Genomic DNA, 171,143 nt, shown 5'->3' with positions numbered 1-171,143 from the left:
AATTTCCATGTCGCGGTGCGGGTGCGGCGGGAACCCGCTCTTGGACGCGATGGTGTCGTCGTTCCACACGCGCAGGTTGCCCCAGTGCATGCGGGCCGGATCATAATATTCGGCGAACGAAAAATGGTGACGGGCATCGAGCCAGCCGTGGTTGGCATGGCCGATACCGGCGAAGGGACGCAGTTCGATCATTGGTCTGTCTCCGCGGCGTTGCCGCCTTTGCAGGTGTTGCCGCCAATGTAGGGAAAGGCATTTGGCAATAAATGGAAATGATGGAAATGCATTGGTTCCATTTATTGCACATCGTTCCTTCGCCGGTCGACGGTCAGGCGATCGTCGGAATGATCCCGCCTTCGACGCGGATGGCCGCGCCATTGGTGATCGCGCCGAGAGGGCTGGCGAGCAGGGCGACTTGCGCGGCGATCTCGGCCGGATCGATCAGCCGCCGGATCAGCGACAGGGGACGCATGCGGGCAAAGAATTCGGCTTCGCGGTCGGCTTCGGGGGCATCCTTGTCATCGACGACGGAACGGATGAATTCGACGATCCCTTCCGACCGGGTCGGTCCGGGCATGACCGAATTGACCGTCACGCCGGTCCCGCGCGTCTGTTCGGCAAGGCCGCGCGCGATGGCGAGCTGCGCGGTCTTGGTCATGCCGTAGTGGATCATTTCCTGGGGCACGACGAGTGCGCTTTCGCTGGCGACGAAGACGATCCGGCCCCAGTTCCGCGCGATCATGCGCGGGAAATAATGGCGGGCGAGGCGCGCGCCGCTGACTACGTTGACTTCGAAGATATGGTGCCAGTCCGCGTCGGTGATCTCTGTAAACGGCTTGGCTTCATAGATGCCGAGGTTGTTGACCAGAATATCGACATCGGGAACCGCGGCGATCAGCGCGGCGGCGCCATCGGCCGTGGCCGGATCGGCCAGCACTGTTGCGACGCGGCCATGGTCGGCGACGATCCGCGCGGCGGCATCGAGTTTGTCGCGATTGCGGCCGCAGATCGTGACGATTGCGCCTTCGGCGGCAAGGCGCTGGGCGATGGCAAGGCCGATACCGGCGGTAGCGCCAGTGACGAGAGCGGTCTTTCCGGAGAGTTCGAGGTCCATGGATTGGGGCTCCGTGATGGGGGGCACGCAGAAGATAGTCACGGAGCCATCAGGTGATTAGAATGCACGACACCACGACAGAATTGACTCAAAATCACGGATGAGGCGATGGACAACCGGCTTGGCGAAATGGAAGTGTTTCTGGCCGTCGCGCGGCAAGGTAGCCTGGCCCGTGCCGCAAGCCATTTGCGGCTGACCCCTTCGGCCGTCAGTCGGACGCTGGCCCGGCTTGAGGCGCGGCTGGGCGTGCAACTGATCGCGCGGACCACGCGGGCACTCGCCCTGACGGCGGAAGGGGAAAGTTATCGCCAGAGAGTTGAAGGGCTGGTCGAAGAAATCGATTCGATCGAACGCGATTTCGGGACGTTGGAGCAGGGGCCCTCGGGGCGCTTGCGGGTCAATGCCTCGGTTCCGTTCGGCACGCATTGCCTGATCCCGATCCTGCCCGAATTCCAGCGGGAATATCCGGCGATCACGGTCGATCTGGCACTCACGGACACAGTGGTCGATCTGGTCGATGCGCGGGCCGACATCGCCATTCGCATCGGCCCCTTGCGCGATTCCCGACTGCGCGCGCGCAAGTTGGGGCATAGCCGCATGGCGGTCGTGGCGAGCCCGGAGTATCTTGCCCGACATGGTGAACCCGCAACGCCTGCGGATCTGGCTGACCATGCCTGTCTGCGGTTCAGCTTTCGCCGATCGATCGATTCATGGCCATTCCTGATCGACGGGGAAACGGTTCCGATGGTGGTCCGGGGACCGTTCCTGGGCAATTCGGGCGAAGTCGTGCGCCTGATGGCCGTGGCGGGCGGCGGCATTGCCCGCCATGCGCGGTTCCATGTCGGGGCCGATCTTGCCGCCGGGCGCCTCGTCGAGATCCTGAAGCCTTTCAATCCCGGCGACGGAGAGGACATTCACGCCCTTTACGTCGGGCACGACCGCCTTGCCGCCCGCATTCGCGCCTTTCTCGATTTCCTCGAACGCCATGTCGGGCCGGGACGAAACGGCCTCTGACACCTTGTCCTGTGTCGCCTATCCTGCGCAACCCTCGCCATGGCCGGCGGTTGCATCGGGGGTGCCGTCGCGCTTGTAGATGTCGGGCAGGATGGCCAGTGTCCCGTCGCTGCGGGTGGTGGCAGTGAAATAGGTCACATAGACCGGCAAGTGCATCGGCAGGTCGACGGTGGTCGTGCGCCCTGTGGCAATGATCGCCTTGACCTCGTCAGCCGATTTCACGTCCTGAACGAGCGTGGTTGCAAAGCCGATCGCATCGCTGACGCGAATGCAGCCGTGGCTGAAGGCGCGGGTGTCGCGGGCGAACAACTTCTTTTCCGGCGTGTCGTGCAGGTAGACGTTGAACGGGTTGGGCATCACCAGTTTCATTTGCCCCAGTGCGTTGGCGGGGCCCGGTTTTTGCCGATAGCTGGCGCCGGTGTGGATATAGCCGCGCTGACGGGCAAGCGCGGGGTGGCGCCGCATCATGCCGCCGATGCTTTCGCGCACGATCGCCGGGGGAATGTCCCACCAGGGATTGAACGTGACCCCGCTTACTTGCGCGGAGAAGGTCGGCGTGGGGGATTTGGTCTTGCCGACGACCACCGGCCAGGTGCCGACCTGCTGCCCGTGCCGCCACAGGCGCACTTCGAAGGCGGCGGCATTTACGAGCACATAGTCCGCCCCCAGCGACTGGGGCAACCACCGCCAGCGATCCATGTTGGTGGCGAGCGTTGCGCGTCGGGCCGGGTCTTTTTCGGTCGTATAGGCCGTTCGCAACAGGGCATAGTCGGGCGAACGCGGGCGCAAGTCGGCGAAGAAGCGATCGAGGCCGCTCTGCCCGCCTGAGGAGGGCTCGGCCAAAGCTTGGGCCAGTCGCGCGGGAAGGTCGATCCGGGTGTCGCTGTCGAGGATATGCCAGTCCTGTTTCGGGTCGGGGGCGTTGCGGCCGAGCAGGTGCATGCGCGCCAGACGAAGCGCCAGTGCCTCGGCAGTCCGGTCGATCGCCGCCTGATCGCCAGCGGCGCTCGCTTGATCCAGATCGGTTGCGGGAAGGATCGGCAGGGCGTCCTCGGGGGCGGCCGTCAACCAATGGCGCAGCACTGCGATCTGGCCGGGCGACCACGATGCCCGGGGCGCAGCATTCCCGCAGCATGAGACGAGCGCGGCCAGCGCGATCGCATGGCGTCCTGCCGCCAACAGATTGTTATGCCTCGTAATTCCGACGCGGGGGCGGCGAGATGTTGCAGTGCGATAAGTTGGCGCCATGTTGTTATCGATTCTTTTCATTGTAAGGGGGCGTTGAAAACCCGACGACCATACCCATGTTGCAATAATAAGGTTTCGGGAAACGCACAAAATGAAATTCAGCAGGCGCCATTTTATAGGTGCCGTTGCCGCCGGTTCGGCAGGGTTGGTTTCGTCGCGAGGTTTTGCCTCGGTCAAATCGGGTGAAAAGCCTGTCTTGCTTTCGCGTGCAATGGCTGCTCTCAAGTCGCATGGGGCGTCAATACCACATCATGACATGATCGGTATTGTCGATTTTTCCGCGCCCTCTCGTGTGCCGCGCTTCCAGTTGGTGGATGTCGGCAATGGTCGGGTCGTGGCCAACTTGCTGGTCGCACACGGCAGCGGATCGGATCCGGGCAACAGTGGCTGGGTCGAGCGGTTGTCGAACCGTCCCGGTTCGAACGCGTCGTGTCAGGGCAGCTTCCTGACCGGGGAGACTTATGTCGGCAAGCATGGTCATTCGCGACGTCTGCACGGGCTCGATCCGGACAACAGTCAGGCCGAAAGCCGGGCGATCGTCGTCCATGCCGCGAACTACGTCGATCGGCACATGGCTGCGGCGCATGGGCGGATCGGGCGCAGTCAGGGCTGCTTTGCCGTCTCGCCGGACGACATCAGCGAAGTTCTGGCGCGACTGGAGGCCGGGCGCCTGCTCTACGCCTCGAAATAGCGTGCGCCCGGTTGAACTTTGGGGTGATTGTGTCCGGTTCCCGCGTCCCATAAGTCGGCACGATATACGACGGGAAAGAGGAGCCGGAAAATGTTCAGGGCGATCATCGTTCAACCCGGTGGCGGGTTCGATCGGGTAACAGTCGGCACATGTCTGGCTCCGGCTCCCGGTCCGGGGGAAATCCGCGTCCGGGTTCACGCCAATTCGCTCAACTATCATGACTATGCCGTGGTGAGCGGGATGTGGGGGCCGGTCGAACCCCGCATCCCCATGGCCGATGGCGCAGGGGAAGTCCTTGCCGTGGGTGATGGCGTTCAGGATTTCGTGCCCGGCGACCGGGTGGTCAGCACGTTCTTTCCGACATGGCTCTCCGGCGTTCCCGAGGTCGTCGGATTTGCAACCGTTCCGGGCGATGGCGTCGACGGCTATGCCCGCGAGGAAGTGACCGCCCCGGCAACCTCGTTCACCCATGCGCCCAAGGGATGGACTCATGCCGAGGCCTCTACCCTGACGACGGCGGGCCTGACTGCATGGCGCGCGCTCTTTGCCGACGATCATGTGAAACCCGGCGATACCGTGCTGGTGCAGGGGACCGGCGGCGTTTCGATCTTTGCCCTTCAGTTCGCGAAAATGGCCGGGGCCAGGGTCATCGCCACATCATCCAGTGATGAGAAGCTGGAACGCCTGCGGGCGATGGGTGCCGATCATGTCATCAACTATCGCGCTGATCCCGAATGGGGTGCCACCGCGCGTACCCTGACCGGCGGGCGCGGTGTTGATCATGTGGTCGAAGTCGGTGGTCCGGCGACGCTGGCGCAATCGATGGAGGCGGTGCGCACGGCCGGTCACATTTCCGTGATCGGCATCCTGAGCGGTGTCGATGCCGCGCTTAACCTTGTTCCCGCGCTCGTGCGCCAGATCCGCCTGCAAGGCGTTCTCGTCGGCAGCCGCAGCCACCAGATCGACATGATCCGCGCCATCGATGCCCATGGTGTGCGCCCGGTCGTGGACAGCGAATTCCCGCTCGAAGACATCGTCGCGGCTTTCCGTCATCAGGAAAGCAATCGTCATTTTGGCAAGATCTGCCTGACGTTCTGAATGGCTCGGGCAGGCTTGGGCCTGCCTGCGTCACGAGATGCTGATTTTCGGGATTCGCCTGGTTCAAGGCGATGGCGGAGACGCCGGGATTCGAACCCGGGGTGCCCCCTTAAGGGCACGACGGTTTAGCAAACCGCTGGTTTCAGCCACTCACCCACGTCTCCGGATCGTAGCGGCGAAGGCGGCCTATAACCGGCGTTGGCGGGGTGGGCAAGGGGGAGGGGGTCTTTTTCTGCCTGTGGACAAATGTGGCGCGTTCAAGGGCGTCCGGGCGGATTTCCCGCGCTTTCCGGCGTAAATTCGATTCGGCTCATCGCCGGTTCATTGCGGGACCGGAATTGTCCACGGAAAGAAATAGGGTTGCCTTGCCATATCGGGCGGGCACGGGAAACGTGGTGGTCATGACGCAGACAGTGGCATTTCGGGCAATGGAACTTCGTGGCATTCGCGGCGCGGCGACGGCATGTGCAGTGCTGGCCGTGTTGGCAGGCCCCGTCGCGCGGGCGCAAGTCCAGACGATCGACCCCAATTCGGCAGTCGATGCCGATCTCAATCAATCCCGGACCAGTTCGTCGCGGGCCAGCACGAGTGCCGCCCAGACTTCTGTTCCCACTTCTTCGGTATCGTCGGGACCGGTTCAGGCCGCGCCTTCTTCATCGACCTATTCGTCGTCGCCGACTTATGGGGCGTCTTCTGCACCGTCCTCGACCGGTGGACCTGTCGGCGGGCCGACGGCCTATCCGCCCGCTCATCCTGCGCCCAGCGATTCGGTCTATCATGAAAACGACCTGATCGGGGCTGCCGAAGGCGTGTTCGGCAAGGGCGCGCGGGGGCTGGCGCTGATGATCCGCGACTTGCTCAAGAAACAGGGCGAGCCCAATGCCTATATTACCGGGCGCGAAGGCGGCGGGGCTTTCGTCCTTGGCCTTCGCTATGGTTCGGGCACCTTGCATCACAAGATCGAGGGCGAAATGCCGGTCTATTGGACCGGGCCCTCGCTCGGCTTCGATTTCGGGGCCAACGCGGGCAAGACTTTCGTTCTCGTCTACAATCTCAACGATACCGCCGACCTCTTCCATCGGATCGGTGCGGGCGAGGGGCAGGCCTATCTTCTGGGCGGCTTCAACATTTCCTACCTGCGGCGCGGCGACCTGGTGGTCATTCCGGTGCGCATGGGGGCAGGGTTCCGGCTGGGTGTCAACGCGGGCTACATGAACTTTACCCACAAGGGGAAGTGGCTGCCGTTCTGAGCGGTGATTCCGGCAAAACCGGGCCGGGGTTGAGGCAAAAAAGCGCTCGCTTTCGTACGTAAATGGGTTGCGCGCGTGGTCCTGCGGGCGCATGGGGGCGCCGCCGGGCGGCCCCGCGCCGCTCCCCTTTCGCCCGATTGTCAGGCCGCCAAGACCGAGGAAAGCCGCTTGCCCATGCTCGAAGCCCTTGCCACCCAGCCCGCCGACGCCCTGCTGGCGCTCATCAAGCTCCACAACGCCGATCCGCGCGCCGACAAGATCGACTTGGGCGTGGGCGTCTATCGCACCGGCGATGGCGCGACTCCGGTGTTCAAGGCGATCAAGGCTGCCGAAGCCCGCCTGCTCGAAACCCAGAATTCGAAGGCCTACCTCGGCCCCGAAGGTGACATGGGCTTTGTCCACGCGCTGATCCCCTATGTTTTCGGTGCCGATTTCGACACCACCCGCGTTGAAGGGATGCAGGCTCCCGGCGGTACCGGTGCCGTGCGCCTTGCCATCGAAGTGGCCAAGCGCGCAGGGGCCAAGCGCATCCTGATGGGCACGCCCTCGTGGCCCAACCATGCGCAGATCGTTGCCGCCGCCGGTCTCGAACTGGTGACGTTCCGCCACGTCACGCCCGAAGGCACCGCCGACCTCGACGCGCTCAAGGCTGCGCTTGCCGCGGCCGGTGAAGGCGACGTCGTGCTGCTGCACGGCTGCTGCCACAACCCGAGCGGCGTCGATTACACCAGGGCGCAGTGGGACGAAATCGCGCCGCTGCTTGCCGAACGCGGCATCATGCCGTTGATCGACCTTGCCTATCAGGGGCTTGGCGAAGGCATGGAAGCCGACGCTTATGGTCTGCGCAAGGTTCTGGCGCATGTTCCCGAAGCTCTGGTTGCCTATAGCTGCGACAAGAACTTCGGCCTCTATCGCGATCGCGTCGGGGCGTTCTATGCCGTGACCAGCGATGCCGACGCGCTTGCTCGTGCCATGGCGAACGGTGCGACGATCGCTCGTGCCAGCTGGTCGATGCCGCCCGATCACGGTGCTGCGGCGGTCCGCATCATCCTCAACGACAAGGACCTGACGGCCCAGTGGCTGGCTGAACTCGACGATATGCGTGACCGCATGCGTTGGGTCCGCGATCGCCTCGCTTCGGCCCAGCAGGTCGGTGCGATCCCGATGGGGCCGCTCGGCACGCAGAACGGCCTGTTCTCGATGCTGCCGCTTTCGTCGGAACAGATCCTTGCCCTGCGCGAAAAGCACGGCGTCTATATGGCGGGTTCAGGCCGCATCAACATCGCGGGCCTGACCACCGGCAACATCGAGAAGTTCATCGACGCCCTGCGCGATGTCGCTTGATCTTCGGGCCTGACTTTCAGGTTCGATTGTAAAAAAGGCGGAACCGTTCGCGCGGTCCCGCCTTTTTTGTGGTCATCGCGCAAAGCCGCGCACATGATATCCCGGTTCTCGTCACCCCGGACCTGATCCGGGGTTCCGCTTCCGCCGCAGGAAAGGGGGAGGTGTCAGGCTCCCTGTTCGAGGCTCTGCATCCGCTTGAGATAGCGGGCGAGCACGTCGATTTCGAGATTGACCGGATCGCCGACCTTGAGCGCGCCCAGCGTCGTCACTTCGGCGGTATGGGGAATGATGTTGATGCCGAACCGGGCGCGGCCGTCGGCTTCGTCGGTAATACCGTTGACGGTCAACGAGACGCCGTTGATCGCGATCGAGCCTTTCGAGGCGATGTAGGGGGCAAGATCGGCGGGGGCGAAAAAATCGATCCGGCGCGAGGCGCCTTCGGGGGTGATCGCCGCGACTGCGCCGACGCCGTCGACATGGCCGGTCACGATATGACCGCCCAGTTCGTCGCCGACTTTCAGCGCCGGTTCGAGATTGATCTCCGCGCCTTCCAGCCATTGGGCCGGGCACGTACGGCTGATCGTTTCTGCCGAGACGTCGACCGCGAACCAGCCGATGCCCGGTTCCCCGCCAAAGCCCGTCCCCTTTTCGACGACAGTCAGGCACACGCCCGAGCATGCGATGGACGCGCCGATCGCGATGGTGTCCTGGCGCCGGTCGGTGCTGATGGTGATGCGCCGGTCGCCCCGGTCGGTGACCGCCAGCACTTTGCCGACTTCGACGACGATGCCCGTGAACATGGCGGTACTCCTGATGATTGGGTGTTTGAGGGACGGCGCGGTTCAGCGCGACCGTTCGTAGATTTCGAGAGTGTCGTTGCCAAGCGCGCGATGGGACACGAGCTGCCAGCGGCCATGGGCCGCATCGAGTCGGTCGAGCCCGATGTCGCCGATGGCGGCGAGCCCGTCTCCGATCAGGATCGGCGCACGATAGAGCAGGAGCCGGTCGACCATGTCGACGGCAAGGAAATGGGCTGCCGCCTGCGCACCGCCTTCGACAAAGAGATATTGTGCATCGTCAAAGGCGCCGGGGGCGGTGATGTCGGACACCGCGCTCCATCCGTCCGGCGCCGTCCCGCGCGTCAGCACCCAGCGCAGGGGGCTGCGTTCGGCAAGACCGGGCAAGCGGACATCGAGCCGGGGCGCGTCGATGCGCAAGGTGCCGCCCCCGACGAGGATGGCGTCGGCGCGCGCGCGTTCGGCATGGGCGTGGGCCCGCGCGGCGTCCCCGGTGATCCAGCGGCTTTCGCCCGAAGGCAGGGCGATTCGCCCGTCGAGCGAAGTCGCGAGCTTGAGCGTCACCTCCGGTCGCCCTTCGCGAGTGCGTCGCAGATAGCCTGCGAGCGAGGCGCGCGCGGCGGGGCAATCGATCAGGTCGACGGCAATCCCTGCGTCGCGCAACCGGGCGATGCCCTGACCCGCCGTGCGGGGGTCGGGGTCCGTGCAGCCGACCACGACGCGCGCGGGGCGGGCCGCCACGACCAGATCGGCGCAGGCCGGACCGCGGGGGCTGACATGGGCGCAAGGTTCGAGCGTGACGTAGAGCGTTGCGCCCCGTGTCGCATCCCCGGCCATGGCGAGTGCCTCGGCTTCGGCATGGGGTCGTCCGCCGGCACGGGTAAAGCCGCGCCCGACGACACGGTTTTCGCGGACCAGCACGGCGCCCACGGCCGGGTTGGGGCGGCTGAGCGGGCGTCCGCGCGCGGCAAGCGCGGCGGCAGAACGCATCCAGTCGGCATCGGTGGGCACGGCGTGGGAACTCAGTTCCCGGCTGCCGGGGAGGGATCGATCACCGGCTTGGCTCCCTTTTCCATATAGCGATCGAGCAGGGCCTTGTTTCGGTTGAATTCCGCTTTCTCTTCAGCGCTGCGTTCGGCGTTGCCGTCCTTGTACATCTTGTCGGTGTCGAGGCCGGTTGCCGCGCCCACGGCCTTGTACATCTTGCGGATGTCCTCGGCGCGGCGTTCTTCCTCGGCGGCTTCGGCCTTGGCCTTGCGTGCGGCGGCGATGTTGCCCGCAATGATTTCGGCGTCGCTGCGATTGGCGCGCCAGCTTTCGAAATAGATCACCTTGGGCGGCGGCGGCAGGGCGCGGCCTTCCTGATGGATCATGAGCCAGAAAATGCTCCCGGTGACGGTCGCGGCAAGCACCATACCGGTCCAGCGGTATTCGCTCGGCGCGCCCAGCACCTGCCACAGGTCGAGGATCGCCCGGCGGGGGGAAACGTTGCGGAAAAACTCCTTCATGGGCGCTTCATAGGGATTGTGCGGCCAACTTGCCAGATGGCGCTATCCAAAGGGCGCATAGAGGGCGCGGCCATGGCGTTTGAGCCAGGCATTGGCATCGGCCACCGGCGCCTCGAACAGCGCGTCGAGATGGGCGTGAAAGGCCGGGCTGTGGTCGAAATGCGAAAGATGGGCGACTTCATGCGCGACGACCGAGCGGCGAACGAAATCGGGTGCCATGATCAGGCGCCAGTTGATGCGGATGGTGCCGTCGGCGGAACAACTGCCCCAGCGCCGTTGCGCGCGCGACAGGGTGATGTGGGGCGCCGTCTTGCCCGCGCGGGCGCAATAATGCGCCAGATCCTGCGTACACAGGCGCAGGGCTTCCTGTTCCAGCCAGCGCGCGATCCGGGGCTGAAGCGCGTCCTTGGGCCCTCCGATCGCGAGTTGATTGTCGATGATCGCCGGGCGGCGAGAGGCATCGGCACGCCAGTTGATCAGGAGCAGGACGCCGCGATAAGGAACGGTGCCGCCCGGTTCGGGCGCCGCATCGCGAGGCTGGCGCGACACTTGCGCGGCGATCCAGTCTGTCCGCGAGTTCGCGAAAGCAAGCGCGTCGCGGATCGGTACCCAATGAGGAATGGTGAGCCGCGCGGTTTTCCCGTCGGGCGCGAGGCGCAAGGTCATCCGGCGGGCATGGCCGAGCCGCCGCACGTGCAGGGGCAGGGGCCCGTCCGGGAGCGCGAGTTCGAATGTCTCGGTCCCGCCTGTCGGAGCGGGCGGCGCGGTTTTCCGCCCCCCGATCCGCGCGCGGGCGAGCCAGTCGATCATGCCTGGTCTTCGCCTTCCAGCCAGGCGGCCATGTCGAAGGGCAGGCCATCGTCACGTACGACATGTTCCTCGAGCGGTCCGGCGACCACTTCGCTGATCGCCTTGCCCACGACCGACTTGCCGCGCCGGTGGACCGCGTCGCGATCCCCGCATTCGAGATAGTGCCAGTCGGGCAGGGGCCGGTCCTCTGCGCGCAGGCGATAGGCGCATGTCTCGGGCAGCCACGCGACATCGGCGACCAGACGCGGAGTGAGGCGCAGGCAGTCGGGCACCATCGCCTTGCGGTGTCGGTAATCGGCGCATCGCGCAGTCGAAAGGTCGAGCAGGCGGCAGGCGACATTGGTCTGGTAGACCGTGCCGGTATCCTCGTCCTCCAGCTTGTGCAGGCAGCATTTGCCGCAGCCGTCGCACAAGGCTTCCCATTCGGCGCGGGTCAGGCTCGCGAGCGGCTTGTCCCAGAAACGTTCAGTGGTCATCGTACCCACTTTTCCAGTTCGGCGGCGACCGCCTTGCCGTCCTGATCGACGGGGAGCAGGGCGACGGGCTTCCCGTCCGGATCCATCAGATAGGAGGCGCGGCTGTGGTCCATGAGATAGGCGTCCGGCGTGCTTCCGGCATGTTTCTGGTAATAGACGGCAAAGGCCTTGGCCGCGACCGCGACCTGTTGCGGAGTGCCTGTCAATCCGACCAGCTCGGGGCCGAAGGCCGAAGCGAACTGTCCCACGACTTGCGGCGTGTCGCGCGCGGGGTCGATCGAGATGAACATCGGTACGACCCTTGCGGCCTGCGCCGGATGGGCGCGCGCGAACAGGTGATAGCCCTGCATCAGGTGTTGCACGTCGAGCGGGCAGATGTCGGGGCAGAATGTGTAGCCGAAATAGAGCACGCGCCATTTGCCTGCGAAATCGGCATAGCGCACGGTCTTGCCGGTCTTGTCGACAAGCGTGAAGTCGCCGCCGAGCGCGGTCCCGGCAAGCGGCGGATCGACCGCGCCGCCGCCATGGCAGGCCGAAAGAGCCGGAAGGGCAGCGGCCAGCAGGACTGCGGCCGCAGCGGAGCGCCAGGGGCGCTTGCGAAAGGGGGCAAGGATCGGGGGCATGGTGCTTGCGGTTCTTGCGCTGCAAGCCGCCCGCTGGCAAGAGCCACCGGGGGTGCGACGAAAAGGGACCGACAGGACGTGATCACTATCATGAACAGCGGGATCAAGAGGAACGGCGCAGTAACCGTCTCGACCGGGACTGCATCGCCTGTCCGCCGCATGCTTCGCCGGGGCGGGCTGATGCTGGCGACCCTGGCTGCCTTTGCGGTGGTCGCCCCTGCGCAGGCGCAGTTTTCGCCGAGCTACAAGTTTCTCGATGCCGTCAAGAAGAAGGACGGCGACGCGGTCAACGATGCGTTGAGCAATCCGGCGAGCCAGATCGTCAACACCCGCGACCTCACCACCGGGGAATCGGCGCTCCATATCGTGACTGCCCGGCGCGACCTCACCTGGATGCAATTCCTGGTCAGCAAGGGCGCGAATGTGAACGTTGCCGACAACAAGGGCACAACACCGCTCGAAGTTGCGGCTGAGCTTGGTTTCGTCGAGGGCGTCCAATACCTTATCAGCGCCGGCGCACGGGTGGACGAATCCAACAACACCGGCAGCACGCCCTTGATCGAAGCGGTCAGCCGTCGCGATCTGGCCCTTGTCCGCGTCTTGCTGAAAGCCGGGGCCAACCCCGACCGCCCCGACAATTCCGGCCGTTCGGCGCGCGACTATGCGCAGCTTGAAGGCAAGAACAGCAACGTCCTTGCCGAAATCGAGAATTCGACCAAGGAAAAGGCCGCCGCCGGCGCGACCCGCAAGACGTATGGGCCGACGTTCTAGGCGGACCGACGTTCCAGGAAAACCGGCCGATCGGGCCGCGCGATGATGACAGGTAAAGAGGCTTTGCGATGACAGATGCACAGACCGTAGCGGGGGAAGACGGCTTCCGCATCGCGCTGGCGCCTCATGTGGCCGAGGCCGCCGCGTTCGACGGATGGACCGACGCGGCCGTCGATGCGGCTGCCGAAGTGATCGGTGCGGACCCGGCGGCGGCGCGGTTCGCGTTCGGGGGCAAGCCCATGGCGATGATCGCGGCCTGGACCGAGGCGATCGACGCGGAAATGTGCGAAGCCCTGCCGTTCGAGCGTCTGGCGACGTTGCCGATCCGTGAACGCATTCGCGCGCTGGTGCAGTTCCGGCTCGACGCCGTGGCCGGTCGCGAGGAAGCGCTGCGCCGGGCTCTCATCGAAATGGCAAAGCCGGGCAATGTCGCGACCGCGACTCGCCTCGGCTGGAAAAGCGCCGATGCCATGTGGCGTCTGGCAGGCGATACCGCGACCGATTACAACCATTATACCAAGCGGGCGACGCTGGCGGCGATCTATGCCGCGACGCTGGCCGTGTATGCCGATGATCGCAGCGAGGATCACGAGGAAACCCGTGCTTTCCTGTCGCGCCGGATCGACGGGATCATGCGTTTCGAGAAGTTCAAGGCGCAATTGCTCAAGCCCAAGGGCGAGCGGCCGAGCCTGACGCGCCTGCTTGGCCGTCTGCGTTATCCGGCCCGCTAAGAGTTTCGAGTTTCTGGGATTTTTCGGAATTGCCTTGACCTGAATCAACTATTGCGAATGACTTGCAATTGCCAGCGCATTGTGGCAGCGATGCTCGGGTGACTCTCGATCAACTTCCTCTCGGCACACTGGCGCGAATCGACTCGGTCGATTGGCCCGCGCTCGTCCCCGAAGAGGCGCAGCGCCTGCGCGCGCTCGGCCTCGACGAAGGGGCGCATATCCGTCTCGCCTATCGCGGGGTGTTTCTGGCCCGCGACCCGCTCGCGGTCGAGATCGGGCGGATGACGGTCGCGCTGCGTCGCGTGCACGCCCGCGCCATGCATGTCACGCCGGTCGGGGATGACATTGCGGATCAATCGTTGACGGACGTGCGGGTATGAGCCGGGGACCCACTGTTGTCGCATTGGTCGGCAATCCCAATGCCGGGAAAAGCGCCCTGTTCAACGCGTTGACCGGTGCGCGGCAGAAAATCGCGAATTATCCGGGTGTTACGGTCGAGCGTAAGGCAGGGCGGTTGCTCCTGCCCAATGGCGAACCGGTCGAACTGGTCGACTTGCCCGGCACTTACGGGCTTGAGGCGACCAGCCCCGACGAGGAAGTGACGCGGCGCGTCATCATGGGCGAACAGCCCGGACAGGCGCAGCCCGATGTCCTCGTCATCGTGCTTGATTCGTCCAATCTCGAACAGCATCTGGTCCTCGCGCAGGAAGTGCTCGAACTCGGGCGTCCGACAGTCGTCGCGCTCAACATGATCGATCTTGCCGAGCGGGACGGTCTGGTGCTCGATCCGGCCGCGCTGTCGGCCGAACTCGGGGTGCCGGTCATTCCGACCGTCGCGGTGCGCCGCCGGGGGCTGGGTGATCTTGGCGCGGCCGTTGCTGCCGCGCGGGAACAGGCCCGGGCCGCTCCGCCGCAGCCGCGTGCGCATCTCCTCCTGCCCGAACGGCGGATGATGGCACGGACGATGGCGCGTGGGGCAGTGCTGTCGGAAACCTCGCGCCATCGGCTCCATGCCCGGCTCGACCGCGTGCTGCTGCACCCCTGGCTCGGGCCGCCGGTTCTCTTTGCGCTGCTGTTCATCGTGTTCCAGGCGGTGTTCAGTTGGGCCAAGCCGTTTCAGGACGGGCTCGACGGCCTGTTTTCCGCTCTTGCCGACTGGCTTCGCGGGGAAATGCCCGCGTCGCTCCTGCGCGACCTCCTGACCGATGGCGTCATTGCCGGGGTCGGCTCGGTGATTGTCTTCCTGCCGCAGATCCTTGTTCTGTTCTTCTTCATCCTCGTGATGGAGGCGACCGGGTACATGGCGCGCGCGGCTTTCCTGATGGACCGCCTGATGGCCGGTGTCGGCCTGTCGGGGCGCAGTTTCATCCCGCTTCTCTCCAGCTTTGCCTGTGCAGTGCCGGGGATCATGTCGACGCGTTCGATCACCGATCCGCGCGACCGTCTGACGACGATCCTGATCGCACCGATGATGACCTGTTCGGCGCGCCTTCCGGTCTATGCGGTGATCATCGCAGCGTTCATCCCCGCGCGACAGGTTCTTCCCGGGATCGGCCTGCAAGGGCTGGTGCTGTTCCTGCTCTATGTCGCGGGGATCGTCGGGGCCATGGTCGTGGCGCTGGTGTTCCGTCGCACGGTGACACACGGCGAAGCTTCGGGCTTCATCATGGAATTGCCCAAGTATCAGTTGCCGACGGTCAAGGATCTGGCGCTGGGGCTGTTTCAGCGGGCCTGGATTTTCCTGCGTCGGGCAGGGACGATGATTTTCACGGTGGCCGTGGTCCTGTGGCTGCTGCTCAATTTCCCGCGTGCCGAACCGGGCAAGGACCAGGTCGATGCCTCGATCGCAGGGCACATCGCCAATGGTCTTGCCGTGGTGGTCGAGCCGATCGGGTTCAACCGCGACATCGCTCTTTCGCTGATCCCGTCGATGGCTGCGCGCGAAGTCGCGGTCAGTTCGCTGGCGACGACATATGCCGTGGGCAGCAGCAACGACGACGATGCGCGCGCAGTCGGCCTTGCGACCGAGCTCAAGCGTCACTGGAGCCTTGCGACAGCGCTCGCGTTCCTTGCCTGGTTCGTATTCGCGCCACAGTGCATGTCGACGATTGCTGTGACCCGGCGCGAGACCAACGGGTGGAAATGGCCCGCCTTCATGCTCGGCTATCTTTTCGCGCTTGCCTATGCCTTTGCCGGTCTGGTCTATTGGACGGCGATCGCCTTCGGGCTTGGCTGAATCTGCTGGGCTGAATCTGGGGAAAACGGCGGCGTCCCATTACGAGGGCGCGCGTGTTTGGGCTAATTCCCCCGCTCGCGAGTGAACAAGGAACACGATTCGATGGCAGGCAGCGTCAACAAGGTCATCCTCGTCGGCAATCTCGGTGCCGATCCGGAAGTCCGTTCGTTTCAGAACGGGGGCAAGGTCTGCAACCTGCGCATCGCCACTTCGGAAAGCTGGAAGGACCGCAATTCGGGCGAACGCCAGGAACGCACCGAATGGCACAGCGTTGCCATTTTCGGTGAAGGCCTGGTCGGGGTCGCCGAACGCTTCTTGCGCAAGGGCTCGAAGATCTATGTCGAAGGCCAGTTGCGCACCCGCAAGTGGCAGGACCAGAACGGTCAGGACCGCTACACTACCGAAGTCGTTCTGCAGGGGCCGGGCGCAGTCCTGACCATGCTCGACGGGCCGGGCGGCGGCGATCGCAGCGGCGGTGGCGGCTTTGGCGGCGGTGAGCGTAGCGGCGGCGGTTATGGCGGCGGCCAGCGTTCGGGCGGTAGCGGCGGTTTCGGCGGCGGCAACAGCGACCGTGGCGGCTTCGGCGGAGGTTCGAGCGGTGGCTCGGGTGGCGGTTTTGGCGGCGGCTCGGGCGGTGGTTTCGGCGACGATCTCGACGACGACATTCCGTTCTGATCGGTTCCCCGACTATTCCGGTTTTGCGATACGCGCGGTTCAGGTGCCGCGCGTATCGCCATAAAGATGAATGTGGAGCCTGTCGGTGACGCGCCATCCGGCGTCGATCGCGGCCTGTGCCAGCCAGCGCGAGCGTTCGCGCAAAGTGGCGCTGTCGGTGCCTTCGGGCATGACGAAAAGCCGTTCCGGCACGATCCCGTAGGTTGCGACAAGTTCGCGCACTTGCGTCAGATCGTCGGGCGTCGCGATCACGAACTTGAAATAGGCGCGCGGATCGGCCGCCCATGCGGCAAGACGTTCGGGGATCAGGGCAAGATCGGCCGGATTGCCCGAATGCGCCAGTTTCGGACTGACATTGTACTGATCGATGAGAGCGTCGAGCGCCGGGGTGGGTGCGACCGAGCCGTTGGTCTCGATCTCGATGTGCATGGCCTCGTTGCCCGCACGGACTGCTGCAATCATGCGGGCAAGGGCAGGGGCCTGCAACAGGGGTTCCCCCCCCGTCACGACCAGGCGGGGAACGCCGAAAGCCAGAATCCGTGTCGCAATGTCGCCTTCGTCGGCCGTGATCTGATTGGCCGTGCGTTCGAACGCGATGTCATCGCGATGGGGGCGATTGTCGCCCGAAAAGCGCCAGGTATAGGCCGTGTCGCACCAGCGGCAGGCAAGGTTGCACCGCGACAGGCGCACGAAGACCGATGGGCGCCCGAGCGATGCGCCTTCCCCCTGCAGCGAGGCGAAAAGTTCCGCCTCGCCGGGGGTGGTGGTGGCAAGGACCAGTGCCACGGGGCCGGTCCTTAGCCGAGCCGCTTGAGCGCGGCGCTGAGGCGTTCGGCTTCGGCGGTGTGGTGCGCGTGGTCCGCGCGGGCCTTTTCGACTGCCTCGGGCTTCGCGCGTTCCACGAACGACGGGTTGGAAAGCCGACCGGCCAGAGCCTTGGCTTCCTTTTCCGACGTCGCCAGCGCCTTTTCGAGGCGGGCCTTTTCCGCCGCGATGTCGATCAGGCCTTCGAGCGGGACGATGAGCATGGCGTCGCCCGCTCCGACCTGCATCGCCGCGCCCTGCGGCGCAGGGGTGAGATGGATGGCCGACAGCCGCGCGAGGCGGTCGATCGCCGGGCCGTTGGCGGCGATGATCGCCCGTGTCGCCTCGCTCGGTTCGGGCAGCCATGCTTCGAGCTTGGCGCCCGGCGCAATGCCCAGTTCGTTCTTGGCAGTGCGGAAGCCCGAGACCAGCGCGATCAGCCATTCGACTTCGGCCTTGGCGCCTGCATCGACAGCGGCACCCGGTTCGGGCCAGCGGGCGAGAATGAGATCGGTCTCCCGTTCACCGAGTGCATGCCACAGTTCTTCGGTCACGAAGGGCATGAAGGGGTGGAGCATGACCAGGATCTGATCCAGAACCCAGCCTGCGACGGCCTTGGTCTCGGCGTCGAAATTGCCCTTGATGAACTCGATGTACCAGTCGCAGAACGTGTCCCACGCAAAGCGGTAGACCGCCTGTGCCGCTGCGTCGAAACGCAAGTCGGTCATCGCCTGGTCGAGCGTTGCGAGCGTTTCGACCACTTCGCCGATGATCCAGCGGTTGACCGCGCTGGTGGCGACAGGCGCGGCAAGGCTGCTTGATGCGCCGATCCCGTTCGACTGGCAGAAGCGCGCGGCGTTCCACAGCTTGGTCGCGAAGTTGCGATAGCCTTCGACGCGGCGTTCATCCATTTTCACGTCGCGACCCTGGCTTTCCATCGCGCACATGAAGAAACGCAGGGCATCGGCGCCGTACTTGTCGATCAGGCCGAGCGGATCGACCACATTGCCCTTCGACTTCGACATCTTCTGCCCGTCGGCCGCGCGGACGAGACCGTGGAGATAGAGGCGGCGCCAGGGCACTTCCTTCATGAAGTGCAGGCCCTGCATGGCCATGCGCGCGCACCAGAAGAACAGGATGTCGAAGCCCGAGACGAGCAGGTCATTGGGATAGTGACGCGCGAGCAGCGGGGCATCCTCGTCCGGCCAGCCGAGCGTGGCGAAAGGCCAGAGCGCGGAGGAGAACCAGGTGTCGAGCACGTCCTCGTCGCGGGACAGGACAACGCCTTCGCCGGCAAGGGCCTGCGCCTCTTCCTCGGTTTCGGCGACATAGATGCCGCCCTTGTCGTCGTACCATGCCGGGATGCGGTGGCCCCACCACAGCTGGCGCGAAACGCACCAGGGCTGGATGTTTTCCATCCAGTTGAAATAGGTCTTTTCCCAGCTCTTGGGGACGATCTCGATGGCGCCCGAACGCACCGCCTCGATCGGCGCCTTGGCCAGCGTTTCAGCGTCGACATACCACTGGTCGGTCAGCCAGGGTTCGATCACCACGCCGCCGCGATCGCCGAACGGCGTCTGGATCGTGCGCGGCTCGGCGTCATGCTCGACCCCGTCCTTGTCGACATGGGGGAAGAGGAACCCGCCGTCCTTCATCGCCGCAACGATTTTCGTGCGCGCGTCGAAACGGTCGAGGCCGAGGTATTCTTCCGGCACGAGGCCGTCGGCGGTCTGGATGACCTGTGCCTCGGCATCGAACATGTTGAACATCTCGGCAGGCTTGATCCCTGCGCGCTTGCCGACTTCGAAGTCGTTGAAATCGTGTCCCGGCGTGATCTTGACCGCGCCCGAGCCCAGTTCGGGATCGGCGTGCTCGTCCGCGACGATCCGGATCCGGCGCCCGGTCAGCGGCTGTTCGATAAAGGCGCCGATGACCGACTTGTAGCGCGGATCTTCGGGATGGACCGCGACCGCCATGTCGGCGAGCATGGTTTCGGGACGCGTGGTCGCGACCTCGATATAGTCGAGCCCGTCTTCGCGCAGGACGCCGTCGGCCAGCGGATAGCGGAAGTGCCAGAAGCCGCCCTTCACTTCGCGGGTTTCGACTTCAAGGTCGGAAATCGCGGTCTTGAGCCGGGGGTCCCAGTTGACCAACCGCTTGTCGCGATAGATCAGCCCTTCGTTGTAAAGGTCGACGAAGACCTTGACCACGCCGCGGGTGAAATGCGGGTCCATGGTGAACTGTTCGCGGCTCCAGTCCATCGAACAGCCCAGGCGGCGCAGCTGGCGCGTGATCGTGCCACCGCTCTGGGCTTTCCATTCCCAGACCTTGGCGACGAAATCCTCGCGCGAATAATTGGTGCGCTTGTCCTGCTGCGCTTCCATCTGGCGCTCGACCACCATCTGGGTGGCGATACCGGCATGGTCGGTGCCGACCACCCACAGCGCGTCCTTGCCGCGCAGGCGTTCATAGCGGATGACGACGTCCTGCAACGTGTTGTCGAGCGCGTGCCCGATATGCAGGCTGCCCGTCACGTTCGGCGGCGGGTTCACGATCGTGAAGGGTACCGCCTCGGGACGTTCGGGGCGAAAGCGCCCGTTCGTTTCCCAATGGTCGTACCATTTCGCCTCGATGGCGGCCGGTTCGAACGTCTTGGCCAGCGCTTCGGGCGTTTCGGCGAGCGTCTCGGCGTTCTGGGCGGTTTCTTGCGGAATCGCGTCGGTCATGCCCGGCGCCTTGCCATCCCGGCGGCCTGCCTGCAACCGTCTGTCCTGCAACAGGTGATCGTGCGCGGGGGACACGCCACCCTTTGTTGCGCATCCATACCAAGGCTTGCCGCTGCGCCGGATTTCGCTCATGTAGCTGAACTGATGACGGAAACGGCCGATTTCACCCTTACGTCCGGCGAGAACGGCGACACTCTGGTGTTTTCCGGGCCGATGACGGTTGCAACGCTGGGAGGGCTCGATGCTCGCCTGCGTGAAATCGAAACGCCGATCGCGCGGATCGACCTTGCCGATGTCCCGATGATGGACACCGTCGGGGCCTGGACCTGCTGGCGCCTGTCGCGCGATACCGGTGCCGAAATCGTCCACCCATGCGAAGCGGCGGAACGGCTGATCGGGGCCTTGGAAAAGGTCGACGACGGGGGCGAGCCGACGCAAGCGGGCGGACTGCCCGTATGGCTGCGGGTTCCGGCCAAAGTCGGCGACACCGTTTTTGGCCTTGCGGCAGGCGCGGTCGAGGTTCTGGGCTTTTTCGGGCAGATGCTGCTCGCGACTTGGGGGCTGCTGCGCCATCCCGGGCGCTTCCGTTTCAATGCGTTGGTTCACCAGATGGAACTGGTCGGCGTCAACGCGCTGGCGATCGTCGGGCTGATGAGCTTCCTTGTCGGGATCGTCATTGCCCAGCAGGGCGCGGTGCAGCTGCGGCAGTTCGGGGCCGAAGTCTATACCGTCAATTTGGTCGGGCGCCTGACCTTACGTGAACTCGGCATCCTGATGACCGCGATCATGGTCGCGGGCCGGTCGGGATCGGCGTTCGCAGCGCAGCTCGGCACAATGAAGCTGAACGAGGAAATCGACGCCATGCGCACGATCGGTGTTTCGCCGATGGAGGCGCTGGTACTGCCGCGTATCCTTGCGACCGTGCTGATGTTGCCCGTGCTGGGCGTCTATTCGGCGGTGGTCGGGATCATCGGCGGCGCGTTCCTGTCCTCGCTGACGCTCGACATTCCTTTTTTCAGCTTCCTTGCCCGCATTCGTGAAGTCGTGCCGGTGCACGACGTCTGGGTCGGTCTGTTCAAGGGGCCGGTGTTCGGCCTCATCGTATCGGTCGCGGGCTGTTATCAGGGGATGCAGGTCAAGGCCAATGCCGAGGAAGTCGGCCTGCGCACGACGTCCGCCGTGGTCATGGCGATTTTTACGGTTATCGTGCTCGATGCCTTTTTCGCTGTGTTCTTCACCGAAGTGGGCTGGGGGTAAGGATGACGAACCCCGTCCTTGAAGGCGAGGATGTCCTGATCCGGGTGCGCGACTTGTGCAATGCCTTTGGCCCGCACGTCGTTCACGAACATCTCGATCTCGACGTCCGGCGGGGTGAGATCATCGGTGTCGTCGGTGGTTCGGGCACCGGCAAGTCGGTGCTGATGCGTGCGATCATCGGTTTGCAGATCCCGACAGAAGGCTCGATCGAAGTGCTCGGGCAGTCGATCACCGATGCGCGCGACGATCACGAGATCTCGATCCGCAATCGCTGGGGCGTGCTGTTTCAGGGGGGGGCGCTGTTCTCGACGCTGACGGTCGGGGAAAACGTCGAAGTCCCCTTGCGCGAGTTCTATCCCGAGATCGGCGACGAATTGCGGGCCGAGATCGCCCGGTACAAAGTCCTTCTGAGCGGGCTTCCGGCCGAGGCGGGCGACAAATACCCGGCAGAGCTTTCAGGCGGCATGAAAAAGCGCGCAGGCCTCGCCCGCGCGTTGTCGCTCGACCCGGAACTTCTCTTTCTCGACGAACCCACTGCCGGGCTCGATCCCATCGGTGCGGCCGCGTTCGACCAACTCATTCTCAACCTTCAGCAAACGCTGGGGCTGACAGTGTTCCTGATCACGCACGATCTCGACACGCTTTATGAAATCTGCGACCGCGTGGCGGTGCTGGCGGACAAACGGGTGATTGCCGTGGGCACGATCCCGCAACTGCTCGCGCTCGATCACCCGTGGATCCAGGAATATTTCAACGGCCCGCGCGGGCGCGCCGCCAAGGCTGCGCAAGAGCGGGCAGCAACTGCCGGCACGCCGGGCTGACAGCGCGAGGATACAGGCACGAGATGGAAACGCGCGCAAATCATATCTGGGTCGGGGCAGTCACGCTGTTCCTGCTGGTCGGCGTTGCTGCGCTCGCGATCTGGATCGCGCGGCTCAACCATCCCGAACAGCGGCAGTACGACATCTTCTTCAAGCAATCGGTCGAAGGCGTGGCCAAGGGATCGACGGTGTCGTTCTCCGGGGTTCCCGCCGGGCAGGTTGCCGACATCTCGCTGTGGGAGAAAGACCCCGAATTCGTGCGGGTGCGCATCCGCATCGACCGGAAAGTGCCGATCCTGATCGGGACGACCGCCAGCCTTCAGGGCAGCTTTACCGGCGTGACCACGATCCAGCTGTCGGGCGCAGTGCGCGGTGCGCCGCCGATTACCGAGAAAGGCCCGGCGGGCGTTCCGGTCATCCCGACCAAGCGCAGCGGTCTTGGCGAGCTTCTGTCGAGCGCGCCGGTCCTGCTCGACCGCCTCGCCGGATTGACCGATCGTTTGAGCATGTTGGTCTCTGACCAGAACATCAAGGCGGTCGATCATATCCTCGGCAATACCGAGCGCATGACCGGCAGCCTTGCCCAGGCCGCGCCCGAAGTGAAAGCAACGCTGGCCGAGTTGCAGGCGACTATCAGGCAGGCGAACTACACGCTCGCCAGCTTTGAAAAGCTGTCGGATTCGACCAACGATTCGATCAACAATCCCGACAAGGGCGTGGTGCGCCAGCTTCGCGAGACGCTCAAGTCCGCCAATGCGGCTGCCAATTCGTTGCAGGGCATGGTCGACGATGCCCGGCCGGGGATGCGTCGCCTGAACGATCGCACGCTGCCTGCGGCGGAAAGCGCACTGCGCGACCTGCAGACGACGACCCGCTCCTTGCGCGATCTTACCGACCAGATGAAGGATCGCGGCGTCGGGACCCTGATCGGCGGGCCGCAACTGCCCGATTACAAGCACTGATGTCCATTCCGAGCGAGGCACCGATGGTCCGGCATTTCCCCAAAGCCACGAAGGCTCTCCATCCGGCCAAGGCCGTGCTGGCTCCGCTGTTGCTGCTTCCGCTGCTCGGCGGTTGCGTCAATCTCGGCCTGGGCAATGCCAAAGTGCCCCCGACGCTGCTAACGCTGACGCCGCAGGCGGTCCCGGCTTCGGGTGCGACGATCAGCGGCAAGCCCGACAGCGCCTTGAGCGTGATGGAGCCGGAAACGCCGGCGAAGCTCGCGGTGCTGCGGGTGCCGGTCGCGGTCGACGAATCACGTGTCGCCTATCTGCGGCAGGCGCAATGGGTGGAGCGTCCGTCGCGCCTGTTCCAGCATCTGCTTGCCGAAACGCTTCGCGCCAAGGACGGGCACCTCATCAGCGAAGGCGACAGCCTGACCCATGGGCCGATCCTGTCGGGACGCCTGATCGACATGGGGTATGATGCGCAAGATCACGCGGTGGTCGTGCGCTTCGACGCTGTGCGCCAGATGCCCGACGGGACGATTGCCACGCGCCGTTTCGACGCGAGCGTGCCCCACGTCGATGCCAGTGCCGAAGAAGTCGGGCCGGCGCTCAACCGCGCGGCCAATCAGGTCGCGCAGCAGGTCGCCGACTGGGTCGGCTGACCTGCTTGCGCATTATGCCTGTATAACCGGGGTCAGGCGGTTTCCGTCGTCCGCGCCAGAGCGGCAAAGCGTGCGGCGGCAAGGAAAGCGGCGCGACGGCGGTCGCGGCGGGCCTGCGCTTCGGCATCCTTGCCCCAGAGTTCGGCCTGCCAGTCTTCTTCGAGGCTGGCGGCATCCCACAAGGCATCGAGATCGGCACCGTCCTCGATCGCGGCGAGCCCCACGATCAGCGACGCGGCAAGGCTGGTCAGGTTGACGAGCGCTGCCAGAGTGAAGGGATCGAGTGTTTCGAGATGGGCGCGCAGGGTTTGCAGCGTTTCGGGCGGGTGGGGGAAGTGGATCACCCCGGCGACGCGCGAAAAACGAACGCCGAACCGCTCTTCACTGGTTGCAACGATCGGTTCCCAGACGATGGTCTGCCGTTCCCCCAACGCTTCGTCTGGTTCCGCGCGATAGCACAGGGTATCGGTATCGGCATAAGGCAAGAGACCTGCAATCGCCTCGGCCGGGTCGGCCGCGACGATGTCGAGGGCATGGTCGGCCATGTCGCGAAAGGCAAAGCGAGTCGTGTCGATCTCTTCGCCTTGATCGGCCCATTCGGCGACCAGTGCGTCCCCCAGCGCCGAAGTCGGCAGGGCTTGCGGACGCCCACCCTGGGTCTTGACCGCGCGCCCGTCGAGCAGGACGCGAAAACCATGTTCGTCCCGGCCCAGGCTTGCATCGCGATAGAAACGTTTCATTCGGGTCCTTTCCCCCATTTCTTCCATTTGCGGGCCAATCCGACCGGCCCGGCAAAAAACAGCAGCACGCCGATGGCAAAGAGCCCATAGCCCAGCGGTGCCGGTATACCGGCGAGAGCGGGTTGTCCGCCGCTCAGCACCACGACTCCGGCCAAAGCTGCCACCGCCCCGACCAGACGCATCGCCTGCAGGGCGAGGAAACGGGGCAGGGCGGGGTCGCGGCTCAATCTTCCATGCCTTTGAGCAGGAGGCGCAGTTCGCGGACCGATCCGGCGACGGCCTCGGCGCCTGCTTCGACCAGTTCATCGGGGTGGTGATAGCCCCAGTCGACCCCGATCGCGCGGACCCCGGCATTGACGGCCATGGCCATGTCGTAGGCGGTGTCGCCGATCATCACTGTCTGCGCGCGGTCGGCGCCGGTGGCGTCAAGGCAGGCTTCGACCATCGAGGGGTCGGGTTTCGAAGGGTGGCGGTCGGCGGTCTGCAAAGTGACGAAATGTCCGGTCAGCCCATGCCGTTCAAGGCAATGCGCAAGGCCCCGGTCGCTCTTGCCGGTGGCAACGCCGAGCAGCCATCCCGCCGCATCGAGGTCCGCGATCAGCGCGGCGATACCGTCATAGAGCGGTTCCCCAACCGATCCCGCTTCGCGACGGGCGCGAAAGGCGTCCTTGTAGGCCTGCACGAGTTCGGAGGTCAGGGCCCCATCGCCTTCGGGATGCAGCTGGCGGATCGCTTCGCCCAACGACAGGCCGACGATGCGGCGGATTTCGTTTCGCGGCGGGGCGGGCAGGCCCCGGTCGGTAAAGGCCGCTTCCATGGCAAGGGCGATGTCGGCCTGGCTGTCCACCAGAGTGCCGTCGCAGTCGAATATGGCCAGGCGCAGGGACATCGCTCTCTCCTTCAGGGCACCAGCGCGCGCATCAGCGCGGCAATGCCGCCCGCGCCCGTGGTTTCCAGCCCCATCGTCACGCGGGCGCGTTCGTCGGCGGGTTTGTTCTGCGAAAGCTTGAACGTCGGGCGCCATGCCGTGACGTCGAGTTCGAAGCCGACGATGGCATCGAGCAAGCGCGAGAGCGTCGTTTCGGGCACTTTGTCGAGCGTCCACGGGGCCCCGTCGAGTCGTGCCTCGTGGCGGGACGACAGCCCGGCGAGCAGTTCGACGAGCCCGGCGCGATCGAGTCGGCGCACCGATCCCTCGCATTCGATGGCAACGTAGTTCCACGTCGGCACTTGTGCGGGGTCGGCGTACCAGCGCGGCGAGACGTAGCCGTCCGGCCCGTTGACGACCACGAGTGCACCCGTCGTTTCAAGATGCCGGGTAAGGGCATTGCCCCGCGCGAGGTGAAAGGCGATGCGCCCGTCGCGATGCAGCAGCGGGGTATGCGCGACGCGCGGTCCGTCCGGCGTGGTTGCAAAGACCATGCCGAAGCCGACTTCCTCGATGACTTCGACGCAAAGGTCGCGGTCATCGAGGCGAAAGGCGGGATTGGGGTGCATGACGCCTGTCTGGTTTAGCCGATCAGGGGCGGGTGATCAGCGGGATGGGCGGGGCGGGCGCGCGGGGCCTTTGGCCATCGGCTTTCCGGCCGGTTTTCCCGCAGGTCGTCCACCGGTTTTCCCCGGGGCTTTCCCGAACTTGCCCCCGGACTTACCCACAGGGGCAGCGCCAGGCTTCCCAGTCGGCTTTCCACCCGGTTTGCCGGTCGGCTTGCCCGAGCGTTCCTTGCCCGACCACTCTTTACCCGAATCACCGCGCTTGCGGCGTTCGCCGCGGCGTTCCTTGCGCAGATCCTTGGAATGGGCGCGTGCGGCCCGCTTTTGCGCGTCGCGGGGGTCGATCACCTGCGGCTTTTCGAGCGGCAGGTCGCCTTCGGATTCGGTGAAGCCCAGTTGCGCAAGGCTGGCCGCGAAATGTTCGGGCAGCGGCGCGACGACGTCGATGGTGTCGCCTTCGGGATGGGGGATGAGGAGGCGCCGGGCATGGAGATGCAGCTTGCGGCTGATCGAACCCGACAGGAATGCGGCTTGTCCGCCGTACTTGCCGTCGCCGACGATGGGGTGGCCGATCGCGGCCATGTGCACGCGCAACTGGTGGGTGCGCCCGGTCAGCGGTTGCAGTTCGACCCAGGCGGCACGGTTGCCCGCGCGATCGATCACGCGATAGCGGGTGCGGGCGGTTTGTCCTTCGCCGCTTTCATCGACCATCATCTTTTCGCCGCCGGTTCCCGGCTGCTTGGCAAGAGGCAGGTCGATATAGCCGTCGTTGATCTCGGGAATGCCCATGACCAGCGCCCAATAGATCTTCTTGGCCGAGCGGCCGGAGAAGTGGCGCGAGAAATAGGCGGCGCTTCCCGGGGTGCGCGCGATCAAGAGGACGCCCGAGGTGTCCTTGTCGAGTCGGTGGACAAGGCGTGGGCGCGGATCGTTGTCGCCCGCATAGGCGTCGAGCAGCCCGTCGACATGGGAATGGGTGCCGCTGCCGCCTTGCGTGGCAAGGCCGGGTGGCTTGTTGAGCACGATTGCCGCGCGGTCCTGGGTCAGGACGATGCGTTCGGCGAGCGCCATTTCCTCTTCGGTCAGCGGCTTGCGCGTGCGCGGGCCACGGCTGCCCGGGGCCTGGGTGCCGCCGGGCGGAACGCGCAGGGTCTGGCCGGGGACGAGACGGGTGTCGACATCGGCGCGCTTGCCGTCGACGCGAATCTGTCCGGTCCGCGCCCAGCGCGAAACGGTGGCGAAGCCGACTTGCGGCAAATGGCGCTTGAACCAGCGGTCGAGCCGGACTCCGTCATCGTCGCGACCGACGACGAACTGGCGTACTGCGTCGGAACTGTCTTGGCCCTTCATGCCTGTTCTCCCTTCCGGGCGGAAAGCGGTCGGGATGCTGGAGGACAGGGAAGGGCGGAAAGGGAAAACGACACGTTCATGGGGTGTCCATAGAGCATCGGGATCGCTTGTGGGAACCGGTTTTGCCGCTTTCGGGCCGGTTTGTGCCCGTGGTGCTTGCCTCGGGGGAGTGAAAGTGGTACCCGGCCGGGAACGGAGCCGGTTCCCGCTGCGGGACTCGGCCTCTTTTTATTTGCAATTCCATGGGTGCTCCCCCGCCTTGGATCGCGCAGCCCTCGGGCTTGGCGCGGCATACGGGGTTCTCGCCTGTCATTTCGTGAGGTGGTTCTTTTTATGCAGATTCTCGTCCGCGATAACAATGTCGATCAGGCTCTCCGCGCTCTCAAGAAGAAGCTCCAGCGCGAGGGGGTGTATCGCGAGATGAAGCTGCGTCGCCACTACGAAAAGCCCTCGGAAAAGCGCGCTCGTGAAAAGGCTGCCGCTGTCCGTCGCGCCCGCAAGCTGGAGCGCAAGCGCGCCGAGCGTGACGGCGCGAAGTAAGAGAGTGGGGGAGGGGATGTGATCCCCCTCCTTTCTGCCCCCTTGCGATAGAGCCCGTGCTGGGCCAAGAGGGCGCCGTCCATAGCGGCGCCCTTTCGCTTGTCTGGTCGGCTGTTCCGGCCTTCCGGTCGGGCGAATCGCCGCGCTGTCGAAATCAAGATCAAACCCATAGAAAGGGTCATCATGTCGGAAATCACCCGCGTTCCGCTGCAGCCTGTGGCGAAGGGCTCTCTGGGCAAGCTCTGGCTCGGCGCCGTTGTCGCCGTCGCGCTTGGGGGTGCCACCGCTTATGCTACCCGTGCAAAGGGTCTTGAAATCGACACGGTGAAGGCCGGTACCGGCGCTCATCCGGCGCAGACCGATTATGTCCTGTTCAACTATGTCGGCCATCTTGCCAACGGCAAGGAATTCGATCGCGGCGACCACATGGCCTCGCCCGTGACCGGCATCATTCCGGGCCTGTCGACCGCGCTGCAGACGATGCAGAAGGGTGGCAAGTACCACGTCTACATTCCTTCGCGCCTGGCATACGGCAGCGAGGAAAAGCACAACCAGATGACCGGCGAAGTCTCGATCCCGGCCAACAGCGATCTCGTCTTCGACATCGAACTGGTCGATTTCAAGAACGGTGCGGAAATCGAGCGTCAGCGCGCGATGATGCGCCAGATGGAAATGCAGATGCGCGGTGCCGGTGCGGGCGCTCCTGCGGCAGGTCCCGATGGCGCGGCTCCGGCCGAAATGCCCCATCCCTGATTCGCTCAGGAACGGCTGATGGGTTAAGGGGGCCATAGGTCCTCCCACAGCCTTTCTGTCTGCTGCTTGATGATGGCCGCGTGCGGTGATAGCGCGCGGCTATTGTTGTATCCGGCGGGCCGTTCGTGCGGTCTGCTCTCCTTCGTTCGTTCTTGAAAGGTCAAGGGCATGTCCGTAGCCCCCGCCGACGTGGCGAAAATCGCCTCGCTCGCCCGTCTCAAGGTCACCGATGCCGAGCTTGAGGCCATGGTGCCCGAACTCAACGGCATTCTCGCGTGGGTCGAACAATTGGGCGAAGTCGATGTGACCGGCATCGAACCGATGACGGCCGTCATTCCCAATACCCTGCGTCTTCGCGACGACGTGGTGAATGCCGATCCGCTGACCGGCGGCGACATTCGCGACAAGGTTCTGGCCAATGCGCCGGTTGCCGAACACGGCTTCTTCGGCGTGCCCAAGGTGATCGAATAATGACCAACCTGACCGAATTCGGCATTGCCGCCATCCGTGACGGCGTTGTCCGGGGCGATTTTACCGCGACCGAAGTGGCGCAGGCTTTCAACGCCGCCGTCGCCGAAGCCAATCCCGCGCTCAACGCGTTCATCGTCACCACCCCCGATCATGCTCTGGCGGCGGCGGCGAAAGTCGACAGCGCCCGCGCGGCGGGCGAGGAACTGGGCAAGCTGGCGGGCGTTCCCATCGGCATGAAGGATCTGTTCGCCACCGAAGGCGTGCAGACGACGGCAGCCAGCCACATCCTCGAAGGCTTTGAGCCGCAGTACGAATCGACCGTTTCCCGCAAGCTGTGGGAAGCGGGCGCGGGCATGCTGGGCAAGCTCAACCTCGATCAGTTCGCGATGGGTTCGTCGAATGAAACCAGCGCGTTCGGCAACGTGATCTCGCCCTGGCGGCGTACGGGCGCCGACGGCAGCGTCGACACCGCGCCGCTGGCCCCGGGCGGTTCGTCGGGCGGGTCTTCGTCGGCGGTGGCCGCGCGGATTGCGGCTGCCGCAACCGGCACGGACACCGGCGGTTCGATTCGCCAGCCTGCGGCGTTTACCGGCATTTCCGGGATCAAGCCGACTTATGGCCGGTGCAGCCGCTGGGGCATCGTTGCCTTTGCGTCCTCGCTCGATCAGGCCGGGCCGATGGCGCGCGACGTTCGCGATTGTGCGATCATGCTCGAAGCCATGGCCGGGTTCGACCCAAAGGATTCGACCAGCCTCGACATGCCCGTGCCCGAATGGGATGCGAACCTGTCGGACGATCTGCGCGGTCGCAAGATCGGCATTCCGCGCGAATACCGTATCGACGGGTTCAATGCCGACGTCGCCAAGAGCTGGGACGACGGGATCGCCTGGCTCAAGGATGCGGGTGCTGAAATCGTCGACATCAACCTGCCGCACACCCGGTATGCGCTGCCGACCTATTACATCATCGCTCCGGCCGAAGCCTCGTCCAATCTCGCGCGCTATGACGGCGTGCGCTATGGTCTGCGCGAGCTGCCCGAGGGTGCCAATCTTCAGGAAATGTACGCCGCGACGCGCGCCGCCGGGTTCGGGGCAGAGGTCAAGCGCCGCATCCTGATCGGTACTTACGTGCTGTCGGCGGGTTTCTACGACGCCTATTACACCCAGGCGCAGAAGGTTCGCACGCTGATCTCGCGCGACTTCATGAACGCCTTCGACGAAGTGGACGTGATCCTGACGCCCACCGCGCCGACCTCGGCTTTCGCGCTGGGCGAAAAGACGTCCGATCCGCTCGAAATGTACCTCAACGACGTGTTCTCGGTTCCCGCTTCGCTTGCAGGGCTTCCGGCCATGTCGGTTCCCGCCGGTCTCGACCGTGGCGGGCTGCCGCTCGGCCTGCACCTCATCGGGCGGCCTTTCGACGAACAGGGTGTGCTGAACGCCGGCCTCGCGATCGAACGTCGCGCCGGGTTCTCCGCCAAGCCGGCAAAGTGGTGGTAAGATGACAGCCTATCGAATTCAGGGCGCTACCGGCGAATGGGAAGTGGTGATCGGGCTGGAAGTCCATGCCCAGGTCACCTCTTCGGCCAAGCTCTTTTCGGGCGCGGCGACCGCGTTCGGCGCCGAACCGAACACCCAGGTCAGCCTGATCGACGCGGCCATGCCCGGCATGTTGCCCGTGCCGAACCGCGAATGCATCCGTCAGGCGGTGCGGACCGGGATCGCGATCAACGCGCAGATCAACAAGTGGTCGCGGTTCGACCGCAAGAACTACTTCTATGCCGACTTGCCGCAGGGCTACCAGATCAGCCAGCTCTATCACCCGCTCGTCGGCGAGGGCTCGGTCGAAATCGCGGTCGATGAAAAGAAGCCCGACGAGACCAAGACCATCGGGGTGGAGCGCATCCACGTCGAACAGGACGCGGGCAAGCTGATGCACGATCAGCACCCGACGATGAGCTATGTCGACCTCAACCGTTCGGGCGTGGCGCTGATGGAAATCGTCAGCCGTCCCGACATGCGCAGCCCCGCCGAAGCGGGTGCCTATCTGTCGAAGCTGCGGACGATCCTGCGCTATGTCGGCTCGTGCGACGGCAACATGGATCAGGGTTCGATGCGCGCGGACGTCAACGTCTCTGTGCGTCGTCCCGGCGAACCCTTTGGTACGCGTACCGAGACCAAGAATGTCAACTCGGTCCGCTTCGTCATGCAGGCGATCGAGTACGAGGCGAACCGTCAGGTCGACGTGCTCGAAGGCGGCGGCAAGATCGTGCAGGAAACTCGCCTGTTCGATCCCGACAGCGGCACGACGCGGTCGATGCGCAGCAAGGAAGACGCGCACGACTATCGCTATTTCCCCGATCCGGACCTGCTGCCGCTCGAACTGACCGACGCGTTCATTGAGGACTGCCGCGCCAGCCTGCCCGAACTGCCCGATGCCAAGCGTCATCGCTATGAAACGGTGCTGGGCCTGTCGTCGTACAACGCCGGGGTCCTGACTGCCGAAGTCGAAACCGCGCGCTGGTTCGAGAAGCTGCTGGCCGAAAGCGCCCGTCGTCAGGGCAAGTCCGAAAGCGACGTCGCGCGTCAGGCTTCGAACTGGCTGACCAGCGAATTGTTCGGCGTGCTCAACAAGCTGGGCAAGAATCTCGAAGACAGCCCGGTCAGCCCGGAAGCGGGTGCGGAACTGCTCGCTCTGGTCGGTGACGGCACGATTTCGGGTTCGATCGCCAAGCAGGTGCTCGAAAAGATGCTCGAAACCGGTGACGCGCCGGGTTCGATCGTCGAGCGGGAAGGGCTCAAGCAGACCACCGACACCGGTGCGATCGAAGCGGCCGTCGATGCTGTGCTTGCCGCCAACGCGGACAAGGTCGCCCAGTACAAGGGCGGCAAGGAAGCGCTGTTCGGCTTCTTCGTCGGCCAGACGATGAAAGCCATGCAGGGCAAGGGCAATCCGCAACTGGTGAACCAGGTGCTCAAGGACAAGCTTGCCTGATTTGAATCCTTTGCCCCGGTGTCGTGTCGGCACCGGGGCAAGGCTCTTATAATGCGGCAGGCCGGGTCCAGCCGCCGCCGAGCGCCAGGAACAGGCGCATCTGATCGGCATTGAGCGTGGCTTGTCCCGCTGCCACGGCTTCTTCGGCCAAAAGCGCATCGCGATCGGCTTCGACCGCGGGCAGGCCCCCGATCCTTCCCCCTTTGCGCAATGTCCCGAGATGGGCGGCAACGTCGCGTGCATCGTCGCGGGCATGCGCCAGATCGCGTTGGCGGTCGATGTCGGCGCCATAGGCGGTCAGCGCCACTTCCACTTCGCGCAAGGCCTTGAGCACCGTGCCGTCGAACGCGGCAAGGTCGGCTTCCCCTTGCGCCTGCGTCGCGGCAATGCGGGCGCGCACGCCGCTGCGGTTGAGCGTCCAGTGGATCGAGGGCCCGACCGTAAACCGATTGGTGAGCGGCGAGACCATGTCGGTGGCAGCCCCGGTCGAACCGATCGCGCCGCCCAGCGAAATGTCGGGATAGAGCGCGGCGGTTGCCACCCCGATGCGGGCAGTCGTTGCCGCAAGGCGCCGTTCGGCAAGGCGAATGTCGGGCCGCCGCGCGAGCAGGGCTTGTCCGTCCCCGACCGGGATCGCCTGTTTGAGTGTGAGCGGCGTGTGGCAGCGCAGCAGCGACGGATCAGCCTGCGCCGGAGGACGGCCGGTCATGGCCGTCAGGCGAAACAGGGCCTCGCGCTGGGCCGCGATCAGTCCGGGCAGGCGTGCGCGGGCCGTTTCGACCATGCTTTCGCGACGTTCGATTTCATAGGGCGCGGCGCGACCATGGCGGACCGTCTCGCGCGTGAGGGCAAGTCCGGCTTCCTGCCTGGCGATCACGCTGCGCAGGACATCGGCCTGATGCCCGGCGTTGCACAAGTCGGCCCAGTCGCGTGCGGTTTCGGCGGCGACATTGACGCGGACCAGATCGCGCGCCGCCTGCGCGGCTTCGCTGTCGGCAGAGGCCGCTTCGATCCCCCGGTGCAAGGCGCCGAAGAGGTCGAGATCGTAGCTGACCGACAGGCCGAGGTCGTAGGTTTCCTTTTCGGAAGGTTGCGTGTGGCTGAGCACTTGTTCGGCCGAACGCTGGGTCCATTCGGTCTCGGCGGAAAAGCCGCCCTGGACCTGGCGGCGGGTTTCCCTGTCGCGGAGCAGGGCTTGCGTGCGTTGGAGATTGGCCTCGGCCACGCGCAAGTCGGTGTTGGCGGCAAGGGCGGTTTCGATCAGCGTATCGAGCCGGGGGTCGTCGAACAGGCGCCACCAGTGGTCGGGCAGGGGATCGTTCCGCGTGCCGGGACCTGCGGCAACGAAGGGGCCTTGTGCGGCGGGGGCCTTGACCATGGCCGTGGGCGGGACGTGGTAGTCCGGGCCGACGCGGGCGCAGGCCCCGAGCAGGATGAGGCCCGCTCCGGCAAGAAGGGCAGCAGGCTTTACCATGGGAAGCTCCGATGCGTGACGCGGCCGTCCTTGCGCGGGTGGACGATCACGGTTGCGGTCTGCCCGGGCAGGATCTGTACCCCCGGCGGCAAGTGATCGATGGCGACGCGCACCGGAATGCGCTGGGCAAGCCGGACCCAGGTGAAGCTGGGGTTCACATTGGCAAGCTGCGCGGCATTGCCTGAGCGTTCGCGGTCCTCGACCCCGCCCGCGATGCTGTCGACATGGCCGGTGATCTCGTCGGCAACGCCCATCAGGTAGACACTGGCCGGATCGCCGACCCGGATTGCGGGCAGCTTGGTTTCCTCGAAATAGCCCTCGATGCGCAGCGAATGACCATAGACGAGAGCGAGGCCCGGCGATCCGGCTGCCAGCCATTGACCCGGTTGCATGCTGACATTGGTCACTGTGCCGTCGACCGGGGCACGGACTGCGGTGCGGTCGAGATTGAGCCTGGCCAGATTGACCGCGCTGGTTGCCTGACGCAGCGCGGTGTGCAGGGATTCGACCCGGGTCGCCCCCTGTTCGATGGTTTCGGCCGGGACGACATCGGGCATCGCGCGATTGCGCCGATCCTCGCGCTCGGCTTGGGCAAGGGCGACTTGCTCGGCGATGAGATTGGCCTGGGCCTGTTCGAGCGCCAGGCGATAGCGGGGACGGTCGATGACGAAGAGTACGTCGCCGCGTTTGACCGGCTGGTTGTCGACGACATGCACTTCACTGACAAGGCCCGCGACATCGGGGGCGATCGGCACGGTATCGGCGCGCACCTTGCCGTCGCGGGTTACCGGTTCGACTTGGTAGCGGACCCACAGGCTATAGCCCGCCGCGCCGACAAGGAGGATCATGAGCGCACTGGTGAGCCAGCGCAGCAGGGCGATGCGAGTGGTCATGGCGTAAGGAGTCCGTGGGAAAAGGAGGCGTCGGCCAGTGTGGCGAATGTCCACCACAGGCCTGCAAACAGGGTGAGTTCGAGCTGCCCCTGTCGCCACACCAGCCGTTGCAGCGGGGCCCAGTGGAGCAGCGGCCTGACCAGCGCCGTCACCAGAGCCGAGAGCACGGCCCAGGCAAGAGCGGCGGGCATGTAGACGCCGAAGAGATCGACTTCCTCGATCATGCCGGGACGTCCGGTGCGAAAACGGGCGGCGGAGCGGCGGGAAAGAGGGCGCAGCGCAGGCCGACGAGATCGCTGGCGACTTGTGATCTGTACGCATCGTGAGTGGGCAGCGCGACGATCGCGCGCAGCGCCCGATCAATGGCCATGCGCAAGGCGAACGGCGCTGTCTGGGCGTGGCCACGACGGCTGCGGCGGCGATACCATGCGTGAAGGATCGTCAGCACTCTTCCCAGATGCGCTTCGACAGGGGCGGGCAAGGCGCCGATCCCGTGGCGCAGGCCGATGATGCGGGGACCGACTCTCAGGTCGAGCAGCGCATCGGCGGTTCCCAGCCGTTCGCCGCGCGCGGCAAGGGCAAGGCGCTGGGCAACCTGTCCCATGCGGTCGAGGGCGTGGACGGTCCATGCCGCCATCCGCAGCGGACGGCCCCGGTCCGCCAGATCGGCGAGATCGGCGGCATTGCTGCGCAGGAGGCGCCGCGCCGTCCACACGACGCCCGCCGAACGGAACAGGCGCGTGATGACCAGTGTCGTCACGATCCCGGCAAGCTGTGCGCAGGCGGTGTTGGCGAACACGGCAAAGTCATTGGCAAAGCGCGGTTGCAGGTTGAGCGCGACGATGAAGCAGGAAAACATCGGCAGGGCTTGCGGGCTGCGGCGCGGGTCGGCCTGGATATAGCCCATCCACAGCAAGGGCGGCGCGATTGCCAGCATCAGCATGGCGTATCCGTCGATGCGCGGCAGCACGACGAAGAGGATGAACGCCGACAGCGGATACGTCTTGAGCGTGGCGACAAGATAGCGGTCGATCGCCGGGGCGGGATCGTCCTGTGCCGCGAAAGAGCCGGTGATGATCGCGGCAAAGGCGGCCATGGTGGCGCCATTGGGCCAGGCAAGCAGGATCCAGACCGTGCAATAGAGGAGGATCGCGCTGGCCATGGCGAGCCCGGCAAGCGCCGCTACGCCATGATCGCCGGGGAGGGCAGGGGCCGGGGCGGGCGGGGCATCCTGAGGCAGGAATTGCGCCTGTCGTCCCGCATGGGCGAGCACTTCGATCAGGCGGTCGAGGCGAAGGGCGATGCCCGAGGCGAGGAGGCCCTCCCATCCGGCGCGATCCTCGCGGGCAAAGGCAGCGCAACGCGCGCGCAGGGCGGGAGCCGCTGTTGGTTCAGGTGCCGCGATCCACTCGCGGACATCGCGGACCAGATCCTCGCATGAAGATGGGATCACCCCTGTCGCGCGCAGGTCGTCGATGCGTGCGGCAATGTCGGCGGCGATGGGCAAGAGGTCGGCCAGATCGTGTTGCAGGCTGGCGACCTGGCCCGCGCCGATCCGCCCCCGTCCGGCGCCGGGCGGCAAGTGAAAGGCGATCATGCCCAGTTCCGTGACATCGCCGGCAAGCTGGCGGCGCAAGTCGTTTTCCAGCCGGTCGGGTCGATCGCCCAGCACTTGCCCGGCCCAGCGGCGGGCGTGGCGCAGGAACGAGGCCGCCCGCTGGCGCAGCGCGGCTTCGGTATCCCACGGGCGCAGCAGGGTATGGACGGCGACCGTGCACAGGATGGCAAGCGCGGCTTCCTCGACCCGGTCGATCGTGGTGTCGAAAATGTCGGACGGATCGTTGACGAAGGGGAAGCTGATGACGGTCGAGGCGAACCCGGCCATCTGGAACAGGGTAGCGCGCGGGCTGCGGTCGAGCACGGCGAGATAGACGCACAGACCCGACCATGCGGCGAGGCACAGGACGAGCAATTCGGGCGAATTCTGAAGATTGGGAACCAGCAGGATGGTGACTGCCGAGCCCACCGCCAGACCTGCCAGACGGTGCATGACCTTGGGCCGGATCGCGCCGCTCATCGGCTGGGCCGTGACGTAGACGGTCAGAAGGACGAACCACGGGCGGGGCATGCTTGCCTCGAACGCAATGACCAGCCCCAGCATCGCGGCCAGCAGGTTGCTGATCGCAAAGAGGCTCTGCCGTCCATCGGGCAGGACGGCGCGCACGAGAGGCAGGGCGGAACGCAGGCACATGCGCGTGAAACCGGGCGGGAAAGGGGGTGGAATGTGCCGTGTTTCGGCACGCGCAGCGCCCATAGACCCAAGCTGGGCCTGTTCCATAAATCAAAATATTTATGGTATAGATGAATTATATTGCGTTTATTTGCCAGTGAAAGGCTCGCCGATGGACATCGCCATTGCCCGCACGTTTCTCGAAGTCGTCCGCACCGGCAGCTTCATCAATGCGGCTGCCAATCTGCACATCACCCAGACCGCCGTCAGCGCACGCATCCGCGTTCTGGAGGAGCAATTGGGGCGTCCGGTGTTCGTGCGGGACAAGGCCGGGGCGCGGATGACGGCGGCAGGGGAGCGTTTCCTGCGCTTTGCGACGTCACTGGTACAAGTGTGGGAAAGCGCGCGGCGGGCGGTCGCCTTGCCCGAAGGGTTCGATTCGGTCGTCACCGTGGGTGCCGAATTCAGCCTGTGGAATCCCTTGCTGCTCCACTGGCTGTCATGGACACGCCGCCACGCCCCGCATCTGGCGGTCCGCGCGCGGGTCGATGGAGCCGACCGCCTGCTCGATCAGGTGCAGAGCGGATTGCTCGATGCCGCCGTGATCTATGGCGGTGCGCGGCGCACCGGGATCATCACCGAATTGTTGTTCGAGGAAAAACTGGTGCTGGTGCGTACCCCCGGCAACGATGAGGCCGCGTCCGAACAGGTCGGGGTATGGTGGGGCGAGGAATTTGCCGCGTTCCATCAGGCCGCCTATCCCGATCAGGCCAATCCGGTGATTGCAGTCGATCATGGCCCGCTGGCGCTGGAATATATCCTCTCGACCGGCGGGCGCGGCTATTTCCGCGAGGGGTTCATTCGCCTCTTGATGGAGGCCGGACAATTGCTGCCGGTGCCCGACAGCCCGGAATTCTCCTATTCCGCCTATCTCGCCCATTCCCCCCGCGCCGACCCCGAAGTCATGATCCGCATCCGCGCCGGACTGCGCGCGGCTGCTGCGACCATGGGGGGCGAGGCACTTGGTTGATGGAACGGAAGGTTCAGTTTTCGCCGAACATGCGTTTCTGGTCGGCCTCGATTTCTTCGAGGTAGCGGCGGCGGGCGTGTTTTTCGGTGAGGACGCCGAGCACTTTGCCGGATGGGGCGACGACGGCGAGTTCGTCGGCTCCGGCTTCGTCGAAAGTGCCGATGATTTCGCGAATGCCGGTTTCAGGGGACAGGGTGACGTCGGTCAGGATCGCCTGTGTCGCGGCCGGGGCTGCGGGGTCGAGGGCCGGGGCATAGGCGGTCGATGACAGGACGATGCCGCGATAATGGCCATCCGGGTCGATCAGGATCGCCTTGCTCGCCGAGCCGAGCGGGATCAGCGCGCGGAATTCGGCAATCGTCGCGGTGTGGTGGATCGATTTCCAGTCGCGGCGCATCATGCGTCCGGCAGTCAGTGTGAACATCCAGCCGATGTCGCGCGGGCTGCGGATCGCTGAGCCGCGCACATGCAGGCGCCAGGTCGAGAACGAATAGCCGAAGGCTTCGCGGGTGAGCGCGCTCGAGACCAGCGCAGCGGTCAGCACGACCCCCATCAGGGCAAAGTCGTGCGTCGTTTCCAGCATCAGCAGGGCAAGCGTCATCGGCCCGCCGACGATCGACACGCTCAATGCGGCCATGCCGACCAGTGCTGCGTCGTTGAGGTCGATGGCAAAGCCCCAGGGATTGGAATTGACGATCAGGCCGAATGCCTGTCCCGCCAGCGAGCCGAGGAAAAGCGAGGCGAAGAACAGCCCTCCGCGAAACCCGCTGGCAAGCGAGATGACCGAAGCTGCGACCTTGAGCGCGATCACGGTGACAAGGAAAGCGAGCGGGGGATGCATGGCAAGGTCGAGATGAAGCGCGCCGTGCCCGGCTGACAGGGTCTGGGGCGAAAGCCATGCAATCGGCATCAGCATGAGGCCGCCGATCACCGGGCGCCACGGGCTCGATCGCGTCACGGCTTGCAGGCGGCGCTCGGCGGCCGTCACCAGCCGCATGACCAGAATGCCGAGCAGGGCGCAGACGATACCGAGCCCGGCATAGACGAGGTAATCGACGAAACGGATGTCCCGTGCGGCGGTCGTGGCGATCAGATAGGGTTCGACGCCCAGAAGGCGCATCATCGCGACAGCGGCCAGCGCGGCGGCAATGACCGGGGCGGCGCTCGCGGTGCTGTAGCTGCCGATGACGATTTCGAAGGCATAGAAGGCGCCTGTCAGCGGCGCGCTGAAGGCAGCGCCCACGCCTGCACCTGCTCCGGCGCCGACCAGCGTGCGCAAGTCCGCCCGGCGCAGGCGTAGCCATTGCCCGAGCAGCGAGGCCGCGCCGCCGCCCATCTGCGCATACGTCGCTTCGAGGCCGACCGAGGCGCCACAGCCGTTGGAAAGGATCGTCTGGGATGCGATGATGAGATTGTCGAGCGCGGGAATGCGCCCGCCGTGAAGGGCATTGGCTTCGACCACGTCGGTCGGGGTCCGGCGTTGCAAGGTCAGCCAGCGATTGAGTCCGACCAGCGCGAGACCGCCCGCAGGCAGGGCCAGCAGGCGCCAGGGATGGCGGATCGAGCCGAGTGCGCTCAGTCGGTTTCCGGTGATGCCGTAGAGGACGTGCTGCAAGCCGTGGGCGAGCCAGCCCTGAATGAGAGTCGAGGCCCCCGCCGCAGCGCCGACCAGGATGGCAAGCAGGATGAACGCCGTTTCGCTTTCACGCAGGCGCCGCCGGATCGTTGCGGCAAGAGCGGGCAAGGCCCGTTTCCACGCCCACGCGAGGCGTCTCTTGAGGGAAGATCGCGATTTCGATCGGTCGGGGCTCATGGTCGTCGGCAGGCAGGATCCGTGATTCCTGGTGTCGACGGGATGGCCGGGGGGCAGGGAGCAGGAACGTTCGCGCCGCAATCCCCCGACCCGGCCGCCGATCATCCGGCGCTATCCGATCCTTGCGCGACCTGCACGATTAAATTTGCTTGGGGGTCGAGCTTTTCGGCGCGCCCGCAGGGACCGGGCGCGCCGAACGGTGTGAGTGGTGAGGCTGGGTGATCAGGCCGCCGCAAGCATGTGGGCCAAGTCTTCGCGGGCATCGCCGGTTGGACGGACGCCGAAGGTGTCGACCAGAACCTGCAGCACTTCGGGCGTCAGGAACTGCGGCAGCGTCGGCCCGAGGTGGATGTTGCGCAGGCCAAGGTGGAGCATGGTGAGGAGAACGGCGGTGGCCTTCTGTTCGAACCAGCTGATCCCGTAATGGAGCGGCAGGTCGTTGACGCCGCAGCCCAGTGCCCCGGCAACAGCGACCGCGACCTGGATTGCGGAATAGGCGTCGTTGCACTGGCCCATGTCGAGCACGCGGGGGACGCCCCGGATCGTGCCGAGATCCTCGCGGTTGAAGCGGAACTTGCCGCATCCCAGCGTCAGGATCAGGCTGTCGCTCGGCGTGTTGACGGCAAGGTCGTGGAAATAGTTGCGGCCCGGCCGTGCCCCGTCGCAGCCTCCGATGAGGAACAGGTTGCGCACGTCGCCTGCGCGGATCATGTCGAGCAGGGTATCGGCGACGCCCATCACGGTATTGCGGGCAAATCCGGTCGGAATGCGTTCCTCTGGCGCGTCTTCGGCAAAGCCGGGCTGCGCCAGGGCACAGGCGATCACGGCCGAAAAGTCATGATCGACGATGTGCGGCAACCCGTTCCAGCCGACCGGGCCGGCAGTGAAGATGCGGTCCTTGTAGCCCTTGATCTCGGGATTGATGAGGCAGTTCGAGGTCATCACGATGGCGCCGGGGAAGGCCGCGAATTCCTTTTGCTGATCCTGCCACGCGCCGCCGTAGTTGCCGACGAGGTGCGGGTACTTCTTCATGCCGGGATAGGCATTGGCGGGCAGGAGTTCGCCGTGGGTATAGACCGAGATGCCCATGTCCTGCGTCTGTTCGAGAATGGCCTCGAGGTCGCCCATGTCGTGGCCGGAGACGAGGATGCACTTGCCCGCAATCGGGGTCATGCGCACCATGGTCACTTCGGGATGGCCGAAACGCCCGGTATTGGCCGCGTCGAGCAGTTCCATGACCTTGAGATTGAGCGCGCCGATGGCAAGGGCTTCGGCCAGCAGGGTTTCGACGTCGGTCGGATCGGTGGCAAGGAAAGCCGCGATGCGATGGAATTCGGCGCTGACGGCGGCTTCTTCCTTGCCCAGCACGCGGGCATGTTCGGAATAGGCGGCAGTGCCCTTGAGCCCATAGAGGACCAGATTGCGCAGGCCGACGACGCTGGGGCCGTCACGATCCATGAACCGCTGGATCGCCGCAAAAGGTGCTGCGGCCGCGAGTTCGGACGGGGTCGTGCCGGGGTTCCACGTTGCCGGTTCGGGCAGGTCGTGGAGATCGGCGCCGACGGCGGCGGCGCAGGCGCGCGCCTTGGCCCGCATGGCCAGTGCACGAGCGATCAGGGCTTCAAAGCGGGTGGCGTCGAAGTTGACGTTGGTCAGCGTAGTGAACCAGGCATGGGGGGTGAAGGCATCGACTTCTGCGTCGCGCGCGCCCACACGGGCCGCGCGGTCGGCATAGACCGAAACGCCCTGCATCACGCGCAGCAGGATGTCCTGCATGTCGGCGACTTCGGCGGTCTTGCCGCACGAACCGACCTTGACCGCGCATCCGCCCTTGTTCGACTGCTCACACTGCACGCAATACATGGGACCACCCCTTTAATCTGCATCTGAAATGCGTCTTTAGAGGGATGAGGAAACCATGCATTTGATGCATATCAAATGCATGGTTTTTTCCAGTCGGCTCAGTCGGTGGCTTTGACCTCATCGACCGGGAGGCCGAGATCCTGCAGTTGCGGGCGGATCTTGGCGGCGTCACCGACCACGACCCACATCAGGTGCGACGGATCGAGCTTGGCTCGCGCGGCCTTGTCGAGATCGGTGGTGGTCAAGGCGCGATAGCGTTCGGGAAGGCGCGTGTACCAGTCGTCGGGCCGCTTGAACTGGATGATCCCGGCAATCCCTTCGAGCAACCCGCCCGAAGTTTCGAACATGCCGGGCAGCTTGCGCGCCGAACCGGTGGCGGCCCAGCCCAGTTCGACCGGCTTGGTGCCGCTCGTGCCGAGATAGCCGGTCACTTCCTTGCGCAGCTCGGCGATGGCGGGGCCGGCCTTGTCGGTCTGGACAGGGGCATAGATGCGGAACGCGACTTGCTGTTCGCGCTGGCCGATCATGCTGTAGACGCCATAGGACCAGCCCTTGTCCTCGCGCAGGTTGCTGGTCAGGCGGGCAAGGAAATCGCCGCCGAGCACCTGGTTCGCCGTGCGCAGGTTGACGAGGTCGTCGGTACCCTTGGCATCGAGCAACTCGCCCGCCTCGATCTGCGCCTGCGGCACGCCTGGGCGGTCGACCAACAGGATGCGCGCGCGCGGCTGGGGCACGGCCACGGCAAAATTCTTGACCGGGGCGGCGCTCACCGGGACTTTCCAGCTGCCGAAGCTCTTTTCCAGCATCGGCTTCATCGCGTCGAGCGTGGTGTCGCCGACGACGAAAATGCTCGCGCGATCGGGGCGCAGCCACGCCTGATGCCATGCGGCAAGCGTGTCGCGGGTCATCGCCGTTACGGCCGCACGGGTGCCGATCCCGCTCGGCGCCGTGCCATAGGGATGCCCCGGACCGTAAAGCGCGGGGTAGAGCACGCGCAGCGCGGCGCCGTCGGGGTCCTGTCCTTCGGCGTCGATCGCGGCCAGTTGCTGATCCTTGACCCGGGCGAAGTCCTTGTCGCGCAGGCCCGGATGGCGGACGAAATCGCTGAGCAGGCTCAGCGAAGGCGCGAGGTTGGCGTCGAGGGCATCGAGCTGGAACCCGGTCTGGTCGGGGCCTGAGTAGGCGGTGATCGCCGCGCCGAGGCGTTCGCGCGCACGGGCCAGTTCGATCGCGTCGAGCTTTTCGGTGCCTTCGTCCATCAGCTTGAGGAGAAGAGCCTCGGTTCCCGGCGCGCCGACCGGATCGGCGGCATAGCCCGCGTCGAACGCGACGCGGACCGCGACCGTCGGGACGGCACTGCGGCGGGCGAAATAGACCTTGATCCCGTTCGACAGCGTGGCGCGCTCGATCGCCGGGAAGGGCAGGGGCGGGATGTCGCCTGCGGCCGGCAACGTGCTGCGGTCGGCGGACGGCGTCGTCGCGGCAGTATTCGCGACCGGCGGCGCGGGCTGTGCCGGGGGAAGGGCATCGTCGCCGCCCCGGTTCTCGCCACCGGCCGTCCGGGTACCCGGTTCGACGGTCAGGGCAAAGACGGGATGGCTGAGCCATGTTTTCATCGCGGCCTGTACGTCGGCGGCGGTCACTTTCGCGGCGGCTTCCAATTCGGTGCGGTAATGGGCCGGGTCGCCCGAATAGAGCAGCCCTTCGGCAAGGGTCGGGGCCTTGCCGCTGTTGCCGCCCACGGATTCGAGTGCGCGGATCTGGGTGCTGACATAGGCCATGGTCGCGCGCTGAAGCTCGTCCGCGGTCGGCCCTTGCGCGATCAGGCGGGCGATTTCGGCATCGAGAGCGGCGCCGACGACCTTGGCGTCCTGTCCCGGCTTCACATCGGCCGAGACGACGAACTGGGCGCCCTGGGCGAACGTCTCGGTATTGGCCTCGGTTGCGATGGCGATCTGGCGTCCGCGCACGAGGGCATCATCGAGCCGCGAACTCGCCAGCCCGCCAAGGATCGTGGCGCCGATCGAGAGCGGCAGGTATTGCGGATTGTCGAGGCCGGGAACGGCCCACATGCGATAGACGCGAGTGGTGGCGACCGAATCGTGGATGGTCTTTTCGACCGGAGCCTTGAGCGGAACGATCGGCACCTTGACCGGCTGGACCTTGGGGCCGGCGGGGATGGAGCCGAACCAGTGCGTGACCTTGTCCTTTGCCGTCGCAAGGTCGATGTCGCCCGCGAGCACGAGCACCGCATTGTTCGGCCCGTAATGGTCGCGGAACCAGCCTTTCACGTCATCGAGCGAGGCCTTGTCGAGATCGTCCATCGAGCCGATCGTCGAGTGGTGATAGGGATTGCCCGCCGGATAAAGGGTTTCAAGCTTTTCGTAGTCGACCAGACCGAACGGCTGGTTGTCGCCCTGCCGCTTCTCGTTCTTGACCACGGCGCGCTGGGCATCGAGCCGGGCCTGCGTCATCGCGGGCAGGAGATAGCCCATGCGATCGCTTTCCATCATCAGCGCGCGGTCGAGCGCGCCGGTCGGGACCGTTTCGAAATAGTTGGTACGGTCGAGCCAGGTCGTGCCGTTCATGTCGGTCGCACCGACTTCGGACAGGGGCGCGAAGAAATTGCCCGACACATGTTCCGAGCCATAGAACATCAGGTGTTCGAACAAGTGGGCAAAGCCGGTGCGCCCGCGCGGCTCGTTCTTGGACCCGACCGCATACCAGACCGAAACTGCCACGACCGGAGCCTTGCGGTCGGTATGGACCAGCACGGTCAGGCCGTTGGGCAGAGTGAAGCGGTCATAGGGAATGTTCACCGCCTTCACGAGATCGGCGACCGGCGCGGGCTTGTCGACAGCCTCGGCCGCAAGGGCGGGCGTTGCGGCAAGGGACGTCGCCACCAGTCCGGCAAGGGCGGTTCCCCCCATCAGCAGGCGGGACGGACGGCGGGACAAGGAAAGAAGCGCTTTCATGGACATCCTGTGGCTGGGACCGGACGGATTTGCTGTTTGTTCCAGATCACGGTGAAGCTGAACAGGGGAGAAACGACGCGATCGTCTCGTCCGAAACGGAAAAAGGGGCGCCGCAGCACGACGCCCCTTCCTCGATTGCATTTTGTTTGCCGGGATCAGAAGCGAACGTTGAGTTCACCGCCGAACGTGCGCGGGTCGTTGAAAAAGCCCTGCGTGCCGAGCTGGATCGACTTCTGCGCGTACCAGACGTGTTGTTCGTTGAAGAGATTGCGGACCCAGAACGAGAACGCCATTTTCGCGCCGCTCTGGTTGAGCGGAACGTCGGCCAGCGACAGGCGTCCGTTGAAAACGAGCGCGCGACCGCTTTTCACTTCGGTTCCCGGCGCGAAGTACGAGGCAACGTACTGGCCGTCGTCGTAATTGCCGTCGAGGTGGGCGCGCAGGGTCACGTTGCCGATCGGGCGTTCATAGTCGATCGCGCCGGTGACTGCGTTCTGCGGAGTGTAGGTCGGATAGATCCTGGTGGGCGAGGTGTAGTAGTTCACCCCGTCATAGGGGAACGGATCGAGCGTGTCGGGCATGCGCACATGGGTGTGGGCATAGGACGCGGTCAGGTTCAGCCCGCGCAGCGGATTGACCGTCAGTTCCGCCTCGATCCCGGTCAGGCGACCCGACCCCGGCGCATTGGCGGTGTCGGTCGTCGTGCGGGTCGTATTGTTGATGAGGTTCCCGTTTGCATCATAAGTCAGGTAGACCGCGCTGAAGTCGATCTGCGGGTTCTTGTAGCTGCCGGTATAGGCCGCGATGTTGAGGCGGGCGCGGCGGTTGAAGAATTCCGACTTGATCCCGGCCTCGAACATCGAGACGCTTTCGGGATTGAACGGCGCATAGCTGAGCGAGCGCGAATTGGCGCCGCCCGAACGATAGCCGGTGCTCCACTTGCCGTAGAGGTGGACGTCGCGCGTCACGTCGACGGCGATGTTGACCATGGGATCGACCCGCGACCAGCTGCTGTACATGTAATAGGGCGAAGTCTGGCCGGTGGTGGCCGAAACCGGCGTGGCGCCGTTGAGCAGGAACAGGTCGCCGTGCTTGATGTCGCGGCTCCAGCGCAACCCGCCGGTCAGGTGGGCGATGTTGCCCAGGAATGCCGGGGTCCAGGTCGCCTGCCCGAACACGCCGAGCGACTGGCTGGTGACGTGGCTGGCGCGGGCGGCGGGATAGTTGGAATAGTCGTAAGTGCCCGAGACGCCGTTGACCTTGGCCGTCAGCGGCGAGATCACCGTCCCGGCCGTTCCGGTCGAATTCCACTGCATGGTATAGAACGCCTGCGCGTCGTCCTGCACGGTTTCGATGTAGTACATCGCGCCCGCGACATACTTGAATTCACCGGTTTCGCCGATCAGCTGGAATTCCTGGCTACCCTGATGCTGCCAGAAATGGGCGAGCGAATAGCGCGCGAATGAGCCGCCCGCAGTATAGGCACTGCCGTTGACCGAGCCGTTGTCGTATTGGCCCTGCGACAGCGTCCGGTATGAGCTGATCGACTTGAGCTTGATCGAGGGCGCGATGTCCCAGTCGAGCGTCAGGCGATGGCCAAACGTCTTGCCGACGCTGGCCTGCTGCACGGCGCCGATATTGGCGACATCGGCGCGGGTGGGCTGAAGATAGAGCGCGGGGGCCTGGGCGACGGTGCCGTGGGTAAGCCCCTGAAGGTAATAGGGCGTCGAGCTGTCATAGGACATGTCGAACGAATAGTCGGCCGAGAAGTTCGAGACCGGTTTCCACAGCGCCTCGGCATGGAGGCCGCGCTTGTCATAGGCGTTGAAGTCGGTCTGTCCGGCCAGCGGGTTCTTGACCGTGCCGTCGCGGTGCGAGACGACGCCGTCGATCTTGACCGCGATGTTGTGCCAGCTCGGCAGGTCGAGGTGGATTTCGCCCTTGTAGGCGCCGTAGTTGCCGTAGCCGACCGTGGTGTTGAGATGGAATTCGCCGCTCGGCTTGCGCGTCACGATCGAGACGGCGCCGCCTTCGGTATTGCGGCCGAACAGGGTGCCCTGCGGCCCCTTGAGCACTTCGATGCTTTCGATGTCGAACAGCGCGGTGCCCAGACCCTGTGCACGGCCAAGATAGACCCCGTCGATATAGACGCCCACGCCCTGGTCACGGGCGGGCTGGTTGCTGTCCGAGAGCACGCCGACGCCGCGCACGTTGAGGACGAGTGCGGAATTGCGCGAATAGAACGGCGCCACGCGCAGCGAGGGAACCGCGCCGTCACCGATGTCGAGCAGCGAGACGACATGGCGGTTGGTCAGGGTATTGCTGTCGAGCACCGAGATCGCGATCGGCGTCGTCTGCAGGCTTTGCGGACGCTTTTCAGCCGTGACGACGATTTCGGACAGCTGATCCCCGGATGCATCGGGTGCGGCAGAGGTTTCGGCAGCGGCGGGCGCAGCGGTCGCGGGGGCCGCAGGAGCTTCGGCGGCAAGGGCAGGCAGGGCGCCGAGCGCGGCAAGGGTCAGGCCGGATGCGGTCAGCACCAGCCGCGTGCGAAACAGGATCATCGAAAGGTCCCCGAACATCTTGAAATGGTTGCGACGCAGACGGCGCGTCACGGGGCGGGTAACCGGGGTATGTTACAGGCCGATGCGATTGCGATGACGAAGCCGAGACGGTCGCCATGCTGTCATTCGAAAGGCGCAGAACCTCTGGCGCGGACCGAAGTGATCAAAACGACAAGGAAATTTGATCCACCTCCTTGTGTGACTAAAAAGCCACACTATCTGGTCGGTATCAGGAGGGAAACAGTACCCATGAACCTCGAAAAATTCACCGACCGCGCCAAGGGCTTCCTGCAAGCGGCGCAGACTCTCGCCATCCGGCTCAATCACCAGCGCATTTCGCCTGACCATCTGCTCAAGGCTCTGCTGGAGGATGGTGAAGGCATGGCCAGCGGGCTGATCCAGCGCGCCGGTGGCAACCCCGTGATTGCCAATGCCGAAATCGACAAGGCATTGGGCAAGGTCGCGGCGGTGACTGGATCGGGTGCGCAAGCCTCGCCCGGTTTCGACAACGACGCGGTGCGCGTGCTCGATCAGGCCGAACAGGTCGCGACCAAGTCGGGCGACAGCTATGTGACGGTCGAACGGCTGTTGCTGGCGCTTGCGCTTGCGACCACCACGTCGGCTGGACAGGCGCTGAAAGCGGCCAATGTCACTCCGGCCGGGCTTGAAGCGGCGATTACCGCCCTGCGCGGCGGACGCACGGCCGACAGCGCCGGGGCCGAAAACGCCTATGACGCGATGAAGAAATATGCCCGCGACCTGACCGAAGCGGCGCGCGAGGGCAAGCTCGACCCGGTGATCGGTCGCGACGAGGAAATTCGCCGCACGGTCCAGATCCTTGCCCGGCGCACCAAGAACAACCCTGCGCTGATCGGCGAACCCGGCGTCGGCAAGACGGCGATCGCCGAAGGGCTTGCCCTGCGCATCGCCAATGGCGACGTGCCCGAAAGCCTGCGTCATCGTCGGCTGATGGCGCTCGACATGGGCGCGCTGATCGCGGGGGCCAAGTATCGCGGCGAGTTCGAGGAACGGTTGAAGGCCGTGCTCGACGAAGTGAAGGGTGCCGAAGGGGAAATCATCCTCTTCATCGACGAGATGCACACCCTGATCGGCGCGGGCAAGACCGACGGCGCGATGGATGCCTCGAACCTTCTGAAGCCGGCTCTGGCGCGCGGCGAGCTGCACTGCATCGGTGCGACCACGCTCGACGAGTATCAGAAGTACGTGGAAAAGGACCCCGCGTTGCAGCGGCGGTTCCAGCCCGTCTTCGTGGGTGAGCCGACGGTCGAGGACACCATCTCGATCCTGCGCGGGATCAAGGAGAAGTACGAACTGCACCATGGCGTGCGGATTGCCGACAATGCGATCGTCGCGGCGGCCACGCTGTCGAACCGTTACATTGCCGACCGTTTTCTGCCGGACAAGGCCATCGACCTCATGGACGAGGCGGCGAGCCGCATCCGCATGGAAGTGGAATCCAAGCCCGAGGAAATCGAGAATCTCGACCGCCGGATCATCCAGCTCAAGATCGAGGAAATGGCGCTCGCCAAGGAAAGCGACGCCGCGTCCAAGGATCGGCTGGTCAACTTGCGCGAAGAACTCGCCAACCTTGAACAGCAGTCGAGCGAGCTGACCACCCGCTGGCAGAACGAGCGCGACAAGATCGCTGCCGAAGGCAAGATCAAGGAAGCACTCGACGCTGCCAGGATCGAACTCGAACAGGCACAGCGGCAGGGCAATCTCGCCCGTGCCGGGGAACTGGCCTATGGCCGCATTCCCGAACTCGAACGGCAACTCGCCGAAGCGCGGAGCACCGCCCAGAATGCGTTGCTGCGCGAGGAAGTGACCGCCGAGGACATCGCCGCCGTCGTCAGCCGCTGGACCGGGATCCCGGTCGACCGGATGATGGAAGGCGAACGGGAAAAGCTGCTCCATATGGAAGACGCGCTCGGCAAGCGGGTGATCGGCCAGAAGGATGCAGTCACGGCCGTGTCGAAGGCGGTGCGCCGTGCCCGTGCGGGGCTTCAGGATCCGAACCGGCCTTTGGGCAGCTTCCTCTTCCTTGGCCCCACGGGTGTCGGCAAGACCGAGCTGACCAAGGCTCTGGCCGGGTTCATGTTCGACGACGACAACGCCATGGTCCGCATCGACATGTCGGAATTCATGGAAAAGCACAGCGTCAGCCGTCTGATCGGTGCGCCTCCGGGCTATGTCGGGTATGACGAAGGCGGTGTGCTGACCGAGGCGGTGCGGCGTCGGCCTTATCAGGTCGTGTTGTTCGACGAAGTGGAAAAGGCGCATCAGGACGTGTTCAACGTGCTGCTGCAAGTGCTCGACGACGGGCGGTTGACCGATGGGCAGGGACGCGTGGTGGATTTCACCAACACGCTGATCATCCTGACCAGCAACCTCGGCAGCCAGTACCTTGCCAACCTGCCCGACGGCGCCGACGCCAGCAGCGTCGAGCCGCAGGTCATGGAAGTCGTGCGTGCCCATTTCCGTCCGGAGTTCCTCAACCGGCTGGACGAGATCATTCTCTTCCACCGCCTGGGTCAGGAACACATGGCACCGATCGTGGATATTCAGGTCGCGCGGGTGGCAAACCTGCTCAAGGACCGGAAGATCACGCTCGACCTGTCGGACGCGGCCAAGCGTTGGCTGGGTCGGGTCGGTTACGACCCGGTCTATGGCGCACGGCCGTTGAAGCGGGCGGTGCAGCGGTACCTGCAGGACCCGCTCGCCGAAAAGCTGCTCTCCGGGGATGTGCCGGACGGTCATGCCGTCCACATCGACGAAGGCGACGGCGCGCTGACGTTCACGGTCGAATGATAGCCTGATCGTTCAGGTTCCAACAGCCTCTGTCAATGACCCGCCCGGTATCCGCAAAGATACCGGGCGGGATCATTTTGTTCTTTTTGAATATAGTTTTACGAGATAGGGGAGGGGGGGATCAGTTCGGATTGGGGGCATCCGGTTATGCGTAGAATTTGTTTGGGTGCTGCGCTTTTGTGTCTTTCCGCGTGTTCTGAAAAAGCACCGGAGGCAAGTGAGCCGGAAAGCGGACCCGGCCCAAATGTGGAAGTTTCGGCCCAGCCGGATCTTGCGATCAGTTTCAATTATGGATTTCGTCTGCCGGTTGAACGCATCGCCGCAACGCAGGAAGATCATGCGTCGCAGTGCGAGGCTTTGGGGCCGACGGTCTGCCGTGTCACCGGCATGACCTATCATGTCGGACGCGATCGGCGGGTCGACGCGAGCCTTTCGCTGCGGCTTGCCCCGGATGCCGCGCGGCGTTTCGGGAAGTTGGCGATCGAGGTCGTCGGCAAACATGGTGGCATGCTGGACGATGTGCGGATCGAGAGCGAGGAGATGGGAGCCGCTCTCGCTTCCGCCAATGCCGACACAGCCTCACAGAATAACGAGCGCGAGCAGGTCAAGGCGCAATTGGCAAAGCCGGGGTTGCCCGCTGCGGAGCGTTCCATGCTCGAGCAGCGTCTTGCTTTCCTTGCGGACAGTTCCCGTCAGAGCAATGGTGTCGCGCAGAATGCTGCGCGGGCCTTGGCATCCACTCCCATGAGGCTCGATTACGAATCCGGTGCCGTCGATCTCAGTCTGAGTGACGGGCCCTTTGTCGGAGCGATCAAGGACGGCTGGTCCAATATACTGGGCAGCCTGTCCTTCATGGTTTTCGCTGCCGTGACCTTGGTGCCGTGGATGGCGCTGTTGGCTCTTGGCTGGGGTGGCGTGGTCGTTGTCCGGCGGTATCTCAAGCAGCGCCCTGAGAACAATTCACCGTCCGAATGATCACCCCGCGTGAGCCTGCGGGTAACGCGGGGTGTCCCCCAGCACGTCGATCGCGTGTTGAAGATGCACGGCCGAGCGGGTTTCGCCCACGCTGTCGAGCAGGTCGAGTGCCTCTTGCATCAGGGCAGCCGCTTTCAGCAGGCGCTCGTCGGGCCAGTACTGGGCAGGGACAGTCTTGTGCGGCATGACTTCGGATCCGATCATCGTGTGCGGGGGGAGGCGCTGGGGGAGGGGACCGGCGCGGCGCGTATTGTGACGGAATATGGGTTTGCGAAAGGTTAGTTGCCCATAAGGTGCATGGCAAGATGGCGCCGATGCGGTGCAATCCGGTGTTCGACGAGATAGATCCCTTGCCATGTACCCAAGGCCGGTTTTCCGTTCATCACCGGGATCGACAGGGTGACGCCGGTCAGGATGGCCTTGAGATGGGCGGGCATGTCGTCCGGCCCTTCGTCGTCGTGGGCATAAGTCCCGTTTTCGGGGGCCATGCGGTCGAGCCAGCGCAGGATGTCGCCCCGGACTTCGCGCGCGGCATTTTCCTGAATGCACAGCGATGCCGAGGTGTGGCGGCACAGCATGGTCAGCAGTCCGGTGGTCATGCCTTGTTCGCGGACCCAGCGAACGACGGCGTCGGTCAGTTCGACCAGCCCCTTGCCGTTGGTTGCGATGACGAGTTCGTCGGCTGCCTGTCTCATGGGCGGAGGATATGGCACCACCCCGCGCCGTGGCCCAGAGTTCTTTGGCTATAGCTGCTCTTTGGCCATCGCTGTTCTTTGTTGGGTGGGCTCTTGCCTTTGCGGGGAAGGGACGTTGTCATTCCCGGCATGACCAGCCGCTTTTCCATCGCCGCACTTGCCGGAACGCTCGTCCGGCGCAGGGAAACGTCCGACGGACCGTCCGGGCCGCTGACGGCATGGTCGGCACGCGACCTTGTCGCAGCGATCGCGACCCGCAGGATTTCGGCGGTCGAGGTGATGGAGGCTTTCCTCGACCGGATCGATGCGCTCAACCCCACTGTCAATGCGATCATCGGTTTGCAGGATCGCGGCGCCATGGTGCGCGCAGCCGAGGCGTCGGATCGGGTCGTGGGGGCAGGCATCCCGCTGGGGGCGCTCCACGGCCTGCCCCACGCGGTCAAGGATCTCGAACCGGTGGCCGGATTGCCGTTCACGATGGGCTCGCCGATCTTTGCCCACGACATTGCCGGACATGACAGTTTGCCGGTCGAACGCCTGCGCCGCGCGGGTGTGACTTTCATCGGCAAGACCAATACGCCCGAATTCGGGCTGGGGTCGCACACGGTCAATCCGATCTGGGGTGCGACCCGCAATCCTTACGACTTGTCCCGCTCGGCCGGAGGCAGCAGCGGCGGAGCGGCAGTGGCTCTGGCGCTCGACATGGTGCCGCTGGCCGACGGCAGCGATTACGGCGGCAGCCTGCGCAATCCGGCCGCATGGAACAATGTCTACGGTTTTCGCACCGGAATGGGATGCATTCCTGCCGACACCAACGACGACTGGTTGCCTTCGCCCGGTGTGGTCGGGCCGATGGCGCGCAATGTCGGGGATCTTGCGCTGATGCTGTCGGTCATGGCGGGGCGCGACATCCGTGCGCCGCTGTCGGAGGCGTGCGATACCGCAGCCTTGCGCATGGTCGAACCGGCGTCCTTGCGCGGCAAGCGGATCGGCTGGTCGGGCGATTTCGGTGGTGCGGTCCCGTTCGATCCAGGTGTCCTCGACACCTGTCGTCAGGCGCTCGACCGCTTTGCCGCGATGGGGGCCGACATTGTCGAGGTCGTGCCCGATTTCCCTGTCGAGGAAGCCTGGCGTGCCTTTGTCGGCTTGCGCCACTGGATCAACGGTTCGGGCATGATCGATCTCTATCGCGATCCCGCAAAGCGTGCGGGGCTCAAGCCTGAGGCGATCTGGGAGATCGAAGGCGGCATGGCGCTTTCCGCCTATGATGTCAGTGCCTTGTCGGCGGTCCGCACCCGATGGAGCCGGGCCGTCGCGTCCGTGTTTCGCCGGTGCGATCTGTGGATCGTCCCGAGCGCCCAAGTCTTTCCCTTTCCCATCGAGCAGGACTGGCCCAGACACGTCGGCGGGGTAACCATGACCAGCTATCACGAGTGGATGAAAGTCGCTTGCCTCGTGACGCTGGCCGGATGTCCCGCGCTGGCGGTTCCGGCCGGTTTCAATGACGGCGGTTTGCCGATGGGCGTGCAGATCGTCGCCCCGGTCCATGGCGAGGCAGCCTGTCTCGCGGCTGCGGCGGCCTATGAAGAGGTGGCGGGCGACGTCCTGTCCCGCCGTCCCGTGCTGAACCGCGATTCCGTTCAGAATCCCGGCGGCGGCGTCACCCCATAATCGGCCCAGACCGTATCGATGTCCGGCTTGTCGGCGCGGGCGCGTGACAGGTCGGCCAGCGCGCGGTTGCGGTCGCCCAGCCGGGCATAGGCGATACCCCGGCCATAGAGCGAGGCGACGAGGTCGGGCGATTGGTGGAGCGCTGCCGAATAGTCGGTGATTGCCCCCTTGGTATCTCCGCCGCGCAGGCGGGCAAAGGCTCGACTGTCAAGATAGGATGGCGTGTTCGCCGCCAGTTTCACGGCGGCGTCGCAGTCGGCGAGCGCGGTATCGAGCGCGATGTTGCGCGTCGCCTTGAACCAGCAGACCATGTTGCGGGTCGATGCATCGTCCGGATGGCTCGAGACGACTTCGTTTGCAAGCTTGAGTGCGGCCGTCGCATCTCCGCGCTTGGCGAGCAGGTCGAGCCGCAGACTGGTCACGGCAAGGGCATTGGCCTTGCGCTTTTCCGCTTCCCCCAGTGCCGTATCGGCAAGAGCCAGTCGCCCGGTTGCAATCGCCCCTTGCGCTCGCAGCAGATAGGCTTCGGCATTCTTGCCGTCGAGTTTGAGCGCGGCGTCGATGTCGGCTTCGCGCCGGGCAGTATCGTTGTCCGGCAAAAGGTGGGCGTGGAGCAGATAGTCCTGCGCCGTCGGCTTGTGCGCGAGGAGATAGTCGGCATCGGCGAGAGCCCCCGCGCCGTCGCCGGTCTGGTACCGAACGTCGATGCGCAGGAGGCGGGTCTGACGATCGTCGGGCGAACGGGCAATGGCGATGTCTGCCTGATCGAGCGCTTCCTCTCGGCGACCGACCCCGGCCAGCGCCACGGCTCGCGCCGCTTGCAACGGCAATTTCGGCATGATCGCCAGAGCTGCGTCAAAATCGGCCAGGGCCTGTGCCGAATGGCCGAGGCCGAGATGGGCCGAACCCCGTCCGACCAGCGCGCTGACGTCGTTGCGATTGGTCGCGAGCACTTTGTCATAGGCTGCGACGGCGCCGGCAAAATCGGTGCGTCGCAGGAACACGCCGCCGCGCGCCGCCCATGGCAGCCATGACTTGGCGTCCGTCACGAGATCGGCTTCGTGCAGCGCCGCTTCGTCATCCTTGCCGGTCCGGGAATAGGCGAGGGCGAGAACCGCATGCGCCATCGACAGCTTGGGATCGATCGCGATCGCCTGCTTTTCGTCGGCGATGGACCCGGCGGTGTCGGCCTGGTCGAGGCGGACGGCGCCGTTCTGTACATAAGCCTTGGCGAGAGCGGGCTTGTCTTCTGCCAGCGCGACGAGATCGGCGGGGGTGTAGAGGTAGTTGTCGGGGACGCGCACGAAGACGCCGTCATTGGCGAGCGTCTGCATCTCGTCGCGGACGGAGACGGCCTGTGTGGCTGGCAATTCGTCTTTGAGTGCGCGGGTGTCGTTTTCCATCCGCAGCACGCCGTCGGTGATGGCGACCTTGCGATGAAAGGCATAGAGATCGCCGACGGTGCGATCGATGTCTTTGGCTTGCAAGGCGAACCCGGTGCCTTTCTGCGGCAGGATGATGGTTTCGCGATTGGCCCACCATGCCGGATAATCGAAGGCGAAGGGCGCGTCGGGGTTGAGTTCGCCGTCGCGTTCGACTTTGATCTTCCATCCCACGCGCGCGCGGTCGAGTTCGTACCAGCGGGTCGACCCGCTCATGTACCAGTCCATTTTCGCCTTCCCCTTCATGGAGATGACGAATTCGCCGCTGTCTTTTTCCTCGCGCGCGGCCACTTCGTCGGGGGTGACGAAGTCGTAAGTGTCGCGCCACAGCTTCTTGAGCGCGCGTTCGAGATCGGTGGAGGAATAGCCCGCGTACTTCATTCGCACTTGCGCGGCCTGATCACCGCGAAAGCGCATTTCCCCGGTCGCGGGGGCGGGAACCTCGATCCCCTGTGACGCGTCGAGAGCAAGGCTGGTCAGGCTTTCCGGCACCGTCGGGGCGGGTTCGATCATCGGGATCAGGCCGCTTCCCGTGGCCGTCGCGGGCAGGCCGACGACCATGTCGGGCATGACCAGCCGATCGAGCCGGGTGTCCCCCTGACGCGTTCCGTCGAGCCAGTAGCTGCGCCCGGCGATCGTCGCCTCGACAATGACGTGGTCGAAACCGGCCATCGTCGGCAGGCGGTGGGCCGTGGCATCGCCGTCATCGGTGTTGACGAGGACCGGACGCGCCTCGATCCCGAGCCCGGACAGCAGCGCGATGAGGAGAGCGGTCTTGCCCTTGCAGTCGCCATAGCGGCGTTGCCACGTCTGGTCGGCGGGAGCAGGCACGAAACCGCCGTCATCCATGCCGATGAAGAGATAGCGGACCTGTTCCTCGACCAGAGCCAGCGCCAGTTCGGCCCGGCGCACCGGATCGGGGGACGCGGCAGCAATCCGCGCGATCTCGCCCTTGAGCGGGCTGTCGGGGGCAATCGCCACGGCCTTGGCAAAAAGCCCGGCATAGGCGCGCGAGACCGAGGGCCAGTCGGGAAATTCGGTCAGATCGACCAGATTGACCATGCCGTAGTGCGCGGGCGCGCCCGAGGGCGGACGCGGCGTCGTCACATTGGCAAGGTCGGACAGCAATTCGCTTTCGCCGCCTTTTTCAGACAGATGGGGGACGACCACACCGGGGGCTGCCCGCCATTGCACGGTGCGTCCCTTTGGCCAGGTCACGCGCAGGCGATAGCGGCCATAGGGCACGCCGTCCTGAGGGCCATAGAGCCCTTCGGCGCGGCCACCGGTCGCGGGATCCTTGCGCACGATCGTATAGGCAAGGTCGATGACGTCGCCCGCGCGCAAGTCTTCGGGTTGTTGCGACGCGGTCAGCTCCCCGTCGAGCGTCGCGTTTTCAAGATTCTTTTCCCGCTGCACGACTTGCAGTTTGGCGCCGGTGCCGACGAGGTCGATGACCTTGCCCTCGCGAAGGATGCGATAGCGATGGATGGTCAGCGTTTCGAGACTGGGGTCCCAGTTGAGTTGCAGGGCTCCGGCGTCGAGCCCTTGTGACGAGGCGATCCGGTAGACATTGGCGCGATAGGTGGCGACGCCCCCGTCGATCAGCCGCACTTGCTGGTCGAGCAGGAGATCGACGACCGAGGCCCCTTCGATCGCGGTCGGGGCGGCGGGCATGGTGGCGGGAAGAACCCAGTCGGGCGGCGGCGCAATGACCGGGCGCGCATCCGGCGCGGCGAGCGCGGGCGTTGTAAGCATCGAAGAGAGCAAGAAAAGGGCAGCGGATCGACGCAAGCGCAAATGAACTCTCCGGACGAAATCGGGACGGGCAACCTATCGCGATCGCCCCGATTTCGTCCAGCTATTGCAGATCCGTATTCATGCCGCTCCGGCTTTTGGAGTCTGATTCAAAATTCGCAGAGAGCGAATTTTGAAGGCGGCACCAGCCCACTCCCGCTCTTCGGGCGACGAAAACGTCCGGGGGACGTTTTCGCCGAAGGGGCCGACCACCCAACGATAGTACCCTATGGGTGGTCGGGTGGGGGAGAGGGCCGGTGCCGCCATTGGAAATTCCTGAATTTCCAATCAAACCCTTTGCGCATGGGCCCATGCCAGCGCGGCGAGGGGCTGCACTTTCTCGGACATGGCCTTGGCGTGGGCGGATGAGGCGGTGCCGTCGATTACGCGTTTCTTGATACCCTGAATGATCGCGGCAAGGCGGAAGAAGTTGTAGGCAAGATACCAGTCCAGCCCCGGCAATCCGTCACGCCCGGTTTGCGCGCAGTAGCGTTCCACCACCTCTTCGAGTTCGGGAATGCCCAGCGCCTTGCGGTCGAGATCCTGCACGCCCGAGCGCCCCGCGTTGTCCTGAACCCAGGCTGTGCAGAAATAGGTGAAGTCGGCGAGCGGATCGCCGAGCGTCGAGAGTTCCCAGTCGAGCACGGCCGCGACACGCGGTTCGCCTGGCGCAAAGATCATGTTGTCGATGCGATAGTCGCCGTGAACCACGCTGACGCGCGTCTGTTCGGGTAAAGTGGCGGGGAGCCAGGCGATCAGCTGCTCCATCTCGTCCATGGTTTCGGTTTCCGACAGGCGATATTGCCGGGTCCAGCGTTCCACCTGCCGCCCGAAATAGTTTCCGGGCTTTCCGAAATCGCCAAGGCCGACCCCCTCGACGTCGATGTTGTGCAAGGCGGCCAGCGTATCGACCATGGCCTCGTAATGCGCGCGGCGGCTTTCGGGCGTGGCGCCGGGCATGCCCCCGTCCCAGATCGTGCGCCCATCGACACAGCCCATGACATAGAACCACGAGCCGATCACACTGTCATCGGTGCACAGGCCATATTGCGGGGCGACCGGAAATCCGGTGGCGGACAGGGCGGCCTGAACCTTGTATTCGCGATCGACTGCATGGGCCGAGGGCAGCAGCTTGCCAAAGGGTTTGCGGCGCAGGACATAAGGGCCGGACGGTGCGTCGATGCGATAGGTGGGATTGGATTGCCCGCCTTTGAACTTTGCGATCGACAGCGGGCCGACGAACCCGGCGACATTCTGTTCGAACCATTGCGTCAGGCGGGTTTCGTCGAGCCGGTCGTCGCCTTCGGGCGCAACGGTTCCGGTAAAGGCGGCCTGTGCGTCCAGTGTCGTTGTCATGCGCGATCCTCTCCCGGTTATTCGAATACGATGACGGAACGGGCCGAATGACCGGCTTTCATTTTCTCGAAGCCCGAATTGATCGCTTCGAGCGGGATCCGCTCGGCAATGATCGTGTCGAGATCGAGCAGCCCGCGCAGGTAGAAATCGACGAGGCGGGGCAGATCGACCGGAAAGCGGTTCATGCCCATGATCGCGCCCTGGAGCTTCTTGCCCGACAGGAGATCCATCGCGCTCAGCCCCACGCGCTCGGTGAGCGGCATCATGCCAAGGATCGTGGCAGTTCCCCCCCGGCGCAGGGCCGCGACGGCAAGATTGGCCGAAGCGGGGCGTCCGACCGCCTCGATGGCATGGTCGACGCCGCCCTTGGTCATTTCGACGATCTGTTTTGCAGCGTCGGGCGCAGTTGCGTCGATGACGTCGGTGGCCCCCAGTTTCAGCGCCAGTTCGCGCTTTTCCGGGATCGGGTCGGCGGCGATGATACGCCCCGCGCCCGCGATCCGGGCCGCGTTGACCGTGGCAAGCCCGACGCCGCCGCAACCGACGACGGCGACAGTCTCGCCCGGCGTCACCTTGCACGCGTTGAAGACCGTTCCCGCGCCCGTCGTCACTGCGCAGCCAATCACCGCCGCACGGTCGAGCGGCATGTCGGGATTGATCGCGACGCAGGCGTGTTCGTGGACGAGCATCATTTCGGCAAAGGCCGAAAGATTGAGCATCTGGTTGACGGCGATCCCGTCGCGCGTGCGGGTCAGGCGCGGCGCATCGCCGGGCGCCCGGCGCGTATCGCCGCCAAGGCACAGCGCCATGCGACCGGTCACGCAATATTCGCAATGGCCGCAAAAGGCCGAGAGGCAGGTGACGACGTGATCGCCCTTTTTCACCGTGCGCACTTCGCTGCCGACGGCCTCGACGATGCCTGCCGCTTCGTGTCCGGCAACACAGGGCATCGCGTGGGGATAGGAGCCTTCGATGAAATGGAGGTCCGAATGGCACAGGCCGCAGGCCACGGTGCGGATCAGCACTTCATGGGGGCCGGGCTTGGAGACGGTCAGATCGTCGATGACCAGCGGCTTGCCGGCTTGTTCGAGAACGGCGGCTTTCATGGCAAGGCTCCTTGGTCGAAAATGTGGGAAAGCGGCCCCGGCATCCTCGCCGGGGCCGATTGCCGTCAGCGCGCGACGCCCAGATCGCCCGAGCTGAAATCGCGATCGTTTTGAGGGGTTTGCGCATGGCGGGCAAATTCCATCCGCGCAATGGCCCGGCAGTGGACTTCGTCGGGACCGTCGGCAAGGCGCAGGGTGCGCTGCCCCGCCCACGACTGGGCCAGGCCGAAATCCTCCGACACGCCACCGCCGCCATGGGCCTGGATGGCATCGTCGATCACGCGCAGGGCCATGTTGGGCGCCTGTACCTTGATCATCGCGATTTCGAGCGCGGACGATTTGTTGCCGACCTTGTCCATCATGTCCGCCGCCTTGAGACAGAGCAGGCGAGTCATCTCGATGTCGATGCGGGCATGGGCGATGCGCTGTTCCCAGATCGAATGCTCGGCAATGGTCTTCCCGAAAGCGACCCGGCTTTGCAGGCGACGCGCCATCTTGGCGATGGCTTCTTCGGCCGCGCCGATCGAGCGCATGCAGTGATGGATGCGGCCCGGCCCGAGGCGCCCCTGCGCGATCTCGAACCCGCGTCCTTCGCCCAGCAGGAGATTGTCGGCCGGCACGCGCACGTCGGTCAGGCGCACTTCCATGTGCCCATGGGGCGCGTCATCGAACCCGAAGACGGGCAGGTGGCGGACGATCTCGACGCCCGGCGTGTCGGTGGGCACAAGGATCATCGACTGCTGCTGGTGCTTCTTCGCGCCGAAGTCGGTCTTGCCCATGACGATCAGGATCTTGCAGCGCGGATCGCCCAGACCTGAGGACCACCACTTGCGCCCGTTGATGACATAGTGATCGCCATCGCGCCGGATCGAGGTTTCGACATTGGTGGCGTCCGAGGAGGCCACTTGCGGCTCGGTCATCAGGAAGGCCGAGCGGATGTCGCCGTTCATCAGGGGCGCGAGCCACTGGTCTTTCTGCGCGCGCGTGCCGTAGCGGTGGAGCACTTCCATGTTGCCGGTGTCGGGCGCGGAACAGTTGAATACTTCGCTGGCCCAGCCGATGCGGCCCATTTCCTCGGCACAAAGGGCATATTCGAGATTGGAAAGACCCGGGCCTTCGAACCGGAAGGTTTCATCGATGTGATGGTGTCCGGCATTGCGCGGAGGCATGAACAGGTTCCAGACGCCGGTCGCCTTGGCGCGGGCCTTTTCCTCTTCGATCACTTGCAGCACTTTCCAGCGATCGCCGGAAAGCTGTTCGGCTTTGTAGTCCCCCTGACGCGGGCGGACGTGATCCTCGATGAACTCGCGCACGCGGTTGCGCCAGTAGATCTGCCGTTCGGTCGGATCGAAATCCATCAGTTCCTCTCCATCATGCCCGCTCGTGCGGGCTTCTTGCGCTGCGACGCCCCGATGGCGTCGATTCTCGTTCATTTAACCTATCAATTAAATTCTCTGCGCGAACGGGAGCGGGAGATCAAGCCGCTCTTCACGATGGAGGTGCGAATTTTTCCAGCATTTCAAAAATGCCTGGACTTTCCGGGTCCCAGCTGTGGCGTGGCCCCACGGTAAGACCCCCGTCGACGATCAGCGAAGTGCCGGTGACGAACGCGGCTTCCTCGCTGGCGAGGAACAGGACCGCACGGGCGATGTCCTCTCCCTGACCACCGCGCGCGACCGGCTGGGCCTGTGTCGACATCTGTGCAATCACGGCCTTGGCCTGGGCTTCGACTTCGCCGGACATGGCAAGCGCACTGGTGAAGATGTTGGTGTTGATGAAGCCGGGCTGGACCGCGGCCACGCGGATGCCGTGACGGGCAAGATCGGCCGAGGCGACCTTGGTCAGATGCAGCACGCCGGCCTTGGCCACCGAATAGGCCGTCGGGGCATAGCCGGGGCCGACCGCCGCGACGCTGGAGGTATTGATGATCGCGGCCCCGCCGGTGCGGGTCGAAGCGCGGCCGATCATGTGCGGGACGGCATAACGGATGCCGAATGCGACCGAGCGCAGCAGCAGGTCCATCGTGCGGTCCCAGCCTTCGGGTTCGATCTCGTCGATGCGTGCGCGGTCGCCGCCTGCTCCGGCATTGTTGAAAACGACGTCGATGCCTCCGGTTTCAGCCGCGGCCCCGTCCATCAGGGCACGGATGGAGCCGGTATCGGTGACGTCGGTGATATGAGTGTCGATCGAACCGCTGGCCGCAGCGGCCGTCGCGGCAAGCCCCTCGGCATCGATGTCGGCGGCATGGACGAGCGCCCCTTCGGCGGCAAAGGCAAGCGCGGTGGCGCGGCCGATCCCCGAGGCCGCGCCGGTGACAACGACGGTCTTGCCGCTGAATCGCGACGGATTTGTCATGGTGGACATCCTGTTCCCAATTGTGTTCTGGGGCCGGAAACTGAGCCGCATTCAGTGCTCCGTCAACAGCTTGGCGGTTGACGCTACGGCATCGGGGACTTTGAAAATTGTCCGGAAATGCGGGCTTGAAAGGTGGTCGCGACTCGATTTAACCTCTCGATTAAGAGAGGAGAACAACGATGACCGATCTCGAGGCCTTCCGCGCGGACATCCGCGCCTGGCTCGATGCGAATTGCCCCCCTGAAATGCGTCGTCCGATCGAGGACGAGGATGACATCTGCTGGGGCGGGCGGGCGTTTGCTTTCAAGAGCGAGGCGCAGAAGATCTGGCTCGAACGCTGCGTCGCGCATGGTTACACGGTGCCCGACTGGCCCAAGGCCTATGGCGGGGCGGGCATGGACCCTGCCCAGGCCAAGATCTGGCGCGAGGAAATGGCCCGCATCGGCGCGCGGCCCCCGCTGTCGAGTTTTGGCATCTGGATGCTTGGCCCCGCGCTGCTCAAGTTCGGCACTGAAGAGCAGAAAGTCCATTACCTCAATCAGATCGCCCGCGGCGAAATCCGCTGGTGCCAGGGCTATTCGGAGCCCGGTTCGGGGTCCGACCTGGTTTCGCTCCAGACGTTCGGCGAGGACAAGGGCGACCACTGGATCGTCAACGGGCAAAAGATCTGGACCAGCTATGCCGACAAGGCCGACTGGATCTTCTGCCTTGTCCGCACCGACAAGGCGAACAAGTATCAGGGCATCAGCTTCCTGTTGTTCGACATGACGACGCCGGGAGTCTCGACCCGGCCGATCAAGCTGATCAGCGGTGCTTCGCCGTTCTGCGAGACGTTTTTCGACAATGTCGTCGTGCCCAAGGCGCAGATCGTGGGCGAACTCAATCGCGGCTGGGACGTCGCCAAGTACCTGCTGGGCCACGAGCGTGAGATGATCTCGGGCGCAGGCGGAAGTGAACGGCTCAATGCCATCGGCGCCGTCGTTCAGCGCAACGGCGGGATCGACAACCCGGTCCTGCGGGCGGAACTGGCGCAGTTCGACGTCGATGCTCTGGCCTTCGCCGCGATGGGCGAGAAGTTCCTCGACGAGATCAAGGTGGGCAAGGCCCATCCGGCCCAGCCCAACATGATGAAATACAGCGGGACCGAGCTCAACAAGCAGCGCCACGAACTGCTCATGGCGGCGGGCGGTTCGACTGCACTCGAATGGGAAAGCGCCGAAACGCGGGGCGGAACCCCTGCGCGTTCGTGGCTGCGGACCAAGGCCAATTCGATCGAGGGCGGCACCAGCGAAGTGATGCTCAACGTCATTGCCAAGCGCATCCTCGACCTTCCCGGCGCCTGAACCGGCGCGAGCCACGACACAGAACAACAGGAGAGGATCATGCCGCTCTATTTCAATGAAGATCAGGCCATGCTGGCTGACACCGTCACCGGGTTCATCGCCGGGGAAGGGGCGATCAAGCCCCAGCTGCGGCGTCTGCGCGACGGCAACGACACGCGGGGGTACGACCCGGCCTTGTGGAAGCAGTTTGCCGAAATGGGGCTGACCGGCATTCTCGTTTCCGAAGCGGATGGCGGCCTCGGGCTTGGTCATGTCGAGGCGGGGATTGTCCTGCGCGAGATCGGCCGCAATCTGACCCCGTCGCCGTTCCTGTCCACTGCGGTGGTCGGTGCCACCGCGCTCGGCCATGCGTCAGAGGATCTGAAAGGACGTTATCTGCCCGGCGTGGTTGCCGGGGAAAGCGTGCTGGCACTCGCGCTCGACGAAGGGGCCAAGCATCGCCCCGAACGCATCGCTCTCAAGGCCGAGCGCGCGGGCAATGGTTTCCGCCTCAGCGGGCGCAAGGACTTCGTCATCCATGGCGCCACGGCCGATGCCCTGATCGTGGCAGGCCGGACAGCGGGCAGCGATAGCGATGCAGAGGGGATCACCCTGTTCGCCGTGCCGAAAGATGCTGCGGGGATCGGGCACAATGCGGTCCGGCTGGTCGACAGCTCGATCGCCAGCCATGTCACGTTCGATCGCGTCGAAGTCGATGGTGGCGCAGTCATCGGCGAAGTCGATGGTGGCCGGGCCGTGCTCGACAAGGCCCTGGCAGCCGGACGCATCGGCAGTGCTGCCGAACTGACCGGCGTCGGCGGCGGGGCCTTTGCCATGACCACGGCCTATCTCAAGACCCGCAAGCAGTTCGGCAAGCTGATCGGCGAGTTCCAGGCTCTGCAGCATCGCGCCGCGCATCTCTATTCCGAACTGGAAATTGCCGAAGCGGCGGTGATCAAGGCGCAGCAGCTGCTCGATGCCGGTTCCTCGCGCGCGGACCTCATGGTCTCGGTGGCCAAGGCCAAGGCGAGCCGCGCCACCAATCTGGCCGTTCGCGAAGGTGTGCAGATGCACGGGGGTGTCGGCATGACCGACGAATTCGACATCGGCCTTTACATGAAACGCGACCGCGCGCTCGCCGAATTTCTGGGTGACGCCAATTACCATGCCGACCGCGTCGCGACGCTGAGCGGATATTGATGCCGGACCCCCGATGAGATCGCTCGTCGGGGGCCAATCGCAAGGGAGAGAAGATAATGGATTTTTCCGGGCTGTTCAGCCTTGAAGGGCGTGTGGCCGTCGTCACCGGCGGATCGCGCGGGATCGGCGAAATGATTGCCGAAGGGTTCCTCGCCGCCGGAGCCGCGCGGGTCTATATCACCGCGCGCAAGGCCGAGGCCGTGGCCGAAACCGCCGCACGGCTTGGCGAACGGTGCATCGCCTTGCCCGGCGACATCTCGACACTGGCCGGGATCGAGGATCTTGCCGCCGAACTCGCCGCGCGGGAAAGCCGGATCGACATTCTCGTCAACAACGCGGGTGCCGCGTGGGGGGCGGATTTCGAGGTCTTCCCCGAAGCGGGCTGGGACAAGGTGATGAACCTCAACGTCAAGACGCCGTTTTTCCTCACGCAAAAGCTGTACGGGCTGCTCAAGGCGGGGGCTGCCACCGGGCATCTGGCCAAAGTCATCAACATCGCCTCGATTGACGGGCTTCGGCTCAATCCCTGGGAAACCTATTCCTATCAGGCCTCGAAAGCGGCCGTGATCCAGCTCACCCGCCGCATGGCCGCACGCCTGATCAAGGACGATATCGTCGTCAGCTGCATTTGCCCTGGCGCATTCCCGTCGGAAATGAACAAGGCGGCGAAGCTGGCGCCGGAAAAGTCGGCGGAGGGCATTCCTTCGGGCCGGGTCGGCACGATCGAGGACATGGCGGGCGGGGCGATCTTCCTTGCCAGTCGGGCAGGGGACTATGTCGTGGGCACGCCGTTGCCGATCGACGGCGGGATCGTCAACGGGGCGATCCCGACCGACTTTGCCGATCCTTCGGGGCACTGAGCTTTGGGGGCAGGGGGCTCCATGAGTGCCAACCTGTCCTCAGTATCGCCCCGGACCTGATCCGGGGCGATGCTTTCCTTGCGTGGGCAGGCGTCCGTCGGCCCGGTCCCCTCGCGTCATTTCCGCGAGGGATCCTCCTTCTTCGCCGCACGGGCGAGGTCTTCCATCAGCTTGACGAAGGAATCCGGGATCGGTTCGCTGGCGGCCTGATCGTAATAGGCCTTGATGTGACGGCTCCACTCCGGCTGTTCCAGAGGCTGTCGCGGGGGCGTCTTGGACTTGCGTGATCGGGGCACGAAAGAGGTCCTGTCGCACGGATTGCGTTCGTTGGGGTTCATCCTGCCAGTCGCGCTCCAAAGAAAAGCGCCTGACTGATCGTGGCATGGATCGTCTCGTCGCGGAATGGCTTGCGGATCAGGAAGGCCGGTTCGGGCCCTTCGCCGGTGAGCAGTTTTTCAGGATAGCCGGTCACGAAGATCACCGGAACCGGGGCAAGGCGCAGGATGTCCTCGACCGCGTCGATGCCCGAACTGCCGTCGGCCAGTTGCACATCGCTCAGCACGAGGGCGGGGCGATAGCGTTCAAAGGCCTCGCGGGCCGCTGTCGCCGTGGTCGCATGGGCGAGCGGACGGTGCCCGGCATCGGCGACGATGGCCATGAGATGCGCCGCGATCAGCGGTTCGTCCTCGATGACAAGGACGTCCGCGCTTTCCTCGCTGGCAATGTCGTCGAGAGCTTCGGAAACCAGCGCGCGGGCTTGCGCTTCGTCCACGTCGAGAATGGCGGCAGTTTCGGCAAGGGAGAAATCCTCCAGCCGGTTGAGCAGAAGCGCGTGGCGGGCCCGGGTCGGAACGCGGGCCAGCTGCGATGGCGTTGCCGGCTCCCCGGCCGCGGCCCGTTCCGAAAAGGTCCGGTAAAGGGCGACCCGGCTTTGTGCGATGCGCGCGAGCAGGGCCGGATCGTGTACGGCGGCTTCGAGCATGGTCTGGACGAGGCGGTCGCCGCGCGACTGCGATCCGGTGATCGCACGGGCATAGCGCCGCAGATAGGGAAGATTGCGGGAAAGCCCGTCGATGCCCGGGCCATCGCCGTCCACGGGCGGATCGTCAGGAGTCGTTGTCTGCTCGAACGTCATATCGATCTCGGGCTTTCCTTGTGCGATTCCTTGCGAACCGGTCCTTGCGTGATCCGCTGATCCTCTTCCCGCGGTCGGTTCGTCGCGGATCGGGGATCAGCCTTGCACGATTAATCCTGTAGTCAAGTTGGCTCGGTCAACCGTCTTTGCATGCCATGGCTGTCGGTCCTTCGATACGCTTGGGCGGCGCGGATGTTCCCCGTCGTGCAGAACCTTTCGGGACCGTAGTGCCGGGCAAGACAACCAAGGCGGAGCACGTATCATGAGCGAACACACCGATCATGAGATCGAAGGGGGCGAGGAAAACCTGCCCCGGCTGACCGACGCGGAATTTCACGTCGAACTGACGTCGGTCATTTCCCATCTGCGCGCCTATGCGCGTTCGTTGTGCGGCGATCGCGACCGCGCCGACGACCTGGCGCAAGAGGCACTGGCCAAGGCATGGGCCGCGCGCGACCGTTTCATTGCCGGGACCAGTATCCGGGCCTGGACTTTCACGATCCTGCGCCACGTCTATCTCGGCGAAGTCCGCCGCGAACGGTTCGTCGGCGCCTATGACGAGCAGATGGCGGAACGGACTTTGCGCACCAAGGGCGGACAGGAAGGCCGTGTCGAAGCGACCGATGTGCTGCGCGCACTGGCGCTCTTGCCAGCGGCTCAGCGTGAAGCGCTCGTGCTCTTTTCGATCGGGCATGTAAGCTACGAGGAAATGGCGGAAATCTGCGGCGTCGCGATCGGCACGATCAAGAGCCGGATCGCCCGTGCGCGTGCGGCCCTTTCCGCGACCATCGAAAGCGGCTCCTTGCCCGATGCGCGGCGGGACTTTGTGCTCAAGGGCGAAGTGCTGGACGCTTTCCTTGCACAGTTGCAGGCGATCGCGCCGCCCCACGTGCTCGAGCGGCTGGTCGCCTGACGGTCGCGTTCCATCGTTGTGGAACCCAAAAAAAGGGGCCGGTTTCCCGGCCCCTTTTCTTTTGCGTCAGATCCTGACGACACCGGTCGCTGACCTGCGGCGGGACGGGCCCGCCGCAGGTCGCGGCGATCAGTTGCCCGAACCCGGACCGTAGGTGATTTCCACGCGACGGTTCTGCAGTTCGCGCACGCCGTCTTCGGTCGGGACGCGCGGATTGGCTTCGCCGAAGGCCTTGGTGGCGATTTCGGCAGCCGGGACGCCGTGAGCGGTCAGGTAAGCCTGAACCGAGGCGTTGCGGCGAGCCGACAGGCCGAGGTTGTACTTCGGGCTGCCCGAGCGGTCGGTGTAGCCGTCGAGTTCGATCGGAACGCTGGCGCAGTTGCCATACGCGGTGATCGCGTTGTCGAGGATCGTTGCCGCTTCGGTCGTGATGTCCGACTTGTTCCAGTCGAAGAACACGATGTACGGGCCCTTGTTGCAGACCGGAGCCGGCGGCGGGGGCGGCGGGGGAGGCGGCGGGGGCGGCGGCGGCGGGGGCGGCGGCGGAGCCTGGGTTTCGACCGGAGCCGAGTGGCTCGCCTTGCCGAAGTTGAAGCTCAGCGTGCCCAGCAGCGAGTGCGAGGTCAGCTGTGCCTGGTGCACGGTGCCGTCCGAAGCGGTGAAGTGATCCGCGCCATCGGGGCGGAAGTAGCGATAGCGCAGGCCGAAATCGATCGTGCGCGTGATCGGCATGGTCACGCCGCCGATCAGCTGCCATGCAAAGCCGCTGTCGTGATCGTGGATGTAAGCCGATTCAGGTGCGTATTCGCTCAGCGAGGTGCGAGCCCAGCCCACGCCGCCGCCGGCATAGGCCTTGATGCCGCCCCAGTGGCCGACGCTGAACAGCGCATTGGCCATGGCTGCGGTCGCGGTGGCCTTGCCCGAAGCGCCGTTGCCGTTGGTGAAGCGGCCGGCGCCGTTTTCGAGCACGCTCAGGTGGGTTTCGTGGTGGAAACCTTCAGCTTCAAGACGGAAGTGACCGAAGTCGTAACCGAGAACGCCGCCAGCTTCCCAGCCGGTCTTGAAGTGGTCCGAGTGAACGTCGCCTTCGGGGCCGTTCACATTGGTCTGTTCGTTCTTGACGCCGCCACCTTCGATCATGACGTAGGGGCCGGTGTCGCGCGCATGGGCGGCGGTTCCGGCAAGCGACGTGGACGCGAGAACCGCGGCTACGACTAGTTTTTTCATGGTTTTCCCTTCTTTTCAATGAAGCCGGGGGGCAAAGGGTCCGGGGCTGAAGCCCGGGTGCGCGTGCCTACTGACCAGCGTTCGGAAGGAAAAGTGCTTGGGATCAAATTTGTTGCATGAAGGGGCTCTCAAGCCCAAAAAAAATTTCAACACATGGATTTTGTTGTAAAAACGTCACAGGTTCACCGGATTGGTCATCATTCCGGAGGTAATTTTTCGATGATCGCGCGTACCCCGGTGGCACTGTTGCTCCGGCAGAAGCGTGCCCCGAGTCCCTCGGCGATGGCGCGGATCATCTGTGACCCGATTCCGGTCCCCCGCGCGGCATTGTTCTCGTCCCAGCCAGCGCCGTCATCTTCGACCGTCAGGCGATAGCCGTCGCTGCCGATCGGCTCGAAGCGGACCCGCACTTCGCCTTCCGCATCGTCGGCATAGGCATATTTGCAGGCATTGCTGACCAGTTCGTTGGCAAGGATGCCGAGCGAAATCGCGGTCGCCGTCGGCAGTTCCATCGGTTCGGCAAGGACGCGGATCCTTCGGCGACCGGCATCGAGCCCGAAACTGTCGGTCAGGTCCCGGCCCAGCGCGTGGGCATAGGCCGCCATGCAGATGCGGGTTCCCCCGCCGCCATCGGCATAGAGCTGGCGATGGACGCGCGCAACGGCATCGATGCGGCGGCGCATGTCCATCAGAATCGTCTGGGCCTCTTCGCCGCTGGCGCGCCGAGCCTGAAGGCTGACGAGCGAGGAGATCATCTGCAGGCTGTTGGCGACGCGATGGTTCATTTCGACCAGCATTGCCTCGAGCTGGGCATTGGTTTCGCGCAAGTGCTGTTCCGCCCGGTCCTTTTCCGCTTTCAGGCGGCGGGCATCGAGCGCCTGGTTGATCGTGCGGCCGAGCAGGTCGAAGAAATCCTCGCTGGTCGATTTGACGACATAGTCGGCCGCGCCTGCCTTCAAGGCCTGAACCGCGACGTGGGTTTCCTGCGTTCCGGTGACATAGACGACGGCCGGGGGCGAGGGCAGCTCCATCAGCTGCGCCAGCGTCGTGGCGCCGTCCTGTCCCGGCATGTAATGGTCGAGCGCGACCAGATCGAACGGCCGATCCCCGATCGCCTCGAGCGCGGCTTCGCCGCCATGGGCGAGTTCGACGACGAAACCCATGCGTTCCAGTTTCCGCTGTGCCAGTCGGCACAGGCCGGGATCGTCGTCGACGTAGAGAATGCGCGAGCCGGAATTGGGCATCACAGCGCGCTGCCGGGAATCTGGATCACCGACAGGAACAGGCCGAGTTGCAGGATCGCGGTGGCGAAATTCTCGTAATTGACCGGCTTCGTGATGTAGACGTTGCAGCCCAGATCGTAGCACCGTTCGATCTCGTGGCGGTCGTCGGTGGTGGTCAGGATGACGACCGGCATCCGGCGCAAATCCTCGTCCGCCTTGATCCGGGCGAGGATTTCGGTTCCGCTCATGTCCGGAAGGTTGAGGTCGAGCAGGATCAGGGCCGGGCCGTTGCGGCGGGGGCCTGCTTCGTCATGCAGGATGTGGTCGAGCGCAGTGGTGCCGTCGGTGAAATGGACGATCCGGTTGTGGATCCCCGCGCGCCGGACGTTCTTTTCGATCAGGCGGGCATGACCTTCGTCATCCTCGATCATGATGATGGTGACGGATCGTTCGCCGGTCATGCGGGTGGGTTTCCTTCAAAACGGTATTGGGTGCAAGGTTCAGGACGGATCGGCGGCCTGATAGTGGACGGGCAATGTCACCGTGAACGTGGAGCCCACGCCCGGCTTTGAGCGCAGCGCGACCGTCCCGCCGAGCCGGTGGGCAAGCCCCCGGACATGGGCAAGGCCGATCCCTTCGCCCTCGCGGTCCTGTGGCCCCGATCGCCGGAACAGGTCGAAGACGCGGTCGTGATCCTTTTCGGAAATGCCTCGGCCATTGTCGGCGACTTCGATGACGACATCGGGGCCGCTGCGCCGCGCAGTGACGCGCACGTGCGGGGGGCGGTCGCGATGGGCGTACTTGATCGCGTTCTCGACGAGGTTGGCGATGATCTGTTCGATCGAGAGCCGGTCGCTCAGGATTTCGGGCATCGGTTCGTCGAGAACGAGTTCGCCCCCGCTTTCGGCCAGCCGCACTTGCATGGTGTCGGCAACGGCATGGCACAGCGTGCCCAGCTCGATCCATTGGGGGCGCAACGTGCGGTGGCCCAGCCGGGACAGTTCGAGGATCGCATTGATGAGCCGGTCCATCTTGGCCGAAGAACTGCGGATGAAATGGATCGCTTCGGGCATGTCTTCTTCGATCACGACGCAGGTCGTGGGATCGATGCTGTCCGGCCTTTCGGTCCGGGCCTTGTCCAGTGCCGCATGGAGCACGGCATTGGCGGCTTCCAGTTCCGACGTGAAGCCCAGGATATTGACCAGTGGCGAGTGCAAGTCGTGGCTGACGATATAGGCAAAGCGCTGGATCTCGGCATTGGCGCGCTTCAATTCGGCGGTCCGCTCCTGCACCGCCGCCTCGAGCCCTTCGTTCGCTTCGTGCAGGGCTTCGTGCGAGGCGGAAAGCTCGCGGGTATAGCTTCGCAGGGTGGTGAAGATCAGCGCGCCGACCACGGCCAGCAGCACGCCCGCAAGGCCGAGAATGACGTAGAGCCCGTTGTCGATGTCGCGCAGGCGGGCGATGCGCAAGTCGAGCAGGCGGCTTTCCTCGGCCGCCATGACATCGCACAGTCGGTTGACGAGCACGGTCGGGTCGGGGCTGAGATAGCCGCCGGTATCGTCGAGCACGGCTCCGGCGCTGGCATTGCGTTCGGCCTTGCGGGCGGCATCGGTCAGCATGACGATGCGCGCCTGTTGCCGGGGATTGTCGCGCGAGAGGTCGGACAGGCGCTCCGTTGCAAGGCTGAGGCCCGCCTCGACCGGTGCTCGTGCGAGAAGGGCGGAAGGCCCCTTCCGGCCATGCGGTTCCCGGCTCACCGCCACCAGTCTCGCGACGGCAAGGCGGATATTGGCGATTTCGCGCTCCACCTGATAGCTGTGGCCGATCAGCTCGATCTGTCTCTGGTTCATCGACATGAGTACGCCGCCCGAGGCGACAATGCCGACCAGTGCGACCAGACCGACCGTCAGAAATCGGGTGATCGTGCCGCGAAGCGCGCGACGCTCCTGCTCGGTGACTTGTTCGGGCTCAGCCATGGTCACCGCACGACTTCGCGGCAATCGGCAATGATGCCGCCCGACATCGGTTCGGGGCAGCCGCGCGCGCAGGCAAAGCCGGAATTGGGCGGCGCCTTGGTCATGTAGGCCCGCATTCCGGCAAGGCAGCTGCGCGCGTCGGGATAGGGGACCGACAGTTCGGCGGCCCCGTTCACCAGCACGTTTTCATAGAAATAGCCGTGCCATGTCCTGGTGTCGGAACAGCCGCCCAGCGGCAGCGCCGTGATCGCGGCGACGATGGGCGCGAACCGGAACAGCCGCCGCGTTCGCCAATGCCCGGTCGCGGGCGTTTTGCCTGACGGCATGGTCGTCTCCGTCCGGACCGATGGAACATTCGGGCTTTTGCCCTGTTACTCAATGCAAGACAAGCAATGGAGAGCGATCATGGGTATCCTCATCTGGCTGGTCACGGGCGCCGTTGTCGGTGCCATCGCCGGCATGATCATGCGCGAGAGTTTCGGCCTGCTCGGCAATGTCGTCATCGGGCTGGTCGGCGCCTTTCTCGGCGGGGCACTGTTTGCCCATGGCGACATCAACAACAGTCCGCTCACCATCGGCACGTTCTCGGTCTCGTTGATCGGGGCGATCGTGCTGCTGGGGCTGGTCAACCTGTTTCGGCGCGGCTCGCTGCGCTGAACGGCGCAATGGTCTGGTTTTCCCCCCTTTTCTCCGGACCATTGCGCCCCGGGGGAGGATCTGCCCAAGCGCCATGCACGAAGGACAATGTTATGATGAACGAACGACGCAATCGTGTGCTCGCCTGGACGGCCGCGATCGGCCTTGCTGTCGTCTTTACCCTGGCGGGGTGTCACAAGGACGGGGACGCTGGACAGGCCGAACCGACGCCCGAGGAAACATCGACGCGTCATGCGGATGCACGGCTCGACGCTGACATGGCGCGTCTGAGCGGAGCGGCGCAGGATACGGCCGACAGTGCGCAGGCTGTGGGCAAGGAACTGGTCGCCAAGGGCAAGGGCGCGGCGGCCGATGCCGTCGACGACGTTTCCGTCAAGGCCTCTCAGGCGGCGAAGAAGCTGCGGCAATAGGCCTGTATCAGCGCCAGCCACGATCCTTTTCGCCGACAAGGCGGATCATCCAGAAATCGGGCGGTGCGCCGATCCGGATCGGCATGTGGCTGGTGCCAAGGCCCCCCGTGACGATCGTGATCCGGCCCCAGTCGCGAACAATCCCGCAGCGATAACGCGGGTCGTAGTTCTGCTTCCCGTCCAGCAGGTTGATCCAGTTGGACAGGGGGCCGACCACGATCTGTCCGCAATGGGTGTGCCCGGTCAGGTAAAGAGGAACGTCGAACGCGGGCCAGCGGACGTTGTCGGGCGCATGGGCGACAATGACCGGCGTGCCGCCCAGCGAACGGGCGGATGCCATGGCCTGTCGGAACTGGGTTCGGGTCGCGAAAGTCTCGGTCAGTCCGGCAAGCGCGATGGGGCCGATGCGGACGGCGCTGTCGTCGAGCACCGGGATGCCCGCTTCGCGCAGCGCGGCTTTCACTTCCGGAATACCGGTCAGGTAATCGTGGTTGCCGATGACGCCGATGACGCCGAGCGGCGCCCGCAGGCGCGAGAGCGGCTCGATGACCGAGGCCGGATGGGCGGCCGGATCGTGTTCGGACGTGCCGTTGACGAAATCCCCGTCGAGCAGGACCAGGTCGGGGTGTTCGGCATTGATCAGGTCGACGATGTGTTCGAGCCGGGAAACCGGCATCGCGAGATTGTCGACATGGATGTCGGAAACCAGTGCGATCCGCATCCCGTGCGGGCCATAGCCGCCACCGGGCATGATCACCGTCACGCGCCGGACAACGGGATCGCGGCGCGCCTCGGAAAAACCGTAGAGCGCGACGACCAGAACGGTCGCGAGCACGGCGGCGACCGTGCGGGCAAGGCGAGGCCGTTTTTTCCCTATCACCGTCTTGCCATGGTCCTTCCGTCCGGAGCGGAGGATCGGTCGCGCACGAGCGCGGGGCGGAGTGCCTATTTGCTGGTCAGGACCCGGACGAAATCGATGAGGCCGGTCTGACGCGTGCGGCGCATGCGTTCTGCATGAAGGATCTGCCGCACCTTTGCAAAGCAGGTTTCGACATCGTCATTGATGACGACATAATCATAGCCGTCCCAGTGGCTGATTTCCGCCTGCGCGCGGGCCATGCGGGCGGCGATCACTTCTACACTGTCGGTGCCGCGCCCGACCAGGCGGCGGTGCAGTTCCTCGAGGCTGGGCGGCAGGATGAACACGCGCACGACGTCGGCCTGCGCTTTCTGGTGCAACTGCTGCGTGCCTTGCCAGTCGATGTCGAACAGGAAATCGCGGCCCGACTTGAGCCCGGCGCGAATCTGCCCCTTGGGCGTGCCGTAGCTGTTGCCGAAGACGCGTGCCCATTCATAGAATTCGCCGTCCTCGACCATGCGGTCGAATTCGGTCTGGGGCACGAAGTGATAGTCGCGTCCGTCGACTTCGCCTGGGCGGATCGACCGGGTCGTCGCCGACACCGACAGGCCGAGTTCGGGTTCGGCGTCGAGCAACATCCGCGCGATCGTCGTCTTGCCCGCGCCCGAGGGCGAGGACAGGATGAACATCAGCCCGCGACGCTGCAGCGTGTCGCGGCTCCCGAGGGAAGCGGCATCGAGAGGGGCGGCGGAAAGGGACGGGTCAATATCGGCCATGCGCGCTGATGGCCCAGCCATGCCCCGGCGGTCAAGCGTGGTCGGGACCGGATGGGGCGGAAAATGGCGCCGGACAGCGTTCCCGACCGCTCTTGTCCCATCGCGCGAACTCGGCCATCACCGCGCCATGATCGCCCGTTTGATCGCCGACCCGGCCATGGCGCGCGCGTTCCTGTCCGGCGCCAAGCGACAGGTGCGCGTGCCGCTTGCTTCACCTCTGGCCAGCCTTGCGCCCGGCGCCGTCGTTGCGGTGGCCGAAGCGGTGGTGCCGGGACGATTTGCGTCAGGCGGCGAAGTCGCCACCGATCTGCGCCGTGCCGGTCACGTTGCCTTTGCCGATGGCTGGCGCCGCGATCGCGAAGGCGCGATGTGGCAGGGACGGCCCATCCTCGACGCTGCGGAAAAATGGCTGGCGGCGGTGCATATGCCCGATTGGGCCTGTCGCGTCCGGTTGGAAATCACCGGGGTTCGCCGCGAAGCCTTGCAGGCGATCACCATGGGCGACGCGCGTGGCGAGGGACATCGGGGACTGTTTCCCCGACGGGCTTTCGTTCGCTGGTGGGATTGCAACCACCCGCTCACCGGGTTGCGCTGGGCCGATGGCCCGGAGGTCGTCGTGCTGGAGGTTCAGCTCGCCTTGGGCGGCTGAAGCGCCTTGGCCCGCGCTTCGGCGCGGCGGCTGTGCAGGAACTTGGCGAGAAGTACGCCGCCCACAAGGATCGCGCCGGGAACCGAACGGCGAGCCACTTCGGCAATGGCGGTGGCAACCACCGTTTCCTTGACCGAATTGCCGCGAATCAGGCGGGCCTTGCTGGCAGCCGTCCCTTTGAGTAGGCCGTGCTCGACCGCCTGGCGAACCACCTTGTGGCCGGCGCGCAGGGCAACGTCGGCGGCGATGAGCGTCAGGATCGGCGAAAGGAAGCCGAGCTTGTGCTTGACCGCAGCCACCTTGCTTTGGGTACGGGCGGTTTGCACTTGCGTGGTGTCAGGCAGGCTCATGACGTTCGCGACCGGCGGGGTATTATTTCTTGCGGCCGAAATCGACGGTGACGACGTTCGATCCATCGTCGGCGGTCGTGACCGGCGACTCGGGAACGTCGTTTTCGGCAGCTTCGTGCAATTCGTCGTCGAGATCGCCGATCGCCTGGAACTGAAGGCCGAAATCGACAGCGGGATCGACGAACGCGGTGATCGCGCTGAAGGGAATGACCAGCGTCGCGGGAATCTGGCTGAACGACAGGCCGACGGTAAACCCGGTGTCGGTGACGTTCAGATCCCAGAACTTGTTCTGCAGGACGATCGTCATCTCGTCGGGGAAACGTTCGCGCAGACGGTCGGGAATCGAAACGCCCGGAGCTCCGGTCTTGAACGTGATGTAGAAATGGTGATTGCCGGGCAGGACGCTACCCGAGGCCTCGACCTGACCAAGCACGCGACCGACAACGGCGCGCAGGGCCTCCTGCACGATTTCGTCGTAGGGGATCAGGCTGTCAGGGGCTTCACTCATGCCCTAACGGATGACGCCCCCGCGTCCCCCGGTCAAGCACGGATTGTTCTTGCCGCAGCGTCGGAGGCGCATCGCAAGGGTGCTTCGGGTGCGCAAAGGCGCGATCGACCGATTGATTTGGCGGCGCGCAGGCCTATAGGCGATTGCCCATGCGCACCGGCTCCATCACTCGCACCACGGCCGAGACCGACATTGCCGTTTCCGTCAATCTGGACGGTACGGGCGTCTATGACGTTTCGACCGGAATCGGCTTCCTCGATCACATGGTCGAACAGTTCAGCCGACATTCGCTGATCGACGTGACCATGCGGGTGAAGGGCGATCTTCATATCGACCAGCACCACACGACCGAGGACAGCGCCATCGCGCTGGGCCAGGCGATCGCGCAGGCGCTCGGCGACAAGAAGGGCATCACCCGCTACGGCGAGGCGCACGCGCCGATGGACGAGGCGCTCGCTCGCGTCGCGCTCGACATTTCCGGGCGTCCGATCCTGGTGTGGAAAGCCGCGTTCACGCAGCCGCGCCTGGGCGAAATGGACACCGAACTGTTCGAGCACTGGTTCCAGTCGCTGAGCCAGTCGGCGGGGATCACGCTGCACATCGCGTGCCTTTACGGCACCAACAATCATCACATCATCGAAGGCATCTACAAGGGCTTTGCCCGCGCCATGCGTCAGGCGATCGCGATCGACCCGCGCAAATCCGATGCCATCCCCTCGACCAAGGGGCAGCTCGGTGGCTGAGGTCACGGCTCTCATCGACTATGGCGCAGGCAATCTGCGCTCGGTCGCCAACGCCCTGCGCGTTGCCGGGGGCGAGGGCATCGTGGTGACGGCCGATCCCGACGTGGTGCGGGCGGCCGATCGCATCGTCCTGCCCGGTGTCGGCGCCTTTCGCGCCTGTATCGAGGCCTTGCGCGCGGTTCCGGGGCTGGTCGAGGCGATGACCGAGCGGGTCGAGGTCGGCGGCGCGCCGTTCCTGGGCATTTGCGTCGGGATGCAGCTTCTGGCCGATCGCGGCATCGAATTCGGCGTGACGCCGGGTCTTGGCTGGATCGCCGGGGAAGTTCGCCGGATCGAAAGCACCGATCCGGCAATCAAGGTTCCGCACATGGGCTGGAACGATGTGGCGCCGCGTCAACACAGCAGCGACGGCGCCGCCCTGATCGAGCCGGGCGAAGCCTATTTCCTCCATTCCTATCATTTCGTGCCGGAAAACGGCCACCATGTCGCCGCGATCACCGATCATGGCGGCGGCGTGGTCGCGGCCGTGGCGCGCGACACCATTCTGGGCGTGCAGTTCCATCCGGAAAAGAGCCAGGACTACGGCCTGTCGCTCTTGGCCCGGTTCCTCGCCTGGAAACCCTGAGACGAAGGGATCACGTTTCAAGATGATTGTTTTTCCCGCGATCGACCTCAAGGGCGGCGAAGTCGTCCGCCTTGCCGAAGGCGACATGGACCGGGCGACGGTCTATGGCGACAATCCGGCCCAGCAGGCCCAGCTTTTTGCGCAGGCCGGAAGCCAGTATCTCCACGTCGTTGATCTCGACGGCGCGTTTGCCGGTGAAGCGCGCAATCGCGAGGCGGTCGAGGGCATTCTCAAGGCGTTCCCCGGCCATGTTCAGCTTGGGGGCGGCATCCGCACGCCGGTCGCTGTCGACGGCTGGTTCGACCTGGGTGTTGCGCGCGTGGTCATCGGGACGGCTGCTCTCAACGACCCGCAATTCGTCAAGGACATGGCACGCGCCTATCCGGGCGGTATCGTCGTTGCCGTCGATGCGCGGGGCGGCATGGTCGCGACTCACGGTTGGGCCGAAGTGTCGGACGTCTCGATCGCGGACATGGCGCGCCGGTTCGAGGACGCCGGGGTCGCCTCGATCCTGTTCACCGACGTCGGTCGCGATGGCTTGCTCAAGGGATGCAACATCGAGGCGACTGTCGATCTGGCTCGTGCGACGCAGATTCCGGTGATCGCCAGCGGCGGGGTCAAGGGAATCGACGACATTCGCCTGCTCAAGATTCATGAAGCCGACGGCATTGAGGGCGTGATCACCGGTCGCGCGCTCTATGACGGGCGGCTCGACCTTGCCGCCGCGATCGCCATGGCCGAGGCGGCCTGATCGCCGCAGGTGACGGGTTCCTCGGGGCCGGTTTGAAGGGAAGGAAACGCCGATGACCGTTCGTATCCGGGTCATTCCCTGTCTCGACGTGGCCGATGGCCGCGTGGTGAAAGGGGTCAATTTCGTCGACTTGCGCGATGCGGGCGATCCGGTCGAACAGGCGCGCGCCTATGACAAGGCCGGGGCGGACGAACTGTGTTTCCTCGACATTTCGGCCAGTCACGAAGGGCGGGGCACCTTGCTCGATGTCGTCGCGCGCACGGCTGAAGTCTGCTTCATGCCGCTGACCGTGGGTGGCGGGGTGCGCGCGGTTGCCGATGCGCGGGCGCTGTTGCTGGCAGGCGCGGACAAGGTTGCGGTCAATTCGGCGGCCGTGGCGCGGCCCGAACTCGTCCGGGACATTGCCGAAAAGTTCGGTGCGCAGTGCATTGTCGGCTCGGTCGACGCGCGTCGCGTGGGGCCGGGCAAGTGGGAGATTTTCACGCACGGCGGGCGCAAGCCGACCGGCATCGACGCGCTTGCCCATGCGGTTCGCCTTGCCGAACTCGGCGCGGGCGAGTTGCTGGTGACGTCGATGGATGGCGATGGCACCAAGGGCGGCTATGACCTTGAACTGACCCGCACGATTGCCGATGCTGTGCCGGTTCCGGTCATCGCCAGCGGTGGGGTCGGTTCGCTCGATCACCTTGTCGAAGGCGTGGTCGAAGGGCATGCCAGTGCAGTTCTGGCCGCGTCGATCTTCCATTTCGGAACGCATACCATTGCGCAGGCTCATGCGGCCTTGCGGGCGGCAGGACTGCCGGCGCGGGGGTGAGTGTTTCGTGCCGTAACGGGATTCCCCGTTTTCGGTTTCCTTGAAGAATCGGCGGGTTCGCGATAGGTGAACCCCATGATTTTCCGCATGGTTCCCTTTGTCGCACTGGCTGTGGCAGCCTCGCCCGCATGGGCGCAGGCGGCCGACAGCGCGCAAGTCGATGAACCGGCGGCGCTCGCCTTGCTGGCACTGGGAGTTGTCGGACTGGTGATCGGGCGGCAGGTGGCCCGGCGCCGCGACTGAAGTCGCGGGAGCCTTGACCTTCGCCTCGTCGCGCTTCATGGCCGTCGCGCAATGGACCACGCCGATCTTCTCTCCCGTCTTGAGACGGTGATCGCAGGCCGCCTCGGCGGCGACCCCGACAGCAGCTATGTGGCGCGCCTTCATGCCAAGGGACTTGGCAAGATCGCGCAGAAAGTCGGCGAGGAAGCGACCGAAGTGGTCATTGCCGCCCTGACCGGCGACGATGCGGCCCTGACCGGAGAGGCCGCCGATCTTGTCTTCCATCTTTTCGTGCTGCTGGCCGAACGCGGCGTCGCGTTCGACACGGTGCTGGCCGAACTGGCCCGGCGCGAAGGGACATCGGGGATTGTCGAAAAAGCGAGCAGGAGTTCCTGATCATGGCCGTCGATGCCACCCAGCCCTACGACGATCAGAATATTTTCGCGAAGATCCTGCGGGGCGAGATCCCCGCGCGCAAGGTCTATGAAGATGATTGGGCCTTGGCCTTTCACGACATCAACCCGCAGGCGCCGACTCACGTTCTGGTGATTCCCAAGGGGCGCTATGTCAGCTGGGACGACTTTTCGAGCGAGGCGAGCGAAGCGGAAATTGCCGGATTCGTTCGTGCCGTCGGTCATGTCGCGCGCGAAGCGGGGCATGTCGAGCCCGGCTACCGCCTGCTCGCCAATGTCGGGTCGGACGCGCATCAGGAAGTGCCCCATCTTCACGTCCACGTCTTTGCCGGGCGCCCGCTCGGCCCGATGCTGGCCATCTGAAGTCCAGCCGCCCCGTGATCGGGGCGGGCCGCGCATGCCTTTAAACGCATTTTAACAAGGCGCGGCCTTGCCCTTGGTTCGGGGCTGCGGCTACTAACTCAGACCATGGTTTCCCCCGAACCGCCCTCCGGCCGTTTCGACGGCGCCTGTCACCTGTTTCCGGTGCGGGTCTATTTCGAGGACACCGACCTGTCGGGGGTGGTCTACCACGCCAATTATCTGCGCTGGTTTGAACGGGCGCGTTCCGACCTCCTGCGCTGTCTTTCCATCGATCAGCGCGCCGCGCACGAAGCGGGCGAGGGCGCCTATGCGGTGACCGAGGTCGCCTTGCGCTATCTGCGCCCCGCGCGGCTTGACGATGCTGTCGTGATCGTGACCCGCGTCGGCGATCTGTCCCCGGCGACTTGCCGGCTTGAACAGGAAGCCCGGCGCGGCGATGATCTCTTGTGCAGTGCGAGTGTGCGCGTTGCGTTTGTCGCTCCGAACGGGCGTCCGCGTCGCCAGCCGCCTGCCTGGATGGAAGCCTTTCGCGCGGTGATCGCACCGCCAACCACCCCACTCGAGACCGAATGAGAGTTTGCGCATGATGCTCCAAGCCCTTGCCGCCGGTGTTTCCGGTGCGCCGACCCGGCTCAACCCGGTCGAGCTGTTCCTGCACGCCGACATCGTCGTCCAGATCGTGATGGGTGGGCTGGTGCTCGCCTCGGTTTGGGTCTGGACGATCATCGTCGGGTTCATGGTGCGCATGACGCTCGTGCGGTCGCGCTGCCGCAAGTACGAGGACGGCTTCTGGTCGGCCCGCGATATCGACGCCTATCAAAAGAGCCACGAGGATCAGGACATCCCCTCGGCTCGCGTGGTTTCCGCAGCCCTTGCCGAATGGCGTCGTTCGACCTCGGGCAAGTCGATCGACCGCGAAGGCACGCGCCAGCGCCTGTCGATGGCGATGGAAAGCGCGGTGACGCAGGAAACCGATCGCCTGTCCAATCGGCTCAACTTTCTGGCGACCGTCGGGACCGTGGCTCCGTTCGTCGGGCTGTTCGGGACCGTGTGGGGCGTGATGGACAGCTTCTTCAACATCGGCGCGCAGCAGAATTCCTCGCTCGCGGTGGTGGCGCCGGGCATTTCCGAAGCCCTGTTCGCAACCGCGATCGGCCTGTTCGCGGCCATTCCCTCGGTGGTCGCCTATAACCGCTTCTCCCACCGGGTGAACGGGTTCGAAACCGGCCTGTTCCGCTTTGCCGACCGTTTCCACACCACGCTCAGCCGCGAACTGGAGCAGTAAGCGCAATGGCGATGAACCTTGCCTCTCCGGGCGGCGGGCGTCGGCGGCGCGGACGCGGCCGGGCCGGGCCGATGTCGGAAATCAACGTCACGCCGCTCGTCGACGTGATGCTGGTCCTCTTGATCATCTTCATGGTGACCGCGCCCATGCTGAGCGCGGGCGTGCCGATCGACCTGCCCGACAGCAAGGCCGAGGCGCTCAAGGAAGAGCCGCACGAGATCACCATCAGCATGGATGGGGAAGGGCGCCTGTTCCTCGACAATCAGGAACTCGCCCCGGGCGAACTGACCGACCGGCTGACCAGCGTGACGCGCGATGCGGACGGGAAACTGCCGCTGGTGACGCTGCGCGCTGACCGTCATCTCGACTATGGCCGGGTGATCGCGGTGATGGGTGAACTCAATTCCGCCGGGTTCAAATCCATCTCGCTGGTCACCAACGGTTCAGTCGAGGCACCCTAGGGCGGCGATCTGATGCGCGAAACTCCGCCGAACGGAATGACACGGGAAGAAGGCCTTGGCCTTGGCATCGCGATTGTCGCGCACGTCGCGTTGATCGCGGGGCTGACGCTGTCGCCTCCGGGACGGACGGTTCAGCCGCCGCCGGAACGGGTGACGGTGTCGCTGGCCGATACCATTGCCGACGAATCGGTTTCGCCCAAGCCCAATGCGCAGCCCGCGCCCGACGTGGCGCCCCAACTGGGCGAGCCCGAGCACGCCGATGAGCCCGCGCCCCAGGCTGCCCCGCCGCCGCCTGCGCCGGAACCTCAGCCTGCACCAAAGCCCCAGCCGCCCAAACCCCAGCCTGTCGCGAAACCGGAACCGCGGCCCGAACCCAGGCCTGAGCCCAAGCCGCAGCCGAAACCGGTGCCCAAGCCGGTTCCCCATCCGAAGCCGGAACCCCAGCCAAAACCTGAGCCCAAGCCCGCTCCCCGGCCGATGCCCAAGCCGAAGCCTGAGCCCAAGCCGGAACCCAGGGCAGAGGCAAAGCCCGCGAAACCGGCCCCGGCAAAACCCACTGCGGCAAAACCCAGTGCGGCAAAGCCCGCTCCGGCCAAATCCGCTCCCTCCAAGGCGGCGTCTGCGAAGGCGCAGTCGGGAGGCGATACGCGCGCGCGCGTTCACCCCAATGCTCCGGTTGGGGGCAGCAAGATCGGCCCGGATTTCCTGAAAGGCATTCCCGGCGTTTCGAGCCCGGGCACCGACAAGGTCTCGCCGGGCGACAAGCTCGGCGCGGTTTCGACCGCCAGCCTGGTGAGCGCGGTGTCCCGCCAGATCAAGCCGCACTGGTCGGCTCCGGATGGCGTCGATACTGACAAGTTGGTGACGGTTCTGGCCTGGACGCTCAATCCCGACGGGACGCTGGCAGGAAGGCCAACGGTCGTGTCGCAGAGCGGGATTACCGACGCCAATCGCGCACAGGCGCAACGCCACGCCGAACTCGCAATCCGGGCGGTGCAGCTTGCCGCCCCGTTCAAGCTGCCGCCACAGGCTTATGCCACCTGGCGGCATGTTTCCGCTTTCCGTTTCGACCGCAAACTTTCGCAATAGGCGCGTTTGCAGCACGCAATTTCACGCACAGGACTGCATGATCCCATGACTGACAAGATTCCCCTGACCGGTGCGGTGCCGTCCTTCGCTTCGCTGGTGCGATGCGGGGCGGCCGTCCTTGCCCTCGGTTTCGGCCTTGCCGGGGCTGCCCATGCGCAGCAGCAGGCCTTGCCCGCGTCGAATGCGCCGCAAGCGGCCAATGCAGCGTCCTCGGGCGGGTTGACCGGGTCGGTCACTGATGACAGCGCCTGGCGCGATCTCGGCATTGCCATTCCGAGCTTCCCGACCGATCGCCCGGTGGCGACGGGAGCTGAAGGCGGGAACACCGAAGCGGTCGGGCGCAATCTGGCCCGCGTCGTGTTCAACGATCTGAAGTTCAACGGGTTGTTCAAGCCGACCGGGCCTGACAGCCTGCCGGGTATCGCTTATGCCGAAGTGACTGCGCCTGCCTTTTCGGGATGGCGCGCGCGTTCGGCCGAAATGCTGGTGCAAGGGTTCGTGAAGGGCGGGGCCGATGGGCGCCTGACCGTCGGATGCTATCTCTACGACGTCGCGCTGGGACAGGAACTGGCGCGCGAAGGCTATGTGGTAAAGCCCGAAGACTGGCGCCGTGCCGCGCACAAGTGCGCCGACATGGTCTATTCGCGCCTGTCGGGGGAAAGCCCGTTCTTCGATTCCAAGATTGCCTATATCGCCGAGACCGGTCCCAAGGATCATCGGCGCAAGCAGCTGGCGATCATGGATTCGGACGGGGCCAACCACCGCTTCATCACCAATGGTCAGGCGACCGCGCTGACGCCGCGCTATTCGCCCGATTACAGCAAGATCCTCTATCTCAGCTATCTCGACGGCCGCCCGCGCATCTATGTCTATGACATCGGCAGCGGCAGCCAGCGTCTGGTGACCGAGGGCAAGGGGCCGACGTTCGCGCCGCGCTGGTCGCCGGACGGGAAATCCATTCTCTATTCGATGGCCATTGCCGGGAACACCGACATCTATCGCGTGCCTGCCTCGGGCGGTCCGTCGGAACGCCTGACCAATACGCCGGGTATCAATATCGGCGGCAGCTTCTCGCCCGACGGTCGCAAGATCGTGTTCGAAAGTGACCGTTCGGGCAGCCAGCAGGTCTATGTGATGAACTCCGACGGTTCGGGGCAGCACCGCATCAGCTTTTTTGGCGGACGGGCGGCAACGCCTGAATGGAGCCCGCGCGGGGACCAGATCGCGTTTACTCACATCGCTGGCAATCTTCGCGTTGCGGTGATGGACCCGGACGGCAACAACCTGCGCTATCTGACCGACAGCTGGCAGGACGAAGCGCCGACCTGGGCTCCCAACGGACGCATCATCCAGTTCTTCCGGACCGAGAAAAACACCGGGCATACCAGCATTTGGCAGGTGGACTTGACCGGACGCAACGAACGGCGCCTCAAAACGCCGGTAGATGCCTCCGACCCTGCATGGGGCCCGGTTCTGCCGTGATCTTCGGCGGTTATCTTAAATCTTCGTAGTGTTTCGCACATGCAACGGGAATCCGGTTGCGATTCCGTTTGTACCGATGCAACTTCCCTCCGTCGCTCCCCCAAGGAGATCCTCCTGATGACGCCCAAGATTTTGACCGCTTCGGTTGTTCTCGCCAGCCTTGCTCTCGCCGGTTGCGCCGGTAAGCCCAAGGAACTGCCGCCCCAGCCCGAGGCTGCTACCACCACCCGCACGCCGCCGCCGCCGCCCACTCCGGCGCCCGCCGGACCGGTTCCGGGCAGCCAGGCCGACTTCCTTGCCTCGGTGATTTCCGACACCATCCACTTCGAGCTCGACAAGTACAATGTCGATACCGAAAGCCAGGGCATCCTGCAGAGCCAGGCGCAGTGGCTGGCCAAGTATCCGGGCAAGAAGATCACCATCGAAGGGCACTGCGACGAACGCGGCACCCGCGAATACAACCTTGCCTTGGGCGAACGCCGCGCCAATGCGGCCAAGACCTATCTGGTCGGCCTTGGCGTCGATGCCAGCCGCATCAATACGGTGAGCTACGGCAAGGAACGTCCGATCGCGCTGGGTTCGGATGAAGCAAGCTGGGCCAAGAACCGCCGTGCGGTGACCATCACGGTCGAATGATCCGGAAACGGTTCAGGTAATCGGCGCTCCGATACCCGGCACAAAGGCCCGGGGGACATGGGTTCCCCGGGCCTTTTGCTATGCGGAAACACACCTGCGGGGGAAGGTGATCGGCCACCAATCGCTTGACCTTCCCGGCTGCATTGGCTTTCAGAAACGGTCATGAGCCGACAAGGACGAACGAACGACTGGGGATTCCCTCGCTGGCGCGGCTATGGCAGCGGCCGCGAGGCAAAGCCCGTGCGCATGTGCGACCGTGCCGGATGTGACCAGCCGGGCAATTGCCCGGCGCCCAAGTCGCCCAACTCGCCCGAACGCTGGTATTTCTGCGAACGCCACGCTGCCGAATACAATTCCAACTGGAACTATTTCGAAGGGCTGGACAAGGAAGAGGCGAGCGCCCGCGAACAGGCCGAACGTGCCGAAGGCGCAAGCTATCGCCAGTCGTCGTGGAATGCCTGGGCGGGGCCGGGAGACGGCAGCAGGAGCCGCGATGAACTGCGCGCACTCGAAGTGCTCGAACTCGATCCCGATGCGGATTTCGATGCCGTGCGCAAGGCGTGGCGGTCCAAGGCCAAGCTCGTCCATCCCGATGTCCGTCCCGGCGACGAGGCGGCGGCGAAGGAATTCCAGAAGCTGCAAGTCGCCTATGAAGTGCTGCGCGCGGCCGAGGAACGCCGGACCTGGAAAGGACCTGAGGGAACTTTCTGAGCCTTCGGCGGGCCCTGCCTACGTTCTTGATCAGGCCTGCCTCTTGACCGGAAACCCGAGTGCGGGTCATTTCCGGGCGCGATGAACCCGCCGCAATCTCCATGGCCCCAAGGGCCGCAGCCGCCTCGCTCCCCCAAAATGCCCCCGTCCGGGAATGGGCGCTGGGTCGTGATGACCCTGTGCATCGCGTCGCTGATGATCCTGTGGCACATGCTGCCCCGGATCGATGCGCTGATTTCGCCTGACAACGGGGCTGGGCGGACAGTGACGCCGCGTGGGGATCTGGCCTCGGATGAAAAGGCGACGATTGCCCTGTTCGAGAATGCGCGGGGATCGGTCGTTTCGATCTCCACCTCGCAACTGGTCGAGGACGTGTGGTCGCGCAATGTCTTCTCGGTTCCGCGCGGGACCGGATCGGGCATCATCTGGGACGATGCCGGACATGTCCTCACCAACTTTCACGTCATTCAGGGGGCATCGGCCGCGACGATCCGTCTCGCCGACGGGCGTCGGTTTCAGGCGTCGCTGGTGGGGGCCAGCCCCGACAACGATATCGCCTTGCTGAAAATCGGGGTCTCGTTCCGCAGGCCGCCGCCGATTCCGATCGGGACCAGTCGGGACCTGAAAGTCGGGCAAAAGGTCTTTGCGATCGGCAATCCGTTCGGGCTCGACTGGACGCTGACGACCGGGATCGTGTCGGCGCTCGACCGGTCCCTGCCGGGTGGCAATGGTGGGCAGGGGGTGGACCACCTGATCCAGACCGACGCCGCGATCAATCCGGGCAATTCGGGCGGCCCGCTTCTTGATTCAAGCGGGCGTCTGATCGGGATGGATACCGCGATCTACAGTCCTTCGGGGGCATCGGCGGGGATCGGTTTTGCCGTCCCCGTCGATACGATCATGACCGTGGTTCCGCGCATTGCCCATGGGCAAGCCGGAGGCTCCTGACCTCAGGCGGGATCAGGCCGCGCGGGAGAGGTGGCGAGTGCCGCCGCCGCTGCCGATGTCAAAGCGCGACACGAGCGAGCCGAGGCCATTGGCCTGATTGGCAAGGCTGTGGGCGGCCGCAGTCGATTCTTCGACCAGCGCGGCGTTCTGCTGGGTCATGCGATCCATGTCGCTGATGCGGCCATTGACCTGCGAGATGGCGCTCGACTGTTCATGAGAGGCGCGGGCGATCGTGTTGATCAGCGCGGTCAGTTCGGTGTTGCATTCGCGGATGCGGTCGAGTGCGGTCTGGGTCTCGGCAATCATGGAGACCCCATCTGCCACGTCGCGATTGCTGGTGCCGATGATGGCGTTGATGTCCTTCACCGCTTCGGCGCTGCGTTGAGCCAGTGCACGAACCTCGTTGGCGACGACTGCAAAGCCTTTGCCGGCTTCGCCTGCGCGGGCGGCTTCGACCCCGGCGTTGAGAGCGAGCAGGTTGGTCTGGAATGCAATGCCTTCGATCAGGGCGACGATCTCGCTTGTCTTCTTGGTCGATTCGGCGATCTGGTTGATGGCGTGAACGGCCTTGGTCATGACTTCGGCCCCGTTTTCCGCACTGGTCGAAGCGTTGTGGGCGATGCCTTCGGCTTCGCCTGCCGACTGAGCGGTCTCGGCGACAGCTTCGGTCAGGCTGCGGACGGCCCCTGCGGTTTCTTCGAGCGAGGCAGCCTGTGCCTCGGTGCGGCGGGCAAGGTCGTTGGCGGCGGACGAGATCTCGTGGGCGCCGGTGCGGACGCTGTCGGAGGCCTGGTTCACGTCGCCGATGATGTCGCGCAGGGCGAGGAGCGCGGCGTTGAAGTCTTCGCGCAGGACGCGATATTCGCCGGGGAAATCCTCGTGGATGACATGGGTGAGGCGGCCGGCCTTGAGTGCGGAGAGGCCGTTGCCCAGGGCGGAGACGATCCGGCGCTGGGCGGCCATTTCGGTTTCGGCAGAGGCGGCGGCGCGTTCGGCCACGCTGCGCTTGATTTCCACCAATGCGTTGCTGATTGCGCCGACTTCGTCGGTGAGGTCGGTATGAGGAACCTCGCGGTCGAGATTTCCGGCGGCCATGTCACCCATGGCACGGGCGATCCCGTTGAGCGGCCCTGTGACGCGGTTGCGCATCAGCGCGACGATCGCGAGCGCAAGCAGGATCGAGAGCCCGCCGGTGATGATGGCCAGGCGGACGGCCTCGGAAACGGCGTGCGCCCCCTCATCGATCTTGTTGTTGGCGAGGAGGACGTTGTAGTCGAGCTCTTCCTGAACACGCTTTTGCATCTCAAGGCCGAGCGGCTTGGCATCGTGCGACAGGTATTCGGCACCGGCAAACTTGTCGGTTGCGGCAATGCGCACGGCTTCGCCGACTTTCTCTTTCCATTGCCCCCACGTGGCCTTGAGCGTGGAATATTGCTGCGCCTCGTGATCGTCTGAAACAAGCGGAGCGTAGTCGGCAATCAGCTTGTCGACGGTGGCGACGCGATCGACGTAGTCCTGCTGGGCCGCAGCGGCTTCCTGTGGGGAGAGGGGTTGAGTCACCTTGTAGGTCGAGACGCGGGCGTTGCCGATGGCGATGGCCAGAACGGAAAACGACCGTACGCTGGGCATGGCATTGCCCTTGAGCATGTCGAGGCTATTGCTGGCTTCCAGCGCGGCCATGGAGGGAATGAATGTTCCCGCAAGTCCGGTCGCCGCAATGACGAGAGTACCGGCAAGAGAGATGGTTGCGATCTTGAGCGACCCGAGAAAAGCCATGGCAGCCTGCTGTTGTTTTTCAGTGTATCAACAGCGGGACTACCATCGGTGGAATTTAAGGATCGCTATTCGCGGTACATGATGAAAGCGTAATGCTGCGCGTAACGTTTGGTTAGGTTTTGCAGCATCGGGTTCAGGTCGAAGGCAGGCGTGCGATCTCTTCCTGCAGCATTGCCTCGATTCTTTCCTCGTCAGGAAATCCTTCGTCGATCCAGCGGTTTTCGACCGTGCGAAGCAGGCGGGCAACCATGGGGCCCGCACCGATGCCCCGCGCAACGATGGCTCCGCCTTTGAGCGGGAAAGTCGGCGGGCTCCATCCGGCAAGCGGAGCAAGGCTTTGCCCGGCGAGCAACAGGCGGTCGCTCGCCTCGGTCATGCCCAGCCGATAGGCAAGCGCTCGGGGCTCTCCGGTTTCACTCGTTCGTGCAGCGGCAGTCGCCAACCGCTTTTTCTGCGCCGTGGAAAGCCGCAGGCGCGCGGCGACCTGTTCGGCAAGCGGGGGATCGGGCGGCAGGATGGCGGCAAGGCGCCGCAGGGAATCGGGAGCGACGTTTTCGCATGCCTCGGCGGCGACCAGCGGGGGCAGGGCTTCGGGATCGGCCTCGGGCAGGATCTGCGCCAGAACGCCGAGTTCGGCCATGCGACGCAGCGTGGGTGCCGGGTCGGGATGGCCGAGCAGGCGCAGGAGTTCCCAGCCGACCCGCTCGCGCGACAGGCCTTTGAGGCCGGGCGCAAGGCGGGCACAGGCCTCTTCGGCTTCCGCGTCGGCGGGCAATGAGCCGAACCGGGCGTGGAAGCGGAAATAGCGCAGGATCCGCAAGTAATCCTCGCGAATGCGGGTTTCCGCGTCACCGATGAAGCGAACGCGGTGTGCGGCGAGATCGGCCTGACCGCCGAAATAGTCGCTGATTTCCAGCGTGCGCGGGTCGGCATAGAGCGCGTTGATGGTGAAATCGCGGCGGGCGGCATCCTCGCGCCAGTCGGTCGAAAAGGCGACCGTCGCATGGCGCCCGTCGGTTTCGACGTCGCGGCGCAAGGTGGTGATTTCGACCGGGCCACCGGCCGTGAGGGCAGTCACCGTACCGTGGGCAAGGCCGGTCGGGATGGCCTTGATCCCGGCGGCTTTCAGACGGGCGAGAGTCTCCTCGGGCAGGAGCCGCGTCGCCATGTCGATATCCTTGACCGCGATCCCGACCAGCGTGTCGCGCACGGCCCCGCCGACCCAGCGGCAGAGGCCTTCGCCATCGGGATCGAGTGCGAGGACAACTTCGGCAAGGTCTTCGCGCCGGGTCCACGGCGCGGCGGGCAGGGATGACGTCAAGACTTCGGTCCGTTCCAGGAAATGCGATGGGACAGGTTGGCGATGATCCCGCCGGTCACGCCCCAGATGCGGTGTTCGTTCCAGAGGATCTCGATATATTCGCCGCGCCGTCCGTTGAATTCGGCAGAGCGCCGATGCTGGTTGGCGGGATCGAGGATATAACCGAACGGCGGCTCGAACCACTGGGAGACTTCCTGCGGGTTCGGCTGGATCGCGATGTCGCCGGGAACGACAGCCAGAACCGGCGCGACGTCATAGCCGGTGCCGGTGCGGAAACGATCGGTCTCGCCGACCACGCGAACCAGCGCCGGGTCGATGCCCAGTTCCTCTTCCGCCTCGCGCAGGGCCGCTTCGACGACGCTTTCGCCCGGGTCGAGCTTGCCGCCGGGAAAAGCCGCCTGTCCGGGATGCGCGCGCATGGTCGATGGGCGCTGGATCAGGAGAACGCCCGGCCCGTCGGGATGGCCGGGGCGGTCGGTTACTGCAATGAGGACGGCCGCCGGACGCAGGCGTACGCCCGGCGGCGGCCGCCAGTCGCGCCAGGGCGGGCTTTCCTCGCGCCCATGGCCTTGGGCATGAAGCCGGGCAAGCCGGTCATAGAGCGCGTCGGTCATGTGCCGGGCAGAAGGGGGAAACGCATGCCCCCGGATTCGACTGCCAGCGTTTCTGGCGCCAGCGTTTCTGGTCCGGACACGGCAAGGGCGTGGTCGATCAACTGGCCATACGTGCTGCGGTTGAGGCGCGCCTCGGTGCTGTGGCGCACGCCGAGATAGAACGCGGGCGTATCCGCCGTTCCGGCTACGCGCAGGGGGTGGTCCGGCCCCGCCAGCACGACATCGTCGGTGTTGAGGCGAAACGCCAGCACCGGGCGGCCCGCTTCATCGTGGCGCACGTCCATGTCGGTCGCGATAAAGGCTGCGTCCTCGACCGCGATCGCGAGTTTCTCGTGCGGGGTGACGAGGTAGTGGCGGCCGTCGGCTTCCCGCAGGAGCAGGCCGGAAAAGGCCCGCACCATTGCCGGACGCGTGATCGGACCGCCGTCGTGATACCATGTCCCGTCAGCGGCGATACGCATCAGGCTGTCGCCTTCGCGATCGGGCGTCCATTGCTCGACCGGAGGCAGGCGGCGCGCGGCCACCGCCTCGGCCAGTTCGGCAAGGGTCAGGGCGGCAAGTTCGGGCGGCGGCGTATAGGGCACGGCTTATGCCCTGCCAGATCGCGTCAGCCGCGCCAAGGCCCCAGCATGCCTTCGCGGGGAAGGACGGCGGGGTTGGCCGCGCGGCACAGCAGGCGGCGCTGTTCGAACGGCCCGGGCAGGCTCCATCCGCCGGTCTGGGCGTTGGAAAAGCCGAAGAAGCGTTCGTAGTATTCCGGATCGCCGATCAGGACCTGCGGCAGCGGCGCACGCGGGTCGATCGCCGACAGGCTGGCGGTGACCAGGGCCTTGCCGTAGCCCAGCCCCTGAAGCCCGGGCATGACGGCGACGGGGCCGACCATGATCATCGGGTGGGCGCGGCCCTGCGGATCGGTCAGGGCGACCGGCCAGCACTGGATCGTGCCGACCAGCATGTCGTCGTCATCGAGTGCGGCAAAGGACAGGGTGGGCAGCCAGTCCATGCCTTCGCGCACCTTGTAGGCCGTACGCTGGTGTCGCGCCGGCTCGAATGCGGTGTCGAGCAGGGTTTCGACCAGAGCGGGATCTACATCGGCAAGGGGAATGATGGTGGCCACGGGCAGTGCCTTCGCGGTTCGAGTCGGATGGAGCGGGCGCGATAGCGGTCGATGTCCTTCGCCGCAACCGCGCGGCGCTTTTGCTCAACTTTCGGCAAAGGCAAAGGGGGCGGCCACGCGCCGGTAATCCTCGGGCAGGATGTCGCGGCCAAGCGGTGGTTCGCTGCGCGCGGTGCATTCGGCGCGATTGCACAGGCGACAGGTCATGCCGATCGGTGTCGCGGGCGGGGCGGGCATGCCCTCGGGCCGGGCATAGACCAGCTTGTCGGCATGTTCGGCGGCGCAGACGAGAGCGACGGCGCGGATCGTGACCGGGCGGTCGTGGCCGCCGCCGCCGCTCGTCACCGTGCGCGCGATCGAGAAGAAGCGTTGCCCGTCTGGCATTTCCAGCCATTGCGGCAGGATTTGTCCCGGCCAGCGAAAGACCTGGTGCAGGGTCCATAACGGGCAACCGCCACCATGCGCGGCAAAGGGAAAGCCGGTGCCGTCGAACCGCTTCGACACATTGCCTGCTGCATCGACGCGGATGAAGAAGAACGGCACGCCTTCATGGCCCGGTCGCCCGAGCGTGGTCAGGCGATGGGCGACTTGTTCGAAGCTTGCGCCGAACATCCCGGCGAGCACGTCGATGTCGTGTCCGCGCGCTTGTGCTGCGCGCGCGAACTTGTCGTAGGGCATGAGCAGGGCCCCGGCCGTATAGGCGGCAAGAGCGCGGCGCACGAGTTGGGCGGCGGTCGGCGTTGCAAAACTTTCGCCCCGGACCAGCGCCGAGATTTCGGTGCGCAAGGCGGTATAGGCGATGTGGACCGCGATTTGCCACTGCCGCTGTTCGGCCTTGAGCGCGTCGTCGATCAGCAATTGTTCGTTGTGGCGGTCATAGCGGCGCAGGGCGCCCATCATGACGTCGGCGGGCATGAAGCGCAGGCGGACGCCCTGTTTGCGCAGCCATTCCTGTTGTCCGCCCGTGCGCGCGATTTCGTCGGCGAGGCTTTCGGCGCGGGCGTCGAGCGTCGGGAAATGGTTGCGGCGGGTTGACATGAAGCGCCGGGCGTCGCCGACCGGATCGGCAATGCTGTCGCCGCCGGTTCCCTCGCGGAGACCGGCCAGAGCCTGCTGTTCGCGGATATAGGCGCCGTGGAGGCGCAGCATGGCCTCGGCAACACCGGGGAAACTGGTCGCGATGTCGCTGATCTCGAGAGAGGTCAGGTCGATCTCGGCAAAGATCGGGTCCTTGAGCATGCCCGAAAGGCGGCGGGCGTAATCGTCGCGCTCATCGGCGGCGAGTTCGCTCATGTCGAGTTTGTAGCTGCGGGCAAGGCGGAGCAGCAGGTCGGCGGTCAGCGGGCGCTGGTTGCGCTCGATCAGTGCGACGTAGCTGGGCGAGATGCCGAGGTCCTCGGCCATGGCTTGCTGTGTGAGGCCGAGTTCCCGGCGCAGGCGCTTGATCCGGGGGCCGAGGTAGAGCGGGCGGGCGGCATTGTCCCTTGGGGCGTCCTCGCCTTTGGGTAAAGCGGTGCGTTTGGGTTCGGAAGAGTGGGCCACTGGCATATCCGTCAAGTTCTGTACAACTGTACAAGCAAAATCTGTAAAGTTTGACAAGAGCACTTCGCAGGCTCTCCCAGCCCGCGATCGGACGGGGTAATCCACAACTCGTCAGGCGGCCCTGCCGGGTCGCGGGAAATTCGAATCACAACCAACACGGGACAGGTTCAATGACCTATCAGCAGACCATCGCCGCCGCCGGCGAAGCAATCTCGACCTACGGTGCGAAGTGGGACGGCATCGAAGCCGAATCCGCGGCTCGCATGCGCCTCCAGAACCGGTTCCTGACCGGTATCGACATCGCCCGCTACACCGCCAAGGTGATGCGCGCCGACATGGCCGCCTATGACGCCGATCCGGCCAACTACACCCAGTCGCTGGGCTGCTGGCACGGCTTCATCGGGCAGCAGAAGCTGATCTCGATCAAGAAGCACTTCGGCACCACCAAGGGTCGTTACCTCTACCTGTCGGGCTGGATGGTTGCCGCCCTGCGCAGCGAATTCGGTCCGCTGCCCGACCAGTCGATGCACGAAAAGACCAGCGTCCCGGCGCTGATCGCGGAACTCTACACCTTCCTCAAGCAGGCTGATGCCCGCGAGCTGGGCATGATCTTCCGCGATCTCGACAAGGCACGCGAAGCAGGCAACGCAGTCGAAATCCAGCGTCTTCAGCACGTGATCGACAACTATGAAACCCATGTGGTTCCCATCGTTGCCGACATCGACGCCGGTTTCGGCAACGCCGAAGCGACCTACCTGCTTGCCAAGAAGTTCATCGAAGCAGGCGCTTGCTGCATCCAGATCGAAAACCAGGTCTCGGACGAAAAGCAGTGCGGTCACCAGGACGGCAAGGTTACCGTTCCGCACGAAGACTTCCTCGCGAAGATCCGCGCGGTCCGTTATGCCTTCCTCGAACTGGGCGTTGACGACGGCGTGATCGTGGCGCGTACCGACTCGCTCGGCGCGGGCCTGACCAAGCAGATCGCGGTTGTCCGTGAAGCGGGCGACATTGGCGACCAGTACAACAGCTTCCTCGACTGCGAAGCGGTCGACGCGGCCAACCTCGGCCACGGCGACGTGCTGATCAGCCGCAACGGCGAACTGCTGCGTCCCAAGCGTCTTCCCTCGAACCTCTTCCAGTTCCGTTCGGGAACCGGCGAGGACCGCGTTGTGCTCGACTGCATCACCAGCCTTCAGAACGGGGCCGACCTGCTCTGGATCGAAACCGAAAAGCCGCACATCGGTCAGATCGCCGGCATGGTGAACCGCATTCGCGAAGTCGTCCCGGGCGCCAAGCTCGTGTACAACAACTCGCCGAGCTTTAACTGGACGCTCAACTTCCGTCAGCAGGTGTTCGACGCCTGGACTGCGGAAGGGCGCGATGTGTCGGGTTATGACCGTGCGAAGCTGATGAGCGTCGACTACGACGGCACCGAACTTGCCACCGAAGCCGATGCCCGCATCCAGACCTTCCAGCGGGACGCGGCGCGTGAAGCGGGGATCTTCCATCACCTCATCACGCTTCCGACCTACCACACCGCGGCGCTCAGCACCGACACGCTCGCCAAGGGCTACTTCGGTGAAGAAGGCATGCTGGCTTATGTCGCCGGGGTGCAGCGTCGCGAAATCCGTGAAGGCCTGGCCTGCGTCAAGCACCAGAACATGGCCGGTTCGGACATGGGCGACGACCACAAGGAATACTTCGCGGGTGAAGCGGCTCTCAAGGCCGGCGGCGCTCACAACACGATGAACCAGTTCGCGGCATAATTTTGGGGGGCCATTCCGCATCCGCCCCAGGGTGGATGCGGAACAGGACGGCCCACCGGCTGCAGAAAATCAAGTTCGCGGCATTTTGCCACGAAGACTGAAGAAGGAGACTGAGCATGGCTGAACCTCAACGCGCTCGTGCGGTCCTCTCCACGGAGGACTTCCGGCTGATCCGCGAGGCTGTACTTTTCTATCTCAAGCACATCGAGGACACGCCGGAATCGGTGAAGTTCTCGAACCTCTACCACCGCCTTGGCAGCGCCATGGGCCGGTAAGAGGGCTTCAAACTGGTACTTTCCTGGGGAGGAAAGCGGGCCTGCGGTACCGACATGGTACCGCAGGCCTTTTCTTTTACGCATCGGAAGCGCGGTGTAACTAGGAAGTTGCCGCCGCTCGGAGCGCGGTGTCAGCTTTCGCCTGTTCCTCCAGGGATTTGCGAAAAGAGACTGTGCCATGGCCCCGTCGATGACATCCGATCTTGCTCCTGCCGATCTTGTCAGGGCCCTGGCGGCGCATTGTTCGGGGGATGCGCGGGCCTTGCCGGGGGCGTTCTATACGTCGCCGCAATTCCTGGCGCTGGAAGAAGACAGGCTGTTTCGTGACGGCTGGCTGTGCCTTGGCCGTGTGGACGAGACGCCGGATGCGGGCGATTACCGGACGATGACGGTGCTGGACGAGCCCTTGCTGATCGTGCGCGACGGCGAGGGGACGATCCGGGTTCTCTCCAACGTCTGTCGCCATCGGGCTGCGCTCGTCGCGCAAGGGAGCGGGAATGCGCCCGCTTTTTCCTGCCCCTATCACGCCTGGACTTATCGCCATGACGGCTCGCTGATCGGGGCGCCGATGATGCGGCAGGTCGCCGGGTTCGATCGCGCGGCTTGCGCCTTGCCCGAATTCCGCAGTGAGATCTGGGCGGGGTTCCTGTTCGTCAATCTGTCGGGCGAGGCCGGGCCGCTGGCGCCCGATCTTGCCGGGCTCGATCCGATCCTGCGCAATTATCACCCCGAAGCCATGCGTCATGCCGCCGTCGTCGAAGAGCGATGGGGCACCAACTGGAAATCGCTGTTCGAGAATTTCATGGAAGGGTACCACCTTTCGGTGGTTCACGAGGCCTCGCTCAAGCCGATCACGCCGACCGAGCTGTGCGAATATTTTCCCGGCGGTCCGGGCTTTACCGGTTACAGGGCGCATTATACCCCGGCGTGCCCCGATCGGGGCGATTGCCACCCCGACCTGACGCGCGAGGAACGGCGCTGTTCGGTGATGGTCGGGATCTTTCCGGGACTGGTCATGGGCGTCTGCCCGCACCAGGTTCTCTACATGGCGTTGTTGCCCGACGGCACCGACGGCGTCATCGCGCGTTGGGGCGTTGCCGTTCATGGCGAGATTGCGCCCGAAGAGCTCGAGCGGCGGCTCGATCTCTATCACGCGGCCAATTCCGAGGACAAGGCACAGCTCGAACGGGTGACTGTCGGGCTCAGGGCTCGGGCCTTTGCTCCGGGGTTGCTCGCTCCGGCCGATTACGAAGGGACGATCCGCGACTTTCAGCTTTATCTCGGGCGGATGCTTGTCGGGGTCGCGGCGGCGGAGGCTGCTGAATAGTCTTCCATCCAGGGTGTGACGGACCTTGCGGCGTCGTGACTCGGCGCCTGCTTGTTCGTGCGCGAAAGCCCCCTTGATCGTGGCTTTCCTGCCTCCCTTATAAGCGAAATCCTTTCGTGACTGCGGTAAACTCATGAAAAACAATATTTAAAAATTGGAATCGATTTGCGTACGCCATAGTCGTCATTCTTGACATAGGTGTACATGATTCATAATCTCCCCCTCATGGAAGCGCTTGAGGCAGGCTTCCGAAGCGTCCTTGCAAAGTGACCGGGGGGAGGAGTCCCGTCGCAGCAAAAGACGGGACGTGACCGGACCAGCGAGAGTTTCCACGCGCAGGGCAGGCAGGCCCGATGCGCATGAAAAGACACGTTCAATGCAATGAGGCAGCGCGCGGCATCGAGGGATTGCCACTTCTGCGATCGATGACCTGCGCCTGAAAAACATGGGGAATACAGAATGAAGCCGTGTGATGTCGCAACCCTTTGTTCAACCACATCTCTTTATTCTGGTGCATCCCCATCCCGAAGTGTGATGCTGGGCGCCATGCTGGCGGTCGGTGCGGCCATGATGCCGCTCGCCGCCCATGCCGAGGCAGCTCCGGTAACCGCAACCTCGGCCGCCGACGCGCCGGCGGCGCAGGAAATCGTCGTCACGGCCAATCGCCGGGACCAGAAGCTGGAAAGCGTTCCCTATTCGATGTCGGTGCTTGACGCCCGCGCGCTCGCCCATGCGGGGGTTACCGATCTCGCCTCGCTGACGCAGAGCATTCCGGGCCTCAGCATGTTCGACGCCGGTGCGCGCAATGCCGGTGCGACGGTTCCGATCATTCGCGGTATCAACGCCACCGGCTCGCCCACGCGCGGCTTCCGCAATTTCGAACAGAGCCCGGTCGGCGTCTACATCGGCAATTCGCCGGTCGAAGGCTATATCCAGCTTGACGACATCAAGCAGGTCGAAGTGCTGCGCGGTCCGCAGGGTACGCTTTATGGTGCCGGTTCGCTCGGCGGTGCGCTGCGTATCTTGCCCAATTCGCCAGAACTCGGCGTGTTCAAGGGCAATGCCGAAGCCAGCGTCGGCAAGGTCTCGCACGCGAGCGACCCCAGCTATACTTTCGGTGGCATGCTCAACATTCCGTTGACCAAGACGCTGGCGTTTCGCGGTTCGGCGAAATATTCCTACGATCCCGGCTTCATCGACGCCTATGGCCTGATGAAGACCGACGGCAGCGGCGTTTCGGCGATCCCGACGCTCGCGAACCCGGCCGATCCGGTCAACAGCTCGCCGGTCTATTACAACAAGAAGGACTGGAACTATCAGCGCACGCTGACCACGCGCGCGGCGCTGCTGTGGCAGCCTGTCGACGAGTTCAAGCTCGAGGTTTCCTACCTTCATTCCTATGTGAAGGGTGACGGCGGTCCGGTGGTGAACACCGACTATGCCGGTGGGGCGTCGGCGCTGGATTCGAGCTACGCGCTGCCTGCGGGCGGCAAGTACACCGCCTATTCGCGGATCGACCAGCCGTTCAACCGCAATACCAACCTGATCAGTGTCGATGCCAGCTATGACGCGGGCTTTGCGACACTGTCGACGACGACGACGATCCAGACCAGCACAGGACACACGCTCGAAGACAATACCTACGATCTCGCCGGGATCGCCAATGGTGCCTATCTTTCCTACTACGCGGGCGTTCCGGCCAATCCCCGCTTCGTCTACGATCAGGAATTCGACGACCACAACCACACCTTTGCGCAGGAATTGCGATTGGTGTCGAAGGGCGGGCCTGACAAGAAGATCGATTTCGCTCTGGGCGCGTTCTATGAAAACCAGAGCCGCAGCGGATCGTGGACCATTGCCGTTCCGGGGTCGCCCGAACGCTCGGTGGCACAGGGCTGCAACGGTCAGGCGGGCAGCGGCGCATCGTCGCCCTGTCTTGTCATCGCCAATCCGCAGGACATCAATTTCCAGCAGATCGACAACCAGCGCTTCACCGATTTCTCGGTCTTCGGCGAACTGACCTGGCACATCACGCACAAGTTGCAGATTACCGGCGGCCTGCGTCACTTCTCGCAGTGGTTCACCGACTCGCAGTCCTATGTGGACTATACGTTCCCGACCGATATTCCGGCCTCGCCGCACCGCTCGACGACCGGCAAGTTCATCGGCAAGGCGAACATCTCGTACGAGTGGTCGCATTCGCAGTTCGTCTATGCACTGTGGTCGCAAGGGTTCCGTCGCGGTGGTGCCAACTCGGTTCCGCTGACCGGGATTTTCCAGGAAAGTTCGCAGCTTGCGACCTACAAGTCGGACAAGACCAACAACTTCGAAGGCGGTTTCAAGGGGCACCTGCGCAACGGCTTCAACTACTCGATCGACGGTTTCTACATCAAGTGGTCGAACCCGCAGATCGCATCGAGCCTGCCGTCGGGCAACCTTGCCGTCTACAATGGCGTCTCCGCTTCATCCAAGGGCTTCGAAGCGGAAGTCAGCGGTCCGCTGCCGATCCGTGGGCTCACCTATTCGGTTAGTGCCGCTTATGCCGACGCGCGCCTGACCGCGCCGTTCTCGCTGCCCGCGAACAATGGTCATGGGGTGATTGTCGATGGCCTGATCTCGGGCGTTTCGGGTCAGCAGCTGCCCGGTAGCCCGAAGTTCAGCGCCGGGGCCAATCTGCAGTACACGACGCCGATCGCGCCGGGTTATCAGATGACGCTTAACCTCAACGGCAACTATCGCACGTCGGTCGCGATGGGCATTGCCAGCAGCCTCGGCACGACCACGGTTTCGCGGTCGACCGAATATGCGGTCCTCAATGCCTCGGCTGAAATCAAGCACGGCCTCTGGCGCGCGACGATCTATGCCAAGAACCTCGTCAACAGCCAGTGGGTGCTGGTCCCGCCGACGCAGGTCCATGAATTCAACAACCTGACCGACGATTATACCGTCAATCGTCCCCGCGAGATGGGCCTGCGGGTCTCGCGCGCGTTTTGATCGTCCGATTGGGAATTCCGGTGATGCCGGAATTCCCAAGAGGCCGCAACGGCCCACTCCCGCACCCGACCGCCCAATGATAGTATTCTGTGGGCGGTCGGGTGCGGGAGTGGGCCGTTGCGGCCTTTTTCAGCGAATTTTGAACTAAACCCCGATACCGTGCGCGCGCAGGGCTTTCGCCAGCGGCTCGAGCTGGTCGCGATAGTGGCCGATGCGATCGAGCGAGGTGCGATAGATCGGGCGCCGGACTTGCGCGGCGCTTGCGGTGAACGAGGCCGCGCGGTTGGTCTCGATGGCTGTTGCCTTGTCCTGCCAGGGGAGGCCGCAATGCGCGGCGGCGGAGGAGGACGTCGTTTCCGGTTCGGTCACGAGCGAGGCATAGTCGACTTCGTGCAAAGCTCCGCCCAGACGGTCTCGCCAATGGTCCATCAGCCGGTCGTAGGCGGCGTAATAGCGGGCGAGATCGTTGAAATTGTAGCTGAAGGGATAGGCCTCGCCGAACAGCGTGCGGAACATCGCAAAGCAGCTGTCGAGCGCGGGGCGGCGCAGCACGAGCAAGGCCGCATCGGGTAGCGCCTGCCGGATTGCGCCGAGGTAGAGGTAATTCATCGGCAGCTTTTCGATCACGGTCTCCGCATCCCGGCGCTCTGCGAGGCGTGCATAGGTTGCTCCGACAAGGGCGGGATCGGCACGCGCGGCGCGGGCAAAGATGTCTTCGGAACCCGGCGGTGTTGCCGACAGCAGGGCCCGGGCAAAATTGTCGGTTTCGCCGTTGCTGGCAACGCCGGGCAAGTTCGACAGCACGCGTTCGAGAAGGGTCGTGCCCGAGCGCGGCAGGCCGATGATGAAGACGAATTTCGCCCGGTCCTTGCGCGGTGTCGTCGGGATGACCGGGGCAAAGACTTCCGCAATGCGGGCAAGCTTGTGCTCGTCGGTGGCGACATCATAGGCCAGATGGCGACGGCGCACGGCAGCGGCCTCGGCAAACCAGCCGAAGGCTTCGTCGTAGGCGCCGATGTCGTCGAGTTCCTTGGCCAGCGCATAGCCGAGCGGAACGCGCGGCGGCGACCCGGGCGGAAGCGTCGCGAGCACTGCCCGCAGGCTTTCGACGTGGTTCGCCTCGGGCTTTTGCACGCGCAGTTCGGAGCGCAGCAGATAGCTTGAATAATGCGCCGGATCACAGGCGATGGCCCGGTCGCAGGCCGCCTCGGCCGCCTCCAGATGACCAAGGCCGCGCTCGCTGGCAGCAAGGTTGTACCACGCGCCTGCGGCATGGGGGGCAAGGTTGGCGGCACGACGATAGAGCGCATTGGCCTCGACGGGGCGATCGAGCCGGAGACAGGCATGGGCCAGCGTATCGCATCCGGCAGCATCCGCCTCGGGCAGGGCACTGGCGGCCTCGATCACGGAAAGCGCCTCGCGATCCTGCCCCAGATTGAGCAGGATCGCGGCGAGCAGGCCTTGTGCGGGCGTACACCGCGAAAGGCCCGCGACGGCCTTTCGGGCAAGGGGGAGGGCCTGGGCATGGCGCCCCGCGCGCATCAGTTCGTGCGCCTGGACGTGGGCTTGCGACTGCTCGGGGCTCATGCTGGTCCTACATCAGATCGCGGGGAATGGATTCACGCCATTCGCGCTTTGCCACGCATTCGTCATCCTCGAATACGGCGAGATCGCCGGAAAGGTGGAAATGGGTGGCATCGCTGTGCATGGCGGTGCGGATTTCGCTGCGCGTGCGCCAGCCGTCCCGACCCATGGCAAATGTCTGGTCGAGGACATAACGCGCCGACAGCGGATCGTCGTCGCGAATGGTGAGTTCGCGGCGCAGGCTGTGGGCGATCTCGGTCCCGATCTCGTCAAAGCGGATGACGCCTTCGCCGAAAACCCCGCCGACGGCATCGGTGACATACGTGTGCTCGCCGGTGACGTGATCCTGCTGGCTGTAACGGCGAATGGTGCCTTCCTCGATGCGGGTCATCGGGGTCATCGGGCCGTGCGCGGGCGGCAACATGGTGACGGTCGTCGGATGGTCGGGTAGACGCGGCAAAGTCAGGCTGCAAGCCTCGGCCCGGAGGCTGAGTTCGACATGAGTCGGCGTCGGCCAGATCATCGGCCAGTACGTGCTGGCGACGGCAAGGCGAATGCGGTGCCCCGGCAGGAAGCGGTGGCCGCAGGCATTGAGGTCGAAATCGACGAGATAGAATTGCCCCGGTTCGAGCGGGGCAGGGTTGGTATGGCTGTCGCGATGCGTCAGGTTGAACACCTGATAGGAAACCCGCGTGACGCGGCCGTCGGGCGCGACATCGCTGAGCCGCGCGACGACATGGGCGACCGGGGCGTCTGCGGCAATTTCGAGCGAAAGGCGCGGCGCGCCCAAAGTGGAGATTTCGGTTTCGAGCGGGGCCGTTTCGAACACGAGCGCGCCGCCATCGTCGAGCCGCTGGTCGGTGGGATGCTCGCCCGGACAGCCGGCACCCATCCATTCGCCGCCCGCGCGGCCATGGCTTTCAGGAGAGCGGATCGTGAGCAGGCCTTGCTTGCCCGCGTTTTTGTCTCCTGCGTTTTCGCCCAGCGAACCGTCAGCGCCGGTGTGCAGCACGAGCGGGGTTAGTTCGGGCGAGGGCCATTGCGCCAGCCCCACCCAGCGGCCGGGCATTTCGGTCCGGGTGCCTTCGGGTGCGACCGGGTCCTCGACATAGGCGCGCAGCTGCGGATCGTCCATCACACCGGTGTCGCGGCCTTTCAGCCAGTGGTCCCACCAGCGCACGGCTTCCTGCAGATAGCCGATCGCGGGGCCCGGAACGCCGTCGTGGGGATAGATGTGACCCCAGGGGCCGATGATCCCGCGGCAGGGCACATTGAGCCCGGCCAGAAGACGGGGCACCGAATTGGTATAGCTGTCGGCCCAGCCGCCGATGGTCAGGACCGGGCATACGATGGCGTCATAGTCGGTGCTGACCGAACCGTGCTGCCAATAGGCGTCGTAACGCTGGTGCGCGAGCCAGAGCGCGGGGAAGAACGGCATCTTTTCGATGCGTTCCAGCCAAGCGGCACGCCAGCTGTCGCCGACGATGGCCGGGTCGAGCGGTCGCGCCTGAAACGCGAGCATGATCGAGCCCCACCACAAGTTGTCGTTGAGCAGGCATCCGCCCATGTAGTGGATGTCGTCGGTAAAGCGGTTGTCGGTCGAGAACGTGGTGATGATCGCTTTCAACGCAGGAGGGCGGCGGGCGGCAACCTGAAGCGCGTTGAATCCGCTCCACGACTTGCCCTGCATGCCCACGGCCCCGTCGCACCACGGCTGTTGTGCGATCCAGGCGATGACTTCGAGGGCATCGTCCTGTTCGAGCGGCAGGTATTCGTCGGCCATGTGACCGTCCGATTCCCCCGACCCGCGCATGTCCACGCGCACGGCGGCATAGCCGTTCTGTGCGTAATAGCCGTGCATCGGTTCGTCCCGGCCGCGCGTCCCGTCCCGCTTGCGATAGGGGATATATTCGAGAATGGCCGGGACCGGATTGTCGAGGGCATCTTCGGGCAGCCACAGCCGCGCGGCGAGGCGACATCCGTCCTTCAACGTGATCCAGATATGCTCTTCGACGATGATATTCTTCGGGGTGGGGCTCTTCGCGGGCGTGCTCATGAGGGAACCTTGATGTTCGGGGGGATCAGCGGTGCGGGCGTTCGCGGCGATAGACGAGATCCTCGTAGCGTTCCCAGACGCCCGAGCCTGCCTTTGCGCCATATTGTTCCATGCGCAGGCCGTCGGGTTCGGTATGCCAGACGAGCCGGACGTCCCGACCGCGCGAGGGGATGACGGTATCGAACTGGAATGCGCCATCGGCGCGGCGTGCGCCCTTGAACAGGATCGCACCCCACTGGTTGTCGGCCCACATCTGCAGCCATTGCTGCCCATCGAAACGGTTGATGGAGAGCCCGGCGAGCGCGAACGGGGTGCCGGGGCGGCGATAGAGTGCGCCGGTGAAGCGCAAGTCCTCGCGGATCACGCAATGACCGTGGATGGCGCGGATGCGATCGTGGGCGACCGTCTTGCCGCTCTTGCCGTCGAGAACGCGCCAGTCGCCGATCCAGAAATCGAGCTGGCGATAGTCGGGGCCCGCGCAGGGCGCCTTGGGATCGATCATCGCGGACGCGCTGTCGGCGAGGGTCGAAGGAAGCGCGGTGGTCTCTGCACGCGCGGGAAGGGCGCCAAGAAGGAGAAGGGCCGCAACGGCGGTGGTACGGCGGAAAACGGTCATGGAATGCTTCTCCGGGGGCGTCATGCCGCAGCGCCGATGGTCCGGCGCATGGTGGTGCGCCCGGTCAGGATGATGGTCACGCAAACGCCCGTCAGCGCCGCGATCAGTACCCAGTAGGCAAGCGGGGACAGTGTGCCCCACAGGCCCCCGATCCAGCCGCTGGCGATGTTTCCGGCAAAGACGGTCAGATACCAGATCGCCATGGTCACCGCGTCGTGGCCTTCGGGAGCAAGCCGCGAATAGAGGCCCATCGCCGCCGGGCTGAAAAAGAGATCGCCCAGTTCCCACAGGAAGAAATAAATGAGCAGCGGTGCGATCGAGGGGCCCGACGAGCCCGACACGAGCGCGAGCACGGGCAGCAGCAATTGGGCGAGAAGGACGATGGTCGCCCCGATCAGCAGTTTGCGCACCGGATCGGGTTCGCGTCCGAGTTTCGCCTGCGCCGACCACCACCGCGTCAGGATTGGTGTGCCGAGCAGGACGACGGCGGGCGGAATGGCCTGAACCCAGCTCATCATGATGTCGTCGGGGGCCGCGACGATCCAGCGCATCAGGCTGTTGGCCTGTTGTTCGTAGCTGATCCACAGGAATACCGACGCGACGGTCAGGATCGCGAGCACACCCCAATGTCCGCCGGTGGAGTGTCCGCCGTTACCCACAGCGGTTTCGGGGCGCGCGGTCGCGATGCTTTGCGAGCGTTGCGGCCGGTCGGGCAGCCAGCGCGCACCGGCCATGTAAATGCCAAGGCCAAGCACCATGCCGACCGATGTCGCCTCGAACGCGGGGGCCCAGCCCCAGCGATCGGCGAGCCATGCGCAGAGCAGCGGGGCTGCGGTCGCGCCGATGTTGATACCGACATAGAACAGCGAGAAACCGCGTTCGCGCCGCTTGTCCTCAGGCGCATAGAGGTCGCCGACTTGCGCTCCGATATTGCCTTTGACGCCGCCCGTGCCGACGATCACCAGCAAGAGCGCGAGCAGGAAATAGCGATGTGAAGTCAGGATGATGTGGCCAGCCGCGATCAGCAGGCCGCCCGCGACGATGACTTTCTTCTTGCCGAACCAGCGGTCGGCGAGCCACCCGCCGATAAGCGGGGTGAAATAGACAAAACCGCTGTAAAGCCCATAGAGATGCGAGGCGAGCGCCTGCCATTGCGCGGACGTGGCATGGGCCGCGTCGAAGCCGAGCACTTGCGCGGTCAATCCAAAGCCGAGCATGTCCTGCGGGCGTTGGGCAAGGGCCACGGTGGTGAGATAGATGATCAGCAGCGCGCGCATTCCGTAAAAGGAAAAACGCTCCCACAATTCCACCGCGAACAGGACCGACAGCCCAGCCGGATGGCCGAAAAATTCGCGCGGGCGCACTGGCCCCTCTATCGTCTCACCCTCTGGCACCGGCATTGCATTCCCCGAATATCGTTCTTTTTTATCAGCGTTCGATGACGAGATCGCCCAGCGGCGTGGCGCAGCAGGGCAGGATCATCCCGGCATCGATCTCGCGCTGGCGGATGCCGCCGTTGTGCTTCATCTCGACTTTGCCGCTCACCAGCTTCGACTTGCACGTACCGCACAGGCCCGTCGCACAGGAAGAGGGCAGGACCACCCCCTGTGCGCGGGCGGCAGAGAGGATCGGCTGGCCTGCGCCAACGGCAATGGTCTTGCCCTGACGGCTGAACGTCACGCTGAACTGCGCGGCGCCTTCCGGTTCTGGTGCGTCAGGCAGATCGCCTGCGGCGTCGAAGCTTTCCTCCATGTAGCGGTCGGCGGGAAGGCCGAGTGTCGCACAGATCTCGCGCGCGGCGGCCATGAACGGCGCTGGGCCGCAGACCATGACCAGTCGCTCGGCAAGGTCGGGAACCGCAGCCTGGAGCAAGGGTGCCGAAATGCGCCCGACAAGTCCCTGCCACGCCTGTCCCATTGGAACCGTTTCGGGGAGCAGGACGGGGCGGAACGGTCCTGCTCCCTTGCTCATCGCCAGAAGATCGTCGGCAAAGGCCAGGTCGGCAGGCGTGCGGGCCGCCTCGATCAGCACAGTGTCAGGCATCCGGCATGCATCGGCATGGGCGCGGGCAATCGCCATCATCGGCGTGATGCCCGATCCCCCCGCCAGCAACAGCAGCTTGCCGCGATAGTCCGCCGGAGGCGTGAATACGCCGAGCGGCCCCATGGCGCGCAGCCGGTCACCGGGTTTGAGGTGATCGTGAAACCAGTTGGACACGCGCCCGTCGGCAACGCGCTTGACCGTGACGGCGATCGTGCGCGGCCGCATCGGCGAGGACGAGATCGAATAGCAACGCTGTTCGACGCTCTCGTCCAAAGGCACTTCGAATGTGAAGTACTGTCCGGGCTGGAAAGCGAAGGACTGGCCTTCGCTTCCCGCAAACGTGAACGTTGAAATGTCGTGCGTTTCGGCGTGAACGCCGATGCACACCAGTTCGCCGTCGGTTTCGCGATCCCAGAAACGCGTACCGGCTTCGCAACCGAGCGCAAGCACGCTCATCAGTACCCGTTGACGCGCATCTGGCGCACGTACCAACCGGCAAAGCTTTCGAGTTCGGTTTCGGCAAATTCCGAATAGGGGCCAGGCTCATAGGCCGGGTCGCTGACCCCGGCGTGCGAGCGTTCGACCAGTTCGGCGTCCTGATCCGTGGTGGCGACCCACACGCTGGTCAGGTGCTGGACGTCATAGTCGACGCCTTCGACCGCGTCCTTGTGAACCAGCCACTTGGTGCGCACGAGCGTGCGGTCGGGGCCGAGCGGGATGACCGTCGCGATCACCGCATGGTCGGCCATGAAGTGGTTCCAGGTGTTGTGCCCCCACAGATGCACGTCGCCCAGCATCTTGTCGGTCATCGTGCCGAGCAGTTTCTTGCAGGCGGCACGCGTGTCGGGCGACTGGCTTTCCCCTGCGCCGTTCATGAGCAGGCGCTGGGTGCGGAAATTGGTGTCGCCTTCGACGCGGGGAAGGACAGCGGCAGAGGGATAACCGGCCGCTTCCCACGCCATCGTCACTTCGGCAAAGCGCGCCTCGTGTGCATCGGCGCGTTCGCGATCGGCTTGGCTCAGCGCGGCCGGATCATATCCGAAATCGAGATCGATGAACGACAGGCACAGTTCGGGATGGTTGCCGAGGCAGTGATAGCATTCACGGTTGTTTTCGATCGTCAGCTTCCAGTTGCCGTTTTCGATCACGTCGCACTGGTAGGCGACTTTCGCATTGCGAATGTCATAGGGCGCCAGACGCGGTTCCATCGTTTCGATGAGCCGGTCGATGTCCTCGGGCGGATTGTCCGACAGACAGGCATAGACGAGGCCGCCGACCGAAACGAATTTCACCGGCTTGAGCGAACGGCAGCTCTTGTCGAAACCCTGGCCCATGTGGGGCGCATGCATCAGTTCGCCCGACAGTTCGTATGTCCACTGGTGATAGGGGCAGACCAGTTTCGAGACGATGGAGTTGCCCGCATTGAGCACCCGCGCACCGCGATGGCGGCAGACGTTGTGCAGGACGCGGATTTCGCCTTCGTCGTCGCGCAGCAGGATCAGGCTGCTTTTGCCGATGTCGAGGACATAGGCATCGCCCGGCTCGGGAACGTCGCATTCGAGGCCGACGGCGATCCAGTGATTACGGAAGAAGATCTCCATGTCCGCATCGAACACATCGGCGCGGGTATAGAGCCCGGCGGGCAGGGAGTGGCCGGGACGACGGTCGGCGACAAGGTCGGAAATGCTGGGATCGGGGCGGGTCATGTTCGCTCCTCTGGGGCAATTTCGGTGACTGTCGGTGATGATCGAAAGGGCTTCAACGGCACAAAGATTCATCTTTCGATTGAGAAAAAGTAATGCGAAAGTGCCTGCCTGTACAGCAGTGCGCACAAGCGCGCGGCGATGGGTCGAAAGGCAGGACATTGGCCAGTTTTCGTAAAGCGATCCCCTCGCTCAATGCGCTGGTCGCGCTCGAGGCGGCGGCGCGCCATCGCTCGATCACGCTTGCGGCGCAGGAACTGGGCGTGACGCAGGCCGCAGTCAGCCGCCAGATCGCCGCACTCGAAGCCGATCTTGGCACCTTGCTGTTCCAACGGCGGCACCGTGCGATCGTGCCGACCGACAATTGTCTCGAACTCGCGACTTCGCTTGCCACCAGTTTTTCTGGCATTCGCCAGTCGGTTGAGCAGGCGCGGGCGAGGGCCATTTCGCAAGTGGTGACGATCGGCACCACGCTTGCCTTTTCGACCCTGTGGCTGATGCCGCGCTTGCGCGCGTTTCGCGATGCCTTTCCCGACGTGCAGGTGCGGCTGGTCTCGCGCGACAGCCGGATCGGTCTGGAGAGCGGGGAAGTCGATGTGCTGGTGCGTTTCGGAGTGCCGCCCTTTGACGACGGGCGCCTGATGGGAACGCGGACGGACGTGCTGTTTCCGGTCTGCTCCCCGACCTTTGCCGCGCGGGCGGGGGATGGTGACGCTTTCATCGAGCGGGCCGCCGACCTCATCGAAAACGACGTGTCCGATCGGCAGTGGTATTCGTGGCAGACGTGGCTGACCCGCGTTGGCCTGCCCAAAACGAGCGTATCCCCGGCCATGCGTTTCAACCATTACACCGACGCGGTCGAGGCGGCCCGGGCGGGGCAGGGAGTCGCGCTCGGCTGGAGCGCCTTGTGCGAACGCTATATCCGGGACGGCAGCCTGGTCCGGCTGGGATCGCGCGAAGTCCTGCCCGAAGGCATGTACACCGTGCTGGTGCCGGCACGCCGCCGCTCCACCCCGGTAGGCGAGCAAGTGGCGCGCTGGCTGGCCGAGGAACTCAAGGCGGAGGGCTGAGTTCCTCGGGTTTCCAATGAGCGGCCCCGGCCCTCTCCCCCACCCGGCGGATTTTGAATCAGACTCTCAGAGATCTTTCACCAGGCGCAGCGCGTCATAGATCGCCGCGTGGGTATTGCGCGCCGCAACCGCGTCGCCGATGCGATAGAGTTCGAAGCGGCCCTCGGGATTGCGATGGCCTTCACCCTGCGGCTTGCCCGCGATCAGGGCGGGGTAGTCCACCGCGCCGAGATTGGACGACAACGGCTTGAGCGCGAAATAGAGGTCGTCGAGCGGCAGCGTGCCGTGATTGACGACGATCTGGTCGAACAGGCGTTCCTGACGCAAGTCGCCGTAATCGCTGCCGATCACCGCTTTCAGACGATTGCCTTCGCGCTCGACGCTCTTGAGCGAGTAAGTGACGGTGAAAGTCGTCTTCCCCTTTTGCAGCGAGCGCATGTAGGGAACGAGGTTCATCGCCATGACTTCGGGGGCAAAGGCGCGGTCCGGGGTCATGATTTCGACCCGCGAGCCTGCTGCGACGGCAACTTCGGCGGCCTGAAGCCCGGCATGGTCGCCCGCGTCGTCATAGACGAGCACTTCGGCGCCCGGCTTCACGTCGCCGGAAATCAGGTCCCATGCCGTGACGACCAGATCCGCGCCGTTTTCGAGCGGGACCCCGTCGGCAAGGCCGCCCGTCGCCACGATCACCACGTCGGCCGCTTCGGCAAGGATGGTGTCCTCGTCGGCCCAGGTGTTGAAGGAAAAGCGCACGCCCTGTTCGAGGCAGCGTTCGAGGCGCCAGTCGATGATCTGCATCATCTCGCGGCGGCGGGGGCTTTGGGCGGTCAGGCGCACCTGTCCACCGGCATTGTTGGCCGCCTCGATCACCAGTGTGTCGTGCCCGCGCGCCGAAGCGACGCGTGCGGCTTCGAGACCGGCGGGGCCTGCGCCGACGATCACCACCTTGCGCTTGGTCGCGGCGGGCGGGATGTCGTGCGGCATGGTCAGTTCGCGACCTGTCGCCGGGTTGTGGATGCAGAATGCCGCGCCACCCTGATAGATGCGGTCGAGGCAATAGTTCGCGCCGACGCAGGGGCGGATGGTGTGTTCGCTGCCCGAGACGATCTTGCGGACGATATGCGGGTCGGCCATGTGCGCACGGGTCATGCCGATCATGTCGACCGCGCCGCTTTCGACAGCATAGCGTGCGGTCGCAACGTCCTGGATCTTGGCGGCATGGAACACCGGCAGCCCGGTCGCCTCGCGCACCCGTCGGGCGCTGTCGAGATGGGGCGCGCTCGCCATCCCCTGAATGGGGATGAGGTCGGTGAGGCCTGCGTCATGGGCGATATGGCCGCGCACGACATTGAGGAAATCGACGAGGCCGGAGGCTTCGAGCCGCTTGGCGATCTCGATTCCCTGGGCTTCGCCATAGCCGCCTTCGACTGTTTCCTCGGCAGAGAAGCGGACGCCGAGCAGCATCTCGGGGCCGACGGCCTTGCGGACGGCCTCGATCACGGTCAGCGGGAAACGCATCCGGTTTTCAAGGCTGCCGCCCCAAGGTTCGGGCAGGTCGTTGGTAAGCGGCGACCAGAACTGGTCGAGCAGGTGGCCGTAAGCCTCGAACTCGATCCCGTCGAGCCCGGCGGCCTTCACGCGTTCGGCAGCCGCGACATAGTCCGCGACGATGCGGTCCATGTCCCAGTCCTCAATCCGCTTGGGGAATGCGCGGTGGGCCGGTTCACGTTGCAGCGACGAAGTCACCACGGGCAGCCAGTCGGCCTTGTCCCACCGCGTGCGGCGTCCCAGATGCGACAGCTGGATCATGATCGCCGCGCCTGCATCGTGCACTTCGTCGGCCATCGCCGCGAGCCAGGGCACGATCTCATCCTTCCACATCAGCAGATTGCTGAACACCGGCGGACTGTCGAGCGAAGTCGAGGCCGAGCCAGCCGTCATGGTCAGCGCAATGCCCGCTTTCGCGCGTTCGACGTGATAGGCCCGGTACCGGTCGGTGGGCAGCCCATCGTCGGAATAGGCCGGCTCGTGCGCAGTGGTAATTATCCGGTTGCGCAAGGTGAGGTGTTTGATCGAATAGGGCTGGAGTAGGGGGTCGAGCGACATGGCATGCCTTTGTGAGTTTCCGAATGCACATCATATCTGTTCACATGTGTCAAGGCAGTGGTCATGAATGAACATTCAAAGGGCGGCGCGCCGGTGAAACGCGCGGGCGCTGCACGTCCTTCCGGGGCGAAATCACTTCCCGACGCGAGCCGGGGGTCGCGCGACCTGTGGCTTGATGCTGCATGCGAAATGCTTTTGCAGCAAGGGGTTGCCTCGGTCATGATTCTGCCGCTGTCCAAGCGGCTCAATCTTTCCCGGACGAGTTTCTACTGGTTCTTCGCCGATCGCGAGGAATTGCTCGACGCGCTGATCGAACGCTGGCGCGACCGCAATACCGGCGCCGTTTGCAGGCAGATGGAGGCCTATGCCGAAAGCGCGGGCGAGGGGGTTCTGAATCTTTTCGACTGCTGGCTCGATCCCCGCCTGTTCGACACCAAGTTCGAGTTCGCCGTGCGCAGCTGGGCCTTGCAAAGCGACGCGGTCGCCGCCGAGATCAAGGCGGCCGACAACCAGCGACTGGAAGCGATCACCGCGATGCTTACCCGGTTCGGCTATGCGCCGGTCGAGGCCGATGTGCGCGCCCGCACGATCTACCTGACCCAGATCGGCTATATCACCATGCAGACCGAGGAAACGCTCGACGTGCGCATGAAGCGCATTCCGACTTACGTCGAAATCTTCACTGGGCGCGTCGCGGAAAAGCGGGAACTGGACCGCTTCTACGGCCGCCACCGCTACAAGCCGGAGATTTAGGCCTCCGCGACCACTTCGCGGATGCAGGTGGCAAGGGCGCGTGCCGGACCCGTCAGTTGGTGTTGCGCCGGGCGGGCGAGGACCACGCCCTGACGCACGCGGTTGTCGCGCAAGGGGAGGCGGCGGATCGCGGCGTCCTCGCAGGCGTGGCTGGCGGTCTGTCGCGTCACCAGCACCGATACGCCAAGCCCTGCCGCGACCATGCCGAGTGCCATGTCGATCGAGGGCGTGCGATAGGCGATGCGGGCTTCGCGTCCTTCGGCGCGGAAGACCGAGAGCAGGAATTCGCGGCTCTGCGGCAAGTCGATCAGGATGAAGGGTTCCTGCGCCAGCAAGGCGACCGGCACGGACGGTAATGCGGCCAGCCGATGCCCGGCGGGGAGCACGGCATGGGGTTCGAGTTCCGCCAGCGTCTCGGTCGCGGCATGGGGGGAGGGGGACACGGCATAGGAAAGCGCCAGTTCGATCGTGCCGGTTTCGATCAGGCGATTGAGGTCGGACAGATCCCCTTCGCGCAAGGTCACATGGATCTGGGGATGGCGGTCGGCCATCCGGCGCAGGATCTGCGGGACATAGAGCGGCCCGAGGGTTGAGAAATACCCGAAGGTGACTTCTCCGGCTGGGCCCTCGTCAGCCGCTTCGGTGCGCGCAAAGGTTGCAAGACGGGCTGCGATCTCGCGCGCCTCGCCCAGTTTGCGCAAGCCGAAAGCTGTCGGGGCAAGGCCGCGTGCCGACTGGCGCAGGAACAACGGTTGACCCAGCAGTGTTTCGAGTTCGCGCAAGGCCACCGAGACCGACGGTTGCGAGAGCGCCAGCGCCCGCGCGGCCGCAGCCGTGCTGCCGTGAGCGGCGACCGCGAGAAAGACGCGGATGTGGCGGGTGGAAACGGCTATAGTCACAGCCTATTGTGATAATGTGAATTGAATATTTTTTCTATAGGCGCGCGCGCCCTACTTCCTGTCGCCACGGCATCAGGCATAGGAGGCGCAGGCCATGCGCGGGGAAGGGCCCCTTGCGGGGATCAGGATTCTGGATTTCACACGGGTCCTGTCGGGCCCTTACTGCACGGCGCTGCTGGGCGATCTGGGCGCCGACGTGGTCAAGGTCGAAGCGCCGCACGGCGACGATTATCGCCATGTCGGCCCGTTTCTCGACGGGGAAAGTGCGCTGTTCCAACTGGTCAACCGCAACAAGCGGTCGCTGGTGCTCGACCTCAAGCGCCCAGAGGCACAAGATCTGGCCCGGCGTCTCGCCGCGCAAGCCGACGTCGTCGTCGAGAATTTCCGTCCCGGTGTCGCCGATCGGCTCGGCCTTGGTGCGCAAGCCTTGCAGGAAGCCAATCCCCGCCTGATCCATGCGGCGATTTCCGGGTTCGGACAGGAAGGGCCGCAGGCTGCTCTCCCGGCGTTCGACATCGTGGCACAGGCGATGTCGGGCATCATGGCCCTGACCGGAGACGCCGACGGACCGCCGATGAAAGTGGGCGAATCCATCGGCGACCTTGCCGCCGGACTGTTCGCGTCATGGTCGATCATGGCGGCTCTCGTCGAGCGGGAGCGCACCGGGGGCGGTCGGCGGCTCGACATTGCCATGGTCGATTCCCTGATCGCGCTACTGCCGACTGCGATTGCGCAATGGATGACCGGCACGGTGCCGGGGCGCGTGGGCAATCGCCATCCGCTGTCGACCCCGTTCGGCACGTTTCGGGCGCGCGACGGGCATGTGGTGATCTGCGTGCTCAATGCCGGGCAATTTGCGCGGCTGGCGCAATGCATGGGAATGCCGGCGCTTGCCGATGATCCGCGCTTTGCTTCGGACGCCTTGCGCACCGAAAATGAACCGGCCCTGCGCGCTGCGATCGAAAGCTGGCTTGGCGGGCACGACGTGGCCGAGGCCGTTGCCGTGCTGGAACAGGCCGGAGTGCCTGCCTCCGCGATTGCCGAGCCGGTCGCCGTGTTCGAAGGCGAACAGGTCGCGGCACGCGGATTGCTGCCGACGGTGCAGCATCCGCAACTGGGTGCGATCCAGACGCTGGAACAGCCGGTGCATTTCGGGGGGCTCGCACGCGGGCAACAGGCTCCGGCACCGGGGCTTGGCGAACATGGCAGCGCGGTCTGCCGCGACTGGCTGGGCATGAACCCCGCAGCAATCGCCGATCTCGTCGCGAGCGGCACTTTGATGGCAAAGGAGCTTTGAGCATGGCCCATTCCCTGTCTGCGGCGGACGAAGCCGCGATTGCCGCCGTCGAGCGACTGGCGCGCGAGGAACTGGCTCCTTCGGCTTCGGCGACCGACGAAAATGCCGCCTTTCCGCATGATCAGCTGCGCCTTCTGGCCGAGATGGGCCTGATGGGCATGAACCTGCCCGAACGGTGGGGCGGTCCGGGGCTTTCCGCGCTGGCCCTTGCCGATTGCGTGACGGCGATTGCGGCGGCTTGCGGATCGACGGTTTCGGCCCTGACGGCGCATTTCCTCGCGACCGATGCCATTCTTCTGGGTGGTGGTGATGACTTGCGCGGGCGCTATCTGCCCGATGCGGCGGCGGGGCGGACGCTGGGCGCCTTTGCCCTGACCGAACCGCGCGCGGGGTCCAATCCGGCCGACATGGGGTGCCGCGCGGTGCCTGTAGAAGGCGGTTATCGCCTGACCGGAACCAAGCATTTCATTTCCAACGGCGGCCATGCCGATTTCATCGTCGTGTTTGCAGTGACCGACCCAGAGGCGGCCCATCGCGGGATCAGCGCCTTTGTCGTCGATCGCGATACGCCGGGTCTTGTCGTCGGCGCGCCGGAAAAGACCATGGGTCTGCGCGGCGGTCACGTCTTCGAACTCGCGTTCGACTGCCTTGTCCCGGCGGGCAATCGCGTCGGGGCGGAAGGCAGCGGCTTTCGCACCGCGATGAAAGTGCTCGACAACGGGCGCATCGAAGTGGCGGCGATGTGCCTCGGCCTTGCCGGAGCGGCGCTCGACGCGGCAAGGGACTGGGTGCGTCAGCGCAAGATCGGTGGACAGCTTCTGGGCGATTATCAGGGCATTCAGTGGATGCTGGCCGATATGGCGACCCAGTTGCAGGCGGCACGGCTGCTCACTCGCGATGCGGCGGCCAAACGTGCTGCGGGCGAGAGGTTCACGCGGCAATCCGCGATGGCCAAGCTCTTTGCCTCGGAAACCGCAGGCAAAGTCGCCGATGCTGCGCTGCAGATCCACGGCGGCTATGGCTATATCCGTGATCTGCCGCTTGAACGCTATGTCCGCGACTTGCGCATCATGCGCATCTACGAGGGATCATCGGAAGTTCAGCGCAACATCATTGCCCGCGATCTGCTTATGGAGTGATCCGGGCGATGATCTCGTCCCGTGGCTGGGCCTTGAGCTCGTCGATCGAGGCAAGGCCCATGAGGGCGAGTGTGGAGGCGATGTCTTCACGCAGGAGATCGACGGCACGGGCGACGCCCGCTTCGCCAAAGGCGCCGAGGCCATAGGCACAGGCGCGGCCAAGCGCGACGGCATCGGCTCCGAGAGCCAGAGCCATGACCACGTCGGTGCCCCGGCGGACGCCACTGTCGAAGAGGACTTCGCAATCCGGGCCGACAGCCTCGCGCACGACGGGCAGGCAGCTGATCGCCGAGGGAGCGAAATCGAGCTGGCGGCCGCCGTGATTGGAGACGATCACGCCGTCCGCACCATGGTCGCGACAGGCGCGGGCATCGCCCGGATGCAGTACGCCCTTGACGTAAATCCGCCCCGACCAGACTCCGCGCAGCCAGTCGAGATCGTCCCAGACGAGACGCGGATCGATTTCCCGACCCAATCGCGCCGATTGTTCGAGAATGCCTTTGCCCAGGTCATAACGGGCGATGTTGCCCGCTTCGACCGGCCCGTTGCGGGCCATGTCGGCAAGCCAGCGGGGATGGCGCACCATGTCGAGCACATGACGGGCGCCAAAGCGGGTGACCGCGCGAAAGCCGTTGCGCGCGTCACGCGGGCGCAACGGCGTGACGGGCGTGTCGACGGTCAGGATCAGGTCGGAAATCCCGGCGGATTTCGCCCGGTCGAGAATGTCGCGGGTGATTGCCCGGTCGCGCACCATGTAAAGCTGGCAGGCCGACTGTCCCGCTGCGCCCGCGATCTCTTCGAGCGGGGCGATGGAAAAGGTCGAGATGCCCATGACGGTCCCGGCCTCGCACGCAACGCGTCCGGCGGCGATGTCGCCGCGCGGAGACAACAGGCCGAGATAGCCGACCGGCGCGAACCAGAACGGCAGGCGATGGCGTGCGCCCATGAAGCGGGTGGAAAGATCGATATGCTGCACATTGCGCAGGATGCGCGGCATCAGCCGCCATTGCGCGAAATCCCCGGCATTGGCGCGCATGGTCGTTTCCGAATGCGCACCGCCGTCGACATAGTCGAACAGCAACCGGGGCAGGCGCCCTTGCGCGGCAAGGCGCAAATCCTCGACCGAATGGCATGTCCGGGGGGATCGGGGCGATGGAAACGTCATGCCTGTCCTGCTGCCTCGTGCGCGGGCAGGGCGTCGCCCAGCCGTAGCGTGTCTTCGCTGTTGCCCACGCTGATGCGGATGAAGCGATCATAGCCGGGCTGTTTCCACGGCTTGACGATAACCCCTTGGCGCAGCAGCGTTTCGGCCAAGGCGATAGACGATGTGCCGCAATCGACGAACAGGAAATTGCCGCGCGAGGGCGCATAGGCATAGCCTTTGGCGCGCAGCAGGTCGGCCATGCGGGCCCGCTCGGTCGTCGCCAGTTCGACCACGCGGGCCAGATGATCCTCGTCCGCCCATGCGGCGAGCGCAGCGGTCTGCGCGGCGGCATTGACGTTGAACGGCGTGCGCACGCGGTCCATCATGTCGTGCAGGCGCAAGTCGCCGGTAACGCCATAGCCGACCCGCAGGCCCGCGAGACCATAGGCCTTGGAAAAAGTGCGGAGGACGATCCACGGACGGTCCATGCCGCGCAGGACGTCGAGCCCGTCGGCATAGCCGCCCCCTCGCGCATATTCGAAATAAGCCTCGTCGAGTACGAGCAGGCAAGTCTCGGGAAGGCCCGCGACCAGCCGCGCGAGCGCGCCGTTGTCGATCCATGTCCCGACCGGGTTCATCGGATTGGAAAGAACCAGCATTCGCGCGCCTTGCGCGGCAACGAGCATCCGGTCGATATCCATGGCAAAGTCGGACGTTACCGGAACGCGCACGACTTTTGCCCCCATCAGGGTCGCATAGTCCTCGTGAAGGGGGAACGAGGGGTAGGGGGTCACTACCTTGTCGCCGGGGCGCAGGACCGTGCGGGAAACCACCGAAAGCAGGTCTTCCGATCCGTTGCCCAGAATCACCCGTTCGGCCTCTACTCCCAGCTTGTGCGCAAGGGCGGCGCGCAGCGACCGCCCGGCCGGATCGGGGTAAAGCGCGCAAAGCGCCCCGGTATCGCGGAGAGCCTGTGTCACATGCGGTGAAGGGCCGATGGGATTCTCGTTCGAGCCGAGCTTGGTGATCGTGGCGACGTTGTATTTTTCGCGCACTTCGGCAATCGTCAGCCCTGCATTGTAGGGCGCGATACGGCAAACTTCGGCCCGCACCAGATCCGTCATTCCTGTCACCTTTCGCCGCCATCCTTTTGAGGGTGTGGCACTTGACTAAACAGGGGGTCTGGTTTTGTATAGACATTATTGAGGCGCTGCCCAGCAAGGGTGGCAGCCTGCGCAACGACAGATAAATCGGGGAAATTCCATGTCGCCGACGCAATCGGGCCGGATCGAACATCACACGATTTTCCCCATTCCCGCAGACCAGCGGCATGGCCGCGCCCGCGATCTTTTCACGTTGTGGTTCGGCATCAACATGCATGTCCTGACCGTGGTGACGGGTGCGCTGACCACGGCCTTGCTCAAGCTGCCGTTGATGACCGCGATTTTCGCTCTGGTTCTCGGCAATCTGGTCGGTGGGGTGTTCATGGCGCTCCATTCGGCCCAAGGGCCGCAACTGGGCGTGCCGCAGATGGTGCAGAGCCGGGGGCAGTTCGGCTCGGTCGGGGCGGTCTTTACGCTGGTCGCCATGATGGTCGTCTATGTCGGTTTCGTCGCATCGAATTTCGTGGTCGGCGCGCAATCCTTGCACAGCGTTGCCCCGGCGATCGGGGAACCGGCGGCGATCGCCCTGATCGCCTTGTTGAGCACGATCGGCGCCGGGTTCGGCCATGACCTGCTGCACAAGTGCGGGCAGTGGATGACCATGGTTTCCGGCACGGCCCTGATCATCTGTTTCGTGTGGATCCTGGGCGGGGCGGAAAACACGCCTGCGCTCTGGGCCCGGGGCGAGATCACGACGGCCGCGTTCCTTGCCACCATTTCGATCTGCGCGGTGTGGCAGATTGCCTATGCGCCTTATGTCTCGGACTATTCGCGGTATCTGCCGGTGGGCAGCGGTTCGCGCGCGGCCTTCTGGGCCAGCTATCTGGGCTGTGTGCTGGGGTCGATCCTGCCGATGGTGCTGGGCGCGATGCTCGGCGCGATTATCGGTTCGGAAGATGTCGTCGTCGGCCTGACGCACCTGCTCGGGCCGATCAGCTGGTACATCGTCATCGCCTTTTCGCTGGGGATCAGCTCGGCGAGCGCGATGAACATCTATTGCGGCGTTCTGACCACCATCACCATCGGCCAGACCATGGTGGCACGCTGGCGTCCGCAGGCGGGCACGCGCGTTTTCCTGGGTTTCGTGCTCAACCTGCTGGCGATGCTGACGGCGCTTCTTGCGTCCAAGGATTTCCTCGCCTCGTTCGAGAGCTTCCTCTCGATCCTCTTGTGCATCATGGCGCCCTGGACCGCCATCAACCTGGTCGACTATTACCTGTTGCGGCACGGCGACTATGACGTCGCCTCGTTCTTCGCTCCCGACGGCGGGGTCTATGGCCGTTACAACCGTCCGGCGCTGACCTGTTTTGCGATCGGCATTGCGGTGCAGGTGCCGTTCCTCAAGACCAAGCTCTATACCGGGCCGCTGGTGGCGCAGCTCGACGGGGTCGATGCCTCGTGGCTGGTCGGCATCTTTGTTTCCGGGGTGCTTTATTACGTATGGTCACGGCTGGCCGGGGATGCTTCGGCAAAGGTCATTGCGGCCGAGTGACCGCTTGTTTCCCTTCCCGTTTTTCCCATCTGAAAGGTGACGCAATGGCGCGTGTTTCCCGAAGGCTTGCCTTGATTTCGGCTCTGCTTCTCGCGTCGGGGACGGCGCAGGCACAGGACATCGTCATCCATGCCGGGCATCTGATCGACGGGGTCACCGCGACGCTGCAGGGGCCGAGCACGATCCTGATCCGCGGCGATCGCATCGTTTCGGTCGAGGCCGGATACCAGACTCCGGCAGGGGTGAGCGTTATCGAATTGCGGGACGCGACGGTCCTGCCGGGCCTGATCGACTGTCACGTCCATCTGGGACAGCCTTTGCCCGGGGGCGAGAACGCCGTCGAGGCGATGGTCACCCACAACGAGATGGATCGCGCGTTCATCGATGCCTCGTTCGCGCGGGCCATGCTGGAGCAGGGCTTCACCGCTGCGCGCGATCTGGGCGGCGGGGACGACACTGTCGCGGTGCGCCACGCCATCGACGCGGGCCTGATCGAAGGGCCGCGCATGTGGACCGCGCTCGAACCGCTCGGGCCCACCGGTGGCCATGGGGATCAGGCGACCGGCATGGACAAGGCCCTGTCCGATCCCGAATGGGGCAAGGGACTGGTCGATTCCCCCGATCAGGCGCGGCTGCGCGTGCGTGAGCATTACCGGCGTGGGGCCAATGTCATCAAGCTGATGCCGTCGGGCGGGATCGCCTCGACCGGCGACAATCCCCACGCGCAGACGATGACCGATGCCGAGATCCTCGAGGCGGTGCGCACCGCCCATGGTCTCGGGCTCAAGGTTGCGGCGCACCTTTATCCTGCGGTTGCCATTCGCGCTGCGGTCAATGCGGGCGTCGATTCGGTCGAGCATGGATCGTTCGCCGATGCCGAAGCCTATCAGGCGATGAAGGCTCACGGGACTTACCTCGTTCCGACGCTCAGCGTGTTCGACGTCTATTACGCCGCCGCGCGCGATCACCCGGAAAAGCTGATGATCGGCACCGCGCAAAAGGAATTGGCGAACGACCTCTTTCCCAAGCAGCATTTCCCCAATGCCGTGAAGGCCGGGGTCAAGATCGCGTTCGGCACTGACCTTGGCGAAGGCGATCATGCGATGGAATTCGACCTGATGGTCGCCAATGGTCTGCCTGCGGGCGATGCCATCCTTGCCGCAACAAGCCGGGCCGCCGACCTTCTCGGCGCGAGCGAGGACATCGGTTCGCTGCGCAGCGGACGCTATGCCGACATCGTCGCGGTTCCCGGCAATCCGCTGGCCGACATTTCGGTCATGCACCGCGTCGCCTTCGTCATGAAGGGCGGCAAGGTCATGCGCGACAAATGAGGGCTTCCCCGCGCCGGGATCATCCCCGGCGCGGGGCAATGCCGATCAGCCAGCGGCGAAACGCACTGGCAAAGGGATCGCGCCCCATTCCCGCGGGCCAGGCAAGGTAATAGGGCTGGGGGAGGGAGAGGCGGTGGTCATGGGCAATGACCAGCCGTCCCTTGGCAAGATCGTCGCCCATCATCGCCTCCTGTACCAGCACGACCCCGTGCCCGTCGATCGCAGCGCCGATGGCGGCACTTGATTGCGAGAACGTCACGCTGACCGGATGGCGGAGGCTGTGGCCGAGCGAGGCTGCCCAGTCGGCCCAGCCCGGCGCGCTGCCGTGCGAACTTTGCCATTCGATACCGAGCAGGGGCAGGGCGAGAATGTCCGCCGGACTTGGCATCGAAGGCAAAGTCGCGGCCAGTTGCGGCGAACAGGCGGGAACCACGCGATCGGTGAAGAGTTCGCGCCATTGCGCGTGGGCGTGAACCTGCTGGCCATAGGTCACGCGGAAATCGGCTTCCCCTTGCGCAAGATCGGGTTCCGCGTCCGCGCTCACCAGATGCAGCCGCCCCTTGTCGCGGTCGGCCCATTCGAACAGGCGCGGCCCGATCCACCGCTGAACCAGCGAAGGCAGGCTGCTGACGATCAGGACATCGCGTTCCTGCGTGCGGTCGAGCAGGGCCTGCGCATTGTGAAGTCGTACAAAGCCTTCGGCGATTTCACCGTGATAGGCGCGGCCCGCATGGGTCAGGCCAAGGCCGGTTCCCTGCCGCACGGTGAGTGCGATGCCGGTGCTTTCTTCCAGCCGCCTGATCTGCTGGCTGATCGCGCCGGGGGTGACGCCCAGTTCGCGCGCCGCGGCGACCGCGCTGCCCAGTCGGCCAAGCGCCTCGAATGCCTGCAACGCCTTGAGCGGAGGGAGCCTTGCCAGGGGAATGCCTTTCGGGTGGGGATTGGGGGGAACGGCAGGACACCGGAAAATAGGCACCCGGTCGAGGCCCTTTTTCGCGACTTGCCTGTGACCGATTACGTCTGGCGTGCGAAGCAGGACATGGTAACGGACGAACAATACCCGATCGCATGGGGGCCCGATCGCATGGGGGACTGCAATGCGAAAAGGTGAAACCCGAGCCGGACATTCGAAATGAAACCCGCCGCCCTGCACGAACGTATCCGTGCCGAAATCGAGACCGCGATCCTGTCGGGGGCCCTTGCCCCGGGCGAGCGAATACCATCCGAACAAGTGCTCATGACCGAATACGGCTGTGCGCGGATGACGGTGAACAAGGCCTTGTCGGCGCTCGCCACGGCGGGATTGCTGGAACGGCGCAAGCGGGCCGGATCGTTCGTGGCGCGTCCGCGCGCGCAATCGATGGAACTGGCGATCCCCGACTTGCGCGAGGAAATCGCGGCGCGCGGACAGGTCTATGGCTGGCGGATGGAAAGCCGCCGGGTGCTCGACGCCGCCACCGATACCCGCGCTGCGCAATTGGGGGCCGAAGGGCAATTGCTCGAAATCTGCGGGCTGCACTTTGCCGACGGCGTCCCCTTTGCCTGGGAAGAGCGCCTCGTCAGCCTGAGCGCGGTTCCCGAAATCGCCGACATCGATTTCACGATCGATCCGCCGGGAAGTTGGCTCTTGCACCACATTCCCTGGACCGAAGGGGAAAACCGCATCGGCGCGATCAAGGCGCCGGGTGATGCGGCCGGTCTGCTCGGCGTCGAGCCGGGCGAGGCCTGTCTCCTGCTGACGCGTCGCACATGGCGGGGGGACGAGGGGATCACGCTGGTCCGGCAACTGTTCCTTGCCGGACATTATGAACTGATCGCCCGCTTCGGCAGCCAGAGCTAGGAAATTTCAGAATATCTTGCCGGGATTGAACAGGCCTTGCGGGTCGAGCGTCTGCTTGATCGTCTGCATGACATCGACCGCGTCGCCCAGTTCCTCGCGCAGCCAGCGTTTCTTGCCAAGGCCGATGCCGTGTTCGCCGGTGCAGGTGCCGCCAAGGGCCAGCGCACGGCGGACGATCCGTTCGTTAAGCGCGTCGGCTTCGGCTTCCTCGGCAGGATTGTCCGGATCGAGCACGAACAGGACGTGGAAATTGCCGTCACCGACGTGACCGACGATCGGCGCGGGAAAGCTGCTTCCGGCAAGGTCGGCCTTGGTTTCCAGGATGCATTCGGCAAGGCGGCTGATCGGAACGCAGACGTCGGTGGACCAGCCCGTCGCACCCGGGCGCAGGGCGACCCCCGCGCGATAGGCATTGTGCCGGGCCTTCCACAGCCGGGTGCGTTCCTCGGGCAAGTTCGACCAGACGAAATCGCCGCCCCCGTTCATGGTGGTGATCTCTCGGACCATTTCGACCTGTTCGGCAACGCCCGCCTCGGTGCCGTGGAATTCCAGCATCAGTGTCGGTTGTTCGGCAAGATCGAGCTTGGAATAGCGATTGACCGCATTGATCTGCACTTCGTCGAGCAGTTCGATGCGGGCAAGTGGAATGCCCATCTGGATTGCCATGATGGTGGTGTTGACCGCGCCTTCGAGCGTTTCGAACGGACAGACCGCCGCTGAAATTGCCTGGGGCAGGCCATGGAGGCGCAGCGTGATTTCGGTGATGATGCCGAGCGTTCCTTCCGACCCGACGAACAGGCGGGTAAGGTCGTATCCGGCGGCCGACTTGCGCGCCCGTTGCGCGGTGTCGATTACGCGTCCGTCGGCAAGGACCACGCGCAGTGACAGCACGGCCTCGCGCATGGTGCCATAGCGGACCGCGTTGGTGCCCGAGGCGCGGGTCGATGCCATGCCCCCGATCGTCGCATTGGCGCCCGGATCGATAGGAAAGAACAGGCCGTGATCGCGCAGCCAGGCATTGAGCTGTTCGCGCGTCACGCCCGGTTGCACGGTGCAGTCGAGATCTTCGGGATGAACGGCAAGGATGGCGTTCATCCGCGAAAAATCGAGGCAAAGTCCGCCTTTTACCGCAGCGAGCTGGCCTTCGAGGGATGTCCCCGCGCCATAGGGAATGACCGCGAGGTCGTGGTCGCGGCAGATCCTGACCAGCGCGACGACTTCCCCGGTGTTTTCCGGATAGGCGACCGCATCGGGTGGCATGACCGCGAAATGAGCCTCGCTGGTGCCATGCTGGATGCGGATCGCTTCGCCCAGTTGCAAGCGGTCGCCCAGCACCGCGCGCAAGGCGGCCTCGATCGTCGGGGAAAGGCCGGGGCGGGCCAGAGTGGGCGTGGGGGCGGCCATGGTGGGATCCTGTGGTGCTTGGGTCGGTGAGTCTGGTTCTGATTCAAAATGTGGCGGAGAGCAATTTATGAGTTGAAGGCCTCGGCTTGGGCATTGTGCTTTTGCGACCGGTTGATCCGGCCCATGATGTAATCCCCCGCCGAAATCGGCGCATGCAGTGCGTCTTCGCCGGGCGCGAGATTGAGATCGCGGGGATCGACCATCGCGCTGTAGTCGGGATCATAGAACGTCGCGATCGACAGCCGTTCGCGTCCCGACCGGTTGGTCACGCGATGCTGGTTCGAGAAATAGCGGTTGTTCGACCAGCGTTGCAGCAGGTCGCCGATGTTGATGACGAGCGTTCCGGGAATGGGTGGCGCGTCGATCCAGCGCCCCTGCCGGTCGAGCACTTCGAGACCGCCGACATCGTCCTGCCACAACAGGGTGATGCAGCCATAGTCGGTGTGCGGCGCGACGCCGAACAGTTCGCCTTCGTGATCCTCGGGATGCGGGGGGTAATAGACGGCCTGCGTTCGTTGCAGCGGCTTTGCATATTTCCCGACGAAGAAGTCGTCGGCGACGCCGAGGGCCAAGGCGACTCCGCGCAGCAGGCGTTGCCCGCACCGGCCGATTTCCCGGTAATAGGCTTCGAAGGCTTCGCGAAATCCGGGCAGATCGGGCCACTGGTTGGGACCTCGCATCGCTTCACCTGCCAATACGGCGGGGTCGTCGGCGGGTAGTTCGAGGCCGATCTGGTAGAATTCCTTGTAATCGGGGGCCTCGGCATATTGCATCTTGGTCCGCCCGATGGCGTTGAAGCCGCGCACCGCTTCCTTGGGGCTGACTTTCAGTTTTTCTTCAATCGGCAGGCGAAAGAATTCGAGCGCCTTGGCGCGCGTTGCCTCGATCACCGCATCGGGCACACCGTGATTGGTGATGTAGCAGAACCCGGAATGGACGAAGGCATCGTGGAGGGCAGCGGCAAAGGCCTTTGCGTCGCCGCCGCCGCTTGCCCCGCCATCTACCAGGCTGAGGTCGAGAATGGGGAGGAAAGTCTCTTCGGCCATAGCGTCGGCTGTTTCCATGTTCGGCCCTCCATGATTGGGGGTTCTGTAAGGTCGTGGTGATGTAGCCTATCGGTGAGACGCGTCGTCCGAATAGTCAGTTTTTCTAAAATCGGATTTAGGTCCGATCGCGGCTCGGGCTTGCGCAGGTGCCGTCCTTTTGTCGTGAAAACAAAGGGCTGAAGCGATCGCGCCGTTATCGGCATGGCAGGGGGCGGGCCATTCCATCTTCATTCGCGACGCACACATCCGGCAGGCGGAACGGTCGCCGCCACCCTTTTTAAATAATGTCTAGACAAAAGCCGGATCTGTGCAAAGTTTTGCGGGTGAGCGGCAACGATAGGTCTCGCCGCGGCGTCGAGGGCCCGTCCCGCTGCGCGGATTTCGAGACCCGTTTGAGGGGAGCGTGTGGCGCCTATGCAGACATTGCGCAAAGACGGGCGAGCTCATGGAGGCGGGGGGGATGTGCCCAACGCCTTGTTGCGGGCAGTGCAGGAACGGCCGGATGACGCCGTCGCCTGGACTTTGCTTGCAACCCACCATGTCGAGGCGGGGCAACAACGCGAGGCAGGGCTTGCCTATACCCGGGCGCTGGCCTGTGGCGGGCGCGATCGCGAACTGGCTGCCGCTGCTATCGCCCTGACCCACGAACGGCTGGACGAAGTCGAAGCGATCCTGCGCCGCAGGCTCGCGCGGCTTCCGGGCGATGTCGCGGCGCGGCGGATGATGGCGGAACTGGGCGCGCGTCTCGGGCGCTATGACGATGCGGTACGCCTGCTTGAAAGCTGCATCACCCTGTTCCCGGGGTTCCACGCGGCGCGCGGCAATCTGGCGCAGGTTCTGTTGCGGCAGGGGCAGGCCGAACGCGCGCTGGACCTGTCGGGGCAATTGATCGCGGCCGAGCCGAGCGATCCGGGCTGGCGCCTCTTGCGCGCGGCGGCTTTTGCCCGGCTGGGGCGTAACGAGGAAGCCATCGCGATTTACGAAAACCTGCTTGCCGCTCTGGGGCAGGCGCCGCTGGCCTGGCTCAGCTATGGCCACACGCTCAAGACCGTCGGGCGGCAGGCCGATGCCGTGGCCGCCTATCGAAAGGCTATCGCGCAGCGTCCGGCGCTGGGCGAAGCTTGGTGGAGCCTTGCCAATCTCAAGACCGTCCGCTTCGACGAGGAAGATCGCGCGGCCATGCGCGAGGCTCTGGCGCGTCGGGACATTTCCGCGACCGACCGGCTCCATCTCGACTTCGCGATGGCCAAGGCGTGCGAGGATGCGGGCGAGGATGAGGCTGCCTTTGCCCACTATGCTGCGGCCAATGCTGCACGCCGAGCCCAGCTTGCCTATGCGCGCGAACGCACCGCTGCGGAAGTCGATGCGACGATCGAGGCGGCGCGGCGGATCCTGCCGATCGGCCCCGAGGCAGGCGGATGTTTCGCGCCGGACCCGATTTTCGTGCTGGGCATGCCGCGCGCGGGTTCGACACTGATCGAGCAGATCCTCTCGAGCCATCCCCTTGTCGAAGGGACGATGGAGCTGCCCGACATTCCCGCGATGGTCCGTCGTCTGAAAGCCGGGCAGGACGGGCGGTCGCTGGCCGACATCCTGATTGCACTGGGGCCGGACGAGCGACGCGCGCTGGGAGAGGAATACCTCGCCCGCACACAGGCACAGCGGCAGAGCGATCGGCCGTTCTTCATCGACAAGATGCCGAACAATTGGCTCTATGTGCCGTTCATTCGCGCGATCCTGCCTCAGGCGCGGATCATCGATGCGCGGCGCGATCCCATGGCCTGCTGCTGGTCGATGTATCGCCAGCATTTCGCCCGGGGGCAGGGGTTCGCCTATGATCTGGGCGATCTCGGCCACTATTACCGCGACTATGTCCGCATGATGGCCGCGCTTGACGCGGTCGAGCCTGGCGCGGTCGTGCGGGTGCAGCACGAGGATCTGGTCGCCGATCCCGAAGGGAGAATCGCCCGTCTGCTCGACCGACTCGGGCTGCCGTTCGATCCGCGTTGCCTGCGTTTCTGGGAGACCGAGCGGGCGGTGCGCACCGCGAGTTCCGAACAGGTGCGCCAGCCGATCTTCACCAGCGGGCTCGATCAGTGGCGGCGTTTCGAACGCTGGCTGGGGCCTTTGCGCGAAGCCTTGGGAGATTGCGGCGAGGCTTGAGCCCGACCGCCGGAGAAACCCGGCGCATCAAGGTGATGCGCCATTCGACAATCGACAAAAAAGGGGAGTTTTTTGAACGATGTGGGCAAGACGGCTTGAGGTCGCGCGCGGATCTGCGCGGACATTGCTGATGATGACCACCATGCTGGCGCCGCTTGCCGCTCATGCCGAGGCTGCTCCCGCAGCAGAGCCGGCGGCGACCGGTGACGCGGCAGGAACGGTCGGCGAAATCCTCGTCACTGCGCAAAAGCGCAAGGAGAACCTTCAGAAAGTCCCGATGAGCATCACGGCGCTTTCGTCCGAAACGCTTCAGCACCTGAAAGTCCAGAATACCGAAGACGTCATCAAGTTCCTGCCTTCGGTGGCTTTCACTTCGGCGGGGCCGGGCAATACCCACCTCTTTTTCCGCGGCATCGCCAGCGGCGAGAATTTCAACCACTCCGCATCGCAGCCGACCGTGGGCGTCTATCTCGACGAACAGCCGATCACGACGATCACCGGCGAACTCGACCTGCACATGTATGACATCGCCCGGGTCGAGGCACTCGCCGGGCCGCAGGGCACGCTTTACGGCAGCAGTTCCGAAGCCGGGACCGTGCGCATCATCACCAACCAGCCGCAGATCGGCAAGCTGGAAGCGCGTGTCGACCTGACCGGCAGCACGACCTCGCACGGCGATCCGAGCGGAACGGTCGAAGGGATGATCAACCTGCCGATCGGTCAGCATGCGGCGTTGCGCATCGTCGGCTGGTACGACCGCGCGGGCGGCTACATCGATAACGTCGAACGCACGACCTATTTCCCGACGGCGCAGATTTCGGTCAACAACGCCGAATCGGTGAAGAAGAATTTCAACGATGTCGAAACCTGGGGCGGCCGCGCTGCGCTGAAAGTCGAACTGGGCGACGACTGGACGATCCAGCCCTCGATTCAGGGGCAAAAGCAGCTTTCCCACGGCAGCTTTGCCTATGACAAGTCGGTGGGGATGCTCGAAACCGCGCTGAAATTCACGCCCTATCACGATGACAGCTGGATCCAGACCGGCCTTGTCGTTCAGGGCAAGATTGGCTCGCTCGACCTGACCTATGCGGGCAGCTATCTGCAGCGGCACGATGACGGCGTGTCGGACTATTCCGACTACAGCTATTTCTACGACGTCTATTATGGGCAGGTGAACCACAACGACGCCGGGCAGGTCATCGACCCGTCGCAGTATATTCAGGCGAAGGGCGAACGCTTTTACCTGATGAGCCACGAACTGCGCTTGGCCTCGGACCAGACCAAGCCCCTGCGGTTCCAGGCCGGTCTGTTCATGGAGCGGCAGGAACACCAGATCTCGCTCTATTACAACGTCAACGGTTTGGCGGCGTCGGAATCCGTGCCGGGGGCGCAAGGGTCATGGTGGCTGACCCGCGAAAAGCGCGTCGACCGCGACTATGCCGGCTTCGGGCAGATTTCCTATGACATCCTGCCCAAGCTGACCATCACCGGTGGCGGGCGCGTTTATAACTACAACAACTCGCTGGTCGGTTTCGCCGGAGTTTCAACCAAGAGCTGCATCGGCGACGCGGTTCTGGCGGGCACGCCCTGTACCACGATCGGGGTGGTCAATGCCGACGGTTCGGTCAGTCCGCGCAAAGCGACCGGCACCGGGTTCCTTCACAAGCTCAATCTCGAATACAAGTTCGACAACAACCGCATGGCCTATTTCACCTGGTCGCGTGGCTATCGTCCGGGCGGGATCAACCGGCAGGCTGCCGCCGGTCCCTATGCTCCCGACTACCTCACCAATTTCGAACTGGGCTTCAAGACGAGCTGGTTCGACAACCACCTGCGCTTCAACGGCGCGCTCTATTGGGAAAACTGGAAGAACATCCAGTTCTCCTACCTGACCTCGGTCGGCGGCGTGGTCATGACCGTCGTTGACAATGCCGGGAACGCCACGGTCAAGGGCATCGAGTACTCGCTCGAGGCAACCCCGGTGCAGGGGCTGTCGTTCAAGACGGCGGGTTCGTTCAACGACGCGCGGCTCGACGACAATTACTGCAAGATCAAGGGGACGGCCGATTGTTCGGGCAGCGGCAACTATGTCATGGCTCCCGCCGGGACGCAGCTGCCGACGACGCCGCGGTTCAAGGGCACGACGTTCGTGCGCTATGACAAGGAACTGCCCGGCTCGCTCAATGACTGGACCGGCCACATGCAGGCCAGCATCAGTTACCAGAGCAGCAGCCGCAACGACTTGCGCTCGGTCGACTATGCCTATTTGGGCTCGCGACCCGGCTTTGCGACGATCGATCTGGAAATCGGGGTGGCGTCGGCCAAGTGGACGGCGGAACTTTTCGTCAAGAACCTGACCGACAACCAGACCGACCTTTACCGCTATGCCGAATGTGCGCCTTCGACGTGCGGTGGTCGTTCCTATGCCTATGTCTCGCGGCCCCGGCAGGTGGGTATCCACGTCGGACGCAGCTTCTGATCGAAGGGCCGGGGCCGCGTTTGCGGTCCCGGTAACGACGGCACCCGCTTCGCGAGGGAAGCGGGTGCCGTTGCGGATCAGTTCGCCTTGGCGGCGGTGATGATCACTTCGACCTTGTAGTCGGGGGTGGCGAGCTTGGCTTCGCCGGTGGCGCGTGCCGGGGCCGGGAAACCGGCGATCCATGCGTCCCACACCGCGTTCATTTCAGCAAAGTCGGCCATGTCGGCCAGCCAGATGGTCGCGGCCAGAATGTGGTTCTTGCTGCTGCCGGTGCGTTCGAGCAGCGCTTCGACGCTGGCGAGAACGGCCTTGGTCTGTTCGGTGACGCTTTCGCCGGGGGCGCCGACTTGCCCGGCGAGATAGACGGTGTCGCCGTGGACGACGGCCTGGCTCATGCGGGGGCCCTGATCGAAGCGGGTGATGGTCATTGTAGGTCGATCCCTTTTGCTGGTTTTCGTGAAGAGCTGACTTGGCGTGCCGTTCAATAGCGGCTTACGGCAAGGTCTCCAGTCTCGATTTCCGGCTTTCTTCCGGTGATGATGTCGGCGATCACCTGTCCCGAACCGCAGGCCATGGTCCAGCCCAGCGTGCCGTGACCAGTGTTGAGGAACAGGTTGGGCAGCTTGGTCCGGCCGATGATCGGGGTGCTGTCGGGTGTCATCGGACGCAATCCGCTCCAGAACGTCGCCGCACCGAGATCGCCTGCACCGGGGAAGAGCGATCCCGCCGAATGTTCGAGCGTGGCACGCCGCGCGAGCGGCAGGTCTTTCGAAAAGCCCGAGATTTCCGCCATGCCGCCGATACGGATGCGGTCGCCCAGACGCGTGATCGCGACCTTGAAGCTTTCGTCGAGCAAGGTCGAAACCGGTGCGCGGCTTTCATCCACGATCGGAACGGTCAGCGAGTAGCCCTTCACCGGATAGATCGGCAGGTCGATGCCGAGCGGGGCGAGGAGGTGCGGCGAATAGCTGCCCATCGCGACGATATAAGCGTCGGCGGTCACGCGGCCCGTGCTGGTTTCGATGTGGGCGATACTGCCCCGATCGACGGCAATGCGGGTGACGACCGTTTCGTTGCGGAATTCGACACCTTGCGCAGCGGCGAGTTCAGCTAGGGCATTGGTGAACTTGAAGCAGTCGCCGGTTTCGTCGTTGGGCAGGCGCAGGCCGCCCGCGATCGGCACGCTGCTCGCGGCAAGGCCGGGTTCTGCGGCAATGCAGCCTGCCGCATCGAGCACTTCGAAGGGAACGCCGTCGGCCTGAAGCACGGCGATGTCCTTGGCAACGCCGTCGACCTGCTTGGCTTCGCGGAACAGCTGCAAGGTGCCCTGCATGCGCTGGTCGTACTGGATGCCGGTCTTCTGGCGCAGCGCCATCAGGCAATCGCGGCTGTATTCGGCAAGGCGAACCATGCGGCTCTTGTTCACGGCATAGGCGTGTTCGTTGCAGTTGCCGAGCATCGCGATCAGCCAGCGCAGCATGGCCATGTCCGGCTGCGGGCGCAGGATCAGCGGCGCGTGCTTCATCATCATCCAGCGCAGCGCCTTCATCGGGATGCCCGGAGCCGCCCAGGGAGAGGCATAGCCGGGCGAGATTTCACCGGCATTGCCGAAGCTGGTTTCCAGCGCGGGACCGGGCTGGCGGTCGATCACCACGACTTCGTGTCCGGCTTGGGCAAGGTACCATGCCGACGTGACGCCGATCACGCCGCTGCCGAGAATCGCGATTTTCATTGGGCGAGGCTCCGGTTGTGCGCACCTTCCGTCACGGGGACGACGATCCGGTCGTAACGGCGGCTGAGCTGGGTGAGGATTTCGTAGGAAATGGTTCCGGCGTCGTTGGCGACATCGTCGATCGACTGGTGAGGGCCGACCAGTTCGACCGGGGCGCCGGGAAAGAGATGCTCTGCCGGAACGTCGGTGACGTCGAGCGTGATGCTGTCCATCGATACGCGTCCCGCAATCGGTGCGCGTACGCCGCCGATATAGGCAGCACCCCGATTGCCGAGACAGCGGGGCCAGCCATCGGCATAGCCGACCTGGATCGTGGCGATGCGGGTTTCACGTTCGGCACGGAATGTCAGGCCATAGCCGACGCCCGTCCCCGCCGGGATCGTGCGCAATTGCGCAATGCGGGCTTCGAGTGCGACCACGGCATGCATCGGATTGGCACCCGCACGCGGGGCGCCGCCGTAAAGGGCGATCCCTGCGCGCACGAGGTCGAAATGGCCGCGATCGAGGAACGAGCCGCCGCTGTTGTCGAGTGCGCGGGGAACGCCGGGGAAATGCGCGGTGATCGCACGGAACCGTTCGGCCTGTTCGGCATTGGCCGCCGCCGTCGGATCGTCGGCGCAGGCAAGGTGGCTGATGAGGAAGCGCACATCGATCGGGTCGAGCACGTCGGGTGTGGCAAGGAGCCGGTCGATCTCTTCGGGTGAGAGACCCATGCGCGACATGCCGGTGTCGAATTGCAGCATGGCGGGCAGCTTGCGGCCACGCGCCCTGGCCTGCGCCGACCACAGCTCGATCTGGTCGAGCGAATTGAGTACGGGGATCGCGCCCAGTGTCGCACATTCCGCCTCGTCGCCGGGAAGCAGGCCGTTGAGCACGAATACGTCCGCTTCGCCCCGGACATGGGGAACAAGGGCGGCCGCTTCGCCGAGCAGGGCGACGCAGAAGTGGCGGCAGCCTTCGTCGATCAGGGTTCGCGCGACCAGCGCCGCGCCCAGGCCATAGCCGTCAGCCTTGACCACGCCCGCGACTTGCGCGGGGCTCACCTGCTGCCGGATCAGGCGATAATTCGCCGCCAGCGCGCCCAGATCGATGGTCAGTGTTGCCCCTGCAGTCACGAAGCCTCCAGCGCCTTGTCCAGTGTTGAAAGTTTATCGCAGATCGTTTCAAACGTCTTGCCAAAGAGGCGCATATATCGTTATTTTTTATCTTGTAATCGCATAATCTGCGAGAGATTTGGGGGAATATGTCAAAGGCTGCAGATGCCACGGATCGTGCCATCCTTCGCCTGTTGCGGATCAACGGGCGTATGCCCAATTCCGAGATCGCCGATGCGGTCGGGCTGTCGCCGTCGGCCTGTCTGCGGCGGATCAAGCTGCTCGAGGATTCGGGTGTCATTCGCGGCTATACTGCCGTGATCGGACCCGAAGGCGAAGAGGATAACGGCGTCGACGTGGTGGTGCAGGTCACGCTCGACCGGCAGACCGAGGAATACCTCTCGCGGTTCGAACATGCGGTGCGGCAATGGCCGGAAATCCGGGAATGCTTCCTGATGACCGGCGACGTCGATTACTGGTTGCGCGTGCGGACCGACAGTGTAGCGGCCTATGAAGTGCTCCACGGCGAAGTGCTCTCGCGATTGCCGGGCGTGACGCGGATCAGTTCGAGCATCGCCATGCGCGATGCCTTGCGCCCGCCGCGCAACCGCAAGTAAGTCGAGGCGCGAGGTTTGTCATGACGCTCGAACAACTCCGGATCTTTGTCGCGGTCGCCGAACGGCTCAACATGACTCGCGCGGCAGAAGCACTGCACATCACGCAGTCCGCCGTGAGTGGAGCGGTCGCGGCGCTGGAAAACCAGCATCAGGTGCATCTCTTCCATCGTGTCGGGCGCCGGATCGAGCTGACCGATGCGGGCGCGATGTTCCTTGACGAAGCGCGCGCCATTCTCGCCCGTGTCGAAGGAGCACATCATGCCCTGGCTGACTGGGAAGGGCTACGCCGGGGGCGGCTCTCGCTCGTCGCCAGCCAGACAATTGCCGGCTACTGGCTGCCCGAGCGGCTGGCCCGGTTCAAGCGGCACTATCCGCAGATCGAGCTTTCCGTCTCGATCGCCAATACCGACGGCGCGGCGCGGGCGGTTCTGGATGGCACGGCGGAGCTGGGCTTTGTCGAAGGGGATCTCGACGACCCCGCGCTGGCGCGCGTGGCGGTGGGGACCGACCGCATGTGTCTGGTGGGGACCGAGCCGGTCGCCCATGTCTCGAACGCATGGATCGGTACGACGGGCTGGATCATGCGCGAAGAGGGATCGGGAACGCGCTCGACCTTCGAAGCGGTGATGCGCGCGCGGGGGATCGACCCGGCCGACCTTTCGGTGGTGCTGACGCTGCCGTCGAACGAAGCGGTCCTTTCCGCCGTCGTCGCAGGGGCGGGATGCGCTGTTCTGTCGCGTCTGGTCGTGGCCGGGGCCGTGCAGGGGAGGCTGTTGCATGTCCTGCCTTTCGACATGCCCGAACGGCCGTTTTTCGCGCTTCGGCACAAGGAACGCTATCGCAGCAAAGCCGCGCAGGCGCTGCTTGATGCGATTGCCGGATACGAAGCGGCGGCCGATTGGGTCATCTGATCGCAGACAATCAATCTTGTTTTGAGATTGAAACGATAATTACAATCCGTTTGAGTGATTGAATGCCATGGCGCATCAGGTCTCCCGTTCCAAGGAGATCTTCCCATGGCGGTCCTGCATCTCGTCCATCGCTCTTACGCCGGTTCCCGCTCGCTTGTGCCGGGGCTGCTGCTGTGCCTCGGCATCACGGGCACGGCGATGGCGCTGGAACAGGTCGAGCGCATGGTATGGGGGCGGGCCTGGCTCGAAAGCCTGGTGCTCGCGATCCTGCTGGGCGCGCTGGTGCGGACGGTCTGGACGCCGCAGCGACGCTGGTTTCCCGGTATCGCCTTTTCCGCAAAAGTCCTGCTCGAAATCGCGGTGGTCCTGCTGGGCGCCTCGGTCAGCGCGGCGATGATTGCAGCGGCGGGATGGGGTCTGATGGCGGGGATCGCGGCGACGGTCGTGCTGGCGATCGGTACCAGCTATGCGATCGGGCGGATGCTGCGCCTGCCTCCGCGCATGGCCTTGCTGGTGGCGTGCGGCAATTCGATTTGCGGCAATTCCGCGATTGCGGCCGTGGCGCCGGTGATCGGGGCCGATGGCGACGATGTGGCGGCCTCGATCGGCTTTACCGCGATCTTCGGCGTTGCCGTCGTGCTTGGCCTGCCTGTGCTTGGTGCAGCGCTGGGCCTCGATGGATTGCAGTATGGTGCTTTGGCCGGACTGACCGTTTATGCAGTGCCGCAGGTGATTGCCGCTGCCGCGCCGATGGGCGCCGTTGCGGTGCAGATGGGCGCTCTGGTCAAGCTGGTGCGCGTCCTGATGCTCGGCCCGGTCTGCGTGGTCATGGCCCTGATCGCACCGGGTCTTGGCGGAACGCCTGCCCAGAGCGAACCTTATCGCGTGCCGGTTCCTGCGCGGAGCCATGTCCGGCTCCACCATCTCGTGCCATGGTTCATCGTCGGCTTTCTGGCGCTGGTCGGCCTGCGTTCATTCGATGCGGTACCCCATGACCTGCTGGCGCCGATGGGACAGCTTGCAAGTTTCCTGACCGTGGTCTCGATGGCGGCGCTCGGGCTCGGGGTCGAAGTCCGCACCATCGCCCGTGCCGGAGGGCGTGTTACCATGGCGGTCGTCCTCTCCCTCCTTGCGCTCGGCACGATCAGCCTTGGCCTGATCCACTTGCTCCATCTGGCCTGAGCTTACTGTCTAGCGCACTGCTTCTCCATGAAATGTGGCGATGCGAATGCCCATCGCCGAGAGCCATTCGCCGGGCAGGGTTCCGCCCGCGCAGACGAGGACGGCGTCGTTGTCGAAATGCTCGGGCCCTTCGGGGCCATCGATGGCGACGGTGGCGGGGGCAATGGCGGTCAGGTGCGCGGACAGGCGAAGCGTGAGCAGGCCCTGATCGGCAAGGGCGTGGACGCTGTCGCGATTGGCGACATTGGCGCGGGCGAACGCCGGGCCGCGATGGACGAGCGTCACGTCGGTGCCGGGAACTTCGGCAAGGGCGATCGCGGCTTCCAGAGCGGAATCGCCGCCGCCCACGACCATGACGCGATGTCCGGTATATTGGCCGGGGTCGGACAAGCGATAGACGACTTTTTCCAGATCCTCTCCGGCAATGCCGAGACGGCGGGGCGTACCGCCCCGTCCCACTGCCAGCAAAACGCGGCGGGTGCGGTAGTGCCCCTTGTCCGAGATCACCGTGAAATGATCGCCTTCGCACGTGACCGTGCGGACCTGTTCCTCGAACCGGGGGGCAAGTCCGGTGCGTTCGAACAGATCCTGCCAATAGGCGAGCAGGCCTTCCTTGCTGATCGATCCCAGCCGCACTTCGCCGATGAGCGGCAGGTGCGCGGGGGTCGTCATGACCAGTTTGCCGCGCGGGTAATGGGTGACCGATCCGCCGATGTTCGCTTGATCGAGCGTGACGAAGTGCAGGCCGCGCTCGCGCGCACCGAGGCTGGCGGAAATTCCGGCGGGGCCGCAACCGACGATGACGACATCGAAGAGGTCGGGTTGTTCGGGTGCCGTTTCCCCACCAAGAGCGTCGGCAATCGCGTGGATGGTTTCTCGCCCCTGATCGATCGCGTTGTGGATCAGGCCGAGCCCCCCCAGTTCGCCCGCGATGTGGATGCCCGCGACGCTGGTTTCGCCGCCTGGTCCCAGCACCGGCATGGCAATGCCGCGCGTGGGTGTGCCGATGGCGAGCGTAATCGCATCGGTCGGACAGGCATCGCGGCAGGTGCCGTGGCCGATGCAGGCCCATGGCTCGATCAGCACGGCCGTACGCCCGATCAGACCGAGCGCATCGGTTTCGGGGCATGCCCGGATACAGGCGCCACAACCGATGCAGCGCGCCGGGTCGATGCGCGGGTGAATGCCCGGTGGTTCGGCAAGACCGGTCGCCCGGTTGCGGACCAGCAGGTCGCGGTTGCGCCGGCTCCGTCGCCGATGATGCAGCGCCCACCCCGCAACGGCGATTGCGAGCGGCACGGCATAGACGGGGACGAGCAGGGCAGTGGCGATCATGCCGCGCGGCACCTTGGACAGAAGTTCGGGCGCGACCCGGTCGGGGAGGGCCGCTTCCCATCGATACAGATAATAAAGGACGACCAATTTCCAGCATAATCTGGCATCACAGGTCTTGGGCGCGAAACTACGGTGGATTCGCGGGGAAATTGCTCGGCCTGACATGAATGCGTGTGCCGAAATGACCGGAACGGAAGCACTCGGCGGCGTCGAACGGCGATCCTCGTCTGTCTGGATTGACGGCGTGGTGGCCATGACCGTGCTGGTGGCGCTGGGCCTGGGCTGGCAGCATCGCGGGGACGCGGTTTTCGATCCCCGTGGCTGGCCCGGCTATCTCCTCGGGCTGTGCGGATCGCTGGCGATGCTGCTGGTCCTCTGTTTCTCGATCCGCAAGCGTCTGGGGGCCGTGACGCGGGCTCGTCGTTCGGTTGGCTGGTGGTACAATGCCCATATCCTGCTGGGACTGGCGGGGCCCTTGGCCGTGCTGTGCCATGCGCGTTTCGCGTGGGGGTCCATCAACAGCAGTTTCGCGCTTGGTGCGACCTTGCTGGTGGTGGCGAGCGGCGTTTCAGGGCGATACCTCCTCGGGGCGGGGCGGCGGTTGCGTGCAAGGATGGCAGGGGCGCTTGCCGTGGCCGAGGCGGATCTGGCTGCTGCGGGAGAGGGGTCGGAGATGCGCCTTGCCCGTCGCCGCCGGAATGCGGCGCGCCGTGCGGCTGGGATTGCGGCCGCGCTCGATCGCGCTGGCGAAGTCTGGCACTATGCGCACATACCGCTGTTCATGGTGCTCGTGCCTGCGGTGCTTCTCCACGTTTACATGGCCCATGCCTACTGATGGGTGGTTTGCGGCGCCTTTCGCTGGTCTTGCTCGCGCTGGCGCTGGGGGCGGTGTTCGCCGCGTCCGGAGCCGCCTTGCGCGCAGAAACGGTGATCGAGCGGCTGGTCAGTCCGGGACCCTTGTCCCCGGCCCATGCCCGTCTCGAAACCCGCTGCAACGCGTGCCACGTCTCGTTTCACAAACAGGCGCAGAACGGGCAATGCCTGTCGTGCCACACCGGGATTGCCCGCGATCTGGCGAGCCGCACGCGCTGGCACGGGATCATGGCGCAAGGGCAATCGTGCCGGTCGTGTCACGTCGAGCATCGCGGGACGTCGCAAGGACTGGTCCTGCTCGATCGCGCGCATTTCCATCATGATCGCCAGACGGCCTATCGCCTGACCGGGGCACATGTAAGGACGTCTTGCGTGGCCTGTCACAAGGGCATGGTGCGTTTCAGGGAAACCCCGCAGGCCTGCGTTGCCTGTCACGTGCGACAGGACGTGCATCGCGGCGGGCTGGGTCCCTCGTGCCAGTCGTGTCACACCACCGCCCGTTGGCGCGATGTGCTGCCGTTCGATCACGACCGCACGCATTACCCCCTGACCGGAGCGCACCGGACGGTCGCCTGTCTGGGGTGTCATGTCGGGGAACACTGGAAAGGGGTGTCGACGGCCTGTGCCGCCTGTCATGTGAAACAGGACGTCCATCGCGGCGCCGATGGACCGCGTTGCGAGACCTGCCACGGGACCGCCAATTGGCGCACGATCGCGTTCGATCATGACAAGGTAGCTGCGTTCCCCTTGCGTGGGGCCCATCGGATCCTTGCCTGCGTCACTTGCCATCCCCGCACGGTCCGGCCCGATCGCGCGCCGGTTCCCTGCATCGGCTGCCATGTGCGCGAAGACGTGCACAAGGGCGCCGACGGACCGAAATGCGAAAGCTGCCACAGCCAGGCGACGTGGAAAGTGGCGACCTTCGATCATGCCCGCACAGGATTCCCGCTGATCGGGCATCACGTGCGCGTCGCCTGTGTCGCGTGCCACCCCAAATCGGTCGACAAGGTCAAGGTCGGCAGCCAGTGCATCGACTGTCACCGCAAGGACGATGTCCACAAGGGCACTTTCGGCACGGTTTGCGAGGGGTGTCACAAGCCGACCGGCTTCCGCATCGGCAATCGCGTCGGGCTTACGGTATCACGCCCGGCTTCGGGCCCGATGTCGCACCCCATGTCTCCTCCGGCGCAACCGGCCAATTCGCTCATGCGCGATTTTCCGCGATCGGGTCTGCGCGACTGACGATTGCGGTTTGCGCGTTGGTGGTGCAAGACTGGACACCAGTGTCGCGACATGACGGGAAATCGTTTCCGTCCAACGAAGTGTCGGGCCGACTGCAAGAGGGTGTCGTCACGATGAAACAGCACGGTCCATGGATCGCTCTGGCGCTTGCCGGGCTCGGAGCATTGGCAAACCTTGCCGTCATGCGCGGGGAAAATGTCAACGCGCTCTGGTTGGTCTTTGCCGCCGTCAGCTGCTTTCTGGTCGCCTATCGCTATTACGCGCTCTACATCGCGCATGTCGTGCTGGGGATCGACGGTACCCGCCCGACGCCTGCGGTGCGCCGTGCGGACGGGCTCGATTATGTTGCGACCGACCGTGTCGTTCTTTTCGGTCATCACTTTGCCGCGATCGCCGGAGCGGGGCCACTGGTGGGGCCGGTCCTGGCCGCGCAGATGGGCTATCTGCCGGGAACCTTGTGGATCGTCTTCGGTGTCGTTCTGGCCGGGGCGGTGCAGGATTTCATGGTCCTCTTCATTTCCATGCGGCGCGACGGCAAGTCGCTGGGCGAACTCGTCCGCCTCGAAATGGGCAATGCGGCCGGGACCATCGCCCTGTTCGGCACGTTCATGATCATGGTGATCGTGCTCGCGGTGCTGGCGCTGATCGTGGTCAAGGCGCTGGCGGAAAGCCCGTGGGGCCTGTTCACGGTGGCCGCGACGGTGCCGCTTGCGCTCTTCATGGGGCTTTATACCCGGTTCGTGCGTCCCGGCCGCGTCGGCGAAGTCTCGATTCTGGGCCTCATCGGCCTCTTCGCCGCCATCGTCTATGGACAGCAGATCGCGGCCTCGCCGGTGTGGGGACCGATCTTTACGCTGACGCCGGTGCAATTGTGCTGGGTGCTGATCGGCTATGGCGCGGTGGCGTCGGTCCTGCCCGTCTGGCTCCTGCTCGCGCCGCGCGACTATCTTTCGACGTTCCTCAAGATCGGGGCGATCGCCGCGCTGGCGGTCGGGATCGCGATCACCGCGCCGCCGCTGCGCATGCCTGCGCTCACCGCCTTTGTCGCGGGTAATGGCCCGGTCTGGGCCGGGGGCCTGTTCCCGTTCCTCTTCATCACGATTGCCTGCGGTGCAGTGTCGGGGTTCCATGCGCTGATTTCCAGCGGCACGACGCCCAAGCTGATCGCGACCGAGGATGACGCGCCGATGATCGGCTATGGCGCCATGCTGATGGAAGCGTTCGTCGCGATCATGGCGCTGGTTGGTGCCTCGATCATCGATCCGGGCGTCTATTTCGCCATGAACAGCCCGGCCGCCGTAGTCGGGACCGATCCCGCCCATGCGGCCGTTGCCGTGTCAGCCATGGGCTTTGCCGTGACGCCCGACACGATCGCCCACGTGGCCCGCGAAGTCGGGGAAAAGACGATCATCAGCCGCGCGGGCGGGGCGCCGACGCTTGCCGTCGGCATGGCCGAGATTTTCAGCCATCTGTTCGGCGGCGCCGCGATGAAGGCGTTCTGGTATCACTTCGCGATCCTGTTCGAGGCGCTGTTCATCCTGACAGCGGTCGATGCGGGGACGCGTGCCGGGCGTTTCATGTTGCAGGATCTGATCGGGCTGGCCGTGCCCTCGTTCCGGGCGGGCAAGGGCGCCTTGCCGAGCCTTGTCTGCACCGGACTGTGCGTCGCGGCCTGGGGCTTTTTCCTCTATCAGGGCGTCACCGACCCGATGGGCGGGGTCAACACGCTGTGGCCGGTGTTCGGCATTTCCAACCAGATGCTGGCGGCCGTCGCGCTGATGCTGTCGAGCGTGGTGCTGTTCCGCATGAAGCAGCAGCGCCATGCCTGGGTTACTTTGCTGCCGACGGCTTGGCTGCTGATCTGCACGGTCAGCGCGGGTGTGCTGAAAATCGCGTCGGCCGATCCGCGCGTCGGCTTCCTTGCCCATGCGGGCAAAGTGAAAGCCGCGCTCGATCGGGGCGAATTGCTGGGCCCGGCAAAATCGATGGCGCAGATGCACCAGATGCTGGTCAACGACCGCATCGATGCGGGACTTTGCGCGCTGTTCCTGGCTGTTGTCGCTTCGGTTCTGGTCTTTGCGATCCGTGCCTGTTTTCAGGCCGTCGCGTTCGATCGCCCGAGCGTGCACGAAATCCCCGACACGCTGGTCCCGGCCGAATGAAGCGGGCGCTCGTCCTGATGCGCCGGATCGCGCGCGCCATGCTGGGGCTGGGCGATTACGAGGCCTATTGCCGGCACATGGCCGACCACCATGCCGGAGCCCCGGTCATGACGCGCGCGCAGTTCTTTCGCAATCGACAGGACGCCCGTTATGGCGGGGCAGGAACCGGGAAGTGCTGCTGACGCTCTAATCGGGCTGACGCTCTAATCGGGAAGAGCCATGCGGATCTCGGCGCAAAGTCCGCCGTGGGGGCGATTGCGCAAGCACACTTTCGCACCGAACGTGCGCGCTTGCGCATCGGCAATGGTCAGGCCGATGCCGGTCCCCGGCGGCTTGCCCGAGCCATTGCCGAGACGGCGATAGGGCTGGAAGGCTTCGCCGATGAGGTCGTGGGGGATGCCGGGGCCCTCGTCGAGCACACGGATGACCAGTTCCTCGCCTTCGACGCCCGATTGCAACTCGGCCGAGCCTGCATATTTGACGGCATTGTCGATCAGGTTGTTGAGGCAACGGGTAAATGCTTCGGGCTTCACCATGGCGCGCACGTCGCAGCCTTTGGAAAAGCGCACGTCGTGCCCGACATCGGCAGCGTCTTCGGCAAGGCTCGACAAAAGGGAATCGATATCGACGAGTGAGACCGGTTCGCGGCTGTCGTTGCTGCGCGCAAGCTCCAGTCCGTCGCTGACAAGATGCTGCATCGCGCCCAGATCGTCGATCAGGCGCTGACGCAAGGCTTCGTCGGGCACTTGTTCGAGACGCAGGCGCAGCCGGGTCAGCGGGGTTTGCAAGTCGTGCGTGACTGCCGCCAGGATCTGCGTGCGTTGACGGAACCCTTCGCGCACGCGCTGTTGCATCAGGTTGAAGGTTTCGAGCGCAACGCGCACTTCGCGTGGGCCTCCGACCTGGATCGGTTCGGGATCGGCCGTCACCGAAAAGGCGCGCGCCGCGCGCGTCAGGCGTCGCAGGGGCAGGGACGTGACACGCGCGACCATGATCGAGAGCACCACGCTCGCGAGAATGATCAGCGTCATGTACAGCGGATCGAGCGGGGAACGGCTGGGCCAGTGGAGCCGACCGACATAGATCGTCAGGTTCCGTTCGATCCCGTGGGCATCGCGAAAGCGGATGAACCAGCAATCGGGCAGCGAGGAATCGGTGATCCCCGCCGCGCGCAGGTTCGGGTCGAAATTGGGAAAGCATTGTTGCTGCGGGATGGGCATGGCCTGCGGGCGGGCAGCTTCGCCCAGACGCGCGGTCAGCAGGCGACCGAGCTCGGGATCGGGCGCGTTCATGCGCCATTCGGTCTTGGCCTGCGTCGCGCCGAGGATATGATCGTCGGCAACAAGGCGCGCGGTCTGCTCCGGATCCCGGGCGAAGCGGGTGGCGATGTCGGATGTGCTCGTCACCACGAGTTCGAGTTCGACGCGGGAGAAATCGTGCTGGTGCGCCCGTTCGGCAAGGAACAGCGACACGAACGAGGCAGAGGCAATGCCCGTCGACAGGATCACGACCAACTGCCCGGTCAGCGAATCCGCAAAAGCGCGCAAGCGGTGGAACAGCGGGATCATTCGAACGTGATCGGGCCGGGCATGACATAGCCTTCGTTGCGGACTGTCAGGACGGTGTCCGCGCCGCCCGGTTCCTGCCCCAGTTTCTGGCGCAGGCGGCTGATCTGAAGGTCGATCGATCGGTCGAACGCCACGGTGGCGCTGCGTTCGGGCAGGAGTTCCTCGCGGGAAAAGACCCGGTCGGGGGCCTCGATGAAGCGGGCCAGCAGGCGGTATTCGGCAGTCGAGAGCATGACCAGCCGGTCGTCCGAGCCGATCAGGCGGCGATGATGGATGTCGAGCCGCCATGGTCCGAACCGGGCCACGCGGGCATTGCGCGGGCGTCCGGCCGTCGCGGAGCGGAACCGGCGCAGCAGGTTCCGCACGCGGGCGAGCAATTCGCGCGGCTCGAACGGCTTGGTCAGATAGTCGTCGGCCCCCAGTTCCAGCCCCAGCACGCGGTCGATCGCGGTATCGCGTGCGGTGACCATGATGATCGCCCCTTCATACCCGTCCGACCGCAATTGGCGGCACAAATCGATACCGTCGCCATCGGGCAGGTTGAGGTCGAGAATGAGCAGGTCGGCGGGGGTGTCGGCCATTTCGCGCCGCGCTTGCTCGACACTGCAGGCCGAATCGACGCAATAAGGCTCGCGCTGCAATTGCGCGATGATCAGTTCGCGAATATCCGGATCGTCCTCGACGACCAGGATACGCCCCTCCTGCACATCACTTTGCTGGTTCATCCTGCGCGTCATACAGAACCGGAACCGTCCCGTCTGCCATTTGATACACGATGATACGTGACACTACACGATCCTACGCGGCTGTACCTGTTGTTCCTTTTCAATCTGTGCTGCAGGGGCGAAGGGATCCGTCTGAAACTTGAGGAGATCGGTCTTGCGTGTTCTTCCATCCATTTGCGCGAACCTTGCCGGGGCAGGGCTGCTGGCGCTCGCCCTTGCCGGGTGTTCGCAACAGCAGCAGCAGATGCCCCCGATGGGCCCGGCGGAAGTGGGCGTGGTCACGCTGGTTGCCGAGCCTGTCACGGTGTCCAACGAACTGACCGGGCGTACGGCGGCAACGACCGCATCCGATGTCCGCCCCCAGGTCGACGGCGTCATCAAGGCCCGCCTGTTCGAGGAAGGCTCGATCGTCCACGCCGGGCAACCGCTCTACCAGATCGATCCGCGCCTCTATAAGGCTTCCCTCGATCAGGCGCGCGGACAGCTCGAAAACGCGCAGGCGACCTTGTTCACCAATCAGGCCAAGGCCGACCGGTACAAGACCTTGCGCGACAATCAGGCCGTCAGCCGTCAGGACATCGACGACACCATCGCGGCCGCCCGGACCGCGCGGGCGAGCGTGCATCAGTATCAGGCCACGGTCCAATCGGCGCGCGTCAATCTTGAATATACCCGCGTGCTGGCCCCGATCACCGGACGGATCAGCCGCTCGACCGTGACGCCCGGCGCGCTCGTGACGTCGGGCCAGACGACAGCGCTGGCGACGATCCAGCAACTCGACCCGATCTATGTGGACATCACCCAGTCGTCTTCCGATCTCGTCAAGCTGCGCATGGCGCTCGCCAACGGCAGCGTCCTTCCCGCGACGGCGACCGTTCATCTCAAGCTCGAGGACGGCAGCGACTATCCGCTGACCGGGACTATCGAGTTCAGCGAAGTCACTGTCGACGAACAGGCCGGAACCGTGACGCTGCGCGCGCGCTTCCCCAATCCGCAGGGCTTGCTCCTGCCGGGCATGTTCGTGCGTGTGGTTACACCGCAAGGCGTGGTGCCCAAGGGTATTCTCGCCCCGCAACAGGGTATCACCCGCGATGCGAAGGGAGACGCGACCGCTCTCGTCGTTGATGCTTCGAACAAGGTGGTCTTGCGCAATGTCGTCGCGGACAAGGCGATCGGCAACAAGTGGCTCGTCACCAGCGGGCTCAAGGCCGGGGATCGCCTGATCGTCGAAGGCGTCGACAAGGCCGAGCCGGGCGCGGTGGTCAAGCCCGTTCCCGTCAAGCTGGGATACTGATCGACCATGGGTATCAGCCAGTTTTTCGTCAGCAGGCCGATTTTTGCCTGGGTGATCGCGATCGTGATCATGATGGCCGGGATCGGATCGATCATGCGCCTTCCGGTCGCGCAATACCCTGACGTTGCGCCTCCGGCGGTGGATGTCAGAGCGACTTATCCCGGCGCTTCGGCCGAAACGCTTGAAACCAGCGTGACGCAGGTGATCGAGCAGCAGCTGACCGGCATCGACAACATGATCTATTTCTCGTCGACGTCCGACAGCTCGGGCACGGCGACGATCACGGTCACTTTTGCCAAGGGCACCGACCCCGACGTCGCCCAGGTGCAGGTGCAGAACAAGGTGCAGCAGGCAACCTCGCGCCTGCCGACCGAAGTGCAGCAGCAAGGCCTGACCGTCACCAAGTCGAACAGCGACTTCCTGATGATCGTCGGGATGTACGACAAGAGCGACCGCACCACTTCAAGCGACGTCGCCGACTATCTGGTCAGCAATTATCAGGATGACATCGCCCGTCTGAACGGTGTGGGCCAAGTGCAGGTGTTCGGGTCCGAATACGCGATGCGCGTGTGGATGGACCCGGTCAAACTCGCCTCGCGCCAGTTGATGCCGTCCGATCTTGAAACCGCGATCCGCGCACAGAACATCGACTTGTCCTCGGGGCAGATCGGGGCGCTTCCTGCGCTCAAGGGACAGATGCTGAACGCTGTGGTCAAGGCCAAGGCGCGTTTGCAGACGCCCGAACAGTTCCGCAACATCGTCGTCAAGACGATGCCTGACGGCTCGGTCGTGCATCTGTCCGATGTTGCCCGGGTCGAACTGGGGCAGCAGGATTATTCGATGGATGCCCGTTTCAACGGGCATCCCGCCGCGGGTATGGCGATCCAGCTCGCGCCCGGTGCCGACGCGCTCAAGACGACCGCTGCGGTCAAGGCCGAAGTGACGAAGCTGTCGGGCAGCCTGCCGCATGGTTACGCGGTGTCCTATCCGCGCGACACCAGCGATTTCGTCAAGCTGTCGATCCGCGAAGTGATCGAGACCCTGCTGATCGCGGTCGTTCTGGTCGTGATCGTCATGTTCATCTTTCTGCAGAGCTGGCGCGCGACGCTCATTCCTGCAATCGCGGTGCCGGTGGTTTTGTTGGGTACGTTCGGCGTGCTCGCGCTGTTCGGGTACTCGATCAACACGCTCACGCTCTTTGCCATGGTGCTGGCGATCGGCCTGCTCGTCGACGACGCGATCGTGGTCGTCGAAAACGTCGAGCGCGTGATGGCCGAGGAAGGGCTGGATCCGGCCGCCGCCACGATCAAGTCGATGGGCGAGATCGGGACAGCGCTTGTCGGCATTGCACTGGTGCTTTCGGCGGTCATGCTGCCGATGGCGTTCTTCGGCGGATCGACGGGCGTGATCTATCGCCAGTTCTCGGTGACGATCGTTGCGGCCATGGCGCTGTCGGTGATTGTCGCGCTGGTCCTGTCGCCCGCGCTTTGCGCAACTCTCTTGAAAGAGGGGCATCACGATCCTCTGACGCGTGGCGGTCTGTTCGGCAAATTCAACCGTTGGTTCGATCGCCTTACCCGCAGCTATGTCTCGGCCACGGGGCAAGTGATCCACCGGCGCGGCGCGCATCTCGTCGTCTATGCTGTGATCGCGGCGGGGATCGTCTGGCTCTTCATGCGGCTTCCGACCGGCTTCCTGCCGACCGAGGATCAGGGCGAAGTCATGGTCATGTTCACGCTGCCCGCCGGTGCCACGCAGGAACGCACTCTCGCGATCAGCAAGGAGGTCGAACATGTCTTCCTCGAACAGGAAAAGAAGGACATCAAGGGCCTCTTCACGGTCACGGGGTTCAGCTTTTCCGGCTCGGGCCAGAACGCGGGCATGGGCTTTGCCAGCCTCGCGCCGTTCGATGACCGTCCGGGCGCGGCCCATGCCGCCGGGGCCATCAACGGCCGGGCCATGGGCAGCTTCCTCAAGATCCGCGATGCGCAGGTCTTTGCGCTGACGCCTCCGGCGATTTCGGGGCTGGGGCAATCGAACGGGTTCACGTTCGAACTGCTCAACACCAGCCACATGCCGCGAGCCCAGTTCGTTGCCTTGCGCGACAAGCTTATCGCGGCGGCGGCACAGGATCCCAAGCTGGCGCAGGTGCGCGCCTCGACTTTGCCCGACACGCCGCAATTCCGCGTCACTCTTGACGACGCCAAGCTCGCGGTTCTCGGGCTTAGCGAGAGCGATGCGACTTCCACGCTGAGCGGGGCTTGGGGCAGCACCTATGTCGGCGACTTTGTCGACCGGGGCCGCGTCAAGCGCGTCTATATCCAGGCCGATGCGCCCTATCGCATGTTGCCCGACGATCTCGGCAAGTGGTTCGTGCGGTCGAGCAATACGTCGAGCAGCACAAGTGCGACCACGTCGTCGGCATCGGTCACGACCACCGACGGGACGATCACGGTGCCCAGCACCATGGTGCCTTTTACCTCGTTCACCAAGACGAGCTGGGAAAAGGGAGCGAACAGCGTCTCGCGCTTCAACGGCAGTTCGTCGTACGAAATCAACGGCAATGCCGCCCCTGGCTACAGTTCGGGTGACGCGATGAACGAAATGATCGCCCTGCAACAGAAACTGGCACCGGGAACCGGCTATGCGTGGAGCGAGCTGTCCTATCAGGAAAACCAGTCGAGCGGGCAGGCGGTCTACCTCTATGCGCTCTCGATCCTGGTCGTGTTCCTGTGCCTTGCCGCGCTGTATGAAAGCTGGTCGGTGCCGTTCGCGGTGATGATGGTCATTCCATTGGGGGTTCTGGGGGCCGTGCTCGGCGTCACGCTGCGCGGACTTGAAAACAACATCTACTTCCAGGTCGGTCTGCTCACCACGATCGGCCTTGCGGCCAAGAACGCGATCCTGATCGTCGAATTTGCCGAAGCCGCACGGCGTAACGGTCGTTCGATGCGGGAAGCCGCACTCGAAGCCGCCCAAGTCCGCCTGCGTCCGATCCTGATGACCTCGATCGCGTTCATCGCCGGGGTTCTGCCGCTTGCAGTCGCAACCGGGGCGGGGGCGCAGAGCCGCATCGCGATCGGCACTGCCGTTCTGGGCGGGATGATCACCGCGACGGCGCTGGCCATCTTCTACGTTCCCATGTTCTTTATCGTCATCGGGCAGCTGTTCCACCGCAAGGCGGATGCTCCCAAGGCGGAGGAAGCCTGATGCGCCGCGCCTCTCTTGCCCTGCTCGGGCTCGCCACCACACTGGCCGGGTGCAACATGGCCCCCCACTATGTCCGCCCGGAATCCGCCGCCCCGCCGCAATGGCCGCAAGGGGCCGCCTATGGCCCCGAACAGGCGGGCGCGGCGGGTTTGCCCTGGCGCACGCTGTTCACCGATCCTCGCCTGCAACACGTGATCGAACTGGCGCTTGCCAACAATCGCGACCTGCGGGCGAGCCTTGCCAGCGTGGCGTCGGCGCGAGCGCAGTACCACGTCGAACGCTCCTATCAGCTGCCGACCATTTCGGGTGGAGCCAACGCCAGCATCACGCGCGGAATCAAGACCGACCAGCTCGATTCCAGCACTTATTCCGGTACGGTCGGGATGAGCAGCTTCGAAATCGACCTGTTCGGGCGATTGAAGAACCAGACCCGCGCCGCATTCGAAAGCTATCTGGCGAGCCAGTCTGGCTATCGCTCGGCACGCCTGACGCTGGTCGCTGAAACCGCGACCGCCTATGCGACGCTGGCATCCGATCGCGATCTCCTGTCGATTGCGCAGTCCACTCTGGCCAGCGGAACCCGCTCGCTCGAACTGACGCAGGAGCTGTTCCGTTCGGGGCTTACCAGCGCTGGTGACGTGCAGAGCGCGATCACCGTGGTCGAGCAGGCCCGCTCCGACATCGCCAACCAGACGACTTTGGTGGCACAGGATCGCAACGCGCTCGAACTGCTGGTCGGTGCCCCGGTCGCCGACGATCTCCTGCCTGCGTCGCTCTCGGAACTCGACGGAACGATCGGCCATGTGCCTGCGGGCGTGTCCTCGGACATCCTGCTCCAGCGTCCCGACGTCCTTCAGGCCGAACATCAGCTGCAAGGCGCCAATGCCAGCATCGGAGAGGCGAGGGCGGCGTTCTTTCCGACCATCAAGCTGACTTCGGCTGTCGGGCTCGCAAGCTCGGCCTTGTCGTCGCTGTTCACCGGCGGCGCGCTCAACTGGAACGTCACTCCTTCGGCCAGCGTCCCCATCCTGGGCGGCGTGACCAAGGGCAATCTCCAGTATGCCAAGGCTCAGCGCGACTATTACCTCGCGCAATACGAAAAGACCGTGCAGTCGGCCTTCCGCGACGTCGCGGACTCGCTCGCGCGTCGCGGGACCATCGTCGATCAGCGCGGCGCGCAGGCCCGCCTCGTCGCCGCTTCGGAAAAGGCCTATACCCTTGCCGACGAGCAATACCGGGCGGGCACCGGTACGTTCCTGACGGCCCTCGTCGACCAGCGCAGCCTTTACACCGCGCGCCAGACCCAGGTTTCAACGATCCTGACCGATATCAGCAACCGCATTACCCTCTACAACGTACTCGGCGCTGACCCCTCCCTCGACGCCACACCGACAAACCCGCCGCACTCCTGATCCCCGGGACGCATGGCTCCACCACACGACAAGGCCCGCCATCGGCGGGCCTTGTTGCTATAAACCGCCAGCATCACGCTCAACCGCATCGCCGAATTCGGCCCCATCACGGAATCCTGTCCTCAAAATTAGGATAGAAGGCGTCCAGAAATCTAGGGGCTATTCACTGCCTATAAGCGACAAGCCGCAATGACAGGCCAGTCAGGGCGCCAACGATAGAAAAGATCAGCGCTTCCTCCCCAAGCAGTTCGTGCCCATGAAAGAAAAAACAACCGACCAGTGCGCCGAACAATGTGCCAGCACCAAGGAATGACAAAAATCCAGTGGATTTGAGCCGATCGAGGGTCCACCAGACGGCTAATGATGGGACCGTAAAAATCAATCCCATCAATGAGAATGACGCCACAAGTGGGAGGAAACTCCCAAAAACAAAGACATAAGCGTCCATTCGAGACAGAGACGATGGGCTGGCTAATTTCCAGTCGATGGCTGCAGTCACGGTCAGCAAAAAAACGACGGCGCAAAAAGAACCACTAACAGCCCCTGCGCTCGTGATCGAATGTCGCATCGCATGTCAGTTAGATACCTATATCAGAAGCTCACATCCATCCCACTTGCCAGAGGTATCAACGGATCACCATCTGAAGATCCATCCCCCTCATCATCCTGCTCAGCGTTCACACCACCAGCTAACTGATACCGCTTGCCGGTCAGTATGTCCTTTTTCAACCTCGGCGTCAGATGGCTGTAGTGCTGCTCGATCATCGCAATGCTGGTGCCCATCTGCTTGGCCAGCGTGTGGATTTCCATGTGATCTTCTTTCAGGGCGAACGTCGCATACATATGCCGCAGGCTGTATAAAGTGGGACGCAATCCAGTTCGCGGGCATTTCAACAGACCGATTTCTGTCAGGTAGGCTTTGAAGCTCTGGCGCAGGTTCATGCTTGCCGTGCCATCTGGCTGCCGAACGACCGGCTCGGCTACCTTGGCTTTCAGCAACTGCTCGAAGGTCATGCCCTTGATGTCCTGACAACGCTCGTGGATGCGTTTCAGGTCATTGATCGTATTGGCCCGGCAGATGATGTCACGGCGTCCGGTTTTGCCAATCACCGACATTTCCAGATATTCCTGCCCCTTATCCTTGAACACACGGACATGCTGCCACAGCAGATTGTCGGTTTCCGTGCCGTGGCGCATCCCCGTGTTGGAGAGGATCAGCACGTAATCGCGCAGCAGGAGTCGCATATCGTGTGATTTGCCTTTGCGGCTGTCCGCGATCCATGGGGGAAATGGGCAGTCAGGCTGCGATATTCTTCCCGCGTAAAATCCGGCCTGCGTTCGGCATCACTCCCCTTGTTGAGCAGGGATGGGACTTGGTTCTTGCTCATATAACCGCGCGCCACGGCTTCCGTGAAAACGCGGTTCAGGGCGCTGTTATGGGTGTTGACCGTGCTGGCCTTGGGATCCCGCTTCATCGCGGCCGTGCGCCACGTATCGAACGCCTTGATATCGTCGTAGCCGATGTTTCCCACGTGCTTCTTGCCGAAATATGGGATCAGGTAGCGATCAAGGGCCGTGATATAGTCCTCAAACACCTTCTTGCCGCCACCGCCGTTCAGGGAAGTCCGCATGTCAGCGATCACGTAGCGGGCAACGTCCGCGAGCCGCCGCGTGATGACGGGCACATCGTGCTTCTGCTTGAACTGGTATTCCGTGAACAGGTCTTTGGCCGCTCGCTTGGCCTTGTCCAAATCGTCGAGCTTCATCGTTGTCCTGACCCAGCGAGAACCAATCTTGATCTTGCCTGCCACGCAGAGCTGCGCGCCCGCTTGTAGAGCAGGATGTCGCCGTCATTTATCGTTCCGTAGAGGCGCTTAGCTTGGCTATGGCCAACACTGTGTCCCACACAGCGTTTCTGGGCGGTTAAAGCGCAAGGGTCGATCTGAAAGTGTGCTACGGGTGTGCTATGCTTTGGACAAAGAAAAAGCGCCCTCGCCAGGCGCTTAAATTTCTGTTTTCATTGGGAATTTTGGTAGCGGAGGAGGGACTCGAACCCCCGACACGCGGATTATGATTTCTGCATTCAGACTGAAATCATTGCATTTTTCTGTAAACCGCTGCTCTAACCCCTCTTTTACAATCAATCACTTGCCCTTGGCCTGTAAACCGAATTACCGGTCAATACTTGCCATTTCTTGGGCCTCCCTTTGGTCGCCGATCAGCCGTTCTGCGTCAAGATTTTTCCCTCTCACACGGACCGAGTTGGCAGGTGTGCGAAGCATCTCCATGCCCTGCCTTTTGGGTGACAGCCTCCTCGTTCAGCCCCCTGCCCTGAAGCGATCAAACACCCCAATTGGCAAAGGAGGCGCCCATGAGCACCACCCTTTCCCATAGGGGGCTGCCAGCGGGCGTTGGCCGGTTCGATCTGCTTCGCCTGTTCGAACAGGTGGCGAGGCCGGGCTTTGGCCTATCGTCCACGGCTGTAGCTTTGGTCCGGCACTACGTTCTCAAGACCATGGACGGCGACTATCTATCGGGTCGTATCTGCGCGGTATGGACGCAGGCTTGCCGCTTTGCCGAAGCTTTGGGCCTGACGCCGCGTTCGATCAATTCGGCCGAGCGGGAACTGGAGCAAGCCGGCTTCATCATCCGCAACGCTGGCATCAATGGCGAGCGCGCTGGCAACCGGCAAGATGGGATCGTAGTCTGGGCCGCAGGCATCAACCTTGCCCCGCTGGTCGAGCGCTTTGCCGAAATGCAAGCCAAAGCCGAAGCGCTAGAGTTGCAAGCCCGCGCCATCCAGCAATGCCGCGCCGAGATCCGCCAGTTGGGCCAGCGCATACGCGAGGCCGGTGACGAAACTTTGCGCGAACGGGCCGAGACCATCCTGCCCGATGGCCGCACGGCGCGGATCACCAACATCGACCGCCTGATCGCTATCCGCGAGGCCTTGTCCGCCATGCTCGTCACCATTGAAAATCATTCGGAGTCTGGGCCAGATCCCGATCCTCGTGCACTGAAAACTTCCGACGCGCCGGAAGAAAACTGCGCACCCAATATACAGGACAAAAACTCACCACGAAGGCGTACCGCGCGGCTCCGCGATCCGCTGGAGCGCATCCGGCCCGCGACCGCGCTGGTGGTGGCCACCGAGAGCTATCGCGGTATCGTCGAGGCGCTGGGCGGACCGACCTGGCCCAACCTTGTCGAGGCGTCGTGGCGCAGTTGCGGGCGGCTTGGCATCGCCCAAACCACATGGGGACGGGCTTGCCAGCAGTTCGGGCGAGAACGGGCGGCGCTCAGCGTGCTGCTGATCGACAGGAATGCCGAATTGCCGCTGGGCCATCGCTATCGGGCGGGCTCACCGGCAAGGTGTTTGGCGGGCATGGTGCGGCGCTCAGGCTCGGCAGGCGTGAACCTCGCGGGGCTGTTCCGGGCCACGGAGCGCAACGCCCAGCAGGCGCCGTCGCAAGCCTGTGCGGCTGAGCCCCCCATCGAGCAGCAGGTTGGCCCACTGGCCAATCTGACCGCGAGGCTGATGGCCAGCATGGAGCGGCGCGTCACATCTGACAGGTGAAGCTCCCCAGCATCTCACCTTTCCAAACATCCACACACTCACAAGCCCACACGTCCACATGTGAACGGGCAAGGAAATCTCCATGACCATCATCGCCATCGTCAGCCAAAAGGGCGGCTCGGGCAAAACCACGCTGTCGGTAAACCTCGCCGCCGCTGCTGAAGCCGCTGGCGCAATCGCACTTATCATCGACACCGATCCACAGGCCACCGCCAGCCAATGGGGCGCATGGCGCGCCGACAAGGCGCCAGAGGTTATCGACAGCGCGCCGCCGCGTATCCAGGCCAAGGTTGATGCCGCCCAGCGCCAAGGCGCGACCTTCATCGTGATCGACACGCCACCCCATGCCGATAGCGCAGCCAGCAGGGCTGTGGAGGTGGCTAATCTGGTGCTGATCCCCTGCCGTCCCAGCGCCTTCGATCTCGCGGCGATCAAGACCACCGTCAGCCTCGTGCACCTATTCGACAAGCCAGCCTATGTGGTGTTCACTGCTGGCCCGCCCTATGCGCCGCGCATGTATGAGGAGGCCGCAGAATTGGTGCAGGGCTTTGGGATCGAGGCTTGCCCGTACATCCTGCCTGACCGTGCTGTCTATCGCCACGCCAGTGCCGCTGGTGCTTCGGTGATCGAGTTCGAGCCCGAGGGAAAGGCCGCCGCAGAGATTGCTGCGATTCACATCTGGAGCGATGCATATGTGAACATGTCCACAAATCCAAATGAGGGAGTGTGACCATATGAGCCGCTTTGCCAATCTTGCCGACAAGCCCAAGGCCAGTCCCAAACCGCAACCCCAGCCTGCAATAATTGGCAATGAAGATGGCACCACCGCAACGGCATCGCCTGGCGCTCCGCTCAAATCGAACAGCCGTGCTGGGCGTAAGGCCATCGCCGCCTACTTCTCGCCCGAGATGTCCCTTGCCATGCATGTCTGCGCCCGAAAGCATGGCCTTAGCCTTCAGGAACTCATGGCAGAGGCTTTCGATGATGTCCTTCGCAAATATGGACAAAGTCCCGTGGGTGAATGACCATCATGGGGGACAATCCGGAAGGGCAGGTTACGAAATACGATGGCCGGAAAGCTGCCACTTCAACGCTGAAGGCATCTCCCAACCATCTTAAGCCGTTACCCGGCCCAAGCTTGAATGGCCGCATGGCAGCGCTGATCCGATCGGTCAGCGGAGCCTGCAACTTCTTCACTGCGCGTGGCTTCTTCATATCACCGCCACCTGCCGAGGGCGGCTTTCACGCAGGTGGCGAAGTAAGGGATGCCGGAATCTCCGGGGAACATCCGGTCCACATAGTGTCCGCCATGCGACTTTATGAGAGGACGCAGCGACGGCGAGCCCAACGCCTTCGAGACAAGGAATGGCTCGATGCTTGGGCAATCGGCACCAAGGCCCACGATCCCGCGCGCGACACCGAGGGAGAGGTCGCCCTTATGGAACTTGGCCTCGACGTGGAGGCGCACCGTCGAGTGGCCGGGTTGTTTCGCGCCGGCCCGCGCCGCCGCAACGCCGTGCGCATCCAGCGCTACGACGTCGAACTCGTGGAGTGTCGACGAATCGCCCCTGATACGAATGCCGATGTGCAATTCGCCCGAACGGCGGCCGTCGGTGAGCGTGGCGTAAGTGTAGGCGACAGGGCTGGTCAGCAGTCCCGGTCCTTTGCGGAAGGTGAACTGGTTCTTTTGGGACCCGGCGTTGACGAAGTCGACCTGCCAACCCTCTGTTTTCGCGATTCCCACTGTCTCCGCCCAGAGGTAGGCTTCGTAGAGGTCGTCGAGTTGCGGTGCCTTCGAATTCGGCCAGAACGAAGAGGAGGCACCGATCAGGTTGGTGAGCTGACGGATCAGGGCGAGGGTATCGGTGGCGGCGCTCATATGCGCCCGCGCAACTCGGCGATCAGGACCGCCGCCTGTTCGGCATTGCCAAGGAGGGGCTGCAGCGTGTTCATCGTGATGGTTACGTCATCCTTTATCGCGATCAGGCGCACCAGTCCATCACCCCGCGCGTTGAAGCGGACATCGCGTCGATCAGTCGAGAACGCCAGTTGCTCTGCCCCAAGCGATTTCATCGCGGCGCTTACCATTCTCGGCGCATCGACGAGGACGGATTCTATCTCTTCCAGCAGGAGCGCCAACATGGCGCGACTGTCGAATTCGTCACCTTCATCGCGCGCAGCCCTGCGCGACTGGTCTGCTAGCTCGGTTGCGCCGAACTCAGCCAGACCCGCTTCCAGTGCGTGAAGGAAGCCCTGCGCCTCTTCCTGAGTCATCACCACATTGCCTCCCCATCCTGAAGTGATCAGCCACCTAAAACGGCGAAGTAGGGTGGGCCGATGTCGCCTCCAGAGCGGTTTCGAAAGACCTAAATCGGAAGCTGATAACGAACTTCTATCAAGCCAAGGCCATCAGACCACAATCAGCCTGCCTTGGTCAATTGACGATGAACGTCAGATTTTTTTTGGGGGGTGATCGACGGATTTCGGGCTTGCAAGTTGGGGAAGCGCGACCGATGTGCGCGGCTGTAGGAGATCATGCACAGGCCCGATCGCGGCCAACACGCCAGCGAGCATGGAGACGATGGCTAGCCCGATGATCCACGGTTGCAGCTTGAGATTAGCATGCGCGCTAAGAAGATCTGCTTGGACTGAGAGGCTTTCATTCAAGGCTGCCACATCGGCGAGGAGTTCGCTCGATTGCCGGGTGATCCGCTCATGGATGATCTCCGCGAGCGGTTGGGCCTTTTCATTGAGGAAAAAAGGCTTGTAGGTAAAAGACAAGAGGTCCGACGGGATCCAGCCAGTCTTAGCCGCGTGACACAACTCTCTTGCGACGACTGCAGCATCGATACATTGCGCTGTATCAGCCCGCACCCGCGCCAAAGCTTTGGTCGCACTTCTGCTACCGACAATGGCGGCTGCACTGTCACGCGCTAAGACCACCTTGCGATTATAGAAATCGAGCACGCGGTGCAATGCAATCGACGTGAAGCCTCGACGAAACATTGAGTCAAAACGAGATATTCGACCGCAGTTATCGCTGCCGTAGCCAGCCGCCTCATAAGATTGAAGCTGGTTTAATGTCATCGACACCAAGTGGAGGTGGCTTGCGTCGTCTGTGTTCGCCGTACGGCTCATTGTGGCTAGAACTTGCCCGTCCTTTGCCCGATATTCGTACACTGCAGTCGTTCGTGCGAGATCAAGCGCTCCAAGGAGATTGGAGGTTTCGGAGATAAAAGGCTCTGCGCCGTCGATGACATCGAGAAGGCAGCATGATACAGCTTCCTCATTGGTCGAGAGCAGGCCGGGAAAATGCCGGCGGTGCCACTCGGTGACCTCATGTGCCCACTTTTCCCGCCTCTCCCTAACTATAGCCCTTTGTTGCAGCCACACGTTCGAGATCGATACCACCCCATTTGGGCGTTGAAATATCTTGGGCTGATGATCGCGATGCAACTCGTCATCAAGCCAGTCACGCTCGGAGTCCTTGAGGCGAAAACTCATAGTGAGCGTGGTGAGGGACGGCGTTATGTTGGCGATAGTGCCATGGGCGGCTTTGGCAAAACTTGGCAGGGCACAATAATGCCCTGGCCCCCATGCGCGGCCTTCCTTAGGAACAAGATAGAGTTCCATCGAACTGCCCTGTCGCCCACGTTCCTGTCTTAGCCAGTTGGCGGGACCGCACTCGCCATATTCCTGACCAGCGGGCTTGAGGCGTTCGAGTGCACCGCGCAGGACGGCTATGTTGTCCGGGGTGAAGAATTCAAGCGTCCAGAAGTACCATGTCTGGACATGCTCGTCAGGACTGACGCGATATTTCTCGAGATCCTTGGTGTCATGTTTACGGCGGAACTGGAGCGAGCGGTGATAGGCCGGTGATTTGACGCGCCCCCCTGTCCATCGGGACAATCGAGAGGCTATTTTGTATGGGATTGATCGTGGTCTGTCATACCAGGGAGGCGACGATTGAGTATCTGTTTCGCCCTGAGGCTCGACAGATGAGAGTTCCGGGGCGGACAAGGGCTGCATTGTCTCATCTGGCAGCATGGCTTGCGCATCGTCGTGCATGGGAGCGTTTTGCCTCTGATAGTCGTGACTTACCCAAGGAAGCCGGAAAAGCCAGTTTCACACCGACGCGAGGCAATCGTCAAACATGAAGGCTGCATTTCCGGCGTGCGGTGCGCTGACTTATCCGCAATTGCTTGCCAACCGGCCCCATTGAGCCGCGCCGCTTTCGCTGGATGGTTTACCTTCGTAGTGCGAAATGAGCGATGGCCAGCTTTCGTCGATCAGGAAAGAGACTCTGAGCGTCGGGTTTGAGGGCGACTGCGACACAGCATGATCACCGAGCCTTCGAAATGCTGCCCCTTGAACATCACGCACCCTTGAAAATCAGCATCTTTGCATCCGGATAGCAGACTGGGGGAAAATTTACGACAGAACCGGTTCATGCGGTCAGAACCTTCGCAGGATCAAATGGCACCTTCGCGTGCTGCAACTCGCGAGCCAGCAGTGTCTTCCAGGTAGTCCCGCCGGCATCGAAGGGAATGTAGGCAATACCGTCAAAGTCTGATGGTTTTTCGACATCATCCTTCACAAGCGCGGCCACGTTGGCTGGCCCAAGCTTTCCGAGGAAAAATCCAAGTTCGAGCACGACATTTTGCCGCGCTCTGGGCTTCCGATCAGCGACACCCGCGAGGCCACCTTCATCATCGGGCGTCATCAGCACCACTGCGAAATCGGCGCCATCGGCCTCTTCCCGAAATTTGGTGAGCAAGTGCCTCCCCCCGTTGGGGCGCATATGCAGAATGATCGGTTCCAATCCGATCGCTCCGAGGAACAGGGAAACTTCGTTCTTTGTCGCGTCGTCCCGACCGTGAACCACAAATATTTTCCTACTGACTTCTGGCACAACGATTTCCTCCAAAATTTCACGCTCCAAAATCAGCCAATCCTTGCGCGGCTCTGGATGGATCTCGATCTTATCGCTCTCCGCCAATCCGACGATGGCCGCCTGTATTTGATCCGACGCCTCGGCCGGTCGGAGCCTTCCACCAAAGTGCTTCAGCAGAATGTTTTGGGCCTCTAGTGGGACATTATGGGCGTAGGCACGCTTGCCAGCAGCAATCAAACCCTCGATCGCCGCATAGACCGCGCTTGCTGCCTCTGGCGTATATTGCGGTTCGCTCGCCCGAGAGTCTCGCGCGGAACCATCGTTCGACGGAAAGCGGATGGAGATTTCCGAAGAGCCGCGGCGTTCAACCGCCGCCACTCCCTTGCCCGTGATCTTGGCCATTCCGGCCGCAATGCCCCCGTCGCCTGCAAGTGCCTTCCAATCGATGAGGCCTATGTCGGCAAGCTGCTGGCACACACTCCCGATAACTCGCAGCTCAACCGGATGGGGTGCGAGAACGGTTTCAGAGATCGGCACCCACCCACCATTGTTATGCCGCAGGTTGTGGAAATGCTTGAGCAGTACCCCTCTGATTTCGTCGTCTTCGATTGGCATGGTCAACTCGCCCTCGTCGTAATGGGTGTGGCTCGAGGTCGAAGGTGCCGCTGCACCGACCGTTTGGCGATCTCTGAGCATCAAGGCCTTCTGCAGCGCATGCTCGACTTGATCCAGCGTCGATGCTTCGACCTCGACATCCCCGACGGCGATGCGAATGCTGCGCCCCTTGCGGGACCGCATCCATGCAACAGCATATCCGGCGATGGCCGTGATCGCCGGCGGTCCCAGCGCCTGCATCGCGACGACGAACTCGGGCAATGTAAAACCGTGGGCAGCCACGGAATCCATCGCGATCGCAGTCTGGTGGTACGGAATCTCCGCAGCGCGTAACCCACCCCCAAATCGCGCCAGATCATCTTGGAATGCCGGCTCGCCCTCTCCCGGATCGTCCGGTGCCTTCACAAGATTAATGGTCAATTGCCCGGCGTTGAAGCGCTGCGCGTTCATCAGCCGCCGGTTGCGTGCATAGCTTTCCGCGAACATGCGCAAGTACGCCGCTTCCTCCTCCGGTGTGATCAGCTTCGTGCGCTTCGTCATGCCGTCCATCTATGTCTGATAAACTCCCTTGCCCAAGCTGAGTCAACGTCTGCGTTCAGCAGAATCCCGTTCGTCGCATCACTCGCGGAAGGCAGAAAGTCCCAGACCACCTCTTTCAGCAGAGCACCAGCCAGTGTGAACGTATGGCGGGTTCCGATGCCCTGACCAAGGCCCCCGAATGTCCCGAATGGCGGCGGCAATGGCGGGACCGGAGGAGAGGGTGAAACTGGGCATGACGCCGACGTAGCATAGTGACAGGTCGCTGTCGGTAACGCTGATGCTGCAATCTTGCCTGCATAACTGGAAGCGTATCTGTTTGACATGCCGTCTGGCAAAGCAGTCAAGCTTGCCTCGGATCAATCAAGATACTTGCCGTGATCGGGTTGCTGCACTAGGAGAGGGCGCACCGGGATAAAGCAACCTCCCGGCCAGGCGTCAGCCCAAGTGTTGCCTTCTCCGGCCTGCATTGTGCGGGCGGAAAGGTGATAGGCACATAAATGACGACCTCTCCTTCCCATCCTGATTTTGCCGAACTGGTGCGCGTATCCGCCCGCATAGGCTGTCTCAGCTTTGGCGGGCCTGCGGGCCAGATCGCGCTGATGCACCGCGAACTGGTGGAGGAACGCGGCTGGATCAGCGAGGACCAATATCTCCACGCTTTGAATTTCTGCCACCTGTTGCCAGGGCCTGAGGCGCAGCAACTGGCCATCTGGATCGGCTGGAAACTGCATGGCATCCGGGGCGGGCTGGCGGCGGGACTGCTGTTTGTCATTCCCGGCGCGCTGGTCATTCTGGCGCTCTCGATGCTCTATGGCGCGGCGGCGCATCTGGCGTGGTTTGCGGCGCTGTTTCTTGGCATCAAGGCGGCGGTTCTGGCCATTGTGGTGCAGGCGGTGCTGCGGCTTGCAGGCCGCGCGCTGGGGACGCGGTTCCGCAAAACTGCGGCGGTCTTGTCCTTTGTCGCATTGTTCCTGTTCAATGCGCCCTTTCCGCTGGTGGTGATCGGGGCGGGGGTGATCGGCTGGATCGCGGCGCGCTGGCGCCCCGCGCTGTTGGGGCTGAAGGGCGAGGCGGGATCGCCTCCCGATACGCCGCGCCCCTGGGGCTACAGCGTCCGCGCCGTGCTGATCGGCGCTTTGGCATGGGCAGCGCCCATGGTGGCGATTTTGGCGCTGCTCGGGCGCGATCATGTGCTGTGGCGGGTGGGGGTGTTCTTCTCCAAGCTGGCGGTGGTGACCTTTGGCGGGGCCTATGCGGTGCTGGCCTATATGGCGCAGCAGGCGGTTTCGGCGCAGCACTGGCTGACCGCCGCCGAAATGGCCGATGGGCTGGGGCTGGCCGAAACCACGCCGGGGCCGCTGATCATGGTGACGCAATTTGTCGGCTATCTGGCCGCGTTTCGCAGCCCTACACCTTTCACCCCGCTGGTTGCGGGCCTGCTGGGCGCGGGGCTGACAACATGGGTAACCTTTGCTCCATGCTTCCTGTGGGTGTTTGCACTGGCGCCGTGGATCGAACGGCTCGAACGCGCCCAAGCACTGAAAGGCGCGCTGGCGCTGGTCACTTCGGCCATTGTCGGGGTGATCGCCAATCTCTCGGCATGGTTCGCGCTGCAGGTCTTGTTCCATGAGTTGCGGCCGGTCTGGGGCAGCCTCAGCCTGCCGGTGTTGGCCAGTTTCGACTGGCGCTCCGGTTTGATCGCCGCCGGTTCCGCTTGGCTGATCATCGCCCGCAAATGGAACATCATGCGCGTTCTGGGCCTCGCCGCCGCTGGTGGCTGGCTGCTTTCTCTCCTCCCCTGACACCCCCCATATGGAGCATCCGCATGGCTGACATGTCCCGCCGCAACGCTCTTGGCACTATCGCTCTCGGTGCCGCTGCCGCCGCAGTGCCGCTCGAGACTGGCGCGCAAACCGCTGTTCCTTCTGTCACAGTGCCCGCGTTCGCCGGCGGCCACGCGCCCAAGCCTCTGGGCTTTGATGCGACCAAGCTCACCGGCTTGTCGGAAAAACTGATTCGCTCACATTGGGAGAACAATTACCAAGGCTCGGTCAAAGCGCTGAACATGGTCGAGGGGCGCCTTGCCGCCGCGATGGCCGACAAGGATCTGCCCCCGGTCATCTATGGCGATCTCAAGCGCGAGGAACTGCACCGCACCGGCTCGGTCATTCTCCATGAACTCTATTTCGAACAGTTGGGCGGCGATGGCGTGGCACAGGGCGCGATTCGCGAGGCTCTGGCCAAAAGCCACGGCAGTTTCGAGGCCTGGGAGGCCGAATTCCGCCGCACCGCCATGGCGCTGGCGGGCGGTTCGGGCTGGTGCATTCTGGCGTGGAACCAGTACACCAAATCTCTGCACAATTACTGGGCCTGGGACCACACCAATGGGCCGGTGACGGGCACGCCGCTGCTGGTGCTGGACATGTATGAGCACGCCTTTGCCATCGATTATGGCGCGGCGGCTGCCAAATATGTCGAGGCCTTCTTGCACAACATCGATTGGGCCGTGGTCGATGCGCGCTACAAGGCCGCCACGCGAGGGTAAGGCTGGAACAGGGGGGTGAGATGAGAGGTTTTACATACGGCGGATTCATCGCGCTCCTTGCCCTTGGCGGATGTGCGCAGGCCGAGCCCGCCTCTCAGGCGCCGTTAACGCTGGAGCGCGAGATCGCCTTGCCCGATGTGAAAGGGCGGATAGATCATCTGGCACTGGATGTGGCGCATCACCGGTTGTTCGTGGCTGAAATCGCCAATGGTTCTCTCGATGCTGTCGACCTCGCCAACGGGCAGCGGCGGCGCATCACCGGCCTGGCAGAACCGCAGGGGGTGGCCTACCTGCCTGCGCTCGATCAGTTGGTTGTCGCCTGCGGTGGCGATGGGACGGTGCGGTTCTTCAATGCCGCCACGCTGACGCCAGTGGGCAGCCTCAAGCTCGGCAGCGATGCTGACAACGTCCGGGTGGACAAGGCAAACGGCCTTATCGCGGTGGGCTATGGCTCGGGCGCGATCGCGCTGATCGATCCTGTCAGGCGCGAGATCGTCAGGACCATATCGCTGCCCGCGCATCCAGAGGGCTTCCAGATCGATGCGGCGAAGGGACGGCTCTATGTCAACCTGCCGAATGCGGGCGCGGTGGCCGCCGTTGACCTCGCCAAGGGTACGGTGCTGGCGCGCTGGCCTGCGCCGCACCACCTGAATTTCCCGATGGCACTGGGCGCGGAGGGACAGACCCTTGCCATCGTCTCCCGCCTGCCAGCCCATCTGTCGGTGCTCGATGCAGCCAGCAGCGCGGTTCATCTTGATCCGTCAACCTGCGGCGATGCCGATGATGTGTTCCGCGATGCCAAGCGGCAGCGTTGGTATGTCAGTTGCGGCTCGGGCAAGGTCGAGGCCTTCTCCGAAACTGCTGCCCCGCTCGGCTTTGTCAAAACCGGATCGGGTGCGCGCACCTCGCTCTATTCTCCCGATCTTGACCGCTTGATCGTGGCGGTGCCTGCCGGCTGGACCGGCGGCACCGCCCGATTGCTTGTCCTCAAACCCGAAGATTGATCCGAAAGGCAGCCCATGTCAGCCTTGAACGCCATCGCCCCCGCCAAGCTCATGCGGCTCCTGGGCACGCCCAAATGCCCCGTGCTGATCGACGTTCGCATGGCCGAGGAGACCGATGGGCGGCTCTTTCCGGCAGCGATTGGCCTGAGCGGCGCGGATGTCGCCCAATGGGGTCGGAATTATGCGGGGCAGGAGGTGATCGTCATTTGCCGCAACGGGCAGGCGGTCAGCCCCGGTGTGGCGGCTTGGCTGCGACACCACCGGGCCGATGCGCAGATCCTCGAAGGTGGCGTTCTGGGCTGGCAAGCGGAAAAACTGCCATTGATCGGCGCCGAGGCTCTGCCACCGCGCGATGACCAGGGACGCACGGTCTGGGTGACGCGCGCGCGGCCAAAGGTCGATCGCATCGCCTGTCCATGGCTGATCCGCCGTTTCGTCGATCCGCAGGCGGTATTTCTGTTTGTCGCGCCGTCGGAAATTCAGGCCGTGGCACTTGCCTTTGGCGCCACGCCTTTCGACGTGGAGGGTGAAGGCCTGCGCTGGACTCACCGGGGTGAGCTTTGCACCTTCGATGCCATGGTCGAGGATTTCGGGCTTGGGGATTGGGAACCGCTGGCGCGCCTTGCCACCATCGTGCGGGGGGCGGATACCGACCGGGTGAAGATCGCGCCCGAAGCCGCCGGGCTACTCGCGCTTTCGCTAGGTCTGTCACGTATGTTCGAAGACGACCACGCCCAGTTGGAGGCGGGGATAATCGCCTATGATGCACTATATCGCTGGAGCCGCGATGCCTATGACGAAACCCATAACTGGGCGTCACACCGTCCTAGACGGTGAGGCCAACATTGTCGTCCATCTGGCTGACCGCGAGCAGCGTTGAATCCGGCCATTCGACGCCTTGTGTTGGAACATGAACGAAGGCGCGCTAACGACGCTCGGAGGCTCGTCTGGGAACGGCTGCTCTGAAGGCGAAATTCTTTCGAGTGTGGTGCCAGTCTGCTGGCGACCAACTCTCGCCGTTCCAAGACCTACGCCATAACGGCTGTTCCCGACGGAACCGGCCGTTCTTGATACGAGGAGCAGAGCGACAGCAATGCGCTCTGTCCTATCCGTCGCCGTCTGAAATTGACAAGTGAACAGTGTTGATAGATAGCCTCCGTCAACCGGGGGAAGTACGGAATGGTCGACGAGAAGCAGCGCGAGGAACCAGCGGCTGACGAGCACGATCGGCTCACCGCGGAACTTCGTGCTGCCGGCATCGATCCAACTAAGTTCGGATTCTACGATCAGCCCGCCTTCGTGGCGATGGAAAAGCGCGACAGAATTTACATCCAGAAATACGCCGAATGGGTCATCACCCGCCCCTTGAACGCTGCCTACGAGGCCCACGCCCGCACAACCGTGCCCAAGCTCGCGGCGATCATCGCCTCTGAACTCGCCGAGAACGCTATGTCGGGTGCGTGCATCACCGCCTACGGAATGATGGTACGGATGCTCGACCGCTTGGGCGTCTGGAGCTTCGGGTTGTATGGGTCGGCCAATCTTGACGTGCCCCACCGCGGACTGCGCCAGTCTTTCCATGCAATAGATGGAGCCGTTGATCCCGCCTCCGTGACTGGACATGCATGGCTTTGCGCGCCGCCTTACCTGATCGTCGATTCCTCGCTTGCGCTCCAAGACTGGGACCATGCGCAAATGGTTGATATAGTGCCGCCGAGTATCGTGGTCGATGACACGGCCGCGACGGTCATCGAGCCGACGGTCGAGGATTGCGCCAGCGAGGGGGCGCGCCACTATCATGGACGCCGACTTCAGCGGACAGGCTCAGATCTGCTTCACTCCTTGGAACCCCGCCTCGCCTCGTTCGGCCAACGGTTCCCGGCACACGAGGTCGCCTTGGGCGAGTTGTCCGTGCGGTACGTTCCAGTGGCGATCCGGCTACCAAATCTGTCGCTAGAGCATATTAACCTCGAGACCGGTTGGGGCCGCTCCGCCATCACCATCTGGGTCGATGTCGTTGCGCCTGCCTTCGGGCTTAGTTGAAGATTGGCGGCGGAGCGACAGCACCAGTTCCGGGGGTGCAATACGTAACTCTGGCTGTCTTGTTGATATTAGCAATGTCTATCGGGCAGTGGGTCCCATGAACTTCAACCTGAATCGAACTAACTTCTTAGCTGGGATGTAGTAGTGAATGTGACAGAAAGCATTTCCGAATCGACGCCTCTATTTGGCAGATATGCGCGCGAATTCGGGCCAGTCATTGAAACCGTTTTGGAGCGCTCATCAAATTTCCAACACTACTTCACGTCGGAAGAATCGTTCGGCGCTATTTTCGCGGACGGATCAGCTACGGCGGACGCGAACCGCATCTGCGCACTGGAGATGCTTCAGAATTCCCACTTGGCCGCGCTGCTCTGCCTGTCACGTTCCAAACAATGGCTGCTGGCATGCTGGAATTCATACCAACGAGGAGACCTGCTTGCGTGGTGCAACGATCTGAGGTCGCTGATTGAGTCCACCGCAGATTTCTACAGCGACCTCAATCTACTCGCGATTTCATTAGCAGAAAGCATGCCCAAAATTCGGGGAGCCCTTGCCGGTGAATGCGCAACGTCGCTGACTTTCTCGGAGTTTGAAGACAAGATCACGCATTTCATGCATGCTCGGAAGCTGAATGGAGCAGAACGCGCCCAGCTCTCCAACGTGTTCGAGGCGAAGAAGACTTTCGAATATGTGAAAGACCTTGAAAGGTTCGATTTGGAGGGCCTTTATTCCTTCTACTCGGAACTCTCGCAATTCGCCCATCCTGCAGAAAACTCATTGCACCACTTCTACAAGCAAGCTCCAGATGGGGGGTGGATGGTCGTTAACACTGGCGGCTCAGACACTATCAATGCACTTGTTAAGAAATATAGAAGAATTATCGACCGATTTTCTGCTTATGCGTTCATGCCCGGCCTCCTTTTAATCCGAGTCCTGGTTCCATTTCATATCTTCCCCAAGCACCCAGAACTTAAAAAATTCCCGTTTGAACTCAGCCCGTCTTGGCCGAGGATCCAGAAAGCCCTGAAGAAGTAGATTGTTGCGTACTGGCAAACCCGCGAATGGCCTGTGTTGGCGCGACCAGACGTTCCCAGTTACGGCGCAGATCGGCAGGAAAGTCCCACGACTGCGCGTTCCGATGCCAGCGGCACCCGACCAGATTGCGTCGTTCCGTGGCGCTGGCAGGAGTGTCCGCAATGACCGCAACTGGCCGTTTCACGTTTCGAGCATGCTGTGGGCGATATGATCGGCCGAAGTGAACAGCGATTTCAACGGCATTCGCGGCGTAGAAAAGCCAAGAATACCGTCGAAACCAAGGAGCTAGGTGTCAGACATGCGCCGCAGCCAGGGCGCCGTCCGGGCGTGCCCGGAACTGTCCGAGCCAATAGTCCAGACTTACAAAACGTCCGCCGCCGTAGAAGAAGAGGACAGCAAGCATGATGACATAGGTGACCGTAAACTCGATGCCGTTGTTGAGCACCACCGGGTCGCCATATTGGGTGATGTAGTTGAACCGGCCGGGAAAATTCTGTGCCAACCATTCCATGAAGGCCTGGAGCCGCATGGTGGACTCGGCGGTCTTTCCCGCGATTGCCGCCCACCCGTGCGACCAGTGGACCGACAGGCCGGCAACCGTCATCGTCACCATCAGCGGGATCGAGATCAGACGGGTAAACAGGCCGAGCGCCAGCAGGATGCAACCGGCGGTTTCCGTCGCCGTGGCGAGAGCCGCCATCAGCAGTGGGGCGGGCATGTTCAGCCCACCCTGTGCAACGGGGGCGCCAAACCACTGCACCAGCGCCTCGAAGCCGGTCAGCTTTGCGTGCGCGCCTTCGTAAAAGATGGGCAGCAGATAGAGCCGGATGGCGAGCGGGGCGAGGAAGTCCAGCGCGCGGGCCTTTTCCAGCGCGGTGTCAACAAGAGCGATCAGTTTCATGCGGGGTCTCCGATGGTCTTTGGGATGGGCAGAACAGGCCGCAGACCAGACCACGCGTCAGGCTGGTCTGGAGTTCGACGGCCGAGCAACAGGGCATGAGCGCGTCGAAAAGCCCGACAAGCGGCGCCGCTTCCTTCGCACGAACATGCTCGACCAGCAGGCAATCCGGCAGTGTCAGCGGCAGGGTGAGCACCTGATGACTGGCGGTTCGGAAAATCGCATGCGGGCGATCGACGGCGTCCCCCGCGACCGCTGGCCGGGCGGGATCGAACTGCAACAACACCAGACGGGCGGTGGGGTTTAGCGAAAGCCTGTCTACATCCGTGCTGGCGGGTGGCACCGATGCGGGGTCGATCTCTGCAGCGAGCAGCGCCCACTCATATTCCAGCAGCGCGATCTGTTGGGGCGACAATACAAGTTGGCGCTGCGCAAAAAGCAGAAACTCGGTGGCGATATGGTGGAACTGCGGGCGCGTCGCCGGGTGGCGCTGGATAAAGGCTTCGATCGCCGCATCCAGTGCCGCGCTGCCGATACCGCCGGTGAACAGCGGGAAGCTAGCCCGCAGGACGTCGGCGACATTCTCGCGCAGCAACTGGCCGTATATCTCCGAGCCGATTGTGCGGGCGGCCCGGCAGAAGCCGGCGAATTCCATCGCCATGGCGGGCGGTGCGGCGGTTTCAGGCGAGGACATGGCGGCCTTCGTCGACGGCGGTTGCGATATAGCCGAGATCAGCAAGCAGGACATCGAGCGCGGGCACTTTGTTGTCGCGTTCGAGCAGCAGCGGGCGCGCGCCATGCAGCGCCCAGGCCTTTCCTGCGAGCGCCATGACTGCGTCGGCGACTGGCGTGCCATGGGTATCGAGCAGAAATCCGTCGGCAAGTTCGAGATGCCCGGCGATGTGATAATAGACGATGGCCTCGGACGGCAGCGCGCGGAGGAACGCGTCGGCATCGGTGCCGTGGTTGCGCGCATTCACATAGGCGTTGTTGATGTCGAGCAGGATGCCGCAACCGGAGCGCGCGACGAGTTCAGCGAAGAACGCGCCCTCGGTCATCTCGCCGGGATAGCGATAATAGGCGGAGATATTTTCCAGAACGAGGCGGCGGCCGGTGAAATCCTGCACCTGCGCAATGCGGCCTGCAAGATAGGGTAGGTTCTCCGCGCGGCGCGGAACCGGAAGCAGATCGTAGAGATAGCCGGTGCTGTCGCGCGCGGCGCTCAGGTGATCGCTGTAGATGGCAATACCATAGTCGTCGAGGAACCGGGCAACATCGCGCAAGAAGGCGGTGTTGAGCGGCTCGGTATCGGCGATGGACAGGCTCAGGCCATGCGCGACCAATGGATAGCGATCAGCGATGCGGTCGAGTTGGTCGCGCTTGCGACCGCCGATCTGCATCCAGTTTTCGGGGGCGACTTCCAGAAAATCCAGACCTTTAACGGCCGGCAATTCGAGAAGGGTGTCGACGAACTCGGGCCGAAGCCCAAGTCCGCGCGCGCCTTCGGTCAGCGTCCGCATACGCCCTCCGCCAACCGGCTTTGGCTGTTTTCAGCGACCTTGTAGCCCTTGCCGGTCAGGCCGCACTTGCCGTCGCGGGCGCGGACCAGGACGCCGTTCGGATCGTGCCGGAGCTTGGTCTGGCTGTAGATCTTTTCGGTGCCGCACTTGCCGCTGGCGCATTTGCCGCCACCCTTGGCGGGCTGTGATGCGGTGGCCGGGGCGGGAGCCTGCGGCGCTGCATAAGCCGGGGCGGCAAGCAGAGAAGTGGCGGCGATGCCCAGGATCAGTTCATGCTTCATGATGATATGCTCCTTTTCATTCAATGGGAAAGCGGGAAGCAGGAGAGATCGCGGCCAGCAAAGACGGGGCCGTGATAATAGCGCTGGATGATCGCGACATTCTTGTCCTTGTCCTTCAGCGAGCGGCCCATGAAGTGGTCGAGGACGAGCATCTTCGGATGGATCTGTGCCGCGATCTTGCCGACGACCGTTGGCGTCGCATGGAGGAAGCGGGACTGGGCATCGGCATCATCGTCGATGGCGGCGGGCATCATCAGCAGGTCGGCGCCCTTGGCGAAATCGATGAATTCCTTGCGGCTGCCGTTCTGGTCGGCCGAGAGCACCATCACGCCCTTGGGCGTGTCGATGCGATAGGCGAGCGCAGGCACATCGCCATGCGGGATGCCCAGAGCGGAAATGGTGACGCCATCGCCCTGCCAGACCTTGGTGGCGACGGGGCTGGCGACGTTGACGTTCGAGGGGTGAACCGACAGGTTCAGGCCATCGGTGCCGCCAGACAGTCCGGCCAGATATTCAAACGCGCCATGGCCTCGGCCGAATTCGCGATCAAAGAAAGCGGTCATGCTGGGGAAGTTTGCATTGCCGCCGGGGCCAACCAGCGCCACGTCATGACGGCCGCTGAGGAAATAGGCGCCCTTCAGGATCGCCGGCAGGTCCGCCACGTGATCGGTGTGGAAATGCGAGATGCCGATGAAGTCGAGATCTTCGAGCCGGGCGCCGGTCTGGCCATAGCGCAGATAGGTGCCGCCGCCTGCGTCGATCAGCAGTCGCGCCTTGCCATCGATCCACACCACCGCGCCCGATGACGCGCGGGCGTCGTCCGAGACGGGGCCGCCCGATCCCAGCAACTGGAGGGTGATGCCGCTCTTGCAGGTGGTGGCATCGTCGGCGGCGGCTGTGGCGGGCGCCGCAGCCTTGCCGGTGGGCGTGGAGGAACCGGAACATCCGGCCAGTGCCAGCGCGGCGGCCAAGGCAGAGAGGGGGAGATACGGCTTCATGTTGGTCTCCGATGCGAGAAAAGAGGGGCCGGTTCAGGCCAAGGCCAGCAGGTGGATCAGGCCGAGGCTGATCGCCCCGAGCACGAGGAGCGAGAGGACGACAGCAGCGGTCACGCGGCCTCCGGCATGGGCCACCGTGCGGACATCGACCCCCAGACCGAGCGCTGCCATCGAGACGACGGTGAGCAACGTGGCGGCGTCGTTCGCCGGAGCCAGCGCGGCCTGCGGGATCAGGCCGAAGGAACGCAGCCCCATCAGGCCGAGAAAGCCGATGATGAACCATGGCACGAGGTGGTGCAGGGGCAGCCTGCCAAGGGCGGGGCGTTCGCCGGTGGTCACATGCGGGGGCAATTCGTCGGCTTCCTCGCGCAGCTTTGGCGCGATCAGCGAAAGGATCAGGCAGACCGGGCCAAGCATCAGCACGCGCACCAGCTTGACGAGCGTCCCCATCTGGACGGCGGTGGCCCCACCGGGCGCGGCGGCGGCGATCACCTGCGGCACGGCATAGACGGTGAGGCCTGCAAGCGCGCCGAACTGGTGGCCGCTCAGGTGCAGGCCAAAGGCGAGCAGCGGCAGCATCAGCACGACCACCACGCCCAGAACGGCGGTAAAGCCGATCGAGGCCGCAACGTCCTCGCCGTCCGCGCCGATCACCGGCGCCACTGCGGCAATGGCCGAGTTGCCGCAGATCGAATTGCCGCAGGCGACGAGCAGCGCCATTCGCGTCGGCAGCCCCAGCAATCGCCCGATCAGATAGCTGCTGGCGATGGCTGCACAGACCACGAAGGCGATGCCGATCAACAGGCCCGCTCCGGCGGCCATGATCGTCGCTGCGCTGACCGAGGCGCCCAGCAGGACAACGGCGAGTTCGAGCAGAACCTTGGCGCTGAACGTGATGCCGGGAAACCAGCGCTTGTCCGGCGTCCAGACGGTGCGGACGGTTGTGCCGATCAGGATCGCGAGGACGAGCGCTTCCAACCAGGTGCGCCCGAAAACCGCCGCTTCGATCCGTTGCAGGATGAGGGCGCCTCCGGTCACGGTCAGGCATAGTGCGAGGCCAGGCAGAAGGGCGCTGCCGGGCAGTTCGGGGTGGCTGGACAGGCTCTGTGTCGTCACGTTGCATCTCCTTGGTGAGACACAGATGCGACCAGCCGACCGATCAATCCAACGATCAATTTATATGGTTATGATCGATTTAAGTTGTTGATTGGCCGCGCTCCGGCCTGATCGCGCTGGCGATGGAGCGTCATCAACGCCCTCCGGCAGCGCGTTTTCTTGATCCGTCGAAAAATCCTCGTGATCAAACCAATCACTTGAAACGATCAGATCACCCAGTCCGGCTGCGCGTTGAAGCTCTTGATCGTATCGAGCAACGCATCGGCCGCCTTGCTCCGGTAACGCTCCTTCTGCCGCAGCCCATGGAAGGGGCGCGGGGGAAGCGCGAGCGGCAGCGCGAACAGCGCGCGGGCTTCCAGAAGCGGGGTTACGACCAACTGGGACAGCATCGCGCTGCCCACGCCCGCGCGCACCGCCGCAAGAACGGCCTCGTTGGACGGCAAGGTCAGCACCACGTTGAGCGTGTGCGGGTCGAGGCCTCGATCCAGAATAGCGGCCTCGAAAGTCGAGCGCGTGCCGGATCCGGGCTCGCGCATCACCCATGGGGCCGCCGCCAGCCATGCATTGGTGATCGCCTCGGCGGGGGTGCTGCTCACCAGCAACATGCGGTCTTCGCCCACCTTCCAGTACGCGAGCGATGGATCATCGACCGCCCCTTCAATGAAGCCCAGTTCGGCCTCGCCGTCCCGCACGCTGCGTGCGGCGCCTTCGGTGTTGGCGATCGCGACGGAGAGTTCGATCTCGGGATAGCGGCGGTGAAAAGCGGCCAGTCGCTCGGGCAGCCAGTAAGCGGCGATGGTCTGGCTGGCAACAAGCCGCAGATGGCCGCGCTTGAGCCCGGCATATTCGCCAAGCGCCAGTTCCGCCTCGGCCGCCCGCGTCAGCACGGCCCGCGCCTCACCAAGGAAGAAGCGACCGGCATCGGTCAACTCGATGCCGCGCCCCACGCGGTGGAACAGCTTGATGGCGTGCCGTGCCTCCAGCGTGGCGATGGCGGCAGAAGCGGCGGACTGCGTGACGCCCACAGCGTCCGCCGCTCGCGTCATGTGCTCGCGTTCGGCAACGGCGACGAAAATGCGAAGCTGTTCCAGGGTCATGCGCGGAGGTTAGCAGCTTCCTCGGATTTGTCATCGTCGATGGACGGCGTCGGTCGGCGGCGGTGCCGTTGGCCGACACCATGCCCCAACCGATCAGCGGCAGGGAGAGCCGAGCCGCACAGCGCAGCACACACGGCCTCCTATCGCAGTCACATTTCTGGCTAGCGGACAGTTCTCGCCATGCCGGATTTTGCCGATGAACCTGCCATTCAACCCTTTGCGCGGGAATGGCGGCATTGTCCCATTATGCGGCATACTGTTTACGGTCGCACGCGACCAGGCCTCGCCTTGCAAACCCCAAGAGGCAAGGGTGCGTCGACTATTGGTTCCGATAATGACGCCTTGGCTCCAACAATCGGCTCTGAGGGCGGAATCTCCAAAGTGAGAGCGGGAGGAACGGCTTTCGAGTTCCCTGAACCCGAAAGGATTTCCTATGCTTCAATGCCACCAGGGGCCAGCAACATATGTGGGCCAGCTTGCTGACGCTTCTCGTCGTTTAATGCCGCATCTGTCTGCCACCGAAAAACTCACCCGGCGGATTATCAATCAAGCCATGGAGGAGGCCACCGGCTGCACTTCGGCCTCGGGAGCCTGGTCTCAGCGTGACAGCTTTCAGATGCTGGAAATGGCTTTACTTCGCTGGCTAACCTGCCAATCGATCCCGTCATCGGCCGATCTGGCACTCCCATTGCTGCACAATCTAGAAGCGCGCCTCCCAACCCAGACCGTTCGCAGCGAAGAGCAGGTCGAGCATCAGCATTTCTCCACGCCACTGGGATTGGCGTGGCTGTCGGCCCATCTTGCCGACATCCAACCTGACGATGTGGTGCTCGAACCAAGCGCAGGCACTGGAATGCTGGCTATATGGGCCAGACACGCCGCCATCCTGTACCTCAACGAAATCGACCCAGTCCGTCAGGAAATTCTGCGCCACTTGTTTCCCAACGCGACTGTGACCGGCCATGATGCCGCCCGTATCGCGGCTCATCTGACCCAGCGGCCCAGCGTGATTCTCATGAACCCGCCCTTCGCCCGCAATGCTGCTGGCCTTGAGGATCCCACCACAGCCGCACGTCACCTCGCCGCCGCACTTGGCGTTCTGAAGTCCGACGGCCGCCTCGTCGCCATTATGCCGGACAGCTTCCAACCCCACGGCCGCCGCGCGGAACTGTTTCAGCGCGCGCTGCAAGGCGCGAGTGTGGCGTTTCATGCCCGGCTTGAGGGTGCTTTTGCCAAACAGGGCACGGCGATCGCCGTGCGTCTTTTGGTGATCGAAAAGTGCGTAGGTTCCATCAACATGACTGTCATCAACCGGGCCACAGTTGCCGATCTGGTGCCCTTCCTGTCCAAGGTTCCATCGCGCCGTCGGGGCGCAACTGAATTGGCGCTCGTGGCCGGACCTCCAGTTTCGACTGCCAAAACCACGTCCACTTTACTGGGCGGATTCCGCTCAGCCGTGCCGAAACTGGCCGCAGCAGAGTCGCGCGGCGATGCCACCGGCGCCATCCCTCTGGTCTACACCCTTCGCGACACCATCGCCGAAGCCGAACAGGCAGTCGGCGTCTATGTCGCCTATCGGCCCCAACGCCTGATCTTCGAGAATGCCGCAGACCATCCAACCCAGTTGGTCGAATCGGCAGCCATGGCATCAGTGGCGCTTCCGAAGCCAAGCTACGTCCCCCAGCTTCCTGCCAAAGTGATCCGTGACCGTGTGCTCAGCCGCGCCCAGCTTGAAACGCTGGTCCACGCGCTCGACGCCACATCGTTTGATCTTCCCGATCGCTATCGCGTGCCGGAGCGCGGCCTGGAACTGGTGCCTAATGCCGACGGCGCCATCTACCGACGCGGCTTCTTCCTCGGCGATGGCACGGGTGCTGGCAAAGGCCGGCAACTCGCCTCGATCCTGATGGATCAATGGCTGCGCGGCAATCGCCGCCATCTCTGGATT

159 protein-coding genes and 1 tRNA gene are annotated in these 171,143 nt (G+C 64.2%); 78 read left to right on the top strand and 82 right to left on the bottom strand.

The features are described from left to right. Both Y88_RS14940 and Y88_RS14935 read right to left on the bottom strand, forming a co-directional pair. A partial coding sequence (locus Y88_RS14940; RefSeq protein ID WP_040702604.1) for a pirin family protein occupies positions 1 to 192 on the bottom strand: 192 nt, incomplete at its 3' end. Between the two features lie 133 nt (positions 193 to 325). After that, entirely contained in the window at positions 326 to 1,111 is a 786-nt protein-coding gene (locus Y88_RS14935) for an SDR family NAD(P)-dependent oxidoreductase (protein ID WP_008070737.1), read from the bottom strand. Positions 1,112 to 1,219: 108 nt separating this feature from the next. Between Y88_RS14935 and Y88_RS14930 the strand changes: the two genes are divergently transcribed. Continuing rightward, positions 1,220 to 2,125, top strand: coding sequence for a LysR family transcriptional regulator (locus Y88_RS14930; protein WP_008070735.1), 906 nt, complete (start codon positions 1,220 to 1,222; stop codon positions 2,123 to 2,125). An 18-nt stretch (positions 2,126 to 2,143) separates the two neighbouring features. Here the strand turns inward: Y88_RS14930 and Y88_RS14925 are convergent, their stop codons facing one another. Then, positions 2,144 to 3,304, bottom strand: coding sequence for a L,D-transpeptidase family protein (locus tag Y88_RS14925; RefSeq protein WP_008070734.1), 1,161 nt, complete (start codon positions 3,302 to 3,304; stop codon positions 2,144 to 2,146). A gap of 160 nt (positions 3,305 to 3,464) precedes the next feature. Between Y88_RS14925 and Y88_RS14920 the strand changes: the two genes are divergently transcribed. Both Y88_RS14920 and Y88_RS14915 read left to right on the top strand, forming a co-directional pair. Beyond that, on the top strand, positions 3,465 to 4,064 hold the full coding sequence (locus Y88_RS14920) for a murein L,D-transpeptidase catalytic domain family protein (protein WP_026166964.1): 600 nt from the start codon (positions 3,465 to 3,467) through the stop codon (positions 4,062 to 4,064). Between the two features lie 90 nt (positions 4,065 to 4,154). After that, a complete protein-coding gene (locus tag Y88_RS14915; protein ID WP_008070730.1) occupies positions 4,155 to 5,162 on the top strand; it encodes a zinc-dependent alcohol dehydrogenase family protein in 1,008 nt (335 codons plus the stop codon). Positions 5,163 to 5,234: 72 nt separating this feature from the next. On the opposite strand, the gene Y88_RS14910 is transcribed toward Y88_RS14915, so the two are convergent. Continuing rightward, positions 5,235 to 5,326 (bottom strand) — tRNA-Ser (locus Y88_RS14910). A gap of 264 nt (positions 5,327 to 5,590) precedes the next feature. On the opposite strand from Y88_RS14910, the gene Y88_RS14905 reads away from it, so the two are divergent. Then, a complete protein-coding gene (locus Y88_RS14905; RefSeq protein ID WP_018075800.1) occupies positions 5,591 to 6,412 on the top strand; it encodes a DUF1134 domain-containing protein in 822 nt (273 codons plus the stop codon). Between the two features lie 174 nt (positions 6,413 to 6,586). Further along, positions 6,587 to 7,756 (top strand): amino acid aminotransferase, encoded by a 1,170-nt coding sequence (locus Y88_RS14900; protein WP_026166966.1) that lies wholly within the window; start codon positions 6,587 to 6,589, stop codon positions 7,754 to 7,756. 164 nt (positions 7,757 to 7,920) lie between these two features. On the opposite strand, the gene Y88_RS14895 is transcribed toward Y88_RS14900, so the two are convergent. Genes Y88_RS14895 through Y88_RS14870 form a run of 6 tightly spaced genes read right to left on the bottom strand, consistent with a single transcriptional unit; the run spans position 7,921 to position 11,970 of the window. Continuing rightward, positions 7,921 to 8,556 (bottom strand): riboflavin synthase, encoded by a 636-nt coding sequence (locus Y88_RS14895; protein WP_008070727.1) that lies wholly within the window; start codon positions 8,554 to 8,556, stop codon positions 7,921 to 7,923. Between the two features lie 42 nt (positions 8,557 to 8,598). Then, complete coding sequence (gene ribD, locus Y88_RS14890) at positions 8,599 to 9,564, bottom strand: bifunctional diaminohydroxyphosphoribosylaminopyrimidine deaminase/5-amino-6-(5-phosphoribosylamino)uracil reductase RibD (RefSeq protein ID WP_008070724.1); 966 nt, start codon at positions 9,562 to 9,564, stop codon at positions 8,599 to 8,601. A gap of 11 nt (positions 9,565 to 9,575) precedes the next feature. After that, on the bottom strand, positions 9,576 to 10,061 hold the full coding sequence (locus Y88_RS14885) for a hypothetical protein (RefSeq protein WP_008070714.1): 486 nt from the start codon (positions 10,059 to 10,061) through the stop codon (positions 9,576 to 9,578). Positions 10,062 to 10,103: 42 nt separating this feature from the next. Next, the gene (locus tag Y88_RS14880; RefSeq protein WP_008070712.1) at positions 10,104 to 10,871 is read right to left on the bottom strand and encodes a M48 family metallopeptidase; all 768 of its coding nucleotides are present in this window, start codon (positions 10,869 to 10,871) and stop codon (positions 10,104 to 10,106) included. Beyond that, positions 10,868 to 11,347: a YcgN family cysteine cluster protein gene (locus Y88_RS14875; RefSeq protein ID WP_008070711.1), complete on the bottom strand. Its 480-nt coding sequence runs from the start codon at positions 11,345 to 11,347 to the stop codon at positions 10,868 to 10,870. The genes Y88_RS14880 and Y88_RS14875 overlap by 4 nt, the downstream gene beginning before the upstream one ends. Then, entirely contained in the window at positions 11,344 to 11,970 is a 627-nt protein-coding gene (locus Y88_RS14870; protein WP_008070709.1) for an SCO family protein, read from the bottom strand. Before Y88_RS14870 ends, Y88_RS14875 begins: the two co-directional genes overlap by 4 nt. Before the next feature lie 78 nt (positions 11,971 to 12,048). Here Y88_RS14870 and Y88_RS14865 point away from each other — a divergent pair, with 78 nt between their 5' ends. The 5 genes from Y88_RS14865 to ssb all read left to right on the top strand — a co-directional run bounded on the left by Y88_RS14865 (position 12,049) and on the right by ssb (position 16,383). Beyond that, positions 12,049 to 12,741: an ankyrin repeat domain-containing protein gene (locus tag Y88_RS14865; protein ID WP_008070708.1), complete on the top strand. Its 693-nt coding sequence runs from the start codon at positions 12,049 to 12,051 to the stop codon at positions 12,739 to 12,741. A 68-nt stretch (positions 12,742 to 12,809) separates the two neighbouring features. Further along, positions 12,810 to 13,472, top strand: coding sequence for a COQ9 family protein (locus tag Y88_RS14860; protein ID WP_008070706.1), 663 nt, complete (start codon positions 12,810 to 12,812; stop codon positions 13,470 to 13,472). Positions 13,473 to 13,570: 98 nt separating this feature from the next. Next, entirely contained in the window at positions 13,571 to 13,852 is a 282-nt protein-coding gene (locus Y88_RS14855; protein ID WP_008070705.1) for a FeoA family protein, read from the top strand. Further along, positions 13,849 to 15,708, top strand: coding sequence for a ferrous iron transporter B (gene feoB / locus Y88_RS14850; protein WP_018075804.1), 1,860 nt, complete (start codon positions 13,849 to 13,851; stop codon positions 15,706 to 15,708). The genes Y88_RS14855 and feoB overlap by 4 nt, the downstream gene beginning before the upstream one ends. Positions 15,709 to 15,810: 102 nt before the next feature. Then, positions 15,811 to 16,383: a single-stranded DNA-binding protein gene (gene ssb / locus Y88_RS14845; protein WP_026166967.1), complete on the top strand. Its 573-nt coding sequence runs from the start codon at positions 15,811 to 15,813 to the stop codon at positions 16,381 to 16,383. Between the two features lie 39 nt (positions 16,384 to 16,422). Here ssb and Y88_RS14840 read toward each other — a convergent pair whose 3' ends face one another. Together Y88_RS14840 and Y88_RS14835 are read right to left on the bottom strand one after the other, a co-directional pair. After that, positions 16,423 to 17,169: a 7-carboxy-7-deazaguanine synthase QueE gene (locus Y88_RS14840; protein WP_008070702.1), complete on the bottom strand. Its 747-nt coding sequence runs from the start codon at positions 17,167 to 17,169 to the stop codon at positions 16,423 to 16,425. 11 nt (positions 17,170 to 17,180) lie between these two features. After that, positions 17,181 to 19,913, bottom strand: coding sequence for a valine--tRNA ligase (locus tag Y88_RS14835; protein ID WP_232281101.1), 2,733 nt, complete (start codon positions 19,911 to 19,913; stop codon positions 17,181 to 17,183). A gap of 144 nt (positions 19,914 to 20,057) precedes the next feature. Here Y88_RS14835 and Y88_RS14830 point away from each other — a divergent pair, with 144 nt between their 5' ends. The 4 genes from Y88_RS14830 to Y88_RS14815 are packed head-to-tail and all read left to right on the top strand — an operon-like array spanning position 20,058 to position 23,600. Then, positions 20,058 to 21,170 carry an MlaE family ABC transporter permease gene (locus Y88_RS14830; protein ID WP_008070700.1) on the top strand — a complete coding sequence of 371 codons (1,113 nt, stop codon included), beginning with the start codon at positions 20,058 to 20,060 and terminating at the stop codon, positions 21,168 to 21,170. Between the two features lie 2 nt (positions 21,171 to 21,172). Beyond that, the gene (locus tag Y88_RS14825; RefSeq protein ID WP_008070696.1) at positions 21,173 to 21,991 is read left to right on the top strand and encodes an ABC transporter ATP-binding protein; all 819 of its coding nucleotides are present in this window, start codon (positions 21,173 to 21,175) and stop codon (positions 21,989 to 21,991) included. Between the two features lie 23 nt (positions 21,992 to 22,014). Then, positions 22,015 to 22,953 carry an MlaD family protein gene (locus Y88_RS14820; protein ID WP_008070695.1) on the top strand — a complete coding sequence of 313 codons (939 nt, stop codon included), beginning with the start codon at positions 22,015 to 22,017 and terminating at the stop codon, positions 22,951 to 22,953. Beyond that, positions 22,953 to 23,600 (top strand): ABC-type transport auxiliary lipoprotein family protein, encoded by a 648-nt coding sequence (locus Y88_RS14815; RefSeq protein ID WP_008070694.1) that lies wholly within the window; start codon positions 22,953 to 22,955, stop codon positions 23,598 to 23,600. Before Y88_RS14820 ends, Y88_RS14815 begins: the two co-directional genes overlap by 1 nt. 32 nt (positions 23,601 to 23,632) lie before the next feature. On the opposite strand, the gene Y88_RS14810 is transcribed toward Y88_RS14815, so the two are convergent. From Y88_RS14810 to Y88_RS14790, 5 genes are read right to left on the bottom strand one after another with little or no spacing between them, the layout of a single operon-like run. Then, entirely contained in the window at positions 23,633 to 24,340 is a 708-nt protein-coding gene (locus Y88_RS14810; RefSeq protein WP_008070693.1) for an ATP12 family chaperone protein, read from the bottom strand. After that, entirely contained in the window at positions 24,337 to 24,567 is a 231-nt protein-coding gene (locus tag Y88_RS14805; protein ID WP_008070692.1) for a hypothetical protein, read from the bottom strand. The genes Y88_RS14810 and Y88_RS14805 overlap by 4 nt, the downstream gene beginning before the upstream one ends. Further along, positions 24,564 to 25,229, bottom strand: coding sequence for an HAD-IA family hydrolase (locus tag Y88_RS14800; protein WP_008070690.1), 666 nt, complete (start codon positions 25,227 to 25,229; stop codon positions 24,564 to 24,566). The genes Y88_RS14805 and Y88_RS14800 overlap by 4 nt, the downstream gene beginning before the upstream one ends. 11 nt (positions 25,230 to 25,240) lie before the next feature. Next, complete coding sequence (locus Y88_RS14795) at positions 25,241 to 25,837, bottom strand: FMN-binding negative transcriptional regulator (RefSeq protein WP_008070689.1); 597 nt, start codon at positions 25,835 to 25,837, stop codon at positions 25,241 to 25,243. A 36-nt stretch (positions 25,838 to 25,873) separates the two neighbouring features. After that, positions 25,874 to 27,184, bottom strand: coding sequence for an RluA family pseudouridine synthase (locus tag Y88_RS14790; RefSeq protein WP_008070686.1), 1,311 nt, complete (start codon positions 27,182 to 27,184; stop codon positions 25,874 to 25,876). Positions 27,185 to 27,517: 333 nt separating this feature from the next. Between Y88_RS14790 and rpsU the strand changes: the two genes are divergently transcribed. The 5 genes from rpsU (at position 27,518) to gatB (ending at position 31,942) form a co-directional block, all read left to right on the top strand. Next, positions 27,518 to 27,724 (top strand): 30S ribosomal protein S21, encoded by a 207-nt coding sequence (gene rpsU / locus Y88_RS14785; RefSeq protein ID WP_008070684.1) that lies wholly within the window; start codon positions 27,518 to 27,520, stop codon positions 27,722 to 27,724. Between the two features lie 183 nt (positions 27,725 to 27,907). After that, positions 27,908 to 28,477 carry an FKBP-type peptidyl-prolyl cis-trans isomerase gene (locus Y88_RS14780; RefSeq protein WP_008070683.1) on the top strand — a complete coding sequence of 190 codons (570 nt, stop codon included), beginning with the start codon at positions 27,908 to 27,910 and terminating at the stop codon, positions 28,475 to 28,477. 168 nt (positions 28,478 to 28,645) lie between these two features. After that, on the top strand, positions 28,646 to 28,948 hold the full coding sequence (gene gatC / locus Y88_RS14775) for an Asp-tRNA(Asn)/Glu-tRNA(Gln) amidotransferase subunit GatC (RefSeq protein ID WP_026166969.1): 303 nt from the start codon (positions 28,646 to 28,648) through the stop codon (positions 28,946 to 28,948). Next, entirely contained in the window at positions 28,948 to 30,447 is a 1,500-nt protein-coding gene (gatA, locus tag Y88_RS14770; protein WP_008070673.1) for an Asp-tRNA(Asn)/Glu-tRNA(Gln) amidotransferase subunit GatA, read from the top strand. Before gatC ends, gatA begins: the two co-directional genes overlap by 1 nt. A 1-nt stretch (position 30,448) precedes the next feature. Continuing rightward, positions 30,449 to 31,942, top strand: a complete 1,494-nt coding sequence (gene gatB / locus Y88_RS14765; protein WP_008070672.1) for an Asp-tRNA(Asn)/Glu-tRNA(Gln) amidotransferase subunit GatB — start codon at positions 30,449 to 30,451, stop codon at positions 31,940 to 31,942. 46 nt (positions 31,943 to 31,988) lie between these two features. Here the strand turns inward: gatB and Y88_RS14760 are convergent, their stop codons facing one another. Genes Y88_RS14760 through Y88_RS14745 form a run of 4 tightly spaced genes read right to left on the bottom strand, consistent with a single transcriptional unit; the run spans position 31,989 to position 36,560 of the window. Further along, a complete protein-coding gene (locus Y88_RS14760; RefSeq protein WP_008070671.1) occupies positions 31,989 to 33,416 on the bottom strand; it encodes an efflux transporter outer membrane subunit in 1,428 nt (475 codons plus the stop codon). Next, positions 33,410 to 34,309 (bottom strand): efflux RND transporter periplasmic adaptor subunit, encoded by a 900-nt coding sequence (locus Y88_RS14755; protein ID WP_008070670.1) that lies wholly within the window; start codon positions 34,307 to 34,309, stop codon positions 33,410 to 33,412. Before Y88_RS14755 ends, Y88_RS14760 begins: the two co-directional genes overlap by 7 nt. After that, positions 34,306 to 34,533 (bottom strand): DUF1656 domain-containing protein, encoded by a 228-nt coding sequence (locus Y88_RS14750; protein ID WP_008070669.1) that lies wholly within the window; start codon positions 34,531 to 34,533, stop codon positions 34,306 to 34,308. Before Y88_RS14750 ends, Y88_RS14755 begins: the two co-directional genes overlap by 4 nt. Continuing rightward, a complete protein-coding gene (locus Y88_RS14745; protein ID WP_018075807.1) occupies positions 34,530 to 36,560 on the bottom strand; it encodes an FUSC family protein in 2,031 nt (676 codons plus the stop codon). Before Y88_RS14745 ends, Y88_RS14750 begins: the two co-directional genes overlap by 4 nt. 151 nt (positions 36,561 to 36,711) lie before the next feature. Here Y88_RS14745 and Y88_RS14740 point away from each other — a divergent pair, with 151 nt between their 5' ends. Then, a complete protein-coding gene (locus Y88_RS14740) occupies positions 36,712 to 37,569 on the top strand; it encodes a LysR family transcriptional regulator (RefSeq protein WP_018075808.1) in 858 nt (285 codons plus the stop codon). A gap of 13 nt (positions 37,570 to 37,582) precedes the next feature. Here Y88_RS14740 and Y88_RS14735 read toward each other — a convergent pair whose 3' ends face one another. From Y88_RS14735 to Y88_RS14720, 4 genes are all read right to left on the bottom strand, one after another. Next, positions 37,583 to 39,313: a chloride channel protein gene (locus Y88_RS14735; protein WP_008070666.1), complete on the bottom strand. Its 1,731-nt coding sequence runs from the start codon at positions 39,311 to 39,313 to the stop codon at positions 37,583 to 37,585. A gap of 291 nt (positions 39,314 to 39,604) precedes the next feature. Then, positions 39,605 to 41,245 carry a hydroxylamine reductase gene (gene hcp, locus Y88_RS14730; protein WP_008070665.1) on the bottom strand — a complete coding sequence of 547 codons (1,641 nt, stop codon included), beginning with the start codon at positions 41,243 to 41,245 and terminating at the stop codon, positions 39,605 to 39,607. Between the two features lie 98 nt (positions 41,246 to 41,343). After that, a complete protein-coding gene (locus Y88_RS14725) occupies positions 41,344 to 44,220 on the bottom strand; it encodes a M16 family metallopeptidase (protein WP_018075809.1) in 2,877 nt (958 codons plus the stop codon). A gap of 155 nt (positions 44,221 to 44,375) precedes the next feature. Then, on the bottom strand, positions 44,376 to 46,835 hold the full coding sequence (locus tag Y88_RS14720) for a TonB-dependent receptor (protein ID WP_008070662.1): 2,460 nt from the start codon (positions 46,833 to 46,835) through the stop codon (positions 44,376 to 44,378). A gap of 198 nt (positions 46,836 to 47,033) precedes the next feature. On the opposite strand from Y88_RS14720, the gene clpB reads away from it, so the two are divergent. Both clpB and Y88_RS14710 read left to right on the top strand, forming a co-directional pair. After that, positions 47,034 to 49,613: an ATP-dependent chaperone ClpB gene (gene clpB, locus Y88_RS14715; protein ID WP_008070659.1), complete on the top strand. Its 2,580-nt coding sequence runs from the start codon at positions 47,034 to 47,036 to the stop codon at positions 49,611 to 49,613. 162 nt (positions 49,614 to 49,775) lie between these two features. Beyond that, the gene (locus Y88_RS14710; RefSeq protein WP_232281100.1) at positions 49,776 to 50,588 is read left to right on the top strand and encodes a DUF4349 domain-containing protein; all 813 of its coding nucleotides are present in this window, start codon (positions 49,776 to 49,778) and stop codon (positions 50,586 to 50,588) included. On the opposite strand, the gene Y88_RS14705 is transcribed toward Y88_RS14710, so the two are convergent. Both Y88_RS14705 and Y88_RS14700 read right to left on the bottom strand, forming a co-directional pair. Then, the gene (locus tag Y88_RS14705) at positions 50,589 to 50,792 is read right to left on the bottom strand and encodes a hypothetical protein (RefSeq protein ID WP_008070654.1); all 204 of its coding nucleotides are present in this window, start codon (positions 50,790 to 50,792) and stop codon (positions 50,589 to 50,591) included. A 74-nt stretch (positions 50,793 to 50,866) separates the two neighbouring features. Continuing rightward, entirely contained in the window at positions 50,867 to 51,283 is a 417-nt protein-coding gene (locus tag Y88_RS14700; protein ID WP_008070651.1) for a secondary thiamine-phosphate synthase enzyme YjbQ, read from the bottom strand. A 129-nt stretch (positions 51,284 to 51,412) separates the two neighbouring features. On the opposite strand from Y88_RS14700, the gene Y88_RS14695 reads away from it, so the two are divergent. Beyond that, positions 51,413 to 52,954, top strand: coding sequence for an amidase (locus Y88_RS14695; protein ID WP_018075810.1), 1,542 nt, complete (start codon positions 51,413 to 51,415; stop codon positions 52,952 to 52,954). Here the strand turns inward: Y88_RS14695 and Y88_RS14690 are convergent. From Y88_RS14690 to Y88_RS14670, 5 genes are all read right to left on the bottom strand, one after another. After that, on the bottom strand, positions 52,924 to 56,151 hold the full coding sequence (locus tag Y88_RS14690; protein WP_008070644.1) for a DUF3857 domain-containing protein: 3,228 nt from the start codon (positions 56,149 to 56,151) through the stop codon (positions 52,924 to 52,926). The genes Y88_RS14695 and Y88_RS14690 overlap by 31 nt on opposite strands. A 327-nt stretch (positions 56,152 to 56,478) precedes the next feature. Beyond that, positions 56,479 to 57,546 (bottom strand): phosphotransferase family protein, encoded by a 1,068-nt coding sequence (locus Y88_RS14685; RefSeq protein WP_008070643.1) that lies wholly within the window; start codon positions 57,544 to 57,546, stop codon positions 56,479 to 56,481. Positions 57,547 to 57,563: 17 nt separating this feature from the next. Continuing rightward, positions 57,564 to 58,652 carry a Zn-dependent alcohol dehydrogenase gene (locus Y88_RS14680; RefSeq protein WP_008070642.1) on the bottom strand — a complete coding sequence of 363 codons (1,089 nt, stop codon included), beginning with the start codon at positions 58,650 to 58,652 and terminating at the stop codon, positions 57,564 to 57,566. Between the two features lie 65 nt (positions 58,653 to 58,717). Continuing rightward, positions 58,718 to 60,010, bottom strand: coding sequence for an acyl-CoA dehydrogenase family protein (locus Y88_RS14675; RefSeq protein WP_026166970.1), 1,293 nt, complete (start codon positions 60,008 to 60,010; stop codon positions 58,718 to 58,720). Between the two features lie 130 nt (positions 60,011 to 60,140). After that, entirely contained in the window at positions 60,141 to 61,016 is an 876-nt protein-coding gene (locus tag Y88_RS14670) for an SDR family NAD(P)-dependent oxidoreductase (protein ID WP_008070640.1), read from the bottom strand. Positions 61,017 to 61,186: 170 nt separating this feature from the next. Here Y88_RS14670 and Y88_RS14665 point away from each other — a divergent pair, with 170 nt between their 5' ends. The 3 genes from Y88_RS14665 to Y88_RS14655 are packed head-to-tail and all read left to right on the top strand — an operon-like array spanning position 61,187 to position 64,389. Further along, positions 61,187 to 62,350 (top strand): acyl-CoA dehydrogenase family protein, encoded by a 1,164-nt coding sequence (locus Y88_RS14665; protein ID WP_008070639.1) that lies wholly within the window; start codon positions 61,187 to 61,189, stop codon positions 62,348 to 62,350. Positions 62,351 to 62,389: 39 nt separating this feature from the next. Next, positions 62,390 to 63,529, top strand: coding sequence for an acyl-CoA dehydrogenase family protein (locus Y88_RS14660; protein ID WP_008070638.1), 1,140 nt, complete (start codon positions 62,390 to 62,392; stop codon positions 63,527 to 63,529). A gap of 56 nt (positions 63,530 to 63,585) precedes the next feature. Next, the gene (locus tag Y88_RS14655; RefSeq protein ID WP_008070637.1) at positions 63,586 to 64,389 is read left to right on the top strand and encodes an SDR family oxidoreductase; all 804 of its coding nucleotides are present in this window, start codon (positions 63,586 to 63,588) and stop codon (positions 64,387 to 64,389) included. Between the two features lie 116 nt (positions 64,390 to 64,505). Here Y88_RS14655 and Y88_RS14650 read toward each other — a convergent pair whose 3' ends face one another. Next, positions 64,506 to 64,685, bottom strand: coding sequence for a NepR family anti-sigma factor (locus Y88_RS14650; protein WP_232281099.1), 180 nt, complete (start codon positions 64,683 to 64,685; stop codon positions 64,506 to 64,508). Between the two features lie 38 nt (positions 64,686 to 64,723). Continuing rightward, positions 64,724 to 65,524: a response regulator gene (locus Y88_RS14645; protein ID WP_008070635.1), complete on the bottom strand. Its 801-nt coding sequence runs from the start codon at positions 65,522 to 65,524 to the stop codon at positions 64,724 to 64,726. 262 nt (positions 65,525 to 65,786) lie between these two features. Between Y88_RS14645 and Y88_RS14640 the strand changes: the two genes are divergently transcribed. Next, on the top strand, positions 65,787 to 66,437 hold the full coding sequence (locus Y88_RS14640) for a sigma-70 family RNA polymerase sigma factor (protein WP_008070634.1): 651 nt from the start codon (positions 65,787 to 65,789) through the stop codon (positions 66,435 to 66,437). A 129-nt stretch (positions 66,438 to 66,566) separates the two neighbouring features. Here Y88_RS14640 and Y88_RS14635 read toward each other — a convergent pair whose 3' ends face one another. The 5 genes from Y88_RS14635 to Y88_RS14615 all read right to left on the bottom strand — a co-directional run bounded on the left by Y88_RS14635 (position 66,567) and on the right by Y88_RS14615 (position 71,189). Then, positions 66,567 to 67,664: an OmpA family protein gene (locus tag Y88_RS14635; RefSeq protein WP_018075811.1), complete on the bottom strand. Its 1,098-nt coding sequence runs from the start codon at positions 67,662 to 67,664 to the stop codon at positions 66,567 to 66,569. A 197-nt stretch (positions 67,665 to 67,861) separates the two neighbouring features. Then, a complete protein-coding gene (locus Y88_RS14630; RefSeq protein ID WP_018075812.1) occupies positions 67,862 to 68,908 on the bottom strand; it encodes a sensor histidine kinase in 1,047 nt (348 codons plus the stop codon). Continuing rightward, positions 68,908 to 69,348, bottom strand: a complete 441-nt coding sequence (locus Y88_RS14625) for a response regulator (RefSeq protein WP_008070631.1) — start codon at positions 69,346 to 69,348, stop codon at positions 68,908 to 68,910. Before Y88_RS14625 ends, Y88_RS14630 begins: the two co-directional genes overlap by 1 nt. 39 nt (positions 69,349 to 69,387) lie before the next feature. Next, the gene (locus Y88_RS14620; protein ID WP_018075813.1) at positions 69,388 to 70,863 is read right to left on the bottom strand and encodes a sensor histidine kinase; all 1,476 of its coding nucleotides are present in this window, start codon (positions 70,861 to 70,863) and stop codon (positions 69,388 to 69,390) included. A gap of 2 nt (positions 70,864 to 70,865) precedes the next feature. Beyond that, positions 70,866 to 71,189, bottom strand: coding sequence for a hypothetical protein (locus Y88_RS14615; RefSeq protein ID WP_008070628.1), 324 nt, complete (start codon positions 71,187 to 71,189; stop codon positions 70,866 to 70,868). A gap of 79 nt (positions 71,190 to 71,268) precedes the next feature. Here Y88_RS14615 and Y88_RS14610 point away from each other — a divergent pair, with 79 nt between their 5' ends. Together Y88_RS14610 and Y88_RS14605 are read left to right on the top strand one after the other, a co-directional pair. Further along, positions 71,269 to 71,520, top strand: coding sequence for a GlsB/YeaQ/YmgE family stress response membrane protein (locus Y88_RS14610; RefSeq protein WP_026166972.1), 252 nt, complete (start codon positions 71,269 to 71,271; stop codon positions 71,518 to 71,520). Between the two features lie 92 nt (positions 71,521 to 71,612). Further along, positions 71,613 to 71,930 carry a hypothetical protein gene (locus tag Y88_RS14605; RefSeq protein ID WP_008070624.1) on the top strand — a complete coding sequence of 106 codons (318 nt, stop codon included), beginning with the start codon at positions 71,613 to 71,615 and terminating at the stop codon, positions 71,928 to 71,930. A 7-nt stretch (positions 71,931 to 71,937) separates the two neighbouring features. Here the strand turns inward: Y88_RS14605 and Y88_RS14600 are convergent, their stop codons facing one another. Beyond that, positions 71,938 to 72,810, bottom strand: a complete 873-nt coding sequence (locus Y88_RS14600; RefSeq protein ID WP_008070622.1) for a metallophosphoesterase — start codon at positions 72,808 to 72,810, stop codon at positions 71,938 to 71,940. Between the two features lie 65 nt (positions 72,811 to 72,875). Beyond that, positions 72,876 to 73,565: a guanylate kinase gene (gene gmk / locus Y88_RS14595; protein ID WP_008070620.1), complete on the bottom strand. Its 690-nt coding sequence runs from the start codon at positions 73,563 to 73,565 to the stop codon at positions 72,876 to 72,878. A 19-nt stretch (positions 73,566 to 73,584) separates the two neighbouring features. Here gmk and Y88_RS14590 point away from each other — a divergent pair, with 19 nt between their 5' ends. Beyond that, positions 73,585 to 74,214, top strand: coding sequence for a hypothetical protein (locus tag Y88_RS14590; protein WP_157132669.1), 630 nt, complete (start codon positions 73,585 to 73,587; stop codon positions 74,212 to 74,214). On the opposite strand, the gene Y88_RS14585 is transcribed toward Y88_RS14590, so the two are convergent. Continuing rightward, the gene (locus Y88_RS14585; protein ID WP_008070615.1) at positions 74,193 to 74,564 is read right to left on the bottom strand and encodes a hypothetical protein; all 372 of its coding nucleotides are present in this window, start codon (positions 74,562 to 74,564) and stop codon (positions 74,193 to 74,195) included. The genes Y88_RS14590 and Y88_RS14585 overlap by 22 nt on opposite strands. 22 nt (positions 74,565 to 74,586) lie before the next feature. Then, positions 74,587 to 75,072, bottom strand: a complete 486-nt coding sequence (locus Y88_RS14580; protein ID WP_008070613.1) for an SspB family protein — start codon at positions 75,070 to 75,072, stop codon at positions 74,587 to 74,589. A 149-nt stretch (positions 75,073 to 75,221) separates the two neighbouring features. Between Y88_RS14580 and hisB the strand changes: the two genes are divergently transcribed. The 15 genes from hisB (at position 75,222) to Y88_RS14510 (ending at position 85,615) form a co-directional block, all read left to right on the top strand. Then, positions 75,222 to 75,815 carry an imidazoleglycerol-phosphate dehydratase HisB gene (gene hisB, locus Y88_RS14575; RefSeq protein ID WP_008070612.1) on the top strand — a complete coding sequence of 198 codons (594 nt, stop codon included), beginning with the start codon at positions 75,222 to 75,224 and terminating at the stop codon, positions 75,813 to 75,815. Then, positions 75,808 to 76,440: an imidazole glycerol phosphate synthase subunit HisH gene (gene hisH / locus Y88_RS14570; RefSeq protein WP_008070611.1), complete on the top strand. Its 633-nt coding sequence runs from the start codon at positions 75,808 to 75,810 to the stop codon at positions 76,438 to 76,440. Before hisB ends, hisH begins: the two co-directional genes overlap by 8 nt. Positions 76,441 to 76,462: 22 nt before the next feature. Then, positions 76,463 to 77,191 carry a 1-(5-phosphoribosyl)-5-[(5-phosphoribosylamino)methylideneamino]imidazole-4-carboxamide isomerase gene (gene hisA, locus Y88_RS14565; protein WP_008070610.1) on the top strand — a complete coding sequence of 243 codons (729 nt, stop codon included), beginning with the start codon at positions 76,463 to 76,465 and terminating at the stop codon, positions 77,189 to 77,191. Positions 77,192 to 77,243: 52 nt separating this feature from the next. Continuing rightward, positions 77,244 to 78,005, top strand: coding sequence for an imidazole glycerol phosphate synthase subunit HisF (gene hisF / locus Y88_RS14560; RefSeq protein WP_008070609.1), 762 nt, complete (start codon positions 77,244 to 77,246; stop codon positions 78,003 to 78,005). Positions 78,006 to 78,071: 66 nt separating this feature from the next. Continuing rightward, positions 78,072 to 78,248, top strand: coding sequence for a hypothetical protein (locus Y88_RS19225; protein WP_157132668.1), 177 nt, complete (start codon positions 78,072 to 78,074; stop codon positions 78,246 to 78,248). Between the two features lie 51 nt (positions 78,249 to 78,299). Further along, positions 78,300 to 78,623, top strand: coding sequence for a phosphoribosyl-ATP diphosphatase (locus Y88_RS14555; RefSeq protein ID WP_008070607.1), 324 nt, complete (start codon positions 78,300 to 78,302; stop codon positions 78,621 to 78,623). Positions 78,624 to 78,625: 2 nt separating this feature from the next. Then, positions 78,626 to 79,003, top strand: coding sequence for a histidine triad nucleotide-binding protein (locus Y88_RS14550; RefSeq protein WP_008070606.1), 378 nt, complete (start codon positions 78,626 to 78,628; stop codon positions 79,001 to 79,003). 105 nt (positions 79,004 to 79,108) lie between these two features. Next, entirely contained in the window at positions 79,109 to 79,576 is a 468-nt protein-coding gene (locus Y88_RS14545) for a YbgC/FadM family acyl-CoA thioesterase (RefSeq protein WP_008070605.1), read from the top strand. Positions 79,577 to 79,586: 10 nt separating this feature from the next. Further along, complete coding sequence (tolQ, locus tag Y88_RS14540) at positions 79,587 to 80,288, top strand: protein TolQ (RefSeq protein ID WP_008070604.1); 702 nt, start codon at positions 79,587 to 79,589, stop codon at positions 80,286 to 80,288. Positions 80,289 to 80,293: 5 nt separating this feature from the next. Then, positions 80,294 to 80,749, top strand: coding sequence for an ExbD/TolR family protein (locus Y88_RS14535; protein WP_008070603.1), 456 nt, complete (start codon positions 80,294 to 80,296; stop codon positions 80,747 to 80,749). 36 nt (positions 80,750 to 80,785) lie between these two features. Beyond that, a complete protein-coding gene (locus tag Y88_RS14530) occupies positions 80,786 to 81,838 on the top strand; it encodes an energy transducer TonB (RefSeq protein ID WP_232281098.1) in 1,053 nt (350 codons plus the stop codon). A gap of 45 nt (positions 81,839 to 81,883) precedes the next feature. Beyond that, positions 81,884 to 83,320: a Tol-Pal system beta propeller repeat protein TolB gene (tolB, locus tag Y88_RS14525; RefSeq protein WP_008070601.1), complete on the top strand. Its 1,437-nt coding sequence runs from the start codon at positions 81,884 to 81,886 to the stop codon at positions 83,318 to 83,320. 117 nt (positions 83,321 to 83,437) lie between these two features. Further along, complete coding sequence (gene pal, locus Y88_RS14520) at positions 83,438 to 83,956, top strand: peptidoglycan-associated lipoprotein Pal (protein WP_008070600.1); 519 nt, start codon at positions 83,438 to 83,440, stop codon at positions 83,954 to 83,956. Between the two features lie 162 nt (positions 83,957 to 84,118). Continuing rightward, positions 84,119 to 84,667, top strand: coding sequence for a J domain-containing protein (locus Y88_RS14515; RefSeq protein ID WP_018075817.1), 549 nt, complete (start codon positions 84,119 to 84,121; stop codon positions 84,665 to 84,667). Between the two features lie 171 nt (positions 84,668 to 84,838). Then, positions 84,839 to 85,615, top strand: a complete 777-nt coding sequence (locus Y88_RS14510) for a S1C family serine protease (protein ID WP_018075818.1) — start codon at positions 84,839 to 84,841, stop codon at positions 85,613 to 85,615. Positions 85,616 to 85,627: 12 nt separating this feature from the next. Here Y88_RS14510 and Y88_RS14505 read toward each other — a convergent pair whose 3' ends face one another. The 6 genes from Y88_RS14505 to Y88_RS14480 all read right to left on the bottom strand — a co-directional run bounded on the left by Y88_RS14505 (position 85,628) and on the right by Y88_RS14480 (position 91,991). Continuing rightward, a complete protein-coding gene (locus Y88_RS14505; protein WP_008070593.1) occupies positions 85,628 to 87,391 on the bottom strand; it encodes a methyl-accepting chemotaxis protein in 1,764 nt (587 codons plus the stop codon). 133 nt (positions 87,392 to 87,524) lie between these two features. Then, entirely contained in the window at positions 87,525 to 88,712 is a 1,188-nt protein-coding gene (locus Y88_RS14500) for a CCA tRNA nucleotidyltransferase (protein ID WP_008070591.1), read from the bottom strand. Further along, positions 88,709 to 89,326 (bottom strand): NUDIX hydrolase, encoded by a 618-nt coding sequence (locus tag Y88_RS14495; RefSeq protein WP_008070589.1) that lies wholly within the window; start codon positions 89,324 to 89,326, stop codon positions 88,709 to 88,711. Before Y88_RS14495 ends, Y88_RS14500 begins: the two co-directional genes overlap by 4 nt. After that, a complete protein-coding gene (locus tag Y88_RS14490; protein ID WP_008070587.1) occupies positions 89,323 to 89,910 on the bottom strand; it encodes a DUF1285 domain-containing protein in 588 nt (195 codons plus the stop codon). The genes Y88_RS14495 and Y88_RS14490 overlap by 4 nt, the downstream gene beginning before the upstream one ends. Positions 89,911 to 89,933: 23 nt before the next feature. Continuing rightward, positions 89,934 to 90,443: a GNAT family N-acetyltransferase gene (locus tag Y88_RS14485; RefSeq protein WP_008070584.1), complete on the bottom strand. Its 510-nt coding sequence runs from the start codon at positions 90,441 to 90,443 to the stop codon at positions 89,934 to 89,936. Positions 90,444 to 90,527: 84 nt separating this feature from the next. Next, the gene (locus Y88_RS14480) at positions 90,528 to 91,991 is read right to left on the bottom strand and encodes a helix-turn-helix domain-containing protein (RefSeq protein ID WP_018075819.1); all 1,464 of its coding nucleotides are present in this window, start codon (positions 91,989 to 91,991) and stop codon (positions 90,528 to 90,530) included. 164 nt (positions 91,992 to 92,155) lie between these two features. Here Y88_RS14480 and Y88_RS14475 point away from each other — a divergent pair, with 164 nt between their 5' ends. From Y88_RS14475 to Y88_RS14465, 4 genes are all read left to right on the top strand, one after another. Continuing rightward, positions 92,156 to 93,751 carry an isocitrate lyase gene (locus Y88_RS14475; protein ID WP_008070579.1) on the top strand — a complete coding sequence of 532 codons (1,596 nt, stop codon included), beginning with the start codon at positions 92,156 to 92,158 and terminating at the stop codon, positions 93,749 to 93,751. Between the two features lie 116 nt (positions 93,752 to 93,867). Then, entirely contained in the window at positions 93,868 to 94,026 is a 159-nt protein-coding gene (locus Y88_RS19410; protein WP_008070577.1) for a hypothetical protein, read from the top strand. 178 nt (positions 94,027 to 94,204) lie between these two features. Further along, positions 94,205 to 95,353, top strand: coding sequence for an aromatic ring-hydroxylating oxygenase subunit alpha (locus Y88_RS14470; protein WP_008070576.1), 1,149 nt, complete (start codon positions 94,205 to 94,207; stop codon positions 95,351 to 95,353). A 534-nt stretch (positions 95,354 to 95,887) separates the two neighbouring features. Then, positions 95,888 to 98,347: a TonB-dependent receptor gene (locus Y88_RS14465; RefSeq protein WP_018075820.1), complete on the top strand. Its 2,460-nt coding sequence runs from the start codon at positions 95,888 to 95,890 to the stop codon at positions 98,345 to 98,347. A gap of 144 nt (positions 98,348 to 98,491) precedes the next feature. On the opposite strand, the gene Y88_RS14460 is transcribed toward Y88_RS14465, so the two are convergent. The 6 genes from Y88_RS14460 to Y88_RS14435 form a co-directional block, all read right to left on the bottom strand. Next, a complete protein-coding gene (locus tag Y88_RS14460; RefSeq protein WP_008070572.1) occupies positions 98,492 to 99,934 on the bottom strand; it encodes a tetratricopeptide repeat-containing sulfotransferase family protein in 1,443 nt (480 codons plus the stop codon). 7 nt (positions 99,935 to 99,941) lie between these two features. After that, positions 99,942 to 101,987, bottom strand: coding sequence for a CocE/NonD family hydrolase (locus Y88_RS14455; RefSeq protein ID WP_008070570.1), 2,046 nt, complete (start codon positions 101,985 to 101,987; stop codon positions 99,942 to 99,944). A gap of 25 nt (positions 101,988 to 102,012) precedes the next feature. Then, entirely contained in the window at positions 102,013 to 102,603 is a 591-nt protein-coding gene (locus Y88_RS14450) for a hypothetical protein (protein ID WP_008070568.1), read from the bottom strand. A 20-nt stretch (positions 102,604 to 102,623) separates the two neighbouring features. Continuing rightward, positions 102,624 to 103,967 (bottom strand): peptide MFS transporter, encoded by a 1,344-nt coding sequence (locus Y88_RS14445; RefSeq protein ID WP_008070566.1) that lies wholly within the window; start codon positions 103,965 to 103,967, stop codon positions 102,624 to 102,626. A 64-nt stretch (positions 103,968 to 104,031) separates the two neighbouring features. Next, positions 104,032 to 105,102 carry a hybrid-cluster NAD(P)-dependent oxidoreductase gene (locus Y88_RS14440; RefSeq protein WP_008070564.1) on the bottom strand — a complete coding sequence of 357 codons (1,071 nt, stop codon included), beginning with the start codon at positions 105,100 to 105,102 and terminating at the stop codon, positions 104,032 to 104,034. Further along, entirely contained in the window at positions 105,102 to 106,352 is a 1,251-nt protein-coding gene (locus Y88_RS14435) for an aromatic ring-hydroxylating oxygenase subunit alpha (protein WP_008070562.1), read from the bottom strand. Before Y88_RS14435 ends, Y88_RS14440 begins: the two co-directional genes overlap by 1 nt. A 158-nt stretch (positions 106,353 to 106,510) precedes the next feature. Here Y88_RS14435 and Y88_RS14430 point away from each other — a divergent pair, with 158 nt between their 5' ends. Then, positions 106,511 to 107,419: a LysR substrate-binding domain-containing protein gene (locus Y88_RS14430; protein ID WP_008070561.1), complete on the top strand. Its 909-nt coding sequence runs from the start codon at positions 106,511 to 106,513 to the stop codon at positions 107,417 to 107,419. 66 nt (positions 107,420 to 107,485) lie between these two features. Here Y88_RS14430 and Y88_RS14425 read toward each other — a convergent pair whose 3' ends face one another. Next, complete coding sequence (locus tag Y88_RS14425; protein WP_008070559.1) at positions 107,486 to 109,525, bottom strand: NADH:flavin oxidoreductase; 2,040 nt, start codon at positions 109,523 to 109,525, stop codon at positions 107,486 to 107,488. Positions 109,526 to 109,588: 63 nt separating this feature from the next. Here Y88_RS14425 and Y88_RS14420 point away from each other — a divergent pair, with 63 nt between their 5' ends. Further along, positions 109,589 to 110,278: a TetR/AcrR family transcriptional regulator gene (locus tag Y88_RS14420; RefSeq protein ID WP_018075821.1), complete on the top strand. Its 690-nt coding sequence runs from the start codon at positions 109,589 to 109,591 to the stop codon at positions 110,276 to 110,278. Here Y88_RS14420 and Y88_RS14415 read toward each other — a convergent pair. Beyond that, positions 110,275 to 111,177: a LysR substrate-binding domain-containing protein gene (locus Y88_RS14415; protein ID WP_008070548.1), complete on the bottom strand. Its 903-nt coding sequence runs from the start codon at positions 111,175 to 111,177 to the stop codon at positions 110,275 to 110,277. The two genes, Y88_RS14420 and Y88_RS14415, sit on opposite strands and share 4 nt — an antisense overlap. Positions 111,178 to 111,271: 94 nt before the next feature. On the opposite strand from Y88_RS14415, the gene Y88_RS14410 reads away from it, so the two are divergent. Then, the gene (locus Y88_RS14410) at positions 111,272 to 112,474 is read left to right on the top strand and encodes a CaiB/BaiF CoA transferase family protein (protein WP_008070546.1); all 1,203 of its coding nucleotides are present in this window, start codon (positions 111,272 to 111,274) and stop codon (positions 112,472 to 112,474) included. A 2-nt stretch (positions 112,475 to 112,476) separates the two neighbouring features. Beyond that, on the top strand, positions 112,477 to 113,613 hold the full coding sequence (locus Y88_RS14405) for an acyl-CoA dehydrogenase family protein (protein ID WP_008070544.1): 1,137 nt from the start codon (positions 112,477 to 112,479) through the stop codon (positions 113,611 to 113,613). Here the strand turns inward: Y88_RS14405 and Y88_RS14400 are convergent. Together Y88_RS14400 and hisC are read right to left on the bottom strand one after the other, a co-directional pair. Continuing rightward, positions 113,603 to 114,778 carry an alpha-hydroxy acid oxidase gene (locus Y88_RS14400; RefSeq protein WP_232281097.1) on the bottom strand — a complete coding sequence of 392 codons (1,176 nt, stop codon included), beginning with the start codon at positions 114,776 to 114,778 and terminating at the stop codon, positions 113,603 to 113,605. The genes Y88_RS14405 and Y88_RS14400 overlap by 11 nt on opposite strands. After that, entirely contained in the window at positions 114,775 to 115,881 is a 1,107-nt protein-coding gene (hisC, locus tag Y88_RS14395; RefSeq protein ID WP_008070540.1) for a histidinol-phosphate transaminase, read from the bottom strand. The genes Y88_RS14400 and hisC overlap by 4 nt, the downstream gene beginning before the upstream one ends. 139 nt (positions 115,882 to 116,020) lie before the next feature. Between hisC and Y88_RS14390 the strand changes: the two genes are divergently transcribed. Both Y88_RS14390 and Y88_RS14385 read left to right on the top strand, forming a co-directional pair. Continuing rightward, on the top strand, positions 116,021 to 117,412 hold the full coding sequence (locus tag Y88_RS14390) for a purine-cytosine permease family protein (RefSeq protein ID WP_008070539.1): 1,392 nt from the start codon (positions 116,021 to 116,023) through the stop codon (positions 117,410 to 117,412). 44 nt (positions 117,413 to 117,456) lie between these two features. After that, entirely contained in the window at positions 117,457 to 118,743 is a 1,287-nt protein-coding gene (locus Y88_RS14385) for an amidohydrolase family protein (protein ID WP_018075822.1), read from the top strand. Between the two features lie 19 nt (positions 118,744 to 118,762). Here Y88_RS14385 and Y88_RS14380 read toward each other — a convergent pair whose 3' ends face one another. After that, complete coding sequence (locus Y88_RS14380; protein WP_169333630.1) at positions 118,763 to 119,719, bottom strand: LysR substrate-binding domain-containing protein; 957 nt, start codon at positions 119,717 to 119,719, stop codon at positions 118,763 to 118,765. A gap of 156 nt (positions 119,720 to 119,875) precedes the next feature. Between Y88_RS14380 and Y88_RS14375 the strand changes: the two genes are divergently transcribed. Then, positions 119,876 to 120,583, top strand: a complete 708-nt coding sequence (locus tag Y88_RS14375; protein WP_008070536.1) for a UTRA domain-containing protein — start codon at positions 119,876 to 119,878, stop codon at positions 120,581 to 120,583. A 6-nt stretch (positions 120,584 to 120,589) separates the two neighbouring features. On the opposite strand, the gene Y88_RS14370 is transcribed toward Y88_RS14375, so the two are convergent. Both Y88_RS14370 and Y88_RS14365 read right to left on the bottom strand, forming a co-directional pair. Further along, on the bottom strand, positions 120,590 to 121,987 hold the full coding sequence (locus Y88_RS14370; RefSeq protein ID WP_008070535.1) for an FAD-binding oxidoreductase: 1,398 nt from the start codon (positions 121,985 to 121,987) through the stop codon (positions 120,590 to 120,592). A 65-nt stretch (positions 121,988 to 122,052) separates the two neighbouring features. Further along, on the bottom strand, positions 122,053 to 123,051 hold the full coding sequence (locus tag Y88_RS14365) for an isopenicillin N synthase family dioxygenase (RefSeq protein WP_232281096.1): 999 nt from the start codon (positions 123,049 to 123,051) through the stop codon (positions 122,053 to 122,055). Between the two features lie 396 nt (positions 123,052 to 123,447). Between Y88_RS14365 and Y88_RS14360 the strand changes: the two genes are divergently transcribed. Then, positions 123,448 to 125,196, top strand: a complete 1,749-nt coding sequence (locus tag Y88_RS14360; RefSeq protein ID WP_018075824.1) for a tetratricopeptide repeat-containing sulfotransferase family protein — start codon at positions 123,448 to 123,450, stop codon at positions 125,194 to 125,196. A gap of 130 nt (positions 125,197 to 125,326) precedes the next feature. Next, positions 125,327 to 127,675, top strand: coding sequence for a TonB-dependent receptor (locus Y88_RS14355; RefSeq protein ID WP_018075825.1), 2,349 nt, complete (start codon positions 125,327 to 125,329; stop codon positions 127,673 to 127,675). A 77-nt stretch (positions 127,676 to 127,752) separates the two neighbouring features. Here the strand turns inward: Y88_RS14355 and Y88_RS14350 are convergent, their stop codons facing one another. Genes Y88_RS14350 through alr form a run of 3 tightly spaced genes read right to left on the bottom strand, consistent with a single transcriptional unit; the run spans position 127,753 to position 130,522 of the window. Continuing rightward, positions 127,753 to 128,103 carry a RidA family protein gene (locus tag Y88_RS14350; RefSeq protein WP_008070518.1) on the bottom strand — a complete coding sequence of 117 codons (351 nt, stop codon included), beginning with the start codon at positions 128,101 to 128,103 and terminating at the stop codon, positions 127,753 to 127,755. A 53-nt stretch (positions 128,104 to 128,156) separates the two neighbouring features. Next, on the bottom strand, positions 128,157 to 129,407 hold the full coding sequence (locus Y88_RS14345) for a D-amino acid dehydrogenase (protein WP_008070515.1): 1,251 nt from the start codon (positions 129,405 to 129,407) through the stop codon (positions 128,157 to 128,159). Next, on the bottom strand, positions 129,404 to 130,522 hold the full coding sequence (gene alr / locus Y88_RS14340; RefSeq protein ID WP_008070513.1) for an alanine racemase: 1,119 nt from the start codon (positions 130,520 to 130,522) through the stop codon (positions 129,404 to 129,406). Before alr ends, Y88_RS14345 begins: the two co-directional genes overlap by 4 nt. A gap of 128 nt (positions 130,523 to 130,650) precedes the next feature. Here alr and Y88_RS14335 point away from each other — a divergent pair, with 128 nt between their 5' ends. The 3 genes from Y88_RS14335 to Y88_RS14325 all read left to right on the top strand — a co-directional run bounded on the left by Y88_RS14335 (position 130,651) and on the right by Y88_RS14325 (position 133,211). Continuing rightward, positions 130,651 to 131,118, top strand: coding sequence for an Lrp/AsnC family transcriptional regulator (locus tag Y88_RS14335; RefSeq protein WP_008070511.1), 468 nt, complete (start codon positions 130,651 to 130,653; stop codon positions 131,116 to 131,118). A gap of 20 nt (positions 131,119 to 131,138) precedes the next feature. After that, the gene (locus Y88_RS14330) at positions 131,139 to 132,029 is read left to right on the top strand and encodes a LysR family transcriptional regulator (RefSeq protein WP_008070510.1); all 891 of its coding nucleotides are present in this window, start codon (positions 131,139 to 131,141) and stop codon (positions 132,027 to 132,029) included. Between the two features lie 105 nt (positions 132,030 to 132,134). Next, positions 132,135 to 133,211 (top strand): YeiH family protein, encoded by a 1,077-nt coding sequence (locus tag Y88_RS14325; protein WP_008070508.1) that lies wholly within the window; start codon positions 132,135 to 132,137, stop codon positions 133,209 to 133,211. Positions 133,212 to 133,220: 9 nt separating this feature from the next. Here Y88_RS14325 and Y88_RS14320 read toward each other — a convergent pair whose 3' ends face one another. Next, complete coding sequence (locus Y88_RS14320) at positions 133,221 to 134,546, bottom strand: NAD(P)-binding domain-containing protein (RefSeq protein WP_232281095.1); 1,326 nt, start codon at positions 134,544 to 134,546, stop codon at positions 133,221 to 133,223. Positions 134,547 to 134,727: 181 nt separating this feature from the next. Here Y88_RS14320 and Y88_RS14315 point away from each other — a divergent pair, with 181 nt between their 5' ends. From Y88_RS14315 to Y88_RS14300, 4 genes are all read left to right on the top strand, one after another. Continuing rightward, positions 134,728 to 135,381: a pyridine nucleotide-disulfide oxidoreductase gene (locus Y88_RS14315; protein WP_232281094.1), complete on the top strand. Its 654-nt coding sequence runs from the start codon at positions 134,728 to 134,730 to the stop codon at positions 135,379 to 135,381. Continuing rightward, positions 135,381 to 136,661 (top strand): hypothetical protein, encoded by a 1,281-nt coding sequence (locus Y88_RS14310; protein WP_008070502.1) that lies wholly within the window; start codon positions 135,381 to 135,383, stop codon positions 136,659 to 136,661. The genes Y88_RS14315 and Y88_RS14310 overlap by 1 nt, the downstream gene beginning before the upstream one ends. Before the next feature lie 113 nt (positions 136,662 to 136,774). After that, a complete protein-coding gene (locus Y88_RS14305; protein WP_026166975.1) occupies positions 136,775 to 138,823 on the top strand; it encodes a carbon starvation CstA family protein in 2,049 nt (682 codons plus the stop codon). Then, positions 138,820 to 139,005, top strand: a complete 186-nt coding sequence (locus tag Y88_RS14300; RefSeq protein WP_008070500.1) for a YbdD/YjiX family protein — start codon at positions 138,820 to 138,822, stop codon at positions 139,003 to 139,005. The genes Y88_RS14305 and Y88_RS14300 overlap by 4 nt, the downstream gene beginning before the upstream one ends. Positions 139,006 to 139,026: 21 nt before the next feature. Here the strand turns inward: Y88_RS14300 and Y88_RS14295 are convergent, their stop codons facing one another. Both Y88_RS14295 and Y88_RS14290 read right to left on the bottom strand, forming a co-directional pair. Continuing rightward, positions 139,027 to 140,391: an ATP-binding protein gene (locus Y88_RS14295; protein WP_008070499.1), complete on the bottom strand. Its 1,365-nt coding sequence runs from the start codon at positions 140,389 to 140,391 to the stop codon at positions 139,027 to 139,029. Further along, positions 140,388 to 141,116: a response regulator transcription factor gene (locus tag Y88_RS14290; protein WP_018075826.1), complete on the bottom strand. Its 729-nt coding sequence runs from the start codon at positions 141,114 to 141,116 to the stop codon at positions 140,388 to 140,390. Before Y88_RS14290 ends, Y88_RS14295 begins: the two co-directional genes overlap by 4 nt. Positions 141,117 to 141,270: 154 nt before the next feature. On the opposite strand from Y88_RS14290, the gene Y88_RS14285 reads away from it, so the two are divergent. From Y88_RS14285 to Y88_RS14275, 3 genes are read left to right on the top strand one after another with little or no spacing between them, the layout of a single operon-like run. Continuing rightward, positions 141,271 to 142,410, top strand: a complete 1,140-nt coding sequence (locus Y88_RS14285; RefSeq protein WP_008070497.1) for an efflux RND transporter periplasmic adaptor subunit — start codon at positions 141,271 to 141,273, stop codon at positions 142,408 to 142,410. A gap of 6 nt (positions 142,411 to 142,416) precedes the next feature. Beyond that, positions 142,417 to 145,620, top strand: a complete 3,204-nt coding sequence (locus tag Y88_RS14280) for an efflux RND transporter permease subunit (protein ID WP_008070495.1) — start codon at positions 142,417 to 142,419, stop codon at positions 145,618 to 145,620. Further along, positions 145,620 to 147,032, top strand: coding sequence for an efflux transporter outer membrane subunit (locus Y88_RS14275; RefSeq protein WP_008070493.1), 1,413 nt, complete (start codon positions 145,620 to 145,622; stop codon positions 147,030 to 147,032). The genes Y88_RS14280 and Y88_RS14275 overlap by 1 nt, the downstream gene beginning before the upstream one ends. Before the next feature lie 163 nt (positions 147,033 to 147,195). Here the strand turns inward: Y88_RS14275 and Y88_RS14270 are convergent, their stop codons facing one another. Genes Y88_RS14270 through Y88_RS14260 form a run of 3 tightly spaced genes read right to left on the bottom strand, consistent with a single transcriptional unit; the run spans position 147,196 to position 148,798 of the window. Continuing rightward, positions 147,196 to 147,600, bottom strand: a complete 405-nt coding sequence (locus tag Y88_RS14270) for a hypothetical protein (RefSeq protein WP_157132665.1) — start codon at positions 147,598 to 147,600, stop codon at positions 147,196 to 147,198. 23 nt (positions 147,601 to 147,623) lie between these two features. Beyond that, positions 147,624 to 148,277 carry a site-specific integrase gene (locus tag Y88_RS14265; protein WP_008070489.1) on the bottom strand — a complete coding sequence of 218 codons (654 nt, stop codon included), beginning with the start codon at positions 148,275 to 148,277 and terminating at the stop codon, positions 147,624 to 147,626. Then, positions 148,247 to 148,798 (bottom strand): hypothetical protein, encoded by a 552-nt coding sequence (locus tag Y88_RS14260; RefSeq protein ID WP_008070479.1) that lies wholly within the window; start codon positions 148,796 to 148,798, stop codon positions 148,247 to 148,249. Before Y88_RS14260 ends, Y88_RS14265 begins: the two co-directional genes overlap by 31 nt. A gap of 605 nt (positions 148,799 to 149,403) precedes the next feature. Between Y88_RS14260 and Y88_RS14255 the strand changes: the two genes are divergently transcribed. From Y88_RS14255 to Y88_RS14245, 3 genes are all read left to right on the top strand, one after another. After that, positions 149,404 to 150,609, top strand: coding sequence for a helix-turn-helix domain-containing protein (locus tag Y88_RS14255; protein ID WP_008070478.1), 1,206 nt, complete (start codon positions 149,404 to 149,406; stop codon positions 150,607 to 150,609). Between the two features lie 82 nt (positions 150,610 to 150,691). Continuing rightward, the gene (gene parA / locus Y88_RS14250; protein ID WP_008070476.1) at positions 150,692 to 151,339 is read left to right on the top strand and encodes a ParA family partition ATPase; all 648 of its coding nucleotides are present in this window, start codon (positions 150,692 to 150,694) and stop codon (positions 151,337 to 151,339) included. 4 nt (positions 151,340 to 151,343) lie between these two features. Then, positions 151,344 to 151,634, top strand: coding sequence for a ribbon-helix-helix domain-containing protein (locus Y88_RS14245; protein ID WP_008070475.1), 291 nt, complete (start codon positions 151,344 to 151,346; stop codon positions 151,632 to 151,634). A gap of 191 nt (positions 151,635 to 151,825) precedes the next feature. Here Y88_RS14245 and Y88_RS14240 read toward each other — a convergent pair whose 3' ends face one another. The 4 genes from Y88_RS14240 to Y88_RS14225 all read right to left on the bottom strand — a co-directional run bounded on the left by Y88_RS14240 (position 151,826) and on the right by Y88_RS14225 (position 156,667). Beyond that, positions 151,826 to 152,488: a hypothetical protein gene (locus tag Y88_RS14240; RefSeq protein ID WP_008070470.1), complete on the bottom strand. Its 663-nt coding sequence runs from the start codon at positions 152,486 to 152,488 to the stop codon at positions 151,826 to 151,828. Continuing rightward, on the bottom strand, positions 152,485 to 152,883 hold the full coding sequence (locus tag Y88_RS14235) for a hypothetical protein (RefSeq protein WP_232281093.1): 399 nt from the start codon (positions 152,881 to 152,883) through the stop codon (positions 152,485 to 152,487). The genes Y88_RS14240 and Y88_RS14235 overlap by 4 nt, the downstream gene beginning before the upstream one ends. Before the next feature lie 177 nt (positions 152,884 to 153,060). Next, positions 153,061 to 154,677, bottom strand: a complete 1,617-nt coding sequence (locus tag Y88_RS14230) for a hypothetical protein (protein ID WP_008070468.1) — start codon at positions 154,675 to 154,677, stop codon at positions 153,061 to 153,063. Positions 154,678 to 155,056: 379 nt separating this feature from the next. Beyond that, the gene (locus Y88_RS14225; protein ID WP_008070466.1) at positions 155,057 to 156,667 is read right to left on the bottom strand and encodes a TIR domain-containing protein; all 1,611 of its coding nucleotides are present in this window, start codon (positions 156,665 to 156,667) and stop codon (positions 155,057 to 155,059) included. A 488-nt stretch (positions 156,668 to 157,155) separates the two neighbouring features. Here Y88_RS14225 and chrA point away from each other — a divergent pair, with 488 nt between their 5' ends. The 6 genes from chrA to Y88_RS14195 all read left to right on the top strand — a co-directional run bounded on the left by chrA (position 157,156) and on the right by Y88_RS14195 (position 163,285). Beyond that, the gene (gene chrA, locus Y88_RS14220) at positions 157,156 to 158,460 is read left to right on the top strand and encodes a chromate efflux transporter (RefSeq protein WP_008070462.1); all 1,305 of its coding nucleotides are present in this window, start codon (positions 157,156 to 157,158) and stop codon (positions 158,458 to 158,460) included. A 23-nt stretch (positions 158,461 to 158,483) separates the two neighbouring features. Continuing rightward, positions 158,484 to 159,203, top strand: coding sequence for a superoxide dismutase (locus Y88_RS14215; RefSeq protein ID WP_157132664.1), 720 nt, complete (start codon positions 158,484 to 158,486; stop codon positions 159,201 to 159,203). Positions 159,204 to 159,340: 137 nt separating this feature from the next. Continuing rightward, positions 159,341 to 160,207 carry a YncE family protein gene (locus tag Y88_RS14210; RefSeq protein ID WP_408637196.1) on the top strand — a complete coding sequence of 289 codons (867 nt, stop codon included), beginning with the start codon at positions 159,341 to 159,343 and terminating at the stop codon, positions 160,205 to 160,207. A gap of 15 nt (positions 160,208 to 160,222) precedes the next feature. After that, the gene (locus Y88_RS14205; RefSeq protein WP_008070459.1) at positions 160,223 to 161,044 is read left to right on the top strand and encodes a chromate resistance protein ChrB domain-containing protein; all 822 of its coding nucleotides are present in this window, start codon (positions 160,223 to 160,225) and stop codon (positions 161,042 to 161,044) included. A gap of 342 nt (positions 161,045 to 161,386) precedes the next feature. Beyond that, entirely contained in the window at positions 161,387 to 162,250 is an 864-nt protein-coding gene (locus Y88_RS14200; RefSeq protein ID WP_008070458.1) for a hypothetical protein, read from the top strand. A 144-nt stretch (positions 162,251 to 162,394) separates the two neighbouring features. Next, entirely contained in the window at positions 162,395 to 163,285 is an 891-nt protein-coding gene (locus Y88_RS14195; RefSeq protein WP_157132663.1) for a hypothetical protein, read from the top strand. A 292-nt stretch (positions 163,286 to 163,577) separates the two neighbouring features. On the opposite strand, the gene Y88_RS14190 is transcribed toward Y88_RS14195, so the two are convergent. From Y88_RS14190 to Y88_RS14160, 7 genes are all read right to left on the bottom strand, one after another. Further along, positions 163,578 to 164,186 (bottom strand): HvfX family Cu-binding RiPP maturation protein, encoded by a 609-nt coding sequence (locus Y88_RS14190; RefSeq protein ID WP_008070457.1) that lies wholly within the window; start codon positions 164,184 to 164,186, stop codon positions 163,578 to 163,580. Continuing rightward, positions 164,164 to 164,877 carry an HvfC/BufC family peptide modification chaperone gene (locus Y88_RS14185; RefSeq protein WP_232281092.1) on the bottom strand — a complete coding sequence of 238 codons (714 nt, stop codon included), beginning with the start codon at positions 164,875 to 164,877 and terminating at the stop codon, positions 164,164 to 164,166. The genes Y88_RS14190 and Y88_RS14185 overlap by 23 nt, the downstream gene beginning before the upstream one ends. Continuing rightward, positions 164,864 to 165,703, bottom strand: coding sequence for a DUF692 domain-containing protein (locus Y88_RS14180; protein WP_008070453.1), 840 nt, complete (start codon positions 165,701 to 165,703; stop codon positions 164,864 to 164,866). Before Y88_RS14180 ends, Y88_RS14185 begins: the two co-directional genes overlap by 14 nt. Beyond that, positions 165,691 to 165,984, bottom strand: coding sequence for a hypothetical protein (locus Y88_RS14175; protein WP_026166977.1), 294 nt, complete (start codon positions 165,982 to 165,984; stop codon positions 165,691 to 165,693). Before Y88_RS14175 ends, Y88_RS14180 begins: the two co-directional genes overlap by 13 nt. A gap of 20 nt (positions 165,985 to 166,004) precedes the next feature. Next, a complete protein-coding gene (locus tag Y88_RS14170; RefSeq protein ID WP_018075834.1) occupies positions 166,005 to 166,982 on the bottom strand; it encodes an MBL fold metallo-hydrolase in 978 nt (325 codons plus the stop codon). A gap of 33 nt (positions 166,983 to 167,015) precedes the next feature. Continuing rightward, positions 167,016 to 168,098: a YeiH family protein gene (locus Y88_RS14165; protein WP_050805637.1), complete on the bottom strand. Its 1,083-nt coding sequence runs from the start codon at positions 168,096 to 168,098 to the stop codon at positions 167,016 to 167,018. Positions 168,099 to 168,304: 206 nt separating this feature from the next. Further along, a complete protein-coding gene (locus tag Y88_RS14160; RefSeq protein ID WP_008070444.1) occupies positions 168,305 to 169,195 on the bottom strand; it encodes a LysR family transcriptional regulator in 891 nt (296 codons plus the stop codon). Between the two features lie 466 nt (positions 169,196 to 169,661). On the opposite strand from Y88_RS14160, the gene Y88_RS14155 reads away from it, so the two are divergent. Further along, positions 169,662 to 171,143 (top strand): strawberry notch-like NTP hydrolase domain-containing protein (locus Y88_RS14155; protein ID WP_198133360.1); only part of this gene is annotated, 1,482 nt, incomplete at its 3' end.

It is taken from the genome of Novosphingobium nitrogenifigens DSM 19370 (assembly GCF_000192575.1).
Taxonomy (GTDB): Bacteria; Pseudomonadota; Alphaproteobacteria; order Sphingomonadales; family Sphingomonadaceae; genus Novosphingobium; species Novosphingobium nitrogenifigens.
The sequence above is the reverse complement of the archived record's forward strand: the minus strand, read 5'-3'. Positions and strand labels throughout refer to the sequence as shown.

Bases quoted from the DNA above. Each gene is read 5' to 3' on its own strand.
- Y88_RS14240 (WP_008070470.1), bottom strand. From the start codon at position 152,488: ATGAGCGCCGCCACCGATACCCTCGCCCTGATCCGTCAGCTCACCAAC.
- Y88_RS14670 (WP_008070640.1), bottom strand. From the start codon at position 61,016: ATGTCCACCATGACAAATCCGTCGCGATTCAGCGGCAAGACCGTCGTT.
- gatA (WP_008070673.1), top strand. From the start codon at position 28,948: ATGACCAACCTGACCGAATTCGGCATTGCCGCCATCCGTGACGGCGTT.
- Y88_RS14755 (WP_008070670.1), bottom strand. From the start codon at position 34,309: ATGACCACTCGCATCGCCCTGCTGCGCTGGCTCACCAGTGCGCTCATG.
- Y88_RS14745 (WP_018075807.1), bottom strand. From the start codon at position 36,560: ATGTGCCTGCGTTCCGCCCTGCCTCTCGTGCGCGCCGTCCTGCCCGAT.
- Y88_RS14180 (WP_008070453.1), bottom strand. From the start codon at position 165,703: ATGCGGACGCTGACCGAAGGCGCGCGCGGACTTGGGCTTCGGCCCGAG.
- Y88_RS14665 (WP_008070639.1), top strand. From the start codon at position 61,187: ATGACCGATCTCGAGGCCTTCCGCGCGGACATCCGCGCCTGGCTCGAT.
- Y88_RS14385 (WP_018075822.1), top strand. From the start codon at position 117,457: ATGGCGCGTGTTTCCCGAAGGCTTGCCTTGATTTCGGCTCTGCTTCTC.
- Y88_RS14635 (WP_018075811.1), bottom strand. From the start codon at position 67,664: ATGAAAAAACTAGTCGTAGCCGCGGTTCTCGCGTCCACGTCGCTTGCC.
- Y88_RS14640 (WP_008070634.1), top strand. From the start codon at position 65,787: ATGAGCGAACACACCGATCATGAGATCGAAGGGGGCGAGGAAAACCTG.
- Y88_RS14265 (WP_008070489.1), bottom strand. From the start codon at position 148,277: ATGCGACTCCTGCTGCGCGATTACGTGCTGATCCTCTCCAACACGGGG.
- Y88_RS14895 (WP_008070727.1), bottom strand. From the start codon at position 8,556: ATGTTCACGGGCATCGTCGTCGAAGTCGGCAAAGTGCTGGCGGTCACC.
- Y88_RS14885 (WP_008070714.1), bottom strand. From the start codon at position 10,061: ATGAAGGAGTTTTTCCGCAACGTTTCCCCCCGCCGGGCGATCCTCGAC.
- Y88_RS14620 (WP_018075813.1), bottom strand. From the start codon at position 70,863: ATGGCTGAGCCCGAACAAGTCACCGAGCAGGAGCGTCGCGCGCTTCGC.
- Y88_RS14440 (WP_008070564.1), bottom strand. From the start codon at position 105,102: ATGAGCGTGCTTGCGCTCGGTTGCGAAGCCGGTACGCGTTTCTGGGAT.
- gatB (WP_008070672.1), top strand. From the start codon at position 30,449: ATGACAGCCTATCGAATTCAGGGCGCTACCGGCGAATGGGAAGTGGTG.
- parA (WP_008070476.1), top strand. From the start codon at position 150,692: ATGACCATCATCGCCATCGTCAGCCAAAAGGGCGGCTCGGGCAAAACC.
- Y88_RS14740 (WP_018075808.1), top strand. From the start codon at position 36,712: ATGGACATCGCCATTGCCCGCACGTTTCTCGAAGTCGTCCGCACCGGC.
- Y88_RS14310 (WP_008070502.1), top strand. From the start codon at position 135,381: ATGGGTGGTTTGCGGCGCCTTTCGCTGGTCTTGCTCGCGCTGGCGCTG.
- Y88_RS14495 (WP_008070589.1), bottom strand. From the start codon at position 89,326: ATGACCGACGCGCTCTATGACCGGCTTGCCCGGCTTCATGCCCAAGGC.
- Y88_RS14825 (WP_008070696.1), top strand. From the start codon at position 21,173: ATGACGAACCCCGTCCTTGAAGGCGAGGATGTCCTGATCCGGGTGCGC.
- feoB (WP_018075804.1), top strand. From the start codon at position 13,849: ATGAGCCGGGGACCCACTGTTGTCGCATTGGTCGGCAATCCCAATGCC.
- Y88_RS14405 (WP_008070544.1), top strand. From the start codon at position 112,477: ATGGCCCATTCCCTGTCTGCGGCGGACGAAGCCGCGATTGCCGCCGTC.
- Y88_RS14515 (WP_018075817.1), top strand. From the start codon at position 84,119: ATGAGCCGACAAGGACGAACGAACGACTGGGGATTCCCTCGCTGGCGC.
- hisF (WP_008070609.1), top strand. From the start codon at position 77,244: ATGACCGTTCGTATCCGGGTCATTCCCTGTCTCGACGTGGCCGATGGC.
- Y88_RS14225 (WP_008070466.1), bottom strand. From the start codon at position 156,667: ATGGACGGCATGACGAAGCGCACGAAGCTGATCACACCGGAGGAGGAA.
- tolB (WP_008070601.1), top strand. From the start codon at position 81,884: ATGACTGACAAGATTCCCCTGACCGGTGCGGTGCCGTCCTTCGCTTCG.
- Y88_RS14590 (WP_157132669.1), top strand. From the start codon at position 73,585: ATGCCCCGGCGGTCAAGCGTGGTCGGGACCGGATGGGGCGGAAAATGG.
- Y88_RS14875 (WP_008070711.1), bottom strand. From the start codon at position 11,347: ATGACCACTGAACGTTTCTGGGACAAGCCGCTCGCGAGCCTGACCCGC.
- Y88_RS14325 (WP_008070508.1), top strand. From the start codon at position 132,135: ATGGCGGTCCTGCATCTCGTCCATCGCTCTTACGCCGGTTCCCGCTCG.
- Y88_RS14800 (WP_008070690.1), bottom strand. From the start codon at position 25,229: ATGTCCCTGCGCCTGGCCATATTCGACTGCGACGGCACTCTGGTGGAC.
- Y88_RS14465 (WP_018075820.1), top strand. From the start codon at position 95,888: ATGCTGGGCGCCATGCTGGCGGTCGGTGCGGCCATGATGCCGCTCGCC.
- Y88_RS14900 (WP_026166966.1), top strand. From the start codon at position 6,587: ATGCTCGAAGCCCTTGCCACCCAGCCCGCCGACGCCCTGCTGGCGCTC.
- Y88_RS19410 (WP_008070577.1), top strand. From the start codon at position 93,868: ATGGCTGAACCTCAACGCGCTCGTGCGGTCCTCTCCACGGAGGACTTC.
- Y88_RS14330 (WP_008070510.1), top strand. From the start codon at position 131,139: ATGACGCTCGAACAACTCCGGATCTTTGTCGCGGTCGCCGAACGGCTC.
- Y88_RS14750 (WP_008070669.1), bottom strand. From the start codon at position 34,533: ATGATCGAGGAAGTCGATCTCTTCGGCGTCTACATGCCCGCCGCTCTT.
- Y88_RS14245 (WP_008070475.1), top strand. From the start codon at position 151,344: ATGAGCCGCTTTGCCAATCTTGCCGACAAGCCCAAGGCCAGTCCCAAA.
- Y88_RS14760 (WP_008070671.1), bottom strand. From the start codon at position 33,416: ATGGTAAAGCCTGCTGCCCTTCTTGCCGGAGCGGGCCTCATCCTGCTC.
- Y88_RS14655 (WP_008070637.1), top strand. From the start codon at position 63,586: ATGGATTTTTCCGGGCTGTTCAGCCTTGAAGGGCGTGTGGCCGTCGTC.
- Y88_RS14260 (WP_008070479.1), bottom strand. From the start codon at position 148,798: ATGAAGCTCGACGATTTGGACAAGGCCAAGCGAGCGGCCAAAGACCTG.
- ssb (WP_026166967.1), top strand. From the start codon at position 15,811: ATGGCAGGCAGCGTCAACAAGGTCATCCTCGTCGGCAATCTCGGTGCC.
- Y88_RS14615 (WP_008070628.1), bottom strand. From the start codon at position 71,189: ATGCCGTCAGGCAAAACGCCCGCGACCGGGCATTGGCGAACGCGGCGG.
- Y88_RS14355 (WP_018075825.1), top strand. From the start codon at position 125,327: ATGATGACCACCATGCTGGCGCCGCTTGCCGCTCATGCCGAGGCTGCT.
- hisB (WP_008070612.1), top strand. From the start codon at position 75,222: ATGCGCACCGGCTCCATCACTCGCACCACGGCCGAGACCGACATTGCC.
- hisC (WP_008070540.1), bottom strand. From the start codon at position 115,881: ATGACGGATCTGGTGCGGGCCGAAGTTTGCCGTATCGCGCCCTACAAT.
- Y88_RS14425 (WP_008070559.1), bottom strand. From the start codon at position 109,525: ATGTCGCTCGACCCCCTACTCCAGCCCTATTCGATCAAACACCTCACC.
- clpB (WP_008070659.1), top strand. From the start codon at position 47,034: ATGAACCTCGAAAAATTCACCGACCGCGCCAAGGGCTTCCTGCAAGCG.
- Y88_RS14530 (WP_232281098.1), top strand. From the start codon at position 80,786: ATGACACGGGAAGAAGGCCTTGGCCTTGGCATCGCGATTGTCGCGCAC.
- Y88_RS14460 (WP_008070572.1), bottom strand. From the start codon at position 99,934: ATGAGCCCCGAGCAGTCGCAAGCCCACGTCCAGGCGCACGAACTGATG.
- Y88_RS14630 (WP_018075812.1), bottom strand. From the start codon at position 68,908: ATGCCCAATTCCGGCTCGCGCATTCTCTACGTCGACGACGATCCCGGC.
- Y88_RS14605 (WP_008070624.1), top strand. From the start codon at position 71,613: ATGATGAACGAACGACGCAATCGTGTGCTCGCCTGGACGGCCGCGATC.
- Y88_RS14255 (WP_008070478.1), top strand. From the start codon at position 149,404: ATGAGCACCACCCTTTCCCATAGGGGGCTGCCAGCGGGCGTTGGCCGG.
- Y88_RS14190 (WP_008070457.1), bottom strand. From the start codon at position 164,186: ATGAAACTGATCGCTCTTGTTGACACCGCGCTGGAAAAGGCCCGCGCG.
- Y88_RS14510 (WP_018075818.1), top strand. From the start codon at position 84,839: ATGACCCTGTGCATCGCGTCGCTGATGATCCTGTGGCACATGCTGCCC.
- Y88_RS14545 (WP_008070605.1), top strand. From the start codon at position 79,109: ATGGTTTCCCCCGAACCGCCCTCCGGCCGTTTCGACGGCGCCTGTCAC.
- Y88_RS14555 (WP_008070607.1), top strand. From the start codon at position 78,300: ATGGACCACGCCGATCTTCTCTCCCGTCTTGAGACGGTGATCGCAGGC.
- Y88_RS14705 (WP_008070654.1), bottom strand. From the start codon at position 50,792: ATGATCGGATCCGAAGTCATGCCGCACAAGACTGTCCCTGCCCAGTAC.
- Y88_RS14835 (WP_232281101.1), bottom strand. From the start codon at position 19,913: ATGACCGACGCGATTCCGCAAGAAACCGCCCAGAACGCCGAGACGCTC.
- Y88_RS14935 (WP_008070737.1), bottom strand. From the start codon at position 1,111: ATGGACCTCGAACTCTCCGGAAAGACCGCTCTCGTCACTGGCGCTACC.
- Y88_RS14610 (WP_026166972.1), top strand. From the start codon at position 71,269: ATGGGTATCCTCATCTGGCTGGTCACGGGCGCCGTTGTCGGTGCCATC.
- Y88_RS14400 (WP_232281097.1), bottom strand. From the start codon at position 114,778: ATGACGTTTCCATCGCCCCGATCCCCCCGGACATGCCATTCGGTCGAG.
- Y88_RS14205 (WP_008070459.1), top strand. From the start codon at position 160,223: ATGTCAGCCTTGAACGCCATCGCCCCCGCCAAGCTCATGCGGCTCCTG.
- Y88_RS14335 (WP_008070511.1), top strand. From the start codon at position 130,651: ATGTCAAAGGCTGCAGATGCCACGGATCGTGCCATCCTTCGCCTGTTG.
- Y88_RS14275 (WP_008070493.1), top strand. From the start codon at position 145,620: ATGCGCCGCGCCTCTCTTGCCCTGCTCGGGCTCGCCACCACACTGGCC.
- hcp (WP_008070665.1), bottom strand. From the start codon at position 41,245: ATGTATTGCGTGCAGTGTGAGCAGTCGAACAAGGGCGGATGCGCGGTC.
- Y88_RS14410 (WP_008070546.1), top strand. From the start codon at position 111,272: ATGCGCGGGGAAGGGCCCCTTGCGGGGATCAGGATTCTGGATTTCACA.
- Y88_RS14270 (WP_157132665.1), bottom strand. From the start codon at position 147,600: ATGCGACATTCGATCACGAGCGCAGGGGCTGTTAGTGGTTCTTTTTGC.
- Y88_RS14830 (WP_008070700.1), top strand. From the start codon at position 20,058: ATGACGGAAACGGCCGATTTCACCCTTACGTCCGGCGAGAACGGCGAC.
- Y88_RS14215 (WP_157132664.1), top strand. From the start codon at position 158,484: ATGGCTGACATGTCCCGCCGCAACGCTCTTGGCACTATCGCTCTCGGT.
- Y88_RS14795 (WP_008070689.1), bottom strand. From the start codon at position 25,837: ATGCACCCCAATCCCGCCTTTCGCCTCGATGACCGCGACCTTTGCGTC.
- Y88_RS14790 (WP_008070686.1), bottom strand. From the start codon at position 27,184: ATGAAGGGCCAAGACAGTTCCGACGCAGTACGCCAGTTCGTCGTCGGT.
- Y88_RS14390 (WP_008070539.1), top strand. From the start codon at position 116,021: ATGTCGCCGACGCAATCGGGCCGGATCGAACATCACACGATTTTCCCC.
- Y88_RS14695 (WP_018075810.1), top strand. From the start codon at position 51,413: ATGACCAGCCGCTTTTCCATCGCCGCACTTGCCGGAACGCTCGTCCGG.
- Y88_RS14350 (WP_008070518.1), bottom strand. From the start codon at position 128,103: ATGACCATCACCCGCTTCGATCAGGGCCCCCGCATGAGCCAGGCCGTC.
- Y88_RS14290 (WP_018075826.1), bottom strand. From the start codon at position 141,116: ATGAACCAGCAAAGTGATGTGCAGGAGGGGCGTATCCTGGTCGTCGAG.
- Y88_RS14300 (WP_008070500.1), top strand. From the start codon at position 138,820: ATGAAGCGGGCGCTCGTCCTGATGCGCCGGATCGCGCGCGCCATGCTG.
- Y88_RS14480 (WP_018075819.1), bottom strand. From the start codon at position 91,991: ATGCCAGTGGCCCACTCTTCCGAACCCAAACGCACCGCTTTACCCAAA.
- Y88_RS14315 (WP_232281094.1), top strand. From the start codon at position 134,728: ATGACCGGAACGGAAGCACTCGGCGGCGTCGAACGGCGATCCTCGTCT.
- Y88_RS14230 (WP_008070468.1), bottom strand. From the start codon at position 154,677: ATGCACGACGATGCGCAAGCCATGCTGCCAGATGAGACAATGCAGCCC.
- Y88_RS14420 (WP_018075821.1), top strand. From the start codon at position 109,589: ATGAATGAACATTCAAAGGGCGGCGCGCCGGTGAAACGCGCGGGCGCT.
- Y88_RS14860 (WP_008070706.1), top strand. From the start codon at position 12,810: ATGACAGATGCACAGACCGTAGCGGGGGAAGACGGCTTCCGCATCGCG.
- Y88_RS14360 (WP_018075824.1), top strand. From the start codon at position 123,448: ATGCAGACATTGCGCAAAGACGGGCGAGCTCATGGAGGCGGGGGGGAT.
- Y88_RS14295 (WP_008070499.1), bottom strand. From the start codon at position 140,391: ATGATCCCGCTGTTCCACCGCTTGCGCGCTTTTGCGGATTCGCTGACC.
- Y88_RS14675 (WP_026166970.1), bottom strand. From the start codon at position 60,010: ATGGATTTCGATCCGACCGAACGGCAGATCTACTGGCGCAACCGCGTG.
- Y88_RS14280 (WP_008070495.1), top strand. From the start codon at position 142,417: ATGGGTATCAGCCAGTTTTTCGTCAGCAGGCCGATTTTTGCCTGGGTG.
- Y88_RS14645 (WP_008070635.1), bottom strand. From the start codon at position 65,524: ATGACGTTCGAGCAGACAACGACTCCTGACGATCCGCCCGTGGACGGC.
- Y88_RS14725 (WP_018075809.1), bottom strand. From the start codon at position 44,220: ATGAAAGCGCTTCTTTCCTTGTCCCGCCGTCCGTCCCGCCTGCTGATG.
- Y88_RS14915 (WP_008070730.1), top strand. From the start codon at position 4,155: ATGTTCAGGGCGATCATCGTTCAACCCGGTGGCGGGTTCGATCGGGTA.
- Y88_RS14700 (WP_008070651.1), bottom strand. From the start codon at position 51,283: ATGAGACAGGCAGCCGACGAACTCGTCATCGCAACCAACGGCAAGGGG.
- Y88_RS14685 (WP_008070643.1), bottom strand. From the start codon at position 57,546: ATGACAACGACACTGGACGCACAGGCCGCCTTTACCGGAACCGTTGCG.
- Y88_RS14580 (WP_008070613.1), bottom strand. From the start codon at position 75,072: ATGAGTGAAGCCCCTGACAGCCTGATCCCCTACGACGAAATCGTGCAG.
- Y88_RS14305 (WP_026166975.1), top strand. From the start codon at position 136,775: ATGAAACAGCACGGTCCATGGATCGCTCTGGCGCTTGCCGGGCTCGGA.
- Y88_RS14370 (WP_008070535.1), bottom strand. From the start codon at position 121,987: ATGGCCGCCCCCACGCCCACTCTGGCCCGCCCCGGCCTTTCCCCGACG.
- Y88_RS14820 (WP_008070695.1), top strand. From the start codon at position 22,015: ATGGAAACGCGCGCAAATCATATCTGGGTCGGGGCAGTCACGCTGTTC.
- Y88_RS14345 (WP_008070515.1), bottom strand. From the start codon at position 129,407: ATGAAAATCGCGATTCTCGGCAGCGGCGTGATCGGCGTCACGTCGGCA.
- gatC (WP_026166969.1), top strand. From the start codon at position 28,646: ATGTCCGTAGCCCCCGCCGACGTGGCGAAAATCGCCTCGCTCGCCCGT.
- Y88_RS14505 (WP_008070593.1), bottom strand. From the start codon at position 87,391: ATGGCTTTTCTCGGGTCGCTCAAGATCGCAACCATCTCTCTTGCCGGT.
- Y88_RS14455 (WP_008070570.1), bottom strand. From the start codon at position 101,987: ATGAGCACGCCCGCGAAGAGCCCCACCCCGAAGAATATCATCGTCGAA.
- Y88_RS14680 (WP_008070642.1), bottom strand. From the start codon at position 58,652: ATGAAAGCCGCCGTTCTCGAACAAGCCGGCAAGCCGCTGGTCATCGAC.
- Y88_RS14690 (WP_008070644.1), bottom strand. From the start codon at position 56,151: ATGCTTACAACGCCCGCGCTCGCCGCGCCGGATGCGCGCCCGGTCATT.
- Y88_RS14475 (WP_008070579.1), top strand. From the start codon at position 92,156: ATGACCTATCAGCAGACCATCGCCGCCGCCGGCGAAGCAATCTCGACC.
- Y88_RS14200 (WP_008070458.1), top strand. From the start codon at position 161,387: ATGGTCGACGAGAAGCAGCGCGAGGAACCAGCGGCTGACGAGCACGAT.
- Y88_RS14870 (WP_008070709.1), bottom strand. From the start codon at position 11,970: ATGCCCCCGATCCTTGCCCCCTTTCGCAAGCGCCCCTGGCGCTCCGCT.
- Y88_RS14660 (WP_008070638.1), top strand. From the start codon at position 62,390: ATGCCGCTCTATTTCAATGAAGATCAGGCCATGCTGGCTGACACCGTC.
- Y88_RS14920 (WP_026166964.1), top strand. From the start codon at position 3,465: ATGAAATTCAGCAGGCGCCATTTTATAGGTGCCGTTGCCGCCGGTTCG.
- Y88_RS14585 (WP_008070615.1), bottom strand. From the start codon at position 74,564: ATGAGCCTGCCTGACACCACGCAAGTGCAAACCGCCCGTACCCAAAGC.
- Y88_RS14930 (WP_008070735.1), top strand. From the start codon at position 1,220: ATGGACAACCGGCTTGGCGAAATGGAAGTGTTTCTGGCCGTCGCGCGG.
- Y88_RS14160 (WP_008070444.1), bottom strand. From the start codon at position 169,195: ATGACCCTGGAACAGCTTCGCATTTTCGTCGCCGTTGCCGAACGCGAG.
- Y88_RS14175 (WP_026166977.1), bottom strand. From the start codon at position 165,984: ATGAAGCATGAACTGATCCTGGGCATCGCCGCCACTTCTCTGCTTGCC.
- gmk (WP_008070620.1), bottom strand. From the start codon at position 73,565: ATGGCCGATATTGACCCGTCCCTTTCCGCCGCCCCTCTCGATGCCGCT.
- Y88_RS14810 (WP_008070693.1), bottom strand. From the start codon at position 24,340: ATGAAACGTTTCTATCGCGATGCAAGCCTGGGCCGGGACGAACATGGT.
- Y88_RS14365 (WP_232281096.1), bottom strand. From the start codon at position 123,051: ATGGAAACAGCCGACGCTATGGCCGAAGAGACTTTCCTCCCCATTCTC.
- Y88_RS14880 (WP_008070712.1), bottom strand. From the start codon at position 10,871: ATGATCGACTGGCTCGCCCGCGCGCGGATCGGGGGGCGGAAAACCGCG.
- Y88_RS14780 (WP_008070683.1), top strand. From the start codon at position 27,908: ATGTCGGAAATCACCCGCGTTCCGCTGCAGCCTGTGGCGAAGGGCTCT.
- Y88_RS14185 (WP_232281092.1), bottom strand. From the start codon at position 164,877: ATGTCCTCGCCTGAAACCGCCGCACCGCCCGCCATGGCGATGGAATTC.
- Y88_RS14905 (WP_018075800.1), top strand. From the start codon at position 5,591: ATGGAACTTCGTGGCATTCGCGGCGCGGCGACGGCATGTGCAGTGCTG.
- rpsU (WP_008070684.1), top strand. From the start codon at position 27,518: ATGCAGATTCTCGTCCGCGATAACAATGTCGATCAGGCTCTCCGCGCT.
- Y88_RS14815 (WP_008070694.1), top strand. From the start codon at position 22,953: ATGTCCATTCCGAGCGAGGCACCGATGGTCCGGCATTTCCCCAAAGCC.
- Y88_RS14625 (WP_008070631.1), bottom strand. From the start codon at position 69,348: ATGACCGGCGAACGATCCGTCACCATCATCATGATCGAGGATGACGAA.
- chrA (WP_008070462.1), top strand. From the start codon at position 157,156: ATGACGACCTCTCCTTCCCATCCTGATTTTGCCGAACTGGTGCGCGTA.
- hisA (WP_008070610.1), top strand. From the start codon at position 76,463: ATGATTGTTTTTCCCGCGATCGACCTCAAGGGCGGCGAAGTCGTCCGC.
- Y88_RS14450 (WP_008070568.1), bottom strand. From the start codon at position 102,603: ATGACCGTTTTCCGCCGTACCACCGCCGTTGCGGCCCTTCTCCTTCTT.
- tolQ (WP_008070604.1), top strand. From the start codon at position 79,587: ATGATGCTCCAAGCCCTTGCCGCCGGTGTTTCCGGTGCGCCGACCCGG.
- Y88_RS14550 (WP_008070606.1), top strand. From the start codon at position 78,626: ATGGCCGTCGATGCCACCCAGCCCTACGACGATCAGAATATTTTCGCG.
- Y88_RS14235 (WP_232281093.1), bottom strand. From the start codon at position 152,883: ATGACTCAGGAAGAGGCGCAGGGCTTCCTTCACGCACTGGAAGCGGGT.
- Y88_RS14170 (WP_018075834.1), bottom strand. From the start codon at position 166,982: ATGAAGCCGTATCTCCCCCTCTCTGCCTTGGCCGCCGCGCTGGCACTG.
- Y88_RS14535 (WP_008070603.1), top strand. From the start codon at position 80,294: ATGGCGATGAACCTTGCCTCTCCGGGCGGCGGGCGTCGGCGGCGCGGA.
- Y88_RS14470 (WP_008070576.1), top strand. From the start codon at position 94,205: ATGGCCCCGTCGATGACATCCGATCTTGCTCCTGCCGATCTTGTCAGG.
- Y88_RS14375 (WP_008070536.1), top strand. From the start codon at position 119,876: ATGAAACCCGCCGCCCTGCACGAACGTATCCGTGCCGAAATCGAGACC.
- pal (WP_008070600.1), top strand. From the start codon at position 83,438: ATGACGCCCAAGATTTTGACCGCTTCGGTTGTTCTCGCCAGCCTTGCT.
- Y88_RS14320 (WP_232281095.1), bottom strand. From the start codon at position 134,546: ATGATCGCCACTGCCCTGCTCGTCCCCGTCTATGCCGTGCCGCTCGCA.
- Y88_RS14435 (WP_008070562.1), bottom strand. From the start codon at position 106,352: ATGACCCGCCCCGATCCCAGCATTTCCGACCTTGTCGCCGACCGTCGT.